This is a genomic window from Shewanella psychrophila (genome assembly GCF_002005305.1).
Lineage (GTDB): Bacteria > Pseudomonadota > Gammaproteobacteria > Enterobacterales > Shewanellaceae > Shewanella > Shewanella psychrophila.
In genome coordinates, this window is record NZ_CP014782.1 from 5,709,479 (window position 1) to 5,940,164 (window position 230,686).

Sequence of the window (230,686 nt, forward strand, 5' to 3'; positions counted from 1 at the left end):
TGAGTCACCGGGCATCATTTTACCTGGCGAGCCAAGTGACATCTTTCATTCTTGGAGAAACATGATTAATAGCGACTCCAGAGAAGGTAGAGCAGCTATCAATATTAAGCGAGTAGAGATGGCGAAACGACGCAACAACGTAATACTGCTAACCGATGAAAATCGCGGCCAGTACTTTGTCGAAGATTCAGCAATGGGTAAAAGGCAATATAATCTAGATAAGAAAGAAGAGCTCCCCAGAAGCATCAACAATTGGCTACAGATACTTGGGGTGTTATTGCTTTGTTCAGGGATTATGGGCTTTGTTTTAGAAAAACGCTTTAATAAGGAGTAAGCTTATTTATCTAAGCAGTTCTAGGCTGTAGATAGTTTTACTCTCTACAGCCTAAATTCTTAACCTATGACTACTATATAGTTATATGCAATGAGCTAAGGCTTAAAAACACCTATGATATCCCCGCTGGCCTTCTTTGCGACTTTCTCGTCGGTTTGCTGCTCGCGATAATCACACTCAACACACTCAACAGTCTCCACGCCCAGCTCTTTAAATAGTACGACACTATCTACAGCTTTGCATTTGGGGCATTTAGCACCGGCAACGAAACGCTTCTTCACTCTAACTTCAGCCACTTTTATCAACCTGCTATTGTCTTACTATCTATGGAATTATTTTCCAACTTAAAGTCTATTTTGCCACAATCTCATTCAATTAACCCCATAGTCATTGAATTTGACTTTGCTTCTAGGCTGAAACTCACTTCTGAGATATCATCGGTACCAATAAACTCCTGAAAATCGTCAGATCATAATTAATGATATCCATCTCTCAAGCTCAACTGATCCGCGGCACTAAAACGCTTCTCGATGAAACCTCGCTGACAATATACCCAGGCCACAAGGTTGGGTTAGTGGGCGCCAACGGTACTGGAAAATCTTCATTACTGGCACTAATCCTCGGTAAGATCAGCTTGGATAAAGGTGATATTTCTTTTCCTAGCGGCTGGCAGGTTGCAACAGTAGCCCAGGAAACTCCGGCACTAGATGTTTCAGCATTGGATTATGTTATCGATGGTGATTTTGAGTTTCGAGAGCTGGAAGCCCAACTAGTTCAGGCTCAACATGATGATAATGGCAATGAGATAGCCCAACTACATGGTAAAATTGATGCCATAGGTGGCTATGCGATACGCTCCCGAGCAGCCAGTCTTTTAGCCGGCTTAGGATTTAGCGAAGCCGAGCAGAGTAATTTCGTAAGACACTTCTCGGGTGGTTGGCGAATGCGTCTTAACTTGGCACAAGCTCTCTTGTGTCGCTCTGATCTCTTATTACTCGATGAACCAACTAACCACTTGGATCTCGATACTATGTACTGGTTAGAGGGCTGGATAAAAGCCTATCAAGGCACGCTCATTTTAATCAGTCATGACAGAGATTTCATCGATGGTATCGTGGATGAAATTATTCACGTTGAACACCACAAGCTAAATTACTATAAAGGCAACTATACTGCCTTCGAACGGATTCGCGCTGAGCGTATGGCTCAGCAACAAGTCGCCTTCGAACGTCAACAGAAAGAACGTGCACATATGCAGTCCTTCGTTGACCGTTTCCGCTACAAGGCCAGCAAGGCCAAGCAGGCTCAGAGTCGACTAAAAGCACTTGAACGTATGGCTGAGTTGCTACCTTCGCAGGCTGACAGTCCATTTCATATGTCATTTAGAGAACCTGAGACTCTGCCAAATCCGTTAGTGACCATGGAGCAAGTTTCAGTGGGCTATGGCGACAAGGAGATACTCAAAAGTGTGCAGCTAAACTTAGTCCCGGGCGCTCGTATAGGTTTACTAGGCCGAAATGGTGCCGGTAAGTCGACTTTGATTAAACTGTTATCTGAAGAACTTGCCCCTATGAAGGGTAAGTATGAAACGAACCCAGGGCTGAATATTGGTTACTTTGCCCAGCATCAGCTTGAGAGTCTGCATTTAGATGACTCTCCATTGCAGCACCTTAGCCGACTAGCCCCCACTCATAGAGAGCAAGAACTGAGAAATTTCCTTGGTGGCTATGGCTTTAATGGCGATATGGTGTTGTCACCTGTACGCCCCTTTTCCGGTGGTGAGAAAGCCCGCCTAGTATTAGCTCTACTGGTATGGCAACGGCCTAATTTATTACTCCTCGATGAGCCGACTAACCACCTGGACTTAGAGATGCGACATGCTCTGACTATGGCGCTTCAAACGTTCGAAGGTGCCATGATCATCGTCTCTCACGATAGACACCTTTTAAGACTCAGCTGTAGCGATTACTATCTGGTCGATCAAGGGCAAGTGTCTAGCTTCAACGGCGATCTTGATGATTATCATCAATGGTTGCTCGATGCGGCTAAGGCGGCTAATAAAGCAGAAGCCACTACAGAGGCTAAGCCGGCTCAAGATAAAAAATTACAGAAACGTTTAGAAGCAGAGCTAAGACAAAAGCTGTCTCCAATGCGTAAAGTTCAACTTAAACTCGAAAAAGCACAACAACAAGCTAGTGACCGCTTAAGTGAGATCGAAACAATGCTTGCCGATATGGGCCTCTATGATGCAGAAAACAAAGCTAAATTGACCCAAATATTAGCCGAAAGGACGACTCTGACTCAGGCGCTTGAAGAAAGTGAGATGGAATGGCTAGAGATTCAAGAGAGTATCGAAGACATTGAACTTCAAGTACGTTCCCAGCTCTAAACAAGCGTTCTAGTATTCAAGGAAGCGACATGACATTTGTGAATCATTTTGATATTTCATTATGGAAAATTTGTGATGGTTATTACCACCAGCACCAAGCACTCTGTCTAGAGTTACAAGATAATCACCAGCTAAATGTAAACTTGCTTTTACTGTCACTATGGCTAGATAAACAAGACTATTTATTGAGCGCACAAGACTGGACACACCTTCAAAGTGAAACCCATCAATGGGAAGAACGAGTGTTACTTCCCTACCGCAAATTGCGTAAGTTGAGTAAGAACAGTCTGGCAAGCGATGAATATCAACAGATGCTAAATGTAGAGCTGATGCTTGAGCGTAAGTCTCAGGGATTAATCTTACATAAACTAAGGCAGCTTTCACATTTTGGAAAATCTTCAAATTTAGGCACCTATCTTAGTCTATTTAACTTAAATAAAGCCGATTATCCATCGCTGATTTAGTGCTCATATAACGCGGGATTAAACTTAAACCCGCGTTATTTTCCTTAACTCCACAGTTCACAAAGTCATTCAATTAAGCTTTCTGTTTTAACCTTTCAGCTAGCAGAGTCGCGTTTCTTGCGGTCATGCCATAGATAGTTAGTTGAGGGTTAGCTCCTAAACTGGTCGGAATGGGAGAAACAAAACCGTCCATCACTTCCACTTTGTTTACCACGATTAACCCCTTATGAAGATGACTTTAACCTTTCAGCTAGCAGAGTCGCGTTTCTTGCGGTCATGCCATAGATCGTTAGTTGAGGGTTAGCTCCTAAACTGGTCGGAAATACAGAGCCGTCCATCACAGATAAGTTCTCATAATAATGAGAGCCGCCCTGACTATCGACCATAGATAACTTAGTATCTTCTCCCAAGGGGCATCCCCCCATGACATGCGCCGAAGCGACAACAGTCTTGAGTGGAGCAAGATCCAGAGTTTCGATGGCAGATTTCGCTTCTTTCCAGCTGTTAAGGTAAGGCGCTCCTTCGGTGATCGGCAAAACTTGCTTGGCACCAGCTGCAAACTGTAGTTCAGCCATACTGCCGAACGCTCTTCGAACCGAACGCCAAAAGGTCTCATTAAGTGGATAATCTATGGCAAAGCCTGTATCAGTGAGATGGACTTCCCCTCCCTGACTTTGTTCATGATAACCATCGCGGATCAAAGCTATTGTTACCTGAAGCTGGTTGAACTGCTCCATCAGAGCCGCATGAGTCTTGCCATAACCTAAAGTTTTAGAAGCAATCAGAACAGGGTGAACTGGCGGAACCTCGAGCTTATAACCTAGATCTTCACCAGCAGCACCATGTTTCCACACGAATTCATCGGAATAGATGGACTGAGGAGCACCACTGTGTCCATTGATAGGATCGCTAAAAATTGCACCACTTAATAATGTTGGGTGTAAGAAAGTGCGTTTTCCCAATAGTTTATGGGGATCGGCTAAATTAGATCTCAGTAAGATTGTCGGAGTATGAATTGCGCCGGCGGCAATGATGTAATGTTTAGCCTTGAATGTGAGCTTAACTTCTGTCGGCTGCATCTGTTCACTCAAGGCTTGCGCCTGGATTACCGATATCTTGTCCTTATGATGCTCTAGCTTGGTGACTTTAGCCCTGCTGACTAAGGTAGCCCCCTTATCTAATGCTGCCGGGATTGTGGTAACTAACATAGATTGTTTAGCGTTGACCGGACATCCCATGCCGCAATAACCCGTGTTCCAACATCCTTTCACGTTACGTTTGATGACAGTGTAGTGCCAGTCAAGTTTTTCACAGCCTAGCTTTAATGCTTGGTTATTTCTGTTTGGCTCATACTCCCACTTAGAAATATTGAGTCGCTTCTCCATCTTGTCGAACCAAGGATTCAAATCCTCTCTCGATAAGCCTTTAACAGATTTATTTTTGGCCCAAAAATCCAATGTAGGCTCAGGGGTCCTGATAGATGTGGTCCAGTTTACCGTTGTAGACCCACCTACTGCTCTTCCCTGAAAAATACCAATGGCCTTGTCTTTGGTTTTCATCGCCGCCGCTTGATGATACAAGTTTGGATAAGCTCGCCTCTCTTCCATATTAAAGCTTTCGGAAGATTTAAGCGGCCCCCCTTCAACTATGATCACGGTCAAGCCCGCGTCAGTTAATATTTCTGCAGCGACTCCTCCCCCAGCGCCACTGCCCACAATAACGACATCGGCTTCGAGAGTTTGATCATAGCTCAACTGGCTAGCATCAATATGCTTCCAACCTGAGGCTAAACCTTCAATTATAGGGTCTGCTATCGCCACTTCACCACCTCCGAACACACAGTTATTTTTATTTTTTAAAACATCTAATATTAACAATCAATTAATCACTAACAATACGTTCACGAGCTATGCTTCAAGGAATGTGGGTTTGGCATAATTCAAGCTATTCCAGTGTTCAGGACACGAATAATAACTCGCTAGCACTAACTCTCTTAGCCCTTGATAGGCCGTCACCATCATATCTAAGAAGCTATTACGCCAATACTCAAGCATGGCTATTAGCTCATCCGGCTTACGCATCATCAAGGGTGTCATACTCCCGGTCAAAACCAATAAACCGAGTCTATTTTCTAGCATATCGAGTAGTTGTTCTAATTCAGCTTGTCCATCTGCAGGTAACAATTTAATCGTCTGCGTAATGGCATCTAAGGTACGATTCTGTGCGGCTATACGTAGCTTCTCAACCTCAGGTAAAGCACCATCCAAAAATACTGGCAACAAAACGCTAAACAGCAATCTATGCTCGCTGTCCAAGGCTTTATTGACCTTAATATGCTCCGGAGCGTAAAGGTTTACCCCTAACGCTAATGCTGCAGTACCTACTAATGCTGTTGTTAAAAAAGTGCGTCGTTCCATGCTATCCCTTCATATTATTTTTTATAGAGGATACAAAGCCACATTGACTCTACTGGTAATTGAATCGCAACATCGACACCTCCACAGATTGAGATAATCCATGAAGATCTCAGATATGTTAGAATGCCAAGATTAGTAACAATTAAACACACGTTTTAATTTTCAGCAATAGCCAATTTTTATGATGCGATATTTTTCTCCCCCCTGGTGGGCCAAAAACCCCCATGTTCAAACGATTTTACCTGTGCTGACTAAAGTGGACAGACCAGATTTAACACGTCAGCGCCTCGAGCTTAGCGATGGCGACTTTATCGATCTCGATTGGTTATGCCAGCCTAAAGCACACGAGCATATCGTGATCATCATTCATGGCTTAGAGGGAAGCTCCGAGTCTCACTATGTACGAAGATTGCTCAATGACTGTCGTCGGCAATCTATCTGTGCAGTGGTCCATCATCACAGGAGCTGTTCTGGGGAAACGAACCGCAGAGCGAGAAGTTATCACAGTGGTGATACCCAAGACCTTCAGGAAAATTTATCTCAATTAAGGTCCAAGTATCCAGACTCCCCTCTCCTTGCTGTAGGGTATAGCTTAGGCGGCAATGTACTCGCCAAATACCTAGGTGAATACGCAGACACAAGTCTAATCCAACGGGCAGTCGTCGTCTCAGCCCCACTGCAATTATCCGCATGTGCTAAGCGTTTAGAGAGTGGCTTTTCTAAGGTATATCAAAGCTACTTGATTAAACAGCTGCAACAAAAAACCAGAGAGAAGGTGAGAAACCCTCAACTGGCTGAGGAGATGCCTGTAGCACTATCCCAAATTCCTCAGTTGCAAACCTTCTATGATTTTGATCATAGAGTCACAGCCCCCTTGCACGGATTCGATAGTGTTGATGACTATTATCAAAGAGCAAGTGGAATGGACTTTTTGCGATTCATACATAAGCCAACCCTCGTCATTCATGCTGCTGATGATCCATTTATGACTGCCGATGTCATTCCAACAACAGAGCAATGTGCTAGTCAAATAACCTATGAGCTGCACTCTCGGGGAGGTCATGTAGGCTTTATCGATGGTGGAACCCCTTTCAAGCCAAGGTACTATCTAGAGCAGCGGATCCTTCATTTTCTAATACCCCAAAAGGACTAAATATGCTTGTTCCCTATGACGCTTTACTGCAGCTTCCCAGTGCAACCATGGAAAATTTAATTAAGGAATATCTGTTAACACAAGTCGAAGATGGCGGCTTCTCAGATACAGATGAACAGGCATTATCCTCGGCAATTGGACACTGCAAGCAGCTATTGAAGCAGGGAGTCTTAGTGGTGGAATTCAGCGAAGATGACGAGTCTATTGCAATCAAACACAGCGAACATCTAAACAAGTAGATCAAACGTAAAATCGAGCTTTATTTCATAACAAACTCAGGGCCAAATTTGACCTAAGAGCAGAAATTACCGTATAACACTAGATGTTATTAGAAATAGCATCTCACTTTTATCTTGGTCTTGGCTCTCTTCACTGCTTTTATAGTCAATCAGATCCAATTCCATTTAGGAAATTTAATGTCAGCAAAACATCCCATTATCGCAGTAACAGGTTCATCTGGAGCTGGTACCACGACAACAACAACGGCTTTTAAGCATATTTTCCGTCAACTCGGGATCAATGCAGCGAGCGTTGAAGGCGATAGTTTTCACCATTACACACGTCCTGAAATGGAACTCATGATCCGTAAAGCTAAAACGGACAATAAAAATATTAGCTATTTTGGGCCCGAAGCAAACGATTTTGAACGCTTAGAGCAATGTTTCAGTGACTATAGTGCAACGGGTCAAGGCGAGACCCGAGCTTACCTGCATACGTTCGATGAAGCCGTGCCTTTCAACCAGATGCCTGGTACATTCACCCAATGGCATCCCTTGCCTGAAAATACCGATATGCTCTATTATGAGGGCTTACACGGGGGGGTAAAGACAGACACATGTAATGTGGCCGAACATGTAGACTTGCTCATCGGCATGGTGCCAATAGTCAACTTAGAGTGGATTCAAAAGATCATTCGGGACACCTCTGAGAGAGGCCATAGCCGAGAAAAAGTAATGGGCTCAATCGTTCGTAGTATGGATGATTATATCAATCATATGACACCTCAGTTTTCACGAACTCATATCAATTTCCAACGAGTCCCAACGGTAGACACCTCGAATCCATTTAGCGCTAAGAATATCCCAAGCCTAGATGAGAGCTTCGTCGTAATACGTTTTCGTGGCATTAAGAACGTAGATTTTCCCTATTACTTGAAGATGATAGATGGCTCTTTCATGTCACGTATAAATACCTTAGTTGTACCTGGCGGTAAGATGTCCTTAGCCATGGAATTGATCCTGACGCCGCTCATCCGAGATCTACTCGAAAAGCGCCAACAGCTGCTCTCATTAGATAGTGAATAGGATTGGTATAATAATATAAACTTCAGCTTCATTTAAGTGTGCTCGAGTAGACTAGCTCATGTCGGGATTTCAGGCGAAAGACTGATGAGTTAGCATGCTCTTGGGAGTAAATTCCCCCATCTTGATCTGTTTGTTTCCTTGGGTGTGCTGGCTATTCCTTTCTAAGAAGATTCTAGGGTAAAGCTAAGTCCGAGTTCCTAGAGTTCTGAACATCCCCAAAGTAATTCCACATCTATTTTTGATCTGCTTCTCGAGACACTTCTCTAAACAGAAAGTCCTTGAGTCTAAAAAGGTTCTAGGCACAAAAAAAGCCAGTGGCACTCCCAACTGGCTCAATACCTATTTCAAGACTAGGTAGCACTAGATTACACCTAGGAACTCTAACCTAGAACCTATCTTTCTAGAACCTTCTTCTAATCCATCAAAGGGACAATTTCGCGAAAAGGCTTATTCTGCTGATAGCTTTGTAGTCTTTGTTCAAATTCATCGGAGCGGTTTACCATCTTAGAGTTTCTCAGCGCGTCGATCGCTTTTTGCTGGGTCACTACGGCAGAGCTATAATCGCCAGTTTCAGCATAGGCAGCAGCCAAATTATCTAAGTTAGTAGGATCTTGGTGATCAGATGCAACCAAGCTACGAGCAAGCTCTAGTGCTTTGTCACCATTGCGGTATTCGGCTTCAGGGCAAGTCGCAAGAATCCAGGCAACATTTCCCAAAGAGACCTCATCCCCTACCGAGTTGAAACGTTCAACGGCTTTACCACAGTTACGTTCAACACCCTCTCCACCGGCGGCATAGATGAATCCCAGCCTAAATTGAGCCCATTTATTGCCTTGTTCACTCAACATAAGGTACCAACGTTCTGCAGTGAGCAGATCGCGTTCGATAATATTACCTTCGAATGAGAGGTCAGCCAAAGTTTGTTGCGCCTTAGCATGTCCCTGCTCTGCTGCAGCTGAGATCCACTTTATACCTTGTTGCTGATCTTGCGTGACGAATCGACCAGACAAGTACATTAGACCGAGTAAAAACTGCGCCTCTTGCTCACCTTGGTTCGCTTTCAAGTGAATATGTGCCACTTTACTCGCCGCAACGGCAGTTTTGGGCTGCGGAATTGAAAATGCATTCGCTGCAGTGCTCGTCACTAATGTAAAAATAAGTGTCAAACTGAGACCAGCACCTAAAAACAACGGATGATATTTCACTTACAACTCCTATCTAGTATCACTAGTTTGAACATATCTAAAAACTAAACCTTAATAACTACATGAAAAATCGGCTTAAGTTACCGACATAAGAAACTGAACTATAAAGGTGTAAAAAGGTTATTTCCTTGAGTTAGCCAGATTTGCTCGCTAAAGTCGAGAAAAAAGCGAGTTTCGTGGACTTAAATAAGACCCGTTCAGCTCCCCATAAGTTCAACATCGAACTGGAATTATGGCTTTAGCTACTAAATTCAACGCATTCACTGCATATTTACTGGCAAGTAGTTGACATATATCACTGATGTATCAGAATGAGTTTATATTGTAAGTAAGTTACGAAGATTCATTTATTCTAAAGTTAGATCTTTATCGAGGTTTTACTGAATAAACTGACGTAAACTGCACATCAAATAAAGATTCTTATATTCAAATCAAACAGTCGAGGAACATAGGCATGGCTCTTATTGGTAAGCCAAAACCAGATCCTACTTTGGAATGGTTTTTATCACACTGTCACATTCATAAGTATCCAGCCAAAAGCACTTTGATCCACGCTGGTGAAGAATCAGACACTCTTTACTATATAGTTAAAGGCTCAGTAGCCGTTTTAATTAAAGATGAAGAAGGTAAAGAGATGATCCTCTCTTACCTCAATCAAGGTGACTTCCTTGGTGAGCTTGGTTTATTCGAGGAACAAGCCCAACGCACGGCTTGGGTTCGTGCGAAACAGCCATGTGAAATAGCCGAAATATCTTACAAGAAGTTTAAGCAGCTGATTCAGGTCAATCCTGAAATTCTAATGAAGCTCTCTTCACAGATGGCATACCGTCTACACAGTACTAGCCAGAAAGTGGGTGATCTAGCCTTCCTTGATGTTGCTGGAAGAATTGCCCAAACTTTACTGCATCTGGCAAAACAGCCAGATGCTATGACTCACCCAGATGGCATGCAGATCAAGATCACTCGTCAAGAGATAGGTCAGATCGTGGGTTGTTCTCGTGAGACTGTGGGTCGAATCTTGAAAATGCTCGAAGAGCAAAGCCTAATTCAGGCTCACGGTAAAACTATCGTAGTTTATGGCACCCGCTAAGCTAGCATTAAGTTAGATTTAAGACAGCTTCGATAAAGTGGTCTGAGATAATCTCAGGCCATTTTTTTTGGAGAAATACAATGACAAGGGCACTGTTCAGCATCTTGTTCGCTCTTGGGGTATTAATGCCTAAATTTGCCACAGGTTCCACCTTAGTTGAACTTGAGCATTACCAGGCAAAACATCTAGTTAGCGCAGGTAAAATCCTGTCATTGGATGTTACCCTCTCCAAGACAAAACACTTCTGCTACGGTAAACTCATCGATGCCCATCTCTATCAAGAACAAGGAAAATGGCGTTATGATTTGCAAATTAAAGCCCAACGTGGCCAAATTATAGATCTGAGTCTGGATGCAAGCACTGGCCAGCCCAATCCTAACAAACCCTTGCCATCTGGCTGTAGAGCTTTTGAAGACTAGTTCTACGCCATTAGCGAAGTGACAGGTTAATATGAAACTACTGCTCGTTGAAGATAATGCACTACTCGTAGAAGAACTTGAAAAGCAACTGAAGCTCGCCGGATACGTCACCGACGTGACAGACAAAGCTGCTGAAGCGGATTATCTCTTAAAAGAAACCAATTACGATTGTGTGATATTGGATATCGGCCTCCCCGACGGTAATGGCCTGGAACTCTTAGAACGCTGGCGTAATCAAGGAATTAATACACCGGTAATAATGCTCACGGCCCGTAGCCAATGGCATGAGAAAGTCGAAGGCTTCAACGCTGGTGCCGATGACTACTTGGGCAAACCCTTCCATACTCAAGAATTACTTGCACGGATACATGCCCTCATTCATCGAGCTCATGGAAAAGCTAGCTCACCAACAAAAGAATTAAGTTTTTCGGGAGTCGTTCTCGACGAAAACCAACAATCAGTTACGGTTGAAGGTAATAGCTTCGAGTTAACAGCCATGGAGTTTAGGTTACTAAAAATATTTTTGATGTCACCTAAAAAACTGCTCTCTAAATCTCAGCTTACAGACAAACTCTATCAATTCGATGACGAAAAAGAGAGTAATGTTGTAGAAGTCTATGTTACTCATCTACGTAAGAAACTGGGGAAAACAGCCATTGAGACTCGACGTGGACAAGGCTATATCTTCCACGGCATAAGAGAATGATGTCAATCCGCACTAAACTCAGCCTCTGGTTAACGGGTTTAGTCATCATTTCCACAGCAATCGGCATAGTCTTCTTCGAGACGATGCTGAGACAGGCATTTCACGATTCGATCATTGCCAGACTACAGGAGGATTTAGAACAAGTCCTTCTGGCAACCCAATTTAGTAATAATGAACTCACTATCGATCAAAACCAACTTTCAGGTTTTTATAAACCCGTATTTTCAGGGCGTTATTACCAATTAAACTTGCCGAACCAAGAAGTCCGCTCCCGCTCTTTATGGGATCAGAAGTTAAATATCAAGCTGTTAGAGAAAGGTGAAAGCCGAGTATGGCAATCTAAAGGACCACAAAACCATGATATTCAGCTGCTGTCACTGGGATTAAGCTCTGACTCACTGAATGTCGATGCAACTCTGACTGTTGCTCAGGATCTGAGTATAGGGCGTAAGATCTTCACCCAAATATACGGTACTAAACTAGGGGTTAACTTAGCCATGTTACTGGCCATGATAGCCGGTATTTTTCTGGTACTCAGGCAGTCTTTCAAACCGATCAACCAGATTCAACAAATCCTGTCTAAGCTAAGAGAAGGTGAGATCACCTCATTAGAGGTCAAGAATATCCCCCCCGAACTGCAAGCTCTAGCATCAACATATAATGAGCTACTGGAATATTCCAGCAAACAGATCGAACGCAGTCGCAACAATATTGGCAATTTAAGCCATGGCCTTAAGACCCCATTAGCCGTGATGCAGCAGCAAGTAGAGACCCTGGGGTTAAAAGACCCGGATACGGCGATAGCACTACAAAATCAACTTGATCTGGTACATAAGATGATTGAGCGTAAGCTAGCTGCGGCCAGAATCACCGGTGATATGTTACCTGCTGCCCAGATGCAACTTCCTAAAGATCTTGAGGATTTATGTCATACTCTAAGCAAGGTTCACTTTAATAAACATCTACTCTGTAATATCGACATCACTGATAACATCACCAGATTACCCCTCCACAGGGAAGATGGTATGGAACTGATTGGCAATCTGCTCGATAACGCTCATAAGTGGGCCAGTACCCGTGTAGATATCCGCACCAAGCTAGAGGAAGCGGCTATTATTCTCATTATCGAGGATGATGGGCTAGGTGTCGCCAGTGAAGAGCTTAAGCTACTCACGAATCGTGGCAGACGATTAGACGAAGCGACCATGGGACATGGCCTTGGACTCTCCATAGTAAAAGACATAGCCGAGCAATATGAGATTCAACTGACGTTCGCCCATAGCGACTTAGGCGGATTAAAAATTTGCTTACGCTTTAAAAGGTAACCCACCATCGCCTCTCAGCTCGGAACAGATTTAAATATGAAAAAGCCGGAATTCAGTTCCGGCTTTTTTATCGAATGTTTTGCCTAGTTAACAAAACATCGACTAACTTGCATTAGTACTCTCGAAAATCTTATCTGCAGAAGCAGCCACAAAGCCTGTGTAAAGACTTCCATCAGCTTTAGGATAACGTAGTGCAAACTCATAGAAACAGCTTGGGATCTCTTTCTCTGCGTCGGTAAAGCTAACTGATATACGGTCAGCCATAGTCGAAGACTGTTCAAGTAATACTTCGGCCGACCCTTTCACTTCACCGCCAGCAGAATTTAAAACAAAATCCCCTTTCTTAAGAGTCTCATTCACATCTAAGATACTGGTGTAGCCAGGCAAGTGGTTAATCGATACAGTAAAATGGTTGGCCCTATAACCGAAAGCCGCAACCCAGGCAGCATATTCACTCTCGGCAAGCAAAGCCTCATAGGTCTTGGAGTCGAGCTCCCAGTGACGCCCCGAATAGAGGAAGTTATCGGCCTTAGTCGCTGCAACATCAATCTGTTCAACTAGACTCTTAATGGTGTTTTGTAGCTCAGGGCTAAACTCTTCGACTAATAGCTCAGAGATAAACACCTTAGGCTGCATCGCATCCGGATGCTCAAAATGCTTAGCTTTCAGTTTTTTTGCTTCGAAGTGATAATCACCCGAGTCGACATAACCCAAAGACTCCAAGTGAGCCGCCAAAACCTTTAAGTTCACCTTTTCGATATTAAAAGTACGTAGGGCAATATGATCGTTGATGATGGTCTCTCCCCGAGAAAGCAGCTGATGAACTTGCTCTGCCGAGGGGGTCATCTCAATGTAATCATTCCAAAGGTTTTCAAATAGCTTATTAATATCAGTGTGCATCAATTTCTTCCTTAACGGCATCGTGTTCCAATCACAAACATTAAATGTTGCCTTGGGGTTATTTTTATCACGATATAAGTACAGCGAGAGAGTAGCAGTTTTGGCTTTTCAACATGTCTGTACATAAAAAAGGGAAACACCTGCAAGGCGTTTCCCATCGTTTAATTATAAATTTAGAGGCTCAAGCCTGGACTCAAGTTAGCTGGAAGGCTGACGACGTCGGCCTCCACTGAAGCAACCGGGTAAGAACAGTAGTCGGCGGCATAAAACGCGCTCGCTCTGTGGTTACCTGAAGCGCCAACACCACCAAATGGAGCAGCACCAGAAGCGCCTGTGATCTGCTTGTTCCAGTTAACGATACCAGCACGAATACGTGCCAAGAAGTAATCGTAATCCTCACGGCTATCGGCAAGAATCCCCGCAGACAGACCGTAACGGGTGCTGTTAGCTAACTTAATAGCTTCATCGAAGTCGCTGTAGCGAACCACTTGAAGTAGTGGACCAAAATACTCTTCATCCGGAAGCTCTATGACGTTAGTGACATCGATCAAGCCTGGAGATACCAAGCCTGTACCCGCTTCTAAATGAGTAAGCTCAACCAAGGACTCACCACCTAAGTTCAGCAGGTTACGCTGCGCTTCTACCATGCCTTTAGCTGCTATCTCTGAGATCATAGACCCCATAAACGGCTGTGGCTGCATGTTCCAGGCACCCACTTTAATCTGTTTAACCGCACTAGCAAGCATTTCGAGTAAGGCATCACCTTGTGCGCCTTTCTCAACATAGAGACGACGTGCACAGGTACAACGTTGACCAGATGAGATATAAGCAGATTGAATGATGTCGTGTACTGCCGCTTTAGTATCTTGAACGCCCTTAACGATAAGTGGATTATTCCCCCCCATCTCTAGCGCTAAAATCTTGCCAGGTTCACCGGCATACTGCTGATGTAAGATATGGCCAGTGCGCGAGCTACCGGTAAAGAACAACCCATCGATCTGTGGGTGAGCGGCTAATGCCTTCCCGGTTTCGACTTCGCCTTGCACCAAATTAATCACGCCAGCAGGAAGTCCGGCTTTCTCCCAAAGCTTCAGCATAAGCTCCGCTACTTTTGGAGTGAGTTCTGATGGCTTAAAGATCACAGTATTACCCGCAAGTAGCGCAGGAACGATATGACCATTTGGTAGATGGCCTGGGAAATTATATGGACCAAATACCGCAACCACACCATGAGGCTTATGACGAAGTACAGCACGTCCAGCCGGGATGTCATTCTCGCTGCTGCCGGTACGCTTGTTGTAAGCGGCAACTGAAAGCCCAATCTTACCTATCATAGCACCAGCTTCGGTAGCTGTTTCCCACTGAGGCTTGCCAGTCTCTTGGGCGATAACTTCCGCTATCTCGGCTTTGCTCTCTTCAAGTTGAGTGCCATAAGCCTCTACAATGGCAAGACGAGCATCAAAACCTAGCATGAACCAGTCGAACTGAGCATCTCGAGCTGCATCAACAGCGATATTAACTTGCTCTGGTGTTGCAGTTTTACTGCTCCAGATCACTTCATTATTTGCTGGGTTTTTAGATGTCACATCGTGACCTAGGCCTGCAACCCATTGGCCTTTAATAAATTGAGTCATTATTTCTTCCTACATAGCCAAAACACGGATCTGTTCACCTTCTGACAGCAATAATCCCGCCGCAAGTTCAGGTGACACAGTGACCACATCACTACCTTCTGTGAGCAGAAGCTTAGCCGAGGTGGCGCGGTAATGCGCTAATTGAGTATTTGATATGATAAAGCTGGAGTCTGATTCTGGTGTATCGCCTATCGTGATAGTCAGTAAACGGCTTTCTCTTACCGAACGTATATCAGACAAGTTGCACTCGACCGTGGGGCCACCGTCAAAAATATCAACATATCCACGACACCTAAAACCTTCAGCCTGCAGTAGATTTAACGCCGGACGGGTGTTGGCATGAACTTCACCAATCACTTTCTGCGCTTCTTCCGGTAACAAGCACACATACACGGCATTTTTAGGCATCATCTCAGCCATAAAGGCTTTCTGTCCGAGTCCTGAAAGGTAATCTGCCTCGACGAAATCTATACCTAAGAAGTGCTTCTGAAGCCAGTCATAGAATGGAGAATTCCCCGCTTCATCACTTTCTCCGCGCATTTCGGCGATAACAGTGTCGCCGAAGCGCTCAGCGTGTTGTGCTAAGAATAGAAAGCGACTACGGGATAGCATTCTGCCGTTATTGTTTTTACGGTAGGTATCACGCAGGAACAGGGTACATAGCTCGGCGGCGCCAGTATAGTCATGGCATAAGGTTAAGGTTTCCACCTCATTTCTCACGTCGATCTGCTCGGAGTGATACACCTCTGTGCCTAAACGGTAGTGGTAAAACGCATCTTCCATGCCCACGGCAGCTTCGAGTCCACAAGTTCCGACAACTTCGCCAGACTCAGTATCTTCGAGCACCATCAGATAACCTTCATCGAAGGGTTTATCAACCTGCTTTTGAAACGAAGCCTCAACACGAGTAATCTTGCTTTTGAGTAGCTCTTCGTTAACAGGCAAAGAAGTAAAACCATGACCGGATTCTTCGGCTATTTGATAAAGCGCTTTATAGTCGCTAGATCGGATAGGACGTATGATTAACATCTCTGTGTCTCCTCACTGTAGCTCGTCGCTCAACCGCTTACTTATCTTTAGCATGAGTATCTATTAAGACAAGTCGCTAACGGTTAAGGTTCAAGTATTGCCAATGACAAAAAACGAGAGATAAATATCTCTCGTTCATTCAGTCAATTAGCCTGCAACTACTTTAGCAACTGCACGTTCAAAACGCGCAAGACCTTCGGCTATATCTGCCTCAGGAATGACTAATGAAGGAGTGAAGCGAATAACATTTGCGCCAGCAATCAGACTCATCAAGCCTTCAGCAGTACCAGCAACCAAAAACTCTTTAGCACGTCCCTGGAATTTATCATTGAGTACGGCACCAAGCAGTAGACCTTGGCCACGAACTTCAGTGAAAACATCGTACTTGTCATTGATCTTATTCAGACCATCACGCAATAACTGCTCACGGACTTTAACGCCTTCCAATACTTCCGGAGTATTAACCACATCCAGTACCGCATTAGCGACAGCACAAGCTAGCGGGTTACCACCATAGGTAGAGCCATGAGTACCTATCTTAAGATGAGCGGCAATCTCTTTGGTCGTCAGCATAGCTGCGATTGGGAAACCGCCACCTAAAGCTTTAGCTGTGGTCAATATATCAGGCACCACGTCACCACGCATATAAGAATAGAGTTCACCTAAACGGCCAACACCAGTTTGCACTTCATCGAATACCAGCAGTGCATTGTGCTTATCACAAAGAGCACGTACTGCTTTTAAGAATTCTGGCTCTGCATCTATGATCCCGCCTTCTCCCTGGAGAGGCTCCATCATTATTGCACAGGTCTTATCAGAGATAACCGCTTCCAGAGCAGCAATGTCATTGAATGGGACGTGAGTGATGCTCTGCGGCTTAGGACCGAAACCATCTGAGTACGCAGCCTGACCACCAACACTTACGGTGAAGAAGGTACGGCCATGAAATGCCTTGTCGAACGCTATGATCTGGTCTTTTTCAGCACCAAACTTATCCATCGCATAGCGACGAACAAGTTTTAAAGCTGCTTCGTTTGCTTCTGCACCTGAGTTGGCGAAATATACACGGTCGGCAAATGTCGCATTGACTAACTTAGTCGCGAGTTCAAGTGCAGGTTCGTTAGTCATGACATTAGATAAATGCCAGATCTTTTCGCCTTGCTCTTTTAATGCACCAACAAGGGCTGGATGACAGTGACCTAGACAGTTAACTGCAATACCACCGGCAAAATCGATGAATTCTTTACCATCTTGATCCCAGACTCGGCTACCCTCGCCGCGGACAGGAATAACTGCCGAGGGCGCATAATTAGGCACCATTACTTCATCAAATTGGGCTCTTGTCAGTGTGTTGTTGACGCTCATACCTTCTCATCCTTTGTTGTCGTTAATGGCTCTGAAAGCCACTATTGCCGCCTTTTATCATTATAAAAACTCGCACTGGCGGCATTTGTTTTCATTGCTTAAGAGTCATTAATAGCGAAAATGTGATCAAAATACCAGTTTCTTACACCGATCATAGAAGAGCCACACACATTTAATGCATAAAGATTGGTCTTTAAGAATTATACAAGCGTTTATACTGGGGGTTTACAGCATAACTAGTCATAAAAAAAGTTACTAGAGCCAACAATTGCTAGTTATTCACGATATATGAATATTTAGGCGCGCTATAATGCCAAATATGACTAAGATAATAGAAAAGCGCCTATAAATAACACACTAGTCAACAACCAGTAAAAGTCCTGTAGAGAAGGTGATACAAGGGAGTTGGATTTTAGTGTGGATTTGTTCGAAGTATTCAACAAATAACTAGATGATATTGAGTTTCTTGTAATTCTGGCCCTTAAGGCGGATGACCTCTTGTTCAGAGAACTCATAATAATCAAACATGATCCGTTTCTCTTGGGGATCAATCTGACGCAACTCTTCCAATAAGACAACTTTAGCGTAGCAATTGGCTCGGGCAACCATGGCTGCATCCTCGGAAAGCTCCTTATAACTTAAGTTATTATCTAGCTCAGCTAAGACTTTAGTCATTGCGCTATCTTCGAAGTCCAGGTGATGTAGCAGTTGCCAATTTAGCTTATTTCCATGCTCCAAAACCAAGTTGTAGACTTTCTCGGCAGGAAATTCAGTAGCTACGACCGCATCGTAGACTTCTTTGTCTCGACTGCCACTGGCCTCTCTTAACCAGATCCCCCAAGTCTCCTCAAATAGCTTAGCGCTATTTTTCAGCACCACAGAAGGTCCAAGCTGACTGAGCAAGGTACAGGTAAAAACAAAGGAGCCATCTTTTTGGTGTAACTTAGCCAAGGTCTGAGCAGCAATAGCACTCACTACCGAGTATCTCCACAGTTTTCGGGTGGTCCAGAGCAAGTTGGCATGACCTGAAGGCAACCAATTTCGGGTACAAAAATAGGGGATCAATAACTTAATATTTTCGATGCCGATAAAGTTAAGCACTAGCTTAATATCAGTGACTTTGACATCGGAACGCTGGGGCCGCCGATGGCGAAAAGAGGCACTATTCACCATGTTAGTCAGATCACGAACTAGCCATGCCTGCTCCGCGATCAACGGCTTGAGCCGGTTGATGTCTACATTTTTACTTTGCAACAGTTCTAACATTAACAACTGACTTTCATTGATCCCTGAATACTTCAATACTTGCTCAGGAGAAGATAATCTATGATCCACGGCATTGTTAACCGTATTGATGAGTTGAGCCGATACCTCTTCGAAAACCTGCTTCGCTTGGATCTGTTTAGCTAATCGCTCTAAAACCGCTTCTCGCTCAATGGCCAATTTGTTAGCATCATTTTCAAGCTCAGCATCAAGCTCATCAAACATAGATTTTGACTTTTGTTTACCGACAATAAGTTGTTGATACAACCTATGCTCTATCTCAATAATTTTTCCAGGCCTAACCCCACCCGCTACCGATATCGCCACGTTTAGCTACTTCCTCACAAAAATCTTATAGTTACAATTTAGCATTAATCTGATTCATTTAGCAGAAATTACAGAGAATTAACTGTGCTTAAATACTTTTATCTTTGTCAAAAATTATCAGATGACTGGTATACACAGATAAACTAACATTGGAAACAGCCCTGAAGATGCAGTGGCAGATAACACCAATTAGCATAAGGATTTTCAGATAAAAAAATAGGCCTCACTTGGAGACCTACTTGTTATTCGTAACGATTTACTTAAGCTCTTGCTCGAACAATTTAAAAATACGTCGATACTCATCGAGCCAACTCGATGGCTGCTTGAAACCATGGGGTTCAACCGGATAGATAGCCGTTTCAAACATGGGCTTCTCAAGCTCAATCAGACGCTGTACTAGGCGTACGCTATCCTGGAAGAAGACATTATCATCTAATACACCAGACATGATGAGTAGTGGCTTCTCCAGTCCTTGAGCGTACTCAATAGGCGAACTACGTTCATAGGCGATGGCATCGACATCCGGCGTATTTAAGATATTTGAAGTGTAAGGTGCATTATAGTGAGCCCAATCGGTAACAGGCCGCAATGCAGCTCCGGCTTGAAATAGTTCAGGTTCTGTGAACAAAGCCATAAATGTCAGAAAACCACCGTAAGAGCCTCCATAGGTACCCACTTTAGCCGTATCAACATTGGTATTAGTCGCCATCCAGCTCACGCCATCTTTAAGGTCCTCCACTTCGGGATGACCCATGTTGCGATAAACTGCCGTACGCCAATCTCGGCCATAACCTTTTGAACCGCGATAATCCATATCCATAACCACATAGCCTTGCTGGCTCAGCAGATTATGGAACATGAACTCACGAAAGTAACCTGAAAACCCGTAGTGAGCATTTTGCAGATAACCGGCACCGTGATTGAAAATCACTGCGGGGTATTTTTCAGCTCGATTTTTATCATAACCTTGTGGCAGATACACTCGAGCATAAACATCACCCGCGCCATGACTGGAAGGAACGGCAACCACTTCGGGAGCCTGCCATGGGTAACTCTCAAAAGCTTCACTGGTATAGTGAGTCAACTGCTTGCGTTCACCACCTATCTCTTTTACAAAAAGCTCGGCAGGCTCTGTTCGACGAGAAGCATTGAGTAACAGACTGTTGCCATCAGGACTAAGCTCATAATCGAGCTGACCATCCCACTGTGTCAGCTGCTCATCCTTACCCGTTGCAATACTCACTCGGTAAACATTATCTATCCCTGGATGGTCCTTATTCGCCTTGTAATAGATAAACTTAGCCTTGGGACCTAAAGTTACGCTGCTAACCACAAACTCGCCCTGAGTTAAAGGTTCAGCTTCCTTCCCTTGCTGTTTTAGATAAATATGGGAGTAGCCGGTCTCTTCCGATAAATAATAAAGAGAGTCAGTACCCGTTACCCAACCAAACTGATTAAAAGTATAATTTATCCAGGCATTATCATGAAGCCTGTGCTCAGTCTTTAATGAGCCTTTGTTTATATCAAGGCTAGCAATCCATCTGTCCTTGTTGTCGATCGCTTCAAGCATGATAGCAAGGCCATGACCAGAACTCTGCCACTGGACCGCACTCTGTGACCACCCCCAGTCTTGCATCAACTGAATCTTACGCAGTGCTTTTTCACTCTTATATAACTCACCCTTTGCCTTAGCATTCTCGCTCTTTACTTTAGCCAGTACATCTTCATCGAAACCAGCTAATCCTTCGATGGTGATGTCTTTCTTAGTGTGAGTATCCAGATCCAGCAAAACGAATCGCTCTCCTGGAGGGTTATCCTCTGCGACACGTGCTCTTGCAGGTACAGCATCCACATAACCCTCGTTGCCTAAATAATTAGGCATGATGTCATGCTCGCTCCTCCAACTATATTCCTTATCTATCAGAGACAAAAAAACATAACGGCCATCGGGGGAAAGACTTAAATCCGATACCACTTCCTTGTCACCTAAATACCAGGTCTTAGATGCTATGCTTGGGTCCGCTTTATTTAGCTCTTCTTTGTGAGCTTGCTTCTTCTTTGCTTTATCCTGTTGCAGTGCAACATATTGGATCAACCTGTGCTGCTGTTTCGCTATGTAGCTCGCGGGGGCTTGAATACCTTTGGGCTTAGGTGCCAGCTTAATGTTAGCAATTTGTTCGAACATCCCGCTGTCTCGATGAATTCGAAATATTTGTTCTCCTTGCCAGAAGGCTAAGTCCCCATCATCGAGGAAACGCACTCCATCTACTGCGGTATTTTGCCTGGTTAATTGAGAGATTTTTCCGGAAGTCAGTTCCTTAATGAACAAGTTACCTTGATAAATATAGGCTTTACGCGTCTTGCTATTATCTAAAACTCCATATTGCTGATCTGCAAGATGAAACTGATTTAGCTTTAACTGCGAAGCAGCCGCTTGATCCACGCCTTGATTGTAATAATCTCTAATAGGTGAAGCATGTGCTTGACGAGAAAAATACACTGACTGGCTATCATCACTCCAATAGGCACCCTTTGCGAGTAGCCCCATCCAATCAGGATCTGCCATGATCTGCTTAAGAGTAAGAGGTTCATTGACTTTAAGAGGTGTCACGAGAACCGGGCTGACTAAAGCTTGATTCACTTGAGCAATGGACTGAGTATTAGAGTTAGAGTCTGATACCGCACAACCACTTAAAATGGTGATAGTGAGTACACTAAGACCTGAATTTCGCAGCAAACCTGTCATTATCCTTCCTTTCTGTTATTTCAATGATCCTGACCCACAGTTTGCGCAAGCCATACGTCGTCATTGATATTATTTTGCGAATATTTATATCACAAAATGGAAAAGATTTAGTTAGGGATTTTTAGAAATCTTGTAACAAGCTTCTAGGTGTGAGAAGAAAGTGATAAAAGTAAGAAGGTCAGAAGACCGGATGGCAACAAGCTAGCAAGTCTAGAGTTTAATGCCTAAATCGAGGAAATTCTGCAGTAATTCCAGTCCCTGCTCGGTGAGCACAGATTCAGGATGAAACTGAACGCCTAATATAGGCAAAGTTTTATGACTCATGGCCATTATCTCTCTTCCATGTACAGCATCATCAAACCAGGCATCTAAGATAAAATCTTCTGGAAGAGATTCTACAATCAGTGAGTGATAACGTGTCACAGTCAACGGCTCGTTCAAGGATGAAAATAATCGACTATCGGTATGGTTAATCAGACTAGTCTTACCGTGCATGACTCGCTGGGCCCGAATGACATTAGCACCAAATACCTGAGCGATAGCCTGGTGACCAAGACAAACACCTAAAATAGGCAGTTTACCCGAGAAATACTCGATAGCTTCGAGAGAAATCCCCGCCTCATTCGGTGTACATGGGCCGGGTGATATAACTAAATATGAAGGGTTTAAGGCCTCTATCTCTTCCAAGGTGATCTCATCGTTACGCTTAACCAAGATCTCTTGACCTAGTTGCTGAAAGTACTGCACTAAGTTAAAAGTAAAAGAATCATAGTTATCGATCATCAACAACATGGAACAGGTTTATCCTAACTATTGAACTGGCGCAAGATGCTAACACAGCCACAGCGACAGTTCACGCCACAAGTAATAAAAAAGCCAGTCATAGGACTGGCTTTCAATATTTACTCGTTAATATTACTTAACAAGTGTCAGATGACTACGACGCTTAGGCTCTGGTTCTGGAGACTTCTTCTCAGGTGAAGTCTCAACCGCCGGAGACTCAGTTGATGAAGACTCAACAGACGTTAACTCACGCTTTGCGTCCGTTAATGGCGCTTGTTCAGGCTTCACTACAGATAGTCCAGCTTCTTCAGAGTCAGCTTCGACTTGATAAGCTTCTTCCAAATCGAAGACGGTTCCAGCACCATTTTCTCTCGCATATATGGCAACAATTGCGGCCATAGGCAAGACAACTTGCTGAGGAACACCACCAAAGCGAGCATTAAACTCAATAAAATCATGGCCAATCTGCAGATTACCTACTGCAGTCGATGTAATATTGAGAACAATCTGACCATCTTTCACATATTGTTGCGGAACCTGAGTCCCCGGCACGTAAGCGTCAACGACGACATGGGGGGTAAGATCATTATCCATCAACCAATCATAATATGCTTGTAGCAAGTATGGGCGATTTGGTGTCATAGGCTTCATTAGATACCCATGCGCATTTCGCGCTCGGTCTCAGTAAGAGAAGCTTTAAATGATTCACGATCAAACAGACGTGTCATGTATGCTTTAACCTCTTTAGCCGTGCGGTTATCTAATTCGATTCCCAATACAGGCAAACGCCACAATAATGGGCCCAAGTAACAATCGGCTAGACCGAACTCTTCAGCCATAAAGTAAGGCATTTCGGTAAATACCGGTGCGATTGCAGTTAAGCTTTCCTGCAGCTCTTTACGAGCCGCATCGGCACGGTCACCACTTCTGATACGCTCAACCAGCGTATACCAATCATTTTCGATTCTGTGCATCATCAGACGAGTCTGGCCACGAGAAACCGGGTAAACAGGCATTAACGGTGGATGCGGAAAACGCTCATCCAGGTACTCCATGATGATACGTGAGTTATAAAGCACTAATTCACGATCTACCAGAGTAGGAACTGTATTGTATGGGTTTAGCTCGATCAGATCTTCAGGCATCTCACTTGGATCGGCCTGCAGCACATCGACGGTGACTCCTTTCTCAGCCAAGACGATACGAACTTGGTGACTATAAAGATCGTCAGCACCTGAATACAGGGTCATGATTGAGCGTTTATTGGCAGCAACAGCCATTGATACCCTCCGGGAATTTGATGTCAAAAGCAAAAAAACAAAAAGCAAACGAGGGGCAAAGCCCCCCGTTTACAATATGCGGATTGTACATTCTAACCTTTATAGGGGTTAGTGTACATCTCTCCAGTATTCTTTCTTCAACAAGTAAGCGATGACGAAGAAGATAAACAGGAAGCCCATTACCCACCAACCTAAGCTTTCACGCTCAAGTTTTACTGGATCACCAGAGTAAACCAGGAAGCCAGTAATATCACGAACCACTTGATCATACTCTTCGGCATTCAGAGAGCCACCAGTAGCGACTAAAGTTGTCACTTCAGTCCCATCTTCCTGCTTCACTATTTCTTTAACAGGAATCCCCTGTAAATGCTCCAACACATGAGGCATACCCACTGACGGGAACACTATATTGTTCACGCCAAATGGACGGTTCTCATCTTTATAGAAGCCCTTAAGGTAAGTGTAGATCCAATCTTCGCCTCGAACACGAGCAACCAGAGTGAGATCCGGTGGTGTTGCACCAAACCACTTAGCTGCAGCATCTTCTGGAATCGCATTTTCCATCAAGTCGCCAGGCTTAGCATCTTCATCGAACATGAATTTAGCACGCATGTCATCGAGAGAAATATCTAAGTCTTCTGCTACTCGGTTATATCTTTGATATTGAGTGCTATGGCAACCAGCACAGTTATGCTGGAACAGGTCAAGACCACGTTGTAATGACTCAGTGTCATTGAGATCTATATTGGCACTCTCTAGATGTACCGACGAACCCGAAGCAAAAGCCAGTGTTGGTACTAAGGCAACTAATGCAATAATTAATTTTTTCATTAGTGAGTCAACCTCTCTGGTACAGGTTTAGTCTTCTCATTCTTACTGTAAATCCATAGGAACAGGAAGAAACCGAAGTATGTCAGAGTAAAGACACGCGCAGCAATCGTTAGCTCTGGTGTCGCCGGAACAGCACCTAAATAGCCAAGGATAATAAATGAAATGGCAAACTGAGCTAAGTTCAGTTTATGCGCCAGACTACGGTAACGAACTGACTTAACCTTACAGCGATCTAACCAAGGCAGTACGAACAGTACAGCAATCGCTAGTCCCATGCCGATAACACCGATCAACTTATCGGGAATCGCACGTAATATCGCGTAAAACGGTGTGAAATACCAAACCGGTGCAATATGCTCTGGTGTCTTCATCGGGTTAGCCGCTTCGAAGTTAGGTCCTTCTAAGAAGTAACCGCCACCTTCAGGCATAAAGAAGAGTACATAACAGAAGACGATGAGGAAGCCAGCGGTTCCTAAAATATCTTTAACTGTGTAGTAAGGGTGGAATGGGATACCATCAACAGGCCATCCATTTTCATCCTTATTCTTCTTGATCTCTATACCATCTGGGTTATTTGAACCCACTTCGTGCAGGGCAATCAAGTGCAGGAACACCAGGACAACCAAGACTAGAGGCAGTGCAATAACATGCAGAGCGAAGAAGCGGTTCAGCGTTGCGCCGGAGACAACGAAGTCACCACGTATCCACAGTGTCAGGTCATCACCAATAAAAGGGATGGCACCGAACAACGAGATAATAACCTGAGCACCCCAATATGACATCTGTCCCCACGGAAGCAGATAGCCCATGAAAGCTTCAGCCATAAGCACGAGGAAGATAAGCATACCGAATAACCAAAGTAGCTCTCTTGGCTTCTGGTAGGATCCATAGATCAAACCACGGAACATATGCAAGTAGATCACCACGAAGAATGCCGAGGCGCCAGTGGAGTGCATATAGCGTAGCAACCAGCCATACTCAACATCACGCATGATGTATTCGATTGACGCAAATGCGCCTTCGGCAGTTGGCACATAGTTCATTGTTAGCCAGATACCCGTTAGTAACTGGTTAACCAGAACTAGCATGGCAAGTGAGCCGAAGAAGTACCAAAAGTTAAAGTTTGTTGGCGTCGCGTATTGACCCACATGACGGTTATAAGTCGCCGTCATAGGAATGCGAGCATCGATCCAATCAACTAGATTCTTAATCATTACGCTGCCCCTTGATCGACACCGATGATGACATTGCCTTCATCGATATACTGATGTGGTGGAACAACTAAGTTTAACGGTGCTGGTACACCCTGGAAGACGCGGCCAGCCAAGTCAAACTTAGAACCATGACACGGACAATAGAAGCCTGAAGGTACACCTTCAACCTGCTCACCGAACGTATCTGGTAAATATGTAGGAGAACAACCTAAGTGAGTACAAAGTCCCACCGCGATAAAATACTCCGGATTGATCGAACGAACCGCATTTTGAGCATAAGAAGGCTGTTGCTCTTCTGCAGATGCTGGATCGCGGAGTTGACTGTCAAGTGTCGCAAGATTTGTTAAAATCTCTTTAGTACGACGTACAACCCAAACAGGTTTTCCACGCCATTCAACACGAATCAACTGACCTGGCTCTACTTTACTGATATTTACTTCAACCGGTGCGCCTGCAGCTTTCGCTTTGGCACTCGGATTCCATGACTTTATAAAAGGAACCGCTACAGCGACGGCACCTACACCACCTACTACGGCGGTTGCTGCGGTCAGAAATCTGCGACGTCCGGTATCGACTGGCGCATTGCTCATCCACTTATCTCCAGAGAGTGTTGGAATTTTTGTTTTAAATTATTTTTAAAATTGGGGTTTACCCCAAAACTCAAAAACGAAACTTGAGGCGGGGCTCATTATAGCCAAAAATTAGAAGCAGATCATAGTAAATCGAATAACAAAGTTAACTATGTTAGGAAAATTGCCTTCCCAGCACATAAAATGGTCGTCTAGTTATGGAATTAAAGATCATATATGAACAGATAAGTGATAAAAATGAAATAACATATGATGCTAAATTAGAGACTTAGAAGTTTAAAGCAAAAAAAAACCCGGCATACGCCGGGCTTTTCATCCAAATAGACTTATTTGGCTAAAGGACTCTTCATATATTTGAAGAACTCACTGTCGGGCTCAAGCACCATAACATTCGAATCACCTTCGAAACTGGCCTTATAAGCCTCTAAGCTACGCACGAAGCTATAAAACTCAGGATCTTGGTTAAATGCATCTGCATATATCTTAGCCGCAGTCGCATCACCTTCACCTCGCACCTCAAGCGCTTTACGTTGAGCCTTGGCCAACATAATAGTGACCGAAGCGTCAGTCTTAGCTCTGATTATCTCAGACTGCTCCATACCTTGTGCTCTGTGCTCTTTCGCTACCGCAGTACGCTCTGCACGCATACGTTGATAGATACTCGAACTCACGTTAGCCGGTAAGTTAATCTGCTTAACACGTACATCAACCACTTCGATGCCTAAATCAGCCGAACTCTCAGATGCATTTCTCAATGCATCTTGCTGTAGCTCATCACGACTTCCAGAGACTATCTCTTTAATCGTACGGCGACCGAATTCGGTGCGAAGGTCGTTATTGATCTTACGCTGTAGTAGCGACTCGGCGTTAGCCTTGATGCCACCATTAGTCGACAAGTAGTACTTCTCGAAGTCCTTGATACGCCACTTCACATACGAATCGACCATAAGGTCTTTCTTCTCTGAAGTCACGAATCTGTCTGCTGCACCATCCATAGTTTGGATACGTGAATCAAGAAACTTGATCTTGTCGATCATAGGGATCTTAATGTGCAAACCAGGCGCATAAATACGAGTAATACCATCGTCTTTTAGGATCTTACCAAAACGTGAAACGATCGCTCGTTCACCTTCGTTAACCACTAAAATAGACGATAAGAACACAGCCACTAGCACGGCAGCAATAATCGCAGTTAGTCTACCCATGATTAATTCCTCCCCTGACGTTCGCCACGAGTCGGGCGTGTATCCAACGGAACGCTGGTATGATTCGAAGAGCTAAAAGAAGAACTCGTAGTAGAACTTGAATTTACACTTTTAGGCTTAGTGCTCGACTCGCTCTTCTGCATCAACTTATCCAGAGGAAGATACATCATGTTGCTACTGCTCTTAGAGTCAACGAGTACCTTACTGGTACCGCTCAATACAGCCTGCATAGAATCTAAGTACATGCGCTCACGTGTCACTTTAGGCGCGGCCTTATACTCAGGTAGCAGCAGGTTGAATCTAGCAACCTTACCTTGAGCTTCTAAGACTTCGCGTTCTTTATAGGCTTTAGCTTGTTGCTCCATGCGCTGAACTTGACCACGAGCCTTAGGCTCAATAGCTCTGGCATAAGCTTCAGCTTCACGAATGAACCTTTGCTCATCTTCTTGTGCCGATATCGCATCATCGAAGGCATCTTTAACCTCTTCAGGCGGACGTGCAGGTAAGAAGTTCACATCGACAATGGTAATACCTAGCTTATAGGGCTCGATAATACGCTCGACTTCTTCCCAAGTATCACGACGGATCTGATCTCGACCTGTGGTCAAGATGTCATCCATACTATTATGACCGACGACGTAACGCAGAGCACTATCTGTCGCCTCACGTAAGCTCTCGTTAGCATCTACAGCACTAAACAAGAAATGATACGCATCTGTCACTCGATATTGGACGTCAAGCTCAACCAAAACCACGTTTTCATCTGTCGTCAACATGCTACCAGAGGCAGGAATTGAACGAACAGTATTCACGTTAACAGGGAACACTTCATCGATAAACGTCGCTTTCCACTGAAGACCAGGATCGACCTCACCAATGTACTCACCGAATCTAAGTGCGACACCTTTCTCAGCTTCTTTTACCGTATAGAAACCTGAAAGGCCCCATACGACAACGGCTATGCCCAAGACAATGATAAGACCGAAAGAACTAAATGTTGGCCCCTTACCATTACCTTTTCCACCGCCGAAACGCTTCGAAAGATTACGAAAAACTTCATCTAGATCTGGTGGTCCCTTATCGTTACCACTTTTATTTCCCCAAGGGTCTTTATTTCCCTTGTTACCGGGCTCGTTCCAAGCCATTTAGCACTCCATAGGTGTATGAATTAAACGAGATTAAAAAATTACTCTACCGCCGCGTCTTCGACAATAAAGTGCTCTAACTCTCCTTGGCTCTGCTTCACTAACCGGAGCCAATCGGCCTCCAGTAAACGAACAGATAAAATACAGTTCCCCAGATCATCAAACTCTTTCTGCTGTATCGCGTCAAGTCGGTAAAACTGACCAAGATAATGCCCAGCAGTTGCCGGGATCCGCAAAGTCAACTCCAGAGTTGCTCTACCAACGATCTCGTTGATAGCCTCTCTAAGCTGATCTAAGCCTTTTTGTTGCTGCGCCGAAACCCAGACTCTGGTGGGTACACCTTCGTCGTTATAATCTATCTTTGGGCTAACATCCTCTAACAAATCTATCTTATTACAGACGATCAGTTGAGGTATCTCATCGGCACCTATCTCTTTGAGCACCAGTTGCACTTGCTCAAAGTTATCCCCCATATTCTCATCATGACAATCGACAATATGGAGTAACAGATCCGCTTCACGAGTTTCTTGTAACGTCGACTTAAACGCCGCCACTAAATCATGGGGCAAGTGACGAATAAAACCTACGGTATCAGCTAAGACAATAGCGCCATCCGGTAGATCTAACTTTCTCAAGGTAGGATCTAAGGTGGCAAACAGTTGATCTGCAGCATATACCTCTGAAACTGTAAGCGAGTTGAACAGAGTTGATTTACCCGCATTAGTATAGCCAACTAATGAAACCGTAGGCTGTTCACTGCGACGTCTTGCCCTTCGGCTCTGCTCTCTCTGTTTATCTACCTTTGCCAGACGCTTATTGATGGTACTCATTCTGCCACGGAGTAGACGTCTATCAGTCTCGAGCTGGGTCTCCCCAGGTCCTCTCATGCCAATACCACCTTTCTGGCGTTCCAGATGAGTCCAACCCCGTATGAGACGAGTCGACATATGGCGTAACTGCGCTAGCTCCACCTGCAACTTACCTTCATAGGTTCGTGCTCTCTGGGCAAAGATATCTAAAATGAGCGCTGTACGATCTAAGACCCTACATTGGCAAATCATCTCAATATTTCTTTCTTGAGCGGGACTCAGTGCATGATTAAAAATCACCACATTTGCTTCAGTCCCAGCGACCAAAGCCGCTAGCTCATCGGCCTTTCCCGAACCCAGAAAAAACTTTCTGTCCGGTGAACGGCGACTCGCAGTGATCACACCGACCTGTTGAGCACCAGCTGACTCGACTAGGAGCTGTAGTTCGACTAAGTCTTCCCTACGGTCTTCATCAGCAAAGTCAATATGCACAAGAACGGCACTCTCACCCGCTTCATAACGATCAAACAAAAAGCGTACTCCTCAACAACTACTCGCTCGCCTCATCCTGCTGACCATTAAAGCCTGCAGCCTGAGTTGGTGTAGCGTGATGGTTGCTTACATTGAATGGACGCGCTGGCACTACCGTAGAGATAGCATGCTTATATACCATTTGGCTAACCGTGTTTTTAAGCAAGATAACAAATTGGTCAAATGACTCAACCTGTCCTTGTAACTTAATACCATTAACAAGATAAATTGATACAGGAACGCGCTCACGGCGAAGTGCGTTCAAAAATGGGTCTTGTAAAGATTGCCCCTTTGCCATTTTATAATTTCCTTTTTATTAATAATAAGTAGTAAAACTAATACAACATAACTTTCTTGTTTGGATTTAGTATTATATAGCGAGGATGAATTAGCTAGCGACAATGTCGCAATACACTAGTTAGATTTGAATCTAAGCCAGTTTCCAGCCAATTTAACTCTGACCACCCTCTCAACCATGTTAATTGACGCTTAGCTAATTGCCTAGTAGCAATTATCCCCTTATCGACCATAGTATTATAATCATATTCACCATCTAGGTGCTGCCAGCACTGTCGATAACCTACACACCTCATAGAGGGAAGCTCTAAATGCAGGTCATTTCGCTGCCTAAGGGTCTGAACTTCCTTCACGAAACCTTGATTTAACATCAATTTGAATCTTTCTTCTATAGAAAGATGTAACACTTTTCGATCTTTCGGTGAAATTGCAAATTGAATAACCTCATAAGGCAAAGGTGGAGACTTTATTTGCGTCAACTGGGTTAAACTTTTACCACTGATCCGAAAGACCTCTAACGCCCTGGATAACCGTTGAGGATCATTAGGATGAATACGTTCGGCCGAAACAGGATCGACTCGCTTCAATTCGTCATGCAAGTGTTGCCATCCATGGATCTGAGCTTCGCTGGCAATCTCACTCCTGATGGCTTCATCTGCTGCCGGTAAAGGAGATAATCCCTCTAACAGAGCCTTAAAATAAAGCATGGTGCCCCCGACAAGCAAGGGCGTTTTACCTGACTTTACAATATCCGCAATCTCTCTGAGTGCATCGGTTCTAAAATCTGCCGCTGAGTAACTCTCCAAAGGGTCCCGTATATCGATCAATCTGTGCGGTGCTACCCCAAGCTCTGCCGCCGTTGGCTTGGCACTACCTATATCCATACCACGATAGATAAGTGCAGAGTCGACGGAAATGATTTCACAATTATGCTCTTTGACCAGCTCAATCGCTAACGCCGTTTTCCCTGAGGCCGTCGGTCCCATTAGGGTAATAATTTTCGGTAAACTCGCTTCAGTCACTCGTTTATGCTTCCAACGTTCCAATGTTTAACAAAATAGATAGAATCATTTAATGTTCTTTTTCAACCAGTCTTTCCAAGGCAAGTTGATGACGTCGGCCATCAACTCCTCTCTCATACTGTGTTCCGCTTGCATCAAGTCTTGCCAGATCGTAATCGGCGATTCGAGTTTCATATCAGCATATTTGCTAATCCAGCTTGCCAACGCCTCTAAGCCCGGCTCTTCAAAACGCATCCATTGCAATAATTCGGGGATCACGCTCACCAACTGGCTCTGTCTTAAATATGGGGGCACTTTCTTTATTATCAACTGCCCGAGACGAATTGTTAGCTCAATTCCTATCTTCCTTAGCACTAACTCTCTGAGCTCAATCGTCTCCTTCCAATCTTCGTCCATAGGAATAGAGACCGGCATCAAGAGTGGCTGACTGATTAAACCCACTTCGAGTTTATTCAGAATATTTACTTGTAAGAGCTTACGGGTAATTTTTTCTATGGTGAGAAGGCTCAAACTATCGCCTTGGCTTAATACCCAATACTTTTCCGATAATACCATCGGCATGTTTTGCTGCTCTGTGGCAAGCTCACTACTCTCCTTACGCGGAACCACTGGAGTAGTCAATAAGGCCCCGTAAGAAGCGATAGCCGCAGCCGAAGGCAATTCAGCTTGTGGACGTGTTGCGGAATTATGCCTTAAACTACTTTCACCCCTTGAATAGGATGAAGACGATGTCATCGAATACTCAGGCTGATTGCCTACAGAGCTTGTATCAGAACCTCTGTCGAAAGAAAGATGAGCAGCTGTGTCAGTCTTGAATTTGCCTAGTTCGGCCCCCTCAGGCTCCCGCACAGCTCCCCGATATGAGCTTGTTGGAACTTCTCGATTGCTTTGCTCTTCAGTAGTAAATACTGGTTTGCCGACTTGTGAGAGCGCCGATTGCAGTGCCTGTAAAATATAATCATGGACATAGCGGCTCTGATGAAATCTCACTTCATGCTTAGCTGGATGTACATTGACATCGACTTGATGAGGATCGAGTTCGAGCATCAAGACATAGCTAGCCTGGGTTCCGGTAACATGCTCGGCGAAAGCCTGCCTAACGGCATGATTAACAAGTCTGTCGCGAACCAGTCTGCCATTTACATAGAAGTATTGGGTGTCGCTGGCCGGCCCTTCGAAATAGGGCGACTGTATATAGCCACTCAATTTCAAGCCTTCATGTTCACATTGAACCTGTAGAGCCTGCTGCGCAAACTTCTTGCCACTAATTTGAGCAAGACGTTGCAAATATTGATCTGAGGTTTTTGCCGGTCGATAATTTCTAACCACTTTGCCGTTGTTTTTAAGTGTGAAGTGTATTTCTCGCCTCACTAATGCAATGCGTTTGAGCCACTCATCTATGTGAGTAAACTCGGTTTTATCGCTTTTGAGAAAACGTCTTCGGGCGGGAGTATTAAAAAATAAATCCACCGCCTCGACAGTTGAACCTACCGGATGGGCCGCAGGGATCACCTTAACCGCCATATCTGAACCTTCGGCATAGGCCTGCCAAGCTTCACTCTGCTCCGCCGTTCGTGAGGTGAGAGTCAATCTGGAAACAGAACTAATACTCGCCAAAGCTTCACCACGGAAACCAAAACTCAAGATAGCATCGAGATCATCTAAGGTACTGAGTTTAGAAGTGGCATGTCTAGACAGAGCCAGACTTAGCTCATTTTTTGGAATACCAGAGCCATTGTCATGAATTTTAATCAGTTTACTACCACCCTTCTCGATCTCGATATCGACTCGGGTCGCACCAGCATCTATACTGTTTTCAACTAACTCTTTGATGACTGAAGCCGGTCTTTCGACAACTTCACCCGCCGCTATTTGGTTAGCTAACTGAGGTGGTAAAATCTGAATTGTCATAATTTTTAGCTCTCAAAATCAGGCCAGGGAATACAGTTACTTTAGACACACTATGCTCTTGGAATAACTAACTTCTGACCGATCCGAATATTGTTTGACTTGAGATTATTGGCTTTCTTAATACTCGTTACAGACACTTGGTACCTGTGGGCTATCACAGAAAGGGACTCCCCCTTCCGAACGCTATGCTTTCGAGAACCTTTATTTGCCATCAAAGAATTAACCGGCGGATTACTCTCAAAATATTTAAGCACACCTTTGTGTACAGCCTTAGCAATATTATTCTGATGCTCTCTTTGAGACAACAACCTCTCTTCTTGATGATTAGAGATAAAGCCAGTTTCAACTAATATGGAAGGGATATCGGGTGATTTTAATACTGCGAAGCTCGCCGATTCTGGCTTGTGCTTATGCAATTTGGTTACTTTACCTAAGTTAGAAAGCACATCGTCGGCTATGTTATGGCTAATAGCCATAGATCTATCCATAGACATATCCAACAAGGTCATAGCCAAATATTGTTCATTATCAGTGTTTTGGATAATCTCACCAGCACCGCCCAAGAGCTCTGAATGCTTCTCTTTATGCTCTAACCAGCGACCAATCTCACTGTTAGCACGCCTCATAGACAAGACCCAAACTGATGCCCCCCTAGGTTGGGGAGAGGTAAATGCATCAGCATGAATAGAAACCAGAAGATCGGCTTTACTATTTCTGGCAATCTCAGAGCGTTTATTCAGATTCACAAAATAATCGCCGGTGCGGGTCATCACAGCTCTCATGCCTGGCGTTGCGTTGATTTTAGCTTCGACTTTTTTGGCGATCTCTAAAACTACTTTTTTCTCATAGATACCCGATGGCCCGATAGATCCGGGATCGTCACCCCCATGACCAGCATCGATAGCAACAACAACATCTCTTAATTTCTGTGTTGGTTTACTCGGTTGGCTTACGGTACTAGAAGAGCGGCTGTCATCTAGGTCTACGACTAAGCGGTTTCCATAAGGAGCCGTTGGCGGCAGTGAAAACAGGTTAGCTTTAACGGGCTTAACCAAATCGATAACTAGACGTAAAGTACCTTTAGAGGGGGGTTTACTTATCCTCACCCTCTTAACTAATTTACTGTTATTAGCTAATTTACTTAGATTTAATGAAGTACTAGCCCCTTTTAAGTCAACCACTAATCGATAAGGGCCAGTCAGGCCGAAATGAGTATATTTAGGTGCATGACTTAAATCGAAAACTATACGAGTCGACTCTGGAGCAGCCCAGATACGCACACCATCAAGCTTATTGGCACTATGGACAACAAAAGAGGTACTTAGTGCAAGCGCCACAAGTATAGCTTTGAGAAAGTTTTCGATTTTTATCATTATTATTTTAGCTTACTTAGCAATACTTGCCCTTTGTTTGATCCTGAAGTGATGTCAACTTCACGACTAGTACCCACATATTTAATTGCAATGCTGATATCAGCGACTGGCATTAATCCATGCCCCCTATCAGGCCACTCAATGAGACAGACACTGTTATCGGTGAAATAATCTCTAATCCCCATATACTCAAGCTCTTCAGGGTCACTCAAACGGTATAAATCGAAATGAAATAACTCTATACCATCTAATTCATAGGGCTCTACGAGGGCGTAAGTCGGGCTCTTTACCGCCCCTTCATGACCCAATGCTTGAATCAAGCCTCGGCTTAAAGTCGTCTTTCCTGCACCCAGTTCACCCGATAAGTTCAGTGTTAAAGGCGGGGTAATGACTTGCGCCAATCGCTTACCCAGATCCACTGTATCTTGCTCATTATCTAGAAAAACCTTAATCGATGCCATTGTGTTGACTTTACCCTTTCTATAGCTGTTTCGAACCCGTTACTTTATACCAAATTCCTTACCAGCTAAATAGGTTTCACTAACATTGCGACAATTCATGAATTAAAGATGATTAACCAGAGAACGAATATGTGGCATCAAATCACTTGCGAGCATACCCCGCTCTCCGGCAGTGACCGCTCGGTCAGCGGCCTCTCCATGAACAATAACCCCCATAATGGCAGCATCGAATAGGCTAAAACCTTGAGAAATCAAGGCTGCTATCACGCCAGTTAGTACATCACCACAGCCCCCGCTCGCTAATCCAGGGTTACCTACGGGGGCAACAACACATTTCTTCCCATCAAATATCAAGCTACCAGGCCCTTTTAATACAACAACCCCACCATATCGCTTCTGTATATTATCAGCCGCAGCAAATCTATCTCGCTCCACCTCAGCAATGGTGATCCCGAGTAGTCTGGCTGCTTCTCCACTATGGGGAGTCAATACCCAATTATTATTGTTACAATGCTCTTCACTCAACAGGTTAAGAGCATCAGCATCGACCACGCATGGTTTATCACTCAATCTCACAGCCTTGAACAGGTTGTAGCCCCATGATTGCTTTCCTAGGCCCGGCCCTATGATTAATGTGTTTGCCCATCCCAACCTAAGATACACTTCCATATCGACCACCTCACATCCCCAAAACATCAATTCGGGTCTATTAGCGTTGATGATGTTCAGATGCTCCGGCCTAGATAGTACAGTAACCAACCCAGTCCCTGCCCTCAAGCAGGCTTCAGCCGCCAGTTTAATAGCGCCAGCCATCCCCTTATCACCACCAACTACAGTGACTTTACCGGAAAGACCTTTGTGAGAGTCTCTTGCCCTGGGAAGGAGCATATCTGCTAACAAATCATTGGATACTCGAGTAACCTTAGATTCCGGAAAAAAGGCTGAGAGTCCAAGGTCTGCAAAAAATAGCTCGCCGACACATTGTCTAGCATGCCCTGTCAGTAACCCTTGCTTCACCCCGCCAAAAGTCATAGTCATATTAGCTTGAACAACACAGTGACCACTGCCGGTGTCGGCATTTATTCCCGATGGTAAATCTAGACTGAAGACCCATGCATTACTGCTATTGATTGCAGTAATGATGTCCCTGACTGGCGCTCTTATCTCTCCCTTCAAGCCTATACCTAATAAACCATCTATGATGACTTCCGCCGCAATTATTCTGCCCATATTCGGAGTATCTATGACACCGGCATTAGCCTTAAAACCATCACGAGCATGAATATATTCAACGGAATGAACACTAGCCCCCTTGGCATTAATATCTCTGGACACCGCCATCAAAGAGACATCATAGCCAGCTGCTAACAAATGTCTCGCACAGACAAAGGCATCGGCTCCATTATTGCCATTACCCACAAGTACTAAAATAGGAGTTTCGCTATTTTTTATTTTAACAATCTGACGGTATGCAGCATCACCTGCTGACTCTACCAGATCGATATAATTAGCACGACCACTACTCACTAGGCTCAGTTCTGCCTCGCTTATTTGTGAAGCCTTATACAGTTCACAGGGGAGTACCGAAGCATTTTCTAACATGACGTATCTTCCTCCATGGTCATTGAATACATTATATTGATATAAACTAGGTTAGTAGAGTTAGAGTCTAAACTTGCCAATAGATTCAGTCATTGTTATGCCTATTTAACTATGATTTGATCTCGAGCAAGAAATAGAGAATGTAACAATATCGTCAATAGTAAAACTAAAGAGGGGACTGGAGAAGAAAGTGACAATAAAAAATGCGTATAGAACTTTAGCGAGAAGTAATAAAGGCGCCATCAGACACCTCTATTAAATAACTTAATCTTCTTAGAGATCATCCATACGTATGCTGCTATGAACCAGTCTTTGTTGCTGAATTTTTTCAACACGTACAAGCTCATTTAACGTACCAGCAACATCCACAGAAGAAGAATGTGCGGCGGTTTCTTGTAACAGATCGATCAATCTGTTATCCAAATTCAAGTGCAGATCTAGTATATCCTCTTCTGACATATTTGCTGTCAAGACAGTGTCGTGACACCTCTTTATAAAATCTTCAAAAATAATGTCTTTATACCAGGTATCCAGCACTTTTTTAGATGCTGTATCTATATAGTTTTCCAGTTTTTCAGATACACCTCTCTGATGCTGCTGAAAATACTCGAGCATCATCTTTACTCTAGTTGAGTCCGCTTCCGTTTTCAGCCTGCTATAAAGCTTCGCCATCTCTCCTCGGCAAGTTGCAACATAACTTAATAGCTCACTTAGTTGTTGAAATCGCATATCTGCACTCCAAATTCTTGCCAATAACTGGCTAAAGTAATTACTTCTGAAGCTATTATGGGGATAAACATCCATGGAGTACTTGAACAAGCTCAAAGTTTGTTATTTCTTAGCGGGCTACATTAGATATAGTTAAAGAATTTCGCTGTTCATCACGCAAATAGCTAGAAGGTGATATAGATATAAAATAGCTAAAGAGTGAGATCTGTAGGAGGCTAAGCTAATAATGATGCTGAGAGAATAAGAATGTTGAGTTTTGGTAAGGAGAAAATTGGAGCGACATATCGGGTTCGAACCGATGACCTATACCTTGGCAAGGTATCGCTCTACCAACTGAGCTAATGTCGCTTAAAACTATTTATTCAAAGATTTTGGTAAATCTTTGAATCGAGATTGAAACGACATATCGGGTTCGAAACAAACAACCGATGACTTATACCTTAGTAAGGTACCGCCCTTTTGATCTAAACAAAGAGTCAACTGAGCTAATGTCGCGTAATCTTTTAAATTGGAGCGACATATCGGGTTCGAACCGATGACCTATACCTTGGCAAGGTATCGCTCTACCAACTGAGCTAATGTCGCAAATCTTTCGTTCGTACAACTTCAGCTGTTAACATCACCAAAGGTATCGTCCTTCACCTTTAGCAACTGAGCTAATGTCGCTTAAAACTTTTCTTAAAGACCTTGGTAAATCTCTAAGTTGTAATTTGGAGCGACATATCGGGTTCGAACCGATGACCTATACCTTGGCAAGGTATCGCTCTACCAACTGAGCTAATGTCGCAAATCTTTCTTTCGAACAACTTCAACTGTAAACATCACTAAAGGTATCGTCTTTCCACCTTTGGCAACTAAGCTAATGTCATTGAATCTGTCTTTACAACTTCACACTACACAAGCAGCAAAAGTTGAGGCCGCATTATATGAGAATTTCATATTGCTGCAACCCCTTCTTGAAAATAAATGTCTGTTTGGTCAAATTTTAAATACTTTTGCGCGATAATACTGCAATTCGGCAATAGATTCCTGGATATCCACTAGGGCTTTATGGGTTCCTTGTTTAGTAAAGCCGTCCATAAGCTCTGGTTTCCAACGCCTGGTCAGCTCCTTGATGGTGCTCACATCTATATTACGATAATGAAAGTAATCTTCTAGCTTTGACATATATCTGTTCATGAAGCGTCGATCTTGGCCTATGCTGTTGCCACACATAGGTGATGTGCCTCGAGGGACATATTGAGAAACAAACTCTATAGTCATAGCGATGGCATCATCTTCAGTGTACTGACTCGCGCGCACTCGCTTGACTAACCCCGACTCCCCATGGTGCTTTTGGTTCCAGTCGTCCATAACTGCCAGTTGTTTCTCGGACTGATGAATTGCAATTACTGGCCCTTCAGCAAGAATATTCAACTCTTTATCGGTCACTATTGTTGCGATCTCGATCACCCTATCGATCTCGGGATCTAACCCAGTCATCTCTAAATCTACCCAAATGAGATTGTTTGCATCTGCAACCATAGATCTGCCTTATTCTTCCTGTTTGCCTAAATTCAGGCTTTTTTGTTTAAGACCGTGTATCATACTGCTTTTTTAAGCTACACAAAATCACCTTATTTACGATGACAAACCTGTGAGTAAAAAGAAACCCCTAAGTCAGGGTCAAAGACGCCGTATGCGAGCCAATCAAGAAAAAAGGCTGCAACGGAAAGATTCAGGTAACAATGCCCCTGAATTACAGGATAGTTCACTTGAGCCAGAACAGCTCGGAACTGTTATATCTCGTTTTGGCCAGCATGCCGATGTTGAAACTGAAACAGGCCAAGTTGTGCGCTGTAATATTCGCCGTAATATTCAAAGTTTAGTCACCGGCGACAAGGTGATTGTACGATTAGCAGTGGATATTTCGACCGGAATAGCTGGCGTAGTAGAAGCCGTTCACCCTCGTCATTCGCTGCTCTCACGGCCGGACCTTTATGACGGCATTAAGATCATCGCAGCTAATATTGATCAAATTTTGATTGTCTCTTCGATAGTCCCTAGTTTTACCACGCAAATAATCGACCGTTATTTAGTTGCAGCAGAAGACACCGGTATCTCACCGATAATAGTCCTCAATAAGATCGATCTACTCACCGATGAAGATCGTCCTGAAGTAGAAGCTGCACTAAAACGCTATCAAGATATTGGCTATCAAGTCTACCAAATAAGCAGCCACACTGGCCAAGGCGTCGATGACATAAAAGCCTTATTGAATGAAAAAGTCAGTATTTTTGTCGGCCAATCTGGTGTCGGTAAGTCATCAATCATTAACGCCATGATGCCTGATGCTGAGTTAGCTATTGGCGATGTGTCTCAAAATTCAGGCCTGGGACAACACACAACCACAACGGCTAAGCTAATGCATTTTGCTAGTGGAGGCGATCTGATTGATTCTCCGGGAGTTCGAGAATTTGCACTCTGGCACTTGCCAGCCGAAAGAGTGGGAGAGTGTTTTATCGAATTCCGTGAATATCTAGGCACTTGTAAATTCAGGGATTGTAAGCACAAGAATGACCCAGGCTGCGCCATCACTGAAGCATTTAATGATGGCAAGATAGCAGTAGATCGATACAACAATTATCATAAAATCATCTCCAGCCTAAATGAAATGCGCCATGCTAGACATTTCAGAGCGAGTGATGAGTAAAGGTAAGTCGCAATATTTTTAAGGGAAGTACACGTGGATAAAGTAAAAATTGCATTGCAATACATCATGCCAAAACATTTAGTTTCTCGGCTTGTGGGTAAACTGGCAGCAGCTGAATTAGGTTCGATAACGACTACTGGAATAAAATGGTTTATTAAGCAGTACAAAATCGATATGAGTGAAGCTGCACAGAGTGAGCCCGAAGCTTATAAGACATTTAATGATTTTTTTACTCGATCCCTCAAGTCTGGTGTACGTCCGCTAGTACAAAACCAAGATTATATCGTCCATCCAGTAGATGGCGCGATAAGTCAGTGCGGTCCTATTAATGACGGACAAATATATCAAGCTAAAGGGCATGAATATTCATCACTTGCACTACTTGGTGATCAAGCCGATGATGCCAAACGCTTCGAAGATGGCGATTTTGCTACTATTTACTTGGCACCAAAAGACTACCATCGAATCCATATGCCAGTGAAGGGAACCTTGTCAAAGATGACGTATGTTCCCGGTGAGTTGTTTTCAGTCAACCCACTAACGGCTGCCAATGTTCCTGGTCTATTCGCCCGTAACGAACGTGTAGTCGCAATTTTTGAGACCGAGATAGGTCCCATTGCCATGGTATTAGTCGGTGCAACCATAGTAGCTAGCATTGAAACCGTCTGGGCGGGCACAGTGACTCCACCTACAGGGAAAAAAGTATTCACCTGGGATTATCCAACCGATGGCCCCGAGGCACTAACTCTTGAAAAGGGTGCCGAAATGGGAAGGTTCAAGCTAGGCAGTACGGTTGTCATGCTCTTCGCTAAAGATGCCTTAGATGGTTTTGCTGACGGTGTGGTGCCAAAAGCAGTGACCCGTATGGGACAAGCTTTCGCAAAAATAGAGGATTAATCTGATCTAAATAGCTTTTGGTCAGTATACGGAGTTGTAATGAACCAAACGGCTAGTAATAAACAATCGGGTTTATTGGAATTACACCTCGCTGTGCTACTATTTGGTGGCACAGCACTCTTCTCAAAACTAATCCCTCTCGGTGCATTAGACATTACTCTGCTGCGCTGCGTAGTCGCTGCTTTTGTTTTGGCCTTTATCGTCAAAGCCAGCAAAAAAAAACTATCACTCGACTCACCCAGAGATTATTTCATCGCCCTAGGCCTAGGCATTATCGTCAGCCTACATTGGGTTACTTATTTTGCCTCTATGCAGTTCTCTTCTGTCGCTATAGGTATGATAGCCTTCTTCACTTACCCTGTGATGACAGTCTTAATTGAGCCCATCTTCACAGGTAATCGAATACAACGCGGCGATATTATTAGTGGGTGCACCGTACTCCTAGGAGTCATACTACTCATCCCTGAAGCCAACCTGGGGAATGATATAACCATGGGTATAGCGCTTGGTATTTTATCTGCTGCATTTTTTACCGCTCGCAACCTACTACATAAAAAGTATTTTTCAGCCTACTCAGGCCCCCATGCCATGTTCTACCAAACAGGTGTAGCTGTCTTTTTTCTCGCCCCTTGGCATACAATAGCATTCAGTCAAATAGAACTGAACACTTGGTGGCTAGATCTCTTACTCGGGGTTATGTTCACCGCAGCTCCCCACGCACTATTTACTGCAGCCTTGCGTCACCTTAGTGCCAAAACGGTAAGCTTAGTTTCCTGCCTTCAACCTTTTTATGGTGCTGTTTTAGCTTTGCTATTCTTAGGTGAGCAGTTAGATATCAAAACGACAATGGGTGGTTTATTGGTTGTCGCAACGGCCATTTTTGAAACTCAACAGAATCGAAAAATAACCAAATAGCCCTTCTTTACTAGACTGGGGAGTGAGAGAATAGGCACCTGCCATGGTGGTTTCAATTTATATTTCTACTTTCTGATAAGAATCACAAAAAAACGTAAAAAAAAGAAGCTATATTTAGCCACTTTTATTGATAAGATATCCCTGACTCTTTCTCTAACTTGCATCCGAATATGCTTCCTACTATGCGCACTCTTTTTCTGCTTCTCATTGCATTAACCAGCTCTAGTTCAGTCTTAAGTTCTCCACTCGATCTTAATCAGCGCCTGGGACTTACTCAGCCAGCTTCGGCCAACTTAACAGCCGAACAGCAACTCAAAATTATTCAGCGTAGTATTGAAGAGCAAGTTTTAATAGAAAAAAATCATCTTAAGCTAATCAATAATTACCAAGGACATAAACTCAGCCTAGAGCGCCAACTGCAAGAAGCTAAATCGCCTCTCCCTTGGTCCAAGACTAATGACCCAACTCAGCAAGCTTCCCTCGCCTACTTAAGGCTGTCTGAACTCAAAGAGATAGAAGCTGAACTCAATACAAAGGCGACAGACTTAATCAAGCAGCATAATCAGTTACCATCTGATATGGCATCCGCTCGGCAATCATTGAATCAACATAAAAAAAATCAAATAGATAACTCTGACAGCAATCAAGATATGCTGCTTAAGGCGCAGCGCCAACTTTATATTCAGACCTTGGCAACATTAGAAGCAGAGCAGGCAAGTAGCCAAAAACGCATCAACCTTAATCAACAACAAATGTTGCTAATCAGACAGCAGCTATCGCAACAAGAAAGTCTAATAGAAGAGATCAATAAGGCCACAGCTAAACAAAGACAAAAGAAGACTGATGCCACCATAGCTAAGAGTCTTTTTGAAACTTCAACCGAGCAATCCCCACTGACTCAACAACTGAGCCAGTTAAACCAGGGTTATGCCAACAAGCTAAAGAGCCTCACTAAGGACACTAATCAGGCCGTTCTCGCACAAGAAGCTGCCGAAAACCTTTATCAAGTTCAAGCAAAGCAGCTAACTAACATCCAACAACAGGTTGGGCTGATCAAATTAAACTCTGCTTTCGGTGAGCGTTTTCTACAGATGCTGCAATCTCTACCCGCCCCGCCAAATCAGGATAAACTACAAACAAAAATAGCTCATGCTAGGCTGGCGAGATATCAACTCGAGCAAGAGCTAACGACAAACAACCAACGACTCTTAAACCATAAGCCTTTAACCAAAATTCAAATGAGACTAGTCACTTCCCAAAGTGACTTGCTCACTCAACTCTTGAAAAGCCAAGATCTTTATTTGAGTGAACTCACTGATTTAAGAGTGATATATGAGCAATTAACCCAACAGAATATTGCCCTAAAAAGCATTCTCAATGAACATCTATTTTGGGTACCAAATGCTAATTCCATAGATAAATTATGGGTCACAGATATTTTCCAAAGTGTTAAGTGGCTTATGGGCCAAACTTTTTGGCCAGACCTCTCCGCTTCCTTCGATGAACAGAGTGAATATTGGTCTTGGTGGATCATCTTGTTCGTACTCTGTTTAGTCGCCCAAGATTTGCTAACGCCTAAGTTTAAGTCTGCCATGGCCCATGACATCACATTTGTCGGTAATGTTACCCAAGATCTGTTTAGCTATACCTTCAGGGCCCTAATTAACTCTTTGCTCTATTGCGTGATTAAACCACTGCCAGTGATCGCCGCTGGCATCATCTTACTCCTATCTAGTCTAAACCTGACCGCAGCAATCGGCATGGGAGTGTTAGTTATAGGTTTACTCTATTTGCTCTATCGTTTTACTTACCTTCTCTCACTGGAACAAGGCTTACTCATAGGCCATTTTAAAGGTGAACAAACAATAATCAGGCAAGGCCAACTCAGGTTTAAAACCTTCATCATCATGGCGATACCTTTCTTGGGAGTCATGGGTTTTACCGAGTTTATCGACAATACAGTGTTGAGAAATAGTATTGGTCGAGGAGCCTTCATCATTTTCAGTATTTTCCTGTTTGATTTTTATAAAGATATCTTATCCCTATCTAAGAAAAACAAGCATCAACATCAAGATGACAAGAATAAGAAATTACTCCAAAGATTGTTGTGGGCGGTGCTGCTTCTCGTCCCTCCGATTTGTGCCATCCTGGCTTTTAGAGGTTATTACTACACGGCGTTTCAGGTCTTACTGCAACTTCAACTTTCCCTGTTATTATCCCTAGGCTTCATGTTGCTTTACCAGTTGATAAAACGTTGGATGCTCATCGAGAGGAGGCGCATCGCCTTCGATCGTGCCAAAGCCAGACGTGCAGAAATATTGCTTCAACGTGAACGTGAAGAAGATCCGCAAAATAATACGGATCCGCTCGACACCTATGAAGAACCAGTGGTCGATCTGGAAACCATATCCAGCCAATCCCTTGGGCTGGTCCGTTCGCTATTGTTGCTGGCTTTTTTGGCAAGTTTAGTCGGCCTCTGGACCCAGACTCACACCGCATTATTCTCATTACTCGATGGTGTGACTCTCTGGACCAGTAACTCTATGGTCAACGGCATTGAACAACTGCTCCCTATCACCTTAAAATCATTGCTACTCGGGCTAATCATAGTCGGCTTCTCACTGATGATAGCCACGAACTTACCCGGTTTACTCGAGCTCACCATATTACAGCGACTCGATTTGAGTCAGGGAACCGGCTTTGCTATCACCACAGTGAGTCGCTACCTTGTAGTATTTTTCGGTATATTGAGTGGCTTTTCAACCTTAGGAATGGAGTGGTCCAAGTTACAGTGGTTAGTCGCAGCACTTTCACTGGGTCTGGGCTTTGGATTGCAAGAGATATTCGCTAACTTCATCTCAGGCTTGATAATATTGTTCGAGAAACCGGTTAGAATTGGTGACACAGTGACCATCAGGGATCTCACAGGTACAGTAAGTAAGATTCAGATCCGTGCAACGACTATCATCGACTGGGATAGGAAAGAGATCATCATCCCCAATAAGGCCTTCATTACCGAGCAACTCATCAACTGGTCCCTCTCAGATCCAATTACACGTGTTATTGTCTACGTCTCAGTCGCGAGAGACTCAGACTCAGCCAGAGTCGAAGCGGCGCTATATCAAGCTGTACAAGGGTGTGATGATGCATTAGAAAGCCCAGAACCTGAGGTCTGGTTTGCGGGATTTGGTAAACACACCCAAGATTATGAGGTCAGAGCTTATGCCAAAGATATGAATACTCGCTGGCCTCTACGTCACAAACTACATAAAGCCATCAGTAAAAAGCTAAAAGAGAACCAGCTAGAACTCGCATATCCACAACTGGAAGTGCACATAAATAACACTCAGAATAAAGAAACTCAGGGACTAATCAGAAGCTAATGATTATTTTTGCTCATAGAGGTGCCAGTGGGTACGCGCCGGAAAATACCATGGCGGCCATGAAGAAAGCGATCGAATTAGGTGCTAGCGCCATCGAGTTTGATATACATAATGTTGAAGGTGAGCTCTACGTCTTCCACGACCGCCGCCTAGATAAGAAAAGTAATGGAACTGGCCTCATAGAAGAGGTGAGTCGCAGCTATGTTGACTCCCTTAGGGTTGATGGTGAACCCATCCCCACGCTTTGGCAGGTAATGAGCTACCTTAGCAAACATAATTGTCTGGTCAACATAGAGCTCAAAGGAATGAACTGTTTAGAGGTATTTATCGATACCTATCCTAAGCTAATCAATCAATTAAATGTTCCCCCTGAGAAGCTAATTATTTCATCCTTTCACCATGGATTCCTAGAGAAATTTCGCCTACATTTCCCTCATGCCTTTGTAGCACCTTTGTTCGAAGGTGTGGCTTTGGATTGTCAACAAACAACAAGTCAACTCGATGCCTATTCGCTACATTTGAGTCTAAGCTTCCTAAATCAAGATATGGTGACACAAGCTCAATCACGTGGACTAAAAGTCTTTGTGTACACAGTCGATAAAGAATCAGATATGACTCAGTTACAGCAAATGGGGGTAGATGGCATATTTACTAACTACCCGGATCGAGCAGCGAAGGTTCTGCAAGTTTAATCCTATGTAACAGGCAGTTCGCCAAAATTCGACTCCCATGAGCTGAATTCTTGTATAGCTAGCTTGTGTCTCACTGTGAAAAAGGAATTTGTCGCGCAAAAAATCAATAGCAACCTAAACTATATGTAAACTCAGCTAAATTTGCTTATGGCGTTGAGCCCAGACACCAATAAATATAAAAATGCCAATTACGATAAATAACAGCCAATGGGCCGACACTTGAGCTAAGTTTTTTGCAAGAATGGGACTGGCAGTCACAATTAATATCCCATAGCCGAATGCATTGATCAAAACAAAAACTAACGTGCGTAATATAAATGAACGCCCGCTTAACTTGCGGCTTAAAAGCCGATTTAAATCGGCACCAAACACAATCAACAAGCATGCAATAATGGCAGTTGCTACCTCATTGAGCCAAGGATAGAGCAAAGAGCCAACTTGATGAAATACTGAAATAATAGGTTCCACACTCAGGTCCTCCGATAGGATCTATAACAAAATAATTCAGTAGAATAGGGGCTGTAAAGATGAGATACAAGTTACTATTACTCACCAGTGATAATCAACGTTACAGATCTTTGCTAGAATCCTGTCACCTGCCAGAAATTGAAATTCTAGGTGATGAAACCCAGCACATATCACAAGCCAATATTTGGCTAGCAGAACCTTCTCTCGCCGCGCCACTGCTCCCCCATGGTAAGCATATGATCTGGATGCAATCGACCATAGCAGGCGTCGATGCCTTGGTTAAGCCACGCCAAAGAAAAGATTATCAGCTGACCAATGTCAGGGGAATATTCGGCCCCTTGATGAGTGAATACCTGTTTGGATATCTGCTTGCACATCAGAGAGAGCACAGCGTATATAGATCCCAACAAGCACAGAAAATTTGGCGGCCAGGCAGCTTCAAGACACTTAGGGGGCAGCATTTACTTCTACTAGGAACGGGGAATATAGCCAAACATATTGCCCAAACCGCAAAGCATTTTGGTATGCATGTCACAGGGATAAACAGAGGAGCTAAACCGACATTAAGTTTCGATAATGTCGATACACTAGCAAACCTCCCCCACTATCTAACTCAGGCAGACGCCATTGCCAGCATACTTCCAAGCACGCCAGATACGAGAGGGGCGCTCAACGCCCAGACTTTATCATTAATAAAACCCGATGGTATCTTATTTAACCTGGGAAGAGGAGACGTGCTAGATCTCGATGCCCTGTATTTACAGCTTAAAGAAAACAACAGCCAGCATGCAATATTGGATGTTTTTAATCAGGAGCCATTACCCCAACACCATCCCATATGGACGCTAGAAAATGTCATCATAACACCACATATTGCCGCTCCTAGTTTTCCTGAGCAAGTTGTCGAGATCTTTGCCGATAATTACCATAAGTTACTAAGAGGCGAGCGACTCTCCCATGAAGTGAACTTCGAGCGCGGTTACTAACCTCATTGGCTCCTCATAAGAAGTTGATAACATGCTCAAGTTAAATGCGCTGACGAAACCAATAACACTACATTTGCTTCTGACTACGCTTAAGAAACTGTTCAACCAGCATTTTCTGTGAATTGATATTATCTACAACCATATGATTTATGCCCACCATTTCATCACCTAGGTCATTACTCGAACCATTAAGATCTGAAATTGTAACCACACTTCGATTGACTTCAACAGCAACACTGGATTGCTCCTCTACCGCGCTGGCAATATGGTGAGTCATATCAGTAATTGACGCCACAGCATCCCTGATGGTTCGCAGTGCACTGCCAGCCTGATCCGCTTGTTCGGCACACAACTGAGCAGAATCAACCCCTTGGTGCACACTGTGTACAGCCTTGGCCGTCCCCTGCTGTAACAAGTTGATCATGGTTTGAATCTCTGTAGTAGATTCATGAGTCCTTTGCGCTAGCGCCCTCACCTCATCGGCGACAACGGCAAAACCTCGACCCTGCTCCCCGGCTCTCGCAGCCTCGATAGCCGCATTGAGCGCCAATAGATTGGTCTGCTCTGCAATACTCTGAATCACATCGAGCACTTTTCCAATTCCCTTGCTCTGTTCCTCGAGTTCGGTGATGACCTCAGAAGTATTGGTCAATTGCTCCGATAAAGATTGAATCGAAGATATGGTTTGAGACACAATTTTGTCCCCTGCATCGGCTTCTTCTGAAGCGGCCTGAGATGAAGTTGCCGCATCAGAGCAGTTAGATGCCATATCGCCAAGTGTAGCGGTCATCTCCTGCATGGCCGTTGCAACTTGCTCAACTTCTTTAGTTAATGAATGACTATTATTTTTCACATCTTCACTCTTAGCTACCGACTCCATCGATTTTTCGGCTGTTTGCTCACAAGAGTCCAACGCCCGGCCAAGCATGGCTTTCATTTCAGAGTTTTGCATCTGTAAGGCAAGATCTATCTGTGCCACATCATCGACATAACCTGTATACAGGTAAGACATCAAGGGGCTGGAATAGATACCTTTACATTTATCCACTACGGCCTTAAAACGTGCCAATACAAGGTTTCCGCCGACAAACAAGCCCATTAGAGTGACAAATAACAGCCCAAGACCCATTACACCTGATTCAATGGCTAAATACAGCATAGGCAGTAGAGACAAACCAGCTAACAGAGCTAGTTTCATCGGCAGGGTCAAAACACGTTTCAGCTTTGAAACCCCTCCCTTCTCGCTAAGCTCTTTATAAGCCTCTTCGGCTCTTTGCGTCTGCTCATTCTTAGGCTTAGTTCTAATAGATTGAAACTCAATCACCTTACCATTCTCGGATATTGGCGTAACAAAGGCATCCACCCAGTAGTGATCACCGTTTGCACAGCGATTCTTAACTAGCCCTTTCCAGGGGTTACCACCTTTGATTGTGCTCCAAAGGTCTTCGAAAGCTTGTGGTGGCATGTCCGGATGGCGGACTAAGTTATGGGGCTCTCCCATAAGCTCATTTAAGCTGAAACCAGCCACCTCACAAAAGGAATGATTCGCATACTTGATCACACTCGAAGTATCTGTCGTCGATAACAAGATCCAATCTGAAGGATAATCATAATTTTTTTGGGTAACAGGCAGGTTTTGTCTCATTTTTCACTCCAAAGAATGTTTTGTGCGATTAGTTCCATTCCTTTATCGGACCCAATCACGCACCTAGCAGCTCGAATTTTATTCAGGGTATTATAAATTCTATATCGAATAGTCAGAACCGCCAGTTTTTCCATCTCTCAGAAGTCATTCACACTTTGCTATAACATGTGGCAGAGATTCATATTTGACTTATACACTTTTGATATTAGCATTGAGAATCGTTTTCATTTATACTTCGGTCATCTTGTTAGGGGGACTTATTTCAATGTACGTTTGTCTTTGCTTCGCCGTTACCGATACACAAATAAAAGAAGCCGTTAGCCAGGGAGACGTTTCACTGGCTGATGTGAAGAAGCGTTTGGGGGTTGGGAGTCAATGCGGTAAGTGTACTAAGATGGCTGGCCAGATAATCCAGAGACAACTGGACATAGAACCCAATTATTACGAAGTAGCCTGATAAAGAACAGTCTTACCTTGTCATTTAAATAAAGAATTTAAATAAAAAAAGCTGCCGATGGCAGCTTTTTTATTTCTGGCTAGTGGCTAGTGGCTAGTTTAGTCGCTAGCCTCACTATTGCCATCGCCTAGTTCCACGCTGTCGACACGTTGTAATCCCCTTGGCAATTTGGCCCCTCTCCTGCCTCGCTCACCACGATAATGCTCCAGATCGCTTGGTTTCAGGGTTAGCTTACGCTTACCAGCCCAAAGAGTAACAGAGGTATCTTCCGGTACCACATGCAAGTGGATTAGCAGCTCTTCTCTATTCTTCGCTCTTTCGGTTGGAATTCCTATGATCTTGTTCCCCTTGCCCTTAGAGAGCTGGGGTAAGGCTTCCATAGAGAATAACAACATTCTACCTTCATTGGTGATAGCCAAAATCGACTCGACTTTCGACTTATCTACCAATTGAGGTTTAATCACTTTGGCGTTAGCCGGTAAGCTGAGCAGGGCTTTACCGGCTTTATTTCTGGACACCATATCTTTATATGAGCCGACAAACCCATAACCCGCATCCGACGCTAACAGATAGAACTTGTCATCATCACCAAGCAACAAATGTTCCATCACCTCGCCCGGTGACAAATTAAAACGTGTGGTGATCGGCTCACCCTGACTTCTCGCCGAAGGCAAGGTATGAGTCTCTGTGGCAAACGCTCTACCGGTTGAGCCTATAAATACCGAAGGCTGATTACTTCGGCCTGCCGCAGAACAAAGGAAACTATCTCCGGACTTGTAAGACAGTGTGTTGCCATCAATATCATGTCCCTTAGCGCAGCGGACCCAACCTTTCTCAGATAAGACGACAGTAACAGCTTCAACCGGAGCGAGCTCATGCTCAGTCAGGGCTTTAGACTCGGTACGCTCCACCAGAGGAGAACGTCTATCATCACCATAAGTCTCACCGTCTTGCTTTAGCTCTTTTTTAATCAAGGTCTTCAGGCGTCTATCGGAGCTAAGTAGCAGCTGCAGTTTGTCACGCTCGACTTCTAACTCATTCTGCTCCGATTTGATCTTCATCTCTTCAAGCTTAGCCAGATGGCGTAACTTAAGGTCTAAAATTGCATCGGCTTGAATCTCGGTGATCTCGAACCGTGACATCAATTCGGCCTTAGGATTCTCCTTATAGCGGATGATCTCGATCACCTCGTCGATATTTAGGAAAGCAACCATCAAGGCATCTAAAATATGTAATCTGGCTAAGACCTTATCCAGCCTGTGGGTGATTCTTCGAGTCACGGTGGTTAATCGAAACTCCAACCACTCTGTTAGAATCTGTTTAAGCCCTTTAACTTGAGGACGCCCATTCAACCCTAGAATATTCAGGTTCACACGGAAGTTTTTCTCGAGATCTGTCGTCGCAAAAAGGTGGGCCATCAATTGATCACAATCGATGCGATTTGAGCGCGGCACCACAACGATACGAACCGGATTCTCATGGTCTGATTCATCTCTAAGATCGACCACCATAGGCAATTTTTTTGCCTGCATCTGCGCAGCTATCTGCTCTAATATCTTGCCGCCACTCGCCTGATGAGGCAAAGCTGTTATAACAACCTCGCCACTCTCAACGGTATAAACCGCTCGCGCCTTTATCGAGCCTTTGCCAGATGTATAAATTTTAGTGATATCCGCCCTAGAGGTAATGATTTCAGCCTCTGTTGGATAATCAGGCCCAGGTACGAACTCCATCAAGCGCTCTAGATCTGCTTTTGGGTTTTCCAGCAGTTCGACACAGGCATCCACTAACTCACGGGTGTTATGTGGCGGTACATCCGTCGCCATACCCACGGCTATGCCGGTAATACCATTAAGCAAAATATGAGGCAGACGAGACGGTAGCACAAGAGGCTCTTTCATCGTACCATCGAAGTTGACTCCCCAATCGACAGTGCCTTGACCTAATTCACTAAGCAGAACCTCTGAAAACTTCGATAATCTCGCTTCGGTATAACGCATGGCAGCGAATGATTTAGGATCATCCGGCGCTCCCCAGTTTCCCTGACCATCGACCAGAGGATATCGGTATGAGAAAGGTTGCGCCATCAATACCATGGCCTCATAACAGGCGCTATCCCCATGGGGATGGTACTTACCTAATACGTCACCTACGGTACGAGCTGATTTCTTATGCTTAGACTGAGCCGATAAACCCAATTCGCTCATGGCATAGATGATACGACGTTGAACCGGTTTCAATCCGTCACCAATATGTGGCAAGGCCCGATCCATGATGACGTACATGGAGTAGTTTAGATATGCATCTTCCGTGAAGCGGCGCATCGACATCTGCTCTACGCCATCGAGACTTAAATCTATCGCATCACTCATTTTTCAATTTCCTGTGCTTGCGCAGCTTGTTCTGTTTCGTTCTTAACAATATCTTTGTAATACAAACGGTAAATATTGCCTTTAAGATCATCTGATATATACATGGCTCCATCGGGAGCCGTTAATAAGGCGTACGGCCTAGCTACGGGAAAACCGCCATCTAAGAAACTGACCACAGTACTTCGTTTGATGACTTTCTGTTCTTCAATCTCTAACATCACCACCTGATAACCGATTTTACTCGAACGATTCCAGGAACCGTTCTCGGCGACAAACATCTGATTATGATATTTGGCAGGAAACTGCTTCCCGCTGTAAAAATGCAGACCCATAGGTCCGACATGTGCAGGCAATTCAAATTTGGGCAGAGTAATTTTCAGGTTTTTAGGCTTATCGTAAGCAGGCTCTATGACCGAAGTCGCGTGAATATAGGGGAAGCCAAAGTGCTCACCCGTATTTTCGAGTCGATTAATTTCATCGGGAGGAAGTCTGTCCCCCATCCAGTTTCGTCCTTCGTCGGCAAACCATAATGCGCCATCGATAGGCGACCAATCAAAGCCCGTCACACTACGAATGCCCAATGCAACTTGTTCACTACTACCTGTCTCTATGTCGATGGCAATAATACTGCCAAAGGGGGCAACAGCCTCACAGACATTACAAGGTGCTCCGATAGCGACATATAACCGACCATCCGGACCAAAATGCATCGCACGCCGACTCTTATTAGTCTGTCCAGGAAGGCGATCGTAAATCTCCTTGCCACGTCCAGGGCGACGCAGGCGGCTCTCAATATCGACGAAGCTGACTATTTTATCATCAACGGCAACATAAAGAGCACCATTATGAAAGGCGATGGCTTCAGGGTTATCTAACCCTTTGGCTACCATGTATCGTTTATCGACTCGGCCATCGGCATTACTATCGACCAGAGCTTCTATGGTGCCCTTCTTGTGGGAACCTACAAATAACGTCCCCTTATCCCCCAGCGCCATCTGCTTGGCATCACCAAGTTCTGAGGCATAGAGGGTTAAGTCGAAGCCTTTAGTAACAGTGATCATCATCGCCTGTGCAGCCAGTAATTTCTGGCTAAGTAGCACAGCGGCACAAGCAAACACCAGGCCCCACCTTCGTTGATTTTTTTTCTGATTCAACAACATTATTATTTTATAAGCCTAATTATTCTAATTATTGGCGGCATTTCACTAAAAATCAGCAAGATCACCTTTAGTTTCCAGCCATACCTTACGATCACCGGAGCGTTTCTTGGCCAGTAACATATCCATAAGTGCCACGGTACCTTCAACATCATCTATGGTTAACTGTACCAAACGACGTGTATTAGGATCCATGGTCGTTTCTCGTAACTGAAGTGGATTCATCTCACCCAGTCCCTTGAATCGAGTCACCTGAACCTTGCCTTTCTTCTTTTCGGCGGCAATACGATCCAGTATGCCTTGTTTTTCCGCTTCGTCTAACGCATAAAAAATCTCTTTCCCTACATCGATACGAAACAGAGGAGGCATAGCCACATAAATATGGCCCTTTTCGACCAAGATCTTGTAATGTTTCATAAACAAAGCACATAACAGGGTCGCAATATGCAGTCCATCCGAATCCGCATCGGCTAAAATACAGATTTTTCCGTATCTAAGCTCGGAGATATCACTGCAATCTGGATCACAACCTATCGCGACTGAGATATCGTGTACTTCCTGAGAAGCCAATACCTGGCTGGCATCCACCTCCCATGTATTAAGAATTTTACCACGCAGAGGCATAATAGCTTGAAACTCTCGATCTCGAGCCTGTTTAGCGCTGCCCCCCGCCGAGTCGCCCTCCACCAGAAAGAGCTCACCACGCATAGGATCTTGGCCACTACAATCGGTCAATTTACCCGGCAGTGCCGGACCAGACGTCACCTTCTTACGGGCAACCTTCTTTGCAGATTTTAAGCGTTTATGAGCATTATTGATGCACATCTCCGCCAGCGACATAGCCTGTTCGGTATTGGTATTAAGCCAGAGACTGAATGAATCTCTAACAATGCCGGAAACAAATGCCGCACTCTGTCGGCTGGAGAGTTTCTCCTTTGTCTGGCCGGAAAATTGCGGATCCAATAACTTGATCGACAAGATAAAACTGCTGCGATCCCAGATATCCTCAGGGGTTAACTTAATGCCTCTAGGCATTAAGTTACGAAACTCACAGAATTCACGCATAGACTCTAGCAGACCTTGTCTGAAGCCATTCACATGAGTACCGCCTAAGGGAGTTGGAATAAGGTTCACATAACTTTCGTTAAGATACTCTCCCCCTTCGGGTAACCAAGTAATTGCCCAGTCTACTGCCTCATTATTACCTTGCAAGCTACCAATAAATGGCTCTTCAGGCAGCATTAGCGCATCTTTAACCGAAGATTTCAGATAATCAGTTAAACCACTCTCATAAAACCATTCTTGAGTCTCACCGGTCTGCTTGTTACTAAATTTGATCTTAAGCCCGGGGCAGAGAACCGCCTTAGCCTTCAACAAATAAATCAGCTTAGGTACCGAAAAGTTGGCTGAATCGAAATAACTGGGGATAGGCCAGAAATGAACTCTTGTCCCTGTATTTCTACGGCCACAAGTGCCGGTTTCTCGCAGCTCTTCGACCATATCACCATGTTCGAAGGCAATATCGTAGACTATACCACTGCGTCGCACAGTAATTTCTACACGACTCGAGAGCGCATTCACTACTGAGATGCCTACCCCGTGCAGGCCACCAGAGAATTGATAGTTATCATTAGAGAACTTACCACCCGCATGTAGCTTAGTGAGAATAAGCTCCACCCCGGAAATCCCCTCTTCTGGGTGAATATCCACAGGCATACCACGGCCATCATCGATAACCTCTAAAGAGTTATCCGTATGTAAGGTTATTTCAATCTTACTTGCATGTCCCGCCAAAGCTTCATCGACACTATTATCGATAACTTCTTGCCCCAAGTGGTTTGGGCGCGTGGTGTCGGTATACATACCTGGACGGCGTTTAACAGGATCTAGCCCATTCAGGACTTCAATGGCATCTGAGGTATATTGATTTGTCATGGTACACACAATTTATAGTTATTAAGGCCATGTTGAGGCCCGGTATGGTTGCTTGTCAAGAAAACAGAAATTGGCAGATAGCGTGCATCTGCTCTTCATAGCCCACAAAGCTATGATCGCCACCGGATTGAATCAAAAGCTGACAGCAGTGATATTTTTGTACTGCTTGTCGATAATCCAGGACTTCATCACCCGACTGTAATAATACTAAAAAGCGGTCGGGATTAAGAATCACTTCAGTATTAAAAGCTGCAACCTGATCTTTATGTTCAGGCAGAACTTGATAATGCTCATCGGTATAGGAATTATACTGCTGGCCAATAAAGTCATCAAATAGATCAAAAGGCGTCACAGCAGGATTAACCAATACTGCTCGCCCACCGTACTTCTCGGCTAAATAACTCGCAAAATAACCGCCAAGCGAAGACCCGATATAGGTGAGCGTCTCTCCATCCTCGAGTGCAGATTCAACAATTGCTGACAGTAATTCCATCGCCTCACTAGGAGTCGATGGTAATTGTGGCTGATGGAGGTTCAGTTCGGGATAGTGTTCAGCGAAAAATTGCGCGGTTACAAGCCCTTTATCTGATAACGGTGAGCTATTGAATCCATGAATATAAAGCAGCATATTTCCTCATACACGGATTCTCCCATCATCGAATAATCACTCTGGGGAGTGAGAGAGTAATTTAAATAAATGATCAGTAAGATGCTAACACTTGCTTACGTTTCTACCAAGTAATTAGGCCTCAAAGAGGCTAAAGCAGTTCATTTTACAATGCAACACCAATAGATTTTGGCTTCAGCTTCAGCACAAGCTAACAATTTCAGCTTTAATATCCACTGGCATTTCTATCGGGAGAAAACTTATCACCGGGAACACGATATACATTGGTCATCATGGTGCCATCGGCTTTTAGCTCCAACAATCGGTAACCTGGTTGCAATGCATCCAGTGCAAAATAAGACGAAAGAGGCTTAAACTGAATGCAAGTTGATGGTGTTGACATCAAATGGATAATTCCATGCTGACCTTGATGCTCTTTATCCAACTCCTGATGTACATGGCCCCATAGCAAGCCTTTGACTTGCGGGATCTGAGCAACTTGCTCAATAAAGTCACTACCATTATCCATACAGTGCTGATCTAGCCATCGGCACTTAACTAAAATAGGGTTGTGATGCATCACCAACAAGGTGTGACGCTCGGGTCGATCGGCTACGGCGCTCTTAATTATCTCAATTTCATCATCAGACATGTGCCCGCCAGGCTTTCCACGCACCGTGGAGTCCAACATGATGATTTGCCAGTTACCGGCTAAGATTCGGCGCTGACCGAAGATCTTTGCTCCCTGCATATGCAAATTCATAACACGAGGATCATCGTGGTTTCCAGGGAGATAATGGCAAGGCATATCGAGGGGAGCTACCGCTCGCACAAAATTGTGGTATGACTCCCCAGAGTAATCTTGACTGATGTCTCCGGTAGCCAGCATAAGATCGGCCGGATAATCCACAGCCTTTATGGTATTAAGCACGGACTCTAGACTCTTAGCTGTATTCACACCTAAAAGTTGAGAATTTGGATCGGCAAACAAATGAGGATCGGTTACTTGCACGATTCTCACACTTGCCTGCTCTCCAAGAGAATAGGTGATAGCCTCTTTTAACACTATAAATCGACCCTAAGATTCTGCCAAACAAACAACACTCGTGTGGTTATCAATCCTTAACAACTCTTCCAAAAAAGCATTCACTCGATACTTTTCGTCACGATGGTGCATACGTATATTTGGATAATCATATACCGGACTGAGCTGGTAAATCTGTCGACTAGTTAACACTTCTGCTAATTTTGCATCATGATAAACACGAACCGAGATTTTAGGGGTATCGACAAAGTCGGTTTTACCGACATTTCTTGAGATTTCGATCAATTGTGTATAGCGAGTATTTTCGAGCAAGCGAACATCTAAAAAACCGTAATCACCACCAACTTGCCAACTTGCGCCCTGCTCTACGCCATTAGGCAGCCAGCGAAGAATATGGTAATAGTTACGCCCGCACAAGGCGAGAAACCGATTAATGTTCGGCTGATATCTCTTTGGATTTAAGCTGCTTGCACTACTCACTTACCAATACATCCTCAAGTCTATTCTAGGTTCTAGCAAATTCTGATACACCCACCATTTACGCTATCACTTATTTTACGTAATTTCTGATAGTTTAGCTCTAGCCACTGCAAACCTATTACAGTAGATGCATTATTCAGCTGAGACACCCATCATTTACGCTATCACTTATTTTTCGTAATTTCTGATAGTTTAGCTCTAGCCACTGCAAACCTAATACAGTAGATGCATTATTCAGCTGAGACACCCATCATTTACGCTATCACTTATTTTTCGTAATTTCTGATAGTTTAGCTCTAGCCACTGCAAACCTATTACAGTAGATGCATTATTCAGCTGAGACACCCATCATTTACGCTATCACTTATTTTTCGTAATTTCTGATAGTTTAGCTCTAGCCACTGCAAACCTATTACAGTAGATGCATTATTCAGCTGAGACACCCATCATTTACGCTATCACTTATTTTTCGTAATTTCTGATAGTTTAACTCTAGCCACTGCAAACCTAATACAGTAGATGCATTATTCAGCTGAGACACCCATCATTTACGCTATTCACTTATTTTACGTAATTTCTGATAGTTTAGCTCTAGCCACTGCAAACCTAATACAGTAGACACATTATTCAGCTGAGACATCCATCATTTACGCTATTCACTTATTTTACGTAATTTCTGATAGTTTAGCTCTAGCCACTGCAAACCAATTACAGTAGACGCATTATTAATTGTACCATCATTTACTAATTTAAAAGCTTGATCCCTACTGAATACATGCACCTGAATATCTTCATCTTCATATTCTAGCCCATGTACTCCATGTGCCTGACTGGCATCAATTTCTGCCCAGAAAAATTCAAATTTCTCACTGGTTCCACCCGGACTCGCGAAATAAGTGGAGATCTTCGACATCTGTTTAGCCTCAACTCCCGATTCTTCAACCAGCTCCCTGTGGGCAACAGCCTCGGCAGTCTCACCTTCTTCTATCATACCCGCCACTAACTCGAGCATCCAAGGTGTCTTAGTCTTTCCCAGTACTGGAATACGTAATTGCTCAATTAATACCACTTCATCCGTCACTGGATCATAAGGTAATACTACTACGGCATCACCACGCTCAAAGACCTCCCTCTTAACTTCACCACTCCAGCCCCCTTTGAACAACTTATGCTTGAAGCGATAAACATCCAAAGAGAAAAAGCCCTTAAACACGGTCTCTTTACCTAACAATACTACATCTTGTTGATCAAACTTCTGTTTCATCTCGTTCCCTCATATGCATCAATTCAGTATCAAACCACGTTAAGTTATGTATAAAAAACACACTAAATTAGCGTGAATTCTATTTAAACAGAAATAGCATAATAAAAATCAAAAACTGTTACACTTCTAAGTTGACTTGAAAACAGGTAATTTCTTAATATCTATGTCTTAATAGCTATTAATGATTGGCTAGCAGGCTCAGGCCATTAAGTTTTGATGTATCGGGAAGCGTCGGGAAGCGCAAACCGCCTCGCTATTATTTGGCGTGGTATCACTTAACTCTAAAAGTTAAACGGCTCCTCCACTGGAGGATTTTGTCTAAAAGGACAACCAATGAAATTCAAGATCCGAACGATATGCGCGGCACTCTCGCTGACATTCAGTACTGCTGCTGTACAGGCCGACGATTTACTGCAGATATATCAACAAGCGCTAACCAGTGACCCTATCGCTCTACAGGCTCAGGCTCAACGTGATGCTCTGTATGAAAAGATTGAACAAAATCGCGCACCACTACTGCCAACCATCAGTGCAAACGTAGGCTATAACAAAAACTGGATCAATGAAGATACAGTGCCTAACACAGACTCTAGCGGCATAAATGCTGGCGTCACCTTGAAGCAGGTCATCTATGATCACAGTGCCTGGGTAGGATTGAGCCTGGCCGAGCTAGCCGCCTCTCAAGCCGACTCTGCCTACGCGTCGTCGCTGCAAACGCTGATAATCCGCGTAACCAGTGCCTACTTCGCAGTGCTATCGGCAAAAGATACCTACGAGTTTCAGGGCTCAGAGAAACGTGCCATTGAGCGTCAACTCGAACAGACTAAACAAAGGTTCGCCGTTGGTTTAACCGCAATCACAGACGTTCACGAAGCCCAGGCTCAATATGATTTGGCTCGAGCTCAAGAGATCTTAGCTGAAAATGAGCTGACTAATAGCTATGAGGCACTGCGTGAGATAACTGGCATAGAACATAATACTATCAATATCTTAGACACTGAGCGCTTCAGTGCCGTCACCCCCTCACCAGCCAGAGCGACTGATTGGCTTAAGATGGCCGAAACCAACAGTGTCGATCTACTAACGACCCGCATAGGCAAAGATATTGCTCAGGAGACCATCAGTCTCTATAAAGCGGGTCATATGTCTTCACTGAGCCTTAATGCAGGTTACACCACCAATATACAGCAAGAGAACAGTAACAGTAATGAGAGTGCAAACGATTTTGACAACGGCACCATTGGCCTGACCTTAAGTGTACCTATTTTCGAAGGTTTCAAGGTCAGTTCTCAAGTCAATGAGGCTCAATATCAGTACGTGGAAGCAAGCGAGAAGATGGAACAAACTCACCGTAAGGTAGTTAAGGATGTTCGTAACAACTTCAATAACGTTGGCGCTTCAATTAGCTCAATCCGTGCCTATGAACAATCAGTTATCTCATCAGAGAGTGCTCTGAAAGCGACTCAGGCTGGTTTTGAAGTCGGTACTCGTACCATAGTCGATGTACTTAACCGTACGCGAGATCTATATGATTCTAAGCGAAAGCTTTCTGATGCTCGTTATGGCTACATCAATTCAATCCTAGCCCTTAAACAAGCTGCTGGAACCTTGAATGAAGATGATGTTATCGCCATCAACAATGGTTTGACCGCACAAGTGGCACAAACAACGACTCAGTAACCAGTTATTTAAGATATAGCTAAGTTATCCGCTTTGGATAACTTAAATAGAAACCGCCATTATTAACCATTGGCGGTTTTTTATGCCTCATACCGACTGATATCACATAAATTATCGGTTCTATCTGCCCTATATTTTTCTCAATAAAAAACCGCCAAAAGGCGGTTATTATATCAAACTTAAGCGACTACATTTAGCAGACTAGCTTTAGAAGACAAGTTCGACACCAGCGAAGTAACCTTTAAACTGGGTATTTGCCGTTACGCCATCAAAGTCATTCACATCGAAGTTAAAGTCACGGTAACCGACACGTACCTTAGTATCCAGAGCTACGCCATCAAACTGCCAACCTAGACCGACAGAGTAATCATAAACGCTAGACTCATCGACACCTATCATCACGTCGGCGAATCCATATAAACCAAGACCAGGGATGCCGACTTGTGCATCGGCATAAGCCATCACTATGCCACTGTCCATCTCAATTTCTGAATTTACACGGCCACTTGTAGCTTTATCGCTAACACGGAAAGAACCATGCATTTTCTTGTAAGCTGCACCAACATCTAAAGCAACCAGATCATTGTCTAACAGCTCGTAATAAAGAATAAAGTCAGTATTACTTAGGTCGGAGCTTGTATTTATATCGCCAGTGTAAGTCTGACCACCAAAGTCAAAGCCATCAGCAACGCTACTACCGCTTGCATCAAGGCGGTTCTCTCTGATCTTCACATTTGGCACCAAAGGGATTGGATGCTCAATGGCAACCCAAAGGCTACCTTGAGAAGATGAACTATAGTTGAAACCTTGCTGAGATTGACCATTCTCAGCAAAAGTACCACTAGTGTCAGCCTTCCAGTAATCGCCACCAACCTTAAAACCTATCAGTGATGCTGCCTGTGCAGAAGTGCCCACAAAAGCTCCCAAAAGCGCACATGCTAGTAATGTTTTTTTCATTATCTAATTAACCTTTAATCAATAAATTTGTTAAATCGATCACCGCAGCATTCGCGCGGGAAATATAATTTGCCATCACTAAAGAGTGATTGGCGACTACACCGAAACCTGAACCATTTAAGATGACCGGGCTCCAAACAGCTTGTTGTGTCTCTTCCAGTTCACGAATAATCTGTTGCAAACTGACTTCGGCATTCTTTTTACGCAATACATCGGCAAAATCAACTTCAATAGCCTTCATAAAGTTTAATAATGCCCAGGTTGCACCTCGAGTCTCATAAAACACATCATCGATTTTCCACCAACTGGTTTTAATCTGTTGGCTGGCCTGCTTAGGTGTAGACTGGGAAGCCTCACTGTCACCGGCTAAATCTGTGTTTAATCTCTCTTGCCCAACACTGGCAGAAAGGCGCTGGGACATGCTACCTAAACGTTTCTGCACCTCTTTGAGCCACTCGTTAAGATTATCCGCTCGGGCGTAAAATTGCGCTTCTTGATTGTTACTATCTGATATTTTAGCGCGATAAAGTTTCAGTAATTTGATGGCATCTTTATACTCGCCCTCGGCGCTAGGCACTAACCAGCTGGTGTGCTCGATATTCAGCTTAGAGTGAGCGGCTAGCAGATCTTTATCAGCCATAGATTGAGACTGGGAGCGACTGAATTCTTTACGCATGATTAATGCTAGATCTCGTGCCTGCTCCAAAGCCCCAAATTCAAATGCCGGCATATTATCCATAAAAATTGATGGGGGAGTCACATCGTTAGATAACCAGCCACCACTCTTGTTGAGCAAGGTTTCCATAGTCACTATGAGTGATGTCGTCGTAGCATAGCCTACGACTCGCCCCCCATCTGCTGCACTTAACTGCTGGGGCTGAATCACATCAGGCTCTACACTCCACCAGACACTGGTGAGATAACCAATAAATATGATAAGAACCGCGATACCGGTCCATTTTTTCCATGTCATTTGCATCTGATACACTCCGTTGAATCCCACACTAAATTAATGATGATGGTGATGGCCTTCCGATTTAGCCATAGCTTGCTTACTTACTTTCAGGCTCACAGGAAGCTCTGAGCCATTATCGAATTTAAGGATTAAGTTGACTGACTCACCCGAAACTAATGGCTGCTTTAAACCGAGCAGCATAATGTGCTTACCCGACTCACTCAACGTTAAATTACCATGCTGTGGGATAGTGAAGCTTTCTACCTGGCGCATCTTTACCATACCGTCCTCTTCAATAACGGTATGTAACTGAGCTTCTTTGACAAAATTTGCTTCTACGGCAATAAGCTTGATAGAAGGACCATGATTTTCTAGGGTTAAATACGCCGCGCTATTTGGCACGCTAGGTGGCATCGCTCTCACCTGACCGTCGACAAGTACTACATTGGCCATGGCAGAGAAAGATGCTCCCCATAGCAGGACAAAATTAAACATGTGTTTGAATATTTGCTTCAATGTCTTAAACTCCATTTAACCCCATTCGTCTTAGAGGAAAAAACGCAATGAGTACAATTCAGGTTAAGGATGAACAAGGCGTAAGAATTATCACAATTAATCGCCCTGATAAGCGTAATGCTCTCAGCCTTGAGATGTATACTAGCCTCACAGAATACCTTATCCAAGGTGAGTCCGACAACGCTATTTACTGCTTTTTAATCAAAGGCCAACAGGACTGTTTTACTTCAGGCAATGATGTAGCAGACTTTTTAAAAAATAGTAAACTAGATAGCGAACATCCGGCTTTTAACTTTCTCTTTCATCTGCTGGATCTCAAGAAGCCACTCGTTGCAGCTGTCACTGGGGCTGCAGTAGGCATAGGTACGACTCTGTTATTACATTGTGATCTGGTTTATGCCGATAGCACAGCAAAGTTTCAGTTACCTTTTGTTAACTTAGCCCTCGTACCGGAAGCTGGCGCGAGTCTGTTACTTCCTCAACTCGTTGGAGCACAAAAAGCATCGGAATTACTACTACTCGGCGAAAGCTTTGATGCTCAAACGGCTAAAACACTCAATATTATCAATGATGTCATTCCATCAGAGACCATTTTTTATTTCGCTTTAGCCCAGGCTGTCAAACTCGCTAAACAACCACCACAGGCGCTTCAGGCATCTCGTGCATTAATACGTTCAAATAAAGAGTTAGTGCGTCAACAAATGAAAGATGAGCTAGAGCAGTTTGCAATCAGATTAAAGAGTGATGAAGCCAGATCCCGCTTCGAAGCTTTTCTAAAAAAATAACTGGATCAAACTATAATCGGTTTACTGGATAAGATCAGGGTCCTTTTGGGCTCTGCATCTATATAAAGAAGGTATATCGAATTTTGGAGAACTTAACAGGCGGTTTCAATCAAACTGACTCGACTTACCAATCCCCCACGCAGCCAAGAACAACAACAGTACAGGCCAGAGAAGAGAGAATCCGCTAAAAACCATAATCAAAGCAGCAACGATGCAAATGGCTGAGGCCAGAGCTAAGACACTAAAAGCGACGGTTAACCAGAATAAAATAATAAATAGCACCACAGAGGTGACGACGAGACTCCAAAGACTAACATCCATCCAAAAAAGGGGCTCAACATTCAAAAATATACGAGTAAAAAATTCTGATGTTCCCCACGTCTCCAACGCCATAACCAAAATAGTCATCACTAAGATGGTAGTACTCAAACCTAAAAATATATCTAGCGCTCTACTTGTCTTGCGTTTATTTACATAGCTTGGCTGACGTTTCAAGTGTTAGCTTCCCACTTCGGCAATACTAAGGCGAGTACAAAATAGATCAAAAGCCCAATCGCCGGGTTCAGCAAGACCACTGCCGCCCACACCACTCGAGTCCATAAACAAGACCAGTTAAACTTATCGGCCATCATTGCTGCTACGCCACAAACCAAACTAGCCGGTCGCTTCATACGACGTATGTATCTATCAGTTGAATTAAAGGCACTCATTATTTTCTCCGTTTTAATTTACTTGCTGGGCTTACTCTAGTCCTGAACCTTGTGCCAACGAAAACTGCAAACTAACATGGCACAAAGAGCAAAACTGACTACAGGCATGAGTAGTAAAGCCACTAAATCCGATACAAACCACATACTTATTCCTTAACCATAGCGCTAGTGATCACTGTTTCAGATTGCTTTTGAGCTAGCTCACTTGCCTCGCCATTGCCTTCTAGTTCAAACATGGCTTCAGAAAGCTGTGTTTGTAGTGAAAGACTGAGTTCACGTTGGGCAACTTGCATCATATCTTGCATTTGAGCACTGATGTTCTGTTCAATATTGCTGGTCAAATCAGTAAGAATAAGGCCATCTGCTTGTGCCCCCATGCTTGCTCCCATCAGTACTGCGGCCACTAGAGATGCTTTTGCTATTTTGCTAACAGTTGAATTAAACATGATGCCTGCCTTTTCATTGGTGTCTTTCGACTTAAGTGATTTACAAATTAGATAATGCGAGCAGCGTGCCAACTTTAACAAAAAATTAAAGTCATTTAATAACAGGCAGTTAGAACAAGCAGCATTAACTGTGTGAAAAAATGATATGAAAAGGTAAATAAGGTTTTAGTAATTTTAACCATGGGCTGGTTAAATTCACTAAGTGGGGTTGTAGAGAATCAATTTAGCTGAGGTGAGATAAAAAAACCGCCAGCTAGGCGGTTATAAATGGGAAAATCGAGACTAGAGATTCATATTTTTTCTTGCCTGTTCAATAACTTCTATTCCCGCACCTTGCTTATGAGCATTCTCACTAATATAACGTCTCCAGGCTCTGGAACCTGGCTCTCCTTGAAACATACCAGTCATATGACGAGTGATATGGTTTAATCTGCCACCTTCAACAAGATGTTTCTCTATATAAGGAATAAACTTCTCTAAAACAGCATCTCGACTCAGTACAGGTTTATCGCTACTGCAGAGTAGTTGATCGACCTCAGCCAATATATAGGGGTTTTGATATGCTTCTCGCCCCACCATAACGCCATCTATATGCAGCAGATGCTCACGACATTCGTCGAGTGTTTTAACACCACCATTGATGGACATATGCAGCTCAGGATAATCCTTCTTCAGCCGGTACACACGCTGGTAATCCAATGGAGGGATCTCACGATTCTGTTTAGGACTTAACCCCTGTAACCAAGCCTTTCTGGCGTGGACAATAAAAGTGTCACATCCCACAGCACTGACAGTGTCGACAAACTCAGACAGAAACTCATAACTGTCCTGCTCATCGATACCGATACGAGTCTTAACGGTCACAGGGATATCCACGACTTGCTTCATCGCAGTGACGCACTCAGCTACCAATTTAGGTTCTGCCATAAGGCAAGCACCGAAGCGGCCACTTTGAACCCGATCCGAAGGACAGCCAACATTCAAATTTATCTCATCATAGCCACGTTCAACTGCCAGCTTAGCGCAAGTTGCCAAGTCCTGTGGATTTGAGCCACCTAACTGCAATGCTAATGGGTTCTCTTCACTGTTATACGCCAGATAATCACCCTTACCGTGGATAATAGCCCCAGTGGTCACCATTTCAGTGTATAGCAATAATTCGGCAGACATTATTCGAGCTAGATAGCGATAATGACGATCCGTCCAATCCAGCATGGGTGCTATAGAAAACGTGCGATCAAGTGGTTTTACGGCCAACCCTCTAGTACTATGAGCTTCAGCGCTTACTGTGACTTTTTTAGATTTCATATTTTGAGTTATTTCTATACGTTTTTGTGTATTTTTCTGTTATCAGGTACCCTGTGAGGCACCCACAAAAATAGGACGGATACCTAAAATGGCTTTTTATAGAGTTGAACCGAGAGTAAGAGCAGATGGTACCACTCGCTATAAATGCACAGTCAGAGTTAAGCAAAAAGGCAAGATAGTATACAGCGACTATAGGACCTTTACAAAGAATGCAGCAGCTGATGCTTGGGGCAAACAACGAGTAGCAGAACTGGAACGCTCTGGGCTCCCGAACTTGAGCCCCTCAAGTACTCCATTATTTGAGCTAATTAATAAATATCTTAGCGATCCTCATGTACAACTTGGCAGAACTAAAAAATATGTCTTAGAAATGTTAGCAGACAGTGATCTGGGCAGGATTAATATTTCTGATATTAAACCTCACCATATTGTTAAACACTGTAAACAACGCAGAGAAGCTGGCGCAGGTCCTTCTACTGTATCTCATGATATAAGCTATCTTAGATGGGCCTTAAAAATGGCAAAGCCTTCCTATGGATATGAGTCATCTGAACTACCTGTGATTGAATCCTATCCTGCACTTCATGATCAAAACTTAATAGGTAAATCAGAACGCCGTTCAAGAAGGCCAACCAGTGAGGAAATAGAAAAGCTAAAAGTAGGCTTAAAACTCAGAATGGACCAAAGAGCTTCCAGCGGGATCCCTTACATTGATTTGCTCGAGTTTTCTATTCTCAGCTGCATGCGAATCGGTGAAGTTTGTCGAATTAGGTGGGATGACGTTGATGATGAACAAAAAGCCGTTATGGTTCGTGATAGAAAAGACCCACGTAAGAAATCTGGTAATCATATGATTGTTCCCTTATTAGGAGGGTCATGGGAAATCCTGCAAAGACAGAAAAAAACAGATGAAAAGGTATTTCCTTACAATGAGCGTTCAGTAACAGCAGGGTTTCAGAGAGTGCGAAATGATCTAGGGATTATTGATCTTCGTTATCATGACCTGCGGCGGGAGGGAGCAAGCCGGTTGTTTGAAAAGGGATACACTATCGATGAGGTGGCTCAAGTAACTGGCCATAGAAATATCAATACTCTATGGCAAGTTTACACCGAGCTTTTTCCTAAGAGGTTGCATGATAAAGAAAAAAAACAGAAGCATTTGGAGTCTTCTAATCAGAGTTAACCAAACTGACTTGGTCACAGCCCAATGCTATTTACCTAAACTCTGTTCTTAGCTGGGCTATTTGTCTATCTATAGTCGAAACTAGTGTCTCTGCTTGCTGACTAACGGCACTCATCTCTTGAGCCAAACTTTGTTGCCAAGTTGCACCAGCTAGATTATTCATCGCCCAACGACGACTGTTCTTGAGCTCGCTCAAGCGACGATCACGTTGGTCTAAAGCTTTTTTCCGCTGCCTCTCTAGACTAGAAATATCACGCTCTACTTGCTGGTTGTTAATATAGCTTTGGATATTTTTCTTATCTACTTTATGGCTGTTTTCAACTGTACTGCCGACATGACTCAAATCTAGGGCTTCAGTAGCATCACCACATGGATCGGCCTGATAAACGCCGTCTGAACATTTGTAGACTTCACTAATAGCCATCCCTGGTACCAGTAAAGCAAAAATCATTAAATATCTCATAAACTTCCTCCTTGAGCCTCGATTCTACACCTCTATGGATGAGTGAGGCAAGGTTGCGGCGACACCTAAAATTCTCCCCTCTTGCACATAAACCCAAGTATTAATATTACCTGTGCCTATCGCGTTAATACTGCCACCACTGGCGCTGCTGACTGTTAAGGTTCCATCGATATTCACTTTAGTCACCTTCATTATCTGCCTTGGATTATTAAAGGTTTTCTTTATTTGCTTAAACATGTGGTCACTCCAAAGACTCTATGACTGTGATAGCTTGCTCAATAGATACCTCACCCAGCTCTGACACGTTGACGCTAATGTTAACGCTATCACAAACACTCTTAAACAAACTGGCACCATCACGAACGCCAACCAACATCCCCACCGTTAGTGGCGGAAGGTCAGCCATGATAGGTAAAATGATATCATGGATCCGCTTTGTGCCCGTATCGGCAAGCGCTACTGTTCCTGCCGTTCTTGCCGCTTGGTTATCGACAATTAGCTGAGCACTAATATCTGAGGCATTAACATTGCCTAAGGTCCCTGCTCGCTTAACTTGACAGCTAACGCCTTGTTGCTCGCCTCGGATCCACACACTATTACAAAGTACCTGGCGCGTTTCTCTCATTGAATGAGAAAGGATCACCGCTTCATGCACTGTAATATCAGGGTTGGCGCCCGACATAAGCCAAGGCACCGTTGGCCAGCGTGGAACGACTGTTAAAGTCTGAGTGGCATCATCACTCAGCACCATACAACCTACTTGCTCGGCGGCATCATTTATCGCCTCTAGCGGAGATTTCCCAGAGGTAGAATATGCCCCAGCCGGTACAGTGAAATCTATAAGGCCAACGAGACTAATTGACCAAGGTGAAAATTGGATCAAGTCGCTCAGTATCCCCGCAAAAGAGCGACCTGTGCCATTGGTGTAGCTAACTGGTAACTCATAAGGCGTGGCAAGTTCGGCGCTGCGGCTACGACCATTAGCAGAAAAAGTATGAGATCCAAACAACTTGCTCTCTGCCTTTTCTTCACAAATAAAATAAAAGTCATAGCCATTTAGGCTTAACTTCAATAGCTGGTTTTCTGCATTTTCGGCATCGATACGGCTGCTAAAGCCAATACTAACCGATTGTGAAAACTGGCCACGGCTATGGTTTAGGCTCACGCTATTGATCACTATTCGCTTACTATCACTCACTCTTATGCAATCGATAGTTGGTTGCATGATATAAGCTCTCCGGAGTTGTGGCTCTATGGGGACTTCAAAATCTATCGGGGGTAAACTTGGGTTTGCATCGATAAGACCACCGCCATCATCGTACTCACACACCATTGGTGATTTAACGAAGCGCAAAGCGATTGGAGATGATGAGTCAGTCCAAGGCTTAGAAAAGCGCATGCTTACCTTTCCAACGGGAGGTCTATAGTCATCGCTACATTGCCACGATGATTTATGCGGCCCCCACGTTAGATAATTAGAAACATCAATTACAGCAGAGGTATTAAAACTCAGCTCATGTTGAGCCTGTGCCTTATCGAGTGTTTCCCATGCAGGGATAAACTGAAAGGACAAGGCCTCAAGATCTAACCAAGAAAAGGCCTGACGAACCACATAAGCTAACCCTTGGCGGTAAGCGATAGCAGTCACCCTCTCTTGTGTTTTAATCCCGCCCCATGGTGTTGAAAAGCGTTTAAAGTAGGCTGAGGCACTAGACCAGACACTGGCAACGGCTATCATGTGAGCAGACGGAATATCCCAAACAAAGCTAAAACAATGTTGCTTTGCTGGCTCTGACAACCAATTAAGCCCCTTGTTCGCCTCAAGTTTAACGTTCTTATAGCTCAGCCTCTGGTGAGACTCAGTGACAAGAGGACTCACCCACACAGCCGAAAATTGCCTGGTGATGCTATTCACTATCGGCGGCTCTGGATCTATCCCTCCCGTAAAGCTCAACTTTATCGGGCTAGTTGCATTAGGCCAAGGGGTGTCGAACCTGAGTTTTAAATCAATCCCCGAATCGAAGCGCAATGATATTGGGCTAACTACTTCACCGTTTTTTTTAGTTGTGAAACTGAGTTTCATTAAACGATTACCGTGAATGGGTCTATCTCTTGCAGCTTAACGCCATCCATACAAACAGCATTGTACTGACCATTATCATCGAGAATAACAACGAGTATTTCATGCTTCTGAGCATATATTTGATTGAGGGCTAACTTTACTATGCCGCTTGAAGGAACGAGATGGTGATAAATTGTTTTAGCCGTATTTCGGTTAATTATCATAAACCTCTCTGCATTTAGATCAGCATCCAGTTCAAACAATGCTTGCTTAAAGTTATTGCTGGTATCAACAAGAACTTGATTTAATTTGTTAATCATACCAAGACTCCATATTTACCCAATAATTACAGCCACCATTATGGCCGGAATGTATCAACCAATGCTCTTGCCCTCCAATCATTGAGGTTTGAGGCCATAATTGATCTGAATACCTTGGGGCTTGAGTTTGTATAAATCCAGCCATTTGGCCTCGATAAGCGGGGTGTAGAGAACTGTCACCAATGCGAGTCCCTTCCGAATCGGCATTGATCCCTGTAGTACCTGAAACTGAATAACCATCTATAGCAATCAATGGTCTGCTATACACTCTAAATTCAGAGGGGACACCGTTTACGGTTGTCGTTGGTGCTGTAATAAATTGGCTTAATAATTCCATTACCTTTCCATTGCTAGTACCGTTGCTCTCGTGCATAAATCCAATGGAAGCAACTGGGCTTAAAAACGCCAAACTTAAAGACCAAGAAGGAGTGTGTTGGTTACCGCTGGCTCCATAAGATAAAAGAGTAAAACGATTTAAGTCATTAGGTACAAACGAATCGATATCACCACAAAAAAACGCTATATGGCCACTTGTACCCATTTTCATTGTGAGCTTAGTATCATAAATCGCAAACAGATAAAAACCTGCGCTAGTGCCTATCAAGCACCATTTAGTGATGCGAGAATTTCCACCAAAAGGGTATGTATTACCAGCACAACTTATTGCAGTCCAATCTGGGTCATAGTCGGTCAGTAATGGTGCTGTTTGTAAATATACAGTCCCACCAACGGGATCCGCCCCCGTCTTGCATTTTATCTGGACATAAGAACCGCTAGCCTCTGCCGATGAATTTCTAAAGACAGCCTTTAAACCATCAGGGCTCACAAATGGCATTGTCCACCCAAGCGATGCTTTAGCACCATAACCATCAACGAGGCATTTCTTTATAATATCGATGTAATGTGATGGCTTAACCTGGCTATTTGGTAATTGCGGCGCACCGGGATCGTCCCAGCGATATACAGTTACTGGTAATGGCATAATTTTGTTCCTATATTAAATGGGGTTAGGCTTCGTTACCGCGATAAACAAGAGTGGTTTGGTCTTTAGTGACTACGCTATGGCCCGACTCGACCACTCGAATCGGCATAATGCCACTGCCTGCAGCAACGCTCTTAAACCTCACCGCTTCACCTGGTACCCAGCCACCACCGAATGCCTCTTTAGGTATCGTGAGGTAAGGCTTACCCGCTAAGGGGTTTTGCGGGGTGAAATTGTTGAGAGTGTCACCCGAGGCAATAAAACCGACCCGGCGGCCAATAAAGTTAAAAGCAGTAGCTGAGGTAAATTGGATCAGCCAATCCTCATTAATGGCGGCGTCATTAGTCACCACTATCGGATAATCAATGGTATTCATTGAAGCGGTGGCCCCTGCCCCGTCAACCTCCCAGTTATCACTCCACACGGCTAAATCTCGCACGTTCTCAATACGAGCCTGTTGATCCCCAAGTATCTGTACACTCGATACTGTGGCGCCAATTGGGTAACTTCTCGATAGCGCTTTAGCTAACTGCAGTTGGCCAGACTCAACCGAGGTCACTAAGGCGCGTTCGCTTAAGGTATCGCTGATAATGAATGGCGCGGTGAAACCAGTAAAATCGCTGTTTAATGTGACTACGCCTGTGGCCTTATCCACACTGTAATGATCTTTGGTACCCGTCCAAAGACTTGCCCCAAGCGAATCGGTGATATCCACAAAATCAGCATCGGCTCTCACATTAACTTTGCCACCTGGTGCGGGAGAATTTACCGCCTGAAACTGCACATGCTGAATTGATATCGTTCCCCAAGGGTGAAAGATATCAACGAGTCCTTTTTCTGGCAGTCTTAAGGGGTTTAGCTTGTAGATCTCTGGGGGCGGTAATAAGTCCACCACTTCACTAATGTCATAGCGCAAAGTGGATAATCTAACCGCTTGAGAAAAGCTGATATCAACAAATCTACCTGAGATAGAGCCGCTAATACTGGTACCAGTAATGACCCCAGCTTCATCACTACTCGCACTTAACAATGAACCTGTGACCGTTTCAACCTGCAGATAAAAACTAGTGAATAAAATAGCGTTGTAAGGGATAGAAAATTGTACCCCGGTATCTGACTCGCTACCGCCGACAAGCGCATGATAACTAAGGGAGCTAAACCCTTGCTCTAGAATAAAGGTACCATCACTATAATTTAAAATAGCGGCTCTATACTCAGAGCCATCACCTCTACGCACGTAAAGGCCATCTTCAAGCTCATAAAGTGGCTCAGAGTTAGAACCAATGGCCCAGTTAACGCGACCTGTGAACGTTCCTCTGATAATGTCTTTCTCTGCAGGGAATGGTTCCGCATAATAGTGAACAGCATATCGAATACTTGAAATATAGCTCACGGTAACTGCTGTATTGATATCAGGTTTACGCGATAAAGTGGCACTGATCTCATTGTTAGCCACGGTAATAATGGCGTCTGCACCACTATACAATTTCCCATTAGCGGTATATTGAATCTCTGGCACAAAATCAACAGTAGCAAGATCACTTTGCAACACATCAGTCACAGAGAAAAGGTAAGTTTGAGCGCTGGTTGCGACTTGGGTAAGCGTTTTTTTAACCAGATCTGCACCATTGGTACTCAAAGATAATCCGGGGTGGCTAACTAAACTGCTCACAGTCGGCAATAAGCCTTGTACTGTCTCTTCAACCTTTAATATTTGGCCTACGCTGGCCTCTGCCAACTTACTAACCCCATGGTATTTAACTTGCGAGGTGCGGTTAATCATTCTCAGCACAGTGCATTGTGTATCGTTGTTGATAACCACATCACTATCGGGAGTAGCAAACGGGATCCCTGGTTCAAAAGCAATCATGCCACGACTTGAATTTTGACCACCTTGAGTCACTTGAGCGTAGTGCGTTAAGCGTGGCCAGTTACCATCCTCATTGCCACCATATTCGACACTGATAGCGATAATGTCACCCGCTCTAAGATAAACATATTGTGGTTCGTTACCAGCGTAATCCCAGCGTTCTAGGTTGGCAGTGCTAAAAGCATTTTGATACTGCAGAAACCCCGACATTCCCGCTCTGAGCTTTTGCCCGGCAACAACATCACTCTCGAGCATTTCACGCATATCTGATAATTTCGCGGCATCCGTCATACCGCTAGACTCAGCGAGTAACATAGTCACTAATGGATCACTTGGGGGCTCAGAGAAAAACACATGAGCATCGAGTAAAGTTTCTGTGCCTGGTGTATCTAAACTTGGATAACACTTAACAATGTCGATTGCACTTTGAGCATGATCAATATCAGAGATAGGCAGGAACAGATCATTAACCTTACCATTGGTCACTTCATTTCTGGTTCTTAGTCCACCCGCATTATCATCGTTGCCTAAGCGTTCGGGCTTAAAGAGCTTTAAATCATTTCTATTCATAGGGTGCCTACACGGTTAAGAATCGAAAAGTCGCATCGGTTAAATCTTCATGACCGCCAAATTCCTCAAAAAGGTTGGTGCCCGTGACAGCGGCGCCTTGGGAGTGGTCCCAAATCACTTGGAAGCTTTGGCCATCGATAACTAAAGTAAATTCGATGAAGCTAAGAAAGCTGTGCTGTTGAACCTCTTCAAACTCAGTTCTGGTTATCCAAGTATCTGAAGTGCCAAGCACGATGGTTAGCCCTGCAGCAATTGGGACTTGATTGATATGAGGAGCCCCATTAAGTGCGCGAGTCATACTAGTAGCGACTCTCTTTTGCTTATCCCTGTTAAGCCATAACAAGGGCTCTGAGAGAGTTATGGTGTCTATCTCGGTCATTATCCACCTACTTGCTGTTGGCGTGTCATTTCGGCCATAAGCTCAGCCAGAATGCTCTTTGATGTCTTGCTGCTGAAGCGCTTATCCCCTATCTGTAAAACCAAGACAGTTTCGTCTAGCGATGAGGTCGAGGGTTGAGGGGATGGAATGGGTACTGGGGTGGTATTAGCTTTTGCTGGTGCTCTCTTAGCTGGCTCAGAAACCTCTTTGACCTGTGAGGTGTTAGCTTGTTGACTACTGGCTTTATCGGCTTCTTTCTGAGCTTTAAACTCGGCCATCTTCATGGAATGAATACGCTTTAGAATGCGCTCAGACTCCTCTAGTTGGGCTATCAAGTTTTCATCGCCTGTCCGTTGAGCCTTAGCTAACTGCTCTTTGATATTAGCAAGCTCGCGCTCATATTCACGTTTTTCAATCGAAGCCTGATCACCCTCTAAGTTATCTAATTCATCCTTAAGAGCTGATAGCGTATCTTTAGCGCTACCGCGCAACTCATCCATTTTATCTTTAGCAGTATCAATCGCCGAGGTGAGCAAACTCATATCCTGCTCATTAACTAAAGATAAAGTGCGTGACGCCATCTCAGCTTTACGCACCAAATCTAAATTGGCACCACCGACGCCATCTAATGCCTCAGTTAATCTTAATAACTCAATCCTCTGTGCATGATAAGCCGCCTGGGTTTTCTTGCTCACTATTACCGATTCGATAGCGAATGCTCTAATGCCTGTAAAATCAATAAATGTGGCAAAAGCATCCTCCATTCTATCTATTTCTTGAGTTAGACTTGCATATTGCTGCCTGGCCTTTTCTAGCTCACTCGAATCATCGACTAACTTATTCTGGTGATAGAGTAGGTTTTTAAAATAAACCGTGGCGCCTTCACTCAATTCTGCGATCTCAGCCGTCACGGCTCTTAAATGATCGGTAAACGCCTCAGCTATACCAGCTAAACCTGACCCGGCTTGCTCAGCGCTCATGGTCACACCATCCATGGTATTAGATATGGTAGTACCTATACCTTTTGAGTCTGTTTCAACCTTATCTTTGGTATTTCCAGTTTGTTCCCCGAGCCCTTTTTGAACATCATTGAGTCGCTGGTATTGAGCTATAAGTTGTTCAAGGCCTGCGGACAAACCTAGGTTTGCGGCTTCTTCACGTATAGTTGCATCAACTTTCTTATCACTGGCAACAGCAGCCTGAACAGTTGCCTCGGCATATTTCAAAAAAGCCTGATTCAACTCATAAGTTGAAACAGTTCCTTCTTTTGCTCCCTTCTTAATCACCTGATAGGTTTTTTTTGCAGCTTGTTCTTGGTCTTTTAACGTTTTGACCGTGGTGATGCCCGCCTTGGCCATGATATCTTCAAGTTCTTTTGCACTGGCCGCTTGCTGTTGTTGTAATTGAGTTTGTTTTTTCTGGGTCGCTGCCAGCTTTGCCGTGATCTGCTCTAAAGATTTCTGCGCAGACTCATACTTCTGAACTGAAGCTGTACCTTGAATAAATGCGTGGCGTACTTCTACTAATGTTTGCTGTGCGAGTTGCTGCTGGGCCAATAACTCAGCCTTAGTCGCAGCCGTGGCCTTGATAATAGAAAGCTCTAATTGCTGCTGGTTTTTAATCTGCACCTGCTGGGCAACAGAAAGCTCTAAGGTGACTCGGCCGAGATCGTTCTGCGCTTGCATAAACAAATAACTGGCTTCACCACCTTTTTGGGCACCATCGACCAATTCTGCATAAGCCTGCTTAGCGGCAAGCTCCTGCGCTGTAAGCGTTTCAATCTGCTTATTACCTGCAGCAACAACCTTTTCGGCCTCACTCACCTGAGTCGCGGTACTCTTTACAGCTTCGGTTGCTATGTTTTGATAAGCGGCAGTAGTATCGGTTTCAATGGTATTGGTAACTTGCGCCCAAGCGGCTTTGATATCTTGACTGTCTTGTTCTAACTGCCTTAAATAACCTGCAGATAATGCATTCAGTAACTCAGAAGCCTTACGAATTTTAGCCGCACTTTCTTCACCACCTAGAGATTCAACAAAAATGGCAAAACCTTCTGTCATTAAGGCCCAACTTTTAGTGGCCACAGCTGCGACACTAGCAATACCGGCACTGATTGAATTCCAAACTATTTTTATTGAACCTGAAATAACATTAAGTGCTTCTGAAAATGCAGCAATGTTGTCCAGCATCCCCTTTAGGCTACTGCCACCATCTCTTAAAATAGAGGAGAAAAACTGGCTAATATCTTCAGCCGCCGCTTTAATTTTTCCGTCTTGATTTAATCTGTCGAACTGTTCATTAAGGTCCTTGATGAAATCAACGGCTACCTGATAAACACCTGAATCAGCAATGATCCGTTTGAACTCTTCAAATTTGTTGGAGATCAGATTAATTTGGCCGGCTAGCCTGTCGAGGCTTTTAGATGCTTGGCCATTGGCTTGCTTACCCATCTCATCAAATAGGGCGGCAAGGGTTTCACGACCCAGTAGACCACTTGCTGATAGCTTTTGAAGCTGAATTGTATTTTTACCTGTGACCTTTTCAAGCAGATCCCAAACAGGTACACCGCGTTCTACCAGCTGCAAGATCTCTTCACCCTGCAGTTTTTGTTTAGCCCATGCTTGACCGACCGCAAGAATAATACCCTCTAACTTCTCCTGACTCCCTCCAAGCCTGGCGTTGTAATCGACCATGGATTGCAATGCACCATTCATCGGGTCGATACCAAAAGTTTTCAAAGAAGCAAAAGCACTCTTCACACTCTCGAGACCAGTACCTGTTTTATTGGCAAACTCTTTTATCCAGGCTGTCGCTTGCTCTCCTTGTGCAATTGACCCCATCATGGCAGACATTTGCACAGTAAAAGCCCTGGCATCATCACCAGTGGTCAAGATCCCCTTCAAGCTTTCCCACAATCTATCAATACCGATATAGGCACCAGCCATAGCAAGTAAACTTTGTGTGGCCGATCCAATAGAACCACCAAAATCACGGGCTGATTTTTTCGACTCTGTAAGTAATTTATCATGGCGAGAGAGCTGCTTATTTACACCGCTTATCGCGGTCTTTGCTGCTACTTGTTGCTGTTTTAACTCTTTGCTGGCATCGGCCAGCTTATCCATTGAGTAACCGGCTTGAGTCAGTTTATTAACTTGCTGCTCGAGCTCAGTCTTATTCTTACCTAAGCTGGTCGCTAACTTGTTAAGCTCAGTTCTTGAATTCTTAACTTTAAGGGTATACTCGGCTTTCTTACGACCAGCCTCATCGGCGCTGATACCAATAGCGTCGAGTTCATGGCGCTGCTTATTGAGAGCAATACCCAGCGCTTTTGCGCTGACTTCTGTAGTCGATTGCGCTTGCTCTAATTGTTTAAGATCACGGCTTGCTTTATTGAGTGCAGCGGCCTGTTCCTTACTGGCTTGACTGCCCTTTTCTTGCTGTGCAGTAAGCTTATCGACTTGTGTGCGAGTGTTACCTAACTGCTGCTCATACAGGGCTAGTTGTGTTTTGGCTTGTTGGTATTCTTGTTCGGTTTTCTCAGTTTGAGCTGATGCTTCTTTATGCGCACCATCAAGCTGCTTAACAGCGGTAATGGCCTGTTTTTGTTCCTTGACCAACTTATCAAGGGCAAGGCTATTATCGGCATAGGCTTTTTCCCCTTTACTGATGGAACGCGTCAGATCATCAATCGAGCTTACGGCACCTTGCAGATCTTCAAGCTCACGCAAGCGTTCATTTAAAATTTCACTTTGCTGGGCCAGATCAGCTAATGCCTTTTCAGACTTATTAGCTTCTGATGAGAAAAGGTCTTTCCCCTTGATGATCAGGTTGACGACTTGATCTTTAAAACTCATCGATAGCACTCCAATAGATAAACAGGTTCAACAAAATGAAAAAACCATCACCACTCTCGAGTTATCAATAGTGGTGATGGCTTATGGGGTCACAGAACAAAAAGAGTGTTATGCGGCACTTCGAACAAAGAATTTAGACTTACCTGTTGCAACAATAGAAGCATTGGCAAGCACGCCGCCCTCGATGTCGAATGAACCAAAATCATCACCAATTAGATCAAGTGAAGAAGTTGGGCTTGGCTTCCACTTATAGAACTTTAAGGTCCAAGGTTTACCTGTGGCATCGTTAATACCATCAATAACCACTTTCACCTCTTTACCCGATTCAACCAGTGCTTGTAGGGCGTTACCTGCTTTTGAGGTGTAACTCACCTTGATAGCTTGCCCTTCAGTAATAGACCCTGTGCTTAAAGGCCTGATACCACCAGCGCTAACAATGTAATCAACATCGACATCATAAGTGGTGGTGCCAGCGTCATTTTTCACTACAGGAAAAATACTGGTATCGATCATCTTTGTAGTATCACAAAGGCCATCAAGAACGGCAGTTAATGCCTCATCGGCCACAGAACCAGCAGCAACGACTTCGACCTTGCCACGCAAACCAAGAGCCATATTTTCATTACTAAAATCATTCATGGTGGCTGATAACTTCACCGACTTAATCTTAGTAACCTCAGCAGAGTTCCCGCCGCCACCGCGATAGTTCGGTTGAGATTTTGTTTCTTGCTCGATATCAATTTTAACGCCGCTGGCATTACCAACATCACGACCATCGACATACATAATGCCTGAGCCGATGTAGCTCTCGGTTACTGTTTCACTCATAGTAAATCTCCAAATTTAACGGTTTGAGTTATTGAAAGGGTGATAACCGCTAAGCCATGCTTTTCATGAACTTCGGGCATAATGTATTTACAGGGTTCTACTTCGGTAAAGCTGATCACACTAGCAAGCCACGAGGGTTTAGCCGGGTTACGCTCCCCTTTGAAAAACGCTTCCCGGATCTGCCTGACAGCATTAATAAGTTCAGCAGTAGGCTTAGCCGTTGAGGTCAACTTAACCCCCACAACCAGTTGCAAACGCAAATCATCTTTATAGGGATTGTTACCTGAGGGAATTTCGGCAGAATCTTGATGAGGTTGAACAAAAATAAACTTGCTCTTGCTGGCTGATGATTGCGTGTAGAAACCTTCGCGCACGTCAAATCCATCAACCGCTTCAAGGCGAGTGATAATTGCATTTATCATGAGATCCCTCGGCTGATTAAGCCATGTTAAGTAATATGCTGGGTATATCGCTTGCGAAGGTAAAGACCGATTTTTTCATCTATCTCCGGACGAATAACCCCAAAACTCCCCGCCACTGATGGACCATAAGACGACTGTTGAATGTCGCGCCAACTGTTATCACCTTTCTCTCGAATAGCCATTAACGCATTGCCATTGCGGCCGGTGAATTGAAAGGCACCACGAAAAATATGGGATTGGTTACGAAGCAAACTAATGCTATAGCCTGAACTAACTTGGCGAGCAGGTTTAGTCTTGGCATTGCGAGTTCTTCGAGTATTAACAAAACGCGTTAAAGTACTGGCTCGGTAGCGTGAATAGATTCGCGCCTGTAAAAACCTAGTCTCAATTTGAACCCTAATATTGTCATCAACATAACTTCGAGACTTAAAGCTATACCGATTAAACACTGCGTCTACCGCAGTGATTTGACCATATATGGCAGTGTCTTTAATTGCTTGAGCAATTGCAGGCTCTTGCTGGCTTCGTATTCTTCTGAGCTCTTTACTGACTGATTCAAAACCCCTTAAATGCACCTTATTACTGGCCATCAGTTGCCCTCTTAACGCTAAATTTCTACATAGATATAAACAACGCTGATGCTATCCACCTGGTAAATCTGAGTTAACCGACACTGCTTACCCGTAGATTGAAAATCACCTTGCCCGTCAAGAACGCCAAGTTGAAACAGATCATCGCAATGGACAGGCCCATCACTTAGCAGAAACTCAGCCATTGTGACCGGTTGAGGTATGTACTCTTGCGAGGTGTCTGGCTCAGTGACATAAGGAACGACACTACGATTAACAGCTTCCCCACCCGAATCGGGAGTAAACTGGCAAGTATCAGCCAGTTTACGAAAGGCTCGTTCGAGCTTAACTGCTGCCTTAGCGGCAAAATTAACCATTAATTTTTACCCAGGCAGTATCTGATGGGTTACCTGCCGCAGCCCATGCTTTACCCGCTGAGGTATTACCCGATGCCGTAGAGGTAATGTTGCCATCGGCCTTAATGTAAATTTGTGCACCTTGACCGATATCATCAGCTTGCACTTTAGGCAGTTCAAATACACCGGTGGTGACAAAGGTGCCTTCTTTATTAGCTTTCACATCACCCAATGCAACAGCAACAAGCTTACCGATTAACGCCGTCGCCCCACTGGCAACATCGGCAGCGGGGGTATGATCAATAGTATTACCATCACAGATTTGATTCTTCATAACAGGTTTCCTGATATTTATCGCGCAAATAAAAAGGGGAACTCAATAGTTGAGTTCCCCTTGTGTCTACTTCAGTTTATATGAGGATTAAGCCACACCCGTTGACTTAGTTAGCCCTCGATAATCAAGAGGTGCAACACCTGCATCGATACGAACTTTAGTTGCCACACCATCAATACTAAAGCCATCTTGCTGTTCAATGTATGGCGTATCGTTTCCATCAAGATACGCGACTTCGATAGTATCTCTGCCCTGACCGGCTGCAAGGTAAAACTCTTTTTTGCTATGCATTCCAAGACGAGCCTCTGAAATCACTTCAGCAAAATCTTGGATTGGGTTGGCAATACCTGAATTCACATCAGCACCTTTAACCGATGATGATTTAATAATCTGTGTGATAGTACGCTTAAGGTTAGGGGGAACGAGTGCAAACTCGGGCATGATATTTAGTGCTCGAGGGTTCTTACCGCCTGTGGTTTGGCTTTCCATCAACTCAGCCAATGCGCCTAATGATTCGACGCCTGGAACCCCTGTACCTAAGTTGCCATGCTCCGCGTGGAATAGTGCCTTACTATCTCCCATTTGGGGATTTTTGGTTAAAATTGCATAGACAAGATCCGCGATAGTCGCTTTAGCTGCGCCTCCCATTTTCATCGGAATAGAAGTAAGCTGATCCATATCATCATTAATAATGCACTGGCGAGTAACAGTAAAAATCTCACCATAAGTAGCAAGCGCAATATCCGCCCCACTGTCACCTAAAGTGACATACTTGTACTCAGCACCTTCACGAACCTGACGCAATGCATCAAATTCGCCTAAACCAACTCGCTTAGAGACTTTAAAATCACCTAACTGGCCTTTTTTGGTCCAACGTTCAAAGGTTTCTTGCGCCATTTCCCAGCCTTGTAGCACCGACTTATTGGCTACATCCAGTAAGATGTTGCCAAAATCAGATGAGCTGTGAGTAAACGCCAGGCCTACCATTTGCATCTGATTAAGCCCCGCAATGCCGATACCGCGATCGGCAAGAGAAGCACGGGCTAACTCTTTCAAGTTATAGCTTGAATAACCATTATCTTTTTCAGCTTTAACGTGACCGGCTCGCGCCATCAAATGCGCACTGATAGAGTCACCGACTAAGTTACCGTTACCGGAATAAACACTCACGCTTTGAGGCTGGGGAGATGCGGGATCTGTATTTTGGCCAAGAGACGCTAAAATTTTGTCTTTAGCACCTGAAGCATCTATTGCCGCATCGGCAATACAGCTATTCTTCAACTCCCCAAACTGAGGAAACAAAGCGAACGCCGCATTGATGCCGTCAATTCGCTCTTTATTCATCGTTGCCGCAGCGGCAGAGATATCAGCTTGTGAGGGCTGGTTTACTTCAGTGTTCGCGGGAGTTGGCGTATTGGTAGCACCAGGATTATTACCCTGTGGTGCAAACAGGTTTTTTAGAGCTTCTGGCATATTGGTAAAATCCTTCATTCGTTTCGAGCTTAGTGATGCTGCCATCTGCAGCGGATCGGTTAATGTGTCTGCGAAGCCTTTTTCAACTGCCTCGCTACCTGTAAGCCAAGTTTCACTGGCCAGTAAATTATGGAGATCATCATCGCTGAGCCCTGTTTTTTGTGCGTAGGCTCCTACTAAGTTGCTTTCAACCTTATCGAGCAGATCGGCATATTTGCGCATATCATCAGCATCACCTAAGGTGCCTCCCCAAGGCTTATGCACCATCATCATGGCGTTCTCGGGCATAATGACCTCATCGAATGCCATGGCGATCACTGATGCCATAGAGGCTGCCAATCCATCAATATGGCACACCTTTTGTGCCGGATGACCTTTGATGATGTTGTATATCGCCATGCCTTCAAATACATCGCCGCCCGGACTATGAATTCTGGCAGTGATTGAACTCACTTTGCCTAGGGCCTGTAGATCTTGGGCAAACTGCTTGGCGGTAATACCCCACCCACCAATTTCGTCGTAAATCATCAACTCGACATGACCATTTTGAGCTTTTAACTGGTACCAGTTTTTATCAGGGACCGACTGGTCATTTATTGTCTTGCTGGTCATGCCTTGCGGCGCGATTAGCATTGCGCTTGTCGGCATTGCCGCGAGCATTACTGTTGCTGGTATTGTTTTGTTCACTGCTAGATTCTCCAAGTGAGGGATCGGGGTCGTTGGCTGTCACCATGTCGTTATCGCGGTTGTATTCCAACTCTCGCTTACGTTGGCGCTTTACCTCAGCAGGATTCCTGCCTCGAGCACGTGCCCACTCAGCCTCGGTTGCAGCATTACCGGCTATCATCATTTCCCAACCCTCAGCTTCTTTACGGGGGTCAATCCAAGGCATAGTTGGACCATAATAAACAGCATCGAACAGGGTGTTTATATTGAGATTTTTAGGTAAGTTAAGTGGGTCAACTTTATTTAACTGCTCCATTTTTAGCCAGTTCCGGTAAACAGGCCGAGACCAACCAGCACAAAACCATTGCTGCATGATGCGGTTTGATTCGTCTTGCTCTACGAGCTCTTGGCGTTGGCTTGAATAACTTCCCTTATAATCCCGAGCAATAGAGGAGTAACTGCCTCGCGTTCCTGCTGCCGCAGCTTTCATCTGACCATTACGAAAATCAACCAAATGAACATTGGGACGATTAGATTCCAAAGTGTCGATGTCTTCACCAGGTGCCAAGGTGGTTGTCATACCCGGACTAAATTTTATATCTTGGGTATTTGCTTCCTCAGGATTAAACAAATCAGGCGTGCCGCGCTTGATAACAAAAGCCAGTGCAGCAGATATGCGTGCAGCAACTCGCTCAGACTCTTCATAATCTTTGATATCAGCAAGGCGGGTCATGATGCCGTGAAACAGACTAACGCCTCGAAGTTGATGTAAACGCTTAAATAAGCCCAAGTGCAACATCTTTGCTTTGGCGACAGGTTTAGTCTTATAACGAAACCCTTTCTGATCTGCGGGATGGTCGAGTAATACGTGATAGTTAACTACCTGGCCCCAACCATTCACCTCAAAGCCTTGTCTGATCCGCTTAGCAATATCATTAAGTTCATAAGGAATAAAATCAGGCTCTAATGCTTCAATCGAGTAAGGCGTTCCCTGCTCATTGGGATGAATGAGCTTAGGCACTTTACCCAATACATGCTGGCCAAACACCTCACCATCTCGCAATGCTGTACGCAAACACAAACGCTCAAGCTCAGGCCGAGAATATCGACCTGTAACATCAGGCTTTAACGACCAGTTACCAAAACGGCGCTGCAGATCGTTGGCCAAATCATCAAGAATATTGCCATCGAGATCACGAGGCTGAGGCTCTACAACTATCCCTTGAGCTCCTACAACTCGCTCCTCCATTCGGTCAAGAATGCCGATACTGAGATCATGATTCTCATCTAACCAGCGAGCCTGCTCACGCAAGCTTTTACCTGCAGCAAATACAGCTTGGTTAGCCCCTCTTCCCTCTTTTTTAGCCTTGTGAGTTCTACTCGACTTTGCCGCTTCATAGCCTTTTATCGCTTCAAAGCTTTGTTGTGCAGCCTCTCTATTTAATGCCCACCTTGGCGAAATATGAGAAATAGCATTATTTATCCAGCTCATTACTAATCCTTAAATAGTTATTTAAAAAGGGCTTAAAACTGAGCCTGACCAAAGCCGCCATTAGGGCGAAAATATGAAGAAACTCGGCGCTCCCACTCCATTCGACCTTTCCTGATCTGTTCAAGATCTTCCATTCCCATTGTTTTGCCGTTAACTATTACCGTTTTTCCATCAAGCACATCCAGCTCAGCTGTGACATATGCATCCACCATTTTTTTTGCTAATGCTTGGCTCATAGCCAGCCTCCTGTGCCGGTATCACCCAACCAGTTATTGGTTTGAGTTGAACGTGATTCTGAATGGGGTTTTTCTGACTCGAATTGAACACTTTGCTCATTATCGATGTCGTTAGCTGCAGCAACGTTGCCTTTGGCCATTTTTTCTAAGTCGATGCCAAAGCGTTCCATGGCGATATATAGGGCTGCTAAGGCATAAACCAAGCAATCAAGAGCTTCATTGCGCCTACCACCAGCATCCCAGCGATAAACAATGCGGCCATTTCTGCGAACCGCTATTTTTCGCTCGGCAGTCAACTGCTGTAGCTCGACATCATCACAAATGGATTCATTGAGAGGCAGATGAATAGCCCCAGGTTTACGAACGTGCTGATCGGGCGCAATACGAAGCATCGACATAATCAGCTCTTTGGCGTTGTCGGTACCGACTTCTGTCAGATAGACACCCTTGTTATTTCTTTTGCGAGGAAAATTAGCGATTGGCTTGCCATAGACATTAGCCCCCTTGATGGGTATGACCCGCATAGGACCAAGCTTTTTACTCATGGCGTAAACAGTATCGGTATAATGACCACCACTATCCCAGCCAACGAGCCCCAACTCTAAACGCACACCATCAGCGTGAATATAGCTTTGTTGCAAACGCTCAGTGACTTTATCTAGCAATACTTGGCTCGCGGGATCCCCATAGAGAATAAATCTATCGACTAAGCAGCACTCTTTACCAGGTCCCCATCCCCAGATGCGACCTTCATAACGATCATCTTGGGTATCCACACCGGCGGTGAGGTACACCACCCAATCGGGGACTTTGTTCTCGGGATACATTTCACGACGCCGAGATAAATCTTCCCACTCTAAGCGCTCACCATTGTCAGCATCCCATGGCTCACCCAGTTTCGTATTAACGAAAGTCTTTAGTTTTTCTTGATCGCCTCGACACTTAAGGAAGTCTTTAACCAATTTTGCCCAGGTCGTGAGCGGGTTATAGGCAGACCAGATATAAACAGCAATATTATCCGGGGTGGCACATTCAATGCCGTCAGCATCAAAGAAGCTAAGAAAGTCTTTTGTCTTAAGTCCTGTTTTTTCGCATACCCACATCGCATCAGGATGCTCTTGCATTGCCATTAGTGAGGCATTCTCTATTACACAGCCATTATGCTCACAGCAGTAATAGGCAGATTCAGGCTTACCTTTAGGCCACTTAATCCCAAATGGCTCTGTTTTACCGCCAAACTTCAAACTCTGACGTTCCTCGCAATGAGGACAAGGCAACATAAATCGAAAGTGATATGGGCTTTCACTACAGGCTTTCTCTATTTGGCATTCGCCTAATACCTTAGGCGTTGAACCTCTAATAGATTTAGGGAATGCTGACAATTCAAAACGGGTATCACCTAAAGTCGTGGCATTACCCTCTTTTTCAATATCAGCAAGAAACGCAGCCAGCTCATCATAGGTGCATTCATCAACAGATATTTCACGGTAGTTTGCAGCTGCAGTACCACCTCTAACATGCAAGGTTTTACCATTGGTAAAAAACTTGGTGTCTAAAGTGCTGTCTCGATGCTTTTTACCTAGCCAAGGCGCTAGCTTCCGCCAAATGGGAATATCCCGAATCGCAGATTCAACATGAGCCTTCATAAACTTTTTAGCCAAACCATCAGTTGGCTGATAAATCACTGAGTTTCGTTTCTTGTGCTCAATCTTGTAGGCCGTGTTAGCCATAAGCATCTTGGTATAGCCCACCCGCGCCGATTTCATGAAATTCAGCGTGGTGATCTGGTCGTTCCCCATGGCATTGAGAATGCCAACCTGAAACGGTAATGAAGTCCAGCGGCCTTCTGAGTAACTGCTCTCAGATGACATATAAAAATGCTGATCTGCATATTCACTGCAAGTGAGTAATGGTGGCCTATAGAATGAACGTAGCCCAGCCGATATCGCCGCTTTCAGACTCTTAATCTGTGCTAGCGAGATACTCATCTAATAGTCCTTCCATTTCGCCAGCTAATTCAGCACAGAGGTTTTGCCCGGTGATAACCTCTGACTTAATAGAATCAATCATCTTCTCGGGCGTATCGGGAAATTTACGTTTTATCTGCAAGGGGATTTGATCGAGTATCGGTGCAATCTGAGCAGCAATTTTTGACAAAAAAAAGGTAGAGAACAAAACCTCTACCACCTCTTTACGATCTTTTTCATTTTTCAGCTCTTGGCCATCGGCTTGCGCCTTAGTAAGCCGATATCGTTCATAATCGATATTAGGCTTTTCAGGGTCAAAATCATCGAGGGATGATTGTTGTTTTTTGCGCTCATTACCTATTCGATTAGCAACCACATCGGCTACTGTATATAGACGTTCACGGCCTTTTTTACTATGAATAGGTACCGCCCATTTATCGAAAGCGGTTGTGCTGATCCCCAGGCTTTTGCACAAGTCAGATTTATTGAGTAATACTGGCTCAACCTCTTTTGCTGTAATACGAGCCATAGTTACACCTTAAGTATCTTCTTGTTCCAACTTATCCATTTTTGCTTTAATTAATTGAGTCTCTAACTCATGCAATTCTGCATCTCGTCTGTTTCTTGCAGCCTGGTAAATCCAGTTGATCACGAAGGTCAACACAGCGAACAATATCCCTATCCAAAGCGCTATATGATTCACTGATACGGCTCCCCCTGCAGCGGTTGTAAAAGAGGCTCCATAGGCCGCAGTTGATATTCCTTTTTGCATATTTGGATCATTAATCATCTGTATGAACCTCCCACCACTTTCTGAGTCTTAGCCAGTCGGTATTACATTTCGCAATAACACTAAGCAACAATAAACTGTACTCAAGGTGATCGGCATTAGTCATAATCGGTTCAAGGGGCGGTAGGCACTCACTAATCATTTCCTTTGGAGGTAATACATATTCTGTCTGAGTGGTGGACACTGCTCGCACAATTAGCGGCTTGCTTGAGCAGCCTGGCAGCATCAATAGGCAAAGGAGTATTGGCCCAATCATTAACTTGTTCATCGTTGGAATCCCTTAACCTATCCAGCTGTTTTGATAGTTGATAAAAGGCAGTTTCAATCTCATTTTTAGCCTGATAATTTTCAATATTTAGAACCGATATTCGTTGGGCCTCTTGCCTTAAGCGTTCTTTTTCAACTTCGGCTTTCCTGACGTTCTCAGCCATAAAGTTCAAATCGGTCTGTAAAACGGCTTTGGCTAACGAGAGCGTTTCAATTTCACTTTCTTTAATGGCAACTTCTGAACGGACCAGAGAAAGGGAAACTCCTAGTAGGACGATCGCTATAATTAAAAACGCAATGATATACAGGTGAAATCGACCACCTGCGGATAGCAGCTGTCTCAACATCAATTAACTCCTCTAAACAAATTTTCCTTTCTGCTTCACGGCGCCGTATTAATCCAGGTAATTTTTTACTATCGGCATAGACCCAACGTGACAGTTCATTACAAGCCCCAACTCTATCTGCAGCTAAAAGCTTGCGACGAAGCGTTGAATCTCTGAAAGCCCCAGGCCCAACGTTATAGATAAAACTGAGATACGCTGCATGTTCACCGTCAGTGAGCATCACCGGATGTGATAACCGTAGAAGTTGCCTATCGAACTTAGCTAGGTCTTTGGCGAATAACTCTAGACACTGCTGTTCGCTGAAAAATTGGCGATGCTCCAGCTCTGGTCCTGTGTGACCATAGCAAGCAGTAAGAATGCCTACAGGATCAATATAAGTTTCCAAGACACGCCCCTCGAAAGGAGCCACTAAAGTTGTCCCAGCAAAAACGGCTACTGAGGCTAAACCAAATGCCGCAAGTTTTTGGGATAAATTCATCGTTAACTCACTAGAATTAGTAGGCCTTAACTCGGCTAAGCAGAAGCAGTTAAACCAAGTAAAGCGATGTCATGATCAACACCTTCTTGATAAACAATTTTGAGGTCGAGCTTTTTAGCTAGGGCTTTCTCAGCCATCGCTCCATCCGAGAGCTCCCAGCCGTCAAGAACGTATATCTCATCAGCGCACATCAACATGGGAATGCAGATCTGCATATATTCAGCTTCACTCAGACCCGCTGGGAGTATTGCCGGGTTAATTACAATTTTTCCTAATTCTTTCTGAACATCAGCAGCGAGATTAAACGCCGAACGGTTGCAATCAACCAAACCGGACATTGGCCCAGCAATATAAACCTTGCTACGAAACATAAACCCACCTAGAAACAGGCAAAAAAATAGCCCCTAAAAAGGAGCTACGAAGCGAAAGACGGATTGAAATAGCTAAAACAGAGCAATAACAAGCTTAGCTAAATGTACCTATTTAAAGGGGGATAAAAAAGGTAATAAACGACCGAAAAACAGTAACAATCGACCTAAAATGTTAAATTCCCTAAACGAGTAATCATTAGTTATCAGTTAAGTGATAACTTTTCACTTTTAACAGGTCGATGACAGCGGACAGAACGAATTACCACCCCCTTAACTACGAACTCATCGAACTCCTGTATCGTAATCGAGTTTAATCCTCCTGGATCAGAATAAAGAACCTGATACTTAGTATTTATAAAGGATCTGGAATGATCGCAAAGTTGGTGTATTAGATCTGAGCCGAGCCCCTCAGAGAGGGATGGTGAATAGCTGATGCAAACTCTTTAAAATCAATGCTTAATTGGCTATTAGCAGTAATGGATAGAGATTAGGGCTGACAGGTCACAATAAAACAACAACCCCAACCCCAAAATCCTCATACATAGTTAAGCACTGAGCCTCGCCGCCCCCGCAGTACTTTCAGCCAGAAGGACCCGCGATTAAATATTGAAGATTATTAGCGAATATAATCTGAATATTATCTCTATCTATGATTTTCACTCATCCAATTACTCGACTAAACTATACAACAGCAGTAACAAGGGCACACAAAAGAATCAACAAAACCACACAATAATACCAATAACATAAAATTAGGTTAATACCATTGTGACTGACATGGTACCTAGATGCTAATCAGGGTAAATTCCGCATCCAATATTAATCCGTCTTTTAGCCAGATCCCCCTAACAAAGGGTGGAAGTGAGGTTAACCATGTCACCAAAAACAATCATAACGATTATCAAAAATAAGCGTATTGAAAGTAAAATGACACAAAAGGACCTAGCCCAAAAAATAGGTATGAGTGAGAAAACATATCAGCGAATAGAGAGCGAAGCTGTCGATATGCGCTTAAGTCAATATTACAACCTCATAACGGCACTAGGTTTAACCGAATTGGACGTCATCTTAGACTCTTTTAATGTGGATACCGTGACAGATAAGGATATTGTCGCCGCTACTCGGTTACTTTTACCACAAACACGGCATAACCTTGTGCACATGATAATATCTGAATTTCAGCGCTTCCAAAACACAAACAAAAGTAAAGTATAGCGATACCAAGCCTTCCTGGTCTGATAAGAGACACCGGATGCCACTCTCCTAAAATTTGTATTTTGGTCGTAGGCCTTTGAGACCATAGGCAACTGAGGATTCTGGTGACAAACCTTTCCACCACCCCTAAATATGGGGAATTAATGCATAAAACGGACTAATATTAGGTTCGTTATTTACACTATTAATTGAATATGTAATATCTCAGCCCTATTAACTCCCGTTTGATGTTACCAGTGCCCTATCCCCTTATATTACCAACCAAAAAGATATGACATGCATACCCAAAAATTTGATGAAATAACATTTTCCTATTTGCTTAAATTACGCCGAGCGAAAACTCTTACTACATTAGAGACCATGACCCTTGCATTGGAGCGGGATCACCCTTTAGCTAGTGAACAAGAAGCGATTGCTGCCGCATGGGTTCTAAGAGAGAAGGAGATAAATTCCGGAATGTTATCAAACTTGGTCGTATAACGAACCATCGTCAGGCTTGATTAGTTGATTATACAGGTATTTCTTTGATTCATCTGACAAACTAGCCGCCATTTTACCCCCCGATCAGCGCTATCTCTGCGCGTCTTAACCAAAACAAAAATGTTTTATTATTGTCGAACCCCAATAGCTGCCACTGGCCATTGCAAATATATTGCCCCCTTAGTGCTCGACGACAATCTATCGCTAAGGTGTACACCTTCATGTCATATAAATTGATATGATCTGGCGGGATATGCTCACGACTTCCGCCGCAACTGCTAGGCGTGAATGGTTCTTTTAGCCGATCACAAGCGCTTCGACTTGAGTAACCTTGACCCTGCTCTTGCTGCGCCCAATAGCGGCCCCACACTTTCAACTCTTTGCGCAGTGTCTTAATATTCATTAATGCGTCGCTTTGAGCCTCATGCTGCATGGCAAGCCACCTCAGTCACTTTATCCAGGGGCAATTGAAATACCTGGTCGAAAATAGCTGACAGATCATCATAAGAAACTGCAGTCCTTCCTCGTTCCCAACTACCATAAGTTTTAGAGCTAATCCCATAAATCTGCGCCACCTCATCTTGAGTAAAACCTCTGATCGTGCGACCTGCTTTGAGTAAATCTGAGCCTTTTTTCTTCATAAATTCCCCCAAAACCTACCAAATGCATACTCTATTAGTAATGATGCAGTCATAGTTATACCCACCCACTAGCCATCTGGCTTTGAGGGTTCTCATAATCAATGTTTGATCTAGGCAATATCTCGGGCGCAACAGAAGAAAATCCCCGATCAATCAAATAAGCATGATATTGCTCTAATGCTTGGGACATTCCTTTGTCGAGAGTTGATTTAACATAGGTGCGCAACAATACAGGCAAGGCGTGGTTAACTAAGCGCTCCCCAATCATGGTATCGACCCCCAGATCAGCCACCATAGTCCGAAATAAAATACGCAGATCATGGCTAGTGAAATGCTTGAATCGAATATGAGTATTCCACTTATGTGCAGTACGGATCGAAATAGGCCCCGCCATACCAGGAAACAGATAAGCTCGCTTACCCACATGCTTAAGTTGCCACAGCTTATAACGCTTAAGTAACACTCTTGCAGACTCAGTTAATGGCAATCTATGCTCTTGTTTATTCTTTGCATGGCTAGCGGGGATCACCCAAGTATCACCAGCAAAATATTCCCATCGTGCTTGGCGAGTCTCATTAATCCGGGTACCGAACATCATCATCAGGACAAACAACATTTGTACAGGCATGAGTTCAGCGCTCAAACGAATAAACAGCTCAGTCAAATCCGTTTCAAAAAGGCGGGTATCTCTGGCACCATCTAACTTTATCGAGTCAGTTACTTGATAACCGGCAATAGGATTGGTATTGAGTAAACGAAGCTTTGCAGCTGCTGCGAACGCAACCTTCAGTTTATTCACAGCCTCGCGAATATAGTTGGGAGAAAACTCATCTTGAAGCATCGTCTTAACTAAATGGGTATCGACTTCAGAAAAACTGATCTCACTCAACCTCATCATCCCCAATCGAGGCATAAGATGGCACTTAATCAACGAAGCAACATTACTACGCCAGCTGGCACTATAAGTTGAATTGTTTTTGATATGAGCCTGATACCAGTTAAGGAGATCAGCCAGCTTTTCAAACTGTCCGATCACCATATTTCCAGTACTTCGCTTAGCTAGCATGACAGGTAGATCATTAGTAAGTGTCTTGATACAGACACTCGGCCAAGTGGCTATCTTCTCCCACTTGGTTTCACCACCAATATTTAACACTAAAAATACACTGGCTTTATCACGGTCAGCATTAGCTCGTAAGCGTAATTCAGGAAAACGAAGGTCACGAAAATCGCGTGTAATACCACCTTTCAACCACCGCCTTAAAGCCGAATCATTTAATTTACTCACATCAACACCACTGGCCATACATACCCCGTTAACCGATATTCATACGTATTACAGGTTCCTTAACGGATCCGCTAATACTCTTATCAAAAAAAGTTCTTGCCATCGCACCGATAAAACAGACTTACCGTTATTAGAGTCAAAACCTGTAAGAGACTCCTGCAGTAAATAAACTTTTTGTATAAGTTTATTTACATTCATTAGCACCTCTTAAATCTAATCTTTTACGGATCAAGGCGATATTTTTCTTTGCCGCACTAGGATTAGTTGGAATATTCATCTTAGGCGGTAAAGCCTTAGGCAGCTGAATATCAAACACTTCGCCAGCTAGAAACCGACGAGTCACCACATCATAATTACGGATAAACACCTCAAACACTTCCTTTTTGTTCGCTCGGCTGAACATCCAGCTCCCCGTTTCTCGCATAGCTAACCAAACCAATTCATGAGTCCAACTGTGATTGGCTGCACAACGATAATATTTAAGCGCCTCACGGAATGCTTGTTCTGGCTCAGGTAAGCCAGCATCAATCGCACAAGGTAGACACCAAGTACAAAACTGACGTGGTGAGGGCCAAAACTTTCTATCCCCTACTTCACGCCGAGCACGATCCAAACCGTATTGAACTTGATCACGGCTACGCACTTTTTGTGCAGCCAAAGTTTTTAACCACTCAGCCTTATGAGTTCCTTCAACATCAGATTTGGGTGCGCCAACAGGAAACAGAATTTTAAGTTTTTTGAACACGCTATCTACAATATCGATATCCATATCTGATGGAACAGGCCTACCAGATGCCGATCCACCAACACCTACTATCGGCCCTGAACTCAGCAAGGTTTGCAAACTTTTAGCTCTCATATCAAGGGATCCTTGTCATTAAAAACATGTTGAATCCAATCATTATTCAAATGTTCGGGATCACCGGATACTTGCCCTAGCCTTGCCTTGCTAACGCCAGCATTGGTCAACCAAACCAATTCAAACCCACGCCAATTTCGAGTCACACACTCCGCTAAACAATCATCGATTGGATATCCAGCCGCAACGGCAATATGCAGTTGTCTTGCAAGACGGCTAATCACCGTCTGACTCACATCGGCTTTTTGGCGTTTTCTCATTGCCATCCAATCAGCCAAGGTCTGCTCACTTGGCATGCCTGGCCAGCAAGAAAAGTCCAATTTAGGAATTTGTATCGATTTTTTTGCTTTAGTTTTTAAAGGTTCATTGACTGGTTCAAAAGAGTGACTGATTCCGGTGCTATCTGACGGCATACCCCCTGTGCTATCTGACGGCACACCTGTGCTACCTGACGGCATAAGGGGGGCTATCTGGCGGCATAGGGTCAAAGTGTACATATTACTGCTATTTCCCTTTGGCCCTTTTCGATTTGTGATAGTGAGAAAACCAGCCCCCTCAAGTTCCTTAATATGCTTTCTGACCGTGCTTTTAGCGATTTCACACTGGTCTGCAATATGCTGATAACTCGGCCAACATTCGCCGCTATCGCTGGCATTATCAGCTAGTTTAATGAGCACCAGCTTACGCAAAGGATTACCCACCTTCGACTTCATGGCCTTAACCATCAACTCCATACTCATATTGATCTCCCCCGCTCAACCAGCTCAGAAAAAGCAGCCGAATTGACGTAACATGCTCGTTTGCGTAACATGAAATTGCCTCTCTTGGTATTAAGCCCGCGTTCGTCGCCAAACATCAGCGGGCTTTCTTATTTCAGAATATCTCAATAACAGGACGTTCAAATGCCAGATTCAACAGAGCTAAAAATCGCAAGTAGAGAATCAGTAGCACTCGATTTAGCAATGGATATAGCTAAAAAAGAGAACCTTAAACAAAAACCAGATGAGTACCGTTCAAAACTACTCGACCTGTATAAAGAATGTTTAACAGCGACTAAAGGGAATCGTTAGGTTCCCGCAACTTCTTAATCTCATTAAGCATAAAAATAATGTCACTCGGATCCCAATTAGGATTCACATCAATCAATTTAAAAATAAGGGTTTCTTGCTCTTGATTACTCATAACATCCTCGATTCTTGGGTAATGTAAATATCAAACTCTCTTGGTATTAAGCCTGCGTTCGTCGCCAAACATCAGCGGGCTTTATTATTCCTGAATATCAACCGTGTTCAGATCATGGAAACAAGCAAGGTCTTTAGTAACTCCCACACCGAACAATGGCGGTTCTTCAGTGATTCCGTTAACAACATCAACTGCCCCATGAACAGAACAAGCTTTAGCTCCTTCCAAACAGCAAATAAGGCATTCAGGATCAAACAATGAATTCTTAAGCTTTAAGATTTCTTTTGAGCGAAGAGATGCATGGTTAGACTTGGCCAGATGAAGCTCTCTAGCAATCCCACTAGTAGCGGCTGCTTTGTGTTTAAGTAATTCCGCCTCTAACCTTTTTAGTTTTGCTTGTAGTTCGACTCGTGACAGCCCTTTGTTATCACTTAACTGATTCTGCTCTATGAAAATTGGCTCAACCTTCGTTTCAGGTTTCAGCCTATCGGCTTGAATTAGCTCTTTACATAAAGCTTCTGCCCACGATTCAGAACCAACCCCATACTGAGCATCGTGACAACCATTAACGAATGTTCTAACGCTGTATCTGGCCTCACTAATCTGAATTAGATCAACTCTGACAACTGTGCTTGATATAACTTGATCAGCCATTATCGGATCCCTTTAGTAATTTAAATTCACGATTCAGGCTTAGAAACTCCTGCCGGGACTTATCATGATCACGGCTAATATCCCGATATTTTCGTTCAAAATAGACACCTGTATTACGAGCCTCTTTTAAACTGTTATTCAGCTTTTCAGCATCACCAACCCGACTCAATAGCCGGACTAACAAGAACTGTTCTCGATTTACATTCGACGAGAACTTCATAGTTTCGAGTACGTCACGTTGGTCATTAAAATTAGTTGTTAGGAAAGGGGATACCACCGGCTTAACATGTCCACGGTTATTGACGTATAACAGGCCGAACTTAGGCGGCAATTCACTAGGCTGAATTAAATCGGCTGGGCACATGTAATAACGCCAATTTCCCAAACCAACTGTCTGGCCATTCCTATGCGCCTTCTTTTTATCAGCAAGAAAATCACCTCTGGAAACTTTGACCTCAACCATAACCGAGCCGACATACCCATTAGCATTGCGAAAACCAATCGCATCAGGTATTTCACCTTGCCAACCACTTTGCACTTCACTCACCGCAACATGACACCCATGACCGCCATTACTATTTGAGCGTTTGAGCCATTTCACGGCAATGTCACAAAGAAAGCGATGGGTTAACTGCATATTGCTTCCCCAGGAATAGGGTAAACATCTGGCCTCAATTGGTACTCAAGCACCCCTCCATGAGTTACCTCTACGATCTTACGAACATCTTGAGCCTGGATAGTACGATGACCATTAATATAGGAGCGAACCGAAGCCTCTGATTTATTTAGTACCGATTCCAGCCTTAGAATAAAAGCAGACCGTTCAGGACGACTCAAGCTGTCGTAATATTTTTTTAGTGACATGGTTAACCTTGGGTATACATTTTGTATACCCAAATATACACCAAGATAGAGAAAGATCAAACAGAAATGATACGTTTTGTCATGTTGTGGTATAATAATACAGTGTGTATTATTTATAGGGACCGAGTGTATGGATGTTTTGGAGTTAATTCAGGGTATGAGTAAACCAAAATGGGCAATAAATGCCGAAGTGCTAATGAAGCGCAATGGCATTCAGCAAGGTGATCTTCTAGATACCTTTGGTGTGACCACCAAAGGTGCAATAGGTCATTATTTTAATGGAAGAAGGGAACCTTCTTTAAACGGACTTATTAAGCTGTCAGAGCTACTTAATATCAATATGTCCCAACTATTTGAAGGAGATACCCCATCCACCAGTGAAAAGGGGCAACTTAGCTCAGCTCCGGTTATTACAGAGCAACAGCATTTAACAGATGCATTAAAGTTACTAGCAAGAGCAATTGAAATTAGTGCTGATGATGCCGAGGTGTTCTTTAAAGTCTATGAAAAAATTGGAGCTGATAACATTTTGAAAGCTTCACGAATTCTAGCAGAGGCTGATTATCAATCTACGGATAAAATATCAGCAGTTATTGAAATTCAAGACTTTATCAAACGAGCAGCAAGCTAGAATTACATTAGCTTGCCACCTTTTCTAACTGGCTATTCTCAAGTGAGATTTATTAGCTGCTCTAATTCTTTTCGAGACTGCGATCAAGCGTTCATCACATAGCTTTAACGTTCGCATATATTCGCCCATATTATCACTATTCTCCTCAGCTTCAGCTCTATCCATTGCAATCTTAGTTAGCTCTATATAATACACTTCGCAGTTAACACCAGTGCTCACGCTTTGATCATCAACTGAACAAGTTAAATTTGATTTTTTGATAATTTTGATAACAAAATAGAGCGTAACGACAAATAAACTAATAAAAATAGAGACGGTAATAAGATTAAACATTTTTCAACTTCCTTCCCTGTAATGTTGATGCAAACATAAGATAAACAAGAGCAAATGAATTTAGCAGAGGTATACCATCACGGTAGATCTCCTTCAATAGATCGCTACCAAATACTTGCCGCTCGATATACCGTAGCATTTGAAGGGACATTAGAACAGCCAACAACAAACACATTACAATACAGTCACGATTGTAATTCAATCCCTCGACTTGATGCCACCTAAAAATAGTATAAATAGCCAGGAAATCGATTAAAGCAAAACCAAAGTACCAAAGAAAGCGATCTAACGGTACATTCCCTGTGGTCTTGAATAAAACAGGTTCTATGCCATCCATAATGACACTTGCAATAACCCAAACAACGAAGCAGATAAAAAAAGAGTTCACTGTTCGGTTTTTAAACAGCCAAAAGACCAAACAAAACATATACCCTATTAAAATCATAAGCCCATTTTGATAGAGATCTGTATTCCATATTCCATTATTCACTTGAAACCCCACTCAGAATAAATCCGTTAGTCGCAAATTAACTTTTACATGAGCGGTTCATTACCACTACCATTCCCCCGCAAATTCATGCCAGCTTCAGTAATACTTAATGCCTCCACTTTAGGTGGCTCATTACCGTTTCCATTACCATAAGACGAAACTCCTATAGATTGATTAACTTTTGGAGGCTCATTACCATTCCCATTACCCATAACTGTTACCTCAGCCTTTGAAAGCTCAATAGCTTCACTTGATAAAGTCACTGAATCACCAGAAACATTTGAAAATGCTAGTTCTGATTTAGGCTGAGCCTTCTCACTCTTTGACTCTATATTTTTCCCGTCATCCAAACTGACGGAAACACTCTGTACACCTACTGTTGTTATATTCATGTCTTTCCTTTTACCTATCCAATCAAACCAGAACAAATCGTAGCAATTTTCTACACGGTCTGAAACAACTCTTGTATGGATTATACATATTGTATTGACAAACTCAAACTCGAGGCCTACATTATGTATTTCGATATACATAATGTAGCGAGCTGAGAATGATTTTATCTAAAATGCCAGATACCAAAAAACAAAGAACTGAATTTAGAATTTTAATATCTATTCGATTTGCCTGCCTAATGGCTGCTGAACAAAACCCTATGGATTGCCATAGAGTACAAAAGCGCCTGGCCGAGCTAAATCATTATCTCATGTACAACCAGGCATCTAGATTGTTCTATCGCTCTTACTGCAATCAGGCAGGTGAATTAGGACAAACCTTCGCGTTAAGAGTGCAAGATGAACAAACCGCTAAGGTTTATAGAATCAATCACTCTGTACTGCCAAACGTACACCAACTCTGCCCTCGTTCTGCTTAAGAGAGATAAGGAGTAGCCATCATGAACTCATTTCAACAACTAAAACATTACCACGACCAACTGAGATCAGAAGTGAATATCACTCCCTTTCTCCAATGGCATGACGCACGTATAGCTGTGTGGCAGCAAGAGGTTATCGACTCACCTCAACACGCTGCCAGCTTTAGAAAATTAATCAAGGCTACCAGGGAAGCGAAACTGAGAATGATTGAAAAACACAATGAACTTAAACACCAAGTTTCATTACAGCGAAAACAAGGGGCATAAACCAATGAACACCACCTTTTTACTCATGGCTCAACTAGGTAAAGCAGTTGTTCATCTTGAAGATATCAGTAATGAATTCTTTGGCCTAAGTGCTACTACAGCAAAGAACTACGCCAAAGCTGGCCGCTTGCCAGTACCGGCTTATCGCACGTGTAACAGCAATAAAGCCCCGTGGTTAGTCAATGTTTCTGATTTAGCTCAGTACATGGATAAGCAGAGGGATATAGCCAAACGAGACCAAATAAACGCAGCTTAAATTTAAACAAGGACGAACTCCCATGAAAATCGAACAAAGTACCGTCACCAAGATCAAGCTAACTGAAATTAAAGATTTAGACCCGGTAACAGTGATCTTAGAAAACTACGCACCAGGTAAAGGCAAGATCATTATCGAATGCTATGGCGAAAGCTGGTCCAGCTACTGGGGTGCCATGAGCGGTGACTCAATAGAAGAATTCTTTGTTCGTATAGATCATGGCTATGCAGCCAATAATCTTCGCTACATGGAAAGTGTTATTGATGATTTTGAAGCTATCACACCGCTTGTTCGTCAACGAATTATCACTAAGCGCCGCCAAGGAAGTATTTCAGCATTGGCAGCTAGGGAATTGTTTAATCAAGAGGATTGGACAGATTTAGTACCAACTCATCCATATGATGACTGGTTACCACCCTCCTTGGTTGATGAGTCTGACTTTAAAGGGCTTGAGCTTGAAGAGATCAGCATTCCACAAAAACCAAACCCTGATTACCAATATCTCTGCCGGATCATAGAAAACGTGCAGCAAGGTCTCAAACTCTATATCGATAGTAAGCCAAGTAAGGAAGCAGCATGAGCACAAGTTATTACAAAATTACAGATCAAGTCGTTGTGGCTGCATTTACAGATTTTGAAAAACAGAAAAAGCAGCTTATCGAACAAGCCAACAAACTAGCCACATTTTTTGATGGTAAACCCATATTCTCAAGTGACATGCACAGCATGAGGCTTTACGGGATAGAACTAACTAACTTTGAATCACGTTCAGATAAATGGTTTTGGACAAAGCCCCAGCGGAACAGAAAATATGCATCAAAGCCGAGAGCCAAAGCCCCTAAAGCTGCAGATAGAAGTGAATTCAATTCAATTCTCACGAGCTGGAAAGAATTACTTCCTGAATCAATTAGCCGAGAAGACATATTTGCAAGCATAGGTTGCAGTTGGGGAGACTTTTTCTTTAATGGTCTGAGCGTATTCTCCCACAACGAAGTCGTCTACATCGCTACCGCTGTCAAAATAACGAAGGGTGTGGAAATTCTAGGTAGTGAATTTAGCGCCGTAAAGGAGTTGGCAGCATGAGCACAAGACTAGAATGCAGCCGCAGAGAGTGCCGCTGGACTGGAGATTATTCAACAGTATCAACAACTGGCATAGGCCTGATCACTTATATTTGTCCCAAATGCAGTTGTGACAGCTTCTTTGACCTACCTAAACCAGTGATCACTGAGCGAGTAAAACATGCCAATACACTCATCAAGGTTATCTCTGAACATGGTCGCAAGTTCTTTAATACCAAAGACGTTACCGCAACCATAGAGTTAGATAAAAACGGCAAGGTATGGTTTGTGGACGATTACAGCCAGCGCCGTATCTACACCCACTATTCAGGACGATGGAGCGGATTTTCTCATGGGGGCACCTTGCGGGGGCTAATTGAAAGCATGCGTAAATACATCACCAAAGGCCATCAGATACCTCTTGATTGGATAGCACCGACTCGTAGAAATCCAGCAAACGGCGACATATGGGGATACGGAATTGAAGCAGCTAGTGCCGTCCGAACAGCAGTGGCAAAGCTCCCTATCATAAAGGTTAGAAGTGAAGCATGAACAAATCAATCACAGTACCAGCGTTCTTACTTGAGATGTCACAGCAGTTAAATTCCCAAGATAACAGGATCACTGCGGATCCAATTTTTATGGTCTGTTATGACAAATGGTTAACCTGTGCAGATGATCGGGGAAATAAGACCATCTTCCTTGTTAGTGACGATGAGTACTACGAATACGCTGAATTCTCAGAGGTTGTTAGCCACATGGCTGAGTACCATGAAGAATGGGCCGTAGCACGATGTTCGGACGATGAAAAGAAGGAACTGTCCGAAGCCTTAACGGAAGACAATTTCGAGTGGGTAACACTCCCAGAAAGCGTCACCATAGAGCGAGTTGAAATGCAAAAAACAATGGAAGTGGTCAAAGCATGCCTAACCGAAGCCGATGCCAAAGTGTTCATAACGCGTAAACAACACGATTATGCACCACTTTATATCTATGCATTTTCTATGTGTTTCCCCCCCAAAATGATTGAGTTAAGAAAGTGGATCATGTCACTAACTCAAAGAGAGGTGACCACATGAACTATCTCTTACCTGGTGGCGAACAACTTAAGCGACTGCAGCTGCTACTCAAACTCACCAAGATAACATCAGAGCAGCAGATCAACGCACTAACTGAGCACTACGTAAACGGGCTGTCAGCCGAACGTGCTGCAGCAAGGTTTCAGATAGAAAAGTCAAACCTTTCACGTGCCCAAACAAGGCTTGAAGAAGTGACTAGCATAGTCGAACAGATCAAAGAGCTTGATTGGTCTCAACTCAACGCAGTCCCTATTTCAAACCAACAAAGTTCTCAGCTAACTGATGCAGACAATAAACGCGATGGAGTCAAACAATGACTGCCAAGAATTCAAAAGTTAAGACTAACGCCTACGCACAGCAATTAGATGATCTTAAAGCCAAAGGCGCGCACTTACTAAAAGAAGTCGGTGATCAATGGCAAACTCCGACACCACTATTCTGGGGTATTAACGCTAAGTTTGGTCCTTTTGTGCATGATATTTTTACCGATGGCCATAACAGTAAATGTCCTAGTTTCTATACAGCAGAAGACAACGCATTAGTGCAGGACTGGACCAAAGACTTTGCCGGCGGTGTAGGCTTCGCTAACCCACCTTACTCTCGCCCCTGCTTAGATGATGATAATCAAGCCATCACAGGCATGATAAAAATAATTGCCAAAGCACTAGCTGAACGTGAAAAAGGCGCTAAGTTCGTCTTTGCTATAAAATGCGCCCCTTCTGAAGTGTGGTGGCCAGAACAGGCAGATCATGTTTGCTTTGTTCGCGGCCGCATCAGCTTCGAACTCCCACAGTGGTTTATTCCTGCCAATGAGAAACAAGAAGCCAGTAGTGCGGGATTCGGCATGGCCATTGTTGTTTTTGACAAAAATTGGACGGGTGAACGCCTTAGCTATATCAGTCGAGATGCATTGGTTAAGCAAGGAAAGATGTTACTGGATATGGTTGAGGCTACAGCTAAATCACAGGGTTATATACCAGCAAACATTAAACATCGACCTGACGATAGCGAGAATGGCGAACAGATAGATTCGAGTCAAATGGATATTGAAGATCAGATAGCAAGAGCAGAAAAGAAAGCTATCTGGCCCAACGAGGTGATCGCCTTAGTTGAGCAAGCTTTTATTAATAACCCAAATAAGCAAAATGATTACCGCTATCAGCACCTATGCGAGTCGGCCAACAGTCAACTGCTCGCAGGTAAAGCCGTAGCCGATATTCTCGTTGACTTTGATCTGCAGCTGACTAAAACACAATCTATTCAGGAGGTAGCATGAACCAACCTAAAAAAGTAAAAGCATGGCTTATTAGCGAAGAATCAGAAGGTCATAGCTGCATAGTTTTTCATCATCATGGATTAGCAGCTAGACGCCTTGGGGCAAACGAATTAGATGTTGAATTTGAGTCAGTAGAATCTTCACTAAAACCAGAATTTGATCAATATGCAGAAGAAGGGAAGGTTCCAACAAAGGTACTGCTTGAAAATGGTTGGTGGTTTGAGTGTCACCATTGCGGTAACAAAATAATGAGTGAGCAGATAGATGAAGATTCTAAACGAATATCAATAAACGAAGTCATTGTAGAGAGCGATACTCTCTACTGGGATTCCATTTACTGTGACACCTCATGCTACTCAGCTCATCAGGCCGAGATAACAGCACACAATGATAAAGCAATTGCTTTTAAAGATAAGGTTTTAAACACTCGACCAGACTTAAGTTTTGTGGAATTCAGAGGTGAATACCCGCAAGTGTACTGTACTGCATCATTTACTTTTGATGGCGCTCAATATGGCGGTTCAGTTGCTTGTGGAAAAAATGGAGAGCTTGATTGGCGAGTTACTGCAGCTGATTTACCAGCATGGAAAGAATACGAAACGAAACGCAAAGGAGTTTCAGCATGAGAGGGATCATCGTAGACAACTTTGCTGGAGGTGGGGGTGCATCCGAGGGCATAAGCTGGGCATTAAGACGCAGTATCGATATTGCTATAAACCATGATCAAGATGCTATCGCCATGCACTCAGCCAATCACCCTGACACCTTGCACTATTGTGAATCAGTATTTGACGTAGACCCTGTGCAAGCCACAGCTGGTAAGCCCGTAGATCTCGCTTGGTTTTCCCCCGACTGTAAACATTTCAGTAAGGCTAAAGGAAGCAAGCCGGTAAGTAAACAGATCAGGGGGCTTGCCTGGATAGTGATCCGCTGGGCCTTATTAACTCGTCCTAAAGTAATCATGCTGGAAAATGTTGAAGAGTTCAAAACTTGGGGGCCAGTAGTTGCCAAAGAGGTCACAAAATTTGATGTAGATGGGACACCTTACACGGAGACAGAACAGTCACCTTGCCCAGACCGCAAGACTGAAACCTTCAAAGCGTTTGTAGATATCTTATCTTCCGGCATCGAAGCAGATCACCCAGCGCTAGCCGAGTGTGTTGAAGTGCTAGGGCTAACCGAAGTAACCCTGCTAATCAAAGGGCTTAATTATAAAGTCGAATGGCGCGAAATGCGTGCCTGTGACTTTGGAGCACCTACCATTAGAAAGCGCTTATTCATGATAGCCCGTTGTGATGGTCAGCCTATCCAATGGCCTGAGCCAACCCATGGAAAGCCTAATAGTTTAGATGTGTTAAGTGGAAAGTTCTTACCATGGCGAACTGCTGCAGAGTGCATCGATTGGTCTATCCCCTGTAAGTCTATTTTTGGTCGCAAAAAACCACTCGCCGAAAAGACTATGCACCGTATTGCCAGAGGCATTCATAAATTCGTAATTGATGCAGAACAACCATTCATTGCTCCTGTAGAAGCAATGATAACCCCATTTATTACTGAACATGCAAATGCTAGCGGCCAACGTAATATGGCCGTTAATGAACCATTGAGGACTATTTGCGCTCAGGTAAAAGGAGGCCACTTTGCTGTTGTTACCCCCACTATAATCCGACAGTTTGGCAATAGTATCGGACATTCAATTACAGAACCTATGGGGACGGTGACAGCTGGGGGCGGTGGAAAATCAATTCTTACAGTGGCTAACCTAGCAAAACACTTCGGTGGTTTCTATACGGGACCAGGTGCAGACATAAATCATCCATTGCCTACTGTCACTACCGTTGACCATAATGCGCTAATCACTAGCAGCATGCTTAAACTGCGCGGTACCAATATAGGCTTTCCCACAAGCGAACCAGCTCACACCATTACTGCCGGGGGCTTGCATTTAGGAGAGTTACGCGCATTCCTGATCAAATACTATGGTAACGAAAAAGACGGTGTTGCCTGCACTGAGCCCTTACACACAATCACCACTGGTGACCGCTTCGGTCTGATCATGATAAAAGGTGAGCCTTGGCAAATAATCGATATCGGCATGCGAATGCTAGAACCTCATGAACTTTTTGCCTGTCAGGGATTTAATCCTGATTACATCATTAAAGACTACAACGGACGCACTACAAAAAAACAACAGGTAGCCCGGGTCGGAAACTCTGTTCCACCTCAATTCGCTGAAGCATTGGTACGAGCCAACTTACCAGAACTTTGCAGCCAACCGGCTAAAGCTGCTTAAAAATCGTCTCATTTATTGATTATAGAAAATTCTTTTATCTAGTTATTAAAAAGGTTTATTATGTCGGCAGATGGTATCGTAAAAACTGATAATTTTTTCTATCGCATTGCCTATGCCGACTTCATCTAAAGAGTTAATCGTTGCTTGGTATGTTCCATCTCCAACTGAAGACATTTCAGCCATAAAATCACGAAACTCTTCTTGCATAGAATCAGGCAAATCGTTTTCTGGAGTAATGTGAATGAGGCTAAAAGCCAGAGCGTTCACTAACCGCTCTGATTGACTAGGTACCCCAGTTAAAGAATGTATTGCCAAATGTAACTTTTCCCACCCGTAGCTTGAACTCATAACTACTCCCTTAATTTATCGATGACTTAACAGTTAGACCTAATATTCTCGCGATACCAATACAGATTTTGATGCAAGGTAAGCAAAGCTTGAATTTGATTTCGGATATAATTAAAGATCCTTTTACTCATAGTCTTATAAAATACAAATCAAATATTCAGTATCTTATTCTCTACTTCTTGCATTAAGCATATCTTAAACTCACCTCGATAATTTCTAGATCCCCTTTAACTTTAGAGAAAGAAAAGAAATGAATATCACCATAAAAAATAGCCAATTAATAACCATAAATATATCAAACGTTATTTTTTTCTCTTTTCTGCGATGTCGTACAAATGGGTATATCACACAAAACAATGAAAATATCCCACCAGAACCAAAGGATGCCATTGCGATATGGTGGGATTTTTTAAATTTTTCAGGTTTTGCCGCCAAGTTATCAACCAAGTAGTTAACATGTTTTCTATCACCGATACTATATACCACAAGGTAATACCCATAAGGAAACATCCACACCAGTGCAAACAATGCTACATAGGAAATAATTAAATCTAACATCATTATTTTACCTTCAAAAAACATTATTAATTGAGAAGTCTCCAAATCTACTATCAAGAATATATTGCTCTAGCCCTTCTTGAACTACTGAATCAACCTTTACTTCGACTTCGGCCAATAAGTCCTCTAATGGTGATAATTCATATAGATAACCTACCACTCCTTTAGTAGCTCCAGAGCCTAAAATCCCCCCAGCGACTGCAGCTCCACCAACAATGATCATAACCACCGGTGCAGAAGCAATTCCTATTACAACCACAACTCCCCCAGCAGCAGAAGCTCCTAGAGTACCTACAGCCCAGCCATCCTCCAGCAATGCCTCCAGTTTCAATGACAGCGGAACGGGCACATGATTCTAATTCATTGCAATTCTGTGTAACGTTGTAGACGCCACTAACTACGCTTAAACCAACTCCCACCTTACCGGCGTTTTCAGCATAACGAACCCACTTCGCCGTATTCGCAATACGCTTGCCAAGTTCAGGTACTGTACCTTGTCGCAGTATTTCATCAGCGTTATGGATAAGGGATTTTGTTGATTTGATACCAAGGCTTTTCTTTATCCCTTCATCGATGGGGATTTTCAGATTGTTTAACTTTAAGAGTCTGTTTTGCACATTGACTCAAATACAACATATTTTACCGCCATGAAAGGCATGTACCCAACAGGTACCCCACTACATTGTATGTAGCCTATATCTTTTAAATGGTTGGAGTACCATACTGAAAAAGTAATTGATGAAACAAGTGCAGATATGGCAATAAAAATTGTCGCTCGCACTAGTTTCACTCCAATAACGTGAGGTAAATCACGGCCATAAATTAATATGTAAACCTGATAGCTGGTGACCATAATAAAAAACAGAGGAATAAATAGAAAAACTACCAGTCCTCGTGTGTAAATAATGACATCGGTATAATTGAAATACTCTAGAACTCCTTGAAATCCAAATATGCCGGTTCCTACTGTTATAGCGATCCCTATCAATGTTGCAAAGAATGCTCTGAGCCGATTTGTTAAATAATTAGACTGCATAATTAATACATCCTTGGCTTAATATCTTGTATGGTACTTCTGATATAACTCCGAACCTCATTTTCTATGACTCTTTTACCAGCCTCCAGCATTCCATCTAAAATCATAGACCCCAAATCCCAAAAGCCATCTTCAATATCTCGTGCTTTATCTACAACTTCTTGCTGAGACTTCTCTAAATATTCAATAACTTGATTAGTTATTCCATACTTGTTATCTAAATAGTTTAAAAGCACAGCAGTAGCTAATCCCGCAACGATTACAATTCCAAAATTAACAACAACAAAAGAGGTAACGATGACGCTACCGACCCCCCATGTAATAGCAGAAGCTATACCGATCTTCACTACATCAGTCGCCATCGAACCAATGAATTCTGAAAGTCTTTGCTCATCTGTCAAAATGTAATCGACGATTCGGTAAGCTGCCGCAACGTAAAACGTTAATACCGCACCACTTTTAATAGAGTTGGCAAGTCCATATTTTCCGATACCCACTTGAACAATCTTGGGATTTACAGCACTAAAAGAGGGGGCGTTTAAGACTTTGCGTATACCTGCATAACCAGAGAGCTTTATCATCTCGGTACCACTTTTATTGAGATAACTTGTAGCCTTGATACCAACGCTACCTAATTGAGAAATGAGCATGGATGCTGTGACGACATCCTTACCATTTACACCGTAATTGATTAGTACCTGCCCTAACTCTGAATCAGTACCTTCTTTCCATAGCCCTTTTGTATCCTTCCATCCCCAATCGCGTAATACATCTAGGGCTTCTTTTAGCGTCAAGAACATAATGTGTTCATTATTTTCCTTTAGCTTGTCTCGTAAGGGTTCATCAGGGAAAGACTTAGTGTTTCGATTAACTAGCTCAACTAAATTGAGTACCGCCACATCTTTGAGTACCGATTGCTTAGTGATACCAATAACACCTGGTGCTAGTTGTGGTGTTGAAGATTGGTAGTGGATATTGTCTGCTCGGCTTACCGCTTGCGGGGATTGGGGGGGCTGAGTATCGACTTTGGGCTTATCTTGAGTTGCTTCTGATTTGGCAATGATTAAGATATCGCCGGCTTTAAGTTTCATCGGGTCTTGCTGGAAAGTTGGATTGAGTGCCAATAACTCATTAGGCGTCAGTCCGTATTGCTTAGCAATATCAGGCCAGTTTTCACGACCGGGACCATCATGGCTGGGGAGTACTGCATGGTTTTGTGGTTTAGCCCGTTGTTTGTCTTGTTGGCTCGTTTGTTCTTCTGCCCTTTCAAGCGTCGCTTCCTGGTTAACGGCTAAGATGGCTTTCAGGTCAACCGTGAATGCATGTGCGTTTAACCAAGCCACATCGATGCTATGAAACTCTTCTGTCGTTAACTTTTGCTTACTGTAGTAAATATGCTGAGGGGGGGCCAGTTGGCCATTGATTTTCCAATGTAGAAAAATACTCCCTCTTAATGCCGGAATGTTGACCTCATCGGATAAGGCATTTGCTGTCGAGTGAGTGATATTGAAATACCCCTTGGCGTCCTCGACTATCGCGTACTCATGTACCAGTTGACCTTGCTTGAAATGATAGAAGGCCCCTTGAGTCGGGTAGCCCAGCCTTTCACCTACCTGAACCGTAAGCTGCACCGGCACAAAGGACTCATAGACTTGTTGAGAACCTAAGGGCACCATCTTTACTGGTTTAACCGATAACTGGCTGTTCTTGCCTGTGGCCAGCATGTGCAGAAGCTGTTTAGGCTCTTCAAACTTACCGAGTGTGGTGAGTAGGGAATGCTTGCCTAATGGCTTGACCGTAGACAGTGCCAGGCTAGGTTCATTCTTGGTTTTAGCCAGCATGAAATAGCCATAGTTTAAGGTCTCTAAGCAAGGAGGAGAACAAGCGACCTCAACATTGTACTGGCAGGAGATAGGAATCACTTTCTCCTTCACCTTAGACGTATCTGGCGTGTAATCTAAAGGCGGAGAGGGGTGTAGTGACTCATAGGGCGCACGCTCAAAGGCAATACTGCTTCCGGCAGTATTAAAGCGCTGGGTAATCGCGGCTACCGCATTCGATGGAAAAGAGTAACTCACACAAACATTGACACTACGCTCACCTTGAGAGAAAGCAAACAGCGGACTTTGTGGTGATTGAGTCAATAAAACTGACTCCCCAGCTTCAAGGCTTTGCTTCACCTGACTTACTGAACCAGCAGTTGGCGCCAGACTCTCCCAATCTTTATCACTCAACCAAGAAGTGTCTGATTCGATACTGTCTGCGTCATGTAACATGAGCGCATCTATGTTGACTATCTTCCCTACCGGCATTTTTCTATCCTTGAAAGCGAGAGCATCCTACAAATCGCGTAAATATCCATATACAATATAAGTATTTACGACTTTACTTAATAAATCTTACCATCTATAAGGCCACTATTAAACTACTCAACTAATGGAGTTTTCAGGTACCCAAATCACCAGAAAAACCAGCGAGGTACCCTATAGGCACCCACGACAACTTTTCACCAACAAAAATCAATGACTTAAGTTAAAATCATACCAATCCAGCATAGGCGCAATTGAGAAGGTGCGGTTTATCTTGGATAATCTAGCTGAATTTGAAGTTAGGGATGATGACATGATTGACTTAGCCTGGTTGAGAATGAGCTTGAACTCAAGTTGAATAACTGTCCGGCTAACAAGAGCCGGGCGCGCATTTTACACCGACTCAAGGTCAGAGACAAACTTGTGCGAAACCAAATATCCTTTTATATAAAAAATGAAGCAAAATCAAAAATAGCCTAAGCTTTATAAAGATGTGTATGTGATAGTCCAAGCAGGGGTGAATTTATGCCTAATGGCTTGCCAACAACGGAATTTTTATGAACGTTAATTTCATTAATCCTTTTCTCGAATCCTTACTGAACGTCATCTCGACAATGGCAAACATGAAACTCAGCCCTGGAAAACCAAAAATAAAAACCGATAACCTTGCCAAAGGAGACGTATCAGGGCTAATAGGCATGGTTGGTCCGCAGACTAAGGGCTCCTTATCAATCACCTTCGAACAGGGACTCATCTTAGAGATCATGCAAAATATGTTGGGGGAAAATCCAGGAGAGATCAACGATGAGATAACCGATCTCGTAGGTGAGATAACCAACATGGTCACCGGTGGTGCTAAAAATATTTTGGGGGAGAAGGGCTATGATTTCGAGATGGCGACTCCCGTGGTTGTAGCAGGACTCGGTCATCGCATCTCACATAAGGCCGATGGAATGAAGATCATCATGCCATTCACCAGCCCCCATGGCTCGGCCTATATAGAGATCTGTTTCGAAAAATAATAGGCCCATTAGATAGAAACCCATGCCTCTTCTATCTAATACTCAAACAAGTAGGGTCGGTGTAAACTTTATTCTATGCCCTTTAATCCGGCAGTCACAACAACCTCTATTTTCTCAATCCTGATAAAATAGCTACCTTTTTCCTGCTCTTGCTGCCAGCGTTAATACATATCGGTTGCCATACAGTCCTGAATGCCGATAGTCATTTCCAGAGATTCAACTCTGACCCGCTTCGGTCCAAAAACGTGTTTAGCCGTCACCTTTTAAACTCTAATCGAAGAGATTAATCGTCAGGTGTGAACGCGGCTGCTAGCTTCCAAAACAAGGATGTTTTGGTAGAGCCCACGGGGAAGTGTTCACGGCGCCTCGTAGAAGTGTTTGCACATTCGCCTGCTGCAAGTAATAAACATCAATGAAGTTATGGCATTCATAAGCTAACCAAACAACAAAATCCGCCACATGAACCCACAACGGAGATTGCAATAACTTGTTATCCGACAAGTAGATTAGAAGGGCTGATTAACCATAACCCAAAATTGATTGGAATCCTGTCCATGAGCAAATTCGGCTCTAACCACTACACTTTCAACTTCAAATCTAGCGCCCACGCCTAAGGTCCATTTCATATCATCATGAAGCTCACTTGCACTAAAGTTATCCGCAACCTGTCCCGCCTCTGCAAACACCACCCACTGCCACCAAGGTACATCATAAAGATTAAACACAGGCAGACTTTGCAATGGCTGCCACTCAGGTTGCATTCGGTACTCAGCAGAATATAGCACCGCACTTCGCCCAACAAACTGTCTGCTAGAATAGCCTCTTAAATGCTCGAATCCGCCTAGGCTCACCCCAGAAAAAGAAGGTGGACGCTGGTACTGTTCAGTTCCAGCGTCATATTCGTTCCAGGTTGGCGTATCGGCAAGATAGAAGTTCAGGGCTAAGATCTGTTGCGGAAACCAAGCATTGCTACCAAGAGAAAAGAAGGCACTCTGCTCGAACTCCCACATGGTCCAACTTTCACGGTTGTCAGCAGCATCAGATGACCCAGTTGAGCCAAAATCACGGCTAAAGCTTAGGCTTGTATGGCCGCCTCTGGTACTATTTTTGCCATTATCACGATTATCCCAATCCAGCTTTAGTTCGAGTCCCTGGGACTTACTGGGTAAGTCCTCATAGCCAACTAATTCCTGAGTCTTCACGAAAGGCGTAACCTCTATACTGGTCACACCCGACTCTGTGGGATCCCAACTGAAATCGTCATTATTTTTCGAAGGCATCAAGCTTCTTGCCGCGCCATTGGCCCCTCTGCCCCAAGGGAGCACATATTTAATATGCAGTTTAGAGTAAGACTCGTCCCCCTCTGTCACAATACGATCTCTCTGGCTCGAGTCAGTGGCGGCTGGGTCTAAATTCCCCTCACCAGCCCCTTTGGGAACGAAATAGATCCCCTGTTTATAATTAGCCTGATAAAACTCCCCTGAGAATAACCACTGATCCAACTTAGGCAATTGATAATTACTCACCCCTAAGTAACTAACCCAACTATCGTTACTGCTATAGAGACCGATACCTAATATCGATGCTTGGGGTTGCCCCGCATGCTTGAGTACTCCGGCCCCACCTACAGTTGTGCTTAAGGTTTCTGTTGAAAAAATAAAGGGTACAGCGACAAATTCTGGATCGAACTTGTTTTTTGCTTTCTCAGAATCAGCAGTGACAAGGGGTTCAACAACATTTCCGTCGTCATGGACTTCATTGTTGGCGGCATTTATTCCAATACTAGTAAGTTTTTCTGCCGCAGCAGGAAAAACTGTAATGCCACTCATAAGCATCAGTACAGTGAGGGGGAAGTTATGGTAATTCAAAATTCATCTCATTCGATAACAAACATCCAGTTCATTGAATCGATACAACTAAGAAAATGGATCTACGTGTTTATTCCATGCAAACAGCAACACGAGGAGTTAATTTTGTCACGAGTTCATAGGCAATAGTGCCTATATGCTCGGCAACGACTTCAACCGGTAAGGCACTTCCCCACAATATGGCTTCATCACCAATACTGTCGGTTGAGTCTAATCCAAGGTCAACCGTCAGCATATCCATAGAAACGCGTCCAACTATGGGTACCAGGCGCCCATTAACCCACACAGGCGTCCCCTCAGGTGCATTTCTCGGATATCCGTCACCATAACCGATAGCGACAACGCCAAGCTTAGTATCGACTTTAGCTCGCCAATAGCTGCCATAGCCCACAGGATCACCGGCCTTATGTTCACGAACAGCAATAAGCTGAGATATCAGCTCCATTGCTGGTTGCAGACCATGATTCTTACCTAGGTCTCCGATCACTGGAGAGACGCCATAGAGGGCGATACCCGGACGGATCCAGTCTTTATGACTGTCTGGCCAAAATAAAGTTCCAGCCGAGTTCGCTAGTGTAGTGTCTCCCGGTGAATTTTTTGTCAAAACGTTGAAATTATTAAGTTGCTCTCGAGTATAGGGATTATCCGGCTCATCGGCACAGGCAAAATGAGACATTAGCTTGATAGGTTTAGCCACCTGAGGACATGCCTCCAATCGAGCATATACCTCATTGAACTCCTCAGGGGTGAAACCTAATCGATGCATACCGGTATCTATTTTTAACCAGACTGTGGCTGGCTTAGCTAGGCTTGCCTGCTCTAGCATCTCCAGTTGTTTCTCATTATGAACAACTGTCTCTATCTCTTTCATCACTAAGGTTGTTAAATCTACCGACCTAAAAAAACCTTCAAGCAAGATGAGCTTAGCCGTCACTCCGCCATCTCTTAATGCTATTGCTTCCTCTAGACGAGCCAAACCAAACCCATCGGCATCTTCGATGCATTGAGCGACATTCAACAAGCCATGGCCATAACCATTCGCTTTAACAACCGCCATGATTTTGCTCGACGGCGCGATCTGACGTAAACGAGCTAGATTATTCTTCAGCGCTTTACAGCTGATCTCTGCACGGGGAAATGGCTTCAAAAAATAACCTTATCTGTTAGATCCACACATCTCATGGGGATCTAAATGAGTAATAAAAACATGAGCACTGAATCTATCTAGAGTTCAGCCAATGATCAATTGTCAGCACTCTATGTGAATTAAGTTTAACCCCCACTTAAGCGCAAGATTATCCTTACGCCATTCCACAGAGAATTGCGGCGATTAATCTTCCTCGAACTGAGGACCGGCATAATTGTCGAAACGAGAAAATTGCCCCTGGAAGGTCAAAGCTACACGTCCAATGGGTCCGTTACGCTGCTTACCAATAATGATCTCTGCCACACCTTTATGCTCAGAATCATCGTTATATACCTCATCACGATAAATAAACATGATGAGGTCGGCATCTTGCTCAATCGCGCCTGATTCACGCAAATCCGAGTTAATTGGGCGTTTGTCTGCACGTTGTTCCAATGAACGGTTAAGCTGAGACAATGCAACGACAGGGATCTCTAACTCTTTAGCTAATGCCTTGAGTGAGCGCGATATCTCAGAAATTTCCAAGGTTCGATTATCTTTAAGAGCTGGCACTTGCATTAACTGAAGGTAATCGATCATTATCATCGACAATCCGCCGTGCTCGCGGGCTATTCGTCTAGCTCGGCTTCGAACATCTGTCGGTGTTAAACCAGAGCCATCATCGATATACATCTTACCTTGCTCTAACATGATACCCATGGTTGATGAGACACGCGCCCAATCATCATCATCTAGCTGACCTGTACGGATCTTAGTCTGATCCACTCGGCCTAGTGATGCCAACATACGCATCATGATCTGTTCAGAAGGCATCTCCAAACTAAAAATAAGTACTGGCTTATCTTCATTGAGTGCCGCCTGCTCACATAAGTTCATCGCAAAAGTGGTTTTACCCATAGATGGACGGGCTGCAACAATAATCAAATCACCCGATTGGAAGCCTGCGGTCATTTTATCCAGATCGTTAAAACCACTAGAAACCCCGGTCACACCATTAGAAGGGTTGTTGTATAACTCTTCAATCTTATCGACAGTTTTCTCTAGGATCGTCTTGATCCCTTCAGGTCCTTCGTTAGCATTGGCACGAGACTCCGCAATCTTAAAGACTTTTGTCTCGGCAAGGTCTAACAGCTCGCTGGAGTTACGTCCCTCAGGGTTAAAACCTGCATCGGCTATCTCATTGGCAACCTTAATCATATCGCGTACAACCGCACGCTCCCGTACAATTCCCGCATAAGAGAGTATGTTGCCCGCACTCGGTGTGTTCTTAGCTATTTCACCAAGATAAGCGAAGCCGCCAGCATCCTCTAGCTGATCCTCAACTTCTAATTGCTCAGAAACCGTGATCAGATCGATAGGATGACCACCACTGGTTAAGGTTGCCATCGCAGTGAAAATCATCTTATGAGAGCGAGAATAGAAATCTTCGGCCACAACCGCTTCTGAAACTCTATCCCAAGCATCTGAGTCCAGCATCAAACCACCGAGTACTGATTGCTCAGCCTCTAAAGAGTGCGGCGGCATTTTGAGGGCATCCATCTGGATATCTCTAGGCTTTTGTTTCGCCTTAAACGGACCTTGCTGTGACATTTAATCTCCAAACTTCCAACGATTACATGAAATATGTTATAAAACTGGCTCAATAAAAACAGGAATCAAACAACTTCCTATCCTAACAACAAATAAAACAAGGAATCACTATGCGCAATGCATTGATCTCAGCATTTATGCTGTCATCTGGTGTCGTATTGGCATCGAGCCAGGCACTTGCCGATGAGGGACAATGGCAGCCTTATCAAATGCCATCGATTGCAGATAAGCTTAGCGAAAAAGGGATAGATATCCCTGCGAAACAATTGGCTGATCTCACCCAATATCCGATGAATGCCGTTGTCGGGCTCGGCTATTGTACTGCCAGTTTCGTCTCTCCCCAAGGGTTAGTTGTCACAAACCATCACTGTGCGTACCGAGCCATTCAATACAACAGTAAAAAAGAGCATAATTATATTGCCGATGGGTTCCTGGCAACAAGCAAAATCGATGAACCTACCGCAGGACCGAACGAAAGATTATACATTACAGAGGCCGTAACCAACGTCAGCGAACAAGTCACACGGGACTTAAGCCAAGACCCTTTAGTTCGTTACGAAGAGATACAGTCTAATAGAAAGTCTCTTATCAAAAGTTGTGAGAGTGATGATAACTACCGCTGCTCAGTAAGAAGTTTTCACAGCGGTTTGGAATACTACCTCATCAAACAATTGATCATTCGTGACGTGCGTTTAGTCTATGCCCCACCAGAAAGTGCAGCTGCTTTTGGTGGCGACATAGATAACTACGAATACCCCCGTCATTCTGCTGACTTTACCTTCTTACGTGCTTACGTCGGTAAAGATGGCAAACCAGCAGTCTTTAGTCAGGACAATGTGCCTTATCAACCTAAAAGCCACTTAAAGATAAACATTGACGGCGTAAAAGCCGGTGATGGGGTATTTGTTGCAGGCTATCCAGGTTCAACCAGTCGCTATCGCCTAACCAGTGAGCTTAAATTTGCTAGCGATTGGTTATATCCGACATTCGCTAGCCGCTATCAATTGCGCATAGATACTATCGCAATGATGGGAGCTGCCGATAAAGGCGTAAAAATTAAATACGCTGGCACACTTGCGGGTATGGCAAACCGCATGAAAAAGTATAACGGCTTACTCGATGGTTTTAAGGCCACTGATATTACCGGTATTAAACAAGCTCGTGAAGATGATTTCAAACAATGGCTAGCGACCGATAAGACCTACCAGTCATATCAGACTCAATTGGATAATTTAGAGAATTTACTCGTCAAAAAACGTAGTAATAGCCAGACTCGTTACTATTTCGAGAATGCTCAATCTAGTTCGCTTCTGGGCGCAGCCAATAAACTGTATCGATTATCGAGAGAGAAGACTAAACCCGATGCAGAGCGAGAAGAAGGTTATCAAGAGCGTGACATGAAAATGTTCAAGGCTCGCCTCAAACGAATCGATTCAAGCTTCGATGTGAGTGTCGACAAAGCCCTATGGCTACAAGATTTAGAAGCTTATAATGCTCAAGATAATCGAGTGGCCGCTCTGGACGCTATGCTTATCGATAATAAGCAATCCGTCTCTCTATCTGAAAAGCTAGATGGTCTCTACTCGCTTACCTCGATGACAGCTCAAGATAAACGATTAGACTGGATGGATGCCAAGTCCGAAGATTTCGAGACCAGCGCCGATCCCTTTATCCGCCTTGCCGTAGCACTTTTTGATACCAATATGGCCCAGGAGACAGACAAGAAGACACTAGCAGGGGAGCTTTCCCAGGCCCGTCCCGATTACATGAAAGCCGTTATTGCCTATTACAAAGCGAATGACTGGCCGGTCTATCCCGATGCTAACGGCACACTGAGAATCACCTATGGCATGGTCGACGGATATCAGTCACGAGACGCACTCTATAAGCAGCCATTCACGCGACTCGAAGGCATAACAGCTAAGCACACAGGCATAGAGCCCTTCAATGCACCAACTAAGCTTCTTAAGGCTATTGAAGAGCAACGCTATGGCAATCATAAGGTTGAAACTGTATATCAAGATCCTGCATCTTGGTTATGCCGTTTATTCTCTTGCCTAGACAAGCCGAAAAGCTTTGGCTCAGTTCCCGTCAACTTCTTATCGAGTGTCGATACCACAGGCGGAAACTCAGGTTCTCCTGTATTTAACGGCAAGGGAGAGTTAGTTGGTCTCAACTTCGATTCCACCTATGAAGCTATCACTAAAGACTGGTTCTTCAATCCTACTATCACCCGCGCCGTCCATGTGGATTTCCGTTATATCCTCTGGATGATGGATGAAGTGGATCATGCGGATAACTTAATTCAAGAGTTGGATTTAGTGCGTAACTAATACCTATCAGGATAAGTTAAATACCAAGGAATAGATAAAGCCACCTACGGGTGGCTTTTTGTTACTAGCAACAGCAGCGAGCTTAAGACAAAGCAAAGAAAGCCACGAGTATCGAGTTCAAGCTCGTAGCTCGTAGCTCGTAGCTCGTAGCTCGTAGCTCGTAGCTCGTAGCTCGTAGCTCGTAGCTCGTAGCTCGTAGCTCGTCAGTATATTTCAAGCATAAAAAAACACCGCCCTAATTAGATTAGTGCGGTGTTTTCTTTTAAAGCTGCAGTCTTAATACCAAAGCATTAAGTCATTCGCTTTGAAAACTATATATTAGTCTTCTGCAACAACAGAAATCTTAACGATAGCTTTAACTTCAGTGTGAACCTGAACTTCAACTTCGAACTCACCAGTAGTACGCAAAGCGCCTAATGGAAGACGAATTTCGCTCTTAACTAGTTCAACACCAGCAGCTGTAACTGCATCAGCGATATCACGGTTACCAATTGAACCGAACAACTTGCCTTCATCACCAGCTTTAGAAGCGATAACAACAGACTCAAGTGCGTTGATTTTCTCAGCGCGCTCGTTAGCAGCAGTAAGGGTAGCAGCTAACTTAGCTTCTAATTCAGCACGACGTGCTTCAAAGACTTCAGTGTTAGCAGCATTAGCAACGACAGCTTTACCTTGTGGCAGAAGATAGTTACGTGCGTAACCAGACTTAACTACAACTTGGTCACCTAGATTTCCTAGGTTAGCGATCTTATCAAGTAAAATAATGTTCATTATTAATTCCCTAAATGGTTGCGCTATTACTGATGTAAATCAGTGTAAGGCAGTAGAGAAAGATAACGAGCACGCTTGATAGCGCGAGCTAGTTGACGTTGATATTTAGCGTTTGTACCTGTGATACGGCTAGGAACAATTTTACCACTTTCAGTGATATAGTTCTTTAGAGTTACGATATCTTTGTAATCAATCTCTGTAACGCCTTCTGCTGTGAAACGGCAGAACTTGCGACGACGGAAATAACGTGCCATGTGACAGTCTCCTAAGTTTTCAATTCGACATTTTCAGCGTGTATAACTAAGCGATTTTGACCATTTCGACTCTGCTGGAGAGCGATAAAGCCTTGCACCTCAATATCCACGCCGATTTTCAGTTTATCTGTAACGCTTTTAAAGCGTTCACCACTCAATATCACTTGCATCTGACAGTATACGTTTCTTAGCATCTCTGCTTCGTAGCACTGAGATTTGTGTTCCAGCATAATCACACAATGTGCGATACCTGCCGGGCTTTTAAAGCTTCTGGAACGCGTAATGGTTCCCGATAACACCAAGTGGTTTGTGGCCAAAGAAAAACTTACTCAGCTGCTTTTTCAGCGGTTTCTGTAACTTCTTCAACAGCTTTTTCAGCAGGCGCACTACGACGCTCGCCTTCAGGAGAACGGCGTGAATCACGCTCTTCTTTTAGCTTAGCCATTGGAGATGCTTCAGTGATGGCTGCTTTAGTACGCATAACCATGCTACGCAGAACAGCGTCGTTGAAACGGAAAGCTGTTTCTAGCTCTTCAACCGATTCAGCAGAAGCTTCTACGTTCATAAGAACATAGTGAGCCTTGTGCAATTCGATGATTGGGTAAGCCAGTTGACGACGGCCCCAGTCTTCTAAACGATGAATTTGACCGCCAGCTTGGGTAAGAATACCCGTGTAACGCTCAATCATACTAGGTACTTGTTCACTCTGATCAGGGTGAACCAAAAATACGATTTCATAATGACGCATTTTCTGCTCCTTACGGTTATCTAGCCTCGTTGTTGGCTCAGTCAGACCAAATAGAGGCAAGGAACTAATTAAAGTGACTGATTTAAGCCGCGGAATAATACACAAATACGAAAAACAATTCAAGTGCTATCTATCGCCAACACTGTAATAGTGTGGCGAGCCAAATTTTCCACTCTAACACTCATACACTAAAAGCACTGATACGGTCACATAGACTAGATTTATGTGAGTCAAGCCTAGCGAAGCGCAAGCCGTCCCATAAAGATTAAATTCAATAAAGATACACTTTAATCACTTTACCGAGCCTCAACACAATGGGTATTATATTGGCTTGCTGAAAATGTTCCTCATCACATTAAAATAATAGTAAGAATAAAATAATGTTTAGAGTTGTAGCTGCCCTACTTGTATCTGTTCCTATGTCTGCCTGGGCCTTAGTGCCACCCGATTACCAGGAGCCCCCCAGTGATTTCACCGCAGAAATCGAGGCGGGTTTACAGCTAAATACAGGAAATACTGAATCCAGTAGCTTTAATGGTCGAACCAAGCTGGTTTACGACACAGAGCAGTTTAGACAGGAAGGCACCTTTAAACTCTATTACGCTGCCGATGATGAAAAAACCACGGCGGAGAAATATGATGTCCAGTTGCAGTCCAGTTATAAGTTAGATAATGATTTTTCATGGCTGGATGATGGCTATGTTTTCGGTCGAGGTGACTTCACCCTCGACCGTTTTGGTAGTTACACCCAAATATCTACGGTTTCTGTAGGTTACGGTTTCGATGCAATATCAAATAGCGACACTAAACTCAGCTTAGAAATCGGTCCTGGTTACCGATATAACATGCCTATCGAAACTGAATTAGAACCCAATCCCGGAGCCGAAAAAGACATCATTGTTCGTACTGCCGCCAAGTTTGAACAAAAACTGCAGGAATACACTAGCCTCAACGCCGATCTCACCGCCGAAGTGGGTGAGAACAACAGCACACTCACCTTAGATATGAACTACAAGAACACCCTGTTCCAAGACTGGGCCTTCAAAATCGGTGTCAATATTAAGTACACAGATATAGTCCCTATAGGCACTAAGCAAACTGATACCATCACCACATTCAACTTGCTCTATACGTTCCAGTAAGTTGCTCGTTTCCAGTCATAGGGTCACTTGTCGGATAACAAGTTGCTGAAATATCTTTTATTGGTTCATCTGGCTGATGTTGTTATCTGGCAGCGACCTGTTAACCATGACTTCATAGTTATCTATCACCTGCCGTGGGCTTAAGTGCAAACACTTCAGTGACACGGCGCGAGTATATCCCTATAGCCTCTACGACATCAAACAACATCCATGTTTAACTGCCAGTTCGATATCCCAATCTCTCGCTCAAAGCGCTTCACAATGTAAAGCTTCGCCCTGAAACCTAAGGTCACTGCCGCGTTTACACCTGAGTATTTCTCTCTTCGATTTAGGCATAATTTAAACAACGTTTTTAATACTTGAAAAACCAGCAAGATCTATAGAGGTTGGAGAATAGGTTTTCAGGAAAGTCTAAAAAGTTAAGTTTATAGACCGTGCAGAGCCGTAATGCCGATCATTTAGTGATTTATCGATCGGTTGACTGATCTTCTAGATGCTTCAGAATCCGAGTCCTATCTCTAGGTCTCGGATTTTTTATGCAAGTTTCCCAAGCTTTTGACATGATCAACCAACTCAAGCCCCATCAAGTTGAAACCCTCGCAGATTTACTCCCTCTGGAGTTGATAGAGGAAGCGTATTCATTAACTGAAACAGTCACGATTAGAAAACGTAAATTAACACTAGAGTCAATGGCTTGGCTTATTATTGGAATGGCTATCTATAATGATAAGTCGATGGCTCACATCATTAACATGCTCGATATCGTTGATAGAGAGGGCAAGCCATTTGTTGCTCCGAGCGCATTAACTCAACGACGAAAAAATCTCGGTGAAGCGGCAATGAAAGCTCTGTTTGAGTGCACTCAAGCTCACTGAAATCGTGAAGCTCTACATCCAAACTGGAATGGACTGACGTTACTGGGAGTCGATGGTGTAGTCTGGCGGGCGGAAGATACTCCCGATAATGCAGAAGCCTTTTCTCGACAAAAAGAGACTCAATATCCTCAAGTTCGTATGGTCTGCCAAATGGAATTGAGTAGCCATCTTATTACCGCCAGTGCTTTCGATGATTACGCCGTTAATGAGATGATTTTGGCCGAAAAGCTTATCGACTCCACACCGGATCATAGTCTGACATTGTTTGATCGAGGCTTTTATTCTCTAGGGCTACTTTATCAGTGGCAATCCACAGGTAACGAGCGACACTGGCTAATTCCGTTGAAAAAAAATGTCCAATATGAAGTGCTCCGCAGCTTGGGGCGCAACGATAAAATCGTTCAATTAAAAAGTAATCCACATGCCAGAAAACGATGGCCTGAGCTGCCTTATGAGCTGGAAGTTCGGCTGATAAGTCGAAAGATTAATGGCAAGGAATACTCGGTTTTGACATCAATGATAGATCCCATGCGTTATCCCGTTGCAGACATAGCTGACTTATACGTGCATCGATGGGAAATAGAATTAGGTTATCGAGAGCAAAAACAATACATGCTAGGTAATCGTTTAACGTTGAGAAGTCGACTGCCAGAGCTTGTAAAACAGGAGTTGTGGGGGATCTTACTCACCTACAATCTAGTGCGTTATCAGATGGTGAAAATGTGTCATCAACTCAAAGGGGATTATCTCCCTTATCAGTTGAGTTTTAATGGTTCTTTGGCTCATATTTTGAGGCTATTAGTGGGTTTGCCCTACTCGACACCAGGTGCAATTCCTCGTCAGCTTAAATATTTCTATGAAATGGCTGAAAGCCTGATTTTAGAGCCCCGACGAACTCGGTCTTTTCCTAGAACGGTCAAGCGCAGACCACAGAAATATGCCAGAAATAAAAAATGCCAGTAAGCTTAACTTACCGGCATTAGTGCAGAGCCGAGGCTTTTTCCATTTCTATTCTCTTGGCCAACATACTCAATATCTGGACAGTACTTCTTTTTTTTCTATATCAAATTCTTCTTGAGTAATTATCCCAGTATCTTTTAATTCTTTCAGTTTTTTTAACTCTGTATACATATCTGTAGAGTTAACATCTTTAGGTTTTACATTGACGTTGCTGTTTACATTAACCACTTTATCAGCGTCTTTTACCAGCGGTTTAGCACTACCACCTGGCTGTACACATCTAAAATGCAACTCGGTTGAGCCAAGTCGCCCAGGAGCTGCAGGTGCAACGGTCTCACGTAGTGTTAGAACTTCTAAACTTTTTTGGCTACAAAATGCATTGGCTTCTTGGTAGACCTCTGCTTTGTTGCTCAATGAAACACCAATACCAGGAGAACCATCTTTTTTACCAATAAAATATGAGTCCTGGCTCATAGGAATCACACCTGTGCTTGAGCATCCTGAAATGATTAGAAATGCCATAGAAGAAAAAAATATTTTGTTATTCATTTTGTCACTCTCATTAACACAGGCGTGTTTGAACGCCTTTTAACTAAGACTACCCAGACAGAACCGAACTAGCAGGATTAACACGTTAAACGATCCAACCATACACTTGCGCGAGCATAACAAGACCCTGATGTAAAATAGCATTAACCTTTGGGCTCTCAATTTCAAAGTACTCTAACATCATATTGAAATCACTTCAGTTGTAACTCATAGAACACTGTACTTGATCAACAATTTGTATTAATAAAAGGCCAGAGAAAAATAGGTCTAATCGAAGAAAGTAAATAGCCCAGTGTAGGTGCGGCTATGAGCTTCCAAAACAAGGATGTTTTGGCAGAGCCCACAGGGAAGGCTCTTATGAAATCAAGAGCCGGCGACTCGCAGCACCTTCTCAACTGAAGAGGGCACATAAGGTCGTTTTTAGGCATCCTGCCTCAACGACATTGGTGCATCCCTGCACTGCCCGCCGTAGGCTATCAGTAACATTGAAAGTATGACCTTCAATGATCAACCAAATCCCTATATTACCTAGACCAACAACAGAGAATGTATTTAAACTTGATCTTTGCAAGGGCTATGGATTCCCGCCCACAAGCATTGCGGGAATGACAAATGTTGGACTACGTTCCATCACAACAAAGACTAAATCGAAGAGATAGATAAACGGGTGTAGGTGCGGCTGCGAGCTTCCAAAACAGGGATGTTTTGGTAGAGCCCACATGGAAGTGTTCACGGCGTCTCGCAGAAGTACCTGCATATAAGCCCGCTGCAAGCGATAGGTAACAATGAAGCAGAAAATTATAAACACACTATCCAATAACAACTCAGCCAAAAGCTAAATCAGAAAATGTATTCAAGCTTTATTCGAAGCTAGCCTACCTTGTGGTGGAGAGTAGAAGTAGCTGCACATTCCTCGCCGGACAGGCGGTAGATTACATTGAAGGTACAACCTCCATACACACTTTCATGTATCAATTAGCCAAATATCAGATACAAAAATGCCGATGAGGACTAAACCACATCGGCATTCAATAACTCTGACTAACACCTAATGAGCTAGCCAATGAAAATTAACCTAGTCGAATTCGCGACTATAGTCGTTGTCTTACAGCCTCGAACATGCAAATTCCGCTGGCGACGGAGACGTTCAGGCTTGAAACTGATCCTGACATAGGAATCGATGCAATCGAATCGCAACCTTCACGGGTTAAACGACGCAGGCCTTTATCTTCGGCGCCCATGGCGATAGCCAGTGGGCCTTTAAGATCAGTCTTGTATAAGTCGCTATCGGCTTCACCCGCAGCGCCAACGATCCAAACACCTTTATCTTGTATGCTCTTCATGGTGCGCGCTAAGTTGGTCACTTGAAACAAAGGCACCACTTCAGCCGCGCCGCAAGCCACTTTACTCACTGTAGGTGTTAAGCCTACAGAGTTATCGCGAGGGACAATGACGCCATGTACACCCGCGGCATCAGCATTACGTAAGCAAGCGCCTAGGTTATGGGGATCGGTAACACCGTCTAAGATTAAAAAGAAAGGCGTTTCCGTCTTCTCTACTTCTATCTTATCAAGCAGTGCCGATAGATCATTATCATTAAGCTGTTTTACGGCCTTTACACGAGCTAACACACCTTGATGTTGTCCATTGTCAGATTTTTCATCAAGGACTTTTCGCGCTGATGTTTGTACTGAAATACCGTACTCAGCAGCCATCTGGATAAGCGTGGCTAATCTTTTATCATCACGGCCAGCTTGTACCCAAAGTTCGATCACTCGCTCCGGACTATGCTTTAGTACCGCTTCAACAGCGTGAATTCCGAAGGTGATATCTTGTTTTTTCATCTATTTCAGTCTCTATTACTTGCTTGCTTTGACTTTACGTTTAGCAGGGCTCTTTTTTACTGAAGTCTTTTTTGCTGAAGACTTTTTAGCCTTCGACTTCTTAGCCGTCGTTTTTGTTTTAGCACCGGGCTTTTTAGCTCCACCGCTTGTATTGGTTTTATCTGAATCAGCAGAAGCTTTACCCGCCGCGACTTTTGAGCGAGAACCGCGTCGTTTAGGTTTACCGCTCTTTTCTGCTTTACCTAGCTTAGCGCCCTCTGCATTGACCCGCTCTCTGGCAGTCATCGGCTTCTTGCCGCGGCTTGGACGTTTAGACTTACCTTCCTCACCCGCCATCATCAGATCAATTTGACGATCATCTAAATTCACACCAGCAACTTTTACAGTGACGGCATCACCAAGTTGATAGATTTGACCTGAGGCTTCTCCCACTAGGCGTTGACGCATATTATCATATTGGAAGTAATCGCTACCAAGACTGGAAATATGCACTAAACCATCGATAAATAACTTATTCAGACGGACAAACATGCCGAAGTGAGTAACTGAGGCCACCACAGCGTCGAAGGTATCGCCCACGTGATCTTGCATAAACTCACATTTGAGCCAATCACTGACATCACGGGTCGCCTCATCGGCGCGGCGCTCGGTAGTCGAACACTCGACACCGAGAAGATCTAGCTCTTCTAGCTGATAGTTATAACCACCATCTGACGTCCACTTCTCTGACGCCTCGCCCTGTTCTTTCGCCAACAAGTAACGAATAACCCGGTGCAAGATCAAATCCGGGTAACGACGAATAGGCGAGGTAAAGTGAGAATAAGCTTCTAAGGCTAAACCAAAGTGTCCTTCGTTATCCGGCGTGTAGGTCGCTTGCTTCATAGAGCGCAGCAACATAATTTGGATAAGCTCTGCATCGGGTCTGTCGGTGATCAATTCCATCAGCGCCTGATAATCGGTCGGTGTAGGCTCAAGCCCTCCGCCGATGCTCAAGCCACGCTCCTTGAGGAAGTCTTTGAAGTTAGTCAGCTTCTGCTCAGATGGAGACTCATGAACCCGGTACAAGACCTCGCCCTTGTGCTTTTTGACGAACTTAGCCGAAGCTACGTTGGCTAAGATCATGCATTCTTCGATGATCTTATGAGCCTGATTACGATTTCTCGGTATTATGCTGTCAATCTTTCTGTCGTCATTAAAGACAAACTGAGTCTCAGTGGTCTCGAATGCGATAGCGCCTCTCTGTGCACGTGTTTCATCTAACGTCAGATACAGGGACTGCAATGTTTGAAGGTGCGGGAATATAGGTTTGAGCTTATCACTCACCTCTCCACCTTCGAGCATATCGGCAACCTGAGTATAGGTCAGACGAGCATGGGAATGCATAACTGCCGGATAGAACTTATATCCAGAGAGTTTACCTGCTGCGGAGATAGTCATCTCGGCTACCATACATAAACGGTCGACCTCTGGCATCAAGGAGCATAATCCATTAGAGATCTTTTCCGGCAGCATAGGGATCACTTGCGACGGGAAGTACACCGAGTTACCTCGACTACGTGCTTCCTTATCTAATGCAGATTCCGTACGTACGTAGTGACTCACATCGGCAATTGCCACCCATAAACGCCAGCCACCGCTCTTTTTCGATTCAGCATAAACTGCATCGTCGAAATCACGGGCATCTTCGCCATCTATAGTGACTAAAGGCAAGTGACGTAGATCGACTCGCCCCTCTTTATCAGCGTCGGTGACTTCATCGGGAATAGCACGTAGCTTCTTCTCAATTAGCCCCGACCAGGTATGTGGCAGGTCATAATTACGCAAAGCAATTTCAATTTCCATACCAGGGGCTAGCTGCTTACCCAGCACTTCTGTCACTTTACCAGCCGCCTTCACATAACGGCCCGGACGACGTGTCAATTCGAGTACCACGACATCACCTTGACGAGCACCGTTACGGTCCTCATCGGCAATGAGTATCTCTTGACCTATACGCCTGTCATCGGCAATGACAAACGCCATGCCAGAATCCAGGTGGAAACGTCCCACTAAGGCTGCAGCTCTCTGTTCGACCAGGCGCACGATGCGTGCTTCGCGACGTCCCTTACGATCGACTCCGGCCTTCTGTGCCAGTACCTTGTCCCCGTGGAAGTACATCATCATGTCACGGTTATTGATGAAGAGGTCGTCACCGCCCTCTTCCAGCTTCAAGAAGCCAAAACCATCTCTATGACCAATAATAGTACCAGTCAGTAAGTCCATACGCTCGGGGAGGCCGTAGGCCTGTCCACGGGTAAATACAAGCTGCCCATCCCGTTCCATGGCACGTAATCGGCGTCTTAGCGCTTCAAGCTGCTCCTCACTTTCGAGTTTAAGCGCTTGTGCTATGCGTTCACGGTTTAACGGGGATTTTTCTGATCGTAAGTATTCTAAAATAAACTCACGGCTTGGAATGGGGTTTTCGTAATTTTGTTGTTCACGCTTTAAATGCGGATCTTTGATCATTCAATATCTCAAATATTTTCCCGGAACATTCCGGGTCACACCAATTACTACTAGGTAAATGGTATTGTTTATCGGGATCTCAGGTGCTCCTGTTTTGCCCTGGCAACTGCACTGGGCGGCATCTTCTGCTCTAGCACCTTCAATAATTCTAAGGCTTTATGTTTTGTCGCCTCATCACTAAATACATCGTTATATAGCCAGTGATATCCCATCTCAAAATCTCTTGGGCTACCATAGCCTTCACCAAATAGTCTTACTAGCATCATACGTGACGGCAGATCGCCATTGGCCGCTGCGGGCATCACATAATGAATGGCTCTCTCGCGATCTTGTATCACAAATTGCCCATCGTGATAATACTCTGCGATCCTGAGCATAGCTTCGGCGCTCCCCTGCTCTGCAGAGTCACGCAGTAAAGAGATCCCTCTCGGTGGATTTGCTTTGACACAAATACCATGATTAAGCATCTCTGCCCACAGGTACTGATACAGAGGCTGCTTAAGCACCTCGGCTCTCGCCTCAATATCCTGTACTAACTGGCAATCATCACCCGTGACTCGCGTAAGATATTGTTTAGTCCGTATCAGTTCAATTAACTGCTCCTGACTATAAACATCCACAGCTCGAGTATCGGCCCAGCTTAAAGCTGGCGTCACCATGGCTATCGATAACAACAGATAACGCCACATGATTTTCGATGAAACTTTTAGCACTTCTTGTAGCATGAGCTCTCTCGCGAAAAATTCATAAACATAAGTAGTGATCAGACAAAATATTCGACTGTCAGCTGACTGAGTGAATAACTTGTCTCATCAATACTCTCCTACTAACTATACATAATAGGTCATCGGCACCATGATGTTTTTCTTGAGCATTTGCTTCAACCTAAGCAAGTCTATTTAAACCTTCACTTATGTCAATAAAAAGGCCGCTATATGCGGCCTCTTTCTATTAACTAAACGGATTCACCAGAATCATGGTCTCGTTTCTATCGGGACCCGTAGAGATAATATCAATTGGCGTTTCTAACAAGTCTTCCAAACGCTTAATGTAGTTCAATGCAGCTTGTGGCAATTGCTCTACAGAAGTCGCGCCGAAGGTAGTTTCACTCCAGCCTGGCATAGTTTCCAGTACAGGCGTTACCTGCTCGTAGCCTTCGGCTGCAAGTGGAGTCACTGTAGCAACAGTTCCATCTGGGTACTGGTAACCGACACAGATTTTAACTTCTTTCAGGCCATCTAGCACATCTAGCTTAGTCAGACAGAAACCGCTTACGCTGTTAATCTGTACCGCACGCTTCATTGCAACTATGTCTAACCAACCTGGACGACGTTTACGACCGGTAGTCGCACCGAATTCGTGACCCTTAGTACCTAAGTAGTCACCGATTTCGCACTCAAGCTCAGTTGGGAAAGGTCCGGCGCCGACGCGAGTCGTGTAAGCCTTCATGATACCCAATACATAATCGAGATGACGTGGACCGAATCCTGAACCTGTAGCAACACCACCTGCGGTAGTGTTAGAAGAGGTAACGAAAGGATAAGTACCATGGTCGATATCGAGTAATGTACCCTGTGCGCCTTCAAACAAAATAGGCTCACCCGCTTTACGAGCCGTATCGAGCAGCTCAGTTACGTCTGTACACATACTCTTAAGGTAATCTGCGATTGCCAAAGCATCTTTCAACGTCTCTTCATAATCTACAGCTTCGCACTTGTAGTATTCAGTCAACATGAAGTTGTGATAGCTCATCACATCTTTCAACTTCTCTGCAAACAGCTCGGCATCAAACAGATCGCCAACACGAAGACCACGGCGTGAAACCTTATCTTCGTATGCAGGACCAATACCACGGCCAGTTGTACCAATAGCTTTATTACCGCGCGCTTTCTCACGGGCAACATCTAAAGCACAATGGAATGGAAGGATCAATGGACACGCTTCAGAGATAAGTAGACGCTCCTCAACAGGAACTCCACGCTCTTTAAGCATGTTGATCTCAGTCATCAGAGCGTCTGGTGCAAGCACCACGCCATTACCGATAATGCATTTTACATTATCACGTAAGATCCCTGATGGAATAAGATGAAGAACGGTTTTGTCACCATCGATAACGAGAGTGTGACCGGCATTGTGGCCACCCTGATATCGAACGACATATTTAGCCTGTTCGGTAAGTAGATCGACTATCTTACCCTTTCCTTCGTCACCCCATTGGGTGCCGAGAACTACGACGTTTTTGCCCATTATTTGCTGCACGGTAGTGGTTAAAACGGGATTTTAGCAGATCTATAGGGGCGGTAGGCAAGTAATTTATGAAAAAATAATCAACAAAACAATACCGGCGGTTACTAAACCACCACCCAAACGTTGCAGAAGTTGCTGATTTTGGTTCGAAATTTCCTTTAAATATGCTCTCCAGCGATTAGGAAATAACAGTGGTCCAATTCCTTCGATAACAAGCACTATTCCTAACGCTAGCATGATGAGCTGTAGTGACATAATTTAGAATTCCGAATAGCGGGAATGAGATTAAGGTTAGATTAGCAAATCGGCAAGGGGATGGTCTATTTTCAGGCAATAAAAAACCCAGCAAAAGCTGGGTTTTTTGAGTTCTCGATAGCGAAAAATTAACGCTTTGAGAATTGTGGCTTACGACGTGCTTTACGTAGACCAACTTTCTTACGCTCAACTTTACGAGCATCACGGGTAACGAAACCAGCAGCACGTAGAGATGGACGTAGAGATTCATCAAGTTCCATCAGTGCACGGGTAATACCGTGACGGATTGCACCTGCTTGGCCAGTGATACCACCGCCCTTTACAGTTACATAGATGTCTAGTTTTTCAGTCATTTCAACTAGCTCTAGTGGCTGACGAACAACCATACGAGCAGTTTCACGACCAAAATACTGATCTAGTGGAAGTTGATTGACAACTATGTTGCCAGTTCCTGCTTTCGCGAATACGCGTGCAGTTGATGTTTTGCGACGGCCAGTGCCGTAGTACTGAGTTGCAGCCATTAGCTTAATCCCGTTTAGATATCAAGAACTTGAGGTTGTTGTGCAGCGTGGTTATGTTCTGTACCAGCGTAAACTTTAAGCTTACGGAACATGGCACGACCTAAAGGACCTTTAGGTAACATTCCCTTAACTGCTTTCTCGATAATCATTTCAGGCTTATGATCCTGCAGCTTTTCAAAGGTGATCTGCTTGATGCCACCGATGAAACCCGAATGCGAGTAGTACACTTTGCCTTTCGCTTTATTACCAGTAACAGTAACTTTCTCAGCGTTGATAACGATGATGTAGTCGCCGGTGTCAACATGAGGAGTATACTCTGGCTTATGCTTACCACGTAAACGTGATGCAATTTCAGTAGCGATACGACCTAAAGTTTTACCTTCAGCGTCAACAACAAACCACTCGCGAGTGACTGTCTCTGGTGTAGCAGTAAAAGTAGTCTTCATTTTACAAAAACCCAATGTTAAAATTCTGTCTCAAATGCTTTACCAATTATTTGGTAAAAGCACAAATAGTGCCATTCCCCGCCCCTTCGAGCAAAGAATTAGGCTTTACAACTTCCATCTAATTGATGGAGTAACGAGGGCAGGTGGCGGATTATAGACAAAGCTGAGCTAAAAATCACCTAATTTTTGCAGTGCAGGTGATTTAAATGGCTCCCAGTTCCCTACGAGCCATAAAAGCAGAAATATACCCTCTTATGGCAGATGCTCTAAAGCCAGATAATCATGGGATTGCATCTCAGTGAGACGTGAGCGGCAACGCCTGAATTCGAAACTCAATAAGCCCTGGGTGTAGATATCTTCTAAGGAGACTTCGGCCGATATGATGAGTTTGACATTACGCTCGTAAAACTCATCAACCATGGCAAGGAAACGACGGGCAATATCGTCGCCGGTTAGCTTATCACCCATCTGCAGAACCCCGCTGAGCAGCACAGTATGATAGAGGCAAGCTAGCTCCATATAGTCTCTCTGACTTCTGGGTCCATCGCACAGGGCTATAAAATCTACGAGCAAGACTCCTTGAGCCTGTTTTCTTATACCTATATTTCGCCCGTCGATCTCTATCTCTGCCACTGACACCTCGGACTCGGGGGCCAATTTATCGAAATAGGAGAGTAAATTAGTATCGGCCTTAACATCTAAAGGGAAGTGATAAATCTCCGCTTGCTCCAGAGTACGTAGGCGATAATCGATTCCAGAGTCCACGTTGAGGATTTGGCAATGTTGATTAATCAAAGCGATAGCTGGCAGAAAACGGGCTCGTTGTAAGCCGTTGCGATAAAGTTCATCGGGAATAATGTTAGAGGTCGCGACCAGCGCCACTCCTTCTTTGAATAGGGCTTGGAACAAGGTACCCAGTAACATGGCATCGGTAATGTCCGATACGAAAAACTCATCGAAACAGATCACCTGATACTTAGCAGCCATCTGCTTTGCGATGATCAATAGAGGATCTCTCTGCCCTTTAAGGTTATCGAGATCTAAATGAACCTGATGTATAAAACGATGAAAGTGCGCTCTTAGCTTTCTCTCTCCAGGTAAGGCGTCATAGAAGGTATCCATCAAGTAGGTTTTACCGCGCCCCACCCCGCCCCAAAGATAAAGCCCTTGAACCGTTTGCTCTTTTGCCCCCAGAAGCGAAAATACCCTTTTCGCTAAGCTCGGCTTACTATTGATAAGCTGAATTTCATCAAACACACGCTGTAAACTTTTTACCGCTTGTTCCTGCGCTGAATCATGTGAAAAATCATCTCGAGTCAAGTCTTGCTGGTAATGTTGCCACGGAGTTAGCTGGGACACGTAAAATAATCTCTTTTATGCTTAAATGAACGACTAGATGGTATCATGCCAGCCATAATTGTTTATTCGAATTTTTCAGTTCCTGATGTAAAGGAGTTTTATATGGAATGGCCCTTAATTATTGCAACCTTCGTGCTCGGTATCCTATTAGGTTATGTCGGTCGTACTATCATTGCCCGTAACAATGACTCCAATGGCAAGGGAAAAGTCCTCGAGCAGACAAAATTAGAATTGAGTCAGCACAAACAAGAGGTCACAGATCATTTCGAGCTGCATCATAAACAACTCGCCGAGCTGACGGAGCAATTAAACAAGGTCAACAAACAATGGAATGAAGCGGCGAACACCTTAGCCCCCAAAAGCAAGGTTAAACCACTATCTAACTTAGTCAACAATGAAGTCACTCAAGAGTCTATTGATACACAAGCCGATGAACTCAATAGCGAAAATGTAATTATAGTGAACCAAAACAATTAACCTTTGTTAATAAATGTGAACTTTCATCTTTAGTCTATTGTCGGATTCAGTAACAAAAGATCGACGATTGTTTCTTGATATAGCAAAAAATATCCCTATATCTTAAAGTGATCCTAATGAATCCCGATATTGGAGCTATAAATAGATGAAATCCAAATTAAGCTTACTTTCTGCAGCCCTGCTTACGGCATCGCTCTCTTTGGCTCCAGGCCTCTCTCAGGCAGCGATTCCCATAGCGGTCGAAGGTCAATCCATCCCCAGCTTAGCCCCTATGCTAGAACGCACGACTCCCGCCGTCGTCGCCGTAGCGGTAACCGGCACCCATGTCTCTAAACAGAAAGTGCCCGATGCCTTCAGATATTTTTTTGGCCCTAATGCCCCCCGTGAGCAAGTACAGGAACGTCCATTTAGGGGCTTAGGTTCGGGGGTTATCATAGATGCCGACAAAGGTTACATAGTCACCAATAATCATGTGATTGAAGGAGCTGACGAGATTCTCATAGGCCTTTATGATGGCCGTGAGGTAGAGGCTAAACTTATTGGCACAGATTCCGAGTCAGATATCGCATTATTGCAAATCAAAGCCGATAACTTAGTCGCAGTGAAACGTGCCGATTCAGATAAACTCAAGGTTGGTGATTTTGCCGTCGCTATCGGTAATCCCTTCGGTCTTGGCCAAACTGTGACATCGGGTATAGTCAGCGCCATGGGCCGCTCGGGTCTGGGCATAGAGATGCTAGAGAACTTCATTCAAACCGATGCCGCGATCAACAGTGGTAATTCCGGAGGTGCATTAGTCAATCTCAATGGTGACCTTATCGGTATCAATACCGCTATCGTCGCCCCTGGTGGCGGTAATGTCGGCATAGGTTTCGCAATTCCGGCTAATATGGTTAACAACTTAGTCGATCAGATAATTGAGCATGGCGAAGTCCGCCGCGGCGTATTGGGTGTCTCGGGTCGAGACCTGACGAATGAGCTGGCTAAAGGCTTTGGCTTAAATACCCAGCACGGTGGCTTCGTCGATCAAGTTATGGCCGATAGCGCAGCGGATGAAGCAGGTATAAAGGCGGGTGATATTATTGTTAGTGTCAATGGCCGCAATATCAAAAGCTTCCAAGAGCTAAGAGCGAAAGTCGCCACAATGGGCGCGGGAGCAGAAGTTAAATTTGGCTTAATTCGCGATGGTGACAAACAAACTGTCACCGCGACTCTAGGTGAAACCAGTCAGACGACAGAAACTGCCGCAGGCGCTATTCATCCTATGCTCGCAGGCGCAGCATTAGAGAATAACAAGAAAGGGGTCGAGATAACTGATGTGGCTCAAAATTCACCGGCTGCAGCCAGTGGCTTACAGAAAGGCGACCTGATTGTCGGCGTGAATCGCTCCCCCATAAAAGATCTTAAGTCGCTCAAGACTAAACTTGTCGATCAACAAGGCGCCGTAGCATTGAAAATAAAACGTGACAAGAGCAGCTTATATCTAGTCCTCAGATAGAAACAACAGCATAAAGGTGCCGTTAGCCTTTATGCTTTCTCTTAATATCAAATCAAGCTATGACGAAGCATTGAAGGATTATCTTCTTTGATGCTTCATCATTTTATCTTATTCACGCTTTAAACATGCTAATCTTACGCTACTTTTTCTTTAACACTCTCTGATATGGCTCTTAAAGATTCTCTAATCTATCTCGGCAAGGCCGTATTTTTCGGCCTAATTATGGCTGCTGTCTTTCTGGTGATAACGCCATTCCTAGCAAACAAGGATATGTCGAACCTTTTTTTCCAAAAACGTGGTGACAATGGGGTTGAGCTTTCATTCTCTAACGCCGTCAGGCGTGCAGGCCCCGCCGTAGTCAACATCTATAGTCTGAGCATCAATCGTAATAAACCTCTTAATTCAAGTTCGCTACAGGGTCTTGGCTCTGGTGTGATCATGAGCGGTGAAGGCTATATTCTGACTAATTACCATGTCATTAAGAAAGCCGATGAGATAGTCGTTGCCCTGCAAGATGGCCGTAAATTCACCTCTGAAGTTGTTGGCTCAGATCCTGTCACCGATCTAAGCGTGTTAAAAATTGAAGGCGATAGTCTACCTATAGTGCCTATTAACTTAGGTGTTCCGGCACAAGTCGGTGATGTCGTCTTAGCTATAGGTAATCCCTACAACTTAGGTCAAACCATCACACAGGGGATCATCAGTGCCACAGGCCGAAATGGACTCAGTTCAGGGTACCTGGATTTTCTGCAAACTGATGCCGCTATTAACGCAGGTAATTCAGGCGGAGCACTCATAGATACCAGTGGTCAGCTGATCGGCATTAACACTGCGGCCTTTCAGGTTGGTGAAGAGGGCGGAGGCCACGGAATAAACTTCGCCATTCCCATTAAACTCGCCCATAGCATCATGGGAAAACTGATTAAAGATGGTCGTGTTATACGTGGGGCACTGGGCATAAGCGGTGAGCCTATCAGCCCAGTGATGGCGCAAATTTTAAACTTACCGGATCTAACTGGTGTGGTTATCACAGGTGTCGATCCTAATGGCCCTGCGGCTCAAGCCCAGCTTCAACCAAGAGATGTGATCACCAAATATGAAGGTGAAGATATTCCTGGGGTTGAAATGCTTATGGACAGAATAGCCGAGACCCCACCTGGAAAGCAGGTATCCATGACCATCATACGTAAGGGGAAGCGCTATGATGTCCCAGTACTCATAGGTGAGAATGCCAATAACCCAGAGTAACTGATATTAAACGATTCAGAACAAGATCAGCTGATCTTTTTTCCTCCCTGCAATAGAGCCAATAAAAAAGCCATCGACACTCATGTATCGATGGCTTTAATATCAATCGGTATAATTTGTTATCTAGTACGAACGACCTGTCCGCCTAGACCTTTAAACTTGTCTTCGATGTGCTCATAACCACGATCAAGATGATAAATACGATCGACTATCGTGGTGCCATCGGCAACGAGTCCGGCAATAACCAGGCTGGCCGAAGCCCTTAAATCAGTCGCCATCACTTGGGCACCATTGAGTCGCTCTATACCTTGGATAATACAGGTATTGCCTTCAAGTTCCATGTTTGCACCCATACGAATAAGCTCAGGCACATGCATGAAACGATTCTCGAAAATGGTTTCGGTGATGGTCGAGGTACCTTCGGCTAACACATTGAGTAAACAAAACTGCGCTTGCATATCGGTTGGAAAACCCGGATATGGCACAGTTTTAATGTTTACAGCCTTGGGTCGCTTGCCTTGCATATCGAGCTCAATCCAGTCGCTGCCAGTTGTGATCTTGGCACCCGCATCTTCGAGCTTGGCAAGTACAGCCTCAAGGGTCGAAGGGTCGGCATGGACACAACGTATCTTGCCACGAGTGACCGCGGCGGCAATTAAGAAGCTGCCAGTCTCAATTCTGTCTGGCATCACATGATAATTGCAGCCCTGCAGAGATTCAACCCCTTGAATACGAATTGAGTCGGTACCTGCGCCCTCAATTTTCGCCCCCATGGCAATAAGACAGTTAGCCAAATCGACAACTTCGGGTTCACGGGCGGCATTCTCTATAATGGTTTCACCATCGGCGAGTGAAGCGGCCATCAATAAGTTTTCTGTCGCACCAACGCTGACCATATCCATGAAGATATGAGCGCCTTTTAAGCGGCCATCGACACGGGCCTTGATGTAGCCCTCTTCGACGTCGATCTTCGCTCCCATCTGCTCTAAACCATGGAGATGAAGGTTCACCGGACGGGCACCAATGGCACAGCCACCAGGCAGGGAGACATCGGCGGTACCGAAACGGGCCAATAATGGTCCCAAGATAAGAATCGATGCGCGCATGGTTTTAACTAAATCATAAGGCGCACAAAAATTATCCAGAGAAGTGGTAGAAATACGCACCTCACTGTTATCTGAACGGCTCACTTCGGCGCCTAAGCAACGCAGCAATTCACAACTTGTGCTCACGTCTCTAAGATCCGGAACATTGCTTACGACGAAATCAGTTTCTGCCAACACGCCAGCCATTAAGATAGGCAAGGCGGCATTTTTAGCCCCAGAGATCACGACTTCACCAGCAAGCGCTTCGCTCGCCTGAATTTTTAATTTATCCAATTTAGATCTCGGCTTACATGTTAAAGACTTTTTCACGCTTCCATTGTGTCGGCGTGAAGGCATTGATCGTTAGCGCGTGTAGTTCGCCACTGGTGATACGATCCATCAATGGACCATAGATGGTTTGCTGCTGTTTTACGCGCCCCATACCATCGAAACACTCGCCGACGGCCACTATTTTATAGTGGGTTCCAGCTTGGGTTACATGCACTTCATCTAGTGAGAGTGCATCCTGAAGAAGCTGCTCTATCTCTTTTAGCTTCAGTGCTTCATTTGCTTGTTCTGTCTCGTTGGTATCCATGGATCTATTTACCTTGTTTTACTTCTTCATCGAAGAAGTGTTCTAAATCGTATAATGCAATTAATTTCGATAGCTGACTCGATGCAGCGCTGAGTGTTATCTCTCTTCGCTCTCTCTTAGCCAAGGCTATCAACTCTAAGATGAAAGCAATACCAGCACTATCGCTGTAAGTTAATGCCGACAGTTCTATGACCTCAATCTTGTCACTAAGCAGACGTTTCCTCTTGCCCCAGAGTTTAACAACATCTCCCTGTGAGAGCCGACCTGTGAGTCGGCACACCGAACCTTCGCAGTTAAACTCAACCACTTAGAGCCTAGTGCCATTTGACTTATAGCTAATATGGCCCTTATTACGCTGTTCTAACTCTAGAATCACCGAATCTATCCCTTTCTGACGGATCAAGTTTGAGATCTCTGAGCTCTTCGATGCTAGCAAGCTGACACCTTCGGCAACAAGATCGAATGCTTTCCAACTGCCGTCTTTGAGGCGACGCACTTTAAACATTAACTTAATAGCTGGTCTACCCGCTTCAATTAACTCGACGTTCACATCGACCATCTTCTCACCGGTAAAATCTTTCGCAGGCGCAAACTTAACTTGTTGATCTGTGTACTCAGTAAATGCCTGTGCATAGGTTGCCACCAGATAACCCTGAAATGCTTTTACAAATCGCGTTCTTTGCTCTTTTGTCGTCGCCTTAAGGTGTATGCCCATGACTTTATAAGACGCATATTTATAGTCAATATAGGGCATCAACTCATCCGAGACTATCAGTTTAAGATGGTCTGGATCGGTCTTAATTATGTCAACATCCTGATGAAACCTGGCAAAAGTATTATTCGCCACAGCCTCAACCATGTCATAAGGGTTCATGGTGTTTACAGCCGAGTCATCACTATGGGCTGTGGCACTCAATGTGAGTAAAATAAGTGAAGCTGTAACCTTACAGATTCGATTAAACATTCTCATTTAAAATCCTTGACGCAATAAAATAAATTCGACTATTTATAACAACCTATAGCTAGCTTCTATAGAAAATTGACTCAATCAAGCTTAATCTTTAACGCTATATAGGAACTGACCAATAAGCTCTTCGAGTACAAGAGCCGAGTGAGTATCATCTATTCTATCGCCATCGACTAACATGGCGATATCATCATCCATAAAACCTGGGGTGAGTCCTAGAAATTGCTCCCCCAACAAACCAGAAGTCAAAATTGACAGGCTACTCGTTTCAGGGAACTGATCGAAGTGCTTATCCATAGACAACTCTACCACAGGCACTAACTCGCTAGGATCGAGACTAATAGCGCTCACTCGCCCCACAACCACGCCTCCCACCTTGACCGGAGAACGAACTTTAAGCCCGCCTATATTGCTAAATTTAGCATAGAGGGTGTAGTTGTTGGCCCCTGACTTCACTTCGACATTGGCGACATTGAACACTAAGATCAAAAATGCCACCAGCCCGGATAACAGAAACAGTCCCACTAATACTTCAATTTTACGAGTTAACATACTCTCATTTCCACTCTACATGCTGAGCCTACTTCAGTCTGCTCAATAAAATCCATTAACGGCCAAACATTATTGCCGTAAGTAAAAAATCTAAAGCCAATACCGCCAAACTTGACTGAACAACAGTCTGAGTCGTGGCCTTGCTTATCCCTTCAGGGCTCGGGGTCACTTGATAACCCCTATATAGGGCAATCCAAGTTACGACAATGGCAAACAGAAAGCTCTTAATCAAACAGTTCACTATATCCTGACGCCACTCTACAGAAGCCTGTAAAATCGACCAGAAACTGCCACTGTCTATACCTTTCCATTCCACTCCCACCAGATGACCACCATAGATCCCGATGGCGGTAAACATCAATGCCAGAAGTGGCAGACTCACCACCCCAGCCCAGAAGCGAGGCGCGATGATCTGCCTTAGCGGATCGATAGCCATCATCTCCAAACTAGAGAGTTGCTCGGTACTCTTCATCAAGCCTATCTCGGCGGTGAGCGCTGAACCAGCTCTCCCGGCAAACAACAGCGCGGTCACAACCGGCCCCAACTCTCTAAGCAAGCTCAGGGCAACCATAGGACCAAGGCTCTCCTCGGTACCGAAACCAACAAGAATATTATACCCCTGCAACGCCAACACCATGCCTATAAACAGACCCGATATAAGTATAAGCACCATAGATTGCACGCCAACAACATAGAGTTGCTTAACAAAGAGCGGAAATCCTTTCAAACGTGGTTTACGGGCTATAGCCCCCCAAAGCATAAGACCGGCTTTACCTAACCCGACAACCAGCTCTATGCCTCTACGGCCAAGATTGGCTAAGCTGTTAGCCATATTCATGAGCCAGCCCTCTTTACATTAGATGGAGACATTGTCGATTTACTAATATATTTATCTGTCACTGACCGACTAACTCCTGAGCATAATTAGATGCAGGAAAATGAAAAGGCACCGGGCCATCAGGTTCACCACCAATAAATTGTTTAAGCAGCTCATTATCAGCGACTCGTAACTCCTCGGGAGTACCTTGAGCTATCACTCGCTTATCGGCCATCACATAGACATAATCGGCAATGCCTAAGACTTCCTGCACATCATGAGATATCACTACGGAGGTGAGCCCCAATACGGCAGAAAGCTCTTTGATAAGCTTCACCAGAACCCCCATGGAAATAGGATCTTGACCCGCAAAAGGCTCATCATACATCACCATATCAGGCTCGAGAGCAATCGCTCTGGCAAGTGCCACCCGGCGCTGCATCCCTCCAGAAAGCTCGCTAGGCATCATTTTTGCTGTGCCTCTTAAACCAACGGCCTCTAATTTCATCAGTACTATGCGGGCAATAATTTCTTCTGCGAGTCCTGAATGCTCACGCAAAGCAAATGCCACATTGTCGAACACATTCATATCGGTAAACAGGGCTCCACTCTGAAAAAGCATGCTCATGCGCTTGCGCAGTACAAAAAGCTCCCCGCGGCGACACTTATGCACATCCTTGCCATCGAACAATACCGAACCAGATTCAGGCGTTAACTGCCCACCAATCAATTTGAGCAGGGTCGTCTTGCCTATTCCACTCGGGCCCATGATCGCCGTGATCTTACCTCTAGGAATAGAGAGACTAATATCATCAAAAATGATGTGGTCACCGCGACTAAATTTTAAGTTGCGGATCTCGACCAATGAGTTAGGTTTTGGTGACACTTCTAAGTTCATACCGCATCCATTACGTACAAGCACCTAGGGAAGGCAAACGAGTCTGACAGAAACTGAGCAGTAAATTGTACGTAATTGCGCTAATAGGCACAACTGAATCGACACTATCTTGCCTCAATACTTTCATTTTCATTCAAATCCAGCGAAAATGCCCGCAAGTCATTTTAGAATTGAAATAGATGTTATTTAATATTTTCATGCTTATTGCAGGATTGGGTGTTTTGGTATGGAGCGCCGACAAGTTTGTCTATGGTGCGGCTGCCTTCGCTCGAAACCTCGGACTTCCGCCGATGTTGATCGGATTGACCATAGTGGCAATGGGCAGTTCTGCTCCCGAAATGTTCGTCGCAGCCACCGCATCAATGGAGGGCATGACCGATACAGCCATTGGCAACGTATTGGGGTCAAATATCGCTAATATCACCTTGATATTAGGAATAACAGCACTGTTAGGAGTCATTTCAGTACGCTCCCAAACCTTAATGCGGGAAATACCTTTAATGTTGGCCGCCACGGCTATCGCGGGTTACTTCCTCCATGATGGTCTTTTAACACGCATGGAAGGCGTCATGTTGATGGGACTCTTCTTCATCCTTATGGGTTATCTTATCTGGCATGGCTTAACTAACAAGAAACTTGACACACTCGAAGCTGAAGCCGATGAGGAAATACCTACGGGCGTCCCTACTCACAAGGCGGTTCTCTGGCTAGTTGTGGGTATTATTTTATTACCTCTGTCGGCCGACTGGATGGTTCAGGGCGCAGTAGGTATCGCCAAAGCCTATCATCTGTCGGATCTTGTTATCGGTTTAACTATCATAGCCATAGGCACAAGTTTGCCTGAGCTTGCGGCTTGTGTCGCCGGCGTGCTGAAGAAAGAAGACGATCTGGCAATTGGTAATATTGTAGGCTCAAATCTATTCAATATCCTCGCCGTACTTGCCCTGCCCGGTTTAATCGCGCCAGGGGAAGTCGACGCAGCAGCCAGTACCCGAGATTTCTATATGGTAATGGCCACGAGTAGCGCCCTTGCCATACTCATTTTACTGAGTGGTCGTGCAAGAGCATTAAAGCCTTGGCATGGAGGCGTGTTACTCTTGACCTTTATCTCATATCAACTAGTCCTTTTTCTTGCTTAACAAGACTAGAACAGCCTGAATAAACAGAGAGATTGAAATGCTAGATGTAAATAAATTACGCCAGTGGGGCAAGAAAGTTATCGATGCCGAGCGAAAGGCTCTCGATAACTTATATCAATATGTAGATTCTGCTGAGTTTGCGACTGCGTGTAAATTGATCTTTGAGTGCACCGGTAAGGTCATTGTCATGGGAATGGGCAAATCAGGTCATATCGGCAATAAAATTTCAGCGACTTTTGCCAGCACAGGAACACCCGCATTTTTCGTTCATCCAGGTGAAGCCAGTCATGGCGATCTTGGCGTGCTCAGTGAGAACGATATCATCTTAGCCATCTCCAATTCGGGAGAGGCTGCCGAGATCTTAACCTTGATGCCGGTGATTAAGCGTATGGGTCTGCCTATCATTGCAGTTACAGGTAAACCGCAATCTACCATGGCTAAACATTCTGTGGTACACCTGTGTATCGAAGTACCCGAGGAGGCTTGCCCTCTAGGACTCGCTCCCACATCCAGCACCACGGCAACGCTTGTGATGGGCGACGCCCTGGCTGTCGCACTGCTACAGGCGAGAGGCTTTACCAAGGATGATTTCGCCCTGTCACACCCAGGTGGTATGTTAGGTCGAAAATTGCTGCTTAAAGTCAGTGATGTTATGCATAAAGGTGCTGATTTGCCGCTGGTTAAGCATAATATCTGCATCACAGATGCCCTCTATGAAATTTCTAAGAAAGGTCTGGGCATGACCGCGGTTATCGATGATGCCAATAAGCTAGTGGGTATTTTTACCGACGGCGATCTTCGCCGAGTCATAGACGCTCAGGTCAATCTGAGAAAAACATCTATATCTGATGTGATGAGTAAAGGCTGTGTCACCATATCAGAGGGCATATTGGCCGCCGAAGCACTAAAAGTAATGGATGAGAAAGATATCAATGGTCTCATCATCATAGATGATAACAACACACCTATAGGTGCATTAAACATGCTCGATATGGTTAAGGCCGGGGTAATATAAAATGAATGAATTCCATCAAAGTTTTTATGGTCCTGTAGAAGACAAGATTTGGCAGAAGGCTAAGCAGATAAAACTCCTGATCTGTGATGTAGACGGCGTATTTTCAGATGGTCTGGTCTACATGAGTAATGCTGGCGAAGAGCTCAAGACCTTCCATACCCGAGACGGATACGGGGTTAGATCTCTGCTCACCAGCGATATCCCTGTCGCGATTATCACCGGACGTAAATCCCAGATAGTTGAAGACCGTATGACAGCATTGGGAATTAAACATATCTACCAAGGTGTCGACAACAAGTTAATGCCATATCAAGAGCTCCTCTCTCTTTATGATGTGACCCCCGACCAGGTGGCTTATATAGGTGATGATATGGTTGACCTCCCCGTCATGAAAGAGGTAGGGCTTTCAGTCTGTGTCGCCGATGGTCACCCTTATGTTAAACAAGCTGCAGACTTTGTCACTAGCATCAGAGGTGGACATGGTGCCTTACGTGAATTAACGGATCTCCTACTCCTCAGCCAAGAGAAATTCGATACCGCTCAGGGTATGAGTATATGAATAGAGTGACTCTGGCCATCATAGCTTTCTTCGGAACGGCCTTGTTGCTGTATTGGCAAGTACAATCCAAGAAGAGCGATGAAGAGGTGGCTATCGATGTCAGCTTAAGACCAGATTATATTGCCGATAACCTACGCAGTGTCGAATATAATAAGCAAGGATTAGTCAACAGCCGAGTCACAGCAACCCATATGGAGCACTTTGATGAGGCCAACATGACCTATTTCACTCAGCCCATATACCTGGTTTATCCCGACGGAGGTCAAGCAAAATGGCGCCTTCAATCGACAATGGGAACACTCAATAAGAAATCAGGTAAAGTCGTTCTCGAGAACAATGTTATTATCGATTCAATAAGCCCAGAAGAACCGATCCAAACCATGAAAACCAGTTATCTGGAGCTAGATCTCCATACCATGATCATGACCTCAGATCGTGAAGTCTACATCACAGGAGATGATTTTCTTATCCAGGGCGTAGGTTTGTTCGGTGATCTTAATGCTCAAAAAGTACAATTATTGAGTAAGGTTAAAGGCATATACGAGGTCAATTAGCCTGTTTTGTACTAGCCCAAGGCCATATTTTAGAAAAACAGACCCAGACTAACAATTCCAACGCTCGATATGCGTTGTGCATAAGACAAGTAAGACATTTGAAGGACGATATGAACAAACATAACTTAATCATCGCAGCGCTACTGTGTATCACAAGTTTTAGTGGCGTTACAAAGCAAGATGATCTCATGCAAGAAGTTAAGATCTCGGCCTCGAGTCAAGAAGCCGATATTAAAAATAATCAGATGATCTTTCATGGTCCAGTGGAAGTCACGCAAGGATCGATCAAGATCTTGGCCGACGAACTCAGAGCCTCCTCTAAAGAAGATGGCGGCGGAAAAACACTTGTCGCCATAGGTGAGCCTGCGACTTACACCCAGATAATGGAAGATGGACGTCCAGCTTCTGCCAGTGCCAAAGAAATTAGATACGAGCTATCGAGCAGAACTTTAACCTTGGTAGGCAATGCCATGCTAGAGCAAGATGGTAGCCGAGTGACAGGTAATATGATTCGCTACAACATAGCTGAGCAGCAGTTGATAGCAGAAAGTACAGGCAAGGATAGGGTCATCACCATTATTCAACCGGAAAACTATCAGGATACTAGTCAAGATAAGGCGAAAGAACCCGCCACTGAGCCACTGCCGACTCAACTACCTGAAATCAAGCAAGATGAAGATAACATTCAAGCCAAGGGGCAAGAAGAAAATACTGACGTAATTCCAACTCAGCTACCTATCATCGAGCAGGAAAAACAATGAGCCAGATGACGCTAAAGGCAGTCAATCTTGCCAAGAGTTATAAAAATAGAGCCGTGGTCCAAGATGTCAGCATCACAGTGGAAACTGGGCAGATCGTCGGTCTTTTAGGCCCAAATGGTGCGGGAAAAACGACTACTTTCTACATGGTTGTAGGCTTAGTGCAAAGTGATAAGGGTAGGATCTTGATCGATGATGACGATTTGACCTTAGATCCAATGCACTTGAGGGCAAGAAAGGGCATTGGCTATCTTCCTCAAGAAGCGAGCATATTTAGAAAGTTATCGGTTCGAGATAACATTATGGCTGTCCTGCAGACTCGTTCAGACATAGATAACAATGCCCGAGAGGAACAACTCGAGAATCTTCTGGAAGAATTTAATATTACCCACATCCGAGACAGCCAAGGCATGGCGCTCTCAGGTGGTGAACGCCGACGCGTCGAGATAGCCAGGGCCTTAGCCGCTAATCCTAAGTTTATTCTCCTAGATGAGCCCTTCGCAGGTGTGGATCCGATCTCAGTTATCGACATTAAAAAAATTATCCTGCAGCTTAAAAGTCGCGGCTTAGGTGTACTGATCACCGACCATAATGTGCGTGAAACCTTAGACGTCTGTGAACGTGCTTATATCGTCAGCCACGGAAATTTAATCGCTGAAGGTACACCTGCCGAAATCTTAGACAATCAGCAAGTACGAGCTGTGTACTTAGGTGAACAATTCAAGCTATAGTTAATCATGAGGCTCATTCTTAGCGCATCAAGAAATGAGCTATTATCGACACTCGGCTGACTCAGCCTGAGGTCTAGGGGCTCAGAGAAACCCCAAACAAGTCAAAGCAGGCTTTCTCATTTTATAATTACAATGAAGGGAATAGCGGTAAATGAAAGCGTCACTCCAGCTTAAAATGGGTCAGCAGTTAACCATGACACCACAACTGCAGCAGGCTATACGTCTATTGCAACTATCGTCGCTGGAACTGCAACAAGAAATCCAACAAGCGTTAGACTCCAACCCCCTTCTCGAACTAGATGAAGAGCAAGTCGACCCCCCGGTCAATGGTGAAGACAAGACCACTGACACAGATGACTTTAGCGCCACAGCAGAGAGCGATGGCCCACTGGACAGTTCAGCGGTTGAAACCTCTGAGGCGTTAACCCAAGATTCAATGCCTGAAGAACTCCCAATGGACACGACCTGGGATGAAGTCTACACGGCGTCTCCCAATTCGAGTTCCGGCGCAATGCGCGATGACGATATGCCCTTCCAAGGTGAGACTAGCGAAGGTTTGTATGAACATCTCGAATGGCAGAAAAATCTCACACCGTTTTCAGACAACGATCTCGCCATAGCGACGGCCATCATAGACGCCATAGATGAGAGAGGCTATCTCACTCAGAGTGTTGATGACATCCTCGAAGCCATGGGTGATCCTGAAATTGAGCAAGATGAAATAGAGGCCGTACTTAAGCGCATCCAGCACTTCGATCCCATTGGAGTTGCAGCAAGGGACCTCAGTGAATGCCTAATCATTCAGCTAGCACAATATGCCGATACAACCCCACACATAGATAACGCTAGGCTACTTATAAAAGACCACCTGGATCTGATCGCCGGCCGTGATTTCCGCCTGTTAATGCGTAAGACCAAGCTCAAGGAAGATGATCTCAAACAAGCCATTGAGTTAATCCAGACACTTAATCCCCGTCCCGGATTGGCAATTACCCCAGGAAAAGATGAATATGTCATCCCTGATGTCACTGTGACCAAGAAGAAAGGTCGCTGGGTAGTTGAGTTAAATCCAGACAATATGCCGAAGATCAATGTCAATCAACACTATGCTTCCATGGCTAAAAGCACTAAAAATCAGGCTGATGGTCAATTTATTCGAGGGCATCTACAAGAGGCAAAGTGGTTTATTAAGAGCCTTGAGAGCCGCAACGACACTTTACTGAAAGTCTCGAACTGTATCGTTAAATTCCAGCAAGGCTTCTTCGAGTATGGTGAAGAAGCCATGAAACCTATGGTATTAAACGATATAGCCGAAGCCGTTGAGATGCATGAATCCACCATTTCCCGGGTCACCACACAAAAATATATGCACACCCCTAGGGGTATATTTGAGCTGAAATATTTTTTCTCCAGCCATGTGGGGACCGATGATGGCGGAGAGTGTTCATCTACCGCTATTCGTGCTTTCATAAAGAAATTGGTCGCAGCCGAAAACCAGCAGAAGCCACTCAGCGACAGTAAGATGGCCTTGCTATTAGCGGAGCAGGGAATTAAGGTCGCCAGACGCACCATAGCTAAGTATCGTGAAGCCATGTTGATTCCACCATCGAATCAACGTAAGAGTTTGTAGAAAAAGGAAATAAGGTCATACCTAACTAACAGTTCTAGTTTAGTGACTGACCTGATTAGCTCTCATGTTGTGAGCTAATCACCAGAAGCGGCCTGTAGTCGATAATAGTTAGGCTCAACTCCTGGTATAACAGGGAATTATGTTGTGAGTTAAATCCCTAAAGATTTACCTAAAATCAACCTAAGAGTGAAACAATCGGAAACTGGAGGAGTATTTCTATGCAAATAAACCTAACTGGACACCATATAGAGATCACTAAATCGCTAAGACATTATGTCGAAGAAAAGTTCACTAAGCTTGAACGACATTTCGATCAGATCAATAATGTGCACGTTATTTTAAATGTTCAGAAAATGCAGCAAAAAGCCGAAGCTAAACTCCACCTTGCTGGTGGTGAGGTTTTCGCTATGTCAGAGAATGCTGACATGTATGCCGCTATCGACTCCCTGATTGATAAGCTCGACCGTCAGGTTATTAAACACAAAGAGAAGCTAACAAAGCATTAATAATGGAATTAAGCACCATTCTGCAGCCGGAGTGTACTACTTGCGCCACTCCGGGCAGTAAGAAAAAGGTACTGGAACTCATCAGCGATCTTGCCGCTGTCCAGTATCCAACCCTATCCTCACAAGAGATTTTTGAAAGTCTTTTGGCGAGAGAGAAAATGGGAAGCACAGGTATAGGTAATGGTATTGCGATTCCTCATGGTAGGCTAAGCAATATAAGTCAGCCGGTTGCGGTATTAATCAAGTGTGAAGAGCCTATCTCCTTCGACGCTATTGATAAACAACCTGTGGACATACTATTTGCACTTTTAGTACCTGCGGATCAATGTGAGCAGCACCTGAGTACTCTGTCATCCATGGCCGAAAAACTCAATAACAAGCTTATAGTGAAACAGTTACGAAAAACTCAAGATGAGTCAGAACTCTATCAGGTAATAACACAATGAAATTGGTGATGGTATCCGGTCGTTCCGGTTCGGGAAAATCTGTCGTACTCAGGGTCTTAGAAGATCTAGGTTACTACTGTGTCGATAATCTTCCTCTCCCCCTGATGGATACCTTGCTCGAACAACTCAAGGGCAGTACAGATCTCGTTGCCATTAGTGTCGACGTGCGTAATATGCCAGAGCAAGATAAAGAGCTGGAGAAGCAACTTGCTAACCTGCCAGAAGGTACAGAATTACTCAGTTTCTTCTTAAACTCCAGCGATGAAGTGCTTCTGAAGCGTTACAGTGAAACCCGAAGATTACACCCTCTATCCCGCACTAAAACTTCTCTTAAAGAGGCGATAGAGCATGAAAGAGAACTGCTTGAACCCGTCTCTAAGATGGTCGATCATTACATAGATACATCAAACCTGAATATCTATGATCTGAGTGACAAAATCCGTGAAATTCTCTTAGGCAGTGTCGATAAAGAGCTAGTGATCAATTTCGAGTCTTTTGGCTTCAAATATGGGATGCCAACCGAGGCCGACTTTATGTTTGACGTTCGGTTCTTACCAAACCCGCATTGGGAACCTGAACTAAGACCCATGACAGGATTAGATGAGCCAGTGCAACTATTTTTGAGCCAACAACCCACAGTCAATAAGTTTATCTGGCAAATAGAAAACTTACTTGCGACTTGGTTACCTCATCTGGAAAGAAACAACCGTAGTTACCTTACCATCGCCATAGGCTGTACTGGTGGTCAACATAGATCTGTTTATGTCACTGAACAATTAGCTAGGCTATTTGGTAACAGTAAGCATAAAATTCAGGCGCGTCATCGTGAATTGGACAATGACTAAATTGGAACGCCAAGTCACCATATGCAATAAACTAGGTCTCCATGCCAGAGCCGCAACCAAACTCGCCATCTTAGCTTCCGAGTTTGACGCTGAGATAACCATAGTGCAGGGAGAGAAGAAAGCCTCAGCTGCCAGCGTATTAGGCTTATTGATGCTAGAAACTGGCATGGGAAAAACCATCACGCTACAAGGTGAAGGTCAAGATGCCGATGCCGCACTAGATGCAATATGTGCATTAGTGGATGCCAAGTTTGATGAAGCAAGTTAACCTAACCCTTTAATCTACTCACACTGTAATCGTCCTTTCTTTTATAAATTAGCTAGTTAAGCCTAGTCTAAAACAAACCGTAAAATCATCAAAGGAGGGTCAACTATGCCGATAGAAGTACTAGACAGTGAAACAACAGATCAACGTCTAAATCAGCTCACCCAGGCCCTTGGTAATGGTATGTTTGTCCATGTCAGAAACATGCTCCATGATATGGCAGCGCCGGATGTGGCCTTTATTTTAGAATCATCTCCACCAAGAACGCGTCAGGTGTTGTGGCAACTAATCGATCTTGATCATACCGGAGAGATCTTAGATGAGTTAGGTGAGGAGCTAAAAGATAGCCTCATCAAGCAGATGACACCTGAACGAGTCGCGAAAGCTGCGGAAGGCATGGATACCGACGATCTCGCTTATATCCTACGTAGCTTACCAGACAGTGTCTTCAATAAAGTCCTCCAGTCCATGAGCAGTCAAGATAGGACAAGAGTGGAGCAGGCTCTATCCTACCCGGATGACACCGCTGGCAGTATCATGAATACCGATACAGTTACCCTTCGACCCGACGTTAACATAGATGTGATTCTGCGTTACCTTAGAATTAGGGGCAAGTTACCGGAAGCGACTGACACCTTCTATGTCGTCGATAAACGTGACAGTTTACTCGGTGGCGTCAGAATTTCAGATTTACTCACCTGTAACCCAGACGCTTCTGTCAGAGAGATTATGGTCTCAGATCTTGAGGGCATTCCAGTTGGAATGAATGACAGCGAAGTGGCGCAATTATTTGAACGCCACGATTGGATCTCGGCTCCCGTGATCGGTGAGGATAATCAGCTATTGGGCAGAATAACCATCGATGATGTCGTCGATATCATTAGGGAGGATGCCGAGCACTCCATGATGGGCATGGCGGGTATGGATGAAGATAGCGATACCTTTGGCCCGGTTTTAAAGAGTACTCTCCAGCGCTCTCTATGGCTGACTATCAACCTATTTGCCGCCCTCTTGGCTGCGTCTGTCAGTAATATGTTCGAAGGCACGCTGGAACAATTTGCCACCATCGCGATTCTGATGACCATAGTGCCTAGCATGGGAGGTGTCGCCGGTAATCAGACTTTAGCCTTAGTGATTCGAGGGATTGCACTGGGTCAGATAGGACAGAGTAACTCTCGATGGCTGATAGGCAAGGAGCTAGCAATCGGCTTCATCAATGGCTTGTTATGGTCTGTACTGGTATTCGCGGCCGTATGGCTCTGGAAGGGTGATATCGCCTTAGGTGCACTCATAGGCGGAGCCATGCTTATTAATATGACTGTTGCAGGTTTTGCCGGTGCCAGTATCCCATTACTGCTTAAAAAGATGAATATCGACCCTGCGCTCGCTGGCGGCATGGTACTAACAACTGTCACAGATGTGATTGGTTTATTCGCCTTCCTCGGGCTGGCCACCTTCTTTTTACTCTAATTATACTTTTATTCTTTAGCGGACAAAATGTTCAAAATTAAGGCTTAAGAAGAAAAAGGCTTCCCTTGGGAAGCCTTTTTAGGAACTGTAGTAAACAGAAATTAACTTTGAGGCAGTGGACTTAAGATAATCTCCACACGGCGGTTTTGCGATCTGCCTTCTGCGGTAGTATTACTAGCGATTGGTCTCGCCTCCCCTATACCTTCCGACTTCACTCTGGCATATTCCACTTTCTGAGCTACAAGATAATTACCCACTTCGATGGCACGAATTTTCGAAAGACGCAGATTATATGACTCAGAACCTGAACTGTCCGTATAACCCAATACGTTGAGTTGAGTCTGATCATACTCTTTTGCCACTAAGGCCACGCTATTAAGCACGTTTTTAGCCCCAGGGTTAAGATGAACCTCATCGACTCCAAAGGTAACTTCATTAGGCATATTCAACACAATATTGTCACCAGAGCGAGTCACACTCACACCCGTAGACTGAAGCTGCTTTCTTAATTCGGCTTCTTGGGTATCCATGTAATAACCGATACCGCCACCCAATGCCGCACCGGAGGCAGCACCGATCAGGGCGCCCTTGCCACGATCACTCTTACTAGAAGATGCTACTCCAATAGCTGCGCCCGCAATCGCGCCGATTAAAGCACCATTGGTCGCTTTGGCGTTTTGGCCTTCGTTAGTATAAGGATTTGTCGTCTGGCAACCTGCAACTAAAATACTAGTAGCAAGAACAGCGACACTGAGTACTGACTTATTCATTTTTTTTATCACAAAGAACTCCAAAATATCCTGATAAATTGACACTCAAGATATACAACAGGGTAAATACCGTTTACATTTTGTAAATCGAATGATGCTCAGTATATAAATTCCCTATGAATAAACAAATACTCATAGGTTAACTGTTCACTATTTGAGCTTAACATTTGTTCATGATGCGCCTAATGCATCGACTTGTTACCAAGTCGACATTTTTTACACGCTTACATGAGATAATTCTCGGCTCTAAGAGAACAATAGGTAAGGTAGCGTGAGGTCAAAACTATTAATCGTTGAAGATAATCAAGATGTCGCAGGTATTCTTGCCGACTATTTTGAAGTGCAGGGAACAGAAGTCGATTTCGCTACCAATGGCGAACTCGGGTTTAAGCTTGCCCTCGAATCCAATTTCGACGCCATCATATTGGATTTAATGCTGCCTAAGATGGATGGCCTCAGTGTCGCTAAAGAACTCAGAAAGCAGGGCTGCACCACACCGATCCTCATGTTAACCGCACTCGATGATAAACAAGATATGCTCAACGGATTCGAATCAGGGGCTGACGACTATCTAGCCAAACCTTTCGACTTAGATGTACTCAATGCCCGAGTGAAAGCATTAATTAAACGACAGCAAGGAAGGGTCGCCTTAGGCATACTACAATACGGCAACCTCGAGCTAAACACGGCAGAACATCAAGTCTATCGCAACGGAACTAAGCTTATTCTGACCCCCGCATGCTATCAAATATTACAATTATTGATGAAACGTGCGCCGAATGTGGTCAAACGTGAAGAGCTTATCGAGGAATTATGGGGTGATATGCCACCAAGTAGTGACATATTGCGTAGCCATATGTACCAACTCCGCAATCAATTAGATAAGCCATTTTCCGAGTCAATGCTGGTCACGGTGCCAAAAATAGGCTTTAAGCTTCAACAAGAAACATCAATTAACAAAACTGATGAAAACCTCTAAAGCACTTAGCTCCACGGCCCAGAGCTTAACGAAGAAATTAAGCCTCTATTTCAATGCTATCGCTCTGCTTATCGGCATATTAGTTTTTGCTCTTAGTCAGGCGGGACTCTACTGGCTAGAAGATGAGATAAACAAGCGCAATTTACAACAGACAGCAGATTTTGCCATCGACCGATTTCAGCAAGGGGCAAGTTCTCCTCTCACCATAGGCCCTAATATTTTAGCCTATGATTCTACCGAGTCATTGCCTAAGCAATTCCAACAGCTCTCCCAATACCCCATGGGATACAATGATGAAATCACCGATGAGATAGCTCACGACCTCTTTTTCTATCACGCTAGCTTCGATTTCGAAGGTGACACTAAGCCCCTCTTCTTAACTATGGAGGCAGAAACAGTCGAGCTCAGCTCTGATGAATGGCGATATATCAACTTCGCCTCTCTCGCCATCATGATACTTCTCTACCTGGCATTCGACTTCGCCATATCAAAATTATCGAAACGCTTGGTACAGCCGGTCAATCAACTCAGTCAACAGCTTAAATCCGCCCAAAGAGAAACGAACTTCTCAGTCCCCGAGGGGTCGGCATTAGAGTTTACAGAGCTGTCTAATAGCCTCAACAAATATCGCAACCAAAATGAAATCCTGATAAAACAAGAGCAGTCTTTCGCCAAATATGCCAGCCATGAGTTGAGAACCCCTTTAACCGTTATTCAGGGAGCGACTAAGCTGCTCGATAAGAGTGCAGATCCTGAATTTCAACTTAGACAGAGAGACAGAATTGCTAAGGCTGCGACCGATATGCAACACACAATTGAAGCCCTGTTAAGTCTGGTCAAACAGGAGCAAACCAGAGAGAATTCCACCAGTAGAAAATTGACCGAAAAAGAGATAAAGCTGATCTTAGAGGAGGTCTCCCCTCTGGCTAAATACAAGCATCTCAAAGTTGAACTCAAATTAATTGCAGAACCAGAAATTCAGCCAAGTCCTCCCGTACTCCGAATGTTACTGATCAACTTGTTGCAGAATGCCATTAATGCCAGTGATTCTGGGGTTATCACTGTGGAAGTTTGGGAGTCTTGCATCAAAGTAGTAGATCAGGGGCGGGGGCTGAATGATTCAGAACAGAGTAAAGACGGTCATGGCTTGGGTCTCTTGATCGTCGATGCACTCTGCGAACGCTATGAATGGCAACTAATGTTAACTTCAGGAAAAGAGTCTGGCTGCATTGCTAAGCTGGCCTTTCCCAATAAAGATGAGACAGAGATTAGCTAATATTATTTAAGCCCTAACATAAAGGGTGCCTGCTCATGGAAGATGAGTCTCTGAGCTGGGATTGGCTAAAATCACCTTAAATTTATTTTGTAGTGACTCATCATCTTGCTGACCATACTTGATGATGAGATCCTCTTTTCCATCGCCATTCAAATCTTGGCTAGATACCATACCGCCATCTTGAGGCAGCTGAACACGAATTTTTTCGCTCCTCTTAACGAAAAGCCTGCCACTGTCACTACCCAGAAATATCTGTAAAGTATCATCCCCGTCAGACAGCAGCAGATCTTGCAACCCATCACCGTTAATATCCGCCAACTTGACCACAGGACTGCCACTTTGGCCTGAGGTTAGACTAAAACTCAACTCCACCTCTTTGCTTATATTGGCATCATCGGAGAACCGGCTATTCTCATCCATCTTAAACAAATACACATCCTGATCGATATTGCCCGAGATTAAGGCACCTATGATCTGAGATAAGCCGATATCGAACCCCGCCACCAGTACCTCATCCTTGTTATCGCCGTCGATATCGATAAACTCTAACCCCGTTAGGGTGCCATCGGCGCGGATCACGCTATTAGGCTTCTTTGGAAACGTCAGCTGTCCCTTGATGTTTTCACCGAGATAGATCTCGTAATCATTAACCCTATCTAGCACGCCGGAGCTCTTGGTGTAACGCACCACCATATCGGTAAAACCATCATTATTGATATCTTTGAGCTCCTCTACTTTACGGTAAACCAAGTCACTCTGATCTAACTGCTCACCGTAAGCATCTCGTTTATTCCACCAATCGAGACCACTGATAGCCAGTCGGACCGAGCTGTATTTAGCGATAGGGTCGAAATGGCCCGATTCCTTTTGTCTATATACCTCTAGCTCCCCCTCGCCTATCTTGACGATATCCGGCTTACCATCGAGATTAATGTCGGCACTATAGAGTTTTGACTGAGTGTAACGAGCACCATCATTATAGAGTCTTACTTGGGGCTTAATCGGCAGTTGTTGTCTGTGATAACTGCCATCTATTTGTGCGATAAAGAGCTCAACTCCATCAAAGTCGCTAATTATGATATCATCTAAGCCATCACCATTAAGATCACGAATAAAATCACTGCCACTGATGTAATCGGGCGTGTGCTTGAGTGACATGGAGCTAATATCGGCAACTATATGAAAGGGATTTAATTTATCACTGGGGACGAATCGAATTAAATGCTGACTAGACAGGAACATCAGCTGCTGCACGTCATCGGTCTTAGTCGCACCAGCTGACGAACGATCGTTATCACGCCCGGTTAAATCGAAGCTAGCAAGCTCACGAGGAAGTTTAACTTTTAAAGACTCGGTATACTTGCCTTCTTGTTTATCGAAAGAAAAAACGGTTAACCACTTCTGCCGAGAATCATCCACACCGAAGGTGACCAGCTCCTTTCCACTAGCCGCGAGTAAATTAGCCGGCAATATTGGATGAGTCAGCTTGAAACTGGTTTCAACGCTGTGAGACTCGAGGGTTACACCTGAGTTTTTAGAAGCCGAATTAGCGCCAAACGATGCCATAGCCAATATAGGCAATAGCAGTACAGGCAATGCCAGTACGGAGGGCGCCGCTAGCATAGATAAAAAAGATGAACTGTTTCTGACTTTTTCCATTTGCAACTAACTCCAATTTCGCAATAAGCGCCTGACTTTCAGTTTCAAATCGCGCTTTAAACCAAACTTAAAACCTATGGGCTTAATCTATCGACTTTGAAAAAAAAAGAAAGTTCAGTTAATCAGATGTTACAAACTAATAGCGAAGAAGCCAATTTACATACAAATTTTCGCTAAGGTTTCCCTTAAACTAACCCTATGGTTGCCCAGTAAGATACCAAGGTGCCACTTACTGCAAGTTGAAATTGGTCATTTCCAGGCGCGGGTCATTTCACGTCGGCCCAACGCACCCGGGTAAGCCTTAACTCTGAAGCCTGCTGCTTTCAAGTTTCGCTTAAACTGACCATTAGCGCAGTAAGATACCAACATGCCACCCTCTTCCATCATGGAAATAATGCGATCGAAGTTCTCTTGCAGCCATAACTCTGGCTGCTTACTTGGTGCGAAGGCATCATAAAAAACTAGATTTATGCTGTCATGGTCCGATTTAAACTCCTCTAGTTTGCCATGGATCTTGTGCAATACGAAGCCTGGGATTATCTCTACATCACAGCCCCAAGGGGCTTGATGTAGCTTATCGAAGAGTTCAGCAATTTGCGGGCTGAAGCTGACTTTGTAATTAAGCTGAGCGACGATATCCATGGGAATAGGATAGGCCTCAACACTGATAAATCGGATCGGACGATCTATCTGCCCCGTCTTCGCCAGAGCGCTTTTCAAGGTCAAGATGGCATTCATGCCTGAGCCAAACCCCAGTTCTAAAATATTAACCCGATTAAATTCAGGCTCTAACTGTTCGAATCCAGCTTGAATGTACACATGCTCAGACTCACTCATAGCACCATTATGGGCATGATAACTATCATCAAATAGTGAGCTCATCAGAGTATGTGAGCCATCCTTAGTCATCTTAACTTCGATCTTATTCAACACTTATAAACCTCAAAACACACAACTTCAATCACAATGATATTGACCACTAACCAGATTCAACGCCGGATTATATCGAAAACTCAAAATTACTGCGCCGGGCTTTATAACAACTTTTACAAAGGCCTTTGGTAACAAATGAACCCGATATTATTTTAAGCTATGCCACAGAACAGCAAAGCGGGGTATAGTTCACAAAAATACCAAAAATGTGATCAAAAGGGACAGTCCATGTTTAGTAAAAGTCTTATTAGTTTAAGTGTTGTAGTGGCATTGTTTGGATGCACCAATGAACAGACAGAAACAACAAAGAGCACGGCTAAAGCCAGTGCCCAAATCGAGCTAGCTGTATATACGCCCAAAATCAATGCTGCAGTTGAACGAGCCGATATTGACGCTATAGTGGCTCAGTTCACTCAAGACTTCATCCAATCTCAGCCGGCATTAGCCACCTCTTTAAATCTCAGCCCAGACATTGCCGGCAACTTTCAACGCCGACTCCCCGATTATTCTCCTGCTGGTATGCTGGCATTACAACAAAAAATGCAATATGAGGCGTCAGAGCTAGCCAATATAGAGACCAAAAATCTATCTGATAAGGACAAACGTCACGTAGTCGTTAACCAAGTAATTGCTAATTACTACGCCGGTGATGCTCAATTTAATGCGGGTTATATCGATACCTGGGCCGGACATCTACCTTACATAGTTAACCAAATTAATGGGCCACTGATCGACATTCCTGCAATCTTAACCGATCAACAAACGGTGACTAACTTAACTGATGCACAAGACTATCTACTCCGCTTAAGCGCCTTGGCTACAATGACTAACCAAGTTCAGGCTAAAGTTGAAGCTGATGCCGCTAACGGTGTCATACTCCCTAAGCCATTGTTTGCCAACACACTCAAGTTTCTCGCTAACTTTACGGCCAAACCTGCCAGTGAACACAGCCTAGTCACCACCTTCGCAGAAAAGCTTAATGCCACAGATAAAGTCGATGCAAAGCACACAAAGGCTTTCGTTGCTCAAGCCAGTAAAATAGTCGATGAGAAGATCTATCCCGCTTATCATGCTGTTAGCTCTCTGATGGCCAGCTTAGAGCTCAAAGCACCAACTGACGTGGGGATCTGGGCTCAACCCAATGGTGAATCTTTCTATACACACGGCATCACCTATCTAGCAGATTCAAATTTGAACGCCGACGAGATCCATCAACTTGGCATCGAAGAGGTTAACCGTATCACAGGCGAAATGGACAGCATCTTAAAAGCTAACGGTTACGCCAAAGGAAGTGTAGGCGAACGTATGGTGCTACTCAGCAGTGAGCCACGCTTCTTGTATGAGAACTCAGATGCGGGGCGTCAGCAATTGCTCAAAGATCTCAGTAAAGATATCGATATTGTAATGACTAAGGCGCCACTGCTATTCTCGACACTCCCACCACAGGAAGTGATCGTTAAGCGTGTCCCAGTTGAAACAGAGGCTGGCGCAGCTGGAGGCTCTTATATACCACCAGCACTGGATGCTAGTCGTCCCGGCGTCTTCTTTATCAACCTTAAAGATATGACCTCTATCTCTAAGTATGGCCTTAAGACACTCACATATCATGAAGCGGTACCTGGACATCATTTCCAGATAGCCCTCAATATGCTGCAAACAGATATTGGCCTGATGCGTCAGAACGCCTCATTCAACGCCTATATTGAAGGCTGGGCACTGTATTCAGAGCAGCTAGCCTCAGAGATGGGCATGTATGAAAATGATCCTTGGGGTAACTTAGGCCGCCTCAAAGCCGAAGCTTATCGCGCCGCGAGACTCGTAGTCGATACCGGGCTTCATCATAAAAAGTGGACTCGTCAGCAGGCCATCGAATATTTTTCCGAGGCGACAGGCTCGACCCAGAAAGAGGTCACTTCAGCCATCGACCGTTATATCGCCTGGCCGGGTCAAGCCTTGGGCTACAAGCTTGGCATGTTGAAGCTAATCGAACTCAGAGCCAAGGCCCAGCAGACCCTAGGAGACAAATTTGATATCCGTGCCTTCCATGATCTCATCTTATTGCCAGGCGCCAGACCTATGTCTGTAGTCCAGTCAGATGTCGATCAATGGATAAACACACAAATATAAGCAAGCCGTAATAAACTAATCTTAGCTTAATCGCTAGGCCGAACCTTCGGCTTAGCGATATTTAAGTTGATATGAATATATTTAACCCTGCAGCAAAATGATTTCCCTTGATATATCCAAGCGTCTTGATAATATCGGCCAGTTCTTATGCCTAGCCTCACCAACTCATTCAATAGCATTTCATAAGATCACTCTTTCTTATCGTCCTATGTAATTCTGGATTATATAAATGCCACACACTAGCCGTACCACATTTCAGGGTAATGCCCTCGCCGCCTTCGCTTTCCTGCTTTGGGGTTTGATGCCACTGTATTTTCAGATGCTACCTGGTGCAGATACTAATGAACTACAAGCATTTAGAATCACATTCTCGGTGCCCTTCATGCTGTTGATTATTCTAAGCTTAGGTAAGAAGCTTCCCACGATAGCTGAGCTTAAAGCCGATAAACGCTCGGTGGCATTATGCGGATTGGCGGCAGTACTCATGTGTGTGTCTTGGTATAGCTTTATCTGGGCCATCACCCACGGTCAGGTACTTGCCGCCAGCCTGGGCTTTTTTATCAATCCGTTATTCGCCATAGCCCTAGGTGTATTGTTCCTAGGTGACAAGCTCTCTAAAGCCCAATCCCTTGCCGTGATTTTAGGCTTCTGCGGTATCGGCTATATGGTACTTAGCTATGGTGAGCTGCCTTGGTTATCGCTATTGATGGGAGGTTTCTTTGCCCTATACGGCTTATGTAAGAAGTTCATCCGTTTCGATTCATTAAGTTCAGTTTCTATTGAAGCTATGCTTCTAATGCCAATCGCTCTAGGGTACCTAGTCTGGTTATGGGGCACAGATCAGAGCGTGGCTTTGTCAGGCTTACTATCCAATTCCCAAAATTTCAATTGGAAACAACTGCTACTGTATATGGGAACGGCACCTATGACCTTAATGCCTCTGATCTTTTTTGCCCTAGCCATCAGCCGAACTAGCTTGTCTATGATAGGCCTGATGCAATATATCGAACCTAGCATGCATTTTCTGTTAGCCGTCTTACTGTTTAACGAACATTTCGATCAGGTCAAAGCCGTAAGTTTTGCGTTAATCTGGACTGGGTTACTTCTATGTTCATTAGAAGCCCTGCCAGCTCTGAGGCAGAGGCGAGCGGAAAAAAGACTGCAAAACATCAGGTATAACAGCTCAGATTAGCTTTCTAACCTTTTTAAAATTTCGTCAACAACTTTTTGACTAAAAATCATCGACATATGTAGATAAACACCAAACTGTTTATTACTCGCTACAGGCCAATGAGAACGACTAGGCGCAACGGTATAGTCTATCGCGGCACAGTAGGAGAAAAGTGATAATCCGTCTAGAGTATCCACAGTCCCATCTAACAAATTCAACAATTCACTGCCCGGTCTTAGCTGTTTGAAGGTTTTCGACGGATAGGGAAGATAGGCCATATAGCTGCCTGAATGAGGGCTTGATATAGTAAATAGATGTGTGGTCCGCACGCTGCCACCCAATTGCTGCAGATAAAAACGAGCAACTATGCCCCCCATACTAAAACCCACAATGGCGATATCTTGCTCATGGCCGAATCGTTCCAGGATCTGTTGCTCCAGCTTTTTGGCAGCAGACTCGACCCCATCACCTCCATCAAAAGGCGCTAAGGTCGGTGTAAAACACTCGAATCCCTGAGACTCAAATCGCCTCCTCATCCAGGCCATCACAGATCCGGTATTAAAAATACCATGGACTAAAACGAGTGCAGTTTTTCTCTCTATTGTGGTCATCTCTCTACACACCTCACCTTTTATCGAGTCTAACGCCGATTTTGGCGTTCAATTTTGCTATCATTGCGCGGCAATCATCTACAGCCAAGACCTTCTAACCCAATATTAGCCATTTAAACGAGTTATTTACCATGTCTATCTCCACATTATTAGCCTCCGCTCTCGAAAAGCGTCAAGACTTGCTTGCCCAAGCTATAACAAATAACACAGATTGTTATCGGGTATTTCACGGCACAGTCGAAGGCATAACGGGTTTAAATATAGATAGGTATGGCGAAGCTTGGTTAATTCAAAGCTTTCATCGCACATTGACTGAAGACGAACAAAAGGAGATCAGTGACTCGCTCACTCGAGTCGAAGATCTGCCCATCATCTACAACGATCGCTCCGATAAAAATTCACGGGTGATGAACCAGCTAGATGTCAACACCCATGACTTTGCCAGTCAAGATCAGGTGATGCATGAGAATGGCATAAAGTTCACCTCTAAGCTGCGTCATGAAGGGCAAGATCCCTTACTGTTTCTGGATATGCGCATCGGCCGAGAATTCGTCAAGGCAAACAGCCTGAATAAAACGGTACTCAACTTGTTTTCTTATACCTGCGGTATAGGCACAGCGGCGGCAGTCGGCGGAGCTAGCAGGGTAATGAATGTGGATTTTTCATCGTTTGCGTTAACTGCGGGTAAAAAGAATGCCGAGCTTAATAATGTCAGCGATGTTTGTGAGTTTGTCCAAAGTGACGCCTTCCCAGCACTACGTCAGCTAGCAGGCCTTAAAGTGGGTGGACGTCGCAATCAGAAGCTACCTAAATACCCTAAATTACCAGCCACTCAATTTGATCTGGTGTTTCTCGACCCACCACGTTTCGCTAAGAGCCCTTTCGGTATTGTCGATCTTATCAATGATTACCAGAGCCTGTTTAAACCTGCGCTACTAACAACAAAACCCGGCGGGATTATTGTTTGCTGTAATAATGTCGCTAAGGTTGAACGAGAAGCCTGGTTCGATGCACTGGTTCGCTGCGTCGAAAAACAGGGCCGCACAGTTACTAGTTATACCTGGCTAGATTGCCATCATGACTTCCCTTCATTCGACGGTAACCACCCCCTAAAGATGGTCTCTCTGGTCATTAGTTAACACAGCCCTAATTAATTTCCACTCACTAGTGTAAAGATAGAATTCATTACACTAGTGAAATAAACTGACAATATGCCATACCCTATATTTTCGTCCCATTTCTGCGTCTTAACTTCTATTAACTTTGCCATTTGATTAAAACGCCAGAACTTCCCCCCTTTCACATCACAAATGTAAACCTTGGTGAAACATTTACTTGATTGACATTATATCTGCGGTGTTTGAATATGAAGTGGTTTTAAAAGGCTAAACTAAAACATTTATTGACTGAAACGGATTTCAACATATGACAGTTAAGCTTATGTCTATGTTAATAATTTGCTTCAGGCCTACATTTCTCGAAAGAGTCCGATCGAACCTGTCGCTTTAAACTAAAAATACTACAAATAATAAAAATAAGAGTATCAGTTTATGTTACCGACACAGGAACTCAGCCAAGTCGCGGCTTTAAAACAGCCACAAGACTCAGGAATTAACAGCACCTTTCTATCTGTCTTACTGCTGTTGTTCGTCTTTCATATTCTGACATTGAATGCGCAAACCAATTTAGAGACCTTCAGTTGGTTCAATGAATTTGGCACAGAACTACCTCGCTGGTTACTACTCAGCGTAACCGATCTCGGTGACGGTATTACCGCCGGTGCCTTAATCTTAATTTGTCTCACTTATAAGCCCCAATGGCTATATCGCGTTATAGTCACCACACTACTCTGCGCATTATGCGTGCACTTTTTTAAACAGTATTTCGATGCCCCAAGGCCTGCAGCCGTGCTTGAAGTCATCAATATTATAGGCAAGGCCCGCTATGAACATGCGTTCCCATCAGGACATACCACTACAGCCTTCGCTTTAGCTGGCGTCATTTGGCTATTAGCCGACAAGCTATGGTGTAAGCTAAGCGTATTGATGCTGGCGACTGCGGTTGGTCTGTCGCGTATTGCTGTAGGAGCGCACTGGCCTGAAGATATAGCCTTTGGCGCGATATTAGGCTGGTTATTAGCCTATCTTGCTTGCAGTATAGCGCCACTATCGACACTAAAGCTCAAGTATCAATATTGGATTATCTTTGGCTTATCCATGGTTGTGCTAGTAAGTGAATTAAAGAATTTAGGCGAAGACCCTTTCTCTGTGCTCCTGTTTAACCGCTATCTCATCATCACGGCACTTATCTCCCTGACTATCTACATGTGCAGCAAGTTTCAAGTGAGCAATAAGCCAAAACAATAAAATGCATAAGCAGGGAGAACTCGCTCTCCCTTTTCGCTATTAGCCCTCACTTCGGTAAGTTAAAGAGGAGTTAAAGCCCACCTAAAGTGAGCTTAGCCGGATCTAGAAGCTTCTCAAGCTCCTCACGCGGGATGTCGGTTTCTTCCTCGGCCACATCCAGTACCGCTCGACCTTCTTTATAAGACTTCTTGGCGATTTCAGCAGCCTTAGCATAGCCAATAATGGGGTTAAGCGCGGTCACCAGAATGGGATTACGCGCCAAGGCTTTCTGCAATTGCGCCTCGTTAACCTTAAATGTCGCTATGGCCTTATCCGCCAATAAGTAACTGACATTGGCCAGTAAGCTTATGCTGGATAACAAATTATCTGCGATCATGGGCAGCATAACATTTAATTCAAAATTACCCGCCTGACCGCCCACAGTTATGGCGCTATCGTTACCTATAACCTGTGCTGCCACCATAGTTGCCGCCTCGGGGATCACCGGATTAACCTTACCCGGCATGATAGAAGAACCTGGTTGTAAGGCTTGTAGCTCAATTTCTCCCAAACCCGCCAATGGTCCCGAATTCATCCAACGCAGGTCGTTAGCTATCTTCATCATAGATACGGCCGTGGTTTTCAGCTGACCTGACAATGATACTGCGATGTCTTGAGTACCAATATGACTGAAAAAATTACTCGCAGGGGTAAACGTGATATTGGTCGCCTCGCTAAGCTGACGATTAAACTCTGCGGCGAAATCTTCATGGGCATTAATCCCAGTGCCGACTGCCGTCCCTCCCTGAGCCAAGCTCTGTAGTCTCGGCTTAATGGCATCGATTAAATCAATATTTTGCTCTATCTGGCTAGCCCAACTCAGTAAGCTCTGACTCATACGTACCGGCATGGCATCCATAAGATGAGTACGGCCGGTCTTGATATGATGATCGACTTCGTCCGCTTTATGTTTAATCACTTTCAGCAGGTGTTCTAATGCCGGTAATAAACGATTTTCCAACTCCATGGCGGCGCTGATATGAATACAGGAAGGGATGATATCGTTACTACTCTGACCATAATTGACATGGTCGTTGGCACCGATAGTTTGATTGGCAACTTTAGACGCTATAGTGGCCAATACTTCGTTAGCGTTCATGTTCGAGCTAGTACCCGAGCCAGTTTGAAACACATCCACCGGGAAGTGCTGCATCATGGCCTTATCATCGAGTAGCTGAGACACAGCATCTGAGATACCATCTGCCATATCTTGTGGTAGCAAGGCTAACTTAGCATTAGCCTGAGCCGCAGCCGACTTGGCCAGCAGTAAGGCGCGAATAAATGCCTCAGGCATTCTCTTGCCACTGATGGGAAAGTTATTCACCGCTCGCTGTGTTTGAGCGCCGTATAGCGCCGAAGCAGGCACCTGAAGCTCTCCCATGCTGTCTTTTTCAATACGTGTAGTCATGATCTTCCTATCCATTATTTATTACATACTATCGCTACAAGCTTATTCAGTGAGCTAAACCTGACTTAAAGAACTCGCTAGTTACTCTCAGTTCATAGAAAATCTGTTCGAGCTCCTTCTTCTGACATCTGTATCGACCAATCTAGAAAGCGCACTCAAGGGTTTGTAGATGTTACCCGGACACCCATAAACTGACCAATGTCCTTTCTTAGTGAGCTAAGCCTGCTTTAAAGAATTGGCTAGTCACTCTTAACTCATAAAATAACTGCTCTAACTCTTGTTTCTGAGAATGACTGTCAACGAGCCTCGACAAGGCACTCAAGGGTTTATAGATGTTATCCAGACACCATAGCCTCCAGTGACTCTCGAGCATGTCATCAGCTAAAGTATCGAGCAATAATCGATACTCTGCCACATGGAGGGACCAGGCTGAATGTTTACACCCTCCCATTAAGGCTTGCTCCATGGAAAACCAGATCAATACCAGGCTGGGATTATCAACTTCTTCGCCATGGCGTATCTTATGGCGAAGCACATTGATCGCAGGATCTTGACTATCAAACTGTGGAAAACATTGACACATACAAATCACCTAACGAGAGCAAGAGTGAGAATAATAATTAATATCATTAAGTGGTTTTATTCTAAATATGTCAATCCTATTTACGCAGCGAGACTGAAACGATAAAAAGAGTTTCATCAGATTGAATAAGCGGTAAGCGGTAAGCGGTAAGCGGTAAGCGGTAAGCGGTAAGCGGTAAGCGGTAAGCGGTAAGCGGTAAGATAAATGCAGTTCCTAGTGATACCTAGGAACTGCCTGGCCTAATGACCTCTAAGGTGTAACAATATCGAACACGCCTTTGGGTTTATCCAATAATCTAAAGAAACTCACTAGATCCAACTTACTGCCCTCAATATTTAGCTCATCTGAGAACAAGAGATCCGAAGCCCCCGCATTACCTATGATCAGATCGATAAATAGCTCATGACTGATATTTAAGGTCACATCGGCATTCTCAGCCTTAGCCGCTTTGCGGTGATGTAATACTGAATTGTTCAACTCCAATACATAGTTTTCATCGAGATCGATAAAGTTAATATTGAGCAAATAATGCTTACCGAACGCTTCGGGGCCGATCACACGCGATGCCATAGATTGCAGGAAGTTCTCAACCGGCGAACGCAGCAATATCTGTTTCATAGAAACTAAATCTATACCCTTCTCCGGGACCCCATGACGTAACTCAAATGCGGCCGATAGGTACACATCACGCCAAGCGGCAGACTCTGCCTGATAGCCAAGTTGATCATAGCTCTTAGCCAGTAGCTCCTTAGCGGGTAGATTCGTACTGTCGGCAAAAACCAGCTTATTGAGCAATTCAGCGCTCCAGCGATATTCCCCTGCAACGAAGGCTTGCTCCCCATGAGCTAACACCGCAGCCGTACCTCCCATCAGGTCGACATATTTTTGAGCCGATTGAGACTCAGGCAAAGGGTCTAAGTTAGCTGGATTAGCATCATACCAACCAAGATAGGCCTGATAGACCGCCTTGGCATTGTGTTTAGCTGTACCGTAATAGCCTCGACTGGCGAAGGTATTCGCTAGCGCTGGTGGCATCTCGATAGCTTCGGCTATCTCGGCAGGGGTTAGCCCCTGGTTGAGCATGCGTACAGATTGATCGTGAATGTATTTATAGGTGTCCCTCTGTTTGCCTAAGAAATCAGCGATGGCATCACCACCCCATATCGGCCAATGATGGCTGCCGAAATAGACCTTGGCCTCTTTCTGATTAGTGAGTGCCTCATCAATCGAGCGACTCCATTCAAGTGCATCCCTAACTTTCGCTCCCCGCAAGGTATAGAGGTTATGCATGGTCTTAGAAACTAGCTCGGCACCGCAATAGGCCTGCAGTTCTGGCAGATAAAAGGTAAATTCAGAGGGAGCCTCTGTACCGGATACTATCTGAAATTCGAACTTCACCCCATCAATCACCGTAGCCTCATCGACTTCTACCGTGATACTAGGTGCCAAGATGCTAAACGTACCAAATGCAGGCTCCTTGCCTAAACCCGAATCGATATGCCCTCGAGCAGAACGGGGCAGTTGCTTACCATACATGTACATGGCTCGGCGACTCATGGCTGTTCCGGCCATCACATTCTCACTCGTGGCCTCATGCATAAAACCACCCGGTGCAACTATATCTATCGCGCCAATATCAGCCAGTTTTTCATCATCCAGTAGACCCAGAGCGCCACCAAAATGATCCATATGGCTATGGGTAAAGATAATACCTGAGATAGGTCTTTCACCAAGCTGCTTATTCACAAACGCCAGGGCAGCCTTCGCCGTTTCCGCCGTGGTCAGAGGATCAACGATAATCCAGCCTGTTTTCCCGGCGATCACTGTCATGTTAGCTAAATCGAAACCGCGAACTTGATATACCCCCTGAGTCACTTCAAACAATCCGTGGATGTTATTCAGGCTCGCCTGTCGCCATAGACTCGGGTTAACACTCGCTGGTGCCTCTCCCTGAATGAAATCGTATGCGGGTCTGTCCCAGATACTTTTTCCCTGTGCATCAAGCACTTTTAATTCCGGCAGTTTAGCGATAAAACCCCGATTCGCATCGGTGAAATCTTGCTTATCCTTGAAAGGCAACTGAGTCAACAATGCAGAATTTGCCTCTAGGGTATGGCGAGTCGCGGGGGTAAAACCATAGGCATCCACCGCATCGGCCGCTACGGGAGTGGCTGCTATGTCTGATCTCTTATCGACCTGAGGCTGACAGGCTTGCAGCAACACGGCACCGGAAAAGAGAAGCGTACGACTCAGCTTGATTCGACTGTTCTTAAATCGAGTCAGTTTACTTCGAGAAGGATGTAAGCTTTGATTTTTACTCTGCTTGAGAAAAGACCGCTGATAGCTATCCATTTTATTATGATTATTCAACATGGGTACTCACTCTGGTGTTAACAACTAGAGCTAACCTATTACACTAACACAACACTGTGGTTATCATTTTCGGCCAATATAAACGCATGTTTATATTGGCTTGGATTCAATTTCAAAACGAAAAATGACTATAAGTTGATACAGGAATCTTGCAATGACTTACTTTGAATACGAAAAGAGACTGGACTGCTACCATGCCATCGGTGAAATGCGCGAGAAAAGTTAGTTAAACTGGTATAGCCCAGTTTATCTGAGAGCAAGGTGATAGAAAGCTCAGTATTCATCAAGTAGTGATAAGCTAATTCCTTGCGCTTTTGTTGCAGCAAGTCTCGAAAACTGGTGCCCTCCTCCTTCAGCTTGCGACTCAATGTTCGCTCACTGATATTATACACTTGCGCAACCATATGGGCCTTCGGCTCTCCCGACACCAACATGGCATGAATCGCCTGACTTGTTTTCTCCTGCCACTTAAGAGCCTGCATCTTATCCAGATAATCTCTTACTTTAGTCTCATTTTGAGCCGCTAGTATTGGATTTCCCATGACAGCAGAATGCTCCAACGTGCTTCTATCCATCCATAAACAATTTTCTTGTTTATTAAAAGAGATTGGACAGGAAAAACATGATTGCCATGAGTGAATATCTTTTGGCTCAACTCGCATCAACTCGACACTCAAAACAAATTTACCATGGCCTAAGATCAGTTCACCGTGATGCACTAAGGTGGCAAAAAATGCATCTATCGACATAGGACTGATATCAACTCCGGGCAATGGGGTAATAGTGAATCCCAAGCGATCAGGCGTTCTTTGTAATTTAATGCTGGCAGAGTTACTCACAAGTGCTGAGTAATTAGGCAGCGCTTCAAAAGCCTGAGCAAGTGTCGCCGAGGTCATCATCAATAAGCCAAGAGAGCGAAAATGCATAGGATAAGCATACTGGCCCACAGTCAAACCGAATGCCGCTGATCCAGTTGCCTGCTCGGCCTGACTCCAGAGTCGGGTCATGCGCTCTATGGCGATTCTGGAGTCGGGCGCAGATTCGACTTCATCGAGACATAGGCCCGCATTGTCGAATACACCATAAGCATCAACACCGGATGCACTTAAGGCCCTGGATACTGCGATAGCCCAAGCTGAAATCGTACTATACCTCGATTTATCAGGCATATCGGCCTGCATAGGCTTAGTCAATATTAAGGCCATTTTCAGGTTTAGTGCACATTTAAGTCACATCAGATTTTATAAGTACCCCTAGTAATATCACAAGCCTTGCGTAAAGCGCATTCCACTTTTGACCAATATCATCTGTAAATATGATGAGTATCCAAAGTAGTTTCCTGCGTTATACACATTTTTATGCTGGAAATAACCAGCCGGACGTAGCCAATAAATGATTCTAACCATCTTCTTATTCAACATTTAACACGACTAAAACCCACCCAACAAAATGAAATTAACCAACTGATATTAAAACACTTAATCAGCATTAAAAACATTTAATCTTGCCGGCAATAATTCCGCTTTACTTAGGCAAAAAAAGTTCTAAAATCCGTCTCCCAATTTAGTCATTTAACCAAAAATTAAATCTGTTCACTAGGAGGTAAAGGTGGATACTGCCGCCGTTCATGATTCAAAAAATAGCACCTTAGTTCCAGTCCTGGGACTGTCTTTTTTTGCTGTAGCTTCAGGCTTTTTAATGAGCCTAATCCCATTATCACTAACGTCATTTGGACTGGATAAAACCTTAGTCCCATGGCTTGCTAGCATCTTCTATTTAGGGCTACTCATTGGCGCCACCAGCGTCGAGAGAGTTATTAGCAAGATTGGACACAGAGCCGCGTTTGTCGCCTTCCTCTGTCTGTTGATTGCCAGCATTATCATTATGCTATTGCTGGCCATAGAATCAGTTTGGCTAGGGGCGCGTTTTATCGCGGGAATGGCCGTTGCAGGGGTATTTGTGGTAGTCGAATCTTGGCTCTTGATGGCAAATAATGCCAAAGCCAGAGCTAAGCGATTAGGGTTATATATGACTTCACTCTATGGCGGCAGTGCACTAGGACAATTGGCGATAGGACCATTAGGCACCGACGGTGTGACGCCTTACCTGTATATCATTGGATTATTGATGCTGGCAGTGCTGCCACCTTTACTGATTAAATCTGGGCAGCCAGAGAAAAAAGCCCAACAAAAAATGCGCATTAACGAAATAAAAAAATTAAGCCGCCCCGCTATTATAGGCTGCTTAATTTCAGGCTTACTACTAGGTCCGATTTACGGACTTATGCCTTCGTATATTACGGCTCAGGACGCTCAGGTCCAGCATACTGGGATCTTAATGGCCTGTATAGTCTTAGGAGGCATGTTAGTACAACCTTTGGTGAGCTATCTCTCTACAAGAATGAGTAAGAGTTTGCTCATGGCGATGTTTAGCTTATTAGGGACACTTGCGGTTGTGGGCATACTTGAATCTCAACCACTATTGTTAATCGGAGTAAGTTATCTGGTATTAGGTGCAGCCAGCTTTGCTCTCTATCCAATAGCAATCACACTCGCCTGCGAGACACTGCCTATGGCTAAAATCGTCTCGGCGACAGAGATCATGTTACTCAGCTACAGTGTGGGGTCAGTTTTAGGGCCTCTTTTCGCCACTAAGCTAACGCAGAGCAGTAATGGCATACTCTATTATCTTGGCGGCATCATGCTGACAAGCTGTTTGTATATGCTTATTAAGAGCATAGAGAAACTAGAGTCAGGGCATAAACCAGTTGCAGGGTTATAAGCCCCCTTTTGCGGAAGTATAAAACAAAACAACAAAGCGCTGAAGGTTCTGCGCTTTGTTGTTACTGATTAAAAGATCCTGCAGCACATCATAAAGATAGCTCTGCACTACATCGCAGCTTGTGCTTCAGCACCTTCACTGACTAAGTAATCACGGATCTTCTGGCTCGAGGCCTGATTATAGGGGCTGCGATATTCAGAGCCGCGCATCTCGTTCACCTTAACGCCTAAGTTTACATCGGCGTTATTACTCACCAAAAATTTCACCATATCTAAGTGACCACGGCGACTGGCATTGATAAGCGCAGTCTCATCACCTTTGACGATCGCGTCAACCTCGGCGCCTTGCCTCAACAGCAACTCGGCAATATCCTGCTCATTTCTAGCGGCGGCTATGATCAAGGGATTACCATCACCACGGGACGCTTGATTAGGGTTGGCTCCTAATTCAATCAACTTCTCCACCATGGCTAAATTACCTTTTCTCACCGCTACGATCAGCGGTGTACCATCACCAAATAGAGGCGTATTAATGTTAGCACCATCATTGATTAACGACTCAATCACGCTAATCCTGTTCGCTTGAACCGCTGCTACCAGAAGCTCGGCGTCATCTTGATTCATAGCATCTGTGGCGATGTGACTCGCCTGCTCCACGAGTGAGCCCTCTAAACCTACCTTAGCAAATGGCGCGCTCTGTAATACCACTGTAGATGTAAGCACAACTAGAGAAAGGCCAAGCAGCGACCCTAATTTTTTACCACGTAAATGTGAACTGTTTTCCATGTCTAATATTCCTTCTATACGTATGAAAAGTTGCTTCTTTTTGTTGAACATTGAGACGCCATGCACCAGAGGGTTATGCTCTAACCCCACTTTGACGCTATTAAGTAGAGACTGAGCATAGGACGAGCTATCGCCAGTTTGGCGTGCGGCAAATTCATCACAAGCCAGCTCTCTATTGAGGTTGATCTGTTTATTGAAAATTGTCAGTAAGGGGTTCCACCAAAACAAGCAAGTGATCAGCCTTTGAAGCAGAGAAAACCAGATATCACTACGTTTTATATGACCCAACTCGTGGTAGAGAATATTCTCAATATCCTGAGCTTCAAGATCTTCCAGTAGGTTGGCCGGAAACAAGATCACAGGCTCCATATAACCCACAACCATAGGGCTGGTAATGTCATAGGACTTGAGTAACTTTGTCTTACCCAGCTGCGGATAATCCTTCAAGTATCTTGCTGTCGGCACACGGATCCCACCGCCAATCAAGTCTTGTGTGCTGCTCCATGCTATGACTAAGCCCACTAAGCGTTTTGCCGTTCCAAAGATCATGATAACCAGTAACAGCACTAACAGATATGCCAATACTCGAGTCTCGTTTTGAACGATGCTCCCAACATCTGAACCTTGAATTAATCCGCTCTCAGCTCGTATTTGCTTGTTTTGACTCTGAATGCTCAGGCTAACTTCATCATGCTGAATTTCAGCGAATTTTATAGAGCTGGCAACCAAGTCTGGTGACTGAGGAATAAACACACTACTAAGAACAGGCAGCAATATCGATAACACCAGACCATGCATCCAGAGGCTAGTCTTAATGTCGGCGCTAAGCCTTTTAAGCAAATGAGTCATAGCGGCTATCAGCACTAATATCATCAAGCTCTGCCATAGGTGAGCCACCACTATTTCACTCAAGCAATGAAATAACTCAGAAATTACAGAGGCATAAGTAGAGTTAGCCATTATACCCCCTTATCCTGCTTACTCTTGTCTATCTTCTTTTGTAAGGTTTGCAGGGTATCGAGATCGATATCATTCTCTTCAAGCAGGTGCTGAGCCAACACATCCGGCGAGCCACCAAAAAATTGCTTCAACACATTCTTCAACGCGTCACTTCTGGCCGAGGCTTTATTCTTCAGAGGGAAATAGATAAAGGCCCTGCCCTCCTTGCGATAATCTACATGACCCTTCTCATGCAAAATCTTAAACATGGTCTGCACTGTGGTATGCGCAACGGTTTTAGACTTTGACAGCTCATCGGTAATATCACGTACAGAGGCTTCTTTAACACGCCAGAGGATCTCCATGATCTCTTGCTCTGAATCGGTCAATACTGCTTGCTTCTTTCTCGCCATGGTTCCGTCCGATGATTTGCTATAGGGTGAAATTAAAACTAACGAATTAGTTTTTAGACTAACAAAGCAACAATTCACGATCAACTAATTAATTAGTTTTTAATATTTCAAATTATTTCATGCATTATGTTTCGTTTTAGAGCTTGTGATTATTAATGTATAAAGCATAAAAAAGGAGCCATATCGCGCTCCCTTAGATTGTTGAATGTTGAAAGAAGGCTAGCTATCGGCCCGGTGAGACTTTGCGTATCTATTTGCGAAAGGTTGCGCCGTCAGTCCATGGGCCAAAATACTCATCAGCACAGTCACAGTCACTACAGCATAAATGGTTTCAAATCCCTCTATCGAACCCATCTCATGAACCACGATCAACACATAAAGAATAGAAGCTATGCCTCTGGGGCCGAACCAGGCGATAAAGAACATGGTCGACAAGTCCAACTTGGCTCCGATTAAGCTGATCATCACCGGGAGCATGCGCAGTACCGTCAGGCTTAAAAATGCATAAAGGACAACCTCGAAATTAATGTAAGGTAAAGTGATAGGCACAAACACTAAGCCGAACAGGAAGAAACTCACCAAGACAAGTAGCTCGCCTTCGGTATCGGCAAAATCTTCAATATGTTTCCGGGTGCTCTCGCAGGTATTTCCCGCATAGAGCCCGGCAAAGAAGGCGGCAATAAAACCATTACCCGACAATGACTCCGCCAGATAAAATGACAGTATGGCTAAGGCTATAGGGATCAGGTTCTGATAATTTGACGCCATCAAATTGTGTTTCACGGACTTTATAATGAGTTTAGTACCCAAATAGCCAACAGCCCCGCCGACTAAGGCACCAAATATAATCTGCTCAAACACATAGCCAACCCAAGAGTTATCTTCGGCTTGAGTCAGACCACTGCTGATCATGGCCACCACAGTCAAGACGATAGGGAAGACAATGCCATCATTTAAACCGCTCTCCACATTGATGCTGGAGCGAATCATCTTCGGTACCTTCAGATCTGTGACTACCGCTTTACCTAATGCCGCATCAGTCGGCGCCAGTAATAACGCTAATAAGATTAGGTAGGTCAACGGCTCGCCAGGAAAGATTAGCGTCGCAACATAAGTGCCAGCAATAATCGTGATTGGCAAGCCGATAAACAGCAGCCTAGCAGGGATCTTCCAGGACTGTTTAAGCAACTTAAGATCCAGCAGAGCAGCGTCGACAAACAATACCAACACCAGAGCTATTTCGACGATTATGGTCACAAACTCAGCATTAACTTCCACCTGAGTAATATTAAAACCAAAGGGAGACAGCAAGAGACCAAAGCCAGTAAACATCATGGGACCAGAAATATTTAACCGAGACAGTGCTTTAGAGATATAGCCGTAGAGCAACACCACCAAAGCGATAATTAAAATAACGATATGTTCGTCCATGCCTACCCTTGAAAGTCAGTCGATTAACGCGCTAAAGGCCTAAACTAGCAAATCTTAGGTTAATTAGCATGTAATGAATGGCTTATGGCTAATACCAATCGGTATAAAGCAAGAGTAATTATTCGAAAAAGAGCATCTCCAAAAGGAGAGAAGATCGAGGGATATTCATCCCCCGTCAGTAACAAGTAGGAATATAAACAACCTATAGAACAGCCGTCTGGTTCTCACAACTAAAATTTAACTCGGGTCGATGGCAATCGATATAGCGGCAACGCTTCTTATGCTTCAGCTGTTTTAAATCCACCAGCACAAGTCCATCGATACAATCGCCGAATTCGGCATCGATACCAAAATCGATAAACTTAACCCCCCCTGGCTCACACAGCTCGCCATACTGTTTATACAGCGGCGGAACTGCTGACCCCATACTGGCCAAGGTTTGTTTAAGTACCTTAAAACCTTGGGCATAATCAACATCATCGAACCACTGTGCCAATTGCGCCGCTCTTTCCGGGGGAAACTGATAGGGCGAATATGAATGCGCCAGCTTTTCAGCGGGCGAAAACTGCGACTGATAGAAGTACACCAGCAGCTCTTTCGCTTGTTCCGGCAATTGATCGCTAATCGAAACCGGACCAAACAGATAACGGATCTCAGGATGCTTAGATAGATAAGCACCGATCCCCAACCAGAGATAATCTAAACTGCGCTTACCCCAGTATTTAGGCTGCACGAAACTGCGTCCCATCTCCAGTCCCTGCTCAAAATAAGGCTTAAACCCATGGGAATATGTAAACAGAGATTGGCTATATAGACTCTCTTTACCCAGACGTTGATGGACTTGTTTAACGCTGGCAAAACGATAAGAACCGACTAACTCCAATGCCCCCTTATCCCAGAGAATAATATGTTGATAATAAGCATCATATTTATCGGTATCACGGCGAAGACCAGTCCCCTCACCTACGGCTCTGAATGCTACTTCACGCAGACGTGCCACCTCGCGCATAATAGGGTTACAGCCAGAATGCTGATAGAGAAATATCTGCATATTATCACCAGTTGCACCCAGTAATTCACAATCTTGCAGGGCCTGCTGCAGCTCACTTCGAGACTCGGGATGAGCAATTGCATTTTGAGTCGTAAACAGAGGACTGCGATTTTTACCGATACGATACAGGTGATTCTTGAGTAGCTTAACCTTAGTCTTCAGGGGAAAATCTGAGCTGTTGACCACCTCTTTGGGGATGAGCTGACCTATCCTCACAGGCATAGTACGCTTAGCCTGTTTAAACATCTCTTTAACTAATAACAAGCTTGCCAATGGCTTATAGATCATCGACGCACCATAAAATGCTGCCGAATTCTTGGCATCTGCATACATGGGTAACAGTGGAGAGTTAGTCGCCTTAGCCATCTTTAAAAAACCACTATGCCAATGCAGATCTCGAACACCACTTGGCCTAAGGCGTGATACCTCTCCCGATGGAAAGATCAATACCGCCCCATCGGCTCTAAGATGTTTATGGATATTATTCAGATGCTCCTTGGGTGTGCCTCCAGTCATATTACGCACCGGCAATAAAATAGAATGCAGCGGTTCCAGAGCCATCAAGAGCTCGTTGGCTACCACCTTAATATCTGGTCTCACCTCACTAATAAGCTTGATAAGCGCCAAGGCATCGAGAGAGCCGATTGGGTGGTTAGCATAGATCACGACCCGGCCTTCACAGGGGATATTTTCCACTTCGCTGCTTGGCACAGAATAGTTAAAATTAAAGCTAGATAAGATCTGTTCGACAAAATCGACGCCTTTAAGATAAGCGTATTGGGCAGCGATATCGTTACACTCTTTTTCATTTAGCAGATAGCGCAACATCGCCTTAGTCGGTGTCGCCAGCCAGGGCGTTTGATTCAGCTTAGGAAGGTTATTCTCGATTACATTATCAACGGTAAAAATCATAGTTATCTCCTTTCAAAAACAGCCAATTACATCCTATTCAGGCTACGCGTTTCTTTATTGATTTCGGCATTGAAGGCACCATAGAGATTGAAGCGATCAAACTAGAATCCAACTGCTGTTCATCCCACTTAAGTAACTGTAAATCTCCCTTTTCTGATTCAGCGATAAAGGTACAGTTCTCTACCCAGTCACCATCATTGGCATAAATCATCTTGCCCTGGCGAGAAAGCTCGGGTTGATGAATATGACCACAAATCACCACATCAACTTGCCTGTCTTTGGCGTAAGTCACCACTGCATCACGAAACAGACTGATTGCCTGCTGAGCCTTATTGACTCTCAACTTTATATAACTCGCCAGTGACCAATAGGGATAACCTAAGTGAGTGCGGATCCGGTGAACTTGCCTGTTAAGCACGAGTAGTAGATCGTAGAGCCTATCGCCAAGCTTAGTTAATGCCTTACCGACACAGACCTGAGAGTCGAACTGGTCTCCGTGCAGCATTAAGATTTTCTGCCCACCTAACATGGTATGAATATGTTCCTTGGCAATGGACACGTCCCACAGGTGAAAGCCAGCATAGGATCTAAACTGTTCATCATGATTGCCAGGTATAAAGATGATTTGGGTGCCATTTCTTGCCATGGCAAGTAATTGCTGCAACACCTGATTATGCGAATCAGGCCAATACACTCGCCGTTTCATCGCCCATATATCGATAATATCGCCCACCAAGTAGAGAGACTCTGTCTGAGTCTGTTTTAATAACTGCAATAGATATTCCGCTTTGCAGTCTTTGGTACCCAGATGGATATCTGACAGCCAGATAGCATTGAAACTCTGCTTAGGCCCTATCTGCTTTTTCACCTTTGCATCAGTCTGGTCTACACCTACTTGCTCGACGCCCTGCACTACTTGCATCTTACAGCCTGAGCTTAATGTCTTGTTTGACATAGATTCATCACCATTGACGACTTATATAGCTACAGGGTAGGGCCGAGAGTTGAACAAGATATGAAAGAAATGTTGCGAATTGGTGACATGTCACCCATAGCCAAAACAGTGCCATTAAGATCCCTGAACTATACTCAGCATCAGGCTTTATCTTTTAGGAGAGAACCATGTCGGATGAACAAAAATGGTCGCTATCTATGCACCAGATCGAGTGCTGCAACTGTAGTCACGGTTGTGGATGCCAATTTGCAGGTTTTCCCGATAGCGACAGCGGTGGATGTCAGGCCTTAATCGGCTTTTATGTTAAGTCAGGCCAGCTCAATCAAATTGATCTCACCGGAATGAAAGTCGTACTGGCGGCCTCCTGGCCTAAGGCAATCCATGAAGGCGATGGTACAGGCATACTCTTTATCGACGCTGCCGCATCTACCGAGCAAGTTGGCGCCATAGCCACTATCTTCTCAGGCTCTGCGGGAGGCATGCCATTCGAAGCATTAGCTGGTACCTTCTCCACTTTTGTTGGCCCCCAAGTACATATTATTACCATGGATACAGATGATAACAGAGCAGGTTTTTCCATCGAAAATGTCATGACCGTTCAACACACACCACTCATCGACCCTATGACGGGTAATGACAAGCAGGTGAGGATCAATTTCCCTGATGGCGGTTTCTTCTGGAACGAAGGGATAATAGGTACAACTAACGCAATGACCCTGAAGCATGATGCGCTCTCATTTGAACATGTTGGACGCTTCGCGGCTAAGGCCGAAGTCAATTGGAGTAATGGCCAAGACTAATCGGTATAAAGTTAGTTCTTGTATATACAAGCACTAACAGAGCTAGTCAGGATTTCAGGCCTAACGCTAATAAGTCGACATAAAAATAGTAACGAAGATGGCAACAAAACGAGTCAATTACACTAGAGGCAGCTTATTGCTGGGTATCTTTATACTCATCGGCATGTCTTGGTACTACATGGCAGTACTCATGTCGATGAATATGCAGCCCGTTGCATACTGGAGCAGTCTGGATATCCTCATGCTGTTTATCATGTGGCTCATCATGATGGCAGGCATGATGCTGCCCTCGGCACTGCCGGTAATCTTGTTGGTTGAACAGATAAATGCAAACAGACGATCACGCCAGGCCAGATATAGCTCAACACTTTACTTCATTGGCGGTTATCTGCTGGCCTGGACTTTATATAGTCTCGTTATCACAGGTATTCAGTACTGGCTACATACCCTCTCGATACTCACACCTATGATGCACAGTGGGCAGAACTGGTTTACCAGCCTACTGCTTTTTCTGGCTGGGGCTTACCAGTGGTTACCGATAAAACAGAGCTGTCTCAGACACTGTCGCTCTCCCTTAAGCCTAATCACAACTCACTGGCGTGAGGGTAACTTGAATGCCATTAAGATGGGATTTAGCCATGGCCAATACTGTCTTGGCTGCTGCTGGGCTTTAATGGCACTGCTGTTTGTACTCGGGGTCATGGATCTGTTTTGGATCTCGATGTTGACCTTAGTGGTTCTCATCGAGAAGCTGGCACCTAAGGGGGATATTTTTGGAAAGCTTCTCGGACTGGTGCTAATCGCTATTTCACTGATTATGCTTCTAGCAAACAGTTAACCCTTTATAATTTTTAGGGCTTAAGACTCGTACTGGGCAAGCCAGGTTTTCAATAACCCATTGAGTGCAGGTTTTTCAGATTCAGATAAAGAAGCGACTAACTCTTGCTGAAGCTCGCTATGATCTTCGATAGCCCTATCGATCAGGCTCAGGCCTTGCTCAGTTAATGCCACTGATACACTGCGCCTGTCTTCCTTACTGTTCACACGCTCAATCAAGCCCTTGGACTCCAGCCTGCTTAAACGATTAGTCATGGCACCTGAAGTAAGCATCATAGAATCGATGAGTTCTGAGGGCGTTAAACAGTAATCTCCTCCCGAACGCCTCAGGGTCGCGATCACATCAAATTCACCGGGCTTAAGATCATATGCCTTATGACATTCAGCTATTTGCGCTTCCAAATACTTACTCAGTCGCATCAGCCTACCGATTAACGACATAGGCATGCTATCTAAATGAGGTTTTTCTTGCTTCCATTGAGCCACTACACGATCTAATCCATCCATTTGCCTTATCCTATTATTGTTATTGTTTTTACAGCTTTTCCCAGCTTATTGAACTAAGTATTAGTTTACACGACTAAGAATCAAGTACCTTAATATAAAGATACTTTACATTAAGGTACTTTACAAATTGAAAAATCAGGCGCAGACTACTAACTATCTTCACATGAAGATACTTTCCTTTTGAATGAGCTTAAATCTAAGCCTAAAGATGATTTTGAGACTGTTTTATGAATATATTACTCGCAATGATCCCAGCATTTTTCTGGGGGACAACCTATGCAGTGACCCAATATAGCCTGCCAGATTGGCCACCACTTCTACTAGGGGCTCTAAGAGCCTTGCCTGCAGGACTGATCCTGCTAGCCGTGAAGCCCACTTTTCCTAAGCGAAGTGATTGGGGGATACTGCTCAAACTCGGAAGCATTAATATCGCCGCTTTCTTCAGCCTAATCTTCGTGATGGCTCTCACCCTACCCTCGGCAATTTCAGGCGTAGGCATGATATCTGTACCTGTGTTTGCCATGCTCTATCACTGGATTGTAAGCAAGCGTCGACCTAAGGGGATACAGGCTTTTTTCGGTTTCTTGTTAATAGTATTAGCCTGGTTCTTATTCGATCCGAGTTCAATAAGCCTAAACCCTATCGGCATGCTTGCCATGCTCGCCGCCATTATCTGTATAGTAATAGGAAGTAGCATAACTAAAGCCCTGGGCAGTCATCTTCATTGGTGGCTGATACTCACCTGGCAATTAATTTTAGGTGGAGTCATATTAGCTATCGCTGCTGGGATCCATGCTTTTATTTCACCCCAAGTGTATGTTGGAGCAATACACAATTTTAACCTCACCCATGGCTTAGGGCTCCTCTGGATAGTATTGCTTAACACGGCTCTGGGTTACATCATGTATGTCTGGTTACTGCAGAGAATGACAGTGGTGGACTTTACCTTCGGTGGTATTGCCAATCCAGTTGCCGGGATCATCACAGGGATGTTGCTCTTGGGAGAGATGTTTACTCCTCACCAATATGCCTTAATGGCCAGTATGCTCCTATGCTCTCTTATGCCACAGATAATTGGCCTGATACGAAATAGATCGGCTCTAAATAAAGCGAAGCAAGCGTGATAAGCGATAAAAACAGGCTAGCTGGTATCGGCTAGCCTGTATATACAACTAAGATGACTCTTTGTAAGCAGTAGCTAGAAACACTAGCCCTAAGCCTCGAGACATTAGCCATACAAACAAAGATAAGCTGTTTGAGTGTCAACTTTCACTTGAAACTTAGCATCACCGGCCACATCAAACTGACTACCTGTTTTGAAGATTTGCCAACCATCACTGCCAGGTAATAGCACAGTTAAAGCACCAGAAACCACTATCATGACTTCAGGTTCTGCTGTACCAAACTCATAATCGCCAGGCTCCATCACACCTACAGATGCAGACTTATCTTCTCCCTGAAAACCAATAGATTTAACCCTTCCGTCGAAATACTCATTCACTGCTAGCATCGCATTGCCTTTTGAATAACTGAATGACCTATTTCTAGCACACAGAAGCAAGTCATAGGTGTATTTTATTAAAAATCTAAAATAATCCTCGCCACAGTTATCATTTCAATAATGAAGCTAAGTTAAATCCATTGAATCATCAAACATCATCTAAGCCTTCACAAACTTATAGATAAATCTATCAGTCTTACCGCGAGTTTCCTTTTCGAATACATTCATCGACTTATTGTCGTTAGGATTTCTTAAATAAAAGGCTACCTCTACCAATTTAAACCCAGCCTCAGCCATCTGGTATTTAACGATATTCGAGTCAATTCGATGCACAGAGTTTGGTGCATCATAGCCTGAGCCTCTGATGGCTTCATGATCGATAATAATAAATACACCATCATCTTTCATCGATGCCTTTATCTTGGCAAGTGCCGCGTTATGATCGACCGCCTGCTCACGAAATTCAGTTATCTCGCCAGTTTTTTCATCTACATTATAGGTAAAGAAAAGGTCATGATAATTCAATGCAGTAAAAGCGATATCTAGGCTTTTTTCTGGAATATCCATATCGACTATATCTATCTTATCCAGGCGAATGACATTGGCTAAGCGATTCCCCTTGGTGCGCTCGGTTATCCCCTTCTCGGCAAAACGCCAGATCACGCTATCGTTTTGTGCATACACCTTACCTTCACTGCCTACCGCCATGGAAAATAACTCTGAGTACCAGCCACCACCGACAAACAGATCCAGAACCTTATCTCCTGGCTCTACTCCGGCAAAGTGCATCACTTCTGCCGGTTTGCGCGCCTCATCGCGTTCACTGTCTTTGATCGGCCTCTCGCTATTTGACAGTAATAGGTTCAACTCGATAACAGATAAAGGAGTCGCAGAAGCACTGCTGCAAGCCATAAGAAGGCCTGTAGCCAGTGGAGCTGCTATTGATAGTTTCATCGTCATTCCTTGTTCAGTGATTATAGCTGTTAGGTTTAACCTTCATTATTGAGGTCTACTTTTACAGTAACGCCATGTTAATCGCGAGTGACAGACGCTGGCCAATTGTTACAGACTATTTACTCCAAAGACCCAGTGAGGCGATCGTCATCAGCCTAGGTGCCACTTAAGTTAATCGACCACTTGATCTAGGTAGAGCCAATCAAACGCAGAGTTAGGAATGCGAGATTAGGCTGAAAGTTCATCCTTTGTAACACTCAAATAACAGCTAATGATTCAGATATACCTTAAGTTGATATTGATTCAATTTTCAAGGCACACAGGGATATGAATCCGACCATCAACAATCTCTACCTAAGGTTATACTTATTCATCCTCGGTACTAGCACCTTCTTTACAGGTTGTGCTTTTGCAGCTCAGCTCGATATCAAGCAGAGAGGGCTATCGGAGCAGCAAGCCCAAACGGTAAACCTATGGATAACCCATGGTATCGATGCAGTTGAACAAACACTCTCACCTATTCCCATGGATTCATTGACCATAGAGGTCGTAAGAAAAAGGTACGCCAAAGAACCTGTACCTTATGCACAAGTGGATCGAGGCTCTCCGACTAAAGTAAAACTTCAAGTTAACGCTAACGCCTCCCTTGAGGACTTTGTCAACGACTGGACCCTGTATCATGAGCTGTCTCACCTTTACCTGCCTTATCTGGATACCCCCTCATTTTGGTTAAACGAAGGCTTTGCATATACCTAACCATGTTCGGCGCAAAGGTCATAGATCAAAGCCAATATGAGGCTCGTATGCAAGACGGCTTCAACCGCGGCCAGGCCAGAACCCGCTCACACCCAGGAAGGCTCAGTGATGTGGCCGATGATATGTGGAACAGAGGTGCCTTTACCCGAGTGTACTGGTCTGGCGCCGCCTATTTTACCGAAGTTGACAGGGCCTTAATCGCTCAAGGCACAGATCTGACTTATGTCATAGGGCAATATAGCCAGTACTGTTTACGTCAAAATAGCTCTGGCTGGCAGCTCTTCACGCAACTGGACAAGGTAAGTCGTAGCAAAATATTTACCGACACTTATCTAAGATATTATCAACGTCGGGATTTCCCCTCGATTTCTTCAGGAACGCTGCAGAAAATTAGCCACCACTATCATTCAGAAACAGAAGCTTAGACCACTCCTCTCTCTATTCGCAGATCTTGAGAGTTAGCGTATGATAGATAAAGTTAAAGATAACAAGCTGAAATAATCATGGGACATACCGCACTAGTAATAGGCGCAACCGGAGTAGTAGGTCGTGAGCTTGTCGAGATACTAAGCCTCTCAGCCGATATAAAAAAGGTCACTACGGTAACGCGCCGCCCCATAGAATACCGTTCGGATAAAATCATTAATTATGTGGTGGAATTCGACCGACTAGAGCAATATTCATCTGTCTTCAAAGCCGATATTATCTTCTCCTGTTTAGGCACCACATTAAAACAGGCAGGCTCAATCGAACGACAAAGACAGGTAGATGTCGACTATCAATATCGAGCCGCTAAACTGGCTCAGTCCAATGGGATTAACCACTACCTTTTGGTCTCTTCCAGTGGTGCTAACCCTAACAGTTCAAGTGCCTACCTAAGAATGAAAGGCGAATTAGAAGCTAAGGTGGCTGAACTAGGCTTTAAGCGGATCAGCATTATTCAACCTTCCCTGCTGTTGGGCAATCGTCAAGATTTTAGATTGGGAGAGAAACTAGGCGCAAGCTTGCTTCCCTTAATATGCCGACTTCCGGTATTGAGTAAGTACCGTCCAATAACAGGTAAACAGGTCGCCGTTAAGATGTGCCAAATTGCACTTCAACAAGTTGTGAGTGTCGATAATAATGACGAGCCTAAGCTGCAATACTATCGACTCGATAAACTGTTTGATTAAGCTCACTTTGAATTTCAGCTCGGGGCTAGATTTAGTCATATTCTGAAGGGCCTAAGTTAGCCTCTAAGTAGCCCTTCAAACCTCCAGCCATAAAAAAGTAATTCTTCACCCCCTCCTTCTCAAGTAAATACTGTAACCAGCGGGTTTGCTTACCCACCGCATCATAGATGAGTAAGGCTAACCCATCCTTTTTCGCTTTCTTAATTAAGCCTAGAATTTTGTCAGATGAAGCGACGCGGGTGACTTTGGTCAATATGATCACATCCCGTTGAAAGTGTTCCCTGATATCTATCACCATGGCCTTTTTGCCTATTGCTGCAACAAAATCAGCGGGGGTAAGTAAATGAGCCTGACGCAAATCATCATCGATTAACTTATCCAGAGGCACCGGGCTCTCACCTAATAAGACTGCCGCATCCGGGTGTGCCTTAGTCCAACCAAAGATCCCTAAGTCAAACGTCGAAACACCTTTGATGCCGAACTTAACAGCCTTATCACAGGCCTTATAGGATTTTGCGCAGGTGATGCCATTACAATAAAACACTATGGGCCTTAGATCCCTTTCTCTAATCTTCATCAAGCGGGTAATAAAGCCTGCGTTGGATATTGAGATATTCACCGCATTCTTAATATGTAAGGTATCGAATTCATATTTTGATCTAACATCCACCAACACAGTAGAGTCTAACTGCCGATACAAGTCTTGATGAGATATGGTGGGAATGTCACGATATTTGTCACGCAAAGGAAATTGAATCTCATCGGCAGAAAAAGCCGTTTGAACGAAGAAAATAACAGACATAAGACTGATGCATAGTAATCCGATAAAACGAGAAAATATTTCCCCTTTCTTAATCATCACACTGCCCACCATTACTGAGGAAAGATCACCAAAATTGGCTTTCAATAAAGTTTAGTCAGCCCAAGCATGACCCGCAAGCCAGTACATTCTGGAGCAAATAGTTAGCATTAACCTTGCTACCTGTGTATTTGGGTTTATCGCAGTCGGGAGCTTATACCAAACCACATCCCCCCAAAGGGTAAAACAGGCAATTGAGAAAGCATAAGTTCTCCTGAGCAGACTAGTCCCCTTAACATGCTCGAATGAACCGTGATGAACATGCTTCATCACCGAGGGCTTTACCTTGTCTGATGCAACGGCACGAATTCGAAATATTACCTTTAGAAATAAGAGGATGGCCATAAGAGAGACCAGCCAGCGACATCTAGTTCTTTATGACGATATTAATCTAAATACTTCCAGCTATCTGCGCCATCGAAATGTCTGACCTTGATATCTTTCATCTTAGTGATAGGGGCCATGCGAAAATTAATGCCATATTTAGCATCAGGGACTTTATCCGTCGTTACATAGTGGGTCAGGCAACCACAGCTCTGGCAGTGATGAAATTCGATATACTCCTCTCCCCATCGATAAGCTTTTGTCGCCGGCACACTGGTTCCCGCAATATCCGTGATAAACGACAGCTGAACTTGGTTCGGCGTATAGTAACCCCATAGTGAACCATAACGATTACAGGTAGAGCAGTTGCAGGAAGTGAGTGCTTCAGGGGAGTGAGCAACTGTGATTTTCACATTGCCGCAATGACAGCTTAATTCCATTTTTAGTTCCAGTGCTTTAAAAGGTTAGCACCTTAAACTAAAGCAAGTCGCCGCGCTTAACAACAGCATTGCCGGCCAATAATGAGCTCATAAAAAATACAGATTTTCAGAAGAAAACCCCAAATTCTATGTGTTTGGGGTTTTAAAGTATTATAAACGTGTGGTTTTGGGCGTTAAAAAGTCATCTTTACCTAAGGTCAGCTGACTCTTTTGACTAGCATCTTTGTTCTGCCACTGAGTCCAGGCTTCAGCCTGAGCCTCATCAACATTCGATTTATAGTCCTTGTACCAGACAGAGACCTGCTCAGTTTGGTCTACGAGTTTCAGCTTCTCTAACCATGAATCGAATTCAGGGTTTTGTGGACTAAACTCAGGATTAAATTTCCCTTCGAGCTCGGTCTTGATAGGGCGAAGCTGGAAACCATTGCCATAAATATAACGCAGCAGAACATAATATCGCTTACCAGCTTCGACATCTGCATTTAAGAAAGTTGCAACCGATGGCAGTGTAGTATGAGACATAAACAGATGATGGCCAGGCTCAACGTTTTGCACCATCATAGTTTTAGAGCCTAACATGCCATAAAAGGTCTTATCCTCGCCTTTCACATCATATAGGCCAACCAAAAAAGCACCGCTTATGCTATTAGCGGGGTTTAAGAATATAATCTGCGCCTTGTCGGCTTGTGGGAGTTCAATAACTTGCTGAGTAGAAGGTGTGATGAATGGTTTGCCTGCACAACCGCTTAAACTCATGATCGCGATTAGCGTTATTAACTTCAAGTATTTCATTGGGTTTCCTTGTTATGAAATGTATTCCCTCATAAATCGTCGATAATGAATTCATATATCGTCCGAGCATATGAGAGATGGCGCGAATATTAGCGAGTGAAAACAAACAATTCAACAACATTTACATCACATTAAACGGTAAAAACCAGAATGATATGTCACCTAATGGATTGATAACGAATAAAAGCAGCGCTACTTGCCATTGCAGCAAGATAACCCCCTAGCGCTTACCCTAATGATTAATCATTAATCGTAACCTTCTCGACGATAATAGGCTCCCGCGGTACATCATCGTGCCCCATCTTCGACGTGGTTCTGGCCTTTTCAATCTTTCTCACCACATCCATGCCAGCAGTGACTGCGCCAAATACTGCATAACCCCAGCCAGAATTAGTGGTACCAGTGTGATCGAGAAAATCATTATTACCAAGATTGATAAAAAACTGACCCGTTGCAGAGTGAGGCGCATCGGTACGTGCCATGGCCAAGGTGCCTTTAACATTTTTTAAGCCTCGATTGGCTTCGTTGACTATTGCCGCACGAGTGGGCTTTTCATCCATATCAGCAGTAAAACCACCACCTTGAATCATAAACCCCTTGATCACTCTATGAAAAATAGTCCCTTCATAGAAACCATCCTCACAATATTTCAAGAAGTTTTTCGAGCTCACTGGCGCGGTTTCCATATCGAGTTCAATCTCAATATCGCCAAAATTGGTGGTAAAAATAATCATGATAAGTCGCTTTGATAGTAAAAATGATAAAGGCAAAGTATACCCTGAAACCACAGCAAGGGCTTAAATCAGCAGCTTTATCTTCCATGATTTACGCCTTGATTCCTTAATCATTAATTTACCTCGAGCACATGAGCAAGGTATTCATTTCATTATAATTGAGACATTCACACTGCTCAGTGTCTTTACAAGAGACCTTAGATGGTTTCGATGTGCGTTTTAAAGTCGAGTATGCACCGAGGAAACTCCCAGGCCCTACACTGAATCTGGTAACCCCAAATTTAAGCAGAGTACCGGCTCGCTTTGAAACAGCTAAGTGATCGCCAGCTAACATAAAACTCAGTGGCATAGTGAGTTCAACACGCAATCTCGATGCGATATGCTCAGAATCTATTCCGGGAATAAAGCCACAATCAGCGCCAGCGGCTTGATAACGAGTTAAACGAGACTTAGTCATATCAAGTGCTTCACCATGCTCTGCAAGCTCTCGAAGGTACACATCGGTTCTGGCATTGATAAATACCTGCCCGCAAGATGAAGATGCCCGTATCGCTACTATTTTTGCCACCAGCAACTCAGGTGATTGATCGCCATCCTCTATGTTGATACCAACCACGCCTAAGCGAACCAGCTCAGCCACTAAAGACACCACATCTGCAGGTTTATCGCTATAGCCATCCTCTATATCTACAGTCACAGGCAACTTGCTCACTCGCATGATATTCGCAACAGCAAACAGCAATGCATCGACCGGAAGCTCACCGCCATCGGCATAACCTAATGACCAAGCTAGTGATGCACTACTGGTCGCCAATGCTTTGGATCCTGACGCTTGTACCACCGCCGCGCTGGCGGCATCCCAAACATTCACCAACACCAGAGGTGAAGTCCCCATGTGCAACTGATGAAAGGCTTCAAGCTGTGCGCTAAATTGAGTTTGCTTATCCATTATATGACTCCGTAGCTAGATAGTAATTATCGCCAAGCACTCTAACAAGCGCTCGCTTATCATCCTCGCGGGAAACGGAACTCAACACAGATTGACCTAAAGTTGCTCCTATTACCGACATAATGGGCTGGAGCAGTCAGGATACCCAGCAAGACATATCGGCTAACAATTCTCCAGTTTCTCTCTCCCCTTGTTTGGTTATTTTTTGATAGAGTAGGCATCAAAATAATAATAAATCGAGATATCCATGCCCAGCCAGACTCCCTTTATGAATCGCCACTCATTCACTGCTAAACGCTTCGTTTCCGTGCTGCTGGTGACTGGTTCGCTCAGCTGTGTATTATTCGCCACCAGCAGTAAGGCCCAAGGTACGGCTCCAACTACCGCCCCTTCTCAGGAAGATATGCGCCTCTATGATATTGCTACGGCACCAAGCGCCGACAGGCTGCGCAGTGATGTTGAGAAACTAGTAAGCTTTGGCACACGCCATACCTTGTCAGAGACAAAATCTGATACCCAAGGTATAGGCGCAGCGAGGCGCTGGATTAAAGCCGAGTTTGAACGTATATCCGCTGACTGCGGTGGCTGCTTGGAGGTCATAACTCTGTCCGACACAGCCACAGGCAAGCGCATACCTAAGCCAACGGAAGTGGTTAATGTCATCGCCATCCAGCGCGGTACGCTCGCGCCTAAACGTGTAGTCATGATGAGCGGCGATATCGATTCTCGCGTCACCGATGTGATGGACTCGACCTCAATTTCACCCGGCGCTAACGATAATGCATCCGGTGTTGCAGGTGCTCTTGAAGCGGCTCGCGTGCTATCTAAATATCAGTTTTCCGGCACTATCGTCTACGCCGCACTATCCGGTGAAGAGCAGGGCCTCTATGGCGGCGCAACACTGGCTCAATATGCCAAGGATAATGACTGGCAAGTACAAGCGGTACTCAACAACGACATGATAGGCAACATCGAAGGCATCAATGGCGTCATCGACAATCACACGGTACGAGTATTTTCTGAAGGGGTTCGCATCGCAGAAACAGCCGATGAAGCCAAGGAACGTTATTTCAGCGGCGGCGAGAATGACTCGGCATCGCGTAATCTGGCACGCAAGATTAAGACCTTAGCCGATCAATACATGACAAATCTGGATGTTATGATGGTTTATCGTTTAGATCGCTTCGGCCGCGGCGGCCATCACTTGCCCTTTAATAAGGCTGGTTTTCCCGCTGTACGTATCATGGAAACCAACGAAAACTACAACCGTCAGCATCAGGATATCCGTGTCGAAAACGGCATAGCCTACGGCGATGTGATTGAAGGCGTGGATTTTGACTTTAATGCTAAGCTCACCGCACTCAACGCCATCAGTCTTGCTTCCATGGCCTGGGCGCCAGCGCCGCCTGAAACCGTCACCATAGAAGGCAAGGTCTCAGCCAGTACCACACTCAATTGGCAGCCAAGTAAGCAACAAGATATTGTTGGTTACCGCATCTACTGGCGCTTAACCACCCAATCAGAGTGGAGTCACAGCCGCTATGTGGGCAAGGTGAATTCATTCAAATTAGATAATATGGTTATCGACAACTATCTATATGGCGTCGCCAGCGTAAGCGCAAACGGCAATACCAGTCCGGTAGTCTTCCCCGGTGTAGCTGGAGCATTTTGAAACTATACGGGCAAGGTGAATTCATTCAAATTAACTAATATAATTATCGACAACTATCTATATGGCGTCGCCAGCGTAAGCGCAAACGGCAATACCAGTCCGGTAGTCTTCCCCGGTGCAGCTGGAGCATTTTGAAACTATACGGGCAAGGTGAATTCATTCAAATTAACTAATATAATTATCGACAACTATCTATATGGCGTCGCCAGCGTAAGCGCAAACGGCAATACCAGTCCGGTAGTCTTCCCCGGTGCAGCTGGAGCTTTTTAATCAATAGCACAGATAAAAAACGATAGATTCTGCACTGCAGAATCTATCGTTTAAAAAGAGAACTTAAGCCGGCTAACGACTCAGTCGCTTCTTCCTCGTCCGGCGATATCCCAGCTATTTATCACTCTATCACCGCGAATACCGTATAAAGTTGAATAGCTATTCAAGGTCGTATCACAGTGACTAGGAAGCATCATCAAGCGCTGACCTATTGCCAAACCTGCATGATTGTCAGCCAGATGTAAGATGCCATGTTCATCACCACCTGTCTGATAGCGGATATCCTCACGATCTTCTACCAGTGGCATTCCCATATCGATTGATAGACATTTCATACCGGCATCTACCACGGCACGCTCCTTGGTAGGATGACTAATAACTGTGGTCCACACCTTCAAGGCATTGCTAAACTCATCGTTGATGGCTCGTCCTTCGCGGTTGCCAATGCCTCGGTACGCCGCATCCATAAAGATGTAAGATCCAGCCTGGATTTCGGTAAACCCCAGACCGTCATAAGCTTCATAGGTGCCAGTCCCGCCGCCACTGATCACGTCAGGAGCCAAGTTCATCGGCCTGAGATGACTATCGATAAATTCAAATATCCCCACCACAGCCGTTCGAGCCTGTGCCTGCCGCTCATTAAACCCCTTCACATGTTGCAGGTGACCACTGTATGCCTGAATTCCACGGTAACTTACGCCATCTGTTGCTTGAATCAGCTCAATGAGTGTCACTAGAGGCTCACCCACTGCAACGCCACAGCGCTGCTGACCACTTTCTACCTCGATCAATAGCTCGACTGTGATACCTGCATCCATGGCATATTTGCCTATTCCCAAAATATGGTCGGCGTGATCCACCACCTGACAAAATTTCCCTTCGGGATAGGCCAGATGCAGAGCGACCAGACGTTGATACTTGATAGGATTGGCAATGGGCGTTGTGATAAGAATGTCTTCAATGCCCGCTTCAGCCATCACTTCGGCTTCCCCTAACTTAGCAGTACAGATCCCCTCGGCGCCTAAACTTAATTGCTTCATCGCCAAAGCTGGAATTTTATGGGCCTTAGTATGTGGCCTTAATTTCACACCTTTAGCTGAGACCCTCTGCTGCATGGCGACCAAATTCGCGTCCATAGCATCCAGATCCACCAATAAGGCGGGGGTGTCCAAATTATCGAGCGTCATCATAACTCCTTAATACTGATTTATGCCTCATATTACGCTGAAGCAGGCTCAAGTCAGACACTAAATTTGACCACCATTATTTTTTGCACTAATCAAAAGCAATTTTGCTCCACTTTGGTGAACATCATCTCCGAGTTTCAGCTCTGAAATAATCAGTAAAAAAATAAACATCAAAGTTATCAAAGCTTAAGGTAGAAACGTCTGAATTGGCATGAAACTTACATACCTATAAGTGAGTATGTGATTTATGTTTTAGCATTTAAGTCGAATAAGGAGTCCTCATGAGTAAATTAGTAAAGCTAGGTTCATGTCTCAATCTGCAATGGCAGTTTTTCTTCCACCTTGGCGTCAGTCAATGGGATGTCGAATAACCCATACCGCAGCAAATAATGATTTAATCCTTATTAATCATGACAAGGTAATGACACTGATAGGTATTAGCCGTCATTCAGGAGTAGAGATGAGTATAAAGAGCATGACGCCAAAACTGGCACAGCGTATCGTCAATCGAGTAAAGACCAGCGACAGTCTGCTGTCGGATGTAGCCAAAGAATTTGGTGTATCGACCAAAACGGTATACTTGCTGGTCAGGCAGAGTGAACAAAGGGGCGGTCGTACCAACACATTAAAATCAGAGATCAACAAGCTAACCCAGAAACTTAAGCAACTAATCCTGGAGCTCAAGTTAACTAAACACTAATCCAATACCCATGGATATCATTATGGCTCCTGCTAAGGAGCTCCCTTAAGAGGGCCTTATACCGATTGATATAATTCTGTCGTTTTATATCTTCTCAACCAGGCAATCTAGGAAACTAAACAAGAGTTCAGGCATCAACTCAGAGTACTCGAAAATTTGACGTGGGCAAGCTGCACTGCTTGCCAGAATTTTAGTCGATGGCAAGACTCCCGGCATATCATTGTGCCAATGGCCCACAACCTCTTGATGCTTAAAATGACTAAGCATGGAATGATTCAGCCCTATGTCTGTCAGACACTATTAGAAAAATATCAGATCGCTCAATAATACCAATCGGTATAACGGCTAGTTAATCTCCGCTCAAAGCAAAACCAAAGAGAAACAACAACGCTACCAATCACGATCACAAACCAAACTAAGAAACCACATCAACACACAAAAACCAAACATACCCACATCAAATTAGGGTCAATCTGATGCAGATGTAAATAAAAATCAAAGAGAAAGGTTTCGTGCGTGTATCTCTGTTAAATTACCGCCCTATATTCGATGGGAGATATCATGAAATTTAAAATTCTTGCAGTATTAACAGCCCTAAGCCTGACTCAATGCTCAAGTATGAATATGGAGCAATGCCAACTTGCAGATTGGTATTCTATAGGTATGAGTGACGGCAATAACGGCGCAGTGTCTTACACCGTCAATGACTATATCAAAGACTGTAATGAGTTCGGTTTAGCCGTGAATAGCGAAAAGTGGACTGCAGGCTATCAAGCCGGACTTAAGAACTACTGCCAGACAGAAAATGGTTACAAGCTGGGATTACAAGGGGCTTACTACAATGGTGTTTGCTCCAATAACGAATTCCTAAAAAGATATAATGAAGGTCATCGTAAATACGAGATAAAACAGCGGATCTCAAGTATTGAATCGAGACTGGAAGATATCAATCATGAAATAACCAGCCTCAATAAAAAAATTAATGCAGGCCAAGAGGTCGCTAATAACAAAGAAGACAAAAAGAGCCTGAAACGAGAAGAAAATAAGTTAGAAAAAGAGCTAATGCTGCTGCGTATCGGTGCTGCAGATATCCTCCCGATTCAATTCATCTTCTAAGCCTTAATCCTAAACTGGGGCTTTAAATAGGCCCCTCATGCCAGAGTCTTACAATGTAAGCCTATAGTTATCGACTAGATCATCAAGGAAAGAAAACAATAATGTGTTCATATTTATAGTATCAGTTGCAAGCAGAACTTCCCTACTCTGAACCCAAGGCTCATTCGTCACCAAACTCGCATCCAAACCAGCGTTCACTAGCTCTCGCATGCTTTCCTTGGTGAACTCCAGGTGACATTGGAAGCCATAAATCAGCTCAGAGTACTCGACAATTTGACGTGGGCAAGCCGCACTGCTTGCCAGAATTTTCGTCGATGGCAAGACTCCCGGCATATCATTGTGCCAATGACCCACAACCTCTTGATGCTTAAAATGACTAAGCATGGAATGACTCTGCCCTACGTCTGTCAGAGTAATTGGGAAGTAACCAATTTCAGTATTTGGGCTAGACTCAAACTTGGCGCCCAGTGCTTCACCAATCAATTGTGCCCCCAGACATACCCCAAGAATTGCTTTACCCGCCTCAATACACTGGCTGATTAGATTGATTTCGTTTTGCGCACTGAAATGGGCGCACTCTTGTACTCTGGTTAACGGAGATTGAGGCCCGCCAAGGATAATTAGCAAATCGAAATCAAGCTGACTTGGTAATGCATCCCCCAGATATAACCGGGAACTGGTTTGTTTAAAACCTCGGTCGGTTATCCACTGAGTAAACGCCCCGGGACCTTCATAAGATTCATGGATAATAAAATGAACATGCATAGCGATACCTCATCAATTTGCTGAATGAAGCGTCATGCTATCGAAAAAAACTACGTCTTAATCTATGCTATAAGCCATTAAACATCGATAAGTCGCCACAATGAATAAAGTGCGAGAAAAATTAGCCAATGAACAAATAAGCCATGCTGACACTAGCCAAGTCATCGCTAAGACGATTGATATGCCAAGCAGTTTTGTTGATGACTGGCATTCACACCCCTGGCATCAGATCATTTTTCCAGTCTCAGGGCTACTGCAATCTGATATTGGTAAGATGAGCTTTATCGTTCCTCACAATGGTATGCTCTTTGTTCCGGCAAATACACCACATAAGTCAGTAGCCGTCACTCAAACCCGGTTCTTATCCCTCTACTTAAACCCACACTTAAATTCAAAACCGTTAAACACAAAGCAGTTGACCACAAAGCAGGGCATTAAATTTTTGGATAAGCCAAAATCTTGCCTAGTGACCCCATTTCTAAAAGAGCTACTCCTGCACTTGATACGAGGCGAACAGGCCACACAAACAGAAGAGATGACAACACATCTGCTTTTAGTCCTCAACGATCAACTCGAGCTAGCAAACAGTTATCAGATCCCACTATTAATCCCCGGTGATCGCAGACTAAAAATGATATTTTCTCAGCTAAAGCAACAGCCAGATTTACAGCTCACGTTATCTGATTGGGCGAAAAGGGTTGGCGCATCACAAAGGACACTATCGAGACTGTGTAACAAGGAATTTAATCAATCCTTTTCACTCTGGAGACAAAATGTCCGATTAGTGCTGGCACTGCAGTATTTAGAAAGCAAACTGCCCATTAACAGCATAGCCCTTGAGCTGGGGTATAAATCAGATTCAGCCTTTATCCATGCGTTTAAGAAGTTATTCAAGCAAACACCTAGCCAATACCGAAAGAGCGCCCTCGACTAACATGCTTACAGAAAGCTAAGCGGGTACATTTATTTTTTTAAAGCCCCGAAATGCGCTTTGATGAGTGATAGAATCGATGCCTGTTTAATTTACAAACCATACAAGGTAGTGCAATGAACCCCATTCTTGCGATCTTAAAAGAACACAATGTCAGTGATACACAGATCAAAGATCTGTTCCAGACGCTGACTGAAAACCCTATGGCAGCGATGGCCACAATCGGCCAGTTAGGCATCCCCCCAGAGAAACTACAACAGCTAATGGGGCTTGTCATGCAAAACCCTGCCCTGATAAAAGAAGCGGTTGTTGAGCTAGGTCTGGATTTCTCGAAAGTTGAAGCCGCAAAAGCACAGCTACAGAAATAAGCTAATTTTGACTCATTAACCCTGAGTTATATCAATCGATATTAAGTGAACTGTTCTTGGGGCTTTATCTGCCCCAAAACAGATAAAATCAATACTTATAGACCTCATTTCAAAGCCAAATCAACGTTTTTCCAGTCCTTTAACCTCCTTGCTTACCTTATCCATCCCCCTGTTTTAATTAAGTGCCCCCTCAATTAAAAAATCCTTACCGCACCATTAAAGAAAGTAAACTATTTTTAGCACTCCATTGGTTCTAACATCTTCCTATCGAATCTTCTGGGTTACTTGATCACATCACCTCCAAATCGAGTTTTCAAGTTAATCAATAGAAAGGAACGTAAATGAAACCAATGACTTTAAGGCTCACGCCAGTTAGTTTCCTCATATCATTAGCCCTTGTACCTTCATCTTTTGCCTATGCGCAAGATGAAGGTCAGGGGCTTGACCCACGCAGTGAACAGTACACTAAGAAGTTTCCTAAGCAGTATAAAAGCTGGAAAAAAACCACTGATTACAGTGACAAAGTTGATGAGGTAGCTGAAAATCCAAACCTAGTTATTTTATGGGCTGGCTATGCCTTCTCAAGAGATTACACCCGTGCCAGAGGGCATCAATATGCTGTTACTGATCTAAGAGAGACCCTTAGAACCGGCTCTCCCGATGAAAAGCAGCCCGACATGATGCCTATGGCTTGTTGGAGTTGTAAGGGACCCGATGTACCAAGAATGATCGCCGAGCAGGGCGAGGATGGATTTTTCTCAGGTAAGTGGAGTAAAGGTGGCTCAGAGATAGTCAACACTATCGGTTGCCAAGATTGCCACGAACCAGGCTCTTCAAAGTTGCGAATGGCGCGCCCCTTTGCCGAGCGTGCCATGGAGAGCATAGGTTTAAAGTGGGATGATGCAAGTCGAAAAGATAAACAAGCCATGGTCTGTGGACAGTGTCATGTCGAGTATTACTTCGAGGGTAAAAATAAAAAAGCTAAATTCCCATGGGATAATGGAGTAAAAGCTGATCAGGCTGAAGCTTACTTCGACTCTATTAACTTTACCGACTGGACACATCAGCTATCGAAGACGCCGATGCTTAAAGCACAACATCCAGACTATGAGACATGGAGTCAGGGAATACATGGCCAAAACAATGTCACCTGTATCGATTGCCATATGCCAAAAATAGTCAACGAGCAAGGTCGCAAGTATACCGATCATCGGGTGGGTAACCCTTTCGATCGTTTCGAGCAAACTTGTGCAAGTTGTCACGAGCAGACTAAAGAGCAATTACAAGATATTGTTGCCCAGCGAACAGCTAAGATTAATGAGCTTAAAGTAAATGCTGAGACCCAGTTAGTACATGCTCACTATGAAACAGCAGCTGTGCTAGCAGCAGGTGCAACAGATGCAGAAGTTCATGACATTCAGCAAGATATTCGTCATGCACAATGGCGCTGGGATCATGCTACCGCTTCACATGGCATAGCCATGCATAATCCTGATGAAGCACTCAGAGTATTAGGCACGGCTATCGACAGAGCCGCCAATGCCCGCATTAAGTTGGCTAGACTACTGAGCAGTAAAGGAGTCAAGCAACCTGTCGCTATTCCAGAGATTTCAACCAAGGCAAAAGCACAAGCCGCTATCGGCTTAGATATGGATAAACTTAACACAGAGAAAGCGCAATTTATTGAAAAGGTCATCCCTCAATGGGATGAAGAGGCAAAGTTAAGAGAAGCCAAATACGATAATAATTAACCTTCACACGATCCCCCTGCTCACATGGATGTGAGCAACCACTAACAATGCCCTCCATAATGAGTAACTTCCCCTCACTAGCTTTCCAATAAATGAGGCAATGAAATAAATGAGGCAATGAAATAAATGAGGCCACCCATGATTAATCAATGAGATACCAACCAACTTCCTAATTTCTATACTTAGCTAAGCTGACAAAGTTAAATCAGCCAGTCATCAGACTATTCAGAACTGATTACCTACAGAATTGGTCGCTTTAAGCAGCGGGAGGTGAATTAAATGCAAGACTACCCAACCCATTAAGTTAATTGGTTAACTGGAACAAAGAGGGATTGAAATTATCAGCTTACTTGTAAGTACTGACAACATTGAGAAAAATGCCGTCCTCGCTTCTCTAAGTGTTCACAATAGTTCGTAAGTTCTTGCAGAGTGCCAACAGGGCCATGAAAAATCTTACCAAAATCAGAGGTGAGCTTTATCCAGTTATCAGTGGGGATATTTAGCCGAATCAATATTGCTGCAGCATTGGCTGAAATCGAACCTCGCTTATCATCACGAAGTATACGACCCGTTTCATCAACCAACTCCAAGTAGTCTTTAAGATTAAACTTGATACCTTTAGCTTGATGAGCATGCTCATTGCCAATAAAAGGCAGTAGTTTTACCGGTTGCTTCCCCTTCAAGGCCGCCTCAACTCTAAGCTGAAGACTTGTATAGTCAGAATTTTCAGGTGTTTGAGCTACCTTCGCACGTATAGGGTTCAATTCCACATACGCCATACACGCTAGAACTGCCGCTTCATCTAGTAAAGCTTGGCTTTTGAACCGCCTCTCCCAGAAATGCCCGGTGCAGTTATCTTCATAATTTGCTTTCCTGGCTATGGGTTCATTGAGACAACGCATAAACCAACTAACATCACTAAGACGTGAACGATAGGTGGCAATAAGACGCTTTAATTGAGCCACTTGGTACTCATAAATAACCTCTCCTTTAGTAAACTTTCGTGTCAGGTCTGTACCTTTAAAACATTTATGCCATTGTTCAACCACCTCCCTATCGGACCAGGTATTGGTCGTGTTCAAATCAATATACAAAACGAGATGGAGATGATTACTCATTACGGCATACGCAGCCACATCAATAGCAAATACCTCAGTCAGTTTAAGGATCTGTACTTCTACCCAAGCTCGACGATGATCATAATTTTTACCTGTATATTTGTCGTCTCCGCAGAGATGGGCGCGGCGGACAACTCGACTACAACAGTGATAATAAGGTGTGTCTTCTAGACTTATTTGCGAACTTCGAGGACGGGGCATAGTAGTCTCCAGCTTAAACTCTTCATTAAGCTTAGTAAGAAGAATAACAGCACCATTAACAATGGGTGGCCTGATTTATTAGCCTGATTTATTAGTCACAATTCCACAGCATTATGGAAAATTCCAACTTTAAGAAACAGCTCTGTGTTAAATATGCCCTTGATAGGTAAGTTAGCTTCATCAAATAAGTGATAGATTTACTCTAATGAGCTTTACTCGATTACAACTATAAAAATATAGAAAAAACCACAATAAAGATAAGCGAACTCTACGACCTTTGTCTGCAACATATGGCTATGCTATTGTTCGCAACCAACTTATTTAACAGGGAAAGAGAAGGCTAATATTTCCTTCTTTAGTTTATTGATAATGAATACAAAATTTAAAATAAAAACAAAATTAATTTCATTAATCTTAATATTAATGACTTTCGGATGCGCAAGTCAAAGCAAAATCTACACAGAAGAAAAAACTGATAATTCGCCAGTTAACAATAATGTTGAACTGGACGTTAAAAATGCCGAAGTTAAACGTTACCCTCCAACTTACCCGAGTGAAGCTGCACGGCAAGGTATAGAAGGATGAGTACAATTAACGTTTGATATAGACATGCAAGGACACACACAAAATATCAGCATTATAAAATCAAAACCCAATGCCATTTTTGAACAAAGTGCCATTGACTCCCTAAAGAAATGGAAATATCACCCTAAGGTGGTTCATGGAAAGACTATTTATCAAAAAGGACAAACCGTACAGCTGAACTTTACTTTAGATAAAGCTGAAGCTTATAATCCTTCACCATCGCCTAGTCACTCCTTTAGTCCAAAACCACCAAATAAGCATCAACAAATCACTGATCTTAATGTCTATAACGGAGTGAAAAAAGGGTTTGAATTGTATACGGAAGGTAAGCTAAATCAAGCCATAGAAACAACTAAAAATATTCAAGCCACGACCCCATTTGAGCAGGCTTATGTTAACAAACTTATAGGCAACTTCTACGCTGAAGAAGGTCGTATGGAAAAGGCCATTTACTATTTAAATGAAGCTTGCAAAAGTCGACTACTAACTGATGTTTCTCATGCTGCTACTACACAATTATTAGCAGATCTCAATTACCACCAAGGGCATTATCAAGTTGCACTAGAAAACTACCAAGACTGGATCATGTTTACAGGCAATCAAGACCTGCGAGTATTAGAAAGAATAACAAGTTCAAAGCTAAAATTACGAAGTAATTAGGGATAAAAGAGTCTAACCCTGTCCAAGTTACTACTTTGAAGAAGGGCAAGAATAACAGCACCATTAACAATGGGTGGCCTGGTTTATGATGGGTGGCCTGATTTATTGCTTTTGAATGACCATAAAAAACGCGAGATAATCTCGCGTTTTGTGTATCGATATAAACGTTAATCAACTTAGCCTTGGCAATCTTCCGGTAAGTAGTCATCAGGAATATGCTCGCTAGTGCATCTCCAGCTGATGTTGCCCATTTCATCCACGCTCGGGACTAAGTAGATCTCATACTGTTGATAATCTCCTAACGCTTCAGAACCTAGAAAGCTTAAAATACCATCGTTATATAACCAGTAGGTTGGCAACTCACGCTCTAATGCGATATCAGCTGGCTCTTCAGGCCACGCATTGCGGATCTTATAATAGACTTCGACAGCCTCACTCACAGGCATCATCGCTTTGTGATTAATGTCGACACCTTCAATAGCAAGAGTAATGTCGGTGACTTGTGGCTCGGTCTCCATCTTGTCAGTTTCATGCTGACTCACCTGGGTGGTTTCTACGCTTGCATTGGCTTTGTCTTGGTACTGTTTATATTGCGGGATCGCGATAGCAGCCATAATACCTATGATTGCCGCCAATACGATTATCCCCCCAGCACCATTGCCCATACGTGGCACACACATACTCAATAAATAAGCGACGGCGTGACGTGATGGCGGGTGATAAGTGCTGCCGGTAGAGCGTGCATGCACGCGAGCCATACGCTTAGTCAGCCAAGGATAACTCGCATTTAGCTCGTGCAGCGACATCCAAAAGCCATTGGTTTGCTTGGCTTGATGAATATATTGCGCGACATTCATCCGCTTCCATTGCTCTACACCAGCTGCGAGTACTGCTACGGCATTGGTGGCAGAACTGGGCTTATTACAACAGCGCTCCCCATGTAAGTCACAGGTGTATTCACACGCTCTTGCGTATGCCGGACCTATCAAAGGTAACCAAGCGGAAAATATCAATAAAGACCCTTTACCCAAATGATTGCGGCGAATATGGCCAAGCTCATGACCAATATAGAAATTGAGGGCATCTTTATCGGTTTCTAACGCGTCGACAATGGAAGAAAAAAGCACGATATAATTACGACGTAAGAAACGTGTCGCTAACGCATTCAGCATCCCATCGGCCGCCAATAAATACACCTTAGGTGGATTCGGCATATCTAAGCGTGCACAGCAGGCCAAGTATTGAGTGTAAAGCTCCGGAAGTTGCTCTGTATTGACTTCAACCGCGGAGCCTTTTAAATAACTGATAAAGGCCGATTGGCTGAATAAGTAAATGATGAAAAACAGCAGTACATATAACAATGCCATACCAAGTGTGCCGACAATCAGCAATATCCAGCAGAGGCCAGATAAAAACGCCAAAATGCCAAAAAGGGTTTTCTCGTTACTATAAACAAGATCCGCCGTGTTAATAGGGTGCTCATTCCCTGATGTTACAACCTGCTCCATAAATTTCCCTAAATCCATTTAAAAGGAGCGACAACCTAACTAATTTTTCTCATAAATACAATAACTCAGCGTACGCATAGTTAATATTATGTATCACAAAGCGAAAGTGGGTCGCCCTTTAGAAAGTGTTGAATAAGTTTACTCACTCCCTACTTGTTGCAAATCTGATATATTTACAATGATTACATTTTAAACATAAAGACCAAAAGGAAGCGGAATGAGCATTGAAAAAATTACTCATATTGAGCCGCTTGATTCATATTTTTTCAATTTTCTTGCCTGGATTCGATGTTTCTTGCCTTCTATAGTGCTCGTCCTTTCGGTGTCTATGGCTCCCGCAAAAGCCAATACAATCGTGCTATCTCTAACAACGGGTGACGATTACCCGCCTTTTACAGGCCGTGAGCTGCCCCAAGGTGGCATGGCGTCCACCTTGGTAATTAACGCCTTTGAAAAATCGGGTTATGTTGTTAAAGAAATAGAATGGCTTCCATGGAAAAGAGGCTATACGCTCGCACAGCGAGGACAATATCATGCAACATTCCCCTATGGCTGGACCGCAGAACGCGAAGAGTCTTTCTATTTTTCGGATCCCTTCTTTCCGACATTAAACTACGCTTGGTCGCGTTCGGGACAATCAAACACATTAACGAACGAAGAAGATTTACAGGGAACGGTTTATTGTAACCCGCGCGGATATGGGAATTTTGGGCAAATAAAAGAACTCATGGATCGAAACTTACTTCGCCGTGAAACCCCCAATAGCATGCTCCACTGCTTCAGGATGTTGCTGCAAAAGCGGGTTGATTTCGTCGCTGCGACTCCTAATGATGCCATGAAAGCACTATTGCAGGCCGAGATATCGCCAGAAGAGGTTCAACGCTCTGGATTTGTTATTACAGAAATCCCGCTTCATGTGATTGTATCCAAGCAAAGGCCAAGGGCTCTGGAAATTATTGATGCCTTTAACAAGGGATTAAAAATACTCCGGGAAAATGGCCGTTATGAGGCTCTAAAAGAAGAATTCAATTGGGTGGAGTGAAGCAAAGAAAAAAAGTGAGGCCAAGAACATGTTTATTCCGACCCACTTGTTTATCGCCGCTAACTAACAGTTGTAAGCGCAGGTTGATGCAGACTTAGCACTTCTATCTTTACCGTGCTCTAATTGACGCTCAGCATCTTGCACAGAGATCTTCTGAAAGAACACTTCCATAATAAGATTAAGCCTTTCTTCAGCATTGCCAAACTTATCCATACCACCATACTGAACTGAATCGAAATCAAGCTCTGCCACCTTGTTTCCTTTACTATCAGTCACGTCTAAATTTACGTAGCGCATATAAGTTGCAATGTCCCACCACCAGTTAGCATTGAACTCAAACATAACTTGATTATCAGCTAATTGAGCATCGGGACTTTCGGTGTGCTTAGACACCTTATAACCATTATCGACCATCCAGTTAGTCACAATACCTCTAACATTTTCAGTTTGCTTCGAGTCGTTTGTCATCACGATCTCTTTGTCGAAATTAGGATCCATCTGCTTTAATTCTGTTAAACCATTGCTCGAACAACCCGTAACAGCAAGTATAACTATACCAAATAATACTTTTTTCATATGGCTCTCTCTTTTGTGTGCAGCGGGATTTTACAACACAAAATAGACAGCAGTCTAGTCAAGTGGTAGGCAAATATCCTTCCACACTTATATTATCGAGCTGTAAATGGATGCAATTGATAAATTAATATCATGAAAAGGCAAGATAAAGGGCTCTAAGCTCCACAGTGTTCAAACCCGACTAAAGACAGGCTAAAGCTAGATAGGGTGGGGATTGAAACCCATCTTATGCTAAAATCCCCCTATCAGCTTTATGAATGTGCAACAGATCTCATTTGTTTGACTGAGGGTAGTGAAACCTACCGTGATTAACTAATGAGGATACAAGATATGAGCAAGTTAAATGCCGAAGAGCGCAAAGCCCGAGACAATGAACGTTTTTCACAACGTGTAGATGAGCGCAGGGTAAAAGGCGAAGATGTCGTTGCCTATGCACTAGCCAATAAGAAAGCCTATAAATTTCTGACTAAACCAGAGAAACACGAGCTTAAGCAAAGACAAGCGGCTCTTCAGAATGAAGTGAAACTTACAGTGCAAGAAAAGATTAAGCTTAGAGAAGAGCAAGAATTACAACAGATTGAAGCGACATTTACCGAACAGTAAAACACCATAAATAGCCGTCTTAACTCGCTATTGATATGTGGGGTCACAAGCCCCGCCTATCGAGTTTATCAGCTCCCCAACTCAAACCTAAGCTTGCGATAAGCATCGAGTTACAAAGCCATTTATAAATCTATTTTTGCGTTACCAGAAGCGTAATCCAACGCAATAATGCCCTCAAGTTTCATCTGCTCTAGTGCATCGTTTATTGAACTGCAAAGTGTTCTACCTGAAATGGAGTCATGGCAAACATAAAATACAGCTAAAACATTAATTGGTTTATCTAGATCATAATGTATCAGCTCTGCGTGCTTACTGTTTTCTATGGCGGCTACAGTGGACGTGTTATCGCCAATAATCGCATCAATATAGCCTCGCATTAACCTTGCAATATTAACATCGTCATTTTTGGCATAGTCTAAATTTATACTCTGATTCTTGGTTATATGCTCACCGTAACTGTAGCCAGCAACAGCCCCGACTATCTTACCCGCTAAGTCATTAATTGTTTTTATATCTGAGCCGATCTTAGTAAACAGAACAATTTTTTTAAGATAAAAAGGATCAGAGATAATGAAATCAGACTTGGGCAGGTTTTCTAAGAGCTCTGGAAAATAGGCATCTAGTTTATGCTGTTTAAAGTCACGCTGGGTACGCTTTGTTGGCTGAATGATGAGGTTGGTATCTAGCGATAGACGTCGTAAAACTTCGTTATGCATTTTGATAAAAAGACCTTGCTGCTGGTCTATAACAAGGTTTGGTATGTAGTAACTACCAATCGTAGTACTAAAAGCAGTCGTCGAATAGAAAGCCAAAACTAAAAAGATGAGGAATAAATACCGCATTCACTGAAGCCTTCCGAGGGATACTCAATACAATTTAGTCAGTATATTGCTTGTGGATTAAAAGTACAGTGATGACTGGTGCCCCTCATCAATGCCTAGAAAAAGAGGCCCATTAACTATGGTGTTTATGCTTCTATAACCCCTACTTGTTTATAGACTGTTGTGTATAGACTGTATCCTCAGCAAAGTATTCCCTCATACCAATAGCTTTATCAGCCTTAATGGAGCTATTATGATTTTAGTATCAAACTGCTAGTTCTTATCAAACGACAGAGTTAAAGCAGTGAATGGATGCAATTGATAAATGATACTCAAAACTAAGTATTTGTATCATCAACAAATTACACGCCAATGTATGGCAAGCTTACTCTTTCTTGAGATAAGTACATCAAATGTAATCAGTGCACAAAGAACACGTCGATGAAACAGGCCTGCCCAAAGTGTGAGGCCAAGAATACCAAAGTGCAGTACACACTGAGCTGCCAAGGTTGGGATCTGCAGATGGTTCAGATCTTAGAGAAATTTTACTCTGAACCTACTTATCCAAGTATAATCTTTTACCTTCCTCAATCAAGCTTAAACTAGTTACCCGACGTTATGTTAACCCCTTCATGATAGGCAGTGTATATGGCTAATATTTGTCACAGTAAACTATTATCACAACCAGCTGCTAATGTATTTCTTAGCTACGAATTATTTTTACCCGATACAATCACCCCACCCCATCAACACATTTGGGGACAATTACAAATAGTTAATACTGGTGTAATTGAAATAAAAACCGAGAAAAATACCTACCTCTCTCCTTCTCAATATGGGATTTGGGTTCCCGCAAATACACGGCATGAAAGTTATATGCGGCGACGGATACAATACAGTTCAATCAATATCGTACCTGAGATCATACCTATGCCAGACCATGTATGTCTTATTGAAATCAGTGCTATTTTCCGTAGTATTCTCGATGATTTTCGAAGCAGAAATATAACACAAGCAAACACGACTCAGGATGATAGGCTAATAACAGTGGTACTAGATCAAATCCGTACATCAAAACAACAACCAAATTTTTTACCTCAAACTAATGACCCATTACTGACTCCTATTTTGTTAGAATTAGGTCATGAACCAAGTAATCAAATGAATTTGTCTGAGTGGGCTCAAAAACTACATACGACTGAGCGTACCTTAGCTCGACATTGTAGAAATAAGCTTGGAATGAATTTTAGTGAGTTGCGTCAAAGGGCTAAGTTTCTGCGTTCGGTGGAGCTGTTACGACAGGGATACACCGTCAAAAATATAGCTCTAAGCTTGGGTTACAATCAAAGCTCACCCTTTATTACTCTATTTAAAAAATATGCTGGTAGCCCCCCTGCACAACACATTAAAAACCTCACCAAAATATAGAAGAATCTATTTCGACTTGCTTGATTTGGTCATCTCCTACAGATCACGTGTTATTGGAAGCAGTGTTCATCTTCAGGAAATGTCTGCAGCTGAACCGCTTCAATATACTTAGCAACTGCAGAGTTAATATCATTGCTTCCCGCTAGAAAGTTTTTCGTAAACCTTGGAATATAATTTGCCGATATGCCTAAAATATCATGCATAACCAAAACCTGACCGTCAGTATTTTTACCCGCGCCAATTCCAATAACTGGAATATCCAGCTTACTGGTAATCTTGTCAGCCAATGTAGCAGGTACACATTCCAGTACTAATACTTGAGCCCCGGCATTTTGTAACTGCAAGGCATCATTAAGCATATTCTCTGCCTGTTCTTGTGTTTTCCCCTGAACTTTATAGCCCCCATGGATATTAACAGCTTGTGGTAATAACCCTAAATGAACACAAACAGGTACTGCTCGCTCGGTTAAAACTTTTACGGTCTCAGCTAACCACCCACTACCTTCCAACTTAACCATGTTAGCACCAGCTTTCATTAATGTAGCGGCGGATTCACAGGCTATCTCAGGTGTCGGGTAACTCATAAAGGGCATATCTGAAATGATAAAAGAGTTTGGACTACCAACTCTTACACATTCGGTATGGTAAGCAATATCCTTAACATTAACACCCAAAGTAGTTTCCTTACCTTGTATCACAGAGCCAAGTGAATCGCCGACAATCAATACAGGCATATTTTGCTGCTCAAAAACCTTTGCAAAACTCGCATCATAAGCCGTAATTGACGCAAATTTATGTCCTAATAATTTCCAATTATTTAAATCTGAAATAGTAACTTTTTTCATTAAATTCCATGCTTGTTCCAAGTATTTAAAAGAATATTAGCATGTGGATATTTTATGGATATATCGCTAAAAAGACACTTTATAACGCTGAAAAACGATAAGTACGGAAACATAGCCTATATAAATTAAAATCAGCTTACGGGGTAACTCAGGACTGAGTCTGAGGGATCCCCACGAATTTAATAGCGTGGCTGTGAATCCCGGCCTAAAAGAACACCGGGATGACAGAATGGATTCCCTAGATTCCGGCCCAAAAGCATTACCGGAATGACGGTGTAGATTGTCCGAATGACGGTAGGTTATCTTCCAGACACAAACCCCCTCCAAGACCATCCATGGTCTTCGGGGATAACTCTCTATTTCGAGAAGTCCATACGTAAAAAAATCCCCGATACTTTTCAATATCGAGGATTTAAATTCGTTTGGCTTTAAGCTTTTAAGCTTTAGACCAGCAATGACTTTTTGCTAATTTTGGCGCCGGATAAATCGTGTTAGTACAAGGCGCTGTGAGCGACGCGTAGTCTTTCTTACGCGAGCGAACAGCAACGCCGTAATCACCGATTTAGACCAGTCAAAAAGCAAAAATTACATCATGCCGCCCATTCCGCCCATACCACCCATTCCGCCCATGCCACCCATATCTGGAGCTGAAGCATCTTGTGGCATTTCGGCAACCATACACTCGGTTGTGATCATCAGACCAGCAATAGAGGCTGCGAACTGTAGTGCGCTACGAGTAACCTTAGTTGGATCTAAGATACCCATCTCTAGCATGTCACCGTAAGTGTCGTTACCTGCGTTGTAACCGTAGTTACCTGAACCGTTCTTAACGTTGTTAGCGACAACTGAACCTTCTTCACCCGCGTTAGTGGCGATCTGGCGTAGAGGAGCTTCCATTGCGCGAATTGCGATAACCACACCGTGCTGCTGGTCTTCGTTAAGTACATCAATGTCTGCAATCTTGCTAGCAACACGTACCAGAGCAACACCACCACCGGCAACAACACCTTCTTCAACTGCTGCGCGAGTCGCGTGAAGTGCATCTTCTACACGTGCCTTCTTCTCTTTCATTTCAACTTCGGTAGCCGCACCGACTTTGATCACTGCAACACCGCCAGCTAGTTTAGCCATGCGCTCTTGTAGCTTCTCTTTGTCGTAATCAGAGGTAGACTCTTCAGCCTGGATCTTGATCTGTGAAACGCGAGCCTTGATTTGGCTCTCTTCACCAGTACCGTCGATGATAGTGGTGTCATCTTTAGTGATGATAACGCGCTTAGCAGTACCAAGATCTTCCAGAGTGGCTTTTTCAAGCTCTAGGCCAATCTCTTCAGCGATAACAGTACCGCCAGTCAAGATAGCGATATCTTGTAGCATAGCCTTACGACGGTCACCGAAACCTGGTGCCTTAACAGCAGCAACTTTCACGATACCGCGCATGTTGTTGACAACTAGTGTCGCTAGTGCTTCACCTTCAACGTCTTCGGCAATGATAAGCAGTGGCTTACCCGTTTTAGCCAAACCTTCAAGAATAGGCAGTAACTCACGGATGTTAGATACTTTCTTATCAACAAGAAGAATGTATGGGCTTTCCAATTCAACACTGCCAGTCTCTGGCTTGTTGATGAAGTATGGAGAAAGGTAACCGCGATCGAACTGCATACCTTCTACTACGTCTAGCTCATTTTCCAGAGCCTGACCTTCTTCAACTGTGATAACACCTTCTTTGCCTACGCGATCCATCGCTGTTGCGATGATTTGACCGATAGTCTCGTCAGAGTTAGCAGAGATGGTACCAACCTGAGTGATAGCATTTTTGTCAGCACACTCTTGAGATAGGTTTTTAAGCTCGGCAACAGCTGCAACTACAGCCTTGTCGATACCGCGCTTAAGATCCATTGGGTTCATGCCAGCAGCGACGGCTTTAAGGCCTTCGTTAACGATAGCTTGAGCAAGCACAGTAGCTGTAGTGGTACCGTCACCGGCTTCGTCGTTGGCTTTAGAAGCAACTTCTTTAACCATCTGAGCGCCCATGTTCTCGATCTTGTCTTCAAGTTCGATATCTTTAGCCACTGTAACACCATCTTTGGTGATCAGTGGTGCGCCGAAGCTCTTGTCCAGAACCACGTTACGACCCTTAGGGCCCAGAGTAACTTTAACTGCGTTTGCTAGAATGTTTACGCCCGCAAGCATTTTTACACGTGCGTCGTTACCAAATAATACTTCTTTAGCTGCCATGTTCTTTATCCTTTGAAATTTGTTTGAATGGGATGTTGAAACTCAATGAGTGCTTAGCTCACTACAGCCATTAGGTCAGATTCTGAAAGGATCAGAACTTCTTCACCATCAATCTTCTCTTTCTTCACGCCGTAACCTTCGTTGAAGATCACCATGTCACCCACTTTTACGTCTAGTGGTTGAACAGAACCATTCTCAAGAATTCGGCCATTGCCTACTGCAAGTATTTCACCACGAGTCGATTGCTCGGCAGCGCTACCTGTAAGTACGATGCCACCAGCAGATTTTGATTCAACTTCAGAACGTTTAACTATGACACGGTCATGTAATGGACGAATGTTCATCTATGGACTCTCCTAATGATTTTGCCCAGCATTAGGCTGGCAAATAAAAAAATTGCGGCGAAATTATCAGTAAATTAAGTCGCTTGATGTTGGAGATATGGGGTCATCTAGATGAGAACCAAGGTCTTTACAAAAATAATCTCATTTTTTTTATCCCGCTTTTATAAAAGCCGCGCCAATCCTGATAGAATTGCCTCCCTCTGTAGACTAGGCAAGACTTCTCCATGAAAGACAGACACGGGCTACTCACCCAGCCAATCGGTCGTGTACTGCTAAATATGAGCCTCCCAAACCTGATTGGTATTTTGACCATTCTCGGGTTCAGTCTCGTCGACACTTTTTTTATCAGTCAGCTAGGCACCGAATCTTTGGCCGCCATCAGCTTCACTTTTCCTGTGACTCTGATCATATCCAGCATAGCCATAGGCATAGGCGCCGGAGTGTCCACTAACTTAGGTCGACTCATAGGTGGTGGTCAGGCAGATAAAGCCAAGGTGTTTCTTCATGACTCACTATTATTGACCTTCATGCTGACCGCGTTTATCTCCATGTTAGGTAGCCTGTGCATAGGCCCTTTATTTAGCCTCTTAGGTGCCAATGACTCCAGTTTACCGCTGATCGCCGACTACATGTTTATCTGGTATCTGGGCGCGCCGCTGCTAGTGTTATTGATGGTAGGTAACCAGGGGCTGCGTGCCACGGGAGACACCCGCTCACCTGCAAAAATTATGATGTTAGCGGCGCTGATCAACCTTATTCTCGACCCCCTGCTCATCTTCGGTATCGGGCCTTTTCCGCGCCTGGAGATCCAAGGGGCAGCCATAGCGACCATTATTTCTTGGGCGGTTGCGCTATCGCTATCTAGCTACCTGCTGATATTTAAGCGTCACTTAGTGGAATTTGCCGACTTCAACATAGAACGTCTCAAGTGCAACTGGAAACAGCTGGCTCATATCGCTCAGCCTGCAGCCCTGATGAATTTGCTTAATCCTCTGGCCAATGCAATGATCATGGCCATGTTAGCCCGCATCGACCATGGTGCTGTCGCTGCCTTCGGTGCCGGGATCCGTATTGAGTCCGTACTCTTGATTGCCGTGATGGCCTTGTCATCCAGTTTGGTTCCCTTTATCGCCCAGAACTTAGGGGCGGGTCAGACCGAGCGAGCCCGTGATGCCCTGTTACTGTCACTCAAGTTTATTCTGGTGTTTCAGACCTTGCTCTACCTGCCACTGCTGCTCTTAGCCGAGCCCATTGCTCAGCTATTCAGTGGAGATCCTCAGGTCGTAGAATGGCTGTCCTTCTATATTTTAATGATCCCCGCCGCCTATGGCCCACTGGGTATCGTTATCTTGATGGCCACATCCCTCAATGCCTACCACAGGCCCATGAGCTCACTGGTTCTCAATGTATGTCGACTGTTTTTGATCATGCTACCTCTGGCCGCTCTGGGTTCTTACCTAGGCGGGGTCAAAGGCCTGCTACTGGCGCTGCCTATCACCAACACCCTGATGGGTATCGCCTGCTATGTTCTGGCGAAGAAAATATCTGAGCCTGAGCAAATGAAGCACACACAAACCTATACGCCTGAAATTAATAAGAAAGTTAAAGGTAGCTAACTGACTATGTATTTAGGCCGACAGTGACAAGACTTTTATCGATGCAAACCTCAGTAACGAAAAAATCTCCGAGACTGAGTAACTAAAAAACACAAACTTATGCCTCTGAAACGAATAAGCGAGCTAAAGGTAACTGATATGCAAGTCGACAACTACACAGGCAAGACGTATACAGACACCAGTTTCAGTGGAGAAGATCTCCAGGACGCTATATTTGAGCGCTGCGAGTTTTACCGTTGTGATTTCAGTCGAGCCGATTTGACCGATGCCAGCTTTATTAATTGCAGGTTCGTCGAAGCGGGAGCAGCCGAAGGCTGTAACTTCAGTTATGCCACTCTGATAAGCGCCAGCTTTAAGCACTGTAACCTGGGCATGGCACTATTTGCCGGGGCTCGCTGTTTCGGTATCGAGCTTAGGGAATGCAACCTGCAAGGTGCAGACTTCGTCCGGACTAGCTTTGCCAACCATATCAGCCATAAGACCTTCTTCTGCAACGCCTACATTACAGAATCTAACCTTTCTTACGCCAATTTAGAGTCAGCTAAACTAGAGAAGTGTGAGCTAATGGACAATCGCTGGCGGGGCGCTAACTTGCTCGGTGCTTCGATGAAGGGCTCAGACCTCAGCGGCGGTGAGTTCTCTCAATCACAATGGGGCACTTTCGAGCTCGAAGGCTGTAACTTATGCCGAGTTGAGCTGGAAGGACTCGATCCCCGTAACATCAAGCTCGAAGGCGTGATGATAAACCAGTGGCAGCAGGAGCAACTGTTAGCCCCCCTGGGAATAATCGTCGCGCCGGACTAAAGCAGGCTAAGAAGTTTTAAGCTCAAGACAGAGCTAAGAAAGTTATAAGTTTAAAAAACAGATGAGACCTGATGCTACTCGCACTTTTGCTTTACTTACCGCTTACAGCTCAAAACTTAAAGCTACCTCTTATCACTAATCCCAAGCATGATTTCCAGATTAACGAACCGATAGCCTTGGGTGTGATAGTAATCAATAACACCAGGCAGTGCATCGACCGTATTCTGCCTGTTGCCACCAGCGTCGTGCATCAGGCTGATCACCTCGGGATGCTGATTATTGATCATCACATCACTGATATTCTCAACTGTGACTAGGGGCGAATTCCAGTCTCGGGTATCCACCGACCATAAAATCACCTTTATGCCTTTGTCATCGAGAAAGGCGACTTGCTTGCCGGTGATCTCACCATAGGGTGGACGATAGAAACGCGGTGTTATCCCAACTGAGCTTTGAAACAACTCATTAGTTTTCAGTATTTGCGTTTGCCAAAGATCTTCACTCGTCAGCGAGCGCCCATGTGGGTGATTCCAGCTGTGATTTGCCAAAGTATGCCCCTCAGCTAAAGCTCGCGCCATGATAGCTTGATTGGACTGCATGTTTTTCCCCATCCAAAAGAAACTGGCTGGGATCTGATACTGAGCCAAGAGATCTAAAATCTGGGTGGTATAAATAGAAGGGCCATCATCGAAGGTCAAGGCGATAAGTTTGTCTTGATTCCATCCCTCAAGAAAATAGGCCCCAATATAATCACTCGCCTGTCTGGTCAGTTCACTGATCCCGACCTGATTAGCCACGTCCCCTGTTCTAACATATTGCTCATTTTTATGATTAACTGTTATCGGCGAAGCTAAATTAATTCGAAATAAACCAGGATCCAGTGCGAAGCTGTTCGCGGCATCACTACCCGGATATCTCACAAAATGCTGAGCTACCAGGTAATAACCTAACTTCCAGGCCACACCATTATCTTTCGGCTCAGCGCCATTAAACCAGGCATCGTCTCCAGTTCCGTTATCAGTTTCATTCTTAATGGCCGACTTAGCCTGAGTAATGGCATCATCCAGTGCAGTGCCAGTAAGCTCGGTCTCTTGGTATAAGTGAGCAGGCTTAAGCTCTGACTCAATAAAATGCAGTGCTAAACCATGATTGACGAGTTTGCCCAGCAGACCACCTTCGGCTTGATGTGCCTGTCTCAAGGCTATATAGATTGCGGTAGCCAGAGGCTGGGTCAGCACACCGTCTTGGGGGACCGCTACAAGTGTCAATATCACTCTACTCTGGCCTAATTCAGAGGTAGATATGTCGATCTTGTAGGCTTGGCTTTGCAGCGGATCTAGCTTGAGCCCTAACGCAAAACTCTCGAGAGTAAATTGACTGGAAAATGTGTCAGAAAGCGGAGCTAATTGAGTGTTAAGCACCGACAACATCTCTTCGCTCGGCTCACTAGTTGCCGCCCAGTAGGTTGGCAGAGCCAGTTCATCCAAGATGGGCTGATACTCGACACCACCTAATAAGATATTAGCCCTCGACACTTCCCCATTAACTGAATCATTATTGCTAGAGTTATCCGTGCTATCAGAGCTGCCAGAACTAATAGGCGTCGTATCGATAGGATCTTTCGCCGTTGAGCTACTGCCCCCCACACAGGCCGATAATAGAGCGGTTACGGCTATTATCAAAGGCAGTAATAGCCTGGATAATATCGGCCGTTCACTATTTTCTATTGTCAGTGAACTCTGCTTAGACTCAATCAACATCATCTATATCCTTATCTGTCTTATACCTATTAGTATTAGTTAATTCTCACCCGTGTTCACTTACAAGTCAGAGCATCAGCCAGCGAAGTAGGTGACAACGCTGTCATTTCTTTGGCTGTCAAGATAACAAATAAATAGAGGATAGGTAATGGAGCAGGCTCAGAAGTTTTAAGCTATAAGCTCAAGACAGAGCGAAGAAAGCAGTAAGATTAAAAGAAAAGACTCCAACCTCTAGATACTATTCTGAACTCTAGCTTTTACTTACCACTTACCGCTCATAACTTACAATCAAACCCATGACTTAATAGATCCACGTAGCCGCTCTTCTCGGCCGCAACCTTTACCGGCATTGCAACGCTCAAGCGCTCCTAACATATGATCGATAAATCTCTGGCTCGCTAAGCTGATAAAACGCCGTGATGGATAGACTAAATAGCACTTGCCGACATAAGGCTCCACATCTTCAAACAACATGGTGAGCTCACCCCGCTCAACATATTCACGAGTCACCTCTGTGGGTAAAAAAGCAATACCTCGCCCAATTAAGCTCGCTTCCAGGCCGAGCTGAATGCTATTGAGGCACAAGTTACCTTTCACCGCTATCTTCATATCGTTACCGAAGGGGACTTCATTAAAAATTCGACCATTAGGGTAACGAAACAATATAGAGTTATGCTTCTCGAGGTCCTCTGGCAACACAGGCGTGCCAGCCTTGGCTAGATAACCCGGGCTAGCAACAAAATGCAGCTCTTCACTAAGCATCTCTCGAGCCACCATCTCATTTTCATTAAATGAATCTTCTACCATAAAGGCGAGATCGATATTATTGCGGATCATATCCTGAGGCTCGGTGCTGACAATCAGCTCGACGGTAAGCTCAGGGTTATGATCCATAAATTCGAAAATGCCATTGGCAATATCCAGTAACTCGGGCACAGGGAACATCAAGATCCGTAAATGTCCGCCAATTTCGGCTTGAGTATCCGTGAGTTCCACCAGAGTTTGCTCAAGATCCCCAAGAATAGACAAGGTCTTATCATAGAAATGACTCCCCGAAGCCGTTAATGTCATGGCTCGGCTCTGACGATGGAATAGCTTGACCTTAAGATCATCTTCTAATGCCTGCAAACGGCGACTCACGGTCGACTTAGGCAAATTAAGCAAATCTGCCGCATCCACTAAGCTGCCCGTCTCGACGATGCGATGGAACAGGGAAATATCTTCAGTTTTCATAACAAACCCTCACAGGTTATCGATTACTTTTACACCAAATCTGGTAACTAAAGCGATCATGCTCACGCTTAGTTTTAACAATCAAGACTAATTAGTCTCATTTTATGGAACCGATGATTCCACACATTCCCATTTTGTTCAATATTAGATACTGCTATCTTAGCCAGAATTAATACATCTCGTCGCACAAATGGAATCCGCTTTATGAAGTACCTAGCAAAAACATTCGCAGCCATAATAATCACTGGCACCTTGGCTGGCTGCAACGCAGAATCGATTGAAGCAGCTCCACAAACCATAAGACCGGTGAAATTATTGGAAGTCACAGATGTTAATGCCGCTTCTATTCGTGTTTTCCCGGCAAAAATAGCCGCCACCAAGCAAGCTGATTTAGGTTTTAGAGTATCGGGTCAGCTGATCGACTTTACTCTGGTGGAAGGCCTACATGTTAAAAAAGGCACTATTTTAGCTAGACTTGATGACCGAGATGCCCGCAATACTTTACTCAACCGCGAAGCCGATCATGAGCTCGCCACCGCCGACTATAAGCGTAAGGGTGAACTGTTACGCCGCCAGTTGATCTCCCCAGCAGATTACGATCTCTCTAAGGCTCAGCTGAAATCAGCCGCTGCCGCTCTGGCTAATGCCCGTGACCAACTGAGCTATACCAATTTACTCGCACCATATGACGGCACGGTAGCTAAGATTTCCATAGACAATTATCAGATGATTCAGGCCAATCAGTCGGTGCTCGTGTTACAAAAAGATCGCAATATTGACGTAGTGATCCAGGTACCAGAGTCTATGGCCAGCCAGGCAATCAAATTTAATCCCCATGCGAAATTTCAACCTCAGGTGCACTTTAGCACTCAGCCAGAGCAAGCCTATCCGGTAAAACTCAAAGAGCACGCGACTCAGGTGACTCCTGGCACCCAAAGTTACGAAGTGGTCTTCACGCTACCTAGACCCACTCAAATCAATATTCTTCCGGGTATGAGCGCCGAGCTAACTCTAGATCTCTCTATGGACTCCCAGTTAGATAAAACAGTGATCCCTGCTAGTGCAGTGATGAAGCGTGATCAGGATGGCGAAAATATCATCTGGCTCTATCATGCAGACACAGGTAATGTGACTCCGCAAATTGTCACCTTAGGTCGAGTCACCACAGATGGCATAGAAATTTTAACAGGATTGAGTAAGGGCGATCAGCTAGTAGTAGCCGGTGTGCAGTACCTTTCTGCCGACCAAAAAGTTAAGCCTCTTCACTGGCAGCGCGGGGTTTAACGCCGCAATCAGTACCACCTAAGCCTTTATTTTTACTCTTTCGCCTGCAAGGATTTTACGCCGTGAATTTCGCACAATACTCTATAGAACATAAAGTGGTGAGCTGGATGTTTGCCCTATTGCTACTCGTGGGGGGCAGCATCTCATTTCTTGGGCTAGGTCAGCTCGAATTCCCTGAGTTCACCCTCAAACAGGCACTCGTCGTCACCGCCTATCCAGGCGCTTCGCCGGAACAGGTCGAAGAGGAGGTTACCCTGCCTCTGGAAGATGCCCTGCAGCAACTCGATGCAATCAAACATATCACCTCGATCAACAGTGCCGGCCTGTCTCAGATAGAGATAGAGGTACACGAGCATTACGGCGCAGACGAACTGCCCCAGGTGTGGGATGAAGTGCGCCGTAAGGTCAACGACAAACTAGGTGAACTGCCACCAGGGGTCGCAACTCCATCAGTGATAGATGATTTCGGCGATGTGTATGGCATTTTGCTCAATGTCTCTGGAGATGGCTACACTAGCCGTGAGTTGCAAAATTATGCCGACTTTCTCAGGCGTGAGCTTGTGCTTGTCGATGGTGTGAAAAAAGTTACCATTGCAGGCAAAATAACCGAACAAGTAGTGGTCGAAATTTCCCAGCAGAAACTCAACGCTCTGGGCCTAGACCAGGATTATATCTATAGCCTTATCAATAGTCAGAACGTAGTATCCAACGCCGGTAGTATTCGTGTTGGCGATAACCGCATTCGTATCCATCCTACCGGTGAGTTTAGCCAGGTGAAGCAGATGGAGCGCCTGTTAATCAGCGCACCAGGCAGTACAAAACTGGTCTACCTTGGCGATATAGCCCAGGTCTATAAAGATAACGATGAGACCCCAACAAACATCTACCATGGCAATGGCGAAACAGCCTTGTCTGTAGGGATCTCATTTTCCAGCGGCGTCAATGTGGTTGATGTCGGCGTAGCCATCAATGAAAGGCTGCTCGAGCTCGATAACGAGCGCCCCATTGGTATACAACTCAACACTGTCTACGACCAGAGTAAGATGGTCGATCAGACCATCACAGGTTTCTTAATCAATCTGGCCGAGTCTATTGCCATAGTGATCTTCGTACTCTTGATATTCATGGGCGTCCGCGCCGGTCTGCTGATGGGGCTGGTATTGCTATTGACCATATTAGGCACCTTCATCATGATGAAGCTGCTCAATATCGAGCTACAAATCATCTCCTTGGGCGCACTTATTATCGCCCTAGGTATGCTGGTCGACAACGCCATCGTGGTCACCGAAGGCATACTCATAGGTATCAAGCGTGGTCAGAGCCGACTAGAGACATCTAAACAAGTGGTGTCACAGACTCAATGGCCACTACTTGGTGCCACTGTCATCGCCATTTTAGCCTTCGCTCCGATTGGCTTGTCAGACACAGCCACAGGTGAATTTTGCGTATCGTTATTCCAGGTCTTACTGATCTCCCTGTTTATCAGCTGGATCACAGCCATGACCTTAACCCCCTTCTTCTGCCACCTCATGTTCAAAGATGGCGAAGTCAGCGAGGATGAGAATGATGATCCCTACAAGGGCTTTATATTCCAGTTTTACCGTAGCAGCTTAAATTTGGCCATGCGTTTTCGCGCCGTCACCTTGCTAGTCGTTATCGCGGCGCTGTTCACCTCAGTAATGGGCTTCGGATACGTAAAAAATGTCTTCTTTCCAGCTTCGAACACGCCTATGTTCTTCGTGGATGTGTGGATGCCTGAAGGCACAGATATTAAGGCGACAGAACACCTGCTCGGCCGCATAGAGAAAGACCTACTTGCCCAGCAAGAAACCCATGATATCGGGCTGGTTAATCTCACTAGCGTTGTCGGCCAAGGTGCCCAAAGATTCGTGCTCTCCTATGTCCCAGAGAAAGGCTACAATTCCTACGGTCAATTACTGATCGAGATGACAGATCTCACCAGCTTAGAGCGATACATGCGCACCTTGGAGAAAGAGTTAAGCCTCAAGTATCCAGAAGCCGAGTATCGTTTCAAATATATGGAAAATGGTCCCAGCCCTGCCGCTAAGATAGAGGCGCGTTTCTATGGTGAAGATCCTGTGGTACTGCGTCAGCTTGCCACCCAAGCAAAGGCTATTTTAGATGCAGAGCCAACAGCCGTAGGCGTAAGACATAGCTGGCGTAACCAGGTGACTCTGATCCGTCCGCAACTGGCACTCGCTCAGGCCCGTGAGACGGGGATCAGTAAACAAGATCTCGATAATTCACTCCTAGTTAACTTCGGTGGCAAGCAGGTCGGCGTCTATCGTGAGAACAGCCATCTGATGCCTATCATAGCAAGGGCACCTGCCGAGGAACGCCTCGACGCCGACAGCCTTTGGAAGCTGCAGGTCTGGAGTTCAGAAAATAACGTCTTCGTTCCCGCCACTCAAGTGGTTTCTGAATTCACCACCGAATGGGAAAACCCGCTTATCATGCGTCGTGACAGAAAACGTATGCTGGCTGTTTATGCCGATCCTATTAACGGTACCGATGAGACGGCCGATTCTGTCTTTCGAAAAATCAGAGCCGATATAGAAGCTATTTCGCTCCCTGCGGGTTATGAATTCGAATGGGGAGGCGAATATGAGACAGCTGGGGAGGCTCAGGTCTCGGTATTTAGCTCAATTCCTATGGGCTATCTAGCTATGTTCCTTATCACAGTACTGCTGTTTAATTCGGTACGTCAGCCTCTGGTCATCTGGTTCACCGTGCCATTAGCCTTAATCGGCGTGGTTTCTGGCCTATTACTATTCGATGCCCCTTTCAGCTTTATGGCATTACTAGGATTACTCAGCTTGACTGGCATGATCATCAAGAATGGCATCGTACTGGTAGATCAGATAAACCTGGAACTGAGTGAAGGCAAGGAGGCTTATCAGGCTGTAGTCGATTCGTCCGTGAGCCGGGTAAGACCCGTTTTGATGGCAGCGATAACGACTATGCTAGGTATGGTTCCTCTGCTGTCTGATGCCTTCTTTGGCTCTATGGCAATCACCATAATCTTCGGTCTTGGCTTCGCGTCTGTGCTGACACTCATCGTCTTACCTGTCACTTACACTCTGGCATTTCGTATTCCTTACCCTAAACAGGCACAATCCTAAACAGGAATAGAAAACGGCAGGGAAAAACGGCTTAAAAGAAAATAGTAAGAGGAAAGAAGAAGGAGAAAGCTAACGACTCAGCGATTATCGACATCAGAAGTAACTTGCTTCCCGGCAATCCCGATCCCTTGTGGATCGGGTTTACTTTTATCCCGAGGAAGTATTAAAGCGGCATTAATGCCAATACCTTGATACTGTATTGGGAGTGACTCCCCATTTATAGGTCGGCTCCAATGAAATATACCAAGCTACTATCCATTACCTTGGCCGCCAGCCTATTGAGCTCAGCTCCAGTTATGGCTCAAGATAATACATTCTATGATGAATCTTCGCAGACCTACCAAATAGGCGTCATGGTCGAAGCGATTTCAACTGCTTTAACTAAGCCTGAAGATCCTGAGTCTCTCACCACCATAAGCCAATATGGCACCGACTCACGTTATTACGTGATGATCCGTGGCTGGCTGATTCAGGAGTTAGCCGGTGTCCAGAGTCAGTTAGACGCAACTAAAGCACATGACTCCAACTCTGAAAATAAACAAAAATTCATCGACAAAGTGACATTTTTACAGCTGGCCATTCGTCGAATTGATTTAGAATGATTGCAACATACGTATCAAGCAAAAAGAAGCTCATATGAAAAAGGCAATCACCGCCGCGTTGATCTCAGCCTTCGTCTGCCCGGGAACCGGCCATTTCTACTTAAAGAAATATAATATTGGCACCCTTATCTCTGCCGTCAGTCTGAGTGGGCTAGCCTATCTCCTCTATCAGGCGGTAGAGCGAGCACAAGAGATTTCAGATCAGATCTTATCCGGTGCAGTTCCCCTGGACTTTAATCTGATCTATCAAATGGTCACCGAGCAACCCAGTGGTGCGAAAGCACTTTACGTATCCATTGCTACTTGGGTATTTATCATAGGTTGGCTGGTAGGCGTTATCGATGCCTATCGACTGGGGCATGCTTTGGATAAGAATCTGGATAAAGCGATAAGCGATAAGCGATAAGATATTAGTAAAAAGAAAGGCCCTGGACAGTGCATCTTAGTCCGGGCCTTCACTTCAAACGCTTTACTATTTACGAATTATTAGTTTTATCAGCTAACTCTTAGATCCGTTTCATCGCCGATGTCGTTGAGAAATCGTGTTGAGTCGAAGGGAACACTACCTTTTGAACAACTGCAGCTTCATTGATAGAAAACAGATATTTTTCGCTCGCTGCCACGGTTTTTGAAAAATCATGTCGGGTCGACGCTTGTTGCAACTGATTTCCCTTAACGGGCTGATTCTTTGAAAAGTCGTAGCTGGATTTGGCAGCCGATGTCTTAGAAAAATCAGGAATATCAGCAACTGCTACTGATGAAAACACAAATACTGCAGATAAGGCCACGCTGGTTAATAATTTCATATAGAACTCCAATCTTTTTTGACCACAAGTGTGTAACAACAACATTAGATTAATTACAACAATTTGTGAACAAATTAATTACATTTGGTGCAATTTGATACATTTGTGATCAAATTTCCAAAGGACGATTTGGGGAGTGGCTGAGCTATTTCTCTATAGGACAAGTGTTAAAACAAGATCAGAGAACAGAAACAGACAAACCACCAGAGAGTTAAAGTTAGCTTATTGGAGGGCGGTAAACTTGCGAGGTATCAGCAGTCTGTATCGACCAGAGTCGATTTGGGATCTGTTCACTAGATGTTGCTAGTATCAAATCTAAGGAAGATTGAATAAACATACCCGTCATAGAAACACAATGAGTTACACAGTGGCCACTGGCTAATATGATACAAGGTAAGTCACACTGAACCATCACATCTTGAGGGAAATCTGAGCCAGTTGAGATGTTAGTCTCAGGAATAGAAGTAGACGCTGAGCCAATTTGTAGCAAAGCTGATTCATGACTCACAGAGTGTAAAAATTCAGGCATGGCCATCGCCGGCGACAAGAGGTTTTGTCCAACCAGAGCGATAAATAACAGCAGATGTACGATCTGTTTTGCCATGGTTTGAATTATTTAACCTTTAAAAATGCGACAAGGAATGGATGACATAGGGATAGACTCTATCCCTATAAAATAGTTCAAAAAAAATGAAGATTCTAGGCTCTAGAATCTTCATATCCTGTTTCCTATAAACCGCTAAATCGGTGAACCAGGTGGCATTTTAAGCGGCTCGGCTATCAGTTTCGCCCTAGGATCTTTCATGCCTCTCTCTACGCCATCTGCAAGCCAGGCAAAATGAGCGGCCTCATAGGCGCTGACTCTCTTAACCTTACGTTTAAGCTGCTTGAGCGTATAACGCAGACGGTCTGCCAATTGTGCCTTCACCTCTGGGCGAGTCTGTTTAGCATGGTAGCTTGCTAACAACTCGTCGATTATCACGCTGTTAACCCGCATCCAGACCCCTTGCTCGGCGCCATTAGGGATATCATCATACAATGTACTGCCCAGTAGCTTATCGACTAATGCCGGAACAGATAACTGTTCCCTATCGCCGATATAGCCTTGATTGACTCGATTGAGTCGTTGAGGCGCGAGAAGCTGTTTGGCTGTATGACGACTCAAGACTTCGGCCATACCGAGGGGATCTGTGATAACACCAAGACCCGAATCGAAACTCTCACGTGTCCTGTTGTAGTTGCCCGCTTTGGGCACTAAAGATTCCTGCAATGACTGGGAGATAGCTAGCGCCTTAGGTGACAAGGTCTCCAGCAAGGCATCCAGAGCACTCTTCTGTAACTGAGGCGCAATATAATGCCATGACTCACCGTCGACGCCTTCGCTATAACTGTAATCTGTGCCACCGATAAATTTAGCTGCGGCAGTGATCTGATAACGGTTTAGCAGATAGATGGGCACGAAAATGTCGCTTAGCTCACCTTTCGGCTGCCCGGCTAACAATGCCGAAGGAGAAAAATCATTAATAGCCTTGGCTCGCACCTTATCGATACGGACAAGCTCGGCAACAGGATCACTGCCATTATCCCAAAGACTGGCGTAAGCATTGCTGGCCCCTTTCGAGCGTGAATCAGCTTCACCTATATAACGCAGCCCTTGGCGTTGCACTTTAGCCATCAGCTCAGATAACAGAGCCGATTCTGAGGCAGAGTCGGCATATTCACTATAACCATATTCGACAATATACTTATCCCAGGCACCGACACCTACGCCGTAGGGCGCCGAAATATCTATTTTTTCGCCTTTCAATGTCGCCTGTGGATGCGGATAATCCATCACAGAGGCATTATCATTACTCGAAGCTGCAAAGTTATGATCGAAACCTAAGGTATGACCAACCTCATGGGCCGCAAGTTGACGAATGCGAGCCAATGAAAGCGCCATAGAGGCATCTTCGGCGGCCTGTCTATCTTCCCAACCAGCAGTGAGGCCACGGGCAATCATATGGTCTTGGCGAACCCTTTGGCTACCTAAGGTCACATGTCCCTTGATGATCTCGCCAGTCCTTGGATCTGTAACCGCAGAGCCATATGACCAGCCTCGCGTCGCCCTGTGTACCCATTGGATCACGTTATAGCGGACATCTTGAGGATCGGCATCTTCGGGTAATAACTCGACTTTAAACCCACCGATGAAGCCTGCTTGCTCAAATGCCTCTTCCCACCAACTTGCGCCCTCTAACAGTGCACTGCGGATTGGTTCAGGTACACCGGGATCCAAATAGTAGGTGATAGGCTTGATCACTTCACTGGGCTCAGAGCCCGGATTCACTTTCTGCAGGCGATGACGCAACAGATGACGTTGACGAATATCCTGATTAACCTGAGTACCATAATCCAGATACTCATCGGATAGATAACCACTCATAGGGTGATAATCACGCGCCACATAGCCTTCTTCCGGCAACTGAATGAAGGAGTAGCGCAAGCGAACCGACATATGGTTAGCATCGGGTGTCACCTGAGCCACATAGTTTCCCGCCTTGGTACTATTGAAGGTCAGCAATACATCGACATCGCTGTTCCGCTCAAAAGACTTAACCCCTTGGGGCAAGATGAGTGAACGACTTTTATCCAGTTGATAGCTGCCTTGCTTAGTGTCTTCGAGAACCGAAGATATACCGTGGAGATCGTTAATCACCAGATCATTGATCGACACAAGATCTCGCTTACCATCTATGATCTTGCCTCGCCAGAGCACTGATTCGGCAAAGGCTTCTTTAACCGCTCTGAGCTCGGCGGCATTATCGGTATTGGCGCGATATTGAGTATTAAGCTGCTTCAGGATCAAGTAGGGTCCATGACGCTCAAATTGCACCATGCGAGTATAACCAAGCTGACCACGATCTAAGCCGATATCGTTAGAGCCGACACCATGGGGTAAACTTGTGAGCAAAAGAAAAGGCTGATCTAACTTGTTTGCTTCGAGGTAAAGCTCACCATCAGCTTTAGAATAAAACAGATTGATAAAGCCGCTTGCTGACTGGCTTTTCTTGATAATAGTGGCGGTATTACTTGGATCTGCGACAACATCGACGACGGGCACAGAGAAAAGTACTATCGCCAAGGCAAGATTATAGGGCTTCATTTGGTCTCCTTGAATGAGGCTATTACACCTGCAGATCTCAACAATTCAATATTAATTTTTGTTTTATGTTGATATTCTGTTCTAATTTTGCACTAAAAACACTAAAGGGATAGCTTAACAGCTATCCCTTTAGTCTCAAGTGTAAATCATTCATTTAGTCCACTCTATATGGAAATAGCTTAATTCTTCATATCTAGAGTGTGCAACAAGAAAATTAACCCCTTAATCCACTTCTTCTTTCAGTTTGATCCAATAACTTAGGGTATCGAACAATTCATTGAGAACAATCGGCTTAGTGATATGAGCATTCATCCCCGCCGACAGACTCTTCTCTCTATCCCCGGACATGGCGTGAGCCGTCATGGCTATGATAGGCAGTTCCTGCAGACTAAAGTGCTTCCTGAGCTCTATCGTTGCTGTTAACCCGTCCATCACAGGCATCTGAATATCCATGAGTACCGCATCAAAATTTTTCTCGGCGATCATGTCTATGGCGATTTGACCGTTATCGGCAACATCAACCTCGTAACCAGCGCTCTTAAGGAGTTCAGTCGCCACCTGCTGATTGATAAAGTTATCCTCTACTAACAAGACCACGCCCGCATGTTCATCCACAACCTCTTCTGCTTCTACTTCTACCACAGAAGTTACCTTAGGCTCTTCAGCAAAGGCACCGATGATTTCATCGAACAAAGCCGATGCTTTAAACGGCTTCTGCAACATGGCGTAGATGTTTGAGCGCTCCGCATCTTCCTTGAGAGGCTCCGCGGCGTAGGCTGTCATCATGATGACGACGGGACGCTTTTCTAATCGACCATCGGCCACCATACGGTCCAGCTCTTCAATCACCTGAATGCCATCCATCTCTGGCATCATCCAGTCGAGCAGAAGAAGATCGACTGATGATTTTTCTAGCTTATATAGCGCCTCCGAACCATTGGCCGCGGTATCCACTTCGAAATGGAAGTCACGCATCACGGCGGAATAGATCTGCAATGCCGTCGGGTTATCATCCACCACTAAGGTCTTAAGATTACCTAAGCGTTCAGGCACTATCATAGGCTTAACTTCCGCCTCTTCGGCGATCTCGAAGCTGATGGTGAAGCTGAAAGTACTGCCGATCCCCATCTCACTCTGTACCTGCATCTGACCGCCCATCATGGACACCAGATGCTTACTAATCGAAAGACCCAGACCGGTACCACCATACTTACGTGTAGTAGAGCCATCGGCTTGGGCGAAGGCATCGAACAAGCTTGCCTGCTGTTCCTTACTGATCCCTATGCCTGTATCGCGGACCCAGAACTTGAGGGTGATGCGATGATCGCGCTCACCCACATCTTCACAGCCTAACTCGATCTCACCAGTTTGAGTAAACTTAACCGCATTAGAGAGCATGTTGATCAGTACCTGACCTAATCGCAGGGGATCCCCCTCGAGAATTAACCCGGCAGTGACCGGTGCGTAAAGTAACAGCTCGACTCCCTTCTGCTGGGACTTAAGTGCATTGAGATCTAGGGCATGATCCAACACTTTATCCAGCGGGAACGCCACCTTTTCAAGCTCTAGTTTACCCGCCTCGATCTTAGATAAATCGAGAATATCGTTGATGATCCTGAGCAGAGACTGAGCCGAGAAGCCGGCCTTCTCCAGATAATCTTCCTGTTTGGGCGTAAGCTCTGTGCGCTGAGCCAGCTGTAACATGCCGATAATGGCATTCATGGGTGTGCGGATTTCATGGCTCATATTGGCCAGGAATTCACTCTTATACAGGTTGGCAGATTCTGCATCTTGCTTAGCCTCAAGCAGTGCGACCTCGTTACTTTTATGGCGGGTAATATCTTTATGAGTTCCTACCATACGTTTAGGCTGATTATTGGGTGTAAACTCCACCACACGGCCACGAGAGAGTAACCAGTGATACTGACCACTCTTGCCACGCATCCTGAATTCGATATCGAAAGCACCGATGGGATCCCCAAGATACTGTTCGCGATACTCCTCCACCCGGATCCTGTCGTCGGGATGAATAAGATCGTCTAAGGTTGAGACTAAAGCCGGAAACTCATTGGTCTTGTAGCCAAGCATGGAGTAGTAAGCGGGATTACAGATAATCTGTTTCGAATCCAGATACCAATCCCATAAGCCATCTTCTACCGCATCCATGGCTAAGTGATAACGCTCTTCCGACAATCTTAACTGCTCGGCTGACTCATACTCGCGAGTCACATCTCGCCACACGGCAATCAGGCCTAACAGCTCACCGCGTCTATTGTAAAAAGGCAGCTTAAGGGTATCGAGTAGCACAGGCTTGCCAGCGAGTTCCACCTTCTCCTGATATCTAAGGGGAGTACGTTCCAATAGCACACGCTCATCTTCCGCCTTAATCCGCACCGACTGTTCTTTGGAGGTTAGTTTTATCGACTCCTGGCCAATGAGTTCACTCTCGGTATAGCCCAACATGCGTTCGGCAGACTTATTACAGCCTAAATATTTACCCTCTTTATCCTTGAAGACAATCGCCTCGGGAATGGAGTCGAGTAAAGATCTCAGTAAGGCATATTCCCGCTCTCGCCGCTCAGTGGTCTCTTTGAGTCGTTCGGTACGGCGCGCCACCAGCTTATCCAATCGGCGATTTTGCTCTGCTAAGTGCCTGGTATATTGTTGGTTCTCTTCAAAAATTCGACTCACTAATTGGAACCAAGGCTCCCAGCCCTGGGAGATCTGCTCTGGCGGTTTGCGAGGCTCCTGGGAACATCCCTCTAAGTGGGTTAAAAGTCGTGAGGCCGGGTTCACAAATGAGCGTCGGGTCTGCCAATGTACTATGGTCACCAATATCGATAAGGCCAATACTACTAAGATGAAGGTCAGCTCCAGTTTTTCCCAAGAGTCCTTAAACAGATCATCTCTATCTTGCAGATAGAGTAGGCGCCAGGGGGTATTCTGCAACGCTACCGAGTGGATGTAGTATCCATTCCTGATGATCCCTTCATGGGCATCAAACAGCTCAGACTCAGGAATAGAATGTAATTCAGAAGGGATCTTCTGACTGATATGAAAGACACGACTGATCTCAGAGTTATCTGAATCACTATGGGAAAGAATATTGTTTTTTTGATCTAACAGGATCACCGTACCCGGCATCTTGAAGTAGAGACGTATCTGCCTCGCAAGCGAGGCCAAGGTCATGTCCAGGTTGATCGAACCAATAAATTCATCTTCCAGATAGATGGGCACACCTAAGGTGGTCAGCAAGCCTTTATCTGTTGGATCAACGTAAGCCGGGCTCCAGAACACGCTTCGCTGGGGGTTCATGGCTGGCGTAGCTAGCTGAAACTGGTTCTTATTAAGCAGTTCCTCTCTGAACCTTTGATCGTCCGATGGCCAAGGGTAATAGGACATGATCCTACGTTTAGAGATGTAATAGATAGATGAAGCTTTGGGGGCCGCTTCGGTTGCCACCGGAAAGGAGAGCGAAAGCTCGAACAACATCTCCAATTCCTGATAAAACTTCTCGCTGCGACCATTGAGAGAACCAGCACCTGTAATGCGCCCCATGTTGGTGAAAGGTTCACCACTCTGTGCGTAACTTGGCTCTAAGGTAAAATACTGACCACTCTCGTTGAATTTTTCATATTGAGGTAAACGGTCTTTACGCACCAGTTCACCAAGCCTCAGATGATCGACTGCAACATTTCTCAGACTCTTTACCGCTCGGATACTCGACTCCAGCAAGAGATCGATCTGCAGAACATGTCGCTCTACCTGCTCTTCTCTTTGCTCCATAAGCTGAGTTTTCTGGCGTTCGAAGAAGAACCAAGCAGTGATCAGCGCCATGATGATCACGCCAATATAAGTATAAAAAACAGCACGATTATAGTTTTTCTGTATCGGCGACTTCAGTTGAAGATCTGGCTCAGTCGGTTTCATTCATGACCCTTGAATAAGCCTGCAATTCCCTGCACAGACTCTAAATTTCATTAACAGTATAGTATCAGGAAGATAGATGAATTGAATACACTATATTAGTCTAATAAGTTAACTAAGGTGAGATAACGAGCACAGATAAACACCTAGCTTACAGATAGATACAGAGATGATTAAAATTTTACCCTAGTGCTACATTTCTCTCTCTACACAAAATAATAAGACCCCCATAGAGATGGAGGCCTTATTTTGAGGGCTAAAAAGGCGAACGGCTCGAATAACTTAGAGGTTTTCCTCGGCAAATTCGGCCAGACGTGAGCGTACAACACCATTGAGATAGATGTTGGCACTGCCTTCGAAGTCTTTGAAACGTTCAACGATATAAGTCAATCCCGATGTCACTGCAGTGAGATAGTTAGAATCGATCTGCGACAGGTTACCGCTACAGATAAGCTTAGTTCCCTCGCCCATACGGGTGATCATGGTTTTTATCTGGGAAGCCGTCAGGTTCTGACACTCATCGAGGATCACCACTGAGTTCTGTATCGAGCGGCCACGCATAAAGTTGATGGATTTGAACTGAACATTGGCTTTATCCATGATGTAATTCATGCTGCCACTGGGGTTCACATCATTCTTATGCAGTACTTCTAAGGTATCGGTTATCGCCGCAAGCCAAGGCGTCATCTTCTCCTCTTCGGTGCCAGGAAGAAAGCCTATAGACTCGGCGATCTCCGGCGTATTACGGGTCACGATAACTTTATCGTAAAGCCCTCTCTCCACCACCATCTCCAGAGCAGCAGCCATGGCTAATAGCGTCTTACCACAACCTGCAGGTCCCGTGAGGATCACCAGGTCAATGTCCGGATCCAGCAGAGCCTGCATCGCCATGCCCTGATAAATATTCTTCGGACGTATGCCCCATGCATCTATGTTGAGTAATCTATCTTTACCTAGATCCAAGAGTTTAAGGTCACCATTGGTCTTCTCCAGCACCCGGGCGCAGAAGTTGGAGTCTTCGTCTAGCAAGTATTGATTGATATAGAAATTCTCATCTCCGACCTCAAGGGTTGGTACCGTATGTACGGTATGACGTCCATGGGACTCGGTAGAAACATGCTCCTTACGTTCCCAAAAATCACCCTTGAATTGATGAAATCCAGTAGTTAGGAAGCGAATATCATCGATGAGCTGATCGGTGCGGTAATCCTCAACCTGTTTGATGCCCGCCCCTTTAGCCTTGAGGCGCATGTTGATGTCTTTAGTGACGAGAACGACATTACGGGGCTGATGGATTTTTTGCAGGTGTAGTGCGGTGTTGATGATGCGGTTATCGTTATTGTCGCCTGGTAAGGAGGCATGGGTCATTTCGAGTTGGTGATCGGGAAAGATGGACAAGGTGCCACAGGCATCACCGTGATCTTCTCGCCGTGGCAGTTTGACCCCTTGGAGTATCTGCTCTGGGGTGGTTTTACCGCCGAGTATGTCTTCGAGTGCCCTGATGGCAACCCGTGCGTCTCTACTTACGTCTCGCTTTCTATCTTTAATCTGATCCAGTTCTTCCAGAACTGTCATGGGGACAACTACATCGTGTTCCTTAAATGAATAAATGGCTAAAGGTTCGTGTAGTAATACATTGGTATCCAGTACAAACAACTTTCTGTCGTCTTGTTCCATGGCGCCTCCAATTATTTCTCTCTATATAATGTATGTATTCACGGCTCCTAGTCCTTAATAAGTCCTTTAAAAATCATGTCGAGTAAGAAGTTTCAGTGACCACAAACAGTAAAAAACAGCTATCACCTTGATTTCATACTGACACTATTAAAGTGCCGCTTCAATCACTTGCTTAGAACTTTCTATAATTGAGAGTCACTTAGTTAGATTACACTGATATGACAAAATCCGGAGAAACAAACTACTTGTATGATTTGTAATCGACACTTTTACTAATTAAGCTTAGGTTCGACACCAAATTGAGGTCGATTAAGCCCCTCGATAAAAGCTCCTAGCCTTGCACTTTTAGGGAGTTTAGGTAAAATACGCGCCCTTTCGTGGTTCACCCGTAGATGAGAAATAGTTAATGCCCTTTTCCTTAGGTCAACGCTGGATAAGTGATACCGAATCAGAACTTGGTTTAGGTACAGTCGTAGGATTAGAAGGCCGTATGGTCACGCTGATGTTTCCAGCAACCGATGAGAACAGGCTGTTCTCACGCACCGAGGCTCCCCTGACTCGAGTTATTTATAATCCTGGCGATAAAGTTGAAAGCCATGAAGGATGGAGCCTGACCGTCAGTGAGCTTGAAGAGAAGAATGAGCTCATTATCTACCACGGAATTCACACCGAAACTGGTGAGCAAGTCTCGCTCAGAGAGACCCTACTCAACCACAATGTTAGATTCAATAAGCCTCAAGACAGACTATTCGCCGGTCAGATCGATCGCTTAGACAGATTCGGCGTCCGCTACCAGAGCCAATTATTGAGAAATAAACTGGCCACATCGGATCTTCTGGGATTACAGGGACCGAGAGTCGGCCTGATCCCACATCAGCAGTGGATCGCCCATGAAGTGGGTCGCCGTTTTGCTCCTAGAGTATTACTCGCCGATGAAGTAGGCCTAGGTAAGACAATCGAGGCGGGATTGATCATTCATCAGCAGCTGCTTACCGGCCGCGCCGAGCGAATTCTGGTTATCGTTCCCGATACCCTACGTCATCAGTGGCTTGTCGAGATGCTGCGCCGCTTCAACCTGAAATTCTCTGTATTCGATGAAGACAGATGTATCGAAGCTTACGCCGATAACGACAATCCATTTTATACCGAACAACTGGTGATCTGCTCACTGGAGCTATTACGCAAGAAGAAACGCCTAGAACAAGCCATAGATGCCGATTGGGATCTTATGATTGTCGATGAAGCACATCATCTGGAGTGGACCGAAGAAGCACCTAGCCGCGCCTACCGTATCGTTGAAGCCCTGAGTGAAGTCGTACCTGGCGTATTGCTACTTACAGCGACGCCGGATCAACTGGGTCATCAGAGTCACTTTGCCAGATTACGCTTGCTGGATCCCGATCGTTTCTACGATTATGAGGCCTTCCTCGAAGAGGAAAACAGCTACAAAGATGTTGCCAGTGCTGCCGAAGCGCTTGCTAGTGGCGACACACTGAGCAGCGAAGCTGTATCTCAGTTGACGACTCTGCTCAGTGAGAAAGATATCGACGAGACTCTGGAGTTAATTCAGGCAAGCGATGCCGATGTGGACAAGCAACAAGCCGCCCGTGATGAGCTGTTGCAAGATCTACTGGACAGACATGGCACAGGCCGAGTCCTGTACCGTAACAGCCGCGCATCGGTTAAAGGCTTCCCTACGCGTATCTTCCATGCACATCCGCAAGCTATGCCAAGTCAATATGTGACGGCTGCGCGAGTTGGCGCCATGATGAATGGCCACTTAGATACCCCGGCTAAGGTCAAACAGGCCCTTAGCCCTGAAAAAATCTATCAAGATTTTGAGAGCAGCAGTGCCAGTTGGTGGAAATTTGATCCCAGAGTCGATTGGCTCATCGAGTTTTTGAAGACCAACCGTAGCAAGAAGGTGCTGATTATTGCCAGCCAAGCGGAAACCGCACTGAGCCTTGAAGAAGCTCTGCGTACCCGTGAAGGTATTCAAGCGACCGTGTTCCATGAGGGCATGTCGATTATCGAACGAGATAAGGCTGGCGCCTACTTTGCTCAGGAAACTGGTGGTGCTCAGGCGCTCATCTGTAGCGAAATTGGCTCAGAGGGACGAAACTTCCAGTTTGCCAGTCAGTTAATCCTGTTTGATCTGCCCCTGAATCCGGATCTGCTGGAGCAACGCATCGGCCGTTTAGATCGTATCGGTCAAAACAACGATGTCGAGATCCACTTGCCTTATCTAGCAGGAACGGCCCAAGAGTGTCTGATGCAGTGGTATCACACTGGACTCAATGCGTTCGAGCAGACCTGTCCAAGTGGGCACATACTCTTCAACGAGTTCTCTGAGTCTCTGCTTTCTCAGTTGATCACCCAAGACGAATCTGCGCTCCAAGAATTGCTAAGCAATACTCAGACTCGTTATCAAGAGCTAAAGACGGCAATGGAACAAGGCCGAGATAAGCTGCTTGAAATCAACTCCCATGGTGGCGATCGCGCAACTAAGTTGGTGCAGCGTCTGGCTGAACGCGATGAAGACACTCAACTTATCGGCTCAGTTATCCGTTTATGGGACATCATAGGTGTCGAGCAGGAAGACTGCGGTGAAAACACCATAGTGCTCAAGACCAGTGAACATATGATGTTCCCGACTTACCCGGGATTATCCGAAGATGGCATGACTATCACCTTCGACAGAGAAATGGCCCTGTCCCGTGATGATATTGCCCTTATCACTCAGGAGCATCCTCTGGTTCAGACAGGTTTAGACTTGATCACCTCGTCCGAAACGGGTAGCACCAGCGTAGCGGTATTGAAGAATAAGGCACTCCCTGCAGGAACCATCTTCCTCGAGCTGATCTATATGGCCGATGCTTCGGCACCTAAATCGAGCCAACTATATCGATACCTACCGCCAACACCTGTACGTATCTTACTGGACAAGAACGGCAACAACTTGTCTGACAATGTTACTTACGAGAGTTTCAATAAGCAGCTTAGCGCGGTCAATCGACATATTGCCAGTAAGCTGGTCAACGCCTCTCAGTCCGTTTTACACCCCTTATTTGCTAAGGGAGAAGAGTTTGCACAGACCGAGCTTAAACTGCTTGCAGAGAGTGCCAGAGCAAAAATGACCTCTCAGCTCACGGTGGAGCTAGAACGTCTCGAATCACTCAAGGCTGTCAATCCTAACATTCGTGACGAAGAGATCACTCACCTGAAGGATCAGATGACCGAACTCAATGGATACTTAGACGATAGCCTACTGCAACTCGATGCAGTGCGCTTGGTGCTAGTGAGCCACGCTTAATACCTATCGGTATACAATTAGCTACTAGTCCCTAGGCTCGAGAACCTAGGGACTAGGTCTAATCTCACTGACTAGTACCTGCCTGTATAAATTAAGCTTTTCCCTACATCGCCTTGCTATCCTGTTATACTTCATAGACCTCAAACCCAATCAGTTCTACCTCTATGCGCTCTATCCTATCTCTGGTAATTACTCCGCTATTTAGTGCCCTATGTCTATCGGTGAGCTTTACCGTAATTGCTGCCGATCCTCAAGATGCGTCACCTAACCAAGCTATGACCAAAGAGAATATAACTGAGGTTAAAGCCGCTAAGCAGACCAAATATGATTACCTCCCCAAAGATGAGGTCATAGAAATAACCGTGGGTTCGCAGCAGACCGAGGTATTAGTTAGATCTTGGAGTGGCAAGAAAAAACTGGGGACAGCCATCTTACTAGCTAACCCGGGTATGACAGCTGATGGCGCTGGGTTTCAAGCCTATTTACGACGAAAACTCAATCCTGCAGGCTGGGCCACAATCGCGGTAACACCCCCGAGAAAAGTACCGACACCTAACTTCGCCACCGCCGCCGAAGAGGTCGCCAAGGCCGGGGAAATGACAGGAAGTCAAAAAGCCAGTGAAGCAACCGAGCAATATTCTGATAAAGTCTGGCAAGATATTCGTGAGAAACAGAGCCAGTTTGTCAGTCAGACCATGGATCAACTCGACGCAATAGGCGCTCCCTATCCGGGTAAACGTTTACTGATAACCAGCGACCAAGGTGCCGGATTAGCCATAGCCATGATCAGTAAAAACCAGCTGACAAAGCCCGATATACTGGTAATCATCAACCCTTATATGAAAATGAAAGATGAGAACTTGGCACTGCCGAAGCAGTTAGCAGAGTTAGACATACCTGTTCTGGACATCCAATCTGTCGACGGTCATAGGGCGTCTTATAAGACAGCTCATATGAGAGCAGAGTTATCCCCGCAAAATGATCCCTATCGATACAGTCAGCAGACTTTGGCACTTAACCTCAATAGCCCCATGTCTTGGGAGACAGCATTAAAGTTCATCGAGGGCTTTGGACTAAGAATAAGCCAAGGCCCTAGAAATTAGGAAAAGGCTTGATATTACCACCTAGCTTGTCTGTCTTTATAAGCCTTATCTGGCTCGCTTGTTTGACGCTTAGCCGCTATCAGCCTATTTTTACCTACTAATAGCCTGATTTGACTGATGGACTCCCGAGATAACAAGCTGCGTATGCTTGAGCTCCAACTGTTATTTATACTCATCTTGATTGCCGCATTGGCATCGGGTGAAGTCTTAGCTAAGACTGCGGCTAACTCAACCGCTCGTGCCATAGGATCATCGACGACTTCGGTTACTAACCCTTTAGACAAAGCATCTTGTGCGCTTAGTACCCCAGCTGTCATTGTCAGCATTAACGCCTGATCTCTCGATACGACTTCTCTTAAAGACACCAGACCCGCCATATCCGGGACTAATCCCC

The 230,686-nt window shown here is 44.4% G+C and carries 228 protein-coding genes, 4 tRNA genes and 5 pseudogenes (2 of these 237 cut by a window edge); 87 read left to right on the forward strand and 150 right to left on the reverse strand.

Features of this window, described 5'->3' with window-relative positions; all coding sequences use genetic code 11:
* A protein-coding gene (locus tag sps_RS24865) for a helix-turn-helix domain-containing protein (RefSeq protein ID WP_077754951.1) crosses the window boundary here: on the forward strand, positions 1-334 show its final stretch. 386 nt of this gene lie to the left of the window's left edge; the window shows 334 of its 720 coding nt (coding positions 387-720); its start codon lies beyond the left edge, outside the window; it ends in the stop codon at positions 332-334.
* A gap of 95 nt (positions 335-429) precedes the next feature.
* Here sps_RS24865 and sps_RS24870 read toward each other — a convergent pair whose 3' ends face one another.
* Positions 430-630, reverse strand: coding sequence for a YheV family putative zinc ribbon protein (locus tag sps_RS24870; RefSeq protein WP_077754952.1), 201 nt, complete (start codon positions 628-630; stop codon positions 430-432).
* 182 nt (positions 631-812) lie between these two features.
* Here sps_RS24870 and sps_RS24875 point away from each other — a divergent pair, with 182 nt between their 5' ends.
* On the forward strand, positions 813-2,723 hold the full coding sequence (locus sps_RS24875) for an ABC transporter ATP-binding protein (protein ID WP_077754953.1): 1,911 nt from the start codon (positions 813-815) through the stop codon (positions 2,721-2,723).
* A gap of 29 nt (positions 2,724-2,752) precedes the next feature.
* Positions 2,753-3,187, forward strand: a complete 435-nt coding sequence (locus tag sps_RS24880) for a TIGR02444 family protein (RefSeq protein ID WP_077754954.1) — start codon at positions 2,753-2,755, stop codon at positions 3,185-3,187.
* Between the two features lie 73 nt (positions 3,188-3,260).
* Here sps_RS24880 and sps_RS28630 read toward each other — a convergent pair whose 3' ends face one another.
* The 3 genes from sps_RS28630 to sps_RS24890 form a co-directional block, all read right to left on the reverse strand.
* On the reverse strand, positions 3,261-3,401 hold the full coding sequence (locus sps_RS28630; protein ID WP_169915938.1) for a hypothetical protein: 141 nt from the start codon (positions 3,399-3,401) through the stop codon (positions 3,261-3,263).
* A gap of 10 nt (positions 3,402-3,411) precedes the next feature.
* Positions 3,412-5,007 (reverse strand): GMC family oxidoreductase, encoded by a 1,596-nt coding sequence (locus tag sps_RS24885; RefSeq protein WP_077755855.1) that lies wholly within the window; start codon positions 5,005-5,007, stop codon positions 3,412-3,414.
* An 87-nt stretch (positions 5,008-5,094) separates the two neighbouring features.
* Positions 5,095-5,604: a twin-arginine translocation signal domain-containing protein gene (locus sps_RS24890; protein ID WP_077754955.1), complete on the reverse strand. Its 510-nt coding sequence runs from the start codon at positions 5,602-5,604 to the stop codon at positions 5,095-5,097.
* 181 nt (positions 5,605-5,785) lie between these two features.
* On the opposite strand from sps_RS24890, the gene sps_RS24895 reads away from it, so the two are divergent.
* From sps_RS24895 to sps_RS24905, 3 genes are all read left to right on the forward strand, one after another.
* Complete coding sequence (locus sps_RS24895) at positions 5,786-6,757, forward strand: hydrolase (RefSeq protein ID WP_077754956.1); 972 nt, start codon at positions 5,786-5,788, stop codon at positions 6,755-6,757.
* Between the two features lie 2 nt (positions 6,758-6,759).
* A complete protein-coding gene (locus tag sps_RS24900) occupies positions 6,760-6,996 on the forward strand; it encodes a YheU family protein (protein WP_077754957.1) in 237 nt (78 codons plus the stop codon).
* A gap of 177 nt (positions 6,997-7,173) precedes the next feature.
* Complete coding sequence (locus sps_RS24905) at positions 7,174-8,061, forward strand: phosphoribulokinase (protein ID WP_077754958.1); 888 nt, start codon at positions 7,174-7,176, stop codon at positions 8,059-8,061.
* Positions 8,062-8,474: 413 nt separating this feature from the next.
* Here the strand turns inward: sps_RS24905 and sps_RS24910 are convergent, their stop codons facing one another.
* Positions 8,475-9,266 (reverse strand): SEL1-like repeat protein, encoded by a 792-nt coding sequence (locus sps_RS24910; protein WP_077754959.1) that lies wholly within the window; start codon positions 9,264-9,266, stop codon positions 8,475-8,477.
* A gap of 454 nt (positions 9,267-9,720) precedes the next feature.
* Between sps_RS24910 and crp the strand changes: the two genes are divergently transcribed.
* The 4 genes from crp (at position 9,721) to sps_RS24930 (ending at position 12,806) form a co-directional block, all read left to right on the forward strand.
* Positions 9,721-10,356, forward strand: a complete 636-nt coding sequence (crp, locus tag sps_RS24915) for a cAMP-activated global transcriptional regulator CRP (protein WP_077754960.1) — start codon at positions 9,721-9,723, stop codon at positions 10,354-10,356.
* 80 nt (positions 10,357-10,436) lie between these two features.
* Entirely contained in the window at positions 10,437-10,775 is a 339-nt protein-coding gene (locus sps_RS24920) for a PepSY domain-containing protein (RefSeq protein ID WP_077754961.1), read from the forward strand.
* Positions 10,776-10,806: 31 nt separating this feature from the next.
* Positions 10,807-11,481, forward strand: a complete 675-nt coding sequence (locus sps_RS24925) for a response regulator transcription factor (protein WP_077754962.1) — start codon at positions 10,807-10,809, stop codon at positions 11,479-11,481.
* Complete coding sequence (locus sps_RS24930) at positions 11,478-12,806, forward strand: ATP-binding protein (RefSeq protein ID WP_077754963.1); 1,329 nt, start codon at positions 11,478-11,480, stop codon at positions 12,804-12,806. Before sps_RS24925 ends, sps_RS24930 begins: the two co-directional genes overlap by 4 nt.
* Before the next feature lie 102 nt (positions 12,807-12,908).
* Here the strand turns inward: sps_RS24930 and sps_RS24935 are convergent, their stop codons facing one another.
* From sps_RS24935 to orn, 27 genes are all read right to left on the reverse strand, one after another.
* Positions 12,909-13,706, reverse strand: coding sequence for a DUF1338 domain-containing protein (locus sps_RS24935; RefSeq protein ID WP_077754964.1), 798 nt, complete (start codon positions 13,704-13,706; stop codon positions 12,909-12,911).
* 173 nt (positions 13,707-13,879) lie between these two features.
* On the reverse strand, positions 13,880-15,340 hold the full coding sequence (gene astD, locus sps_RS24940; RefSeq protein ID WP_077754965.1) for a succinylglutamate-semialdehyde dehydrogenase: 1,461 nt from the start codon (positions 15,338-15,340) through the stop codon (positions 13,880-13,882).
* A gap of 9 nt (positions 15,341-15,349) precedes the next feature.
* On the reverse strand, positions 15,350-16,369 hold the full coding sequence (gene astA / locus sps_RS24945; protein ID WP_077754966.1) for an arginine N-succinyltransferase: 1,020 nt from the start codon (positions 16,367-16,369) through the stop codon (positions 15,350-15,352).
* A gap of 147 nt (positions 16,370-16,516) precedes the next feature.
* The gene (locus sps_RS24950; RefSeq protein WP_077754967.1) at positions 16,517-17,734 is read right to left on the reverse strand and encodes an aspartate aminotransferase family protein; all 1,218 of its coding nucleotides are present in this window, start codon (positions 17,732-17,734) and stop codon (positions 16,517-16,519) included.
* A 447-nt stretch (positions 17,735-18,181) separates the two neighbouring features.
* Positions 18,182-19,324 carry an HDOD domain-containing protein gene (locus sps_RS24955; RefSeq protein ID WP_077754968.1) on the reverse strand — a complete coding sequence of 381 codons (1,143 nt, stop codon included), beginning with the start codon at positions 19,322-19,324 and terminating at the stop codon, positions 18,182-18,184.
* 256 nt (positions 19,325-19,580) lie between these two features.
* Positions 19,581-22,070: a S9 family peptidase gene (locus tag sps_RS24960; RefSeq protein WP_077754969.1), complete on the reverse strand. Its 2,490-nt coding sequence runs from the start codon at positions 22,068-22,070 to the stop codon at positions 19,581-19,583.
* Positions 22,071-22,280: 210 nt separating this feature from the next.
* Positions 22,281-22,862 (reverse strand): anthranilate synthase component II, encoded by a 582-nt coding sequence (locus tag sps_RS24965; RefSeq protein ID WP_077754970.1) that lies wholly within the window; start codon positions 22,860-22,862, stop codon positions 22,281-22,283.
* A gap of 123 nt (positions 22,863-22,985) precedes the next feature.
* Positions 22,986-23,504, reverse strand: coding sequence for a ClpXP protease specificity-enhancing factor (locus sps_RS24970; protein ID WP_077754971.1), 519 nt, complete (start codon positions 23,502-23,504; stop codon positions 22,986-22,988).
* Positions 23,504-24,133, reverse strand: coding sequence for a stringent starvation protein SspA (gene sspA, locus sps_RS24975; protein ID WP_077754972.1), 630 nt, complete (start codon positions 24,131-24,133; stop codon positions 23,504-23,506). The genes sps_RS24970 and sspA overlap by 1 nt, the downstream gene beginning before the upstream one ends.
* 108 nt (positions 24,134-24,241) lie before the next feature.
* Entirely contained in the window at positions 24,242-24,964 is a 723-nt protein-coding gene (locus sps_RS24980) for a cytochrome c1 (RefSeq protein ID WP_077754973.1), read from the reverse strand.
* Positions 24,964-26,178 carry a cytochrome b gene (locus sps_RS24985; protein WP_077754974.1) on the reverse strand — a complete coding sequence of 405 codons (1,215 nt, stop codon included), beginning with the start codon at positions 26,176-26,178 and terminating at the stop codon, positions 24,964-24,966. Before sps_RS24985 ends, sps_RS24980 begins: the two co-directional genes overlap by 1 nt.
* Positions 26,178-26,768 (reverse strand): ubiquinol-cytochrome c reductase iron-sulfur subunit, encoded by a 591-nt coding sequence (gene petA, locus sps_RS24990; protein WP_077754975.1) that lies wholly within the window; start codon positions 26,766-26,768, stop codon positions 26,178-26,180. The genes sps_RS24985 and petA overlap by 1 nt, the downstream gene beginning before the upstream one ends.
* Before the next feature lie 326 nt (positions 26,769-27,094).
* Positions 27,095-27,973, reverse strand: coding sequence for a protease modulator HflC (gene hflC / locus sps_RS24995; protein ID WP_077754976.1), 879 nt, complete (start codon positions 27,971-27,973; stop codon positions 27,095-27,097).
* A 2-nt stretch (positions 27,974-27,975) separates the two neighbouring features.
* Positions 27,976-29,118 carry an FtsH protease activity modulator HflK gene (gene hflK, locus sps_RS25000; RefSeq protein WP_077754977.1) on the reverse strand — a complete coding sequence of 381 codons (1,143 nt, stop codon included), beginning with the start codon at positions 29,116-29,118 and terminating at the stop codon, positions 27,976-27,978.
* A gap of 41 nt (positions 29,119-29,159) precedes the next feature.
* A complete protein-coding gene (gene hflX / locus sps_RS25005; RefSeq protein ID WP_077754978.1) occupies positions 29,160-30,458 on the reverse strand; it encodes a ribosome rescue GTPase HflX in 1,299 nt (432 codons plus the stop codon).
* Positions 30,459-30,477: 19 nt separating this feature from the next.
* Positions 30,478-30,756, reverse strand: coding sequence for an RNA chaperone Hfq (hfq, locus tag sps_RS25010; protein WP_077754979.1), 279 nt, complete (start codon positions 30,754-30,756; stop codon positions 30,478-30,480).
* 94 nt (positions 30,757-30,850) lie between these two features.
* Positions 30,851-31,777 (reverse strand): tRNA (adenosine(37)-N6)-dimethylallyltransferase MiaA, encoded by a 927-nt coding sequence (gene miaA / locus sps_RS25015; protein WP_077754980.1) that lies wholly within the window; start codon positions 31,775-31,777, stop codon positions 30,851-30,853.
* 45 nt (positions 31,778-31,822) lie between these two features.
* On the reverse strand, positions 31,823-33,688 hold the full coding sequence (mutL, locus tag sps_RS25020; RefSeq protein WP_077754981.1) for a DNA mismatch repair endonuclease MutL: 1,866 nt from the start codon (positions 33,686-33,688) through the stop codon (positions 31,823-31,825).
* A gap of 50 nt (positions 33,689-33,738) precedes the next feature.
* Positions 33,739-35,061: an N-acetylmuramoyl-L-alanine amidase gene (locus tag sps_RS25025; RefSeq protein ID WP_077754982.1), complete on the reverse strand. Its 1,323-nt coding sequence runs from the start codon at positions 35,059-35,061 to the stop codon at positions 33,739-33,741.
* Between the two features lie 2 nt (positions 35,062-35,063).
* The gene (gene tsaE, locus sps_RS25030; protein ID WP_077754983.1) at positions 35,064-35,522 is read right to left on the reverse strand and encodes a tRNA (adenosine(37)-N6)-threonylcarbamoyltransferase complex ATPase subunit type 1 TsaE; all 459 of its coding nucleotides are present in this window, start codon (positions 35,520-35,522) and stop codon (positions 35,064-35,066) included.
* Between the two features lie 102 nt (positions 35,523-35,624).
* Positions 35,625-37,124 (reverse strand): bifunctional ADP-dependent NAD(P)H-hydrate dehydratase/NAD(P)H-hydrate epimerase, encoded by a 1,500-nt coding sequence (locus sps_RS25035; protein ID WP_077754984.1) that lies wholly within the window; start codon positions 37,122-37,124, stop codon positions 35,625-35,627.
* A 273-nt stretch (positions 37,125-37,397) separates the two neighbouring features.
* The gene (locus sps_RS25040) at positions 37,398-37,853 is read right to left on the reverse strand and encodes a hypothetical protein (protein WP_077754985.1); all 456 of its coding nucleotides are present in this window, start codon (positions 37,851-37,853) and stop codon (positions 37,398-37,400) included.
* A gap of 272 nt (positions 37,854-38,125) precedes the next feature.
* A tRNA-Gly gene (locus sps_RS25045) sits at positions 38,126-38,201 on the reverse strand.
* Positions 38,202-38,250: 49 nt separating this feature from the next.
* Positions 38,251-38,348 (reverse strand) — tRNA-Ser (locus sps_RS28365).
* A gap of 14 nt (positions 38,349-38,362) precedes the next feature.
* Positions 38,363-38,438: transfer RNA gene (locus sps_RS25050), tRNA-Gly, on the reverse strand.
* Positions 38,439-38,564: 126 nt separating this feature from the next.
* Positions 38,565-38,640, reverse strand: a tRNA-Gly gene (locus tag sps_RS25055).
* Positions 38,641-38,831: 191 nt separating this feature from the next.
* Complete coding sequence (gene orn, locus sps_RS25060; protein WP_077754986.1) at positions 38,832-39,377, reverse strand: oligoribonuclease; 546 nt, start codon at positions 39,375-39,377, stop codon at positions 38,832-38,834.
* A 112-nt stretch (positions 39,378-39,489) separates the two neighbouring features.
* Here orn and rsgA point away from each other — a divergent pair, with 112 nt between their 5' ends.
* The 5 genes from rsgA (at position 39,490) to sps_RS25085 (ending at position 46,432) form a co-directional block, all read left to right on the forward strand.
* Positions 39,490-40,545: a small ribosomal subunit biogenesis GTPase RsgA gene (rsgA, locus tag sps_RS25065; protein ID WP_077754987.1), complete on the forward strand. Its 1,056-nt coding sequence runs from the start codon at positions 39,490-39,492 to the stop codon at positions 40,543-40,545.
* A gap of 33 nt (positions 40,546-40,578) precedes the next feature.
* Positions 40,579-41,442, forward strand: coding sequence for an archaetidylserine decarboxylase (gene asd / locus sps_RS25070; RefSeq protein WP_077754988.1), 864 nt, complete (start codon positions 40,579-40,581; stop codon positions 41,440-41,442).
* A gap of 39 nt (positions 41,443-41,481) precedes the next feature.
* Entirely contained in the window at positions 41,482-42,357 is an 876-nt protein-coding gene (locus sps_RS25075; RefSeq protein WP_077754989.1) for a DMT family transporter, read from the forward strand.
* A 182-nt stretch (positions 42,358-42,539) separates the two neighbouring features.
* Positions 42,540-45,740 (forward strand): mechanosensitive ion channel domain-containing protein, encoded by a 3,201-nt coding sequence (locus sps_RS25080; RefSeq protein ID WP_077755856.1) that lies wholly within the window; start codon positions 42,540-42,542, stop codon positions 45,738-45,740.
* Entirely contained in the window at positions 45,740-46,432 is a 693-nt protein-coding gene (locus sps_RS25085) for a glycerophosphodiester phosphodiesterase (protein WP_077754990.1), read from the forward strand. The genes sps_RS25080 and sps_RS25085 overlap by 1 nt, the downstream gene beginning before the upstream one ends.
* 135 nt (positions 46,433-46,567) lie before the next feature.
* Here sps_RS25085 and sps_RS25090 read toward each other — a convergent pair whose 3' ends face one another.
* Positions 46,568-46,900, reverse strand: coding sequence for a DUF3392 domain-containing protein (locus sps_RS25090; protein WP_077754991.1), 333 nt, complete (start codon positions 46,898-46,900; stop codon positions 46,568-46,570).
* Positions 46,901-46,959: 59 nt separating this feature from the next.
* Here sps_RS25090 and sps_RS25095 point away from each other — a divergent pair, with 59 nt between their 5' ends.
* Complete coding sequence (locus sps_RS25095) at positions 46,960-47,886, forward strand: D-2-hydroxyacid dehydrogenase (protein WP_077754992.1); 927 nt, start codon at positions 46,960-46,962, stop codon at positions 47,884-47,886.
* A 67-nt stretch (positions 47,887-47,953) separates the two neighbouring features.
* Here sps_RS25095 and sps_RS25100 read toward each other — a convergent pair whose 3' ends face one another.
* Positions 47,954-49,531: a methyl-accepting chemotaxis protein gene (locus sps_RS25100; RefSeq protein ID WP_077754993.1), complete on the reverse strand. Its 1,578-nt coding sequence runs from the start codon at positions 49,529-49,531 to the stop codon at positions 47,954-47,956.
* Positions 49,532-49,796: 265 nt separating this feature from the next.
* Here sps_RS25100 and sps_RS25105 point away from each other — a divergent pair, with 265 nt between their 5' ends.
* A complete protein-coding gene (locus sps_RS25105; RefSeq protein ID WP_077754994.1) occupies positions 49,797-49,988 on the forward strand; it encodes a bacterioferritin-associated ferredoxin in 192 nt (63 codons plus the stop codon).
* Between the two features lie 98 nt (positions 49,989-50,086).
* On the opposite strand, the gene parC is transcribed toward sps_RS25105, so the two are convergent.
* From parC to nudF, 7 genes are all read right to left on the reverse strand, one after another.
* A complete protein-coding gene (gene parC, locus sps_RS25110; protein WP_077754995.1) occupies positions 50,087-52,360 on the reverse strand; it encodes a DNA topoisomerase IV subunit A in 2,274 nt (757 codons plus the stop codon).
* Positions 52,357-53,517, reverse strand: a complete 1,161-nt coding sequence (locus sps_RS25115; protein WP_418346782.1) for a PQQ-dependent sugar dehydrogenase — start codon at positions 53,515-53,517, stop codon at positions 52,357-52,359. The genes parC and sps_RS25115 overlap by 4 nt, the downstream gene beginning before the upstream one ends.
* A gap of 48 nt (positions 53,518-53,565) precedes the next feature.
* Entirely contained in the window at positions 53,566-55,452 is a 1,887-nt protein-coding gene (parE, locus tag sps_RS25120; protein WP_077754997.1) for a DNA topoisomerase IV subunit B, read from the reverse strand.
* 55 nt (positions 55,453-55,507) lie between these two features.
* Positions 55,508-56,080 carry a YqiA/YcfP family alpha/beta fold hydrolase gene (locus tag sps_RS25125; protein ID WP_077754998.1) on the reverse strand — a complete coding sequence of 191 codons (573 nt, stop codon included), beginning with the start codon at positions 56,078-56,080 and terminating at the stop codon, positions 55,508-55,510.
* 205 nt (positions 56,081-56,285) lie between these two features.
* Complete coding sequence (gene cpdA / locus sps_RS25130) at positions 56,286-57,125, reverse strand: 3',5'-cyclic-AMP phosphodiesterase (RefSeq protein WP_077754999.1); 840 nt, start codon at positions 57,123-57,125, stop codon at positions 56,286-56,288.
* Positions 57,126-57,137: 12 nt separating this feature from the next.
* Positions 57,138-57,584, reverse strand: coding sequence for a DUF1249 domain-containing protein (locus sps_RS25135; RefSeq protein WP_077755000.1), 447 nt, complete (start codon positions 57,582-57,584; stop codon positions 57,138-57,140).
* 652 nt (positions 57,585-58,236) lie between these two features.
* Positions 58,237-58,848, reverse strand: coding sequence for an ADP-ribose diphosphatase (nudF, locus tag sps_RS25140; RefSeq protein ID WP_077755001.1), 612 nt, complete (start codon positions 58,846-58,848; stop codon positions 58,237-58,239).
* A 333-nt stretch (positions 58,849-59,181) separates the two neighbouring features.
* Here nudF and tolC point away from each other — a divergent pair, with 333 nt between their 5' ends.
* Positions 59,182-60,528 carry an outer membrane channel protein TolC gene (tolC, locus tag sps_RS25145; protein WP_077755002.1) on the forward strand — a complete coding sequence of 449 codons (1,347 nt, stop codon included), beginning with the start codon at positions 59,182-59,184 and terminating at the stop codon, positions 60,526-60,528.
* Between the two features lie 207 nt (positions 60,529-60,735).
* Here tolC and sps_RS25150 read toward each other — a convergent pair whose 3' ends face one another.
* The 3 genes from sps_RS25150 to sps_RS25160 are packed head-to-tail and all read right to left on the reverse strand — an operon-like array spanning position 60,736 to position 62,971.
* On the reverse strand, positions 60,736-61,485 hold the full coding sequence (locus tag sps_RS25150; RefSeq protein ID WP_077755003.1) for a TIGR04219 family outer membrane beta-barrel protein: 750 nt from the start codon (positions 61,483-61,485) through the stop codon (positions 60,736-60,738).
* A 7-nt stretch (positions 61,486-61,492) separates the two neighbouring features.
* A complete protein-coding gene (locus sps_RS25155) occupies positions 61,493-62,464 on the reverse strand; it encodes a DUF2333 family protein (protein WP_077755004.1) in 972 nt (323 codons plus the stop codon).
* A 30-nt stretch (positions 62,465-62,494) separates the two neighbouring features.
* Entirely contained in the window at positions 62,495-62,971 is a 477-nt protein-coding gene (locus sps_RS25160) for a copper chaperone PCu(A)C (protein WP_077755005.1), read from the reverse strand.
* A 32-nt stretch (positions 62,972-63,003) separates the two neighbouring features.
* Here sps_RS25160 and sps_RS25165 point away from each other — a divergent pair, with 32 nt between their 5' ends.
* The gene (locus sps_RS25165; protein WP_077755006.1) at positions 63,004-63,741 is read left to right on the forward strand and encodes an enoyl-CoA hydratase-related protein; all 738 of its coding nucleotides are present in this window, start codon (positions 63,004-63,006) and stop codon (positions 63,739-63,741) included.
* A 105-nt stretch (positions 63,742-63,846) separates the two neighbouring features.
* On the opposite strand, the gene sps_RS25170 is transcribed toward sps_RS25165, so the two are convergent.
* The 4 genes from sps_RS25170 to dusA all read right to left on the reverse strand — a co-directional run bounded on the left by sps_RS25170 (position 63,847) and on the right by dusA (position 66,205).
* Positions 63,847-64,236 (reverse strand): hypothetical protein, encoded by a 390-nt coding sequence (locus sps_RS25170; RefSeq protein ID WP_237157943.1) that lies wholly within the window; start codon positions 64,234-64,236, stop codon positions 63,847-63,849.
* The gene (locus sps_RS25175) at positions 64,233-64,451 is read right to left on the reverse strand and encodes a PspC domain-containing protein (RefSeq protein WP_077755007.1); all 219 of its coding nucleotides are present in this window, start codon (positions 64,449-64,451) and stop codon (positions 64,233-64,235) included. The genes sps_RS25170 and sps_RS25175 overlap by 4 nt, the downstream gene beginning before the upstream one ends.
* 146 nt (positions 64,452-64,597) lie before the next feature.
* The gene (locus sps_RS25180; protein WP_077755008.1) at positions 64,598-64,897 is read right to left on the reverse strand and encodes a hypothetical protein; all 300 of its coding nucleotides are present in this window, start codon (positions 64,895-64,897) and stop codon (positions 64,598-64,600) included.
* Between the two features lie 282 nt (positions 64,898-65,179).
* On the reverse strand, positions 65,180-66,205 hold the full coding sequence (gene dusA, locus sps_RS25185) for a tRNA dihydrouridine(20/20a) synthase DusA (RefSeq protein WP_077755009.1): 1,026 nt from the start codon (positions 66,203-66,205) through the stop codon (positions 65,180-65,182).
* A gap of 88 nt (positions 66,206-66,293) precedes the next feature.
* Between dusA and sps_RS25190 the strand changes: the two genes are divergently transcribed.
* A complete protein-coding gene (locus sps_RS25190) occupies positions 66,294-67,388 on the forward strand; it encodes a tyrosine-type recombinase/integrase (RefSeq protein ID WP_077755010.1) in 1,095 nt (364 codons plus the stop codon).
* 31 nt (positions 67,389-67,419) lie between these two features.
* On the opposite strand, the gene sps_RS25195 is transcribed toward sps_RS25190, so the two are convergent.
* From sps_RS25195 to sps_RS25300, 23 genes and pseudogenes are all read right to left on the reverse strand, one after another.
* A complete protein-coding gene (locus sps_RS25195) occupies positions 67,420-67,851 on the reverse strand; it encodes a hypothetical protein (protein WP_077755011.1) in 432 nt (143 codons plus the stop codon).
* Positions 67,852-67,875: 24 nt separating this feature from the next.
* Positions 67,876-68,088 (reverse strand): hypothetical protein, encoded by a 213-nt coding sequence (locus tag sps_RS25200; RefSeq protein ID WP_077755012.1) that lies wholly within the window; start codon positions 68,086-68,088, stop codon positions 67,876-67,878.
* Between the two features lie 4 nt (positions 68,089-68,092).
* A complete protein-coding gene (locus sps_RS25205; RefSeq protein ID WP_237157945.1) occupies positions 68,093-69,934 on the reverse strand; it encodes a hypothetical protein in 1,842 nt (613 codons plus the stop codon).
* Positions 69,934-70,233 (reverse strand): hypothetical protein, encoded by a 300-nt coding sequence (locus sps_RS25210; protein ID WP_077755013.1) that lies wholly within the window; start codon positions 70,231-70,233, stop codon positions 69,934-69,936. Before sps_RS25210 ends, sps_RS25205 begins: the two co-directional genes overlap by 1 nt.
* Positions 70,226-71,215, reverse strand: a complete 990-nt coding sequence (locus sps_RS25215) for a hypothetical protein (RefSeq protein ID WP_077755014.1) — start codon at positions 71,213-71,215, stop codon at positions 70,226-70,228. Before sps_RS25215 ends, sps_RS25210 begins: the two co-directional genes overlap by 8 nt.
* Positions 71,216-71,240: 25 nt before the next feature.
* The gene (locus tag sps_RS25220) at positions 71,241-73,655 is read right to left on the reverse strand and encodes a hypothetical protein (protein WP_077755015.1); all 2,415 of its coding nucleotides are present in this window, start codon (positions 73,653-73,655) and stop codon (positions 71,241-71,243) included.
* A gap of 7 nt (positions 73,656-73,662) precedes the next feature.
* Positions 73,663-74,034, reverse strand: coding sequence for a hypothetical protein (locus sps_RS25225; protein WP_077755016.1), 372 nt, complete (start codon positions 74,032-74,034; stop codon positions 73,663-73,665).
* Complete coding sequence (locus sps_RS25230) at positions 74,034-77,888, reverse strand: tape measure protein (RefSeq protein WP_077755017.1); 3,855 nt, start codon at positions 77,886-77,888, stop codon at positions 74,034-74,036. Before sps_RS25230 ends, sps_RS25225 begins: the two co-directional genes overlap by 1 nt.
* Positions 77,889-77,996: 108 nt before the next feature.
* Positions 77,997-78,716 carry a phage tail tube protein gene (locus tag sps_RS25235; protein ID WP_077755018.1) on the reverse strand — a complete coding sequence of 240 codons (720 nt, stop codon included), beginning with the start codon at positions 78,714-78,716 and terminating at the stop codon, positions 77,997-77,999.
* On the reverse strand, positions 78,713-79,138 hold the full coding sequence (locus sps_RS25240; RefSeq protein WP_077755019.1) for a hypothetical protein: 426 nt from the start codon (positions 79,136-79,138) through the stop codon (positions 78,713-78,715). The genes sps_RS25235 and sps_RS25240 overlap by 4 nt, the downstream gene beginning before the upstream one ends.
* A 26-nt stretch (positions 79,139-79,164) precedes the next feature.
* Positions 79,165-79,728 carry a hypothetical protein gene (locus sps_RS25245; RefSeq protein WP_077755020.1) on the reverse strand — a complete coding sequence of 188 codons (564 nt, stop codon included), beginning with the start codon at positions 79,726-79,728 and terminating at the stop codon, positions 79,165-79,167.
* A 17-nt stretch (positions 79,729-79,745) separates the two neighbouring features.
* On the reverse strand, positions 79,746-80,084 hold the full coding sequence (locus tag sps_RS25250) for a hypothetical protein (RefSeq protein WP_077755021.1): 339 nt from the start codon (positions 80,082-80,084) through the stop codon (positions 79,746-79,748).
* Entirely contained in the window at positions 80,077-80,397 is a 321-nt protein-coding gene (locus sps_RS25255; RefSeq protein ID WP_077755022.1) for a DUF2190 family protein, read from the reverse strand. The genes sps_RS25250 and sps_RS25255 overlap by 8 nt, the downstream gene beginning before the upstream one ends.
* Positions 80,398-80,484: 87 nt before the next feature.
* Positions 80,485-82,557 (reverse strand): ClpP-like prohead protease/major capsid protein fusion protein, encoded by a 2,073-nt coding sequence (locus sps_RS25260; RefSeq protein ID WP_237157947.1) that lies wholly within the window; start codon positions 82,555-82,557, stop codon positions 80,485-80,487.
* Entirely contained in the window at positions 82,460-84,028 is a 1,569-nt protein-coding gene (locus sps_RS25265; RefSeq protein WP_077755024.1) for a phage portal protein, read from the reverse strand. The genes sps_RS25260 and sps_RS25265 overlap by 98 nt, the downstream gene beginning before the upstream one ends.
* 32 nt (positions 84,029-84,060) lie before the next feature.
* Positions 84,061-84,264, reverse strand: coding sequence for a hypothetical protein (locus tag sps_RS25270; RefSeq protein ID WP_077755025.1), 204 nt, complete (start codon positions 84,262-84,264; stop codon positions 84,061-84,063).
* The gene (locus sps_RS25275; RefSeq protein WP_077755026.1) at positions 84,261-86,252 is read right to left on the reverse strand and encodes a phage terminase large subunit family protein; all 1,992 of its coding nucleotides are present in this window, start codon (positions 86,250-86,252) and stop codon (positions 84,261-84,263) included. Before sps_RS25275 ends, sps_RS25270 begins: the two co-directional genes overlap by 4 nt.
* A complete protein-coding gene (locus sps_RS25280; protein ID WP_077755027.1) occupies positions 86,227-86,760 on the reverse strand; it encodes a terminase small subunit in 534 nt (177 codons plus the stop codon). The genes sps_RS25275 and sps_RS25280 overlap by 26 nt, the downstream gene beginning before the upstream one ends.
* Positions 86,761-86,769: 9 nt before the next feature.
* Entirely contained in the window at positions 86,770-87,003 is a 234-nt protein-coding gene (locus sps_RS25285) for a holin (RefSeq protein WP_169915940.1), read from the reverse strand.
* 10 nt (positions 87,004-87,013) lie between these two features.
* Positions 87,014-87,247 carry an Rz1-like lysis system protein LysC gene (gene lysC / locus sps_RS29285; RefSeq protein ID WP_418346783.1) on the reverse strand — a complete coding sequence of 78 codons (234 nt, stop codon included), beginning with the start codon at positions 87,245-87,247 and terminating at the stop codon, positions 87,014-87,016.
* The gene (locus sps_RS28635; RefSeq protein WP_077755029.1) at positions 87,156-87,452 is read right to left on the reverse strand and encodes a hypothetical protein; all 297 of its coding nucleotides are present in this window, start codon (positions 87,450-87,452) and stop codon (positions 87,156-87,158) included. Before sps_RS28635 ends, lysC begins: the two co-directional genes overlap by 92 nt.
* A 187-nt stretch (positions 87,453-87,639) precedes the next feature.
* A pseudogene (locus sps_RS25295) lies at positions 87,640-88,113 on the reverse strand (lysozyme); the annotation flags it as partial.
* Between the two features lie 35 nt (positions 88,114-88,148).
* Positions 88,149-88,484 carry a DUF4406 domain-containing protein gene (locus sps_RS25300; protein ID WP_077755031.1) on the reverse strand — a complete coding sequence of 112 codons (336 nt, stop codon included), beginning with the start codon at positions 88,482-88,484 and terminating at the stop codon, positions 88,149-88,151.
* Between the two features lie 873 nt (positions 88,485-89,357).
* Between sps_RS25300 and sps_RS25305 the strand changes: the two genes are divergently transcribed.
* Both sps_RS25305 and sps_RS25310 read left to right on the forward strand, forming a co-directional pair.
* Positions 89,358-89,699 (forward strand): helix-turn-helix transcriptional regulator, encoded by a 342-nt coding sequence (locus sps_RS25305; protein ID WP_077755032.1) that lies wholly within the window; start codon positions 89,358-89,360, stop codon positions 89,697-89,699.
* A 276-nt stretch (positions 89,700-89,975) separates the two neighbouring features.
* On the forward strand, positions 89,976-90,179 hold the full coding sequence (locus sps_RS25310) for a hypothetical protein (RefSeq protein WP_077755033.1): 204 nt from the start codon (positions 89,976-89,978) through the stop codon (positions 90,177-90,179).
* A 73-nt stretch (positions 90,180-90,252) separates the two neighbouring features.
* Here sps_RS25310 and sps_RS25315 read toward each other — a convergent pair whose 3' ends face one another.
* The 5 genes from sps_RS25315 to sps_RS29010 form a co-directional block, all read right to left on the reverse strand.
* Complete coding sequence (locus sps_RS25315; protein ID WP_144046876.1) at positions 90,253-90,612, reverse strand: hypothetical protein; 360 nt, start codon at positions 90,610-90,612, stop codon at positions 90,253-90,255.
* A complete protein-coding gene (locus sps_RS25320; RefSeq protein WP_077755034.1) occupies positions 90,602-90,820 on the reverse strand; it encodes a helix-turn-helix transcriptional regulator in 219 nt (72 codons plus the stop codon). Before sps_RS25320 ends, sps_RS25315 begins: the two co-directional genes overlap by 11 nt.
* A gap of 55 nt (positions 90,821-90,875) precedes the next feature.
* On the reverse strand, positions 90,876-92,126 hold the full coding sequence (locus sps_RS25325) for a tyrosine-type recombinase/integrase (protein WP_077755035.1): 1,251 nt from the start codon (positions 92,124-92,126) through the stop codon (positions 90,876-90,878).
* A 166-nt stretch (positions 92,127-92,292) separates the two neighbouring features.
* Positions 92,293-92,967, reverse strand: coding sequence for a replication protein P (locus tag sps_RS25330; RefSeq protein WP_077755036.1), 675 nt, complete (start codon positions 92,965-92,967; stop codon positions 92,293-92,295).
* The gene (locus sps_RS29010) at positions 92,964-93,707 is read right to left on the reverse strand and encodes a helix-turn-helix domain-containing protein (RefSeq protein WP_149027358.1); all 744 of its coding nucleotides are present in this window, start codon (positions 93,705-93,707) and stop codon (positions 92,964-92,966) included. Before sps_RS29010 ends, sps_RS25330 begins: the two co-directional genes overlap by 4 nt.
* Positions 93,708-93,869: 162 nt before the next feature.
* Between sps_RS29010 and sps_RS28640 the strand changes: the two genes are divergently transcribed.
* Entirely contained in the window at positions 93,870-94,037 is a 168-nt protein-coding gene (locus sps_RS28640) for a hypothetical protein (protein ID WP_169915942.1), read from the forward strand.
* 196 nt (positions 94,038-94,233) lie between these two features.
* Here the strand turns inward: sps_RS28640 and sps_RS25340 are convergent, their stop codons facing one another.
* From sps_RS25340 to sps_RS28370, 3 genes are read right to left on the reverse strand one after another with little or no spacing between them, the layout of a single operon-like run.
* Positions 94,234-94,803 carry a hypothetical protein gene (locus tag sps_RS25340; RefSeq protein ID WP_077755037.1) on the reverse strand — a complete coding sequence of 190 codons (570 nt, stop codon included), beginning with the start codon at positions 94,801-94,803 and terminating at the stop codon, positions 94,234-94,236.
* Positions 94,796-95,440: a hypothetical protein gene (locus sps_RS25345; RefSeq protein ID WP_077755038.1), complete on the reverse strand. Its 645-nt coding sequence runs from the start codon at positions 95,438-95,440 to the stop codon at positions 94,796-94,798. The genes sps_RS25340 and sps_RS25345 overlap by 8 nt, the downstream gene beginning before the upstream one ends.
* The gene (locus sps_RS28370; RefSeq protein ID WP_149027359.1) at positions 95,431-95,667 is read right to left on the reverse strand and encodes a YdaS family helix-turn-helix protein; all 237 of its coding nucleotides are present in this window, start codon (positions 95,665-95,667) and stop codon (positions 95,431-95,433) included. The genes sps_RS25345 and sps_RS28370 overlap by 10 nt, the downstream gene beginning before the upstream one ends.
* Positions 95,668-95,797: 130 nt before the next feature.
* On the opposite strand from sps_RS28370, the gene sps_RS25350 reads away from it, so the two are divergent.
* Positions 95,798-96,298 (forward strand): helix-turn-helix domain-containing protein, encoded by a 501-nt coding sequence (locus sps_RS25350; RefSeq protein WP_077755039.1) that lies wholly within the window; start codon positions 95,798-95,800, stop codon positions 96,296-96,298.
* Between the two features lie 24 nt (positions 96,299-96,322).
* On the opposite strand, the gene sps_RS25355 is transcribed toward sps_RS25350, so the two are convergent.
* Genes sps_RS25355 through sps_RS25365 form a run of 3 tightly spaced genes read right to left on the reverse strand, consistent with a single transcriptional unit; the run spans position 96,323 to position 97,513 of the window.
* Positions 96,323-96,631 (reverse strand): hypothetical protein, encoded by a 309-nt coding sequence (locus tag sps_RS25355; protein ID WP_077755040.1) that lies wholly within the window; start codon positions 96,629-96,631, stop codon positions 96,323-96,325.
* Positions 96,624-97,121: a hypothetical protein gene (locus tag sps_RS25360; RefSeq protein WP_149027360.1), complete on the reverse strand. Its 498-nt coding sequence runs from the start codon at positions 97,119-97,121 to the stop codon at positions 96,624-96,626. The genes sps_RS25355 and sps_RS25360 overlap by 8 nt, the downstream gene beginning before the upstream one ends.
* A 44-nt stretch (positions 97,122-97,165) precedes the next feature.
* Positions 97,166-97,513: a hypothetical protein gene (locus sps_RS25365; protein WP_077755042.1), complete on the reverse strand. Its 348-nt coding sequence runs from the start codon at positions 97,511-97,513 to the stop codon at positions 97,166-97,168.
* A gap of 158 nt (positions 97,514-97,671) precedes the next feature.
* Between sps_RS25365 and sps_RS28375 the strand changes: the two genes are divergently transcribed.
* From sps_RS28375 to sps_RS25415, 11 genes are read left to right on the forward strand one after another with little or no spacing between them, the layout of a single operon-like run.
* Positions 97,672-97,992, forward strand: a complete 321-nt coding sequence (locus sps_RS28375) for a hypothetical protein (RefSeq protein WP_149027361.1) — start codon at positions 97,672-97,674, stop codon at positions 97,990-97,992.
* A gap of 21 nt (positions 97,993-98,013) precedes the next feature.
* The gene (locus sps_RS25370) at positions 98,014-98,259 is read left to right on the forward strand and encodes a hypothetical protein (protein ID WP_077755043.1); all 246 of its coding nucleotides are present in this window, start codon (positions 98,014-98,016) and stop codon (positions 98,257-98,259) included.
* A gap of 4 nt (positions 98,260-98,263) precedes the next feature.
* Positions 98,264-98,515, forward strand: coding sequence for a pyocin activator PrtN family protein (locus sps_RS25375; RefSeq protein ID WP_077755044.1), 252 nt, complete (start codon positions 98,264-98,266; stop codon positions 98,513-98,515).
* Between the two features lie 22 nt (positions 98,516-98,537).
* On the forward strand, positions 98,538-99,095 hold the full coding sequence (locus sps_RS25380) for a phiTE_072 family protein (RefSeq protein ID WP_077755045.1): 558 nt from the start codon (positions 98,538-98,540) through the stop codon (positions 99,093-99,095).
* A complete protein-coding gene (locus sps_RS25385) occupies positions 99,092-99,598 on the forward strand; it encodes a hypothetical protein (protein ID WP_077755046.1) in 507 nt (168 codons plus the stop codon). Before sps_RS25380 ends, sps_RS25385 begins: the two co-directional genes overlap by 4 nt.
* Complete coding sequence (locus sps_RS25390) at positions 99,595-100,128, forward strand: hypothetical protein (RefSeq protein WP_218919617.1); 534 nt, start codon at positions 99,595-99,597, stop codon at positions 100,126-100,128. The genes sps_RS25385 and sps_RS25390 overlap by 4 nt, the downstream gene beginning before the upstream one ends.
* Entirely contained in the window at positions 100,125-100,655 is a 531-nt protein-coding gene (locus sps_RS25395; RefSeq protein WP_077755047.1) for a hypothetical protein, read from the forward strand. The genes sps_RS25390 and sps_RS25395 overlap by 4 nt, the downstream gene beginning before the upstream one ends.
* Positions 100,652-100,972, forward strand: coding sequence for a PapB/FocB family fimbrial expression transcriptional regulator (locus sps_RS25400; RefSeq protein ID WP_077755048.1), 321 nt, complete (start codon positions 100,652-100,654; stop codon positions 100,970-100,972). The genes sps_RS25395 and sps_RS25400 overlap by 4 nt, the downstream gene beginning before the upstream one ends.
* Positions 100,969-101,931 (forward strand): phage N-6-adenine-methyltransferase, encoded by a 963-nt coding sequence (locus tag sps_RS25405; RefSeq protein ID WP_077755049.1) that lies wholly within the window; start codon positions 100,969-100,971, stop codon positions 101,929-101,931. Before sps_RS25400 ends, sps_RS25405 begins: the two co-directional genes overlap by 4 nt.
* Positions 101,928-102,557, forward strand: a complete 630-nt coding sequence (locus sps_RS25410) for a hypothetical protein (RefSeq protein WP_077755050.1) — start codon at positions 101,928-101,930, stop codon at positions 102,555-102,557. Before sps_RS25405 ends, sps_RS25410 begins: the two co-directional genes overlap by 4 nt.
* Complete coding sequence (locus sps_RS25415; RefSeq protein ID WP_077755051.1) at positions 102,554-104,224, forward strand: DNA cytosine methyltransferase; 1,671 nt, start codon at positions 102,554-102,556, stop codon at positions 104,222-104,224. The genes sps_RS25410 and sps_RS25415 overlap by 4 nt, the downstream gene beginning before the upstream one ends.
* A 45-nt stretch (positions 104,225-104,269) precedes the next feature.
* On the opposite strand, the gene sps_RS25420 is transcribed toward sps_RS25415, so the two are convergent.
* The 5 genes from sps_RS25420 to sps_RS25440 all read right to left on the reverse strand — a co-directional run bounded on the left by sps_RS25420 (position 104,270) and on the right by sps_RS25440 (position 108,478).
* Entirely contained in the window at positions 104,270-104,572 is a 303-nt protein-coding gene (locus sps_RS25420) for a hypothetical protein (protein WP_077755052.1), read from the reverse strand.
* A 216-nt stretch (positions 104,573-104,788) separates the two neighbouring features.
* A complete protein-coding gene (locus sps_RS25425) occupies positions 104,789-105,133 on the reverse strand; it encodes a hypothetical protein (RefSeq protein WP_218919618.1) in 345 nt (114 codons plus the stop codon).
* Positions 105,134-105,143: 10 nt separating this feature from the next.
* On the reverse strand, positions 105,144-105,389 hold the full coding sequence (locus tag sps_RS25430) for a hypothetical protein (protein WP_169915944.1): 246 nt from the start codon (positions 105,387-105,389) through the stop codon (positions 105,144-105,146).
* A gap of 339 nt (positions 105,390-105,728) precedes the next feature.
* Positions 105,729-106,166 (reverse strand): hypothetical protein, encoded by a 438-nt coding sequence (locus sps_RS25435; RefSeq protein ID WP_077755054.1) that lies wholly within the window; start codon positions 106,164-106,166, stop codon positions 105,729-105,731.
* A gap of 2 nt (positions 106,167-106,168) precedes the next feature.
* Positions 106,169-108,478, reverse strand: coding sequence for an MIX and LysM peptidoglycan-binding domain-containing protein (locus sps_RS25440; protein ID WP_077755055.1), 2,310 nt, complete (start codon positions 108,476-108,478; stop codon positions 106,169-106,171).
* Between the two features lie 554 nt (positions 108,479-109,032).
* On the opposite strand from sps_RS25440, the gene sps_RS25445 reads away from it, so the two are divergent.
* Positions 109,033-109,497, forward strand: a complete 465-nt coding sequence (locus tag sps_RS25445; protein WP_077755056.1) for a chemotaxis protein CheX — start codon at positions 109,033-109,035, stop codon at positions 109,495-109,497.
* A 506-nt stretch (positions 109,498-110,003) separates the two neighbouring features.
* Here the strand turns inward: sps_RS25445 and sps_RS25450 are convergent.
* The 3 genes from sps_RS25450 to dnaB all read right to left on the reverse strand — a co-directional run bounded on the left by sps_RS25450 (position 110,004) and on the right by dnaB (position 114,102).
* Entirely contained in the window at positions 110,004-111,365 is a 1,362-nt protein-coding gene (locus sps_RS25450) for a BamA/TamA family outer membrane protein (RefSeq protein WP_077755057.1), read from the reverse strand.
* 70 nt (positions 111,366-111,435) lie between these two features.
* A complete protein-coding gene (alr, locus tag sps_RS25455; protein WP_077755058.1) occupies positions 111,436-112,512 on the reverse strand; it encodes an alanine racemase in 1,077 nt (358 codons plus the stop codon).
* Positions 112,513-112,695: 183 nt separating this feature from the next.
* Positions 112,696-114,102, reverse strand: a complete 1,407-nt coding sequence (dnaB, locus tag sps_RS25460; RefSeq protein ID WP_077755059.1) for a replicative DNA helicase — start codon at positions 114,100-114,102, stop codon at positions 112,696-112,698.
* 137 nt (positions 114,103-114,239) lie between these two features.
* Here dnaB and sps_RS25465 point away from each other — a divergent pair, with 137 nt between their 5' ends.
* Entirely contained in the window at positions 114,240-116,435 is a 2,196-nt protein-coding gene (locus tag sps_RS25465) for a S46 family peptidase (RefSeq protein ID WP_418346784.1), read from the forward strand.
* A gap of 318 nt (positions 116,436-116,753) precedes the next feature.
* On the opposite strand, the gene rplI is transcribed toward sps_RS25465, so the two are convergent.
* Genes rplI through rpsF form a run of 4 tightly spaced genes read right to left on the reverse strand, consistent with a single transcriptional unit; the run spans position 116,754 to position 118,208 of the window.
* Positions 116,754-117,206, reverse strand: coding sequence for a 50S ribosomal protein L9 (rplI, locus tag sps_RS25470; protein WP_077755061.1), 453 nt, complete (start codon positions 117,204-117,206; stop codon positions 116,754-116,756).
* A gap of 26 nt (positions 117,207-117,232) precedes the next feature.
* A complete protein-coding gene (gene rpsR / locus sps_RS25475) occupies positions 117,233-117,460 on the reverse strand; it encodes a 30S ribosomal protein S18 (protein ID WP_005497284.1) in 228 nt (75 codons plus the stop codon).
* An 11-nt stretch (positions 117,461-117,471) separates the two neighbouring features.
* Positions 117,472-117,777 (reverse strand): primosomal replication protein N, encoded by a 306-nt coding sequence (priB, locus tag sps_RS25480; RefSeq protein WP_077755062.1) that lies wholly within the window; start codon positions 117,775-117,777, stop codon positions 117,472-117,474.
* An 8-nt stretch (positions 117,778-117,785) separates the two neighbouring features.
* Positions 117,786-118,208: a 30S ribosomal protein S6 gene (rpsF, locus tag sps_RS25485; RefSeq protein WP_077755063.1), complete on the reverse strand. Its 423-nt coding sequence runs from the start codon at positions 118,206-118,208 to the stop codon at positions 117,786-117,788.
* A gap of 380 nt (positions 118,209-118,588) precedes the next feature.
* On the opposite strand from rpsF, the gene sps_RS25490 reads away from it, so the two are divergent.
* The gene (locus sps_RS25490; protein WP_077755064.1) at positions 118,589-119,350 is read left to right on the forward strand and encodes a DUF481 domain-containing protein; all 762 of its coding nucleotides are present in this window, start codon (positions 118,589-118,591) and stop codon (positions 119,348-119,350) included.
* A 536-nt stretch (positions 119,351-119,886) separates the two neighbouring features.
* Positions 119,887-121,188: pseudogene (locus tag sps_RS25495) on the forward strand (IS4 family transposase).
* Between the two features lie 66 nt (positions 121,189-121,254).
* Here sps_RS25495 and sps_RS25500 read toward each other — a convergent pair.
* From sps_RS25500 to zapE, 9 genes are all read right to left on the reverse strand, one after another.
* Entirely contained in the window at positions 121,255-121,734 is a 480-nt protein-coding gene (locus sps_RS25500; protein ID WP_077755065.1) for an SHOCT domain-containing protein, read from the reverse strand.
* Positions 121,735-122,825: 1,091 nt separating this feature from the next.
* Positions 122,826-123,578 (reverse strand): 23S rRNA (guanosine(2251)-2'-O)-methyltransferase RlmB, encoded by a 753-nt coding sequence (gene rlmB / locus sps_RS25505; protein WP_077755066.1) that lies wholly within the window; start codon positions 123,576-123,578, stop codon positions 122,826-122,828.
* Between the two features lie 15 nt (positions 123,579-123,593).
* Positions 123,594-126,083: a ribonuclease R gene (rnr, locus tag sps_RS25510; protein ID WP_077755067.1), complete on the reverse strand. Its 2,490-nt coding sequence runs from the start codon at positions 126,081-126,083 to the stop codon at positions 123,594-123,596.
* Positions 126,084-126,151: 68 nt separating this feature from the next.
* Positions 126,152-126,772 (reverse strand): tetratricopeptide repeat protein, encoded by a 621-nt coding sequence (locus sps_RS25515; RefSeq protein ID WP_077755863.1) that lies wholly within the window; start codon positions 126,770-126,772, stop codon positions 126,152-126,154.
* Positions 126,773-127,034: 262 nt separating this feature from the next.
* The gene (locus sps_RS25520; RefSeq protein ID WP_077755068.1) at positions 127,035-128,330 is read right to left on the reverse strand and encodes an adenylosuccinate synthase; all 1,296 of its coding nucleotides are present in this window, start codon (positions 128,328-128,330) and stop codon (positions 127,035-127,037) included.
* A gap of 66 nt (positions 128,331-128,396) precedes the next feature.
* Entirely contained in the window at positions 128,397-128,585 is a 189-nt protein-coding gene (locus sps_RS25525) for a DUF2065 domain-containing protein (RefSeq protein WP_013049720.1), read from the reverse strand.
* Between the two features lie 128 nt (positions 128,586-128,713).
* Positions 128,714-129,106: a 30S ribosomal protein S9 gene (gene rpsI / locus sps_RS25530; protein WP_077755069.1), complete on the reverse strand. Its 393-nt coding sequence runs from the start codon at positions 129,104-129,106 to the stop codon at positions 128,714-128,716.
* Between the two features lie 14 nt (positions 129,107-129,120).
* The gene (rplM, locus tag sps_RS25535) at positions 129,121-129,552 is read right to left on the reverse strand and encodes a 50S ribosomal protein L13 (protein ID WP_012141095.1); all 432 of its coding nucleotides are present in this window, start codon (positions 129,550-129,552) and stop codon (positions 129,121-129,123) included.
* Positions 129,553-129,804: 252 nt separating this feature from the next.
* Positions 129,805-130,911, reverse strand: coding sequence for a cell division protein ZapE (zapE, locus tag sps_RS25540; RefSeq protein WP_077755070.1), 1,107 nt, complete (start codon positions 130,909-130,911; stop codon positions 129,805-129,807).
* A 102-nt stretch (positions 130,912-131,013) separates the two neighbouring features.
* Between zapE and sps_RS25545 the strand changes: the two genes are divergently transcribed.
* The 3 genes from sps_RS25545 (at position 131,014) to degS (ending at position 134,134) form a co-directional block, all read left to right on the forward strand.
* A complete protein-coding gene (locus tag sps_RS25545; protein WP_077755071.1) occupies positions 131,014-131,388 on the forward strand; it encodes a ZapG family protein in 375 nt (124 codons plus the stop codon).
* Positions 131,389-131,533: 145 nt separating this feature from the next.
* Positions 131,534-132,886, forward strand: coding sequence for a Do family serine endopeptidase DegQ (gene degQ, locus sps_RS25550; RefSeq protein WP_077755072.1), 1,353 nt, complete (start codon positions 131,534-131,536; stop codon positions 132,884-132,886).
* 165 nt (positions 132,887-133,051) lie between these two features.
* On the forward strand, positions 133,052-134,134 hold the full coding sequence (degS, locus tag sps_RS25555) for an outer membrane-stress sensor serine endopeptidase DegS (protein WP_077755073.1): 1,083 nt from the start codon (positions 133,052-133,054) through the stop codon (positions 134,132-134,134).
* A gap of 119 nt (positions 134,135-134,253) precedes the next feature.
* Here the strand turns inward: degS and murA are convergent, their stop codons facing one another.
* The 7 genes from murA to sps_RS25590 all read right to left on the reverse strand — a co-directional run bounded on the left by murA (position 134,254) and on the right by sps_RS25590 (position 139,048).
* Positions 134,254-135,513, reverse strand: coding sequence for a UDP-N-acetylglucosamine 1-carboxyvinyltransferase (gene murA / locus sps_RS25560; protein ID WP_077755864.1), 1,260 nt, complete (start codon positions 135,511-135,513; stop codon positions 134,254-134,256).
* 13 nt (positions 135,514-135,526) lie between these two features.
* Entirely contained in the window at positions 135,527-135,814 is a 288-nt protein-coding gene (locus sps_RS25565) for a BolA family protein (protein ID WP_077755074.1), read from the reverse strand.
* A gap of 4 nt (positions 135,815-135,818) precedes the next feature.
* Positions 135,819-136,121, reverse strand: coding sequence for an STAS domain-containing protein (locus sps_RS25570; RefSeq protein WP_077755075.1), 303 nt, complete (start codon positions 136,119-136,121; stop codon positions 135,819-135,821).
* A complete protein-coding gene (locus sps_RS25575; RefSeq protein ID WP_077755865.1) occupies positions 136,122-136,778 on the reverse strand; it encodes an MlaC/ttg2D family ABC transporter substrate-binding protein in 657 nt (218 codons plus the stop codon).
* Between the two features lie 90 nt (positions 136,779-136,868).
* On the reverse strand, positions 136,869-137,333 hold the full coding sequence (gene mlaD / locus sps_RS25580) for an outer membrane lipid asymmetry maintenance protein MlaD (protein ID WP_077755076.1): 465 nt from the start codon (positions 137,331-137,333) through the stop codon (positions 136,869-136,871).
* Positions 137,334-137,388: 55 nt separating this feature from the next.
* On the reverse strand, positions 137,389-138,171 hold the full coding sequence (gene mlaE / locus sps_RS25585; RefSeq protein WP_077755077.1) for a lipid asymmetry maintenance ABC transporter permease subunit MlaE: 783 nt from the start codon (positions 138,169-138,171) through the stop codon (positions 137,389-137,391).
* A gap of 58 nt (positions 138,172-138,229) precedes the next feature.
* Complete coding sequence (locus sps_RS25590) at positions 138,230-139,048, reverse strand: ATP-binding cassette domain-containing protein (protein WP_077755078.1); 819 nt, start codon at positions 139,046-139,048, stop codon at positions 138,230-138,232.
* A gap of 179 nt (positions 139,049-139,227) precedes the next feature.
* Here sps_RS25590 and sps_RS25595 point away from each other — a divergent pair, with 179 nt between their 5' ends.
* The 12 genes and pseudogenes from sps_RS25595 (at position 139,228) to mgtE (ending at position 148,966) form a co-directional block, all read left to right on the forward strand.
* Positions 139,228-140,187 carry a calcium/sodium antiporter gene (locus sps_RS25595; RefSeq protein ID WP_077755079.1) on the forward strand — a complete coding sequence of 320 codons (960 nt, stop codon included), beginning with the start codon at positions 139,228-139,230 and terminating at the stop codon, positions 140,185-140,187.
* Between the two features lie 37 nt (positions 140,188-140,224).
* Positions 140,225-141,202, forward strand: coding sequence for a KpsF/GutQ family sugar-phosphate isomerase (locus sps_RS25600; RefSeq protein WP_077755080.1), 978 nt, complete (start codon positions 140,225-140,227; stop codon positions 141,200-141,202).
* 1 nt (position 141,203) lies between these two features.
* Positions 141,204-141,761, forward strand: coding sequence for a 3-deoxy-manno-octulosonate-8-phosphatase KdsC (gene kdsC, locus sps_RS25605; RefSeq protein WP_077755081.1), 558 nt, complete (start codon positions 141,204-141,206; stop codon positions 141,759-141,761).
* On the forward strand, positions 141,758-142,315 hold the full coding sequence (lptC, locus tag sps_RS25610; RefSeq protein ID WP_077755082.1) for an LPS export ABC transporter periplasmic protein LptC: 558 nt from the start codon (positions 141,758-141,760) through the stop codon (positions 142,313-142,315). The genes kdsC and lptC overlap by 4 nt, the downstream gene beginning before the upstream one ends.
* A gap of 110 nt (positions 142,316-142,425) precedes the next feature.
* A pseudogene (gene lptA, locus sps_RS25615) lies at positions 142,426-142,968 on the forward strand (lipopolysaccharide transport periplasmic protein LptA); the annotation flags it as partial.
* A 104-nt stretch (positions 142,969-143,072) separates the two neighbouring features.
* Entirely contained in the window at positions 143,073-143,804 is a 732-nt protein-coding gene (gene lptB / locus sps_RS25620; RefSeq protein ID WP_077755084.1) for an LPS export ABC transporter ATP-binding protein, read from the forward strand.
* 151 nt (positions 143,805-143,955) lie between these two features.
* The gene (locus sps_RS25625) at positions 143,956-145,434 is read left to right on the forward strand and encodes an RNA polymerase factor sigma-54 (protein ID WP_077755085.1); all 1,479 of its coding nucleotides are present in this window, start codon (positions 143,956-143,958) and stop codon (positions 145,432-145,434) included.
* Positions 145,435-145,652: 218 nt separating this feature from the next.
* Positions 145,653-145,940, forward strand: a complete 288-nt coding sequence (hpf, locus tag sps_RS25630) for a ribosome hibernation promoting factor (protein WP_077755086.1) — start codon at positions 145,653-145,655, stop codon at positions 145,938-145,940.
* 2 nt (positions 145,941-145,942) lie between these two features.
* Positions 145,943-146,386 (forward strand): PTS IIA-like nitrogen regulatory protein PtsN, encoded by a 444-nt coding sequence (gene ptsN, locus sps_RS25635; protein ID WP_077755087.1) that lies wholly within the window; start codon positions 145,943-145,945, stop codon positions 146,384-146,386.
* The gene (gene rapZ, locus sps_RS25640) at positions 146,383-147,231 is read left to right on the forward strand and encodes an RNase adapter RapZ (RefSeq protein ID WP_077755088.1); all 849 of its coding nucleotides are present in this window, start codon (positions 146,383-146,385) and stop codon (positions 147,229-147,231) included. Before ptsN ends, rapZ begins: the two co-directional genes overlap by 4 nt.
* On the forward strand, positions 147,224-147,499 hold the full coding sequence (locus tag sps_RS25645) for an HPr family phosphocarrier protein (RefSeq protein WP_077755089.1): 276 nt from the start codon (positions 147,224-147,226) through the stop codon (positions 147,497-147,499). Before rapZ ends, sps_RS25645 begins: the two co-directional genes overlap by 8 nt.
* A gap of 105 nt (positions 147,500-147,604) precedes the next feature.
* The gene (mgtE, locus tag sps_RS25650; protein ID WP_077755090.1) at positions 147,605-148,966 is read left to right on the forward strand and encodes a magnesium transporter; all 1,362 of its coding nucleotides are present in this window, start codon (positions 147,605-147,607) and stop codon (positions 148,964-148,966) included.
* Positions 148,967-149,067: 101 nt separating this feature from the next.
* Here mgtE and sps_RS25655 read toward each other — a convergent pair whose 3' ends face one another.
* Positions 149,068-149,736 carry a YiaD family glycine zipper/OmpA-like lipoprotein gene (locus tag sps_RS25655; protein ID WP_149027449.1) on the reverse strand — a complete coding sequence of 223 codons (669 nt, stop codon included), beginning with the start codon at positions 149,734-149,736 and terminating at the stop codon, positions 149,068-149,070.
* A 271-nt stretch (positions 149,737-150,007) separates the two neighbouring features.
* Between sps_RS25655 and sps_RS25660 the strand changes: the two genes are divergently transcribed.
* Together sps_RS25660 and sps_RS25665 are read left to right on the forward strand one after the other, a co-directional pair.
* The gene (locus tag sps_RS25660) at positions 150,008-150,715 is read left to right on the forward strand and encodes a response regulator transcription factor (protein WP_077755091.1); all 708 of its coding nucleotides are present in this window, start codon (positions 150,008-150,010) and stop codon (positions 150,713-150,715) included.
* Positions 150,702-151,991 carry a sensor histidine kinase gene (locus sps_RS25665; protein WP_077755092.1) on the forward strand — a complete coding sequence of 430 codons (1,290 nt, stop codon included), beginning with the start codon at positions 150,702-150,704 and terminating at the stop codon, positions 151,989-151,991. Before sps_RS25660 ends, sps_RS25665 begins: the two co-directional genes overlap by 14 nt.
* A 33-nt stretch (positions 151,992-152,024) precedes the next feature.
* Here the strand turns inward: sps_RS25665 and sps_RS25670 are convergent, their stop codons facing one another.
* Positions 152,025-153,650 carry an FG-GAP repeat domain-containing protein gene (locus tag sps_RS25670; protein ID WP_077755093.1) on the reverse strand — a complete coding sequence of 542 codons (1,626 nt, stop codon included), beginning with the start codon at positions 153,648-153,650 and terminating at the stop codon, positions 152,025-152,027.
* Between the two features lie 249 nt (positions 153,651-153,899).
* Complete coding sequence (gene mnmC2, locus sps_RS25675) at positions 153,900-154,583, reverse strand: tRNA (5-methylaminomethyl-2-thiouridine)(34)-methyltransferase MnmC2 (protein ID WP_077755094.1); 684 nt, start codon at positions 154,581-154,583, stop codon at positions 153,900-153,902.
* Positions 154,584-154,811: 228 nt separating this feature from the next.
* Here mnmC2 and sps_RS25680 point away from each other — a divergent pair, with 228 nt between their 5' ends.
* Both sps_RS25680 and rarD read left to right on the forward strand, forming a co-directional pair.
* Positions 154,812-156,710, forward strand: a complete 1,899-nt coding sequence (locus sps_RS25680) for a DUF885 domain-containing protein (RefSeq protein ID WP_077755095.1) — start codon at positions 154,812-154,814, stop codon at positions 156,708-156,710.
* A 229-nt stretch (positions 156,711-156,939) separates the two neighbouring features.
* A complete protein-coding gene (gene rarD, locus sps_RS25685; protein WP_077755096.1) occupies positions 156,940-157,902 on the forward strand; it encodes an EamA family transporter RarD in 963 nt (320 codons plus the stop codon).
* Here rarD and sps_RS25690 read toward each other — a convergent pair.
* Positions 157,899-158,492 (reverse strand): esterase/lipase family protein, encoded by a 594-nt coding sequence (locus tag sps_RS25690; protein ID WP_077755097.1) that lies wholly within the window; start codon positions 158,490-158,492, stop codon positions 157,899-157,901. The genes rarD and sps_RS25690 overlap by 4 nt on opposite strands.
* Positions 158,493-158,623: 131 nt before the next feature.
* On the opposite strand from sps_RS25690, the gene sps_RS25695 reads away from it, so the two are divergent.
* Both sps_RS25695 and sps_RS25700 read left to right on the forward strand, forming a co-directional pair.
* A complete protein-coding gene (locus sps_RS25695) occupies positions 158,624-159,631 on the forward strand; it encodes a class I SAM-dependent rRNA methyltransferase (protein ID WP_077755098.1) in 1,008 nt (335 codons plus the stop codon).
* Between the two features lie 411 nt (positions 159,632-160,042).
* The gene (locus tag sps_RS25700) at positions 160,043-160,858 is read left to right on the forward strand and encodes a phosphatase PAP2 family protein (RefSeq protein WP_077755099.1); all 816 of its coding nucleotides are present in this window, start codon (positions 160,043-160,045) and stop codon (positions 160,856-160,858) included.
* 70 nt (positions 160,859-160,928) lie between these two features.
* Here sps_RS25700 and sps_RS25705 read toward each other — a convergent pair whose 3' ends face one another.
* The 4 genes from sps_RS25705 to sps_RS25720 form a co-directional block, all read right to left on the reverse strand.
* The gene (locus sps_RS25705) at positions 160,929-162,305 is read right to left on the reverse strand and encodes a class II fumarate hydratase (RefSeq protein WP_077755100.1); all 1,377 of its coding nucleotides are present in this window, start codon (positions 162,303-162,305) and stop codon (positions 160,929-160,931) included.
* Between the two features lie 208 nt (positions 162,306-162,513).
* Positions 162,514-162,888 (reverse strand): hypothetical protein, encoded by a 375-nt coding sequence (locus sps_RS25710; protein ID WP_077755101.1) that lies wholly within the window; start codon positions 162,886-162,888, stop codon positions 162,514-162,516.
* Between the two features lie 249 nt (positions 162,889-163,137).
* The gene (locus sps_RS25715) at positions 163,138-165,261 is read right to left on the reverse strand and encodes an alkyl/aryl-sulfatase (protein ID WP_237157949.1); all 2,124 of its coding nucleotides are present in this window, start codon (positions 165,259-165,261) and stop codon (positions 163,138-163,140) included.
* A 128-nt stretch (positions 165,262-165,389) separates the two neighbouring features.
* Positions 165,390-166,430: an AraC family transcriptional regulator gene (locus tag sps_RS25720; RefSeq protein WP_149027363.1), complete on the reverse strand. Its 1,041-nt coding sequence runs from the start codon at positions 166,428-166,430 to the stop codon at positions 165,390-165,392.
* A gap of 439 nt (positions 166,431-166,869) precedes the next feature.
* Between sps_RS25720 and sps_RS25725 the strand changes: the two genes are divergently transcribed.
* A complete protein-coding gene (locus tag sps_RS25725; protein WP_077755102.1) occupies positions 166,870-168,042 on the forward strand; it encodes an MFS transporter in 1,173 nt (390 codons plus the stop codon).
* Between the two features lie 107 nt (positions 168,043-168,149).
* Here sps_RS25725 and sps_RS25730 read toward each other — a convergent pair whose 3' ends face one another.
* From sps_RS25730 to sps_RS25750, 5 genes are all read right to left on the reverse strand, one after another.
* Positions 168,150-169,787 (reverse strand): M56 family metallopeptidase, encoded by a 1,638-nt coding sequence (locus tag sps_RS25730; protein ID WP_077755103.1) that lies wholly within the window; start codon positions 169,785-169,787, stop codon positions 168,150-168,152.
* Positions 169,787-170,179, reverse strand: a complete 393-nt coding sequence (locus sps_RS25735; protein WP_077755104.1) for a BlaI/MecI/CopY family transcriptional regulator — start codon at positions 170,177-170,179, stop codon at positions 169,787-169,789. Before sps_RS25735 ends, sps_RS25730 begins: the two co-directional genes overlap by 1 nt.
* 219 nt (positions 170,180-170,398) lie before the next feature.
* The gene (locus tag sps_RS25740) at positions 170,399-171,610 is read right to left on the reverse strand and encodes a cation:proton antiporter (RefSeq protein WP_077755105.1); all 1,212 of its coding nucleotides are present in this window, start codon (positions 171,608-171,610) and stop codon (positions 170,399-170,401) included.
* A 202-nt stretch (positions 171,611-171,812) separates the two neighbouring features.
* Positions 171,813-173,573, reverse strand: coding sequence for a bifunctional ornithine lipid synthase OlsF (gene olsF / locus sps_RS25745; protein WP_077755106.1), 1,761 nt, complete (start codon positions 173,571-173,573; stop codon positions 171,813-171,815).
* A 37-nt stretch (positions 173,574-173,610) separates the two neighbouring features.
* A complete protein-coding gene (locus sps_RS25750) occupies positions 173,611-174,528 on the reverse strand; it encodes a UDP-2,3-diacylglucosamine diphosphatase (RefSeq protein WP_077755107.1) in 918 nt (305 codons plus the stop codon).
* A gap of 167 nt (positions 174,529-174,695) precedes the next feature.
* On the opposite strand from sps_RS25750, the gene sps_RS25755 reads away from it, so the two are divergent.
* Both sps_RS25755 and sps_RS25760 read left to right on the forward strand, forming a co-directional pair.
* Positions 174,696-175,328: a DUF1326 domain-containing protein gene (locus tag sps_RS25755; RefSeq protein WP_077755108.1), complete on the forward strand. Its 633-nt coding sequence runs from the start codon at positions 174,696-174,698 to the stop codon at positions 175,326-175,328.
* 97 nt (positions 175,329-175,425) lie between these two features.
* Positions 175,426-176,166 carry a DUF2182 domain-containing protein gene (locus sps_RS25760; RefSeq protein ID WP_218919620.1) on the forward strand — a complete coding sequence of 247 codons (741 nt, stop codon included), beginning with the start codon at positions 175,426-175,428 and terminating at the stop codon, positions 176,164-176,166.
* Positions 176,167-176,186: 20 nt separating this feature from the next.
* Here sps_RS25760 and sps_RS25765 read toward each other — a convergent pair whose 3' ends face one another.
* Complete coding sequence (locus sps_RS25765; RefSeq protein ID WP_077755109.1) at positions 176,187-176,672, reverse strand: MarR family winged helix-turn-helix transcriptional regulator; 486 nt, start codon at positions 176,670-176,672, stop codon at positions 176,187-176,189.
* A 227-nt stretch (positions 176,673-176,899) separates the two neighbouring features.
* On the opposite strand from sps_RS25765, the gene sps_RS25770 reads away from it, so the two are divergent.
* Positions 176,900-177,796, forward strand: a complete 897-nt coding sequence (locus tag sps_RS25770) for a DMT family transporter (RefSeq protein ID WP_077755110.1) — start codon at positions 176,900-176,902, stop codon at positions 177,794-177,796.
* Positions 177,797-177,900: 104 nt separating this feature from the next.
* Here the strand turns inward: sps_RS25770 and ppnP are convergent, their stop codons facing one another.
* Both ppnP and sps_RS25780 read right to left on the reverse strand, forming a co-directional pair.
* Complete coding sequence (gene ppnP, locus sps_RS25775; protein ID WP_077755111.1) at positions 177,901-178,182, reverse strand: pyrimidine/purine nucleoside phosphorylase; 282 nt, start codon at positions 178,180-178,182, stop codon at positions 177,901-177,903.
* Positions 178,183-178,332: 150 nt separating this feature from the next.
* Positions 178,333-179,127, reverse strand: coding sequence for a class I SAM-dependent methyltransferase (locus sps_RS25780; protein ID WP_237157951.1), 795 nt, complete (start codon positions 179,125-179,127; stop codon positions 178,333-178,335).
* Positions 179,128-179,454: 327 nt separating this feature from the next.
* On the opposite strand from sps_RS25780, the gene sps_RS25785 reads away from it, so the two are divergent.
* The 3 genes from sps_RS25785 (at position 179,455) to sps_RS25795 (ending at position 181,055) form a co-directional block, all read left to right on the forward strand.
* Entirely contained in the window at positions 179,455-179,883 is a 429-nt protein-coding gene (locus tag sps_RS25785) for a hypothetical protein (RefSeq protein ID WP_077755113.1), read from the forward strand.
* Between the two features lie 2 nt (positions 179,884-179,885).
* A complete protein-coding gene (locus sps_RS25790; RefSeq protein ID WP_077755114.1) occupies positions 179,886-180,308 on the forward strand; it encodes a hypothetical protein in 423 nt (140 codons plus the stop codon).
* Between the two features lie 78 nt (positions 180,309-180,386).
* Positions 180,387-181,055, forward strand: coding sequence for an NAD(P)H-binding protein (locus sps_RS25795; protein ID WP_077755115.1), 669 nt, complete (start codon positions 180,387-180,389; stop codon positions 181,053-181,055).
* 31 nt (positions 181,056-181,086) lie between these two features.
* Here the strand turns inward: sps_RS25795 and sps_RS25800 are convergent, their stop codons facing one another.
* From sps_RS25800 to sps_RS25825, 6 genes are all read right to left on the reverse strand, one after another.
* On the reverse strand, positions 181,087-181,914 hold the full coding sequence (locus sps_RS25800) for a rhodanese-like domain-containing protein (RefSeq protein ID WP_237158154.1): 828 nt from the start codon (positions 181,912-181,914) through the stop codon (positions 181,087-181,089).
* Between the two features lie 54 nt (positions 181,915-181,968).
* Entirely contained in the window at positions 181,969-182,259 is a 291-nt protein-coding gene (locus sps_RS25805) for a hypothetical protein (RefSeq protein WP_077755116.1), read from the reverse strand.
* Positions 182,260-182,300: 41 nt separating this feature from the next.
* The gene (locus sps_RS25810) at positions 182,301-182,678 is read right to left on the reverse strand and encodes a GFA family protein (RefSeq protein ID WP_077755117.1); all 378 of its coding nucleotides are present in this window, start codon (positions 182,676-182,678) and stop codon (positions 182,301-182,303) included.
* 150 nt (positions 182,679-182,828) lie between these two features.
* Complete coding sequence (locus sps_RS25815) at positions 182,829-183,470, reverse strand: SadB/YajI family lipoprotein (protein WP_077755118.1); 642 nt, start codon at positions 183,468-183,470, stop codon at positions 182,829-182,831.
* A 239-nt stretch (positions 183,471-183,709) separates the two neighbouring features.
* Entirely contained in the window at positions 183,710-184,204 is a 495-nt protein-coding gene (locus tag sps_RS25820; RefSeq protein WP_077755119.1) for a peptidylprolyl isomerase, read from the reverse strand.
* A gap of 118 nt (positions 184,205-184,322) precedes the next feature.
* Positions 184,323-185,153: an isocitrate lyase/PEP mutase family protein gene (locus sps_RS25825; protein WP_077755120.1), complete on the reverse strand. Its 831-nt coding sequence runs from the start codon at positions 185,151-185,153 to the stop codon at positions 184,323-184,325.
* Positions 185,154-185,421: 268 nt separating this feature from the next.
* Between sps_RS25825 and sps_RS25830 the strand changes: the two genes are divergently transcribed.
* Positions 185,422-186,825 (forward strand): M28 family peptidase, encoded by a 1,404-nt coding sequence (locus tag sps_RS25830; RefSeq protein ID WP_077755871.1) that lies wholly within the window; start codon positions 185,422-185,424, stop codon positions 186,823-186,825.
* 350 nt (positions 186,826-187,175) lie between these two features.
* Here the strand turns inward: sps_RS25830 and sps_RS25835 are convergent, their stop codons facing one another.
* Complete coding sequence (locus tag sps_RS25835; protein ID WP_237157954.1) at positions 187,176-188,285, reverse strand: DSD1 family PLP-dependent enzyme; 1,110 nt, start codon at positions 188,283-188,285, stop codon at positions 187,176-187,178.
* A 457-nt stretch (positions 188,286-188,742) separates the two neighbouring features.
* On the opposite strand from sps_RS25835, the gene sps_RS28380 reads away from it, so the two are divergent.
* Positions 188,743-188,982, forward strand: a complete 240-nt coding sequence (locus sps_RS28380; protein WP_149027364.1) for a transposase — start codon at positions 188,743-188,745, stop codon at positions 188,980-188,982.
* An 84-nt stretch (positions 188,983-189,066) separates the two neighbouring features.
* Here sps_RS28380 and sps_RS28730 read toward each other — a convergent pair whose 3' ends face one another.
* Positions 189,067-189,249, reverse strand: coding sequence for a hypothetical protein (locus sps_RS28730; protein ID WP_218919621.1), 183 nt, complete (start codon positions 189,247-189,249; stop codon positions 189,067-189,069).
* A gap of 294 nt (positions 189,250-189,543) precedes the next feature.
* Here sps_RS28730 and sps_RS25845 point away from each other — a divergent pair, with 294 nt between their 5' ends.
* Positions 189,544-190,098, forward strand: a complete 555-nt coding sequence (locus sps_RS25845; RefSeq protein WP_077755123.1) for a DUF2799 domain-containing protein — start codon at positions 189,544-189,546, stop codon at positions 190,096-190,098.
* Positions 190,099-190,146: 48 nt separating this feature from the next.
* On the opposite strand, the gene sps_RS25850 is transcribed toward sps_RS25845, so the two are convergent.
* Positions 190,147-190,863, reverse strand: coding sequence for a glutamine amidotransferase-related protein (locus sps_RS25850; protein ID WP_077755124.1), 717 nt, complete (start codon positions 190,861-190,863; stop codon positions 190,147-190,149).
* Between the two features lie 100 nt (positions 190,864-190,963).
* Here sps_RS25850 and sps_RS25855 point away from each other — a divergent pair, with 100 nt between their 5' ends.
* The 3 genes from sps_RS25855 to nrfA all read left to right on the forward strand — a co-directional run bounded on the left by sps_RS25855 (position 190,964) and on the right by nrfA (position 193,913).
* A complete protein-coding gene (locus sps_RS25855; protein WP_077755125.1) occupies positions 190,964-191,797 on the forward strand; it encodes an AraC family transcriptional regulator in 834 nt (277 codons plus the stop codon).
* Positions 191,798-191,910: 113 nt separating this feature from the next.
* The gene (locus tag sps_RS25860) at positions 191,911-192,162 is read left to right on the forward strand and encodes a DUF2999 family protein (RefSeq protein WP_077755126.1); all 252 of its coding nucleotides are present in this window, start codon (positions 191,911-191,913) and stop codon (positions 192,160-192,162) included.
* A 350-nt stretch (positions 192,163-192,512) separates the two neighbouring features.
* Positions 192,513-193,913, forward strand: coding sequence for an ammonia-forming cytochrome c nitrite reductase (gene nrfA, locus sps_RS25865; RefSeq protein ID WP_077755872.1), 1,401 nt, complete (start codon positions 192,513-192,515; stop codon positions 193,911-193,913).
* 341 nt (positions 193,914-194,254) lie between these two features.
* On the opposite strand, the gene sps_RS25870 is transcribed toward nrfA, so the two are convergent.
* Positions 194,255-195,232, reverse strand: a complete 978-nt coding sequence (locus tag sps_RS25870) for a transposase (protein ID WP_077755127.1) — start codon at positions 195,230-195,232, stop codon at positions 194,255-194,257.
* 369 nt (positions 195,233-195,601) lie between these two features.
* Between sps_RS25870 and sps_RS25875 the strand changes: the two genes are divergently transcribed.
* Both sps_RS25875 and sps_RS25880 read left to right on the forward strand, forming a co-directional pair.
* Positions 195,602-195,817, forward strand: coding sequence for a hypothetical protein (locus tag sps_RS25875; RefSeq protein WP_077755128.1), 216 nt, complete (start codon positions 195,602-195,604; stop codon positions 195,815-195,817).
* A gap of 12 nt (positions 195,818-195,829) precedes the next feature.
* Positions 195,830-196,477: pseudogene (locus sps_RS25880) on the forward strand (TonB family protein); the annotation flags it as partial.
* 176 nt (positions 196,478-196,653) lie between these two features.
* Here sps_RS25880 and sps_RS25885 read toward each other — a convergent pair.
* The gene (locus sps_RS25885; RefSeq protein WP_077755130.1) at positions 196,654-197,985 is read right to left on the reverse strand and encodes a M48 family metallopeptidase; all 1,332 of its coding nucleotides are present in this window, start codon (positions 197,983-197,985) and stop codon (positions 196,654-196,656) included.
* 217 nt (positions 197,986-198,202) lie between these two features.
* On the opposite strand from sps_RS25885, the gene sps_RS25890 reads away from it, so the two are divergent.
* Positions 198,203-199,027, forward strand: coding sequence for a substrate-binding periplasmic protein (locus sps_RS25890; protein ID WP_077755131.1), 825 nt, complete (start codon positions 198,203-198,205; stop codon positions 199,025-199,027).
* A gap of 63 nt (positions 199,028-199,090) precedes the next feature.
* Here the strand turns inward: sps_RS25890 and sps_RS25895 are convergent, their stop codons facing one another.
* A complete protein-coding gene (locus tag sps_RS25895) occupies positions 199,091-199,603 on the reverse strand; it encodes an Sbal_3080 family lipoprotein (RefSeq protein ID WP_077755132.1) in 513 nt (170 codons plus the stop codon).
* 330 nt (positions 199,604-199,933) lie between these two features.
* Between sps_RS25895 and sps_RS25900 the strand changes: the two genes are divergently transcribed.
* A complete protein-coding gene (locus sps_RS25900) occupies positions 199,934-200,206 on the forward strand; it encodes a DNA polymerase III subunit epsilon (protein ID WP_077755133.1) in 273 nt (90 codons plus the stop codon).
* A 122-nt stretch (positions 200,207-200,328) separates the two neighbouring features.
* Here the strand turns inward: sps_RS25900 and sps_RS25905 are convergent, their stop codons facing one another.
* Positions 200,329-201,048: a substrate-binding periplasmic protein gene (locus sps_RS25905; RefSeq protein ID WP_077755134.1), complete on the reverse strand. Its 720-nt coding sequence runs from the start codon at positions 201,046-201,048 to the stop codon at positions 200,329-200,331.
* Between the two features lie 333 nt (positions 201,049-201,381).
* On the opposite strand from sps_RS25905, the pseudogene sps_RS29290 reads away from it, so the two are divergent.
* Positions 201,382-201,534 (forward strand): annotated as a pseudogene (locus sps_RS29290) (nuclease); the annotation flags it as partial.
* A gap of 141 nt (positions 201,535-201,675) precedes the next feature.
* Complete coding sequence (locus tag sps_RS25915) at positions 201,676-202,455, forward strand: AraC family transcriptional regulator (RefSeq protein WP_077755135.1); 780 nt, start codon at positions 201,676-201,678, stop codon at positions 202,453-202,455.
* A 50-nt stretch (positions 202,456-202,505) separates the two neighbouring features.
* On the opposite strand, the gene panB is transcribed toward sps_RS25915, so the two are convergent.
* The 3 genes from panB to sps_RS25930 form a co-directional block, all read right to left on the reverse strand.
* Positions 202,506-203,300: a 3-methyl-2-oxobutanoate hydroxymethyltransferase gene (panB, locus tag sps_RS25920; protein WP_077755136.1), complete on the reverse strand. Its 795-nt coding sequence runs from the start codon at positions 203,298-203,300 to the stop codon at positions 202,506-202,508.
* Positions 203,301-203,885: 585 nt separating this feature from the next.
* The gene (groL, locus tag sps_RS25925) at positions 203,886-205,535 is read right to left on the reverse strand and encodes a chaperonin GroEL (protein WP_077755137.1); all 1,650 of its coding nucleotides are present in this window, start codon (positions 205,533-205,535) and stop codon (positions 203,886-203,888) included.
* A gap of 53 nt (positions 205,536-205,588) precedes the next feature.
* Positions 205,589-205,879, reverse strand: a complete 291-nt coding sequence (locus sps_RS25930) for a co-chaperone GroES (RefSeq protein ID WP_077755138.1) — start codon at positions 205,877-205,879, stop codon at positions 205,589-205,591.
* Positions 205,880-206,103: 224 nt separating this feature from the next.
* Here sps_RS25930 and sps_RS25935 point away from each other — a divergent pair, with 224 nt between their 5' ends.
* Both sps_RS25935 and sps_RS25940 read left to right on the forward strand, forming a co-directional pair.
* Positions 206,104-207,495, forward strand: a complete 1,392-nt coding sequence (locus tag sps_RS25935) for an MATE family efflux transporter (protein ID WP_077755139.1) — start codon at positions 206,104-206,106, stop codon at positions 207,493-207,495.
* 138 nt (positions 207,496-207,633) lie between these two features.
* Entirely contained in the window at positions 207,634-208,299 is a 666-nt protein-coding gene (locus sps_RS25940) for a Qnr family pentapeptide repeat protein (RefSeq protein ID WP_077755140.1), read from the forward strand.
* A gap of 122 nt (positions 208,300-208,421) precedes the next feature.
* On the opposite strand, the gene sps_RS25945 is transcribed toward sps_RS25940, so the two are convergent.
* On the reverse strand, positions 208,422-210,062 hold the full coding sequence (locus sps_RS25945; protein ID WP_077755141.1) for a polysaccharide deacetylase family protein: 1,641 nt from the start codon (positions 210,060-210,062) through the stop codon (positions 208,422-208,424).
* Positions 210,063-210,347: 285 nt separating this feature from the next.
* Positions 210,348-211,292: a LysR family transcriptional regulator gene (locus sps_RS25950; protein WP_077755142.1), complete on the reverse strand. Its 945-nt coding sequence runs from the start codon at positions 211,290-211,292 to the stop codon at positions 210,348-210,350.
* Positions 211,293-211,496: 204 nt separating this feature from the next.
* Between sps_RS25950 and sps_RS25955 the strand changes: the two genes are divergently transcribed.
* From sps_RS25955 to sps_RS25970, 4 genes are all read left to right on the forward strand, one after another.
* Positions 211,497-212,576 carry an efflux RND transporter periplasmic adaptor subunit gene (locus sps_RS25955; RefSeq protein WP_077755143.1) on the forward strand — a complete coding sequence of 360 codons (1,080 nt, stop codon included), beginning with the start codon at positions 211,497-211,499 and terminating at the stop codon, positions 212,574-212,576.
* Between the two features lie 62 nt (positions 212,577-212,638).
* A complete protein-coding gene (locus tag sps_RS25960) occupies positions 212,639-215,719 on the forward strand; it encodes an efflux RND transporter permease subunit (RefSeq protein WP_077755144.1) in 3,081 nt (1,026 codons plus the stop codon).
* Positions 215,720-215,952: 233 nt separating this feature from the next.
* Positions 215,953-216,321: a hypothetical protein gene (locus sps_RS25965; protein ID WP_077755145.1), complete on the forward strand. Its 369-nt coding sequence runs from the start codon at positions 215,953-215,955 to the stop codon at positions 216,319-216,321.
* A 34-nt stretch (positions 216,322-216,355) separates the two neighbouring features.
* Complete coding sequence (locus sps_RS25970; protein ID WP_077755146.1) at positions 216,356-216,727, forward strand: hypothetical protein; 372 nt, start codon at positions 216,356-216,358, stop codon at positions 216,725-216,727.
* Between the two features lie 100 nt (positions 216,728-216,827).
* Here sps_RS25970 and sps_RS25975 read toward each other — a convergent pair whose 3' ends face one another.
* The 5 genes from sps_RS25975 to sps_RS25995 all read right to left on the reverse strand — a co-directional run bounded on the left by sps_RS25975 (position 216,828) and on the right by sps_RS25995 (position 225,876).
* Positions 216,828-217,127, reverse strand: coding sequence for a hypothetical protein (locus sps_RS25975; protein WP_077755147.1), 300 nt, complete (start codon positions 217,125-217,127; stop codon positions 216,828-216,830).
* 217 nt (positions 217,128-217,344) lie between these two features.
* Positions 217,345-217,731: a hypothetical protein gene (locus sps_RS25980; RefSeq protein WP_077755148.1), complete on the reverse strand. Its 387-nt coding sequence runs from the start codon at positions 217,729-217,731 to the stop codon at positions 217,345-217,347.
* A 135-nt stretch (positions 217,732-217,866) separates the two neighbouring features.
* Entirely contained in the window at positions 217,867-220,272 is a 2,406-nt protein-coding gene (locus sps_RS25985) for a zinc-dependent metalloprotease (protein ID WP_077755149.1), read from the reverse strand.
* Between the two features lie 222 nt (positions 220,273-220,494).
* Entirely contained in the window at positions 220,495-224,202 is a 3,708-nt protein-coding gene (locus sps_RS25990) for a response regulator (protein ID WP_077755150.1), read from the reverse strand.
* A 279-nt stretch (positions 224,203-224,481) separates the two neighbouring features.
* Entirely contained in the window at positions 224,482-225,876 is a 1,395-nt protein-coding gene (locus tag sps_RS25995; RefSeq protein ID WP_077755151.1) for a PhoH family protein, read from the reverse strand.
* Between the two features lie 406 nt (positions 225,877-226,282).
* On the opposite strand from sps_RS25995, the gene rapA reads away from it, so the two are divergent.
* A complete protein-coding gene (gene rapA, locus sps_RS26000; protein WP_077755152.1) occupies positions 226,283-229,189 on the forward strand; it encodes an RNA polymerase-associated protein RapA in 2,907 nt (968 codons plus the stop codon).
* 164 nt (positions 229,190-229,353) lie between these two features.
* Complete coding sequence (locus sps_RS26005) at positions 229,354-230,292, forward strand: DUF3530 family protein (protein WP_077755153.1); 939 nt, start codon at positions 229,354-229,356, stop codon at positions 230,290-230,292.
* A 14-nt stretch (positions 230,293-230,306) separates the two neighbouring features.
* Here sps_RS26005 and sps_RS26010 read toward each other — a convergent pair whose 3' ends face one another.
* On the reverse strand, positions 230,307-230,686 hold the 3' portion of the coding sequence (locus sps_RS26010) for a crotonase/enoyl-CoA hydratase family protein (protein ID WP_077755873.1). Its footprint extends 427 nt past the window's final position; only the last 380 of its 807 coding nucleotides appear in the window; its start codon lies off the right edge, out of view — the gene reads right to left on this strand; it ends in the stop codon at positions 230,307-230,309.

Coding starts and splice junctions, on each gene's coding strand:
- sps_RS24875 (WP_077754953.1), top strand. CDS start 813: ATGATATCCATCTCTCAAGCTCAACTGATCCGCGGCACTAAAACGCTT.
- sps_RS24880 (WP_077754954.1), top strand. CDS start 2,753: ATGACATTTGTGAATCATTTTGATATTTCATTATGGAAAATTTGTGAT.
- sps_RS24890 (WP_077754955.1), bottom strand. CDS start 5,604: ATGGAACGACGCACTTTTTTAACAACAGCATTAGTAGGTACTGCAGCA.
- sps_RS24895 (WP_077754956.1), top strand. CDS start 5,786: ATGATGCGATATTTTTCTCCCCCCTGGTGGGCCAAAAACCCCCATGTT.
- sps_RS24900 (WP_077754957.1), top strand. CDS start 6,760: ATGCTTGTTCCCTATGACGCTTTACTGCAGCTTCCCAGTGCAACCATG.
- sps_RS24905 (WP_077754958.1), top strand. CDS start 7,174: ATGTCAGCAAAACATCCCATTATCGCAGTAACAGGTTCATCTGGAGCT.
- crp (WP_077754960.1), top strand. CDS start 9,721: ATGGCTCTTATTGGTAAGCCAAAACCAGATCCTACTTTGGAATGGTTT.
- sps_RS24920 (WP_077754961.1), top strand. CDS start 10,437: ATGACAAGGGCACTGTTCAGCATCTTGTTCGCTCTTGGGGTATTAATG.
- sps_RS24925 (WP_077754962.1), top strand. CDS start 10,807: ATGAAACTACTGCTCGTTGAAGATAATGCACTACTCGTAGAAGAACTT.
- sps_RS24930 (WP_077754963.1), top strand. CDS start 11,478: ATGATGTCAATCCGCACTAAACTCAGCCTCTGGTTAACGGGTTTAGTC.
- sps_RS24935 (WP_077754964.1), bottom strand. CDS start 13,706: ATGCACACTGATATTAATAAGCTATTTGAAAACCTTTGGAATGATTAC.
- astD (WP_077754965.1), bottom strand. CDS start 15,340: ATGACTCAATTTATTAAAGGCCAATGGGTTGCAGGCCTAGGTCACGAT.
- astA (WP_077754966.1), bottom strand. CDS start 16,369: ATGTTAATCATACGTCCTATCCGATCTAGCGACTATAAAGCGCTTTAT.
- sps_RS24950 (WP_077754967.1), bottom strand. CDS start 17,734: ATGAGCGTCAACAACACACTGACAAGAGCCCAATTTGATGAAGTAATG.
- sps_RS24960 (WP_077754969.1), bottom strand. CDS start 22,070: ATGACAGGTTTGCTGCGAAATTCAGGTCTTAGTGTACTCACTATCACC.
- sps_RS24965 (WP_077754970.1), bottom strand. CDS start 22,862: ATGTTGTTGATGATCGATAACTATGATTCTTTTACTTTTAACTTAGTG.
- sps_RS24970 (WP_077754971.1), bottom strand. CDS start 23,504: ATGAAGCCTATGACACCAAATCGCCCATACTTGCTACAAGCATATTAT.
- sspA (WP_077754972.1), bottom strand. CDS start 24,133: ATGGCTGTTGCTGCCAATAAACGCTCAATCATGACCCTGTATTCAGGT.
- sps_RS24980 (WP_077754973.1), bottom strand. CDS start 24,964: ATGAAAAAATTAATTATTGCATTAGTTGCCTTAGTACCAACACTGGCT.
- sps_RS24985 (WP_077754974.1), bottom strand. CDS start 26,178: ATGATTAAGAATCTAGTTGATTGGATCGATGCTCGCATTCCTATGACG.
- petA (WP_077754975.1), bottom strand. CDS start 26,768: ATGAGCAATGCGCCAGTCGATACCGGACGTCGCAGATTTCTGACCGCA.
- hflC (WP_077754976.1), bottom strand. CDS start 27,973: ATGGGTAGACTAACTGCGATTATTGCTGCCGTGCTAGTGGCTGTGTTC.
- hflK (WP_077754977.1), bottom strand. CDS start 29,118: ATGGCTTGGAACGAGCCCGGTAACAAGGGAAATAAAGACCCTTGGGGA.
- hfq (WP_077754979.1), bottom strand. CDS start 30,756: ATGGCAAAGGGGCAATCTTTACAAGACCCATTTTTGAACGCACTTCGC.
- mutL (WP_077754981.1), bottom strand. CDS start 33,688: ATGACAATTCAGATTTTACCACCTCAGTTAGCTAACCAAATAGCGGCG.
- sps_RS25025 (WP_077754982.1), bottom strand. CDS start 35,061: ATGATAAAAATCGAAAACTTTCTCAAAGCTATACTTGTGGCGCTTGCA.
- tsaE (WP_077754983.1), bottom strand. CDS start 35,522: ATGGCATCGATTAAGGTTTTTCTAGATAATGAGCAAGATACAGTGGAT.
- sps_RS25035 (WP_077754984.1), bottom strand. CDS start 37,124: ATGTTAGAAAATGCTTCGGTACTCCCCTGTGAACTGTATAAGGCTTCA.
- sps_RS25040 (WP_077754985.1), bottom strand. CDS start 37,853: ATGCGATTTCAACAACTAAGTGAGCTATTAAGTTATGTTGCAACTTGC.
- orn (WP_077754986.1), bottom strand. CDS start 39,377: ATGGTTGCAGATGCAAACAATCTCATTTGGGTAGATTTAGAGATGACT.
- sps_RS25075 (WP_077754989.1), top strand. CDS start 41,482: ATGAACCAAACGGCTAGTAATAAACAATCGGGTTTATTGGAATTACAC.
- sps_RS25080 (WP_077755856.1), top strand. CDS start 42,540: ATGCGCACTCTTTTTCTGCTTCTCATTGCATTAACCAGCTCTAGTTCA.
- sps_RS25085 (WP_077754990.1), top strand. CDS start 45,740: ATGATTATTTTTGCTCATAGAGGTGCCAGTGGGTACGCGCCGGAAAAT.
- sps_RS25095 (WP_077754992.1), top strand. CDS start 46,960: ATGAGATACAAGTTACTATTACTCACCAGTGATAATCAACGTTACAGA.
- sps_RS25100 (WP_077754993.1), bottom strand. CDS start 49,531: ATGAGACAAAACCTGCCTGTTACCCAAAAAAATTATGATTATCCTTCA.
- sps_RS25105 (WP_077754994.1), top strand. CDS start 49,797: ATGTACGTTTGTCTTTGCTTCGCCGTTACCGATACACAAATAAAAGAA.
- parC (WP_077754995.1), bottom strand. CDS start 52,360: ATGAGTGATGCGATAGATTTAAGTCTCGATGGCGTAGAGCAGATGTCG.
- parE (WP_077754997.1), bottom strand. CDS start 55,452: ATGACAAATCAATATACCTCAGATGCCATTGAAGTCCTGAATGGGCTA.
- sps_RS25125 (WP_077754998.1), bottom strand. CDS start 56,080: ATGCTGCTTTATATTCATGGATTCAATAGCTCACCGTTATCAGATAAA.
- nudF (WP_077755001.1), bottom strand. CDS start 58,848: ATGAAACAGAAGTTTGATCAACAAGATGTAGTATTGTTAGGTAAAGAG.
- tolC (WP_077755002.1), top strand. CDS start 59,182: ATGAAATTCAAGATCCGAACGATATGCGCGGCACTCTCGCTGACATTC.
- sps_RS25150 (WP_077755003.1), bottom strand. CDS start 61,485: ATGAAAAAAACATTACTAGCATGTGCGCTTTTGGGAGCTTTTGTGGGC.
- sps_RS25155 (WP_077755004.1), bottom strand. CDS start 62,464: ATGCAAATGACATGGAAAAAATGGACCGGTATCGCGGTTCTTATCATA.
- sps_RS25160 (WP_077755005.1), bottom strand. CDS start 62,971: ATGGAGTTTAAGACATTGAAGCAAATATTCAAACACATGTTTAATTTT.
- sps_RS25165 (WP_077755006.1), top strand. CDS start 63,004: ATGAGTACAATTCAGGTTAAGGATGAACAAGGCGTAAGAATTATCACA.
- sps_RS25175 (WP_077755007.1), bottom strand. CDS start 64,451: ATGAGTGCCTTTAATTCAACTGATAGATACATACGTCGTATGAAGCGA.
- sps_RS25180 (WP_077755008.1), bottom strand. CDS start 64,897: ATGTTTAATTCAACTGTTAGCAAAATAGCAAAAGCATCTCTAGTGGCC.
- dusA (WP_077755009.1), bottom strand. CDS start 66,205: ATGAAATCTAAAAAAGTCACAGTAAGCGCTGAAGCTCATAGTACTAGA.
- sps_RS25190 (WP_077755010.1), top strand. CDS start 66,294: ATGGCTTTTTATAGAGTTGAACCGAGAGTAAGAGCAGATGGTACCACT.
- sps_RS25195 (WP_077755011.1), bottom strand. CDS start 67,851: ATGAGATATTTAATGATTTTTGCTTTACTGGTACCAGGGATGGCTATT.
- sps_RS25200 (WP_077755012.1), bottom strand. CDS start 68,088: ATGTTTAAGCAAATAAAGAAAACCTTTAATAATCCAAGGCAGATAATG.
- sps_RS25205 (WP_237157945.1), bottom strand. CDS start 69,934: ATGAAACTCAGTTTCACAACTAAAAAAAACGGTGAAGTAGTTAGCCCA.
- sps_RS25210 (WP_077755013.1), bottom strand. CDS start 70,233: ATGATTAACAAATTAAATCAAGTTCTTGTTGATACCAGCAATAACTTT.
- sps_RS25215 (WP_077755014.1), bottom strand. CDS start 71,215: ATGCCATTACCAGTAACTGTATATCGCTGGGACGATCCCGGTGCGCCG.
- sps_RS25220 (WP_077755015.1), bottom strand. CDS start 73,655: ATGAATAGAAATGATTTAAAGCTCTTTAAGCCCGAACGCTTAGGCAAC.
- sps_RS25225 (WP_077755016.1), bottom strand. CDS start 74,034: ATGACCGAGATAGACACCATAACTCTCTCAGAGCCCTTGTTATGGCTT.
- sps_RS25230 (WP_077755017.1), bottom strand. CDS start 77,888: ATGAGTTTTAAAGATCAAGTCGTCAACCTGATCATCAAGGGGAAAGAC.
- sps_RS25235 (WP_077755018.1), bottom strand. CDS start 78,716: ATGAGTGAAACAGTAACCGAGAGCTACATCGGCTCAGGCATTATGTAT.
- sps_RS25240 (WP_077755019.1), bottom strand. CDS start 79,138: ATGATAAATGCAATTATCACTCGCCTTGAAGCGGTTGATGGATTTGAC.
- sps_RS25245 (WP_077755020.1), bottom strand. CDS start 79,728: ATGGCCAGTAATAAGGTGCATTTAAGGGGTTTTGAATCAGTCAGTAAA.
- sps_RS25250 (WP_077755021.1), bottom strand. CDS start 80,084: ATGGTTAATTTTGCCGCTAAGGCAGCAGTTAAGCTCGAACGAGCCTTT.
- sps_RS25255 (WP_077755022.1), bottom strand. CDS start 80,397: ATGAAGAATCAAATCTGTGATGGTAATACTATTGATCATACCCCCGCT.
- sps_RS25265 (WP_077755024.1), bottom strand. CDS start 84,028: ATGAGCTGGATAAATAATGCTATTTCTCATATTTCGCCAAGGTGGGCA.
- sps_RS25270 (WP_077755025.1), bottom strand. CDS start 84,264: ATGAGCCAAGCATTAGCAAAAAAAATGGTGGATGCATATGTCACAGCT.
- sps_RS25275 (WP_077755026.1), bottom strand. CDS start 86,252: ATGAGTATCTCGCTAGCACAGATTAAGAGTCTGAAAGCGGCGATATCG.
- sps_RS25280 (WP_077755027.1), bottom strand. CDS start 86,760: ATGGCTCGTATTACAGCAAAAGAGGTTGAGCCAGTATTACTCAATAAA.
- sps_RS25285 (WP_169915940.1), bottom strand. CDS start 87,003: ATGCAAAAAGGAATATCAACTGCGGCCTATGGAGCCTCTTTTACAACC.
- lysC (WP_418346783.1), bottom strand. CDS start 87,247: ATGCTGCCAGGCTGCTCAAGCAAGCCGCTAATTGTGCGAGCAGTGTCC.
- sps_RS28635 (WP_077755029.1), bottom strand. CDS start 87,452: ATGGCTGAGAACGTCAGGAAAGCCGAAGTTGAAAAAGAACGCTTAAGG.
- sps_RS25300 (WP_077755031.1), bottom strand. CDS start 88,484: ATGTTTCGTAGCAAGGTTTATATTGCTGGGCCAATGTCCGGTTTGGTT.
- sps_RS25305 (WP_077755032.1), top strand. CDS start 89,358: ATGTCACCAAAAACAATCATAACGATTATCAAAAATAAGCGTATTGAA.
- sps_RS25310 (WP_077755033.1), top strand. CDS start 89,976: ATGCATACCCAAAAATTTGATGAAATAACATTTTCCTATTTGCTTAAA.
- sps_RS25315 (WP_144046876.1), bottom strand. CDS start 90,612: ATGCAGCATGAGGCTCAAAGCGACGCATTAATGAATATTAAGACACTG.
- sps_RS25320 (WP_077755034.1), bottom strand. CDS start 90,820: ATGAAGAAAAAAGGCTCAGATTTACTCAAAGCAGGTCGCACGATCAGA.
- sps_RS25325 (WP_077755035.1), bottom strand. CDS start 92,126: ATGGCCAGTGGTGTTGATGTGAGTAAATTAAATGATTCGGCTTTAAGG.
- sps_RS25330 (WP_077755036.1), bottom strand. CDS start 92,967: ATGAGAGCTAAAAGTTTGCAAACCTTGCTGAGTTCAGGGCCGATAGTA.
- sps_RS29010 (WP_149027358.1), bottom strand. CDS start 93,707: ATGAGTATGGAGTTGATGGTTAAGGCCATGAAGTCGAAGGTGGGTAAT.
- sps_RS28640 (WP_169915942.1), top strand. CDS start 93,870: ATGCCAGATTCAACAGAGCTAAAAATCGCAAGTAGAGAATCAGTAGCA.
- sps_RS25340 (WP_077755037.1), bottom strand. CDS start 94,803: ATGGCTGATCAAGTTATATCAAGCACAGTTGTCAGAGTTGATCTAATT.
- sps_RS25345 (WP_077755038.1), bottom strand. CDS start 95,440: ATGCAGTTAACCCATCGCTTTCTTTGTGACATTGCCGTGAAATGGCTC.
- sps_RS28370 (WP_149027359.1), bottom strand. CDS start 95,667: ATGTCACTAAAAAAATATTACGACAGCTTGAGTCGTCCTGAACGGTCT.
- sps_RS25350 (WP_077755039.1), top strand. CDS start 95,798: ATGGATGTTTTGGAGTTAATTCAGGGTATGAGTAAACCAAAATGGGCA.
- sps_RS25355 (WP_077755040.1), bottom strand. CDS start 96,631: ATGTTTAATCTTATTACCGTCTCTATTTTTATTAGTTTATTTGTCGTT.
- sps_RS25365 (WP_077755042.1), bottom strand. CDS start 97,513: ATGAATATAACAACAGTAGGTGTACAGAGTGTTTCCGTCAGTTTGGAT.
- sps_RS28375 (WP_149027361.1), top strand. CDS start 97,672: ATGATTTTATCTAAAATGCCAGATACCAAAAAACAAAGAACTGAATTT.
- sps_RS25370 (WP_077755043.1), top strand. CDS start 98,014: ATGAACTCATTTCAACAACTAAAACATTACCACGACCAACTGAGATCA.
- sps_RS25375 (WP_077755044.1), top strand. CDS start 98,264: ATGAACACCACCTTTTTACTCATGGCTCAACTAGGTAAAGCAGTTGTT.
- sps_RS25380 (WP_077755045.1), top strand. CDS start 98,538: ATGAAAATCGAACAAAGTACCGTCACCAAGATCAAGCTAACTGAAATT.
- sps_RS25385 (WP_077755046.1), top strand. CDS start 99,092: ATGAGCACAAGTTATTACAAAATTACAGATCAAGTCGTTGTGGCTGCA.
- sps_RS25390 (WP_218919617.1), top strand. CDS start 99,595: ATGAGCACAAGACTAGAATGCAGCCGCAGAGAGTGCCGCTGGACTGGA.
- sps_RS25395 (WP_077755047.1), top strand. CDS start 100,125: ATGAACAAATCAATCACAGTACCAGCGTTCTTACTTGAGATGTCACAG.
- sps_RS25400 (WP_077755048.1), top strand. CDS start 100,652: ATGAACTATCTCTTACCTGGTGGCGAACAACTTAAGCGACTGCAGCTG.
- sps_RS25405 (WP_077755049.1), top strand. CDS start 100,969: ATGACTGCCAAGAATTCAAAAGTTAAGACTAACGCCTACGCACAGCAA.
- sps_RS25410 (WP_077755050.1), top strand. CDS start 101,928: ATGAACCAACCTAAAAAAGTAAAAGCATGGCTTATTAGCGAAGAATCA.
- sps_RS25415 (WP_077755051.1), top strand. CDS start 102,554: ATGAGAGGGATCATCGTAGACAACTTTGCTGGAGGTGGGGGTGCATCC.
- sps_RS25420 (WP_077755052.1), bottom strand. CDS start 104,572: ATGAGTTCAAGCTACGGGTGGGAAAAGTTACATTTGGCAATACATTCT.
- sps_RS25425 (WP_218919618.1), bottom strand. CDS start 105,133: ATGATGTTAGATTTAATTATTTCCTATGTAGCATTGTTTGCACTGGTG.
- sps_RS25435 (WP_077755054.1), bottom strand. CDS start 106,166: ATGCAGTCTAATTATTTAACAAATCGGCTCAGAGCATTCTTTGCAACA.
- sps_RS25440 (WP_077755055.1), bottom strand. CDS start 108,478: ATGCCGGTAGGGAAGATAGTCAACATAGATGCGCTCATGTTACATGAC.
- sps_RS25445 (WP_077755056.1), top strand. CDS start 109,033: ATGAACGTTAATTTCATTAATCCTTTTCTCGAATCCTTACTGAACGTC.
- dnaB (WP_077755059.1), bottom strand. CDS start 114,102: ATGTCACAGCAAGGTCCGTTTAAGGCGAAACAAAAGCCTAGAGATATC.
- sps_RS25465 (WP_418346784.1), top strand. CDS start 114,240: ATGCTGTCATCTGGTGTCGTATTGGCATCGAGCCAGGCACTTGCCGAT.
- rplI (WP_077755061.1), bottom strand. CDS start 117,206: ATGAACATTATTTTACTTGATAAGATCGCTAACCTAGGAAATCTAGGT.
- rpsR (WP_005497284.1), bottom strand. CDS start 117,460: ATGGCACGTTATTTCCGTCGTCGCAAGTTCTGCCGTTTCACAGCAGAA.
- rpsF (WP_077755063.1), bottom strand. CDS start 118,208: ATGCGTCATTATGAAATCGTATTTTTGGTTCACCCTGATCAGAGTGAA.
- sps_RS25490 (WP_077755064.1), top strand. CDS start 118,589: ATGTTTAGAGTTGTAGCTGCCCTACTTGTATCTGTTCCTATGTCTGCC.
- sps_RS25500 (WP_077755065.1), bottom strand. CDS start 121,734: ATGAATAACAAAATATTTTTTTCTTCTATGGCATTTCTAATCATTTCA.
- rlmB (WP_077755066.1), bottom strand. CDS start 123,578: ATGAAAAAACAAGATATCACCTTCGGAATTCACGCTGTTGAAGCGGTA.
- rnr (WP_077755067.1), bottom strand. CDS start 126,083: ATGATCAAAGATCCGCATTTAAAGCGTGAACAACAAAATTACGAAAAC.
- sps_RS25515 (WP_077755863.1), bottom strand. CDS start 126,772: ATGTGGCGTTATCTGTTGTTATCGATAGCCATGGTGACGCCAGCTTTA.
- sps_RS25520 (WP_077755068.1), bottom strand. CDS start 128,330: ATGGGCAAAAACGTCGTAGTTCTCGGCACCCAATGGGGTGACGAAGGA.
- sps_RS25525 (WP_013049720.1), bottom strand. CDS start 128,585: ATGTCACTACAGCTCATCATGCTAGCGTTAGGAATAGTGCTTGTTATC.
- rpsI (WP_077755069.1), bottom strand. CDS start 129,106: ATGGCTGCAACTCAGTACTACGGCACTGGCCGTCGCAAAACATCAACT.
- rplM (WP_012141095.1), bottom strand. CDS start 129,552: ATGAAGACTACTTTTACTGCTACACCAGAGACAGTCACTCGCGAGTGG.
- sps_RS25545 (WP_077755071.1), top strand. CDS start 131,014: ATGGAATGGCCCTTAATTATTGCAACCTTCGTGCTCGGTATCCTATTA.
- degQ (WP_077755072.1), top strand. CDS start 131,534: ATGAAATCCAAATTAAGCTTACTTTCTGCAGCCCTGCTTACGGCATCG.
- degS (WP_077755073.1), top strand. CDS start 133,052: ATGGCTCTTAAAGATTCTCTAATCTATCTCGGCAAGGCCGTATTTTTC.
- sps_RS25565 (WP_077755074.1), bottom strand. CDS start 135,814: ATGGATACCAACGAGACAGAACAAGCAAATGAAGCACTGAAGCTAAAA.
- sps_RS25575 (WP_077755865.1), bottom strand. CDS start 136,778: ATGTTTAATCGAATCTGTAAGGTTACAGCTTCACTTATTTTACTCACA.
- mlaD (WP_077755076.1), bottom strand. CDS start 137,333: ATGTTAACTCGTAAAATTGAAGTATTAGTGGGACTGTTTCTGTTATCC.
- mlaE (WP_077755077.1), bottom strand. CDS start 138,171: ATGAATATGGCTAACAGCTTAGCCAATCTTGGCCGTAGAGGCATAGAG.
- sps_RS25590 (WP_077755078.1), bottom strand. CDS start 139,048: ATGAACTTAGAAGTGTCACCAAAACCTAACTCATTGGTCGAGATCCGC.
- sps_RS25595 (WP_077755079.1), top strand. CDS start 139,228: ATGTTATTTAATATTTTCATGCTTATTGCAGGATTGGGTGTTTTGGTA.
- sps_RS25600 (WP_077755080.1), top strand. CDS start 140,225: ATGCTAGATGTAAATAAATTACGCCAGTGGGGCAAGAAAGTTATCGAT.
- kdsC (WP_077755081.1), top strand. CDS start 141,204: ATGAATGAATTCCATCAAAGTTTTTATGGTCCTGTAGAAGACAAGATT.
- lptC (WP_077755082.1), top strand. CDS start 141,758: ATGAATAGAGTGACTCTGGCCATCATAGCTTTCTTCGGAACGGCCTTG.
- lptB (WP_077755084.1), top strand. CDS start 143,073: ATGAGCCAGATGACGCTAAAGGCAGTCAATCTTGCCAAGAGTTATAAA.
- sps_RS25625 (WP_077755085.1), top strand. CDS start 143,956: ATGAAAGCGTCACTCCAGCTTAAAATGGGTCAGCAGTTAACCATGACA.
- hpf (WP_077755086.1), top strand. CDS start 145,653: ATGCAAATAAACCTAACTGGACACCATATAGAGATCACTAAATCGCTA.
- ptsN (WP_077755087.1), top strand. CDS start 145,943: ATGGAATTAAGCACCATTCTGCAGCCGGAGTGTACTACTTGCGCCACT.
- rapZ (WP_077755088.1), top strand. CDS start 146,383: ATGAAATTGGTGATGGTATCCGGTCGTTCCGGTTCGGGAAAATCTGTC.
- sps_RS25645 (WP_077755089.1), top strand. CDS start 147,224: ATGACTAAATTGGAACGCCAAGTCACCATATGCAATAAACTAGGTCTC.
- mgtE (WP_077755090.1), top strand. CDS start 147,605: ATGCCGATAGAAGTACTAGACAGTGAAACAACAGATCAACGTCTAAAT.
- sps_RS25655 (WP_149027449.1), bottom strand. CDS start 149,736: ATGAATAAGTCAGTACTCAGTGTCGCTGTTCTTGCTACTAGTATTTTA.
- sps_RS25665 (WP_077755092.1), top strand. CDS start 150,702: ATGAAAACCTCTAAAGCACTTAGCTCCACGGCCCAGAGCTTAACGAAG.
- sps_RS25670 (WP_077755093.1), bottom strand. CDS start 153,650: ATGGAAAAAGTCAGAAACAGTTCATCTTTTTTATCTATGCTAGCGGCG.
- sps_RS25680 (WP_077755095.1), top strand. CDS start 154,812: ATGTTTAGTAAAAGTCTTATTAGTTTAAGTGTTGTAGTGGCATTGTTT.
- rarD (WP_077755096.1), top strand. CDS start 156,940: ATGCCACACACTAGCCGTACCACATTTCAGGGTAATGCCCTCGCCGCC.
- sps_RS25690 (WP_077755097.1), bottom strand. CDS start 158,492: ATGACCACAATAGAGAGAAAAACTGCACTCGTTTTAGTCCATGGTATT.
- sps_RS25695 (WP_077755098.1), top strand. CDS start 158,624: ATGTCTATCTCCACATTATTAGCCTCCGCTCTCGAAAAGCGTCAAGAC.
- sps_RS25700 (WP_077755099.1), top strand. CDS start 160,043: ATGTTACCGACACAGGAACTCAGCCAAGTCGCGGCTTTAAAACAGCCA.
- sps_RS25705 (WP_077755100.1), bottom strand. CDS start 162,305: ATGACTACACGTATTGAAAAAGACAGCATGGGAGAGCTTCAGGTGCCT.
- sps_RS25710 (WP_077755101.1), bottom strand. CDS start 162,888: ATGTGTCAATGTTTTCCACAGTTTGATAGTCAAGATCCTGCGATCAAT.
- sps_RS25715 (WP_237157949.1), bottom strand. CDS start 165,261: ATGTTGAATAATCATAATAAAATGGATAGCTATCAGCGGTCTTTTCTC.
- sps_RS25720 (WP_149027363.1), bottom strand. CDS start 166,430: ATGCCTGATAAATCGAGGTATAGTACGATTTCAGCTTGGGCTATCGCA.
- sps_RS25730 (WP_077755103.1), bottom strand. CDS start 169,787: ATGGCTAACTCTACTTATGCCTCTGTAATTTCTGAGTTATTTCATTGC.
- sps_RS25735 (WP_077755104.1), bottom strand. CDS start 170,179: ATGGCGAGAAAGAAGCAAGCAGTATTGACCGATTCAGAGCAAGAGATC.
- sps_RS25740 (WP_077755105.1), bottom strand. CDS start 171,610: ATGGACGAACATATCGTTATTTTAATTATCGCTTTGGTGGTGTTGCTC.
- olsF (WP_077755106.1), bottom strand. CDS start 173,573: ATGATTTTTACCGTTGATAATGTAATCGAGAATAACCTTCCTAAGCTG.
- sps_RS25750 (WP_077755107.1), bottom strand. CDS start 174,528: ATGTCAAACAAGACATTAAGCTCAGGCTGTAAGATGCAAGTAGTGCAG.
- sps_RS25755 (WP_077755108.1), top strand. CDS start 174,696: ATGTCGGATGAACAAAAATGGTCGCTATCTATGCACCAGATCGAGTGC.
- sps_RS25760 (WP_218919620.1), top strand. CDS start 175,426: ATGGCAACAAAACGAGTCAATTACACTAGAGGCAGCTTATTGCTGGGT.
- sps_RS25765 (WP_077755109.1), bottom strand. CDS start 176,672: ATGGATGGATTAGATCGTGTAGTGGCTCAATGGAAGCAAGAAAAACCT.
- sps_RS25770 (WP_077755110.1), top strand. CDS start 176,900: ATGAATATATTACTCGCAATGATCCCAGCATTTTTCTGGGGGACAACC.
- ppnP (WP_077755111.1), bottom strand. CDS start 178,182: ATGCTAGCAGTGAATGAGTATTTCGACGGAAGGGTTAAATCTATTGGT.
- sps_RS25780 (WP_237157951.1), bottom strand. CDS start 179,127: ATGAAACTATCAATAGCAGCTCCACTGGCTACAGGCCTTCTTATGGCT.
- sps_RS25785 (WP_077755113.1), top strand. CDS start 179,455: ATGAATCCGACCATCAACAATCTCTACCTAAGGTTATACTTATTCATC.
- sps_RS25790 (WP_077755114.1), top strand. CDS start 179,886: ATGTTCGGCGCAAAGGTCATAGATCAAAGCCAATATGAGGCTCGTATG.
- sps_RS25795 (WP_077755115.1), top strand. CDS start 180,387: ATGGGACATACCGCACTAGTAATAGGCGCAACCGGAGTAGTAGGTCGT.
- sps_RS25800 (WP_237158154.1), bottom strand. CDS start 181,914: ATGATTAAGAAAGGGGAAATATTTTCTCGTTTTATCGGATTACTATGC.
- sps_RS25805 (WP_077755116.1), bottom strand. CDS start 182,259: ATGGCCATCCTCTTATTTCTAAAGGTAATATTTCGAATTCGTGCCGTT.
- sps_RS25810 (WP_077755117.1), bottom strand. CDS start 182,678: ATGGAATTAAGCTGTCATTGCGGCAATGTGAAAATCACAGTTGCTCAC.
- sps_RS25815 (WP_077755118.1), bottom strand. CDS start 183,470: ATGAAATACTTGAAGTTAATAACGCTAATCGCGATCATGAGTTTAAGC.
- sps_RS25820 (WP_077755119.1), bottom strand. CDS start 184,204: ATGATTATTTTTACCACCAATTTTGGCGATATTGAGATTGAACTCGAT.
- sps_RS25825 (WP_077755120.1), bottom strand. CDS start 185,153: ATGGATAAGCAAACTCAATTTAGCGCACAGCTTGAAGCCTTTCATCAG.
- sps_RS25830 (WP_077755871.1), top strand. CDS start 185,422: ATGAATCGCCACTCATTCACTGCTAAACGCTTCGTTTCCGTGCTGCTG.
- sps_RS25835 (WP_237157954.1), bottom strand. CDS start 188,285: ATGATGACGCTCGATAATTTGGACACCCCCGCCTTATTGGTGGATCTG.
- sps_RS28380 (WP_149027364.1), top strand. CDS start 188,743: ATGAGTATAAAGAGCATGACGCCAAAACTGGCACAGCGTATCGTCAAT.
- sps_RS28730 (WP_218919621.1), bottom strand. CDS start 189,249: ATGCTTAGTCATTTTAAGCATCAAGAGGTTGTGGGCCATTGGCACAAT.
- sps_RS25845 (WP_077755123.1), top strand. CDS start 189,544: ATGAAATTTAAAATTCTTGCAGTATTAACAGCCCTAAGCCTGACTCAA.
- sps_RS25850 (WP_077755124.1), bottom strand. CDS start 190,863: ATGCATGTTCATTTTATTATCCATGAATCTTATGAAGGTCCCGGGGCG.
- sps_RS25855 (WP_077755125.1), top strand. CDS start 190,964: ATGAATAAAGTGCGAGAAAAATTAGCCAATGAACAAATAAGCCATGCT.
- sps_RS25860 (WP_077755126.1), top strand. CDS start 191,911: ATGAACCCCATTCTTGCGATCTTAAAAGAACACAATGTCAGTGATACA.
- nrfA (WP_077755872.1), top strand. CDS start 192,513: ATGACTTTAAGGCTCACGCCAGTTAGTTTCCTCATATCATTAGCCCTT.
- sps_RS25870 (WP_077755127.1), bottom strand. CDS start 195,232: ATGCCCCGTCCTCGAAGTTCGCAAATAAGTCTAGAAGACACACCTTAT.
- sps_RS25875 (WP_077755128.1), top strand. CDS start 195,602: ATGAATACAAAATTTAAAATAAAAACAAAATTAATTTCATTAATCTTA.
- sps_RS25885 (WP_077755130.1), bottom strand. CDS start 197,985: ATGGAGCAGGTTGTAACATCAGGGAATGAGCACCCTATTAACACGGCG.
- sps_RS25890 (WP_077755131.1), top strand. CDS start 198,203: ATGAGCATTGAAAAAATTACTCATATTGAGCCGCTTGATTCATATTTT.
- sps_RS25895 (WP_077755132.1), bottom strand. CDS start 199,603: ATGAAAAAAGTATTATTTGGTATAGTTATACTTGCTGTTACGGGTTGT.
- sps_RS25900 (WP_077755133.1), top strand. CDS start 199,934: ATGAGCAAGTTAAATGCCGAAGAGCGCAAAGCCCGAGACAATGAACGT.
- sps_RS25905 (WP_077755134.1), bottom strand. CDS start 201,048: ATGCGGTATTTATTCCTCATCTTTTTAGTTTTGGCTTTCTATTCGACG.
- sps_RS25915 (WP_077755135.1), top strand. CDS start 201,676: ATGGCTAATATTTGTCACAGTAAACTATTATCACAACCAGCTGCTAAT.
- panB (WP_077755136.1), bottom strand. CDS start 203,300: ATGAAAAAAGTTACTATTTCAGATTTAAATAATTGGAAATTATTAGGA.
- groL (WP_077755137.1), bottom strand. CDS start 205,535: ATGGCAGCTAAAGAAGTATTATTTGGTAACGACGCACGTGTAAAAATG.
- sps_RS25930 (WP_077755138.1), bottom strand. CDS start 205,879: ATGAACATTCGTCCATTACATGACCGTGTCATAGTTAAACGTTCTGAA.
- sps_RS25935 (WP_077755139.1), top strand. CDS start 206,104: ATGAAAGACAGACACGGGCTACTCACCCAGCCAATCGGTCGTGTACTG.
- sps_RS25940 (WP_077755140.1), top strand. CDS start 207,634: ATGCAAGTCGACAACTACACAGGCAAGACGTATACAGACACCAGTTTC.
- sps_RS25945 (WP_077755141.1), bottom strand. CDS start 210,062: ATGATGTTGATTGAGTCTAAGCAGAGTTCACTGACAATAGAAAATAGT.
- sps_RS25950 (WP_077755142.1), bottom strand. CDS start 211,292: ATGAAAACTGAAGATATTTCCCTGTTCCATCGCATCGTCGAGACGGGC.
- sps_RS25955 (WP_077755143.1), top strand. CDS start 211,497: ATGAAGTACCTAGCAAAAACATTCGCAGCCATAATAATCACTGGCACC.
- sps_RS25965 (WP_077755145.1), top strand. CDS start 215,953: ATGAAATATACCAAGCTACTATCCATTACCTTGGCCGCCAGCCTATTG.
- sps_RS25970 (WP_077755146.1), top strand. CDS start 216,356: ATGAAAAAGGCAATCACCGCCGCGTTGATCTCAGCCTTCGTCTGCCCG.
- sps_RS25975 (WP_077755147.1), bottom strand. CDS start 217,127: ATGAAATTATTAACCAGCGTGGCCTTATCTGCAGTATTTGTGTTTTCA.
- sps_RS25980 (WP_077755148.1), bottom strand. CDS start 217,731: ATGGCAAAACAGATCGTACATCTGCTGTTATTTATCGCTCTGGTTGGA.
- sps_RS25985 (WP_077755149.1), bottom strand. CDS start 220,272: ATGAAGCCCTATAATCTTGCCTTGGCGATAGTACTTTTCTCTGTGCCC.
- sps_RS25990 (WP_077755150.1), bottom strand. CDS start 224,202: ATGAAACCGACTGAGCCAGATCTTCAACTGAAGTCGCCGATACAGAAA.
- sps_RS25995 (WP_077755151.1), bottom strand. CDS start 225,876: ATGGAACAAGACGACAGAAAGTTGTTTGTACTGGATACCAATGTATTA.
- rapA (WP_077755152.1), top strand. CDS start 226,283: ATGCCCTTTTCCTTAGGTCAACGCTGGATAAGTGATACCGAATCAGAA.
- sps_RS26005 (WP_077755153.1), top strand. CDS start 229,354: ATGCGCTCTATCCTATCTCTGGTAATTACTCCGCTATTTAGTGCCCTA.